The following is a 223,699-nucleotide window of genomic DNA, read 5'->3' on the forward strand; positions in this document are numbered from 1 at the left end:
ATGGATACTTGGTTATGCATTCGTTGCCACAAGGAATGGGCCGTTGACGCTGAGAAAATCGGGATCGATTCGTTCGGCATCTATGTCTTCTGCCCGCACTGCGGCCGGAGGAACCAGCTCGAAAGCCTCGGCCATCGGCGCGGGGCACTTATCCTTCGGCAGACGGGGAAGTAGCGGAAGGCTGCGGGGCGGCGGCGATCGTGGCCCGGTGCGCGGCTTCGAGTGCGTCGTCTCTGTCCTTCCCGGCATGCTCAGTGGTGTTGAAGGCAATGAGCGCCTTCGAGCGCATATCGTAGGAGCGCTCGATCGGCACGAGCGCATAGCCGGCCGGGATCGCCAGCAGCTGCGGGGCGTCGTAGAGCTTCGTTTGGGGCGGCAGATCGCACAGGAGCTTGACGCCTCCAACGTAGTTAGGGTCGCGGATCGCCACCGGTTCCGCCGCCTGCGCGGGGGCGTCGACGAACCCAAGCGCGCGACTACGTGCGCCAGCGCCGCCATGTTCTTCGCCGAAGTAGTGCCCGAGTTCGGGCTCGTCGGGCCAGTCGATGAGCCACGCGACCGCCGGCTGTGCGGGGGCGCGAGACAGAATCGCGGCGATGCGCTGTGTACCGTCCTCGATGCCTTCGCCCGGCGCGAGCTGCGCCGCCGCCCAAACCTCGTGTGCGATTCCTTCCGCGCCCGCCGCATTGGGCGATGAGGTGCGGGCAGCAAGCAGCCCCGACAGCTTCACGATGTCGACGACCATTTCGACGCATTCGACCGGCAAGCAGATTCCATGTGCATCACAGATCGAAACCACGTCGTCGTAATCGAACACCGCCCGCTCGTCCGTCACCGCCGGTTCGGGCTGCGCTGGCGTAAGTGCCCGCGCCTCGCGCTCGGCTACTTCTCGTTCGGTTCGATCGAGCAAGTTCAGATATTCGAAAATGTGCTGCGGAGTCGGTTTCGCGTTCGCCCACGCGACGATCATCTTGCAGTGCTCGTGCTTGCGGTGAATGTCCCCGTATCCGGTGTAGTCGTCGCCCAGCACCTGCAACCCGTAGGCCATATCGCCTTCGGCCGGCGCTTCGACGAAACAGTCGGTCAGGGTGCCGTCCGGTGCGCGCATCTCGCGAACCCGCCAACCCAACCCAACCGGCGCTGCTTCGTGCTGCTCGACAGGGAATGCGGCGAGGATAGCCGCACGCGCCAGGGCACGGTCGACATCCTTGATTTCGTCGGGAAGCGTATCGAACGCCATATCGAATGACAGGTCGCCGACGCCTTTTGCCAAGTCGCGGCGTATGGCATGCATTGCGATTGCCGCAGCTTCGACACGCTCGTCCCTCGGCGCTGCAGCCGCATCGTTGGCGACGAGCTTGCTCGGATCACCCCGATCGAGGGCGACGATCGCCTGCTCGATTGCTTCACGGTTTCGCACCGGCACGCTCGTCCAGTCGAGATCCTTGAGGGCTTGCGCGATCGCATTCGTGTCCATGTCAGCCATTTGTGTTGTCCATCCCATTCGGGTTGAAAAGCCAGTTCCTACCGGGATCAGGTTGAGGGGCCGGTGGCATCGTCGGTCTGATGCTCTTGGGCCAGAGAGGAAAGGTGGAACGTAATGTCCGCCAGCGCCCCCAGTCCCTGCGGTCTCGCCACGGTTTTGTCCACCCAGTCTGCAAGGTCAGTGCGTCCGATCCCGTTGAACGTCGCCTTCAACTGCACGGGGAGCTCGCCGTTCATCGAGTGCGGTGCTTTCGGCAACGCCGCGTCGTCGGGAAAATCTTCTTTGACGATCGCCACAAGTTCGGCCCATGCCTCCGAAGCAGCCTTGTCACGTCGCATTCCGTTGACGGTCTGATCAAGCTCCGCGTCGGGTATGCCAAGCCGACGCAACAATTCCGATGCGGAATCGACGGCCGCGTCCGTCATCTCGTCAACGATGGACCGGTTCGGGCTTTCGCGATCGTGAAGGGATTTCAATTCATCATCGAAACGAGCAACTTCGTCCGGGCCGAGTCCCAGCCCGGCGGCGACCGCCTCACGATGTTTCCAGGCGCCGAGCAGCATGAGCCGGTGGACTTGCCATCCGGCGCCCGCTGCTTCGACATAGACGTCGCGCTGTAGCACCTGGATCGCTTTCACGCGCCCAGCTTCCAGGTCACCATCGCCCAGGTGGAGGATCAAGGAGCACAAGATCGGCCACTCGTTGCCACCGAACAGCCCCAGTGGCATGGCGTAACCGCAGGAAGGATGGAATCGCAACTCGAAGGCATCACTCGCGTCGTCGTCGCATTCCAGGAGAGCCTGATCGAGAGCGGTATCTCCGAGTTCCCCCAGCGCGTTGATGTGGTGGTCGCGGACGCAAACAGGGCGCAGGAGATCGAGAAGCGTTGCCCGGTACGCCTTCCGGATGGCGGCCACCCGATCGGCCGGCAAGTTCATCTCACTGGCGCGGTGTGCCCGCTTCGTGGCATCCCGCGGCATCACCAGATAAGGGGAAAACGAAAAGCCGGGGCCACTCAATGACGGATTGACGCGGACGAAGACCTCGCAGTCCGGCGTCGTCAGCATCCAACTGGCGGACAGATCCTTGTAATCGTCGCCGCCGATATGCGGCGGACCGTAGCGCCGATGCATGTACGCAAAGAGCGTCGCCCACTGGCACTTCTTCAGGGGCGTGCTGTCGAGGACCGCATCGTCCAGGCTGTATCCGTCCCACAGGTCGCGGCATTCGACGAGCGTTCCACCCCACTGATCCACCGTCGACGAAACGAAGTTCGGGTCAGGCAGGTGACGAGGTTTGCGAGGTGTCTTCTTCGGTTCGGTCATTTTCTGTTCGGTCCGGCGAAAGTGCTCGTGGGTGCTCCGCGATAGCCCGGGGGAATCCACGGTGTCATCCCATCGTGCCGGACGAAGCGCGGAATTCAAGATGTCGAGCGTCAATGCGGTACCGGGCCCCATTCCTCACCGAGCGCCATATCCGCAAGGAAGTGCTCGATATCGTCGGGAGTGAGGTCCTGGACATGGCTCACGAGGAGTTCGATGCCGTATGGGTTCACGCAGTAGATGTAGTCCTCTTCGGAATAAAGGCCGTGGCCTTCAACGTGGACGGGCTTCCTGTCACGAAGCGTTTCGAGAATCTGTTCCGGAAGCGGGAGCTTGAGTGCAGGCCAGTCCTTCGCCGCGATCAGCTTCTTGATGCCCTCGCGTTCGACGGCCGCCTGCGCTTCACGTCGCTCGACCTGCTGGTCGTGGATGCCGTGTTCCCATGCCTGGGAGAGCTCGTCATCGTCCCGCAGCAGATGCGGGATCGGCTCGTCCGCGTAGTGATACCCCGCGCGGCGGGCAAGCTCATACGCCCTGCGTCGGTGCCGGTCGAACGCCGGCGTTCCCACGTCGCCCGATGTCACGTACAGCCACATCAGCGCGGACTCGCACCGCGCGTCCAGTGCCAGCGAGAAAAGGCTTTCCACCTCCCCGCCTTCCGCATCGTTCCGTTCAGGATTTGCTGACGTGCCCTGCATAGCTACACCCTCGTATCGTTCTGTCACAAGGCGCATTCTATTCCGATACTTCCTACCGGGAAGTAGTTTTCCGCCCGGCACTTATTTCTGCGGGACCGCGTGCCTCTGCAACGACAGGGTGCGGTGCTGGTCTGGTCAGGAAGTCAGCCGAGCATGCGCATTTCGGGGATGGTTCCCCGGCTTGAGATGCCGGGGTTGATCGGTATGATTTGAACGTGGACCTCCCAGCGGAGACGACGATGGCACACCAAGTAATCGCGACGTTTTTCAACGGCGGCAAGAAACTGGGCGAACTGGTTGTGTTCGAAAGCGCCGACACCTCGGAGGCCTGGAGGGCATGCAACGCGTATGCGGATCGGCCCGAAACGGAGCAAATTCAGGTCATCCGTCGCATGATCAACGCAACCAACGCGCTGTTTCATGTCCGGAAATGCAACCCCGAGCCGCTGCTTGCGTAACCGAAGAGGTTTCCATGTCCGATATCGTGAAGGCCCTGTACGTGACAGACGATCGGGATCTGCCCGACGATGAGCAGCGCGCGCTCGTCATCTTCCCCGGCGGCAATGGCGACTGGTACGTCCAGGTCGCACCGAAACACGGCTGCGCGATCGAAGGCGTGCGGATCTGCATGTCGGGCGGCGCCGCGATGCATTGCCCGGGACTCGGCCCGGCAATCGCAGAAGCCTATCGGGCGATGATCGCCGCGCAGAATGGTGAACGACGGGAGCCCGTTCCCACGCGAGAGGAACTGGAGCGAGAGGTGCACGCGTGGCGCACGGCATTTCCGAAGCATCAGTTCGACGGCATCTTCGATATCGTCGAAACCCTCGAATGAAGCCGGGACGATCAGTCGGAAAACGCCGCATCCGCCATTGACGCTTGCGCATCGACCGCGACACGCGGCCCCAGTAAAGTTGCGCCTGCCCCATTCCGCGGTGCCGTGCTGCTTGTCTAAGGTGCCGTCTGGTCAGAGGTTCAGATACTCGAGCGCGTGCCCCTTGAGCAGGATGCACGTGCCGCCGGCCTCTTCCAGGAGTTCGGCCATGCCCCGCGACTCAAGCCACTCGAACGCCTCCTGGATGGCAGGGTCGGCTTCCTCGAGCGTTTCCACTTCGGTGCCGTCTTCGGCCGACAGCCCAAATGCCGGGGTGAGCGCATCGGAGCGCACCGCGTGGGAAAGGAGCAGCTCGACCATGCTCTGGTCGGCAATCTCGATGGCGCGGGCCGCCTGCGCGTCGCTCGTTCCGCCCGAGGCTTCCCGCACATCGGCCGAGCTCGCGCCGGCGGCCGGCTGCTCGGCGATCGCGGCGACGCCGCGGCGCAATTCCTGCGACGCATACATTGCGCGTCGCATCTTGTGCTCTGCCCGTGTGCAGCGACATCCGCCGTTGGTATGCATCCCCTTCGGTGCCCGGATGACGCAGCCGCCGTCCGTGCAGCCTTCCACGGATGCCATCAGGGCATCGTATCGCGTCAGTGCGGCCGTCAACCCTTCCGGAATCGAAATGGTCCCGCTGGCCAGATGGAGATCGGTGATCGCGCGAAGGATGCGATCGATACCGGGATGACCTTCGAAGCCGAGCAGCGCGCTGATCGCCCCGATGTCCGCGCACGCCTGCTTGAACGCGGCCTGATAGTCGGGTTCCTCGTCGTTGCCCTGTCCGTTCATGTCATTCATCCGTGTTGATTCGGGAAATCCGTGGTTCTGGAAAGACCATACCGGGTCAGCGCGGCAGTTCAAGGCCGCTGAGCCCGGTGGATCAGCAGAGGCCGGCGTGCCATTCCTCGCCGTGGGCCATTTCCGTAAGGAAGGGCTCGATATCGGCAACCGTCATGTCCCGCGGATCGCCCAGGAAAAAGAAGCCGTGACCGCCGAAAGGATTGGCGAAGCGCACGCAGTTCCCATCCGGAAACAGCCGGTGGCCGCAGATGAGGCGCGACTCACCGCCCTGAAGGTCGACCAGCAGTTGCTCCGGTGCGGGAAGTCCGAACGCGGCCCAGTTCTTCGCGCGGATCAGCAACTCACGCGCCTGGCGCCGGGCGCATTCTTCCGCTTCCAGCCGCTCTTTCCGCCGGCGCTCGACGCCCTGCGCCCATCCATCAACTGTCTCGGAATCGCCATCGAGCAGATGCGGCATGGGCTCGTCGGCGTACAGGTAGCCTGCCCGGTCGGCAAGTTCCCAAGCGCGGCGGCGATGACGGTCGAACGCTTCCGTATGGAGGTCGCCGGCCGTGACGAGCAGCCGCATCAGAACGGCTTCGACACACGCATTGAGCGCCAGCGAGAACAGGCTGTCGTTACAGACTGGATTGTCAGGTGATGTCGGCACGGGATCTCCGCAGTTTCGGTTCCGGAAACATCAGCGCAGCGAAACCCCTTGCATCCCCGTCCGGCAGACACATCGGTTATCCTGCGCTTCTCGCTTCCTGTCAGGAAGTATATATGCCTACGGGCCAGAATCCCCTCCAAACGCACTCCACCATGCGCCGCGACCTGCACCCCGCGCAACACACTCAGTACGTGGCCGTGAGCGACCTGCTCGGCAGCGAGCAACCTCTGCCGAAACATCTCGACACCACTGCAATACCGTGCGTTCGTCGCACCACGCCGTGGACGTGGCACTGCAGGCCCCGGTATGGGAAGCTACGAGCGCCGTTGCATTGCCGGGCTCCTGCCGCCGCACCTATCTCGTCGAGGACCGCCGTCGGCGCCGGCGCACGGGCCAGTTCGACGTCGTAACCGAGCCTGGAGTATGGCGCTGCACTGATTCTCCACCGCTGACAACACGCATAGACGAGTTAATACCTGCCTCCGTTCGCGGCACTTGACAGTAGCCTCGATTGGGCAGAGCATGATTTTGTGCTGCCTGCCTCCACTCGTGGCACTAGTCTCGCTGCCCGTCAGGCAACGAGAGACGGGCTCCCGGTTTGCAGACTGGGGGCCCGTTTTGTTTGATATGACGAATTATTTCGATCGCTTCCTGCCGACGCGAAGCGCGTTGTTCGACGAAGAGGACTCGGGCGATCATATAACCCCAATTTCGGACCTGTCTTTCCGGACAGGTACTGGTTCTGGCTGGCGCGCATCGAGCCGTATATCAACATTCCGCTGCGAAGGTCCACATGCTCGAATACGCCGTCGAGCGCGCACGCGGCTGTCCAACGCGGACGAGATCTCGCTTTTCGTTGGCGAGATCCACAACTCGGACATGGCGTGGTATTCCGTTTGGAATTTACAGACGGACCCGGACGATCTGGTGCGAAACACGGTCAGTGCAACCATCGACCGGGCGCGGGAATATGCAGCGTCGCCGCGACGGGCCTCGCGTCTGCCCTTCCTTGCGGCAACACTTCTCGGCGTCTTCACGCCGCTCATGGTCTGGCTGACCATAGGTGTCGCGGCCATACGACTCCACCACTACCTCTGACGCTTCCAGTCAGGAATCACGCGCAGGTGAATGCGGCCGCCTGCCCCTGCCCAACCTTCTCGCGGCGCTCAAGCTCAGCAGTCAGCCGATGGATTCGATTCGCCAGCAGTTGCCGCTGTTCGGACGAGCGGGCGCGATCGCGCTGGCGGCCGGCGGCACCACGTCCTCCCAGCCTGGACGGATCGAACCGCGCTATATCCGCGGACACTGACGCGGATTGTCGTCGCTTGAGGCTCGCGATTCGGCTGAGTATCCGGAAAGCCGGGATAGCCCGTAGGTTCGCGTCTGCGACCGCTTCGATCACACAGCAGGCGGTCGCGGCGTCCGGACCATAGAACGCCAGCTCGACCGGCCGACCAGCATCGCGCAAGCGCGCGAGCAATGCGTTGTAGTCGCGGTGGTCCGTTTCGATGCGCTTCCCGAGAATGACTCCACCGAGCTCAAACGCGAATGGATCGGGTTCGAGTGGGCGTGATGCCGCTGCCGGGCTTCGCTGCTGGGTCATTGCCTGATCTCGCAAACGCTGGCCAATCAGATGCCGGTCGCCACACGGTACACCGGCGCTCCGCCGGCGCCGACGGCTACGCCGAACGAATACCTCCCGGAATCCGTGGTGACGGTCAGGCGGCCGGATTCCTTGATCCCGGTGTCATCGACCGTCAGGTACTTCAACGCAATATACCGATGATCAATCACGCCCTTGATGCGCAACCTGAGCGCCTTCGAGGCTTCGACCTTGGTAATCTCGCCCGGCAGTTCGAGAATGGAAACCCGCACCGGGGCGATTTCCAGCGTGCCGCCGTCCCGCACGAGCCGACGATCGTTGTTAGTCGTGGCGGCACCGTTCTTCGCAATGTCGTACACCGTCGGGCCGCCGGGCGTCAGGAAGATCACGTTCGTTGCGGACGCGCTCGCGCCACGGGGCCTGAGAACGACATCCCGGGGATTCTTGCCGAAATCCACGCTCCAGTCGATCGAATCACCGATGAACGCGGCGCTGGGCGAGTCCGTCAGGTGGATGGATGACTGAACGGCTCCCGCTGCGTGGGCCGTCGTCGCAATAGCGGCGCACGCCGCGAAGATAAGAGAGACGAGTTTCTTCATGGGAATCGTTGCGTCGTGTTTGAAGGGTTGATGATTCGCGGCGCCCGGGATCAAGCAGACAGCAGGTTGTCGGAGGCGTCGGGAAGACGGTCGTTCACTACTGCCGCCAGTGTACGGAGCGGGCCGCCATACAGAAATCCCGAATGGACACCTATCCCGGGACGTTTCCGACATTTACGGCTTGCTGTCGCCGTTGCGCCTTACGCCGCCATGCGCTTCGGCCCGCGCCGTTGTGCCCCAGAATATGTCGAAGCCGCAGGCTCCAGTGATCCACGATCGCGAGCCGAGAGTGGCGGGTCTGGCCAGACCTCGCGCAGCCCCATCACACACCTCCTCTCAACGGCCAATGGTGACCAGTTCTACAGGACCGGGATCAGCATTCGAGGCGTGTAGTCTCGAAAATCCCGGGGAAATACCCGAAAACACCCAAAATCGAAGACCGGAAGAAGCGTTTTCAGGTCAAAACTTCGTGAATCCATCTAAACATCGGCATTCCGAGACACTGGATTGCACGAAACATCGATTCGTTAGCGAGTTCTTACGCGACGCTCGGGACTGGTACGCAACAATCCACCACTCGCCGCCAATCATCCCGGCCTGCGCCGTGAAGCCGGTTACCTACAGTCCGAACCGCCCCTGCTCGCCCGCGCGACCAGGGAAGCGCCGCTCCGGAATCGGCGCGAGTCAAGCTAGTTGTCGTCTCGGTCATGCTGCCAATGGCTCTATATCGGTCGAGCGCGTATACGTTTTGACGATGCAGTCGCGCTCGGGGTTCAGTGTTACCGCGCCGATAGGCGTCCAGTTCCGGGTGGCGCCCGACCAGCGCCGCGGATTTCGTTCTCGCGCCTGGAGATATACCTCGTGACGGGCGGCAAGGATCGCGGCATCTTCACCCGCATGACGCTGGGCGGGACTGACGTAGCGGATGCCACTGTGCCGGTGATCATGGTTGTACCAATGCACGAAGTGCGAAGCCCAGCGGCGAGCCTCATCGAGGTTGGCAAAGCCCTTGTCGGGGAACTCGGGGCGGTACTTCGCCGTGCGGAACAGGCTTTCGACGTAGGCGTTGTCATCGCTCACGCGCGGGCGCGAGTACGAAGGCTTGACACCCAGCCAGTTCAACATCGCCAGGACAGTCGTGGCTTTGAGGGTCGAGCCATTGTCGCCGTGCAGCACCGGCCTGGTCGCCATGGCATGGATGCCTTCGGCCAGCGCCGTACGCTTGACCAGATGCGCCGCATGGTCGGCGTCGTCACTGTCGTGCACTTCGAAGCCCACGATCTTCCGGCTGTACACGTCCAGAATCAGGTACAAATAAAACCAGCGCCCCACGATCTCGGCAGGCAAGTACGTCATGTCCCAACACCACAGCTGGCGCGGTGCAGTGGCGATATGCGTGGTTGGCGGGCGGCTCTTGCGCGGTGCCTTGGCGCGGCCCCGGTGCTGGTTCTGCCCATGCTCGCGCAGTACGCGCTGGAAGCTCGATTCGCTGGCCAGATACACGCCTTCGTCGGCCAGCATCGGGACGATGCGCGCCGGGGGCATGTCGGCAAAGCGCGGCTCGTTGGCCACCTGCAGAATCTGCTCGCGCTCGGTGGGTGTCAGCGCGTGGGCCGGTGTCGGCCGCACCGCGCCGGGTCTGCCATCACCCGATACGAGCCCATGGTTGGCCTTCCAGCGCTGCAGGCTGCGCTCGTCGATGCCGGCGACCTCACAGGCCTGCGCCAGCCGCGCACCGGCCTGTTGAGCCGCTTCAATGTCCTGGGCCAGGGTCTGGCGATCTTCGAGCCCGATCATTCGTCCTCGCTTCTGTTCTTGTTGAAGATCGCCTCGACTTTTTTTGACAGCACCAGCAGCGCTGCCGTCTCAGCCAGCGCTTTGTCCTTGCGGCGCAGCTCGCGCTCGAGTTCCTTGATGCGCCGACGGTCTTCCTTGGTCTGCTGCGGGCTGGCGCGCTTCTCCGCGGGTTCGGCAAGCGCTTGCGTTGCGCTGTCACGCCATTGCTGTAGTTGCTGTGGATACACGCCGTGTTCGCGGCACCAGGCGCTGCGGGTGGCCTCGTCCATGGCTGCCGTGGTAATGACTGCCTCCAGCCGAGCCGCTGCCGTCCAGCTGCGTTCTCGCGCCGGCTTGGCCAGTTCCTCACCGCGCCAGCGTTCCAACGTATCTGTGCTCACCCCAATCTCCCGAGCCACCACCTCCAGCGGGGCGCTCTCCGGCGGCAGCAACCGCGCCACCGCTCTGTCCTTAAAACCTTGTCCGTATCGAGCCAACTTGTTCTCTCATCATCGCCCCCTTGTTGCGGAAATCGGTGGCAAGGGGGCCGTCGCCTTCGGCGACGGCAACCCACCACCATCTACGAAACTTGAATTCAGGAAAGATTCAAGTTTCTATCGGGGCGACAACTATTTTGCCGCGGGGGGGAATGGCTGGTACAGGATCGGGAGAGGCGAGCACGTCTGCCACATGGGAAGGCCAGGTGCCTTCGGTCAGCGGATGGAGGAAGGCAACGTCGCGGATCGTCACGAGCCCGAGCAGCCACGCGAGCATTTCGCCTGGCCGGCGCGTGGCGATCCAAACGCTCCGGTCAGAATCCGTGACACCCACGGTCAGCCCGGATTCGAGATCGATCCCGAACGAGACACCGACCATCGCGCCGAGCCAGAGCACCCGGGCGGAAACAGAAGACCGGAGAGAGCGATTCGCAGCCACGATCCCGCGCGGCGCTTCCGCGGAGACGTAGCCCGCCCTGCCGGCACCGGTGCCGAACACTTCGATACGTCCGATCTGGAACCCGTCGCACCACGCCATGAGCGTTCCCCACGCACCCGGGAGATCCACACCGAATTCGTCGCGGAACTCCCGAGCCGTTGCGCCCATTTGGCGATCGCTGACCGGAACCGGCATCGCCGCGGTGCCATAGACGCCGCTGGTCGCTCCAGTCAGGATTTCAGCCAGAAAATCGAGCAGCGAGCCATTGCGCACCAGACGATAGTCAACGCCATCCGCGACGAGCTTGGCCTTCACCTCGCCTGCTTCCTGACCGAGCATCCAACGAACCGGATCCTCGGCCGAGCGGCAAACCCAGTTCCGGCCGTCACGCGCCCATTCGGAGGCAACCTCGCGCACGTGCTCCCCGACACCATCACGACTCAAGAGCAGCATCGATGCCCCCATCTTCCAGTCCGAAATCATCGGCGTTGTGGATCGTTCCGCCGTTCGTGCCATCTATTACCTGAAGCATGTTGTTCAGGTAGGCCGCGCTCGCCTCATCCCCTTCCTCGGACATGATCCGGACGTACACAGGCGTCGAAAGCAGCGCCTCGAGATCGGCCCGCAGCGCATACGTGGGCTGGCCGGCCTCCCCGAATGTCATGAACTCGTACGGAACGGCCGCGTCCTGCGGGCGACGCTTACCCATCGCACGAGCACCGACCATGTAGAGGCTGACGAAGCCGTGACGCTCGAGCGCCTCGCGGATCGCATCAAGGTGCGGCTGAAGCGCATCCAGCTCCGCGATCGCGCGGTTCTTCTGGATTTCGCCCATGTTGACGACGCTGCCGCAGTAGGCGCTGATGATCGACACGCGGGAGTGGCCGAGAAGCTGCGCCACCAGTTGAGCCGCAACGCGCGTTTCGCCGCGCAACGGGCTATTACCACCCCGGATCGCGCTCTGCACACCCGACAGGTGCTCGAACTCGTTATTCGCGACCTCGTGGCGCAGGCCGTGGAGCGTGACGCCCAGATCGGCCTTGGTCAGCCCGAATTTCTTGGCGATGTACGAGAGGCGGCGGGCGTTGGTCTTGAGCGATTCACCCGGCCAGCCCAGAAAGCCGTCACGGTCCTGCACTACGGCTTGAAGCTGGCGGAGTACGTCGAGCTTTTCCGGCGTGTCGAGAGGAAGCACACGATACCGGCCTCCCTTCGTGCCTTTCTTGATGGGAAGGCCCGAACCGCTCGCGGCAATTGCGGCCTTCAGTTCCTCACGCGACACCTTCACATCGGTGAACGCGACGATGTTCGTTGTGCCGCCCACTACTACGGTCGCATATGGACGGATACAGACCATCTCCAGGCGGCGCAGCCCCCACGTCCGGCCAGCGAGCAGCATCAGCCCGGCGCGCTCGTCGGCCTGCCGAATCTGGGCCAGCTTTTCGTCGATGTTCACGCCGTTTCCAGACCAGCTTTTATCCGTCTGCGCAGAGAGGGCGCGTGTGGCCCGCTTTGGGTCTTTCACGTACTGCGCGGTCGGGCCGATAAGGTCCGGCTTACCGATCCAGTTGCAGAAGATACGGAAGGTCGTGATCCGGTTCTGTATGGTCGACGCGGCCTTGCGCTCATCGACCCACTTATCCACAAGCGCCTGCATGTGCTTCTGCCGGAAGCTGGTGATCGTGTCGAACCGGTATCCAAGAATTCGCAGCTCTTGAAATCCCTGATAGAGGATATGGCCACGGGCTTCGAGCGTCTTGTCCGATGCGCGCCGGTCGCCACGAACCGTCCGCAGGTTCTCCTGTTGCTTGAGAAGGTCGGACAGTTGCTTCTTCCAGTTCCCGTGAGGAATAGAAGCCTGAGCACCCGCCCTCGGCGCATCCGCTGCTTTACCGTCCGTATCGAAGAAGTCCGTCATTCCTGCACTCCTGATTCCTGCTTGCCCTGGTGTGCTCTGACGGTAGGCGCGTGAGCACGTCGATTGTTCAACCGGTCTCATTCCCGCAGGAATCGGCGCATAGGCGTTCCAATCCCTCCGGGCTTGAGGCCGGGGCTTTGCTTCTGTTCCTACGGGGTGCTTCTTGTCGCCTTCCGGAGCGACGGGGGGATGGCAGTGCCTGTACGTTAGAAACTTCTGGAACTGCACAACCGATCCCTCGGCCGTACAGATGCGCTTTCGCGCCATCCCCGCTTGTGTCCTGAGCGGGGAGCCTTTGTCGCGTTTTTAAGAGGTGCGACATCCTCCTGACTCTCGGTTAGCGCCCCAAGCGCTTCCCGAACGAATCTGGTTCCTCCCATTCCTTCCCTTGCAGCCTCCGAACCCGTGATGAGGTTCGAGCAAGTTGCCAGATACCCGGCTCGCCCCCGATACGCCTCGACGGGCGCTCGAAAACGAGTAGGTCGACTTCCATGCGTTTCGCACGAAGCCGCGTCCAGCGGAATGAAAGTCATCGGAATGACTAGAAGCGCATGCGCTTCGCGCCAGTGGATTACGCCTGTGTAGGTCAGGCGTCTGGCGGGCTGCTCCAGGAGGAGCAATCACACATTTTGGGTCGGTGGTGTGTACCGATTCCGTATTGCGAGAACTTCACACCGTATGATTCCTGACGGAATGTAAGCGGCGAGAGCTTTTGTTGAGCCAGTGGCTTCCAGTGCTGACGTTGACGCTGATCGCACGCTCGATGCGTGACGCTTGCCGGACCAACCCGGCGCAATTCGCGCAGGAGGTCTTCGTGCGATCTCAAGTCGTTGTCGAGATGAAAGGTTCTAGCGGGGCGATGCCCGGCGGCGCTGATTTGCGAGCCGTGTGAATCCGCGAGGGATCCACGAGTTGCGGTTTGCCCGAGCGATCCTCATCGGATTTCGGGCGAGGCTGATGCCTCGACTGTCCTGCTTTTGGACGCGTTGCGCGTCCGGTCCCGACGCTGCCTACGGGCTGGCGTCGGTGGCTAGATACGGCCCAGCTGCCGATCAACGCACCGTGCGGTGCGGTCGATGGTTCGCAGATTAGATAGGTCCACGCTTCTTGTCAAGAATCTAAATCGCTTCACTACACCGTTACCTTTTACACAAATTCCCGAAAACCCCGGTGCTCATGTGTCTCACGCCACATGGCAGGACACTCTCTTTACAATACCTTTTGCAAGCCCGACGAAGTACGATAGGGCGGTTCACCGATCTCGTCGATCATCACGCCAACGTCGCCGGCAAAAGTCTGCAAATTGGCCACAATTGGCCGGTAAGTGGCCAATTTCTGGCCCAGCCCGGCGCCGTTTCAAGCTCTCCTCTGTCTTTCAATCCACGCAACGGGCCGGATATTGGCCGGATATGGGCCATGTATCGCCAACCCGTGGCCGATAACTGGCCGATTTCTGGTCGAACTTCTTGCCACGAAGCTTATTAGCCAATATGCTTTGCGTACTTCTTGTGGAGAACCTATATGAGCAAGGCAACCCCGCCCATCGTTCGTGCCATCGACGTCGGCTACGGCAACACCAAGTACACCACCTCCCAGCGCAACATCGACAGCGACGCCCAGGTCGGTCTGTTCCCTTCCCTCGCCCCGCGAGCCACTCAATCCGATTTCACCGGCGGCCTGATGAGCAAGGCTGATCGGATCGTCGTCGCGGTCGACGGCGAGAGCTATGCTGTTGGCGCGGATGCCCTCGCGGAATCGAAGGGCATCTATAAGCGGGAGGTCGCTGCTGCCTACTCGACGACCCGCATCTATCGAGCACTATTCCTCGGCGCTCTTCAGAAGATGCGCCTGCAGGCAGTCGACTACATGGTCGTGGGCCTCCCGCTGACGACTTACGATCGCTACGCCGATGAACTCAAGGGCCTCCTGACCGGTCTTCACGAAGTCCCGAATCCCGTCAAGCCCGAACAGATCCTCAAGGTCGACGTGCGCCGCGTGAAGGTCTTCCCGCAGCCGAGCGGCGCCTTCTATAACTACGCGGTCCCCCGCAAGCTTCTGGAGTCGATGCAATATCAGACGAACCTGGTCATCGACGCCGGCTACGGCACGCTCGACTGGTTCGTCACCGAGGGTGCCCGCCCGCTGACCGGCCGATGCAGCGCGACGCCGAAATCGGTGTGGGCCGTCATCAGCGCCGTAGCCGAACACATTGCTCCGGATCTCACGCAGAACCCGCGGACGATGCAACGGATCGACAACGCTCTTCGAGTCAACGCACCGCTGAATATCAATGGCAAGCAGGTGGACATCACGCCGATGCGCCCGCTCGTAACGCAGATCGTTGAGGACGCGATCAGCGAAATGCTGCTGTCGATCGGAAACATTTCCGACATCGACAACATCCTGATCACCGGTGGCGGCGCGCATCTTTTCGCGGACTATGTGAAGAAGGAGCTTGGCAAGTCGCACAGCCAGATCCACACCGATTCCGATCCGGTCTATAGCAACGTCCGCGGATTCCAATACGCCGGCGAATTCTGGGCGGCGCGCGACGCGAGCAGCCGAGCTGCAGCCTGAGGAACTCGACCATGGCACGCCCTCCTTCCGCCATGCGACTTCGGATCACGGTGCCCGCGCATCACGCCGTTCTCCGCCATATGGAACGCCTCGCCCTCGAGGAAGGCTCGGATGCAAATGTCGAGCTTCTCCGTTTGGCCGAGCTCGGCGCTCATCTTGAGGACCTGCACGGGCCGATCAAGTCGGTCGCAGATATCGTCAAGCTGGTTCATTCGCGAAACGTCGTCACGACGGCGCCGATGCCGGCGGATCAAACGCCCGCTGCTTCCACTGAGCGACAGAGCGCGCCGCAAAGCGTTGATGCGCGGAAAACCGCTGTACCTGTGTCGGCTGCACCGCAACCCGATCCGCCCTCGGCCGTCCCCTCCCCATCCGAACCGACTGGGGGGCTTATGGTGGACGAATCCCAGGCCGCGCTCGCGTGGCTACCCGACTAACACAACGGGGCTAGAAACAGAAACGCACCTCGGTACATTGACTCCTGTAAGGCCAATCAAGGAGAAAACCATGAGCGTGACCAACCAATACATGTGCGAATACGCGCAACTCGATCGCCGGAGCGTCCCGGCCCAACTGCGCGGCAACGGTGACGGCCGGGCCGATCTGTACGACCTGTTCCTGCGTATGGAGGGCGTGAAAAACGGACTGGTCGAGCAAAACGGTGATGTGGTCGACACCTACTCGGCCGCGATGTCCGGCACGAACCTGTCGCCGGCGCTCGCGTGGCTGCTGGTTCGCCTCAACCGCCTGCTGGTCACGCTCGACAGCCTCAACGCAAAGCTGTCCAAGGTTGCCTCGAAGTACGACATCGATCCGTCGGACTCCGACAACTCGCGCGGCCGCGGTATCCGATCCAACACCCTCTCGAGGAGCTCGCTTTGCACACAAGCCTTCGCATCCGCCGTCGGCTTACGGGGCTAATGACCGCGGTGGCTCTCGTGCTGCTGACCGCAGTACAACCCGCCCTGGCAGATTGCTTTGATGACGCCGGTACTTATCAATCGGTGAACCCGAACGTTCTTCGGGCAATCGCGTGGTACGAGTCCAAGGGCGACCCCACAGCCGTGCACCGCAACTCCAACGGCTCAATTGACGTGGGTGAATTGCAGATCAACTCAATTCACTTCCCGGAGCTCGAGGCGTATGGAGTAAGCCCGTCGTCCTTGAGGGACCAGTGCGTCAACATCTATGTTGCCGCTTGGCATCTCAAGCAGAAAATGGTCAAGTACGGCAATACGTGGGACGCCATCGGCTCTTATCACTCAGAGACCCCACGACAGCGTGACCAATATGCCCGCGCGATCCAAGGAATTCTGGCGTCGTGGGGACTAGTTTCCCTTCGCTGAACGCGCAGTTTCTTCACAGTTCTGTCCCAAACCCTCGCCAGCTTGTCGCACCTACAAGGCAACTCACTCATATCCGTGTGGCAAGGCCGCTGGCGATCCTCCCTGGGCAGTCCAGACATGCGCGAGGCGGGACAGCCCCTTTGGGCGCTTCACCGACCGAGAACTGGCTACTGGCTCCCAGAGCGATCGCCCACCGCCGCCCATGCAATGGCCTAGCTTAACGGTGAGCCAGGGCTACTACCGCTGATTACAGCGACGCTGACCGCTGAAAACGCCATTCAAAATTTTGGGTTCAAGACGGGATGTGCCCTCGACCGCCAAGCATCCAACACTTCATTGTCTAAAACCCCCTTCTCCATCCGCGCGGCGTTGTTGCATAAATTGGGCACGCCAGCGGCCGGCTGACGTTTACGCACAACAGCCGGTCTGCCCCCCCTGCTAACGAATCGGATTCCTGGGTACAGTCTCGAGTTTTGGTAATGTCACAATGCGGATCGATGAAGCCACCCTTGCGGACATACTGGAGGCCGAGCCGACGCGCGTCCGTCCGCGTCTGTACAGCGACACGCTGATCCTGTCGCTGCGGAGCATCAAGACCGTGTTCCGCTGCCGCTGCTCGCGCTGCAGGGCTTCGCGCAAAGCCTGCACGAGCTGGCTTTTGCCACCTTGCCCGTGCCGAACTACACGACACTGACCCGCCGCGCACAAACGCTTGAGGTCCAACTGCCGATCGTTGGCGACGGCGAGCCGATCCATCTGGTGGTCGACAGCACCGGCGTGAAGGTCTACGGCGAGGGCGAATGGAAGGTGCACTAGCATGGCAATTCGAAGCGTCGCACGTGGGGGAAGATGGATCACGGGCTCGACGCGAATACCAGTCAGGTGCGTGCCGCGCTGATGACGCATCAGGACGTCGCAGACGGTGCCGTCCTGGCCGAACTGCTCGACCGAATCCCGGTCGACGAGCTGCTCGAAGCCATCGGCGGTGACGGGGCCTATGACCCCAAGGCATGCCAAGCCGCGATCGCCGCACGCGTCGCAACGCCAACGCGCGAAGTCGCCGCTCATTGCCCCACAAACACGTCGGGCGCAGCGTGGCGCAATGACGCGGCCGACGCGATCGTGCGCCTCGGTCGTCGTGAATCGAAAAAGTGCAGCGGTTACTATCGGCGCTCGTTCGCGGAGAACGCTATCGATCGCTTCAAGACGCTCGCTGGTAACTGCCTGTGGGCGCGACACACGGACTCGCAGGCAAACGAGGTGCCATCCGCGTGGGCGTGCTGAACCGCGTGGCGGATCTCGCACGTCCTCAATCCCTTCGCGGCAGGAATAGCGGCATTACCACGCCATCACGCTCGACTTATGCAACAACGCCCATCCGCGCCGCGACCGTTTGGTGGCAGATGTGACCATGGACAGCAATTTGGCTTGAAAGCTTCGCTCCGACTGCTGACAACCTTCCTTTGGTCGATGTCGAATTTCAAACGACGCACGAGCGAAGAAACAACTTGCGTTGCGAGAGGTTAGCCGGTGCGATTTGGATAATCAAAGATTCCGCGTTTCAACGGATCTCTTGTTTTTGTGGGAAGGTGGTCAGGATAGACCGTTGGCCGCTTTGCCCCGGGGGTTCCCCGGGGCAAAGTGATTACTGGGTGTAGCTTGCGATGTGCCAGGTAAGCGAATTACTACCGTTGATTTGCACCATCTGAATCGATGCCGAATTCGAAACAACTGGAATCGAAACAGGAAACCACCATTGAGAACCACTTCCGCCGTCGTTCCAGCCGTAATCGCCAGCATAAAAGTAATTCTGGATATTCCCCGCTGTATCACGAACGATGAACTGAGCTACACCCGCGTTGCTGCCCGTCCAAGTAACGGCTACCCATCCATCGACGCGCTTCGTGTTTGCTGGTATCCCAAACCAACCACCGTTCCCAATATCCATCGAAACGTAGTTGCTTGTACCTGAGGAACCAACCTGCTGCCACACCCCGGATTTACACGACAACAAGTCTCCGTTTGGATCGGTCGTAATCCCGGTACCGGAACAGCCCCAACCTGACCACGCTGTTGCTGCCATCGACAGCGAGCTATTGACCACGCCGCCGCCGTTGAGGTACGTATAACCTTGGTTGACCGTCGGGCCATACATCCACGTCGTACCATTCACCTGAAGATTACCGCTGCCGCCACCACCACCGACGATCGTCGTTCCACCGGACCAGGGTTGCAGGTAAAGATTCTCGCCAACGTTGATGTGCATTCGACCCGGGTTCGTGATCTGTGCGCCGCTGGTAGCCAACGTCATATTCCCGTTGGTAACGACGCCGCCGTTTGACCACAACGTTCCGTTTGCATTGACGTTGCTGTCCGCAGTAACACTACCCTGCCAAGCGTAAATATTTTGTGCTTGGAGATCGGCAGCTCGCGACCAATCGGTACTGCGCGTGTACACGGTTCCGCTGCTCTGGAGGACGATGTTATTAGCGTCCCCGTACAGCGCCTGTTTTGCCAACCCGATAGTGCCCGAACCGGCTCCCCCTTCATTAACACCAACGTGCTGCGTATAGACTGAAGCAGCATTGTTGATGTTATTGCCGTTCGCGTTCATCGGACCCGTCAGCTTGCGTGATCCGTTAAGCATGTAAAACTGGCTCAATATCGCATCAGTTGCCGAATAGGAACCGACGCGCATTGCCAAAGTACCAACCTGAACACCTGCCATCGGTGTCTGCCAGCCGTTGCCCGTCCCGACCAACTGACCAGCCTGCCCCGGGGGCGTCATACCGGCATCTGCCCCAGCGGCTTGCATGGCAATCCCGGCCAGATCGTTTCGTACAGCCCCGGTGGCGTCCTTGTAAGGGGTCGATGAATACACATACCCGGCCAGCGTACAGGTCCCCCCGGGACAGACTTGGGTAACGTTAGAGGTGAACACTTGGCCATTCGGCGCCTTCGATCCGAAGCCCTGCGGCAAATAGCCGAGATTGATCAGCTCCGGGATAGTCGGGGCATAGGGACTGGCCACACCGGCAACACCTTGGTTGGCCATAATGGCTTGACCATTTGTGCTGTAGTAACCGTTGAGCCCCCCCTGGTATTCGACAGCCCATTGCCCAGTTGCCTTCGCAAGCGACTCATCGATGGCTTCGGACGTCTGCGCCATCTGCCCAGTCAGAGCGATCGTCGCAACCGTAAGAGCGAGCGCGGTGTCGATGAGCATCGAACCGCGTTGGCCGAGTTTCCTCCGACGCAGCGACATACCATGACGTCCCCTCGTCGCCGCAGGACTGTCGAAGTTGTTGAAACTCATTATCTTGTCCATGGAAGCCCCTTGACAAAGACCGCCCTCGATCAAGCGGGCGTCGGCGATCGCCGAGTAATTTCCCAACAGGAAGTATAGCCTACGATGCTAGAGGACCGATCACATTTCCATCCCGCACAAGCGTGGAAGATCCGAATGCCGAAAGTCGTAGACTTCTCATAGAAAAAGGCGCCCAGAGGGCGCCCTTCCATACCCCCGCGAGCCGGACCGATCAGCTCATCAGGAAGGTAAGGGTGTTCGCATCCCCGGTGCACGTCATGTTCGCCGGGTTGAATGACACCGTCGGCGATTTGATGACCGTCGCATTGATGGTGATCTTCGCGGCACCACGTTGAATCGCAGACAAGATCGGCTGACACGACGAATCCGGCAGGTTCGTGACCTTGTACTGAACCGAATCCCCTGCAACGTTCAGAGTTCCTGAGGTTACGGTCAGCTGACCACCACCGGGCGCCGTGGTCACGACGCCGGCGTTATCCGACATCGAGACCAGGTTCTTGAAGAAGCCACCCGTGTCCAGGTTACCGTTCGTCACGTTCGCATACTGCCCGGAATATGAGGATTTGACCTTACCCGCAAGCGACGTCAGGTCTTGGCCAAGCTGGTTGGTTTGCTCGCCGACACTGTTCGAATTGAAGTACGCGTACAGGCCGACAACTGCGATGAGCGCGACGAGCAGGTAAAGGCCGTACTCGATCAGCACGCTCCCGCGTTGCGCCTTGCCTCTCCGACAATCCTTCCACGCCTTCCGGTCATAGACCGAAGTGTTCGCATCGCCCTGTGCCATGTTGATTTCCCGATTTTCCACGATTCTCATGCTCCTCTAAAAGTATCCCTTCACCCTCTCTTGCCCGGACTGCACTACCAAATTGGCGCCCATCCACGCAAGGCACGCGCCCCAAAACGGACGTTGACCCGATTACAACACCCAGCCAAACAAGCAGAAACGTCGAAACGACCGCTATCCAAGGGATCTTTCATGCCCAACGAAACCGCAAGCCCGTTAGCCGCGCATCATCATATTGAGCTGAATGATCGCCTTGAATTCGTCTGCCATCTTGAACGTGCCGAAGTACATACCCAGCATCATCACGATGACGACCACGACGACGATGTACCGGACGATGGTTGCCTTCTTTTCCATCTCCGCCGGCGCGGCCTTTCTGACGATATCTCCGACCTTCGAAAGCATTGTGGACATGTCGCTATATTCCGCGATATCGACGATCCGGTAATAAGCCCGGTCGTTAACAATTCCCGTGTTAAACGCCTCGCCCTTTGAATTAGGCTCGTGCTCAAAATTATTCAGAATTCTCTTGATGTGCCATTTAAGCCATGGATAAGCTTCGGCCTCCATCTTTTCCAGCACATCCGGCACCGTCTGGACCTGCGTACCGACCCTGACAGTCCCAGCGCCCAGCGACGAAAGGAACGCCGCTCCGCGGAAGTCGCGATAAAACTGATACGGAAGGAAGTGCCGATCGAGCCACGGCCGGAAACGACCGACATAGTTCGGAAATGACCACTTCACCCATCCGAAGATGAACACCTCCAGCAGGATCAGCGCCCAACCCCACCCGCGAACAACTTCGCCTAGCCCATAAAACACCTTTCCAACCGGGCCCCAGTGTTCCGGCGGAATCATCCCCCCGATAGACTTGAGCGTGCGCGGCATCAACACAAAACCCTCAACCCCGAGGAAAATGTGGAAGATCACGACAGCGGCTACCGCAGTGAACAACACGGTACGCGCAACCTTCTTCGATTCTTCCATGCCGCGGATGCTCTCCGACAACTGCTCGAGGCCGACCTTGAGATCCCCCGCACGCTCGGAAAAGGTCAGCACGGTCAAGTCCTCCGACGGGACCGTTCCGACGAGCGCTTCCGAGAATGTCGCGACATCCTCGTCCATCCGTTGCAACCAGTACGCCGCAAGCTTTCCTTCCGGCATAGAGCCGTAACGCTCCACGTACGGCTCAAGGAGTTCACGGATGTTTTTGCCGGGTTGTGCCGCCATTAGCCCGGCAAGGTCTGAGTAAAACTCCCCCCGCCGTTGCTTGAACTCATAGATGGCGAGAAAGAGCCCTCGCCCTGCCGTAGGGTTGTCGCCACCTCTCGATCGCCCGAACGACAACCGCTCCAATATCGAATTCATATATAAAAGGCCTCAAAAGTGACGGACTAGTGGGGTTTCACTGCGGTCCCGAATCGCTCGCCCCCCGTTGCAAACTTGCCGAGCCCGAATCGTCGCTGCTCGTTCTCGTACTGCTCAAAGGTGCCAAACTTCTCCTCGATCTCGTACGGTGATACTTGGCCTCGGGAGCACCGATACATCGCGACTTCCATCGCCGACTTCCCGCTTGAGTCCTCCTCCGAAAATTTCGCAGCACGAAGTTGGTTCACGTACTTGATAAGATCGATGTTCTTGTGATCTCGAATCATTTCGAGCATATACGTGTCCAACTCCAGCATCTCAGCAACGACCTTGCGTCCGGCAATACCGTTCAACTCGGCCAACCCAGGCTTGCTGCACTTCGGGCAACCAGTCTTGTTGGTCAGGTAGATGCCGTCGACGTCAAGATCGAAAAGACGCTCGATTCTGTTCAGATACGACGCCTCAGCATGTCGCCGGGCCGGAAAGTCTCGACAGCAGTCACAGTTGATCGGCACCAGTGCTTGATAGACGAGCAAGTTCATAAATCCAGGCGTTGCCATCACCTCTCGAGGAATTCCGAGCTCGCTCGAGCAAAAGCGATCGATACTGCCCACGTGAGACGGTGCGTGAACAGTCGTGAAACCCAAATGACCGGACTCCACGATGTCTCTGAACATCGATGCGCTGTCCAGATCTCGACACTCACCGATAAGCACCGCGCTCGGGTCCATCCGCTTCAGCTGCCGTTTCCATGCAATGAACGAGTCTTCCTGAGTGTCAGTAAGAGACCGCGACACGTTGAACTGGCGCACACCGGGGATCAAATACTCGACCGGATCCTCTACGGTGTACTTCGCCATCGTGTCCGGAAGGTTCGCCATGTTGGTTTGCATCGTGGTGGATTTTCCCGATCCCACAATCCCGGCCACCGAGATGCCCCCCTTATGCCTACTGATCGCGTTGCGCCACATCCAGACTTGCTGCTCGAAGTAACCCAGTTGTTCGAGCGTTTTAATGCTCTGCATGTCGTCCTGGTAAAGCATCCGCAGTACAACGACACTTCCCAGTGCGGTGCGTCCCGAAGCCCAACGAAACAGCAAGTCGCGGTCTCTCACCCTCAATTGCAATTGGCACTGCTGAGGAAGATTCTCGTTGTAAGAGTTCTGAGACCCGTTTTGCGACTTGTTGTTGTAAAGATACGCAACCATGTCCAGCAGCGTGTGCGTATCAATCAGGAACTCCGGGGGGTGTACCAGCTTCCCGTGAATGCGGAACGACACCTGCGACTTCGCCAACCGCCGGTTCATGTCGATATGAAGGTCCGACACCTCATTCGCCATCGCGAACTCAGCCATCAGCTCGAACTGACGATAGAGCGTACTCGCATTCTTCTGCTCCAACGACACGCTGAGCGTTTTGCGACGGCGATTCTCCATCACCTTGTCACGTGCAAGGTCAATCAGCACCTGGTCAGACGCAACATAGTAACCCTCCGCCACCAGATCCCACTTCACGGCCAGATGAGCTACTAGCTCATCGACGTAGTCGTCGTTGAGCATCTCTTTCGTGAGGATGATCGCGTACTCGCCGTGCTTCTTGCCACCCTCCGAGTTTGGTGGCGTCACCTCCACCGGGCAAATGTTTTGCCGCATGGAAGGCGGCATCTGTACGAGGTCATCGTCGTACATTTTCCGCGTGAAAAGCGGTAGTGCGTCAACCGTGGCAATGATCTCGACCGCATCACCCATCAATGCCGCCTCGTCTCTCCGCTCCTCCGTACCGTGAGCGTGCAGGTCTCCGGCAATATCCACCACAATGGCACTGGCCGATTTAGAGGAAGGCGGAACCCATCCCCCACCGTTCGCGACGACGTCAATCACCTCATCTCTCGACGTCCCACGTTGCAGAAGGTTCGTATCGGGTTTGTTCAGAAAGCGACTAAGCATTAGCGAACTCCGTTGACTCCGCCGATTCGAGGACCAGGCATCATGGTGGGCATAGACGGCGGCAACGGCGACGTCGCGAAACCCGGACTACCAGTGACTTGGGCTTGTTGCTGGGAAGTCTTGTCATTGCCGTTGTCGAAACCTTCGTCCACCAGCGATTCGAAGTGCTTGATCTTTCCCTTCGGTGATCGCAAATTAGCCCCGTCTGCGTCAATCGCGACGACGGTATAACCTTTAATCTTCTTGCCAACCGTGACTTGGTAGATCACGTCGTTCCACATCAAATACCCCGACAGATTCGGGACAACGCCGAAACGCGCAAACAGTCCATCGCGATGCTTCGGCTTGCCTGCATCAGCGTCAGACGCAGCAGGGATTGGTGCTGGCGGCAGCACCGGAGACTGCTGTTGCGCCGGCGAAAGCGCGGGCGGCGTCGGAGCACTCTTGTCGCTCTCGGTAAGCGACTTTAGTGTCTTCGTTGCCTCCGCTTCGATCAAATCGTTGACCGAAGGACCGGCTGCATGTCCAGCAATCCATGCCAAAGAGAGAATCAAACCCGCAAACACACGCACGACCTTCATATTCCTATCCCCTGATCAGTACTTGGCCCTTAACAGTTGCCTTGAACATCGAGTTGTCAATCGTTGACTGCGGATCGGACTGCACCACAACTGCAATCGACGAGACCAACGCATACGGTGGAAACTTTGCAAGCAGTTCAAAGTCACGAACTGGTCCATCCATGCTCCAAGTTGCGACTTTGTATGTGTTCTGCAGCGCACTTGCGTCGAGTCCGTCTGCACCGAACAATCCGAACGGCGTGATCGTGAACTTCCCCGCCACCTGATATCCCTGAAGCTGAGAACCGAAATCCATCGTCACCGCGTTTTCAGTCGGCCCTTGATCGAGGAATTGACCAATCTTTCCAATAGGTCCGACTGGCGATGTAGCCTGCACGTGTATGACATCCTGATCAAACCTGTAAGCGTGCTTCCACTGCTCAGGCAACGCAGCGACAAACGTCTTATACGTACCTTGTGTCAACGCGCGCTTGTAGTCGATTGCGCAAACCATCACCGCCGACGGCGTGAACGAGCACGATGTGCCTGCCAAACGCCATCCGCCGACATCCCACGGGAGCTCGCGGAACCATTGATACCAAGGAGCAAGGTCCGTCGCTTTGAGACTCGGCATCAAACGCGTTTGCGCGATAACGTCGTCGTAAAGCTTTTGCGGATTGGGTTGCTTGGGGTCGTGGTAATCCCGCCACTTCTTCATAAGCACCGGGGATGCCACTTTTGCGATAAGAAAGCACGCGAGCACAATGCCAACCGCGATCCCTACCTTCCGAACGGGAACCTGGGCCTTGGGGCGATGCATTGCACTGCCTTCGTCCGCGTGCTCGGCCAATACCCCAATCGGCGTCGAATAGATTCCTTCAATACCGCGAACGTCCCCGATCAGATCGAACGGTTCGTTCTTCAGCAGATCCCGATACTCGGCGACCTTTTGCTCCAGGATTTCGCCCGAAATGTCGGCGAGGTCGAATTTGTCACGCGGTTTGCCTTTGTAGATCCCAACCAGGATGAAGGTCCCGGTCTTGTTGGGATTGTTCAACGCCAGCAACACGTTCTTCTTGAGTCCCGGGATCCGCGAGATGACCTTTGCCGCCGCGAACACGGGAACCTTGACCGCGCCAACGTCCTTCTCAGTCAGGTCCGCAGAGGGCAGTAATCCGACTTGCAGAGCTTCATCGTCAGTCCAGATCAGCACCGACTTATGTTCTCGGGCCCGCGCGATCGCCATCGACTCGGGTGTACCACCGCCAACCAGGCGCTTCCACGCGAGTCCAAATGCAACCTTTTTCCCGTTGACGTCAATAATCATGAGTCAGCGTCCTGAACAGCGGCAGACAGAATAATGATGGTGGTCACACGCTCAGAGTCAGCAGTCTTGGAGCCGCCAGCGATCAACGGAACGTTCGGAGCGAGACCGCGTCGATCGAACTGATTCGTCTTTTGCTCGAAGCCCGTCAAAATGAGCGTTCCGCCGTTGCGTACAATCGCGTCGACGGTAGCACCCTCGCCGCTTGTGTTCGGAAGTTGGACGGACTGCTGATTTGATCCCGATCCCGAGGTGAAGGTCTGTAGTGACTGCAACGTCGACTGGTCGATCGACACCGTCAAATTGATCGAGTTATGGGCGGTTACGCTCGGATACAGCATCAGTTTGAATCCGACCTGATCCTGCGATGTCGTGATACCCGGGATCCCGCCAGTTCCACCGGCAGTGGACGTTGCGGGCGTCGTCGCGGATACGTACGAGAACGTCTGCCGCACGTTGTAGTACATGCCATGCCGGTTCTGAATCGACAGCGGGATCTCAGTGGACGTCGATACCCGCCCGATTTCCTGAAGCGCCTGAACGATGGCCTGCGTACCCTTGAACGCGCCACTCGTAATGCTCAGTCCGAACTGCCCCGCGTTGTTGACGCCGTTTTGACCGATGAGCGAAACGGGTGAAATTGAGGACAATTGGAATCCTGGAATGCTTTGCAGGGCCTTCGTCATCACAGCGTTCCAGTCTACCGCTGCCTGACCGGTGTCAGTTGTGTGCACCTGGATCATCTGGAGCCGCACCAGCACCATCTTCGACAGAATTTGCGTCTGGAATTTGATGATATCTTCTGCCTTGTCGACCGCCTCTTTTGTATCCGTGAGTGTGATCGAGCCAATCGCAGGATCCGCCGAGATCGAGCCAGCGCGGGTCATGATCGTCTGGATCGACGCCTTGACCGAATTCACCTCGCTGATGTTTGTCGCTTCACTCTTGATCGGCGAGTCCTGCTGCTGCGACTGCGTATTCAGCGCGTTCGTATTATTCGATTGCTGCGTCGAACCGTTGAACGCCGTCGTATAGGACATCGATCCGGGTTTGATCGGCAGCAACCAAGTCTTCGTGACCATCCGGTAAAAACGGATCACGCCTTTCTGATCGTCGTATTTCCAGTTGATTCCGAGCCGAGTCGCGATGAGGTCGAGGGTGCGCGACAATGCCATCTCGCCCGGTTCGAACTGTACGTCCATCGGCGTATCGATCGAGGCCGAGCCCGAATATCCTTGCAACCCACCCAGGCCCTCCCCCGTCGTGGGAATCGGCGGAAGCACTCCTTTTGCCGCCGTCGGCAGAGGCGCCGCCGGCGCCATGCCCGCTCCCTGTCCAGCCCCGGCGCTCTTGAGGTCCTCACTCGATTGGCCGCGGGGCAGGAGGGCCGACGCCGGCAGATAGACGTCGCTGTCGATCTTCACCGGGATACCAGTCGACAACGTAATCCGTTCCGCGGCCACCGGAAGCGACACGCGCCGGCCAGGGAACATCATGTCCGTATTGACATTCTTCTGCAGTGCGCGCGGAAGCACGACTTCGCGACTCAACGCGACTGCCTTCCCCGCGAGAAATGGCGTATCAATCATCTCGTCTCGCTCACGCACTTGTTCCGAGTTCGCGATTTGATCGAACAGTTTCTGTCGTGATTCCGCTTGGATCCTCGAGCTTTCCTCAGCTGCTCCCTTCGTCTCCCTCTCCAAAGTGGGCGACACACATCCCGAAAGAGTCAGGGCAGCTACAAGCGGCACAAGCACGAGGCATTTCATCTCACGTTTCATCGGTCTACCTTGGTATCGTCGGTCTTGTCGACCAGGGCGTCATTAAGGCCACGTCGGTATCGATGCTCCTGCAAGGGAGTGGCGGTTCGACGCCCGACCTTTACCTTTTTCCTAGCAGAAAGTAAAACACGCACCAGAGGGTTGAACTACGCAGAAACAGCGCCTATTGCGGGCACCTTTCCAGCCCGAATGACGGCGCCACAACTCGGAATATCACTCGAGGCAACCGGTTGACCAGAAACGTGAAAGGGCGCCGTCGGCGCCCTCGTCCTGCGACTTCGACTGCACGCTGCTACCTTTTACACGGCGTCGTCAGAGGTACCACCTGCACCCAGTTATTCGCGTAATAGCAGCCGTGCACGGCAAGGTCGCCACGCTCGGTGGCTTTCAAAGTCGCCCGAACGGCATCAACAAATGACATGTTCCGCCACGTGTACTCGCCAGTGATGTCGATGTCACGATCGACATCCCACTCGGAATTCCAGCCAGCCTCGTGCCCCCAGCGTACGATGAGTTTCCGGAAATTTTCATCGCTCGCTCGAACCGCGAACTCCTGCGTCGATCGAGGAACCGCTGTATCACCGCCGGCCGATACCATAGCGACGGATGAATCATTGGCAACGGTGACAGCAGCTCCGGATGCTGGAGCAACGGCCGCAGCTGCAGCCCCAGGAACGAATGCTTGATTCTTGTGCCCCTGCGCCGCCGCGAACGGCACTACGAGGGCGAGAGCGGCAGCGGCCCCACGCCGCAGTAAAGTCGATTTCTTCATTTCGTCGTAGTCCCGGCAGTGGGTTGAAGCACGACCACGTAGCGGCTGTTCCCCACGTGAGTCAGATCCAGCGTCTTGCCGTCCAGGGTGAGTTCCATCTTCTCCCGTACGGGCATCGTGAATGCGGTCGGATCCGTCCACTTCACGGCAATGTCCGAGTTGTCGACACGATCGACGGCGTACATAGTTTTCGGCGACGTCCGCAGCTTCACCGTCAGGACAGAATTGGCTTCGCTGAGCGTCTCGATCCCGGCCTTCCCATTAATTTTCGCCAGGCCGCCAAGATCCGGCTCCGCGTAGATCAACTTGGCCTCCTTGTCCACCCCGAGATTGCATGCGCCCGCACCCGCCTTACCCAGATCAACAAGCTTGGCGTCGAAATTCGGCTCACGGTCAACCGGCGGAACCGTGATCTTCTTGTCCACGACGCCCACACCCCACGTAAGCTGGTAGTGCTCTTTCTCCGCGAATACCGCCAAGGTTGAGCGAAGCGAGATCCCGCCGGTTCCGCTCGAGTTATCTCCATTGCTGGAATCCCCGTAGCCGGCAAGCGATGCGAGACGTCGAGCCCCTTCCTCGCGAGAGAGCACACCCGCTTGAACATCCGCCTTGATTGCATCCGCCTTGAACGCCGGTGAATCGGGCGACGCGTAGTTCACCGGAACCTGCGCCGGCTTGCTGTAGACGCGAATCTCGGCGTCGAGTCCATCAGCTCCCGAAGTATCAGCAGTCACGTTGATCACACTCGGCGGAACGCCATTTTTTACAAGCCAGTCTCGTACCGCGCCCGCGCGATTCTCTGCCAGCGTTTCCATCATGCTGTCGTCGTCGCGACCCATAATGACGACGCGACTCGCCTTCTTTGCGGCCGACAAAATCTCCGACGATGCAGATCGCTTCGGAACCAAAAGCTTCGAACTGCCGCGCTTGAACTGGACATCGAACTTGTCTTCCGTCGGAAGTTCCGTAGCCCACGAAGCATTGTCCCCAACAACTGGTGTTGCATAGCTATTCGCCTGCATTGCCTGGTGCACGTACACCGGGCGGTTGCGCTGCGTGACGGCGTACAGGCCGTCCATATCGACGTGCGACGCCGGCACCGTCCCAGGCTGATTCACCCGGGACATGTCGACCGCGTGCGGCTTGGGACCGTCGTACTCTGCGACCCCGGTCTCCTGGCCTCGCTGGAATACAAAGCGATTCGCGACGAACGGCACGGTGTAGTAGATGCCTTCCTGGTTCGGCTCGAGCAGTTTGTGATCTCCCGCATCGTCGAGCTGAATTACCGGTGCCGTCTTCCCGACAGGGAACTGAAAATAGGTTTTCGAACCATCATCGAACACCTGACTCGGACGAACGTCAGACCCGCCAGTGGTTCGATACGCGAAGTCGTAGTTCTGATTCGATGCCGCCGGCAGCGGCGCCGTGGCACACGCGGACATGGCCAGCCCCGAAACAACGGCAACGATGAAGCGCAGTTGCGCGAAGGATTTCAAACTGAGTTTCACGATCTCACCTATGGTATGGCGGCAGCACAAGATCTTTCCCGAGGACGATACTCACGGGAGAACCCGGGGGAACGGTAATCGTCGGCGGGATGTTGTTGTAGCGGTTCAGCACCGACTGAGACGTCTGGACCATGATCTGGCCAGCGGCGTTGAGCGGCGAACTGCTACCCGCATAAACGTTGTTATTGCCACTATTCTTCGGCGTCGTCGCATATGCGATCGCGGCAGGGATGATGGCCGTCGCAAAAATCTGCAGGATGTGGTTGTTCACATCGCCAGACAGACCCGTTGCGCCGCCCGAATCCGCCCCTTGCGAACTCGGTGTGTCCACGCAAACACCATCCGGACGGCAGATACGACCCACCGCAACCTCAATCCGCGACTGGCCAAGACGGATATCCCCGTTGTTCCCGCCGCTGATCGACGACCCTGCGGGAATCATGACCTGCGTGCCAGTAACAGAGTCGTAGACATCGCTGACTACGCGCATCTCGATAGGGCCCGAAAGGTCGCTATCCACCATTCGCGTCGTAACCGCTTGAATGAGGGTATTGCTGCGCACGTAATATTTCGCCGGAGGCGCATACGCTGTTTCAGCCGAGTGGTCCGAGAGCTTCGAGTTGTAATCCGTCAGCCATTGCGAGTTCGCTGTTGCGCCCGTCCCGGGGTTGTTGCCACTTTGCATTCCCGGCATGTGCTTCAGAATATTGCTCATGTCCGAAGCACTCGCGAGTTCACTCCGCTGGAGGTCGCTCATCTGAGGCGGAACATAACCCGGCGGCATATTCCCCTGAGCCGATCCCGATTGACCAGCATTCGATTTCACCAAGACAGGCGAGTTTCTGATCATAGACTCGCGGTCCGGATCAGCCACGGCTCGACCGCCCTTCGCCCCATTCGAGGCCATCGTCGGTGGTAACGGGGGCAACGCACCAGCAGGAGGTAGCCCCACCGTTGAGGAAGCGCCGCCGGGGGTTTGCGCTGGCGCCACGCCCATCCGGCCACTATTCGCCGATTGAGCAGCCAGCAGCTCTTGCTGCTTCTTCAGAGCATCTGCCTTCTGCCTGCCTTCCTGAATCTTCTCGAGTTGAACACTCTGTTCCGCGGCTGCCTTGTCCTTGTCAATGGATGACGGATCCGCCGCCGGACCGAGTTCAGTTGCATGAGGAGGAGTCGGATTGAATTCGTGACGATTCACGCTCTTTCCGCCGAACTTGATATAAGCGGCCACCAGGACGACCGCGGCAAGAAGAAGCACGATCTTCCAGTGCATGTTCTTCTTGGGCAAGCCTCCATCGTTGGCTTCCGGATCGATGATCGACTTGTTGGTCATTGAGCGACCTTGTTGTTCGTGATCTCGACTTCTTCCTTGCCGATCTTCAGCAGGAACTTGTGCATGACCTTCGTGACCTTCAGATATTTCCCGTCGACAACTGGATCAAGTGCCGCATAACGGTTATCCGGCGTAACCCAGAAAACTGCCGGCCAATCCTGAATGTTGGCGGGCATCTGGATCCACGTAAACGTGCCGTTGTCGATCACCTGCACGGGTTTGAACGGAGCATTGCCGCTGATGCGGTAGTCGAAGTTCAACTGTTCGACGTCGACGCCGCGCGTCAGCGGGTCGTTTGCGGTCGGTCCCACTCCAGATGCCTTGGGAGCAGCAGTCGTCGCGAGCGGTTGCAACATCGACGTGCCGGGATATCCCCACGTAACCCGTTGGTACCACTTGCCCACGTCCGATTCCGTCGAGCGCAGCATGAGTTGATACGTGCGATGGTCTGTAACAACCGTGCCCGAAGTCACAACATCGTCGTACTTCGGCCGAATGAAGATGTGGCCTGCAACGCCTGTTTCGCAGTCCCAGGAGAACGAATCGCCGAGGGCAACGCCCTTCACAACCTCTCCGGGTTCCAGTTGGATATCCGTCACAGCCTTGGGGCGAGTGAGGATCTGATAGGTGTTGTTCGGATCAAAGTCGAAACGAACGAGTCTGGTGTCACCCGGCAGCGGAGTTGCAATCAACACCGCATGGGCGCTCAGCGGACCCGCGAGGAACAGAATCGCGGCGAGAATTCTCACAATGAACGACATCATTAAAAGTCCTCGACGCGGGCGAAGTGGGTGATGTAGAGGCCAACGGGATTGCTCGCAATATCCTCCTCGCTCTTCGGCGCGGAAATTGCGTAGTGGACCGTAATCCGATATTGCTTCGTATCCGGATCGCCCGTACCGCCACCGGCGACGGTCGTCAAAAAGATGAAGCCGACACCGTTCTCGCCTGGGTCAACGCTCTTGACGTGAACGACACGTGTGTACTGCGCGTTGAGCGCCAATTTGCCGAAGGGGTTGTCGTCCCTCATCATCTGGGCAAACTCGCCGACGGCTGCACCTCGACAAAGCGCCTGCGCGGCCTTTAGATCTTTCTGCGATGTGTACTGGTCGATGGTGAGCGCTTTTTCCGCCCAATGCCTGAGGAAATAGGAGCGCATGTTGCGATTCGGGGTGAATTGCACAGCGGCGACAGCGCCACCGTTGGCAATCGCACCATCGGCCTGCGGCTGCACCATCCACGGAACGATCGTCTTAAGTGGCAAGAGACGATAGAAATCCGCCGCCATGACGACCAAGCCCAAACCCATGACCACGGCGATGATGAACCATCGCGCGGCGTTGGCCTGGCTTGTGCCGATGATTTCGAAGAATTCGCGCTTGGCCTTGTCGTATGCCGTGACCGGCCCGGCATTTCCCGCCATCAGCGCGTCGACTGGTTTTTCTTTCCGATTGAACAGCATGCTCCCCGCTCCGAGATTTCTTAGCAGGAAGTAAAACATGGGGGCTTAGTGGTCAACCATTCTAAAAGAACGCCTAAGAAGGGGTCCTTTCCCCGGGTGGACTACTCGGATGTCCGATGGTGACCGTAACATTCCTCGACTAACGTCAAAAGAAAAGGGCAGGCCCGTGGAAACAGGACCTGCCCCGATCGCGAAAGCACTCAGATCAGTTGCGAGAAATTGTTTCCCGGGCCTCCACAATGTCGTCGACCGTAAGACTAGCTTCCTCGCCATCCAGCATCCTCACGGCACACTGGTTCACAGCTTCCTGGAGGATTGCGTCGACGTTTGCAATCGACTCCCCTTTCAGGGCATCCACCACGCTAGCCACGAAGCTGTTCAACGGCTCGATGCCTCGTTTCTCCAGCCAGCCCGAAACGTATGTCTCGATACCCACTTCATCAGGAAGATCGAAACGTACCTTCTCGGTAAAGCGGCCGCCGCGCATCGCAGCCTCATCGATATCGTCCACGAAGTTCGTGGCTGCGACGAAAACGATATCCGGTGTTTTGCCAGCCGCGCCGTCCATCGAGACCAGGACCTTGTTGGTCAGGGCAGAGACGCTGGACATCTGGCGGTTGCGGAGAATATCGTCGGCCTCATCCAAGAAAACGATCACCGGACGAATGTCTTTGGCCTCGCGAATCAGCTTATCCCACGACGACGGATCAGCCATCAGCGTACTGCCGGTGGTCTGCAAGAACGCCCATCCCGTCGCCTTTGCCAGAGCCCGAGCCGCTTCGGTCTTGCCCGTTCCCGGAGGACCATAGAACACGATACCAGTCGGCGCTTTGCCGCCCATCTCCTCGATCTGGCTGATTTTTGACATACGGGTTGCGATCGCCTTCAGACGCTTGCTCGACGCGACAGATAGGATAATTTCGTCCAGCCCTTTCGTATTCTCAGGGATCTTGCCTGCGCGACCTTGCAGAGCTCGCATCGCAGCCATCAAATCGTCGAAGTCAAAGCTATTCCGATTGGTCTTTCGCTTCACTTCCCGAATTTGCTCACCAACCGACTGAATACGCTTGCTGGAATAGCCGACCCAACGCTTGGCTGCACGTTCCACTGCTGCGTGCGGAATTTCCACATACGGCACATAACGCTTGAGGGAGGCATCGAGAAGTGCGAGACGGGCGGGCTCATCCGGCGTCGGAACTTCGATTTTGAAATCGAATCGTCCTTCGCGCATCCCGGCAGCATCGAGCTTGTCGAGGTAGTTCGTTGCAGCAACCACGACGACACGATGCGCACGGATGTCTACCAGCTCCGTCAGCAGTGCATTCGTGATCTTCCCTTCCTCACCGCCTGCCTCGGCCATCCCAGCCCGGTCGACGAGCAGACTATCGGCTTCGTCGATGAAGAGCATGCACGGAGCGTGTGCCTTCGCGTCCGCAAACGCCTGAACGATGCTTTCCGTCGTCTGGTTCTTCCAACGGCTGGCCACGTCGCTGTTTCGCAGCTTGATCAGTGGAAGCTTGAATTCACCGGCCAAGCACTCCGCAAATTCTGTTTTGCCATTCCCCGGCTCGCCGTGCAGGAGGATACCGTTGCGCGGGTCCTCGCCCTCCGAGCGCTTCGCCAGAATGTCCGACACGGCGCCGCGGAGGCGATCTTTTAGATCCTCCATCCCCACGAGCGAATCAAGCGTCTTTCGCGGAGTTGCAACCGGAAGATGCGGCAGCGGCGTAGAGCTTGTTTCTTGCGGATTGTTCACGACCATGGCGCGCTCCCGACCATCGGCGGCCTCAGGGAACTTCCGGGCCAGCCACGGGTAGACCGAGAGAATCGGCAGGAAACCTGCGAACCCCCAGAACTCCCCGGCCTCCGCATGACCCGACATCAGCGCGATCCAGCTAAACGCAAAGACAGTGATTGCCACGTAAGCGATAGCCCGGAATCGGATAGCCGCAAGCCCGAGGACCACAATGACGACCGATGCGACTCGGCCGTACAGAACCACGTCATGCGCCGATTGGTTCGACGTGAGCAGCTGCCACGTCTCCCAGGCCCATGCAATCGCTGACAGGACCGCGAACGCCAGAAGGGCGATGACCGCCAGGCCGAGAAGTGTATCGAGAGGGTTCGATCGACGATAATGCCCGTTCATCATTCGCCTCCATGCGCCGGCGAACGAGCCGAATCGAAGTGAACTTGGGCGCTGCGTGACGAATGGTCCACGTTCAGGCTGGTGTTGTAGTACCAGCCATACCAGGCAAGCGCAGCAAACAGAATGGTTCGGTAGAGGGTGGTCATGTTTCCGGTCTCCTTACCCCCTAATGTACGTGAAGGCGATCCGGAAACAAGCCCCCACGAGTGACTAGAAGAGAAGGCGGTAGATGAAGGGGATCGCTTCCAAGACGGTCCACAAGATGAGCCCACCGATCCCCACGAGAAAGACAACCGGCTGCTCAATAAGCGTCCGCGCCAGCGTTACGCCGATCGCACTTGGGACGGACTCCCGAACCATTGCGTGCAACTGGCTTTCCCTCGAATCCCATTCCTCTTCTGTATCCGGACCCGCGCGAAGCATGTGTAGCGTTTCCACAAATGCTTCTCGAAAGGTCCTCTTCGTCTCGCGTTCGTCGCCTTCTGCCCCGGTGGTGCTCATGCAATTCCTTTCAAGTGCCTATCAACAGGTCGATAAATTAGCGCTTGGACGTACTGCCACCGCGTGCTTGCGCCATGGTTGCCCGAACACCGCCGCCCGAGGCCATCGTGTTTCTGGACCCACTACTCCCACCGCCACCACGGGCCCCGCCACCGCCACCCCGAATCCGGTTTAGCGCAGCCTGGCCGGCCGACTTGAGGCCTTGACCGGCCGCGCGAGCACCTTTACCCGCAAGCTGACCCGAGCGCTGGGCGGCCGAACCAAGGCCCCTATGCGGCCCCCAGTTCTTCACGCTAGACCAGGCGCTAAAGCCCATGCCAACCCGCGAACCGCCTTGGAGCAGGCCCATCGCAATGCCGTTGATTTCCGACATCATGTAGGCGATCACCAGAGCGAGTACGACCAGGACCACATACAGAATGACGTTCGTGGCCGTCGCCCCCTGCGCAACGGTCGTCATGGTGGTCATCAAGGTGTTGGTCATCTTGATCATGATTGCGCCGACGATCTGCATCATGCCGGCGCCAATCATGTACTTCAACCACCCATCGAACAGGAAAGTGGTGTACGGCATCAGGAGCCAAGGCACCATCACGGGCGCAACTGCCAAGCCGATGTATACCTTCATCTGCGAGAGGATGTAATTTCCTGCCCACAACGCCGCGGCGCCAGCCACAATAACGGTCGTCGCCAATTTCAGAATCACAATTGCGAGTCCGGCGAGAATCGAGCCGAGATCGAAATCACCGATCGTATGGAAGAGCGACGAAAACCAGTTGCTCCCACTCGACCCCGACGACGTCGAGCTTCCGTCCGCACTTGCCCAAAGACTGGAGATCGCGGTGAAAAAACTCTTGAAGCCACCGGACAAATTTGTACCAGCGCCAAACTGGTTTGAAATTTGGGAGAAGGTCTGCGTAAGCGCGTTCTGCGAGCTCGAATTCAGGCACGCCATCACAATGCCGAGCATTAGGATCTGGATGATGATCTGCGCGAAGACCTCACCCAAAGACTCGCCCTTTAGCATTCCAGTGATCGCGGTCCAGACGAACATCACGCTGAAGAGCACCCACTCCAGTTCGGCACCATCCGCAGCCAAGGTACCGCTCATATTGCTGAAATTTGACTGAATCGTGCTTTCCAGTTGATTCAGATCGTTCGTCACCTGGGAGACGAAACCCGAGTCCGCCGCGGAAATCGAAATCCCGGACGAGCCTGAGCTCTGCGCGAAGGTCGAGATCGAGAAAAGCATGCACGCGATAAACGCCACAACCGATAGCAGCCAGAATATCCCGGCTCGGTCGGACGATCTTTTCGATGATATTTGCATACTCACGCTGAACATACCGGCTTCCTTTGAGACATTTCGCCTAACTGCCACTCACCCGCCTGCGCACCAGGCGGGCCCCTTCAGTTCGTCGATCCGCTGCCGGAGGTCCTGTAGATTGGCGAACCGTTCCTCAAGCCGTTGACCAGTGAGCTCATGTTTCCGTTGTCCGTACTGATGGTCTGGTCGATCGATTGAAGTGCATCGTTGTTGCGCTGCTTCGCGATAGCCTTGTTCATTTCTTCCACCGCTTTCGCGCTACCGTTCGTCGACTGGAGTTGCTGCATCAGTTGGGCGTTCTGCATGACAACCCGGTTCATCTGCTGGTTCATCAACTGCATCGACTCGTGGATGCCCGATGTTGTCGGGATCTGCGATTGCCACTGCTGCGCCATCGCATAGTCCTGCTGGATGGCATTAAGCGTACTGACCTCGTTCTGAGCACGAATCTGCGCAGCACCAATACCGTTCTGGATATCCTGCTTTTGCTTCGCCATAAACTGATCCCACGTCATGTTGCTCAGCTGGGCGGCCGAGAACTGAGTAGCGATCTGGCTCGACATTCCGGACAGGTTGCCGTACAGCGAATTCAGCGAATTAATGTAGCCGTTGATATTCGTCAGATTGAGGTTGCCGACGCTCTTCAGCGTGTTCAATGCCTCCGGACCGATCGATGCGAGTTGCTTGACCTCATTCTCATACTGAAGGAGCTGTGTCGAGTACTGCTGTGCAGTCTTGAGAACCGATTGGACCGTTTGCGCCGCCGTCATCAGGTTCTGCGCGTAGTTTGACGGATCGAAAACAATGTACTGGGCAAACGTCGTCGTCGAAGCGAACATCAACAGTACGGCACCAAAAATCTTTTTCATGGCTATTCCTTTCGTATCGTGTGAGAACTACTGCAGGCCGTTGATCAACGACTGGCTATTCTGGTTGTCCTGCTGAATGGCGCCATTGAAAATAGTCCGTGCCGCAGCGTCCTGATTCCTTCTACCCAGTTCATCGACCTCGCTATTCGCCTTGAGTGCGCCATTCTTGTCGACGAGCATCTTGATGATTTGCGAGTTTTGCATGAGCACTCGGTTCATCTGGGTATTCAGCAACTGGACATCTTCATTCGTTCCCATCGTGGCAGGAATTCGAGACTGCCACTGCGCTGCCATCGCGTAGTCGTTCTGCACTGCTTGAAGCATCGCGGCTTCGTTCTGAGCACGAATTTGAGCCGACTGGAGACGGGCCTTGATCGCAGCTTGCTGAGATGCCAGATATTGAGGCCACGTCTGTCCGGACAGTTGCGCTTCCGTGAAACGGTAGTTCAACGCAGTCGACACATTCTTCAAGTCACCAACGACGTTCTGCAGGCTGGACACGTAATTGTTCACACCCAGCAAATCGGCAACGGTGGCCCCGCCCAACGCAGCAAGCTGCTGCGGATTGATCGCCGCCAACTGCTTGACTTGCATCTCGTACTGCTGAATTTGCAACGCATACTGTTGCCCTTGCAAGATCACTTTCTGGGCGGTCTGCGCGGCTTTGATAATGTTCTGCGAGTAGTTGGTCGGATCGAACACCAAACCGCCCGTGAACACTGGCATACCGCCGGCGTAACACGAACCCGAAAATAGGACAGCCAGGAAAGCTGCGACGACTTTATTCATTTTTTGCGACCTCCCCCAAGCGCACCATTTCCTCGATGTACTGTTCTTCCCAATCCGGCACCAGCTTGGCCCGGAACTCCTTGTATTTCTGAATCGCGAGTTGATCCGACCGAAGGCACGCCAGCATCTCCGGCGGAAAACGGACGTTTGCCATGCGCGACATACCCTCCGGATTCACAAAGTAGTACTGCACCTTCCGCGTCGCTGTCCGGATGCGCTCGATCTGCTCGTCGTTGAGCTGGAACTTGTTGCGATACAGGTCCAAGTGGGCCATCACGCTCGGGTTCGGCAGGAAAATCCGGTTCTGAATGTTGTCGATGATCGTGGTGAAGATGTCGCTGTCAGCGATTTCCTTAAGCGACTGTGTAGTCATCCCGACTATTGCGTTTTTCTTGGCGAGTGTGCGCAGCCAGTTGTCGAAGCGCTCACGCAGCTTCTTGTTCTTGAAGAGATACCAAACCTCCTCGAGGTAGATCAGAGTCGGTTTGATCCCTTGCTCCGGATCAAGAACCAGCATCTCATCGATGCAGAAGAACGCGTAGTCGATAAAGACGGGGGCCAGGATCTCATCCTCGAGCAGCCCTCCCATCTCAACGTCGGTGAAAGACGACAGCTTGAAGTCATCCTCCGAACTATCGAAATGCGGATATGTGCCACCGTCCTCAAGCCAAGGCTGCAACTCCTTGTACAGGTCGTTTGAAATCGCCTTCATGAAGTCCGCGAGGCGCGACAGTCGCCAGTTCTCCGCCGGCTGATCGGCCAGCATGTTGAGCGCCTTGTTCATGTCGAGCTCGTCTTCGGTCTTCCACTCGTACTGCCGAAGAGTCACGATCAACTGCAACCAACGCATCAGCCATCCTCGCTTAGTCGGATCGTTCACGACGCGCAGGGGATTCATGCGAGGTGCCTTGCCCGTGCTGGGGTTCATGTCGATATGCTTCGCGCCCTGAAGACCCGAGGCGACATAGCACGAGTAGTCCTTATCGAAGATCAGGACATTGCACGGGTGATACTTGAAGAACTGCGAAATCAGGAAATTGAGCAGCGTCGTCTTACCCGAACGTGACGGGCCCACCACGAAGAAGTGAGGCAAGTCCCCTTGGTGGAAGTTGTAGTTGAATGGAACGTTGTGCTCGGTCGGCAAAAGTGCCAAAGCCGGAATCGGCCGCTGCAGTTGCCCCGACAGGTGCGAGTTTCGACGTTCACCGGTCCGAATCGCGCGGAGTTGTGCCAGATCCGCGAGATTCCCCACGTTGATGAAGCCCCATCGGACGATGTTTGCCCATTGGCCCGGCAAGGTCGCCGTGAACGCCGAAAGCGCGTACATTCGCTCGCGGACCACCTTCGCACCGACAGCGGTGCGCATCGTGCTGCCGACGTCTTTCAGCGTCTGCTCCATCTCTTCTTCGGTATCGCCGTAGCAGAGAATGGTCATGTTGTAGTGCCCGTAGGCACGGTCGAGCGCCGTCAGATCTTCCAGCGCAGACGACGCGTCTTCGGCCAACGCGAGTTTGCCGGCATCGATCTTGTCCGATTCCGTTTTCGTCATCTGTTCCACCAAATGCGTCGTCCAACGCTTGGTGCTGGCCATGAAATGGTCCTGCGTGGCCTGAATATACTTTTTCGCGCGTTCGTTGCCCCAGAACTCAAAGCACTGGCTGACGGTAATTTCACCGTCAATTTGCAGTAGCGGATCAGTCACGCCCGGCGCGATGATGTTCGGCCAGTTCTTCACGCTCATGGCGCCCACGTAGCGCGTGACGTCGCCCTCGAACTCAAGGTGCTTTTTCTTCCGTCGAAGCGTCGAGTCCGGCAGGTACGTATTGAGGTAAACCGGAATATCCGGGATTGCCACGCGGTGGTGATCGTTCGGCGGGCTCACACGCTGGTGCATGAACGTCATCAACTCGTTGCTCTGCAGTCGGCGGAAGCCGAGCGAGTTCACCGTCGTTTCGAACTCTTCGAGGATCTGGCGAAAGTGAGTTTCGTGTGCGTCAAACTGCTCGAACGCGAGCGCCGCGTTCTTCTTCGCCGAAGTGGCGGAGAACAGGATCGCACTCAAGGCTTTGAGCATCCCAACCTTGTGCCGATCCATGTGATTCGTCAGCTTGTCGAAAAAGCCGCCCGAGCCACCGAGATTGCGGTAGACCACTGCAAAATAGTGCCGGTTCTCGTACTGCCGCTGGCCGAACAGGTGTTGTTTCCACGACAGATCCAAGAACTTGCCTATCGCCGTCGGGAAATCAGCGTCCGGATAGTACTCCGTCCGACGGCGGTCCATGATGGACCAAACCAGGATATGTTCATCAAATCCCTTGAGAGCTCGCTCAAAGTTTTCGACAAACCCATCCGTTTCGATCGGGAGACGGCCCTCGGCATCAATACCCGCAACCTCGTACACGACCATCATCGATCCGTCGAGGTTGAACACCATATCTGCGGCGTTCATACCCATCCACGGTACGAGTTCCGAAAAACTCTTTACCGATTTCAGATATGAGCCGAGGACTGCCTTGATACTCAACATAAGATGTCACGCCCAAAGCCATGCGGCCGTTTGACTTTCGATTTCCGATCGATCCGGACCCAGGGGTCATAGACGTCGGACTGTCGGCTGTACTGCGTGTAGATCAGGAAGATGTTCTCGTCACGCTTCGTCAGCCACACCAGGAAAAGGTGCACTGCTACGCAAAACGGGAAGTACAGCCAGATCCGCCACACTCCCAACATTGCGATCGCGATCGCCAGGTGGACTTTTGCGAGGCGCTCTTCCACCCCGGCGATCGTCTTGATACGCATCAGGGACGAGTGGATTACTGTGGTTCGAGGTTCGTAATCCATCTCATCCCCCTTACGCGCCCGAGCAGCCGCTGCCCGTACCGCCACCGTCCGTCTGGATCGCTCCGAGCCACGTTGCCGCCTGCAGCGCGATCGAGATGCCGACAATCACGGCGAGACCACGACCGACCCATCCACTGACTTCGCCTGCCGCCCACATGATGCCGAGGATCACCACGATGATCCCGGAGATCGCGTAGCCGACTTGGCCCGTCATGAGGTTGAAGAAGTCGCACAGGATGCCGGTAATCGGCAGCGTCAGCGTCGCGAAGGCCTGCGACGACGAGACCAGCGCGACAGCCAGCAACGACCCGAGTACGACCCTACGCTGCTCGGGCGAGCTCGCCTTGATCGCCGCCGAGCATCGGGACATCAAACGTTTCATATCTGCTACTCCTATAGATGAGAGTGGTTTTGTACTCTTTCGACTGCCGATCAAAGCCGTCGACCTTTACTACTTCTGCCACGATCCGGTCGTCGCCGACCAACTTCATGAAGACCATCACCTGGAATGCACTGGCAATTCGAGCCTGAATGCCTTCCCGGCTATCCGGAGCATCAGCAGATTGCGCCACCATGTCCTCGAAGCGAGTCAGGCCTTCCGCACCGTTATTCGCGTGCAACGTCACCAACGGACCTTCGTGGCCGGTATTGGCCGCCTGAAGAAGATCGTTTGCTTCAGCCCCGCGGGCCTCGCCGAGCACAATTCGGTCAGGGTTTTGCCGCAGCACGCTCTCCAGCAGGCGTTTAGCGGTAACCTTGAGCTGCGGGTTGATCTGCAACCGCACGTTGTTCGGCGACTTGACGACGAGTTCCGGAACCTGCTCGATGGTGATGATTCGGTCGTCGGGCGGAAAACATCCCAGCAGGGTGTTAGCGAATGTTGTCTTGCCCGAACCCGTACCTCCGACTATCGCGACGCCGAGCCGACGACGTACCGTATCCACAAGAATGTCCGCCACTTCCTGGGGCAGAGCTCCCTGTTCGACCCATTCGGACATCGCCTTGACGATCATGTTGTTGCGACGAAACGCGATGGTCGGGCCATCGACCGCGACCGGCGGGAGTGTTGCTTCCACACGAAAACCGGGCAGCTTCGTACTCACGATCGCGTCTGCCGATTCGTTGCTCACCTGGATGTCCGAATTGGAAGCGAGAAGCGTAATGGCGGCCTCGATCTGGGCGGTCGAGATCTTCGCCCCGCTGCAGAACTTCTTCCCACCCTGCTGAACCCAGACATCGTCCGGGCGGTTGATCATGATGTCCGTCACGGTCACATCATCGAGCCACTCCCGGATCGTGCCCAAACAGTTCATGACCATTTCGAGCAGACTGTTTCGGCCACTACTGCGGCCATCTCTCTTCAAATCGCTCATCGTTGTCCTCATTTTGACGACGCGTTACAGCCTCGCCCTATTCAGTCATTGCGTAATCTACCCAAGCTTCCTGTCAGGAACTACCCGGAAACGCAACGTAAAGCGGGGGGGTTTCCCCCGACAATTGCTCAGGAACCGAAAATGCGCTGCGAGTTGGAGAGCATCACCGCCACAGGAAGTGCCATCACGAGCGCCCAAATCGGCACAAACAGAGGCGTCACCGGGATAGGTGCCACGAGGTACATCACTGGGAAGAAAACGATCCAGAGAAGCACGTGCGCAGCCAGCGAGAAAGCGCTGGGATTCTGATAGGCAAATTCGGCAAGCTTTTTTGCACGGGTCATATAGCCGTCGACCACGCACGCGATCAGGAAGGGACCAACGAATGCGAGCCAGTGCCACACGATAAACAGCCGGATCATCATCCCGTAGAGATTGATCACCATCGAACCGAAGTACGAGTTTGTGACCGTTCCAAAGTGCTTGAGCGCTCCGCTCAGGGCATGTGCCTTCCTGTAGTCAGCTTGAGAAAAGTGAGTTTTGTTCAGGTCCGTGATGAACCCGGATTTCACGAAGGCGGTGCCATAGACACTTTTTGCGCTGTCGACAATAGTCTCGGTCTTTTCATCCCCGAAGACCGCCCTCGTCATCTCCACCTCGCGCGAGATCCGGTCAAGACCGTCTTGTACCGAGACGATCGCCGGGACGGCAAGGATCAGCACCAGTGTCAAGAGGATCCAAAACTTAAGATGTATGCCCCACTTCATCACTGTCTCCCAAGTGCTCGAATATCCAGCGAGCCGTTCGGCAGCTCACTGACCCGACCGATGTCCTTGGCCGTCATAATCCGACTACACAGCAGAAAGCGATTTCCGACGAGCACATCAGGCTCCGCCTGCGGGACACGGACGAATCGCACTTTCTGAAGGCCAAGGCGCCTTGCCCACGAACCAATGGGTTCCTCGAAAGGCGGCCATACCCGGCGGTTGCCTGCCTCATCGAAACCAACGGCGCTGTACTCCATGGCAACGTCAGCAGAGAGCGCCAAAGATTCGAGAAAGGCAACCATCGAATCGGTGCTTCTCCGTGAAGTTTCATAGACTTCTACGAAGCGCTCGATCGCGCGCTGGATCGCCTCTTCCACCAGCGACATACCCACCGCGCCCGGGTAGCGATCAGACAGGATTTCGCAAAACTTCATAGCCGACTGCTGCAGCGTTGGCCACTGCAAGAAAATCGGTTTGGCCGCGGCCTTTCGCTCGGTCGAACGAAGTACATTCGACAGGATCACATCACCCTGCTTGCAGATGCTGGACACCGGCACTTCCACAGCGCCCTTCGTTCGCCTACGAAATTCCATGCCTGACAGATCGATAACCTGCGATTCCATAACTCTCTTTCAATCGATTTAGTGTGTCCAACTCGTCACAGAACGAGCTTCGGAATGCGTCCCTTGACAACCGTCCCGCGGTTCCAAACGGCCATGTAATGCAAGTCCGGCAATTTGCTCATCAACGTGATGGGGAACAGGTCGACCAACTCCTCGGATACTGTCTCGCTGATCGACCCGCCGAATTCAATACCGTGGTCCTCAGTCTTCGAATTACGTCCGTGGCTGCGCGAAATCTTCTTGATGTATGTTTCGCCAATCTTCTCGGCGATGATCTTTTGCGTTTCTTCGTCCTGCGTTGCGCCCGCAATCAGGTTGTTGAAGTTGCCGATCATCCGCTTTGCCTTGACCTCCGAACCGAGCTTGTCGGAAAGGTCAGCGAACGTTTGGCCGCAAGCGATGATGTCGAGGCCGGCACCACGGCCTTTGTTCAACTCCTGAATCACCGGCTCGCACATGACATCGCCCCACTCGTCGATCAAAACGACGATGCGGGACTTTTCCTTGATGTTCTTGTCGTAGTTGTATCGTTCACCTGCAACGGCCTGCATATCGGACAGGAGCGCCGCCGCGATCGAAGAACCCACTTCCGGATCGCTCAAAGAGTCGAGCCCTGCGTAGAAGATGTACCCGCCGTCGACGATCTTTTTCGTGTCGAAGATCGGCCGTGGATCGTCGATATCGTCGTAATCCGGGCTGAGTAGCCCTTCGAGCTCGCCTGCCGTGAGTTTGGTCAGCAAAGGCAGCAACAGCACCATCATCTTGGCGAACCATTCACGGTTCGAGCGCACGGTACTGATCAGGCCTTTGATTTGACGTGGCTGATCGTTGAGCGGGATTTCGGATTCGAAGAACTCCACGTAGGCGCGCAACTCGGCTGAAGCGCCTTCCATATCATTGTTCTTCTTGCTTTCCGGCTTGTTGAATTTCGCGATCGCGGGCGCAACTTGCGCTTCCCACCCCGGGACGTTCTGCCTGAAGAAGATGCGCAGCGCTTTTTCCAGCAACTTTTGCGCGCCATTGAGGTTCTGGATCGCATCGAGCAATGAAGACCAGGACGGCCTCGTGCCCGTATAAATCAAGGCCTGGGCAACGTGATTGACCTGCATCCACACGAACGAGCGGAATGACTCGTCCCCGTCGCTCGGGATGAGTGACGAGATTCGCGACGCCACTTGAGTCTCCCGGTCCCAGTTCTTGAGCGTGTCGATACGCACGGACTCCGACGGAAAAGCCGGATGAAACGTGATGACCTTCTCCGGTCGCCCCGACAGAGTGCCGGCGTTCTTCGCGATCTCCTTCAGATCGTGATCCCCTTTAGGATCGATGATGATGATCGTGTACCCGCGCAAGGCAAGCTGATAGACGAGCAGGCTATACAGCGTCGTCTTGATCGCGCCCGTCGTCGCCAGCACCGCGGTGTGGCCCTGCATCGCCGAAAGCGGCATCAACATGTCCGACTCTTCCGAGAGCCCGTGGATCCACTGGAGGCCTTTCGCGTTAGTGGGGTCGAGCTGCGGTCCCTTCAGGCCGCGAGCCTTGAGAAACCACTTCGGGGGATACACGGCCGCTAGATCCCGCTTCATAATCTCGGTTGCCTGTTGGGTATGACTAGGCTCCCAGCGATAACCCCAGCCAAGCCACAGGTTGTCCCCGAACTTAGGAAGATTGACCCGAACAATATCGGCCTTCAGAAACGTGAAGGGCTTGCCCGCAAGATTGGCTTTGAAGTTCCAGATGCTCTGCGTTTGTTTGGCTCGCCAAAGCATCATTGCGGCTGACCCGGCACCCATCCATACGAAGGCGTTCGTGTGAACATCGGACGCTAATGCGATGCCCGTCATCGAGGCAAGCGACACGCCCCACGCGACCGCCGATCGTGCTTCATAGGTCGGCCGGAATAAATTCTGGTAGTTGATGATCATTGGATGATCTCGAGATACTGAACGGCGTGTGACGCCAAGACGAGGCACGGCGTGTCTTTATCCGAGCCCGGTAGCTTCCGATGGTGCTGCTTCTTTCCCGGATTGGAGGGGTCGACGTAGAGCATGTTCAGGTAATCGAGCTCCTCAATAACGGCCGGCAAAGGGGCGCCAAGGGTTCCCGCGTATTTGAAGCTCACGCACAAGCCATCGCGGTCGAGCAAGAACTTGTCGTTGAACTCACCCGATCGATAGTCCGCAATCAAACGCCCTAACGTTTCGCCAAGGAACGGCTTCAACTTGCGACGGAATTGCTCGGGCAAAAGCTGGACGTATGAGAACTCGGCCTGCTCGGCTGGTGCCGGGAGCTTGGCTTGTGCAGCAGCATCTTGCCTCTGAGCGGCACCCCGATTCCCGGCGCCCGCCGACGGTGGAACTTCCTTTTGCGCAACTGCTGCGCCGTCATCCCCGCCCGCCCGCACTTTCTTGCTGCCACGCCCCTCCTGCGCCGCTCCTGAATCGGCACGCCTCGGCGTACTTGCCGCGATGCCGGGCGTCCCGTTAGCGCTTGCAGCCTGATCCACCGTGGCCACCTCACCGTCCGGTTTTGCAGCGGGTGGTTTTGCACCCTCTGCCACACGCTCCGCGATCGCCTCTTCTGCCGTCCGCTCGCCCAATTCCGTCGGATCCAGCGTCCGCATCGCCGACCGGGACTGAGCTTGTTGTTGCATCAGTGACGTCAGCCGATCCGGTGCTTTTCCGGCCGGTGCCGGAGGCTTCGGACCCTCGCCCGGAGTGGAGATGGCCTCAGCCGGCGCGGGAGTCTGGGGAGACGCCGGCACTGGGGACGCCGGAGTAGTTGGTGTCGCCACAGGCATTTGCGCAACGCTTCCGCCACTCGGTGCTGCGACCGGAGCAGCAGCCCCGCCCGCCAGCGCGGTAGGTAGCGGCATTAGCTCGATGTCGCCGAGCAGGCTGAGCGGGTTGACGAGCTTTGTCGCGACGTACTCTTTGCCGTTGGGAAGGACGACCTTCCAGTACGGATCGCGGTCCACCTTTGCCGCAAAGACCTTCGCGTTCAGCAGGGCCTCCGCGAGCGTGTTTGCCTCCGTCGGCACACCCTGAATTCCCTTTTGCGCAATTTCTCGCGACAATTCCTCCGCAGCCTTCTTCCAGATCACGAACAGCCCGTCCGCCCCGAACCACACGCGGCCGCCATCCTGGTTGATCTTCCACTTGCCATCTCGGATAAGCGTCCGCATCGCCTCGAGCAGATGGGGTTCAAGATGGTTACCCACGACCATCGTGCCGTAGTAATCCGGCCGAACCGCCTTGTCGCGATCCAGGACGCGCTTTCGAATGCGCGCGACGAGCTCGGCAACGGAGTTTTCGTTGTCTCGGGCCGCACCAGTCGCAACGGAGAACACGATCGGAGCGATCGCCGGCGAACCGGCTTCGAGGTATTGGAGACAGCGATCGGGAACGATACGACTGATCATCGCCGACACCTCGCCCTTAGCCGATGCGGTCTCAAAGCGCGGTTCGGGTTGCCAGGAAATGTGATACCGGTCAAAGCCGCCTTCACTACACCACCGATGCAAAGGGAGCAGGTACTTGGGCCATTGAGCGCCGTCGGGCCCACTGACGATCAAGGACGCAAGCGGCCGGTGCAACTCTGAGCACACCCCGGCCAGGAACGCTGCGTAGCGCCACCGCGGCTCGAGCTTATGACGACGCTCCACTCCTTCGGTCGGGGTGAAAATCACCCCCTCAGAGGCCTGCAAGCAGTAGAAGCCCATCTCCAGCGAAAGACGGAACAGGCCACCGGCGCCCGTGTGCGTTTCTTGGCGAGAAGCTGGAAGAAGGTGGATGTACTCGGCAAGGTTCCGAATCACCGACAGGTACATGTCGGCGAAATCAGCATCGGCCCCCCCCGCCACGGTGCGAATCCGTGCAACCATGGCGGACTGGCTTTCCACAATGCTATCGACCGGCAGGACCTCAATGCCCGGATCGATAGGGGGATAAACGGGAACACGCGACGCTACCGTGTCCACACGAACTTTAGACGCGGTATGCCGTTGGAGAACAACCGGCGCGACAGCCGGGGCTTCCTGCGACGTCTCGTCCGATCGGCCTGTCAGCCGCTGTAGGATTTTTTTGAGCATAAAAAAAGTCTATGCTCTGCCACCTACCCGAGAAAGCGCGAAACGTTCGTCAAAAGAACAGGCTTTCCTCGCTATACGCTTCTTGACAGAAATCTGAGACGGATTGTGTAGTCCACCCACCAAGATTCAACTATTCTTACTGGTGAGAAAGAAGATGCTTACAACTTCCGAAATTTGATGCAGAATAGTGGGAGCTGCGCGAGCAGCCGGAAACAATCACTTACCCCGCTTGATGGAATGTCGCAAGAACGCGGTTCCTGTGGCGCTTTCGAGATCCACCGAAGTTCCCGTTGTTGCACACCGGGCACATCACGGGTTCGTTTCGCTCATGCACATGATGGGATGAGCAGCAGGCGCACTTCGTGAACCGAAGATCGCCCGTCTCGAACCCGCGCACCAGAATCAGCGCCCGCTCGAACGAGAACTCAGAACTCTTTTCCGGTTCGGAGCTTTCAAGAAAGAATGCGTAAGCTTCGATCAGGGAGTCGATGTGGTGAGCTCCGAGTTCGCAGAGGCGTATGTAGGCTTGAAGGATCAGGCTGCCTTTGAAGCGCCAGCCTGGCTTCTGCAAGAACGCGTAGTCCTGCGCCGGAGACATGCCCGGCTTGGGCGTACGACCGGTGAGCTGGGTAAAGATTTCGCGGAAGGTCTGGATGTGCACACCGCCACGAGGAGACAGTAGTGCCTGCATCGTTTTGGGACGGGCGCCGAACTCGCACAGCCGCTTGAGCCTCTGCTCGTGCTCGATGTAGAAGCGAAGCTGCAGATTTTTCATGATCAGCCACGCAGCGCAATGACGTTCTGGACGGTGGACTTCGGCGCCGACTGAACGGTCACAACCTTGAGGAGATCCGTGAACTGGTTGTCCACGAAAATTGCCTGGTTTGCATCCTTCACCTTCTCAATAAGAACTTCGAGCGGGGTCGAGAGAAGGACATCAACGGCTTCGCTGCTCAGCTTGTAAACGAGCATGGCGCGCGTCTGATTCATGCGAACCGCGTTCCAGCGATTCTCGACAGCCTTTACGTTTTCAAGCGCGGCAAGCTCAAGAATAGGACACATTTCTGAAACCCTCGATCGTGGTCACTGGTCGATAACCTTTACTTAATATCCTTTTTTGGGGAAACAACTTCTTGACAGGAAGTGTTCCTGACGGGAATCTACCCAAGTCCGCGATGGAATGCAAGCGTCAAGTCCTTTATGCTCGTCAATGTTAGGTACCGCACTCGACAAGACTCAAGTTCTTCCTTACCGTGCCGTTAACTGTTGGTCGATTTCGGACGTCGGCGAAGTTGGGCGATCCGACGACCTGGACAAAAAATCCGCATGTGCCGATGGCTTGACAAAAACGCTTGACAAAATGGATTCAGAGGTATCCGCCCTCGACTTTGTCGTCCGGGGTAACTGACCTGCGGCATAATACTCAGCAGAAAACTCACTTTTTGGGTGCGCCACCATGGAAAAGAGCGGCATCGACGCCGTCAGGCAGACGTTCGGGAAGCGTCTGCATACGATTCTTGACGCAAGAGGCCTTCCGACTACCGGTTTTGCCCGGAGTCGGTACATTGCCGACTTAATTGGGGTCACATCGCCGACGGCATATAAGTACTTGTCCGGCGTGTTCGTCCCGAGCTATGACATCCTGATCGAACTGTCGAGACGTCTAAACGTCACGCCCGACTACCTGATCGGCGTGGGAAGCGTGAACAGCTACCTCCTCTACGATCCCTCCGGGCACAACCCGATTCAGATGTCTTTGCCCGAACGCATCAAGGAATTTTCGACCATTGGTTGGATCGGGCTGTTCTTCTATTGGAGCGTTTCCGCCCGAGAGGCAATGGATCTCCTCCAAGCCGGTGACAAAGTTGTCTACACAACCCAGAATCTGGGACTTGAGGCCGATCGGCATTACATCGTCCAATATGATGGATTGATGTACATCGCCAAGCTAAAGGCCTTGGTGACACAAACGGATGGCGCTTCTCAGTGGGAGTTCTCTTTCGAGGACAACACCGTGATACAGCTGGCTCAGTCGGACATTGGCTTTGGATATGCCGCCCATCAGGCGTCTCAAAGCCTCCACGTCATCGGATCGCCGGTGTATCGCCTGCCTGCTGGGCATGCTTTCCCACGTTGAAGTCCGTGTAGGCGGTGACAAAGTATCCGTCGTCGCCCACCACGAACACCCAATGACTCTCCGCGTGGTATAGCTTGGTGCTCCCACGCTCTGGATTCCGAATAGGCGACATTCCGGCCTTTGCGACCCGCTGCATCTCCTTCCAGGCGACGACCGCGCTGACATGATTCAGCCGTGCGCGGAACTGATCAAAGCTGTGCTGCCGCACGCCGACCTTACCGTGCCCCTTGACGTCCAAGAAGAGCTTGAGCGGCTCAGATACAGACAGATGCCGTTCACGGGTCTTGGCGCCCTCACCCACCCACGAGCAGTCCTTCTCAACGTTGAGCGGGACTTCAAGGAATTTCGTCAGAAGCAGCACCGCGTACGGATAAAGGTGCGACTTCTTGCTCCGGCCGCTTCGTAGATCCAGGATCGTCGGGTTGGAGATCGTGATCTCGATGCTCGATCCGCTCCGATTGTCTCCCATCAATTGGACCTCCTCGACGAGGTAGTGCAGCGCGCTCAACTCCGCGACAACATCCTTCTCGGCAACATCGGCATCCACCGTGACGTAAACGATGCCTTGTTTGCGCCCGAGACGCCACGTACACACGAAGCGCTCTTCTTCGGCTTGAGTATGGATGGTAAGACGATCGATCTGATTGCTCATTGAATATGCCTGACGTAATAGCGACAGGATACTGGTTGCGAACAGGCTTGCAAGGGGATGTCCGCGCCCCCATAAAAAAAACGCCGAGGTTTCCCCCGGCGCCTCCCGTTCAGGTCGTTTCCGACCTATCTTCATGACCGCTTTGGTAGCGAACGAACAAAGTCCAGCATGTCCGTTCCGGCCTTGGCTGGTGCGTACTTGATCACTCGCTTGCCCATCGCCTTCGCACGCTCAGCGAGCTTCTCGCCTGCCTGGAAGCCACGACGAACTCCCCGACTGTCGGGAAGATCATTGTCCTGGTAGATCCGCAGCAGATCGATGTCGTCCAGCACGGAGAAATCGAACTCCTCCATCCCGCCGGCGTCGACCATAGACCAGCAAGTTTCACGGCGAAACACCCGGACAGCCAGGGACGTTTCGATGCCCTCCGCAACACTCAGTTCCCGGCTAGTCGGAGCGTAGAGTCGAATGGCCCCTCCCTTAATTTCCAGAGAGAGTTCCTTCTTCTTCACGCTCGATACAGGGGCCTTCGCACCATCCTCCGTGAGGAAGGTGCGATGGATATTGCAACAGACACCATCCGGTCCTTGGATTGCCGCCACCATGCCGGGGAACTTCCCGACAAGAACAAACTTCTCGTCCTCGTCCTTTTCCCAATACGGCAGCGCAGGGTGAAACCGAAGGACAGCAGGAATATCAGCCGGATCAAGCTCGGGAAGGCGACCGGTCAGATACTTCCAGACCGGGTCACCTACCGAGATTCGCCGAGCCTCGTTCCAAAGCTTTACGTGGCGAGCCTTGCGTCGAGCAAACTCTTCCTTGCTCATCGGCTCGCCAGACCGGCGCGGTGCATCTGCACTGCGTGGACGTACCGGAGACTCGGGCAACCCCGCCCCAAGCGACTCCAGCACCCAGCGAACACGTTGCATGAACGTCTTTTCAGGGAATACCACGCTCAGCAGCTTGAGGCCGTTGCCGCCGCCGCATCCGCGGCAGTAGTAACTTCCATCACCGTACTTGTCGGTAAAGGCATATCGGTCCTTGCCTCCACAAAAGGGACACGGACCGTTTCGCTTCAGTCGCAGATACTGTTCGTCCAGGCCGGCCACTTGCAGCAAGTCAGGCCAACGATCATGCGAACGCGACTGAGCTTCGGCGACTTGCCTTTCATTTTCAAGCCGACGCTCGAGCACATCAACACTCATCGTCTACTCCTTTTGCTACAGCAGTTGAAAAAACCGGGGGATCTACCCTCGGGCCTGGCCTACGCCGCCTTCTTCAGAACGAGCTGCTTGCGAAGCAGCTCGAACATCTGGGTCGGCAGATCTGCAACCTCCGTGATACAGATGCTGTTGGGAATCACACCGGAGATATCGAGGCCGATACCAACACCCATCACCTCAATACCCCAACGCTGACACGATGCAACCACATCCACCACGCCTTCCCTGCTGTCCGGTACACCGTCGGTAATCGGCAGAAGAATCCGCCGGGTCGCCTTGGTCGACAACAGCGAGTACTGGCCATACAGCATCGCGTCTGCGAGCGGAGTGTTGTGGCCGTCCGCGCGAACCGCCGCAATCCGGCCTGCACGTTTCCTCACCGTCTCGCCGAAGCGATTCAGCACAAGAACATTCCGATCGCACTCCTCCGATCCGGCTGGAAACGCGGACGTAGCCACCTGTACCCCATCGATTTGCCCGAGAGCAATACCGAGCGCGGTGCATGTATCCATCGCCAACATCATCCGCTCCTCCTGTCGCATACTTCCGGAACGATCGAGAAGCAGATGAATCGCCACGTCGATGCTGGTGCGCGATGACTCCCGCTCGAAGATGTTCAGGTCGCCAGTCGACAGCCTGAGAGCACCCAGATTGGAAAGCCGTTCACCCGCATACGCATCCCAGCTTCTGGTTTGCGTCACCGCTTCCAGAGCCGTCGTCAATCTCCGACGCAGCGCGATCGACTCGCGCTTGACGCGCTGGACGATTTCGCCGTTGTCATCGATCTCTTCCGTGAACGGGATCGCGTTCGACAGGACGGGAGGCGCATCCGACTCGTCTGCCATCCCATTCAGCATGCCCTGAACTATTTCCCCGAGATCCTCTCCGGGGTTATAGCCAGCGCCTAACGCCACACGAACTTCTCGCGACGTCGCTTTCTGGGAAAGGTCCAACGACGACGCGCCCGAATCATTCACCTGGTCCTGCTGCTGCCCGTCGTCGGCCAAGGCGCACGCGCCCGTACCGTCTTCAGTAGCAGAGACAGAGCCAGGTTCTTGACCCGAACCATCACAGGATTGCAAATCGTCGCCCGGCTGCGAACCGTCACCGGGTTGCGAACCGTCGCCCGGCTGCGAACCGTCGCCAGGATCAGATGCAGATCCAGCGACGCTTTCCGGCTTAACACCGTCAGGCTGCGATTCGGCCTTACCGCCGGCGTCAGCAGAACCACCTTGTGTCGAGGACGGATCCTCGGCCGCATCGGAATCAGCGTTCGCGAGACCTTGCGAAGCGTCTCCCTCTTCGGTCGACGTCGCACCATCATCCGCGGCTGAATCGTCACCGTTGGCGCCCGCCGAGGCAGGCTGATCCGAAGCAGGAGCAGACTGAACGTCACCGTCACCACCGGATTCACGGTCTTGCCCGCTGTCCTCGGGCTGATCGCTATCGCCGCCGGATCCTGCTTCGCCGGTAGGATCGGAATCAGCCTTCGACGAATCCCCGTTGGCATCATCCTTACCGCCGTCTTCCGTGTCGCTCGAATCTTGATCCGGCTCCGAGTTCTCCTCTGCATACTGCTGCAGGAGCGAAACGGCCTCGACAGCGATCCGGGCGGCATCGGCCGACGTGTGTGCGAATTGAACCTTGCTGATGACCGTCAGATATGCGTTCGCAAAAGAACTATCGAACGCACTCGTAAGCCATTGCACTGCGATCGCCTCACGAGCCTCAAAAAAGGTTCGCTTGAGCTGCCGCCAGTTCAACGTATGCACCGTCGCGGTAATCAGAGCTTCAGCCAGATCGGAGGAATTCGACATTTCGCGAAGCTGCCCGTCTTTCGACAGGGTTTCGCGCATTGCCATAAAGATCCGATTGGCACCAGGGTAGCGCCGCTCCACCAGACCTTCAATGCGCACGTCCTCGAGCGCGTTGTAGATCCGAAAAGTGAAAGCCGGGAGGTCCATCGCCGCAACCGACTCGAAGTCGGTATGAACGATATGCCCCGCCCCTTCGTGGAGAACAAAACCGAGACCGAGGACTCGAGCCTTTTCCACTTCGATTGGAAGATCGGGAAGCACGATCTCGCTGGGATTCGCGTAGGCTCGATTGCCGCCTATGCGCACCTTCAGACCACACTTCTCCGCAAGCAGCCTGGCCGCGATCGGCAAGGCGCCTTTCAGCGTATTGATGTTCATGCGATTCCTTCGAGAAAGAATCGCCCCCGAAGGGGCGATTGTTACGCCCCTTCGGGTTTAGATCCCGAAGCCTGTCGCCATGCCCGGTTGGGGCGGCAAAGGCAACGGCATCGACGGAACTGCCGGGCCAGGACGGCCGACAGGTGCTGGCGAACCAGCGCTCACAACAGGCTGCATGGGTGCAGCCATCGGCACAGCGACCGGCGGTGCATCCCCCTCTTCGTCCGCCGCACCGAAGCGCGGACCGACGGCGAGGTTGAACGTCGCTGCGACGTCACCCGACTCAAGACACTGCTGGCCAAACGCGCGCATACGCTCCGGTCGTTTGAGGATCCCCGTCAGCCCCCAAAGGGTCGTCAGATGGATGCCCTCGATCTTGCCCTTCTCCGGCAGCAACTTAATGCTGTAGTCGATGGTCTCGATGATCGGACGTACACACGGGTCGAGGAAGGCGAGGCCCTCCATCTTCTCGCGAATCGCCTGCAGCGCGTTCTTGCAACGCTGCGTGACATATTCCCGAGCCTGGCCGTTCTTCTGGCCGCCGAACGACAGGGTGCGTTCTTCAAACGCCGCCGCTTCCTGTGCAATCTCTCGGAAGAGCGTCCCCGCCAGCCCCTGCTCGGCTTGCTTCAGGCCGCCCGACAGTTGGTCGAAATCTTCTTCCGACTCGCCGACGGAGCGAACCTTGAACGCCTGCCAGCGGAATCCCAGAGCACCTTCGACGTACGCCTTTTCGGGCGCTTCGTCTTTGATGATATGGGCCCATTCCTGGTTTTGCGGGGCGTTCTGCCACTCGAGGATCAGACGGTCGTAGTTCGATACGAGATGGTTACGCTCCTTCTCATATTCGACTGCGATTGCATCGAGATCATCTGCGACCAGCTTTGCCTTCCCGGCCGGGATGGCATAGCCACCGAGGAAGCGCACTCCGCGGCTTTCACAAGCCTTTTGCGCGCGCTTTTTGAGCTTGTCGAACACCTTGAGGTATTCGCTGTCGATGACCTTCTTGCTACCCAGCGACGCAAGGTCACCATGCGGCAGATCTTCGACTTCGCCGATATCGGTCGTTTTCAGCTTGCGCCGGCCGGACCAGATATGGGCTTCGATACTGAAACAGAGAACCCTTTCGAGGGTTCGGACTTCGTTTTGGTGCGACATGGAGATCTCCTGGAAACCCCGAAGACTCCATGCCCCCTACCGGGCATGAAATCCCCGGTAGGGTTGACAAACGAATGGCTGACTTAGATAGGTGTGCCAGCTACCCTTTCTGCGCTACGCGCAAAAAACCTCTTTGCAAACGCCTCGCTTTGCAAAGAAGTCTCGCGACTAAATGGGCCGGCCAAGCCCATATGCACGGCCGCCGTACGCTATCAGCGTACAGACACGCCCCAGAGGCCTCCCTGTTGACACCGCGCAGCGAGTTTCCCCACCTGCTCAGCGCCCCAGTTGTCCGGTACCAGTACCTCTGCAAGGTACTTCGTGCCGAAGGCTTCCGAAATCGCAGTATGCCATTGCAACTGCTGGCCGACCCCCTCCGCGGTTCGCACCGCATCGATACATCCGTCCGACGTCAGTCCGACGGCTTGCGCAGATACCGGACGGTCCGCAACCAGGGCCCACCCGAAAATCTGCACGTTCCTGAGTCCATACATGCGGACGCGCTCCGCCACTTCTGGCGACAGCAGTTCCGACATGGGTCCGGCATCGAATTCCACGCAATCGAACCATGCCGAAGCACCATGTTCCTGTGCGAGATCGCACGAGGCGTCATAGGCTTCATCACGGATCATCCCAGCCACCTGTACAAGCGCCGCGTTGGCTTTATCCGCAACCCCTGCACTCCCAAGCTTCTGGAGTGCCGAGGCAATGCCCGAGATTCCGATGGCGATGCGTCGGGCCTCACCGGATCGCTCCAGGTTCCCGCCGATCGCATGAACGTCGTGCATCGCGTCAAGATCGCGAACCGCCAGGCGGACGTGCTCCTTGAGCCGCCTGTCGTCGAGCTGGGTGTTCTTGCCAGGAATTTCCACGAGATAATCACACAGGTTCAATACGATCCCCGTGACCGCCTCGCTCGCGCCGACAAACTCCGAATCCGTTCCGAAGATGCCGCCGCAACCATCCCGAACCACTGAACTCTCGTCGAAAAATACTCCGCTGACCCCCGTCCCGAGAGACTCAAATGCGATCAGCGACTGCGCGACTACCGCGCTTGATCCGCGCCGGCCGTTGCCGACACGAACATACGTTTCCGCGGTTCCCAACGATGCCGCGTCAGCAAGATGATTCTCGCTGATCACGACCATCGGAAACGAACCATCCAACAGGGTGCCCCGTCGCGACGACTCATAGAGCCGTCCGATCGAGTGCAGAAGCAACCCGCGGGAGGAATCGATGGAAATCGTCTCATCCGTGGATGTCACTGGCGCCGACGTATCGACGAGCAGCGGCAAACCCTCGTGTCCGGCCATCACGACATCGGCCAGGACATCATATGCAGAACTCTCGCTTGAAGTAGCCAGACTGATTGCCAGTCTTGGGCTCAGACATGGGTCCGAGGCGCGCTCTTCTTCGGACGCGCGACGGGCCAACGCAGGAAAGGCGGAACGGGGTTGGGGAAGCCCATCAGCAATGCTGGGGAGCCCCCGCCCCGTTTGCACCATGATCTGGGTATCAGACACCTGGGGTTGGACGTTCATGTTGATCTCCTTGTCGAACGTGAACCCCGGAATCGGGGCCCCCCAGAACGTTGAGAATCGCTCTGGGGGGCCTCGAAACCAAGAACACTCGAAAGGAGAATTGCCTATCCAGAACGGAAAGGCAGGACGTGAGGGATAAACCCTGAGGCCTGGGGAGTCCAGATCAAACGCAGGACGGGCATACCAGGCAGCCCTTCTGTGCCGGAGCACAAAAAACTTCACAAGCATCCAACTCATGCATGCTTGTGACGTCTCAGGAAGGGAAAAGTGCCGATTTCCGGCTCAGGCTAGTATCGACCCCCAGCTAGGTAGCTAAATTATAGTACAGGTGAATTCTTGACGGAAAATTTTCGCGGCCATGTGGAAAGACCCTGCCGCGCAGGGTCTCGGGTCACACGGGATGTCAAATAGGTAACCACTTTTACGTTCCCGACGGCTGATGCTTCAGGAGTTGCCTCCCTCGAGCCTCGAGCCAGGAATCGACCTTCTTCGCACCCCAGTACAACATTGCCATCGCGAGCATGACTACCACGATGATGGCAATCTGGGAGCTCTCCCCCTGGATTTCAAACTCCGTTTCCAGAAAGGGCTTCCCGACTTCAAGAAGCAGGGCAATAACGAAGAAGAACAGTGCGTCCAGGAACACGTCCTTACCCAACTTCTTGCTGGAACCCTTTTCCAGAGCCTTCTCACGAAGACCTTGTGCTTCGGATTCCAATTCCCCGATTCGTTTGCGAGCCAGCTTCAGCTCGGTTCTCGTCGATTCAAGGTGACATCTGGCATTGGCCTCGCGAGCCTTTGCCTGCTCCACGCGAACTGCCCGTGGATTCTTGCTTTTACTGCGGTTGTGTTTCATAGACTTCTCCATTAAAAAAATGGCACCCGGAAACCCGGGTGCCGCACGTAGTCACTGCTGCTGGCAACGCCAGCGACCGCAACCATCAATCCCAGCTGAGAGCGCCGCCCGTCTGGTACTCGATCACTCGAGTCTCAAAGAAGTTGCGCTCTTTCCGCAAATCGAGCATTTCGCTCATCCACGGAAACGGGTTCGTCTCGCCCTCGAAATCCGCGTTGAGACCGATCTGCGTCTTTCGCCGGTTGGCAATGAATCGCAGATACCCTTTGAACAGATCGGCATTCAGACCGAGGACGCCGCGAGGCATGGTGTCCTCCGCGTACTGATATTCGAGGCGTACAGCTTCCTTGAATACCTCGTCCACCTTCTGCTTGAAAGATTCCGTCCACAGGTGCGGATTCTCCAGCTTGATCGCATTGATCAGGTCGATACCAAAATTGCAGTGCATCGACTCATCCCGGAGGATGTACTGGTACTGCTCCGCCGCACCCGTCATCTTGTTCTGCCGGCCCAACGACAGGATCTGCGTAAAGCCGACATAGAAGAACAGGCCTTCCATCAGACATGCGAAAACGATCAAGCTCAAAAGCAGCTTCTGATCGTTCTCGACCGTTCCCGTCGTAAACGACGGATCGGTCAAGGTCTCGATGAACGGGATCAGGAAATCGTCTTTTGCCTTGATCGAAGCAACTTCTCGATAGGCATTGAAGACCTCCCCTTCGTCCAGTCCAAGGGACTCCACGATGTATTGGTAGGCGTGCGTGTGCACGGCCTCCTCAAACGCCTGCCGAAGCAGGAACTGGCGACATTCCGGTGCGGTAATGTGCCGGTAGGTACCGAGCACAATGTTGTTCGCAGCCAGCGAGTCGGCAGTCGTGAAGAACCCCAGATTCCGGGTGATGATCCGACGTTCGTCGGCCGTCAAGCCGTTCGGGTCTTTCCACAGCGCAATGTCCCGCGCCATGTTGATCTCCTGCGGCATCCAGTGGTTCGCGCAACCGGCCAGATACTTTTCCCAGGCCCATTTGTACTTGAACGGTACGAGCTGGTTCACATCGGTCTTGCCGTTGATGATCCTCTTGTCAGCAGCATCGACACGACCGGTGGCGCCACCTGCATGCGCGTGAGCAACCGCGCTGAAGGATGAAGATATTTCCATCTCAAACTCCAAAACGAGAAGAGGCAGGACAGCCCGACGGCCGTCCTGCGATTAAGACATCACGAGTCCACCAGCAATTTTCACTGGCAGGCCTCGCACTCGTCGAAGCCCGGATCGCCTGGACGCATCGTGCAAGCCGGACCGTCCGCTTCCAGAGCCGGTTCCGCGGTGACCTGCGGAGCAACAGCGGCCGGAGCCGACGGGGTAACCGCGTTGAGCGTTCCCGATGTCACGGTCGACTTTTCCACGGACGTGGCCGCCATCGTGCGCAGGTAGTAGGTCGTTTTCAGACCGCGAACCCACGCCAGCTTGTAGACCTCGTCCAGCTTCTTGCCCGACGCGCCGGCGATGTAGATGTTCAGCGACTGAGCTTGGTCGATCCACTTCTGCCGGCGGGCAGCTCCCTCCACGAGCCACTTCGGGTCGATCTCGAACGCCGTTGCGTAGCGCGCCTTGATCTCCTCCGGAATGCGGTCGATGCGCTGAACAGACCCGTCGTAATACTTCAGGTCGGCCAGCATCAACTCGTCCCAGATGCCGAGCTTCTTCAGATCGGCAATCAGGTACTCGTTGACCAGAGTGAACTCCCCGGACAGGTTGGACTTCACGTACAGGTTCTGAAACTGCGGCTCGATACACGCCGACACCCCCACGATGTTCGAGATCGTCGCCGTCGGCGCGATCGCGATACAGTTGGAGTTGCGCATGCCTTGCTTCAGGATCTTCTCCCGCAGGCCGTCCCAGTCCATCGTGATGCTCTGATCGACTTCGAGGTACTGCTCGCCACGAGCTTCGGACAACAACTTCAGCGAGTCGAACGGCAGGACACCCTTCGACCACAGCGACCCCTTGAAACTGGAGTAGGCGCCGCGCTCCACTGCCAGATCCGACGAAGCCTCATAGGCGTAATACGCCAGAGCCTCCATCGAACGGTCTGAGAACTCGACCGCCGCTTCGCTGCCGAAAGGGATGCCGAGGATATACAGCGCATCCTGGTGTCCCATCAGGCCCAGACCCACCGGACGGTGCTTCAGGTTCGCCGCACGAGCCTTCGCCACCGCGTAGTAGTTCATGTCGATCACGTTGTCGAGCATCCGCATCGCAATGCGGACGGTACGACGCAATTTCTCGTGATCGATCTGGCCATCCTTGACGTGGTTGACCAGGTTGACCGAGCCCAGGTTGCAGACGGCAATTTCCACGTCGCTCGTGTTCAGCGTGATTTCGGTGCACAGGTTGGAGCTATGCACCACGCCAACATGTTGCTGCGGGGAACGGATGTTGCACGGGTCCTTGAACGTGATCCACGGATGACCGGTTTCGAACAGCATGCCGAGCATCTTTCGCCACAGTTCAACGGCCGGACGTCGCTTGTACAACTTGATAACGCCGGCATCCGCCTGCGCCTCGTACTGCACGTAGCGCTCCTCGAACTTTGCGCCATACAGATCGTGAAGATCCGGCACGTCGTTCGGCGAGAACAGCGTCCAGTCGCTGCCTTCCATCACGCGCTTCATGAACAGGTCGGGAATCCAATTCGCCGTATTCATGTCGTGCGTACGGCGACGATCGTCCCCGGTGTTCTTGCGCAGATCCAGAAACTCCTCGATATCGAGGTGCCACGATTCCAGATAGGCACAGACTGCACCCTTGCGCTTCCCACCCTGGTTGACGGCCACAGCAGTGTCGTTGACCACCTTGAGGAACGGGACGACACCTTGCGACTTGCCATTGGTACCCTTGATCCAGGCGCCCATGGCTCGGACGTTCGTCCAGTCGTTGCCCAGACCGCCGGCGAACTTCGACAGCAGAGCGTTTTCCTTCAGACCGTCGTAGATCCCTTCGAGATCGTCCGATATGGTCGTCAGGTAGCAGCTCGACAGCTGCGACCGGCGCGAGCCCGTGTTGAAGAGCGTCGGTGTGCTCGACATGTAGTCGAACGTAGACAGCACTTCGTAGAACTCGATCGCACGCGTTTCGCGCTCGATTTCGCCCCGGGCCAGACCCATCGCCACACGCATCAGGAACGCTTGCGGCAGTTCAATGCGACGCTCGTTGACGTGCAGCAGATAGCGGTCGTACAGCGTTTGCATGCCGAGATAGTCGAGAAGCCCATCGCGCTCCGGCCGGATTGCCGAAGCAAGACGGCCGAGATCGAACCCCTTGGACATATCCTCGGTCAGCAGCTCGGCTTTGACGCCATCCTCGATACCGCGGATGAACGCCTCGCCGTAGCCTGCCGCTACCTCGTCCAACGTCACCGGCTTGCCGAAAACGTCTTGGCCAAGCTGGAACGCAAGCACGAGCCGAGCGGCCGCTTTTGCGTGTTGCGGCTCGACCTCGATCTTCGTCCGCGCCGAAAGAACCAGCGCATTCTCGATCTCGGTCTCCTTCGCCTCGTTGTAGAGGTTCCGGACTGCTTCGTCGAACAGGTCCTTTGCAGACACGCTCTCGAGCCCAAACACCACGGACTCTACGATCGCAATCCAGAAGGCTGCATCGAACGGCACCACTGCACCGTCACGCTGGCGATACGACTTGATGTGATCGTACTGACCCATCGTCGGCGCCGGTGTGCGCTTCTGCGCAGCCATTTCGCGGTAAAGCACATACCCGCGTGCGACTTCATGCTCACCGCTACGCATGAGCGAGAGTTCCACCTGATCCTGAATGTCCTCGATGCGGAAAGCAGCGCTCTCCCCACGACGATTCAGTGCAGCACAGACGGCGTTGGTCAATTCCTCGACCTTCACACGCTGCGCGGCACTCAGGGATGACACACCGGCGCGATACAGATTGCCGTGTGCGTCGTACAGGAATGCCTTGGCGATCGCGCTTGCGATCTTCGCTCTGTCGAACGGTACGGTCTCACCATTACGGCGGATGACCATGTGTGCACCAATCAGATCTTCGCGTTTCATTTCATACTCCTACTGTAAAAGTTGTTACCCAGGTGAGAAGGCGCGAGGCCCAGTTAAACGGCCTCGCATCGAGATCGCTTAAGTGGATCCCGAATCAAGTGGGTGACAAGAATTCGGCAGGAAACTTTCCCAACGGGAAAGAGAATCCCCGCCGGGTTAAAGAACGTCGACCTCGACGATCGACAACAAATGAAAAGGACCGAAATCCCCGAAGCAGGTGATGCTTCAAAGCGATAGTCACCTACGTGACCGTGGCTAAATCCGTCAGCTCGGGAGCGAACATCGCTCAATAAAACCGGTTACTTCCCGAAGCGGATCCACTGGATCGGCTTGGGGAAGTCCGCTCTTTCGAGCGGGCTTCGGTTTGAGTGCGGCACACGCACCACACACAGAACATGCGGTCAATCCAGCACCGCGGCGACGAAGACGCTGTTCGTGGAAACGAACTGGTCGGGATCGACGGACTCGTTTTCCACCACCAGACCGATACCGTCGAACGCGACCTTCTTCACCATCGACTTGCCGTCGGCGTTGACCGTCACATCGCACGCGAACGTATTGCGCATGACCTGCTCGTTCTTGATGAATTCGACCAGTTCAGCGCCCGTCTTCACACGTTGAGTATTCATGTCCATCTCCGTCAAATTGAATTGTCGTAGGCGGACACGTCCCCCGGTTGGGGGACGTGCCCCCTTCCGGGAAAAACTCAGTTTCAAATCGATTCAGATAGCGACCAAACCTTCAAAAGGCGGGACCACCATCTTCATCGCCGTAGCCACCCGCATATGACGGACCTTCGTCACGGGATTGCTCGTTGCCACCTTGCTGCTGACCGTTACCTCGCGAACCTGCGTGCCCGTTGGACTGTTGGCGAACCAACTCGCCCTTCTTGGCAATCAGCTCCATGGACTGAACGTACATCTCCACCACCTTAAATTTCTGCCCGTTCTTCTCGTAGTTACGAGGTTTTACGCGGCAGGTGATGTTGACAACGTCGCCCCTCTGGTACTTCTCAGCCACCTTCTCAGCAAAGTCGCCGACCACAACGCAGTCGTGCCACTCCGCGACCTCCACCCATCTGCCCGCCTTCTTGTCGAAGTAGTCATCGTTCGAACAGAGCGAGAACTTCGCTACCGGCGTACCTGACGGAAGGAACCGTACTTCCGGGTCCTTGCCGATCCGGCCGTGAATAAAACAGACGTTCGTATTGCGCATACGGTTTCCTTTACTTTCAAAGCTTCACGACGTTGTAGGCGTTCTTCCAAGCCTTCCGCCCGTCCGGCTCTCTCCACTCGATACGACCGAGGTGTTCGATCCGCACGCGACTTCCAACCTCCGCACCACAATCGGCGATCGCACGCTCGAGGTCCGTGCCATAGACCGGCAGCGCATTACCGTGCAACTCATCAGCTTCGATGGTCACGCAGTACTGCTCGATCTGCTTGTCATCGATCTTGCGAGGCTTGACCCCGATCTCGACGATTTCGCCCGTGTACACCTTGGACGGACGGCTACGTTTCTGCTTCTTTTCCACGGCTTCCTTGAACGAGCTCGGCATGATTGCAACATCGCCGTCCTCTTTCTTGGATCGCTTTGCTGACTTTTCCGAAGAATCATCGGCATTACGTTTCGTGGAATCCTGTTCTTTCGATTCCGACTTCGGGCCCGACGCAGCAACAGGATCCGAAGAACCCGACGCTACGACTCGCAGCTTCACCTCATGCTCCCCGCGCAACAGTTTGTTCACCTGTGCAACGGTCGCCTTGAGGATCGACTCGATCTCGGACATACCCGAATACGAGATCTCCTCCAGTTCGCGGCGCTCGAAGCCGAGACGCTCGGAAAGGGTGCGGTCATAGATCTTCACCAGCCTCTTGACCTTACCGCCCGGGTAGAACCAAAACAGAACCGCCCCGAACCCCCTCTCGAACGTGATTGTCCGAGTGAAAGCAGCCGTGACCGGCCCTCTCGATACCGCAACGGTGGACAAGGACTTCGTCGCCTCCACCTTTTGAAGGTTCGACGTCTCTGCCGGCTTGACCGATGCGACTTCCTCCGCCCCCACTTCCGATACATCTTTTTTGCGGGAAGACTTCGCATACCGCAGGACGGCACGCGCCAACCATGCAACACCAAGGGTCGTACGGTGCAGCGCAACGTAAGCCAGTTTGAACACGAGTTCAACCGCGTCAAACACTAAGTCAACCAGCGACTCGGAAATAGTCTGCCGCTTCCGTGCCGTGCTAGCTTGCTGAGACATATCAACCTCTCTAGAAATTGACCAACGACCTCCCCACCGTAAAAACCGTTGGAGTGGTAATCAGTCCAGCTTTGACAGATGTTCCGTGGTGCTCCCCCATCAGGAAGTCGCGTCCAAAGAACGACATCATCTCTTTCCCACCACGATGGATGGGTACTTCATCGAGATCTTCACCCGTGCTATCCGGCTTCGCTACCTGAATGCCCAGACGCATCGCTGCGCCGAGTATTCCGATTACGGTTTGCGCGTTTGCACGTGTCCCTACAACGGTGACACCTTCGTAGGTTTCGACAAAACTCCACTCGGGATCGCTCCCGACGTATTCCGCCACCATGTCGCGGAACGTGGAATCGATCGAGCCGTTGACGACCACCAGCAGATCCGAGGCCTGTTCCTGTTCGACACAGCCCTCGTTCAACGATCGCTCACCGATCAACTCGAACCCAATGGACTCGAGCTGACTCTGAAGCGCTGACAACGTCGCCGAAGCCACGTCCTCCCCCTTCAGTTGGCCACCGGTAACGCCGACGAAAATGCGTGTCGTGTTGTCGGTGGCCATCGGTACAGCGATGTCGATCCCGTCAGAAATCTTGCGATACAACTGGACGGGAATCATGGTCAGGCACCTGCGGGTTGCATCGTGTGCAGGTTGTCTTTGCTGGACTTGTAGTCACCGCCGCCGAACGTCTGCGTCACGAGCTCGTGCACTGCAACGCGGACTTCATCCGAACAGGAAAGCGACCAGGCGCGCTCCAGTCCGTAATGCATCGGTGACTCGACCAAACTGCCCTGCGTCGAAGCACTCATCGCCTTCGAGACCCAACGGCGCAAAACGCGCGTCGAGATCGTCTTGTCGAGTGCCCCCGAATCGTCGGTCACGCCCGCGTACAACTTGCGGACCTGATTCGCGACGGAAACGAACTTTTCAGCGAGGACATGGGCCGGCAACGACGGCTGATACGGTGCAATCATCTCCGTGATCAACTGGACTTCGATGTCCTGCGGGAGATACCCGAACCAGCTGAACTCGAAGCGCTCGTCATTCGCGTTGTCCTGCGTATGACGTCCTTGCACCAGCCCTTTGTCGTCTTTCGGGTTGCAGGTCGCGTAGACGCGAAACCCGTGACGCGGAACAACCAGTTCGCCGGTTTCGGGAACAAGGTACGGCCGTCCCTCCAAGAGGAGGTTCAACCCGGTCATTTCGCCCGGATCGATGACGTTGTACTCGTCGATGAGAACCGACATGCCGAGGCGTGCGGCCATGAGCACGGGCCCGTCGACCCACGAAACCCCGCCGTCCTTGTTCGGGACGAGGCGGCCAATCAGGTGATAGGCCTGGGTTCGCGGATTGGCGGACATACTCAGCAGCGGAAGATTCAGGGAAGCGTGAAACTGCTGGACGCCCATCGTCTTGCCGGTGCCGGGATGGCCCATTGCACAGAAGGCGTTGCCGCCCGCCATGTAGAAGTGAAGCAGATCGCGTAGGTTGTCGATCGGCCACTTGTACGTCGGATCCTTTGCCGGAGTGAACACCGAAGGTTCGCTCAGACCGAGGATCTTTGCACCACGCATGCGTTCGATGCCGAAGCACGCGAACCCATCGAAGTGAACCCATTGCGGGCTCGCCTGCTGTTCAACAGGTGCCGCAGCAGCAGCGGCCGGCGCGGGTTCCTGCGAAGCCTTTTTGCGGGACTTCGTCGGAGCCGCGGCAGCTTGAGTTGCTTGGGTCGTCATGGAATTCTCCAAAAAAATTTGGAGACTCCAGCCCTCTCGGGGACTGGAGCCCCCAGGGCTTAACTATTCAGAATCTGCGACTTCCTCGCGCGGATCTGTTCCCTGAGTTCATCAGGGTTCAGGCCGGCAACTCGGCAGCAGGTGACGAAGGTGAACGGGATCTCGCTCTGATAGAGCTTGACCCGCATCCGACGCTTCTCAACGACTTCGGTTTTCTGACCGTCGACGATCTCCTCCTTGGCTTCAGAAAGAAACTGGTCACGGTATCCCATGAAGTTAGGCTTCAACACCCAGTCAAGGATGTCTTGCTTCTCTTCCAGGTTACCGCGCATCGACAGCAGCTCGATTGAACGCTCGAGAAGCAAAGCGTGGAGCCACTCGACCCCCTCTTCACTCCACTCCTCTCCCGCACAATCTCCCCCGACGACACCAACGACCGGGACCGCCACTTCGCTTTCGCTCACCTCGAAAATCTCGGCAAACGAATCACGAAGCAGTGGCATATCCAGGTCATCGAATCCTTCGGGGATCGAGCGAACCTTCGTCTTGCTTAGGGCGTAGGCAGACTGCCTGGCCTTTTTTTCGCGTGCCGCCTGATCCGCCTTCGCTTCCCGAACGAACTGCTCATGTTCGGGAATAAAGAAGAACGTACCCTGGACAGGCACCATCTCGATTGAGTTCATGACCCGCTCTCCTTATCGGTGAACAGATCCCCACCATCTCTCAGCGCCTGAACGATATCCGTAATCCCACGGTTATCTTTCTTGACGCTAAGGTAGTGATGCTGCCCGTGATCTTTTTTCTCCCGGTGGAAAATGAGACATCCACGGGGATTCGACAGCTCCCAGACCGTGAAAAACCGATCCCGGGTGATGTCGTCGACCTCGACGCGTGACTCGACACGAGAATTGCCTTGCAGACGAGAGACTTCCGTCCAGTTCATAGGCTTCTCCATCACAGAGACGCGAGAAGCCCATCCCCTTTGCGGAAATGAGATTCCCGCAAGGGTTGAAAACGCAGCGCGAAGCTACGCCAGGCGATGCCTGAGACAGATTGGCTGGAAGACCAGCTATGCCGGGAAACCCCGGACTCACCCCCTGACACGACAACGGACAGAGGGCATTTCAACGACGTCTAACAGCTACGTCGCGCGAAATACTGGCTTTGGAATAGACAATGGAGGAGATGAGAAAGCGTATCAACGCCTATTCGAAAGCCCCCGGGAACCACCCCGGGGGCGAGTACTTCTGGCAGTGCTTGAGGCACTCCCGGGTCCGCAGGACCCTTTTACAAAGCGATTTGGCAGTTTCCTGCCAGGAACCGACCGTCGTCAGTCCGCAACAAGGGGGCTCGAGATGAGTACCAGCTCCAGCTGCTGGGCACCGATTCTCTACCGGCGCGGAGTCGATTCTGTACTGGCCTACGGGAAATTGCAAGCAAATTCCTGACAAGAAATGCGCCCACCATTTGACTATCCGGTGCGATCCGGCCCTACCGGCCATCCGAATAGCACCCGCCCGCAGCGTGGAAAGACCGGCCTCTTAGATCACGTTTCAGCGTTGTTACAGCAAAGTCCGAGAATTAACCTACGCTGACCCACTTCCTATGAGGAAATGTTATGACCACCGCGGAAAGCGTCAACCTCCTGCGCCCGTCCGTGACCATGCAGGTCGCGGAATTCGCCCGGGAGACCTTCGGCCGCCAAATGCGCGGCGCGCTGGAAAAGGAGCCGGTCGAATTCGGATCGAGCATCGTCCAGTCATTCGTGCGGCGTGACTACACGCTCCTGAACAAGAACCTGCACTTCGCGATCGACGCGCCGCGTACGCTGCCGCGATACGACTCGACCACCTGCGACGAAGTCGACGAGTTGTTCCGCAAGAAGATCGGCGAATCGATCACCTACGTCAACAACCTGAAACAGCAACTCTGGCAATTGTTCCAGGCCAACGCCGTCGACCCGAAGGCCGAATTCCCAAGCGTTCTGCGGCAGGATCTGTTCTACGTCTCGCCGCACGCGAAGAACTACATCAAGCTGCTCCGCATCGCCGACGAGTACTTGCTGCTGCTCTGGTCCGCGTACCTGAACGGCCTCGTCTCGGCCCGCGATCGCCACGGCGAAGAGCTCAAGGTGCGCAAGCGCATCCGCTCCATCACGAACCTCGCTCGTGACGTCAAGTTCCAGACGTACAAGAAGTTCAACGCGTGGCAGGCGAACGAGCAGACCCGCACCGGCTCCACGACGGCCGGCGCCGCGCCCGTTCAAGCAGCTGCTGCGCAAGTCGAACCGGCTGCGGCGACCAAGGACGCTGCTTCGACCGAGTCGGCGCCGTCCGACGAAGCTCACGCGCAGGCGGCTTAATCCGTGAGCCTCAATCCTTCCCAGCACCGTGTGGCCCATGGCTTCGGCAATATGCTTGCCGTAGCCGGGCCAGGTTCGGGAAAGACCAAGACTATCATCACGAAGATCGGCGTCATCCTGCAAGCCGATCGGAAGTTCCGGGTAGGTGCCGTCACCTTCACCAGCGACACCGCGAACGAAATGCGCGAACGTCTGGTGAAGGAGTTCGGCCCCGACGTCCTCAAGCGCGTCGACCTCGGTACATTCCACAAGCTGTCGATCGACCATCTCCGCCGGCATAAGATGCTCGGCAAGATTGCAACCCCGCCCGAACAGAAAACGTTCCTGCGCCGGGCCATCTCGGCAACGAACACCACAATTGACAACGAAGAAGCATTCAAGCTCTTCGAGAACTACAAGTGCGCTATCGAGCCCGATGGGAGCGAGATTCCGCCGTTCATCCTGGCCTACAACGAGATGCTCAAGCGCAACCGCGTCGTGGATCTGTACGACGTCATGCGTGACTGCGCGACGAAGATGAGCAACGGGGAGTTGCCTCCTTTGCCCGTCACGCACCTGCTCGTCGACGAGTTTCAGGATAGCGACGAAATCCAGTTCGTATGGATGATGGCGCATGCCAAGCGTGATATTCCGGTCACGATCGTCGGAGATGACGATCAGTCCATCTATGCCTGGCGGCGCGCACTCGGCTACAAAGGCATGATCGATTTCGTTGAGCAGACTGGCGCCGAAATCATCCCACTGGGCGAAAACTATCGCTCCCACTCGGAAATCCTTGCACCAGCCGATCGATTGATCCGTCACAATGCCGGCCAGCGTGTCGAAAAAGATCTCGTGGCCAAGCGCGGCCCCGGTGGCTCAACGCACGTCTATGCCGTTTCTGCAGCGAACCGCGAAGACGGCGCAGAACACGACTCGGTCGCGCTCCAGACGGAATTTCTCGTGCCATACATCATGGAAGCCGTGCTGCCCGATGATGAGCAGCCTGGTGGGCGCCTCGCAGTCCGGCCTGGTGAATGGGCTATTCTTGCCCGGACCAACTTCCTGCTGGACTCCGTTGAAACCGTGTTGGACGAGTTCAACATCCGCTCGAGGAGAAACGGCGGGTCGTTTTGGGACAAGGATTACATCAACACCTACCTGCAGTTGCTTATTTCTGTTGAAACGATGAACCGCAGTGGCATCGACCACGCGCTGGCATTTGTCGGTACAAGCGAGGAAGCACTAAGCCAGCTCCACAAGCGCATTCCAGGCTCAACGATGGCGCCGTTCTTCGAGCGGGACTTCGACGATTATGGCGATATCGCCAAGATTGACGCTGAGCATATGCGCGCGCTCCAACAGTTACTCGTCACGTGGCGTCAAGACGCTCTGTTCCGCAAAATTCCGGGCACGACGACACCGATGCGAGCAGTCAACCAGGCGATCGATTCCGCGGCGACTTATTTGACTATGGGGCTGCGTGCTGGCAACTTCCGCGATCGCGTGGCCAGACACCTGAGCAAAGCGGGTGACATTCTGAAGCGCCGCAACGGGTCACTTGTCTCGCGCGTCCAAAGCGTGCAGAAGCCCAAGGGCAAGGACGATCCAGCATCGGTCGGCCTGTTCACCATGCACAGTTGCAAAGGCCTCGAGTTCGGCAACACTGCGATCGTCGGCGCCGACAAGGACATCGTTCCATCACTTGGCGAGGGCAGCACCGAGGTCGACGAGCGTCGGCTATTTTATGTCGCCATGACTCGAGCGAAGAATCGCCTTTTCATCCTTCACACGCCGACCAACGATACTCTCTATATCGCTGAGGCTGGCCTGGTTTCCAACCCTGCGACCGTCTACCCGGCGTAACGCCTTTTCCGTATAGACGCTCATCCAAGAGAAAGCTCCCCGATGAACCGCATCGCGCTACCAACCGTTGACGACTACAAGCGCCTCTACCAGCAGGAAAAGGCGGAAGTCTATTCCGAAGACAAGTGGGCCGATACGGCGTGGATTTACGACGCTTGCGTGCTCGCGTGGAAGGGTCTCGTATATGCCGTTGTACTCGTCCCGGTCGTCGCGTTCTGGGTCGCAGCATCGGATCTGCAGCATGCCCGTGAAATTCTCAATCAGGGCAGCGTCGACGATGTGAAGGCGCTGCTGTTCCGCTATTTCGTCGGCTTCTTCGCGTTGAGTGTCTTCGGTCATGCACTCTTCTACCGCTGGACCCTCCCCGCAAAGATCAAGCGCCGAATTACCGCAAAGGTCGTTGCGCAGTACATCAAGGACGACATCCGCAGCGGCCGTTAAGCCGCTTCTCCATCCGGCGAAGTCCACGCATCTATGGACTTCGCCGTGCCAATGGCTTACTGGTTCATCGCAATCAGCAGCGGCAGATTGAAGAGCCGCGCAAACCCTTCCGCGTAGCGGTGTTGCAATACGGGCTCTCCCGTACCCTTTGTCCACCACAGATTGGACAAGCCGACAATCATATCCGGCTTCTCGCGGCCGATTGAATACAGCACCTCCCAAGGCAGGAATTCCTCGTAACAGAACAGGAAGAGCGCGCTCCTACCGTCAATTGGCACCACGCCGCGCGCAAGCCAGTTAGCCGGGTAGTGGTACTTCGACAGCGGATTCCACTCGGCAACGGGAACCGTTTGGCGTGCCTCGAAGATTGACTGATGCACACCGCCCGGCCAATATTCGTACACCCGTGCTTGGTTAGCCATCCCGGCATCCGTGAGCTCGTTCGAGCCGAATATTACTGATACCTTGTCCCTCTCGGCTTCCTGCGCAATCATGATGTCGATCGCGCCCTGCTCGGACGAATCGTAAGTGCCGATGATGCTCTCGGGGAACACGATAACCTTGGCCCCGGTCTTTGAAGACTCGTGGATCGCACGATTCATTTTGACCAGCGTATCGGGAACAGTCTCCGGCGTTTGCACTCCCCACGTCGTCGACACGGCCAACCAGTCCCCGACCCGCGAATGCTGCCTCTCCTGCAGGGGCGATAGGACGAGTGACAGCACCACCGCAGCGGCCACCGCGAACCGTCCTCGCATGGTGTGCGCGTAGGCACCGAGCAGCATCGTCAAACCGAGGCCAAGACCGAGGCCGAGCCACTTCGTTCCTGGAAACCAAAATCCCCACGTTGCGATCAGCGTGCCAGGGAGAAATGCTCCGACCGGAGGGTATGCCCACAGAACCGTCCACGCCAGAATTGCGATGCCCTTCTTCTTTGGGCTCTGCGTGTTCTTTGGGTACAGCGCCGCAACAGTCGCGCTGAAGGCAAGGCCGTACGCAGATCCGGCTGCGATTCCCAAGAGCCAGGACCCGCCGAAGAACTGTCCGGCGCCACCAAACCCCATGATTCCGATATCCAGGCCATACCCGATTCCGAGCAGCCATGCCTGCATCCGAGAACGACACATGACCATGAAAACGGGGAGGAGCGCGGCGAGTAGTGGAGCAGCGCCACTGCGCCAACTAATCGAACAGACCGCAACGCCGAGAAGAAACGTACATCCGTACATCACGGCCGTGTTCTTCAAGAGCTCCTCGAGGCGTCTGTGCCACTCCCCTGCATACCTTTGAACGTGATCCACCATCCCACCTTGCTCCAGAAAGAAAACGCCGCGACGGTCTTACAAGACATCGCCGCGGCTTCAATGCGCAAACCGGAATACCAGGTCAGTTGGTGTATCGCATACCGTTCCCGGCCGCATAGCCGTCTTGGTGACCGTGGGTTTGCTGCGTCGATCCCTGCTCGTTTTCGACAGGCATGACGATCCGTAACGGGACGTGATTGTTGAAGTTCGCGACCGGCGACGGGTTGTTGGGCAATGCCAGAGGTGCCCCTGATACCGGGGGCTGCTGCGGTACCTGATCGCGCTGAGGCTGCTGGCCGGGTGGCTGCCACGTCGCGGTCGACTGCTGCGGAGCCGGCTGCACCGCCTGCGTGTCTACTTCCGCGATACGCTGAATCTGGCCGCTCACGTTCGTTGACGAAATGCCGTTGTGCTGGATGTCTGCGTGCAACTGGGCGATGTGGCTCACCAAGAGACCGTCTGCCATCTCGCAACGGATCACCGCCTTGCGATTGGGCATCCCAACCTGGCCGAATATGAGGCACCGCCCCTTCGCGAACACGCTGCCCTCGATGATCGCGTCCTGATCGATGACGAGCGTGCCGCTTTCGCTGTAGACGTTGCCCTTGATCACACCGCCGATACGGCCGCCCTCCTTGAGGCGTAGCGATCCGTCCGATTCGATCGTCGCTCCAGCCGGAAAAATCGTCGTCACGCGTTCAAGCGTGGGGTCGATACTCAGGACGTACTGAACGATATCGACCTGCTGATCATTGCTCGTTGCATCACTCATTTGGTTTCACTCCCTTTCGAATCGGTCGCTTTGTTACTGGACTGGCCACCCACCAAGATGGGGGAATTCTGTTCTGAAGGCTGCTGACTGACCTCACGCTCTGCATGCCGCCGAACCTCCGGGACCGGATGACCTCGACGATGAACGGGCAGCGGCGGCGCCGGCGGAATTGGCAGAACGGGAGTGGCCGACGCCATTACGTTCGCCGGCACTGGATTGACCGTCACCGTCTTAACGGGTGCAGACTTCACCTCCACCGACGTAACGGTTGCCGGCTGGGCTACTTGCGGAGGCGCGGCGGCCGGCTGAACTTGCGGTTGCGGCGTGACGGGAGCACTTGCTTGAGCAACGGGCGTCAAAGCGGTAGCGGCAGGCTGCACCTTCGGCTGCCCTGTGGTTTCCGTCGCCGGAGCCGTTCGCTGGGGCGGTACGACCGTCGTCACCGCGTTCTGGCCGGATTTCAACGGCACATGGACGGTCGGAAGGAAGTCTTCGATGATCTTCCCACCACCATGCAACCAGATATCCCCGCCGACCATCACGACGAATACCACGGCCACGACTGCCCAGGCGGTACGCATCCGCTCGGCATCCAGCGGCTTCATCACGAAAAGCGCTCGCCACTTGCCTTTCGGTGCTGCGACAGGTTCAGGCGAACTCGGCGCAGATCGAACGACAGCTTCCGGAGCCGGTCGAGGACTCACCGCACGCGGAGCTCGGGCGACCTCCGGCGCAGCCGCCTTCGGCTGAGCTGGCTGAACCGGCGCCGCGGCTGGCCTCGGAGGGGTGGGCGTGGCAGGAGTTCGCGAAGACACACCTGGCGAAGGGCCATCGAGTCGAATCGAAATCCTCGACCCGATCACCCGCGAATCAAGTTCTTCAAAGGCCATAGTTTTCCTTTTGATCCATCAAAACGCTGCAGGCGCCGCATTCGCACGCGGCATTTCCGGGATACCGGACAGGGCGGTGGCTACGACTCGCGGAATCGCTGCGCCCGCCGGCCTCTGAACGATCGCCGCGGCCCCGATGCTCTTGACTGCCGTTTCGACGAGCTGAAGAGTCTTCGGGCGGTCTTCGGATACCTTTACCTCTACAGCCGGATCCTGACTCTGCGTCGGCGCCGCTTCGCCTTCCTGTCCACCCGCCAATGCGGCTGCACGCATCCGCTCGCGAGCTCCGGCAGCAGGCCCCACAGCCGACCAGCGCGTCGTTGAAACGTTCGTTTCGAGTACGCTGGCCGCCGCCTGCCCATCCGACAACTTTTCACAGGAGTTAACGGCGGCGCCCTCGAAATGTTGAGCGTTAGCTTCCTGGGAAGAACGTCGGGCATCCTTTGCGTAGAAGTCTCGAACCTGGCCAAACTCCTCCGGCGGGGCAAACTGCGAGAGCTTCTTCAGCTCGAGCATTGCAGCCTCGAGTCCCTCTTGATCGAAGCCGGCCTCCAGTTGCTCCTTTTCGTGCTCCTTGGCCATCTTGACCGCCTCGATGGGGCTCACGCCGCGTAGCACCAGGTCGGCGTAGAAAACCGGACCTTGGGCCGAGTCCACCGATGCAGTGTTTCGCATCTTCAGCGACATCGGAATACCGACGAGTTTTCCGCCGAACGCACCATGCATCGCGTGAAGCTTGGCGACCAGCGTCTGTCCAGTGTTTTTGCCCGCCGAATGCAGGACAAAGACCGAGAACTGGTCACCTTGACCGTCAATACGAAATTTGAACGAGGTCCGGCGCTGACAAAGCACATCCTGGCTGTTGCCGAACGGGCATCGGTCGCAGCCCGGGCACTCAGCTTCGCCGGTCCGATTCGCGTCGACGATCCGAATCGCTTTCTTGCCATCGCCAACACAGACCCGCTTGCCGTCCGAAAGACGGCGGGCCTCGAATTGTTGCGTGAGAAGCAGATCCGGGTTGTTGTACGGCAGCAAGATCGGGATCTCACGCAGCTGATTCGGCTCTTGGCTTTCGCCGTCGGCCTGTCTGGTCTCCTTCTGCATTTTGAGCAACTTCTCGTGAAGAGCATGCTTGACCCATGTCCCGTCGAGTTCCTTTCGCCGGGTATGCACCTCGAAGTAATCGAAATGCAGGAGTTCGTCTGCTGCCCCGGCCTCGCCAGGGCGAACATCGCCCATGCGAACCGTGCCGAGAATAGGGGTGTCGAATTCGAGTCCGGTAACCATTGCTTCCTCCGTAAGTCAGTGGAGGTCATTTCATCAGATTGCGATCCAGTTTCTAGCCCTTCCGTTCAGTGGCGGGTTTCGTGACCCCACACCGCCGATTTTCCCGTCAGGAAGCGAATGCTTTCGTCCAGTCGCGCAATCTCCCCACCGACATCTCCACCATTCCGCGCCGGCACATCGATCACACTGACACTGGATCCGTTGTGGAGATGGACGCGGTATGCTTGATCGACAGTCGTGATCGTGACACCGTCGATTTCGCTCTCGTCGGCGATTGTTCGAGTACCCGTGCTGATCAACATGCGGCGCGCGTCATCGATTGCCGCGTCTATCCACTTGGCCTGGCCGATAACAGCGCCACCGAGTTCGGTCATATGGAAACCCAAGTAACCCTGCAGCTTCAGCACCGCTGATTGCCAAACGTCCGGCGCCGGGAGGCTGAATCGCGAGCTTCCGCTCGTCTCTCGCGCTACCACACCGATCGCCATGACGACCTCGGGCCAGACCTCGCCTGGTGCAATCGCGTGGACATATTGTTCGATGCTTGCGGTACGGTTGTGCATGGCGAGCGACACCATCTCGCGCTCGAATTCCTTCATGGTCTCCGGCGAGATCACCGTTGCACCGGTAAGGGGAATCAGACGATCCAATGCGCGAACCCGGTAGGGCGTTGCGGCCCGTAGGATCCGCGTGACTTCGGTCATGAAAAGATACTGTCCGCGAATCGACTCCGTCTCGCATCGGCGATTCCTCGGCAAGAGGATCGGCACACCAAACAGAGCTCCGCTATGCGTTCCAGTTACGTGTTCGGTCATGTCAGATTCCCAGAAAGAATGAATTGTTGGTATGTTCGAGCGCGTTCGGAACATCGCGAACAAGCCCCACTGTACGAAAGATCACCGCAACCTCCGCTTGATCCAGACGCGGAAACTCCCTACAAAATTCGGTGAATCCAAGCGTCTGCGATGTCACCACGCAGCCCTTCTCGTCTTTCAGCGTCAAGAGTTCCGGATATCGGTCCGTTGCAGACAAGAGCGTTGCGAGTGCCCGAGCACGAAGTAACGGAGGATTGCCCACGTTGTTGTAGAGGGATCGGACTTCCTGGCAGACGTCGGTTGGCTGCGCGAAGCTGGTTTTCCCGAACTGCCTGAACGTCTGCTCGACGAATCGTTGTAGATCCGCGGCGCCTGGCCGGGATAGAGAGTTCACACGTTTCATGGGATCGACAATACGCGATCACTTTCCGATATCTAGTCCTCTCGCGATGAGACAACTGACTCCCGAGGCCCCTTGAAACCTCGATGCTCGCCTGTACGCTGTATTCAAACAGGAGAGGTATCGAATGAACGCACGCGCGCAGATCCAGCATCAAGTCGGCCAGACCATCTGGAGCGGACAGAAGAAAATCACGTTCGGTCGCGATCCGGACAGCTACACCATGTCGGTAACCGATGATGAGTATCACGGAGATGCCGATCACGTCTCGTCGACGCAACTCAAATCGATGCTGAAGACGCCGCAGCATTTTCTTGCGGCTGTTCAGGGCGCAGGAAAGGACACAGCGGCGCTTGAGTTTGGCAGGCTGGCTCACATGGCTGTGTTCGAACCTTGGCGCTTCGAGGATCTTGTCCTCCCCTTCGACGGCGAGTTCAACCGGCGTTATCGCGAGTGCAAAAAGTTCGTCGCGGACCATCCGAATCACATCGTCATTGGCCAAGACAAGTACGACGCGCTTCTGGCCATGCGGAATGCTGTCCGCTCGCATCGGTTTCGCGGGCGCGCTCTCGGGGAATGGTTCGATGAGGGTGAGCCGGAGAAAGCAATCTACTTTGTCGAGAGAGTCACTGGCGTCAAATGCCGGGTCAAGGTCGACTGTCTGCACCCGGAATTCATCTTCGATCTGAAGTCGACTCTGGACGTGCTCCCCCGCTCTTTCAGCTCGGCTGTACAGAACTACCACTACGATATGTCTGCGTTCATGTACCAGACGGGGGTGCAGTACTTTACCGGCGACGAGCGTCCGTTCATTTTCGTGCCCGTCGAAAAGGATGCGCCCTATAGCGTCATGACGTACACCGCGGGTGATTCTCTGCTCGACAACGGGGCGCAGAAGTTTGAGGATGCGTTGAATCGGCTCAAGCACTCGCGCGAGCACGACTCGTGGCCGGGATACGCGGGGGAATATGTGCTCGAGATCGATCGGTGGCACGAGTACAAATCGAACCACCACATTCTCGGCGACTGAGCCGTGAGCTACTAGCCTGCCCATGTCCGAAGCCGACCGCTGTCGACGTGCACAAAATGCTTGGTGGCGTAGTACCCCACGCCACCTCCGCGCAAATACATACCAAGCCTCGCCAGATAGTCGGTAGGAACGTCAGGAACACGTATATCGGCAGCTCGACCGACAAGATGCATGGAGTTTCGAGCGGCCCCCTCCGTTGTGCTGTTCGTGGCGTTCGTTCGAAATCCAGACGTTACGACGATCGGCCTTTCCATCCCGGCCTGCGCGAACCACCCATACACACCGCAGAGAATGTCCAGGAGCGTCGGGTTCATCTGAACGACAGAGCCCGCCCGGACATCCCGCAGCAACGTGCAACACTGCACGTAAGCGTCAACGACCAATTGACCGTCCGCCCAATACACCGTCCGAACCTCTTCGCCGGTCTCCTTTCTCTTCAGCCAGAGCGTCCGTGGCCGCGACCAGTAATCGCCACTCTGTTGCGCAAAGATCTCCGGAGCCCATGCGGCTGCAGTCAACAGAGCAGTGCTCTGGAGGAACCGCCGACGGGGCAAGCTTTCAATCGGAGACGGGATGAGGAGATTTTCCATCCCCGCATTTTTTCTGGACTTTCAGACACCATCCAGCGCGAAACGAAGCCCATTGAGGGCAGCTTTCCAACCGCGGCCGCGGCCGGTGCATCGGAACATTAAAAGAAAAAGGGGAGAAGCCTAAGCCCCTCCCCTTCTTACACGTGGTGATGATCATGCCCGTTTTGCTCAGCGTAGTACGCGGCATCAGCTTCGATGTTGCGGCGATCTTCCTCCGCGGCGTTCCACTCTGCTTGTTCTCGCGCACGCTTTTGCTTTGGCGTCTCGCCCAGGTCAAAAAACCCCGCGATGAAGCAAAACAGCACGAACAGGCCGACTGCCCATTCAAACAGCGTTTTCATATCTGCTCCAAGGTATTGCGGAGCAGCTCAACCCCGGGGGTGAGATGCCCCGTAGGTCGGTAAGCCGGTTTCCCGGATGGGCTGGATCCCCAGCTGGTCAGTTGAAACAAGAATCTTCGTCTCAGTGTGAGCCCTCATGGTATCGAAGGGTCCGAGCAATGGCAACGAAGAACAGCTTCTTGGCAGGAATTGTCCACAGGGTCGGACGATAGGTTGCCGGTTCTACGGGCGTGGCGGCGCGTTTGTATACATTCTTTAAATATTACAGTCCTTGTTTATGTGTTTAGCGTGCTCGGATCCGTTGTGCGACAAGCGTTATCGGGAGGACGGGTAACCAGTCATACAGGAAAGGGAGCCATCCACACGGCACCTCCTTTGCTTCAGGTTGCCATCTTTGCGAGAACACGGTACCCGAAATTACGGCACGTCATGTAAAAGCGGTTACCTGCGGGCAAACGTTGCACAGATGTTGAGCACGCTGATGCATGGCCGTCAGGTAACTGGATTTACAGCCGGACTGCGTTTTTGCTGCGGGTGACACGTTCCAAGCCGTCAGGGTGTGGAAAAATTGCAACGAAATCCTCTCGGACGGAAGAGAACTAATTGAGTTCTCAGCAAGAAGAAGCCAACTGGCAAGGTAACCGTTTATACCTCGTTTGCCGTCTGCGGGTCGAGGGCCTGACAAATCAGGCTTCGGCATACGTAAAAGCGGTTACCAATCTGTCGGGGCGGGGATTAGCCGGGTGCCCTCAGACCCAACTGGTAACCAACTTTATGGATTCAAGAAGGGCCTTCCGTCAGCAGCTTTTCGTTCCACCGTGGTAGCGGCGAACGGGTCAAATCCGCCTTGTCGTACGAATAGTCCCCCGAATGGGCGTTTCTTTCCCTCTTCCCTCCGTCTAGCCGTCCGTATATTTTTGCTTCCAGTCAAGAAGTTACCGTTGCCATCGAGGCGTCACGGTACTCGTAGAACAGCGTCGCATGCGCATCGCATGGACTTCGTTTTGAGAACGGTTTGCGGGCCCGCTCTGGGGCGCTACTCGGTATTGGGATCGGCAGGAAATGAGCGACATCAGTGCAAGTTCAATTAGGCAACTGGCAGTCACAACCAGCAAGGCGAGCGTTCCTGCGGAGAAGCGCAGTACGCCAGTCACGATGCGCAAGGCTAAGGAGGCGATCTTCGTCTTTCCTGAAAAGCCGTTGTCTGTACTGCAGCGTCGCTTGTTCAACGCGTGCGTCTACTTCGCGCAGCGCAATCCAGGTCATCAGAGTTGGGTCGTCCAGTTGTCCCAGCTTGAGCCGATCATCGGGTACAACGATTCGAGTAATCGTCGGTACATCATGGGCGAGCTCATCAGCCTGATGAAGGCCCATGTGATCTGGGACGCGACCGTCAATCCACAAGACAGAAGACTCTCAGCTTCTACCCTACTGGCCGATGTGACCCATCTGGTCGATCAGCGAGCTTATGAATTCTCTTTCAGCCCAAAGCTTCGAGAGGTCCTTCTAAATCCAGAGATTTGGCAACGCATCGACCTCGCGATATCCCAACGATTTCGTTCGATGGGCACCGCGCCGCTCTACGAATGGTGCAAACGTTACGAGCGAACTGGACTTACGAGTCGCTGGGCATGGGAAGACTTCCGCCACGCCGTCGTGGGTATCGTGGAGGAGGAATCGATCTACCAACAGTACAAGTTCTTCAAATCGAAAATTCTCAAGCGAGCAATCGCGGAGGTGAACGATCTCTCTGATATCGAAGTAACCCTGAAGGAGTACAAGAACGGCAGGGTCGTCGAGCAGATTCAGTTCGAGGTTCGGCGGAAGAACGGCGCCCGGCCAGCCGTCGAGAGCGAGTCCGATGAATTGATTAGCGCCCCATCCGTGACGGCCCTCCTCGAGGACGTGCTTCGAATCGGAGTAACCCCGAACCGAGCTGCCCAGATCATCAACGAATACACGCCGACAGACATTCGAGCAGCGCTGAACCATACCGTTCTCCGCGACGCAGCCACCAACAAGGAGCCGCTTAAGAATCGTGCATCCTTCTTCATCTGCAGTCTGGAAAAAGGGTATGCAAAGCCGTCATCTCTCACGCCGGCCGCTTCCCCGACTGAACCGACAGCCCCGTTGTTGACCGATGCGTCACTTCGCGAAAGCTTCATGCGCAGCCGCGATCCTCTCGCGGAGGCTTCGTTTCTTGCAATGGCGCTCGATGAACAAGCTAACGTCCTACACGACTACAACTCGAGCGCACCACATGATCAACTGCGCTACGACCCCGCTAAAAAGGCGAAGCTTTCGAAAACCGCATTTATCCGCTATCTGAATCTCCGTCTCTGGGGCGAACCCTCTGACGCGGACGTCTATGCCTTCCACTTCCCGAAAGCGGTAGCGTGACCTGACCGCTCAGCTCCCGAAGAATAGCCACTCACCGGGCGTCTCGCCCGGATCGCATCACCCCTACCCTCCCCCCTACTCTCCGAGATCTGATCGAGACCCGAAGCGTGGCACTGGCCAGTTATAGGCCAGCCTTGGCCGCATTTCGGCCCCGCATCCTGTTTCGACGGCAGGCAAACAGCGATTCGAACCCTCCACATTGCCGATAGGCCACTTATTGGCCACCCGTGGCCAATGAATGGTCTTCTGGTGGTTTCATGATCAAGACAGACCAATCAAATGCCACATGCGCCCTCTATTTCTCGAATTGGCATTGGATACCCCGCAGACAGAGCACCAGGATCTACCGACCGCAACTGCGCTCTTGCCGCATAGTTCATCGGAGTTTCAGCGCTGAAACCAGCAGGACCGCGTCATCCGAACAGAAGGAAGCAACCTGTAGCGGCCGGTTTCAGCGCTGAAAGTGACGCCTGCGGGCTTCGCATCTGCGTCATCTCCTTGAGCAAAGGGACTGCAAGACAATTCTTTGCAGGACGCAATTTCACTAGGAACGCACCAGGTGGCCAATCCACTTTCAGCGCTGAAACCATTACGGTTGGTGCAATGTCACACGCCGGCTGACGCATCAAAGTTTCAGCGCTGAAAGTGGCGGACGCACCTTCCTTGACAGTGACGTAGCCGAACGTCGGCTCCATTTGGACTACTGTTGTTTCATCTTGCCTTGCCTGCCCGCTACGAAAGCAGCGCAACGCTAGTTTCAGCGCTGAAACCTCGGTTGGCTAGAGCACTTGTCTCTGTCTAGAGCTACGCCGCTCATCCTCCTTCTTTTCTTCACAAAGACCGCTGCTGCTTGCCAGAAGGCTACGTCTTCATACCTCAAACGTGCCGATCGGGTTTCAGCGCTGAAACTCGATTCCTCTCTGCGCGTCGGATATCAGTCAGTTTCAGCGCTGAAAGTGGGTTCCACGCCACGTTCTCTCTTGATTTTTGTGTCGCAGCAATATATTGTTCGTGAAAATCTTTAAAAGGAGGACTGCTGTGGGGATGGTATTTGCTATCGCCAACCAGAAGGGTGGGGTTGGGAAAACGATGATCACTCTCAACTTGGCCGGCGCGTACTCGCATGATGATCCGAGTGCTCGAGTCCTCGTCGTTGATGCGGATTCGCAGAACACTTCAACGCGATCTTCCGGAGTCGGCGAAGAACCGTATCCTTTTGTTGTGACGAATATGGCAGCGGCGGGCAAGGGACTCGGACGAGAGATCGGCCGAATGGCACAAGACTTTGATCTTGTGTTGGTCGACTGTCCGCCGAGTGTCGATAACCTGAATACCGAGAACGTCCTTCAGGTTGCAGATTTTGTTTTGATTCCCATGGATGCTTCTCCGTCCGACGTATGGAGCACGCAGGGGATGATCCAGTTGGTCCGCCGGGTCATAGGTCCGGATCCCAAGCGATGCGGCATTGTCTTCAACAAGGTCAACACCAAGAGGGCGTCCTATCGGGACGTTAGCGAGGTGATGTCCGAGGACAGCCCGTATCCGGTATTAAAGAACGTGATTTCGATGCGGGAGGTCTATAAAACCGCTATCGGTTTCGGAGCGACAGTCTTCAGCGTGAAGGGGCAGGCAACCAAGCAGGCACGCCAGGAAATTACGAATGTCGCTATGGAAATGTTGGGAATTATGGGAATTTCGGAGTAATTTCAAATGAGCGAACAAAACCAAAGCCCGCCGCAGCGCAGAAGTCTCGTGTCGTCGCTACGCAAAGGTATGGACATAGAGCGGGGCGCTGTCGACGCCAGACTCAACGCTCAAAAAACCGGCGCAGCCTCGGTGGTTGGCGACAGCTCAACTCCTTCGCAGGCAATTCCGGCGTACGGTGGACGTGGCAATACCGCGTCGGTAAAGCCTCGCCTCACGTTGCCGCTGAGCGAGCTCGTTTCTAATCCGTTCAATCCCCGGACGTTCTACCGCCCCGAGAAGGTCGACGAGCTCGCGGTGAAGATGAAGCGTGACGGGCAGTTGGAAGCGATTAAGGTTACCGAGAATCCGCGGTTCCCCGGTAAGTACGTGATCATCGACGGCGAGTATCGTTTCAGGGCGAAGAAAAGCGTCGCGGACGGGTACATCGACGCCGAGGTTTTCCCGACGCTTAGCGATCGCGACCTCTTCCTGATTGCGAACAGTCTCAACAAGGATCGCACGCCTCAGAGTTTGTTCGATGATGCTCTGGCGTACCAAAAGCTGCTCGACGAAGGAGTATTCCCGGGCCAAGATGACCTGGCAGCCAGTCTCGGTATCAGCGAATCGCTCATGTCGAAAATTCTGAAGCTGAAAAAGCTGCCGGAAACGCTGTTGCGTCGTATGGCCGAGAGTGATGAGCCGCTGGGAATTTCTCACGCGTACAACATCGCCCTGATGTTCGAGCGAAAGGGGTTACATACCGCGGAGGAGGTCCTCGACAAGGTTCTCGCCGGCGAAATGAGTTCGAAGCATCTGCAAGACCTGAACTCCCGCAACGACAATGGCGAGGTGTCCCGTAAAACGCGTGCCCACTATCTCGCTCGCGTCCAGTTTGCCGGAGCCGACGGCACCGAATACGGGCAACTGAAACGGTTTCGTGACGGGCGTACTGAGCTCAAGCTCACCGGCCTCTCTGAAGAGCAACAGGAAGCGCTGGGAGAGCGACTGGAGGCAGTCGTGAGAGAGTTCATGAATGGAAATACCGGGGCGGGCGCGTAAGGCGCCGATAAGCGTTTTCCACCGGATTGAGGCCGGTCACGATCTGGAGGAAACAAAGAGGGGAGGGCAAATGCTACGACTGAAGCGGGTGATTCGATTGACGAGAGAGGAGGGGAGGATGTTTGAAACCCTGACTGGGCAATCAACACTTCCGACAAGCATTGCCCAATACAACCGGGCACTAGAGCAAACCGCCCGGCATTACCGCCTGCTGGCCGCGCAAGAGGACTCCGCAGATGCGGAGCTTCTTGCGCGGATAGCAGAGGGGGAACTGATTACGGCTGAGCCGGCATCAGGACCAGACGAGCGATGACGCTGCTCGCGTAGCGCCCGATTCCAGGCGCGTCGCAGAGCGTTGTCAGCTCTTTTGCAAAGCCCTTTTCCACGAGAATCTCCGCCACCTCTTCGAGGCACGAGAGATCGCCGACGAGCGACGGATACCGGCGGAAGTTCTCGAGCAGCTTCTCAGGATACTTGCCAGCCACCTCGAGGAGGTGACTGTGGGCTTCTGAAATAGCTTGGCGACGCAGGGCACGTTCCGACATAACGACGTTCGACATGACAATCTCCATAGGAGCTTGCGAAGACGTCGTTCCCCACGAGGGAATCGAGTCCCCGCGCGGGTTGAAAACACGCCTGAGCCGCATCCCGATCAAATCGAGATACAGCCGTAGCAGTGGCACTGCAGATGACAAGTCGCCTGAAACGACGACGTCAGACAGGAAAATCCCGAAGGACTTTCTAGGCTACCGAAGTAGCAAGCCGTCCACCAAGGGACGAGCGAGATCCAATGGATCTCGCGGGAAAACCAGGCACGCACGTGTCCCGAATCCAGCTTGCAACGGAGGAAGCGAGCAAACCCAGGAGGGCTTGGAGAAAATCTTGGGAAAGGCCTTGAAGCTTTTCCCAAGATCTCCCCGAGTGGATCTGCGTTCTAGGAAGGGCTCGAAAGGGTGCGAGTTCCAGCTGCTCGGTGCATCAATGCGCGTATTGTTTTTGAGTGCAGCCAGAAAGTCAAGGGATTACTTCCTGCCAAGAACTACGATGCCCTACCGGCCAGCCAATTCGCGTCAGTTTGCGCGGGTGGTAGTCGGTACTGCCTCGAGCAGTATCAATCGCTTGGTCAGTTGTTCCTCGACCCACGATGACTTGCTTTCTGCGGTAGCAGGCACGGAGCCCGCCAGCTCCGCCAGCACATGGCGTGCCTCGGCCGGCGAGCTTGCCTTATGCTTGAATCGCTCGACGAGATCGGTATCCAGCCACAGGGAAGTTCGCTTGCCGCCTGCGAGACGAACTGGAACTGACTTGCGTCGCTGCCGTTTTTTCCCTCGCCCTTCCTGATCGTCGCCAGTTGCAGATACGACTTCCTGCAATGCCTCTTTGACCGCATCTTTCACGTCGGCTCGCGTGACCCGCTCTCCCATCGCTGCGGTCGACGTCGACGACGCTATCGATGCAAGCCTCTCGTTCACGATCGGCGTAAAGCCGAGGACGAACTCCGCCAGCGCAACGCCAGTCACGCCCGACTGCGTGAGCAGCCGGACGGCTTCGCCAAGCAGAAAGCGCGCATTCGCGTCGGTGAGGTCAGATGACATAGTCCAAGTTCCAGCTTGGAGTGTATCAGCATAGGGCTATGTGCGACTAGTCCGCCAGCCCGAACAGGCTATGTTCAGCGATATGGACCTATATCGCATAGTGAACCTATGCCGAAATACCATTCCAAGCTATGTCATCATGACATCGAGCATAGGAACATAGGCTATGCAGCTATACCATCGATAGGGTAGTGCGCCCAAGAAATAGCCTATGACACGGTCCAAAACACGCGGTCGATCCTGACGGCGCGGTGGTTTGGGGTTGGGGGTGTTTTTTTACAGGACCTACGTCTGTGTTCCGACAAATATCTCAAAACTTCCCAACTTCCAACCCGTCAAAGCCCCGCCGGGTAAGGCTTTCAAGCCGGAATGATGGTATTTTGGCATAGCCTCGATGGTGTTTCTGCCGGGGCATGATGGTAAGTCCGCGGTGGCATTGATGGCACTTTGGCATAGCCACGATGTTCAGCGGCCCGATCGATGGTATTTTGGCATAGGTGATCGGTGGATAACTCTATCGATGGTTGGCCAACGCTGGTCTTGACCATCATAAGGCGCTATGATGTTGACGCATTCCGACATGCGTCCACAACATTGCACCAATGCCAAAGAAGCCGCGCCAACAAATTTCAGTACCAGAACAACAGGGCCCAGAACTTAAATGGCTGGAGCAGGAGAACGCACCGGATAGTGACAGCTATGAGGTGCTCTCGCGTGACGAGAATCCTGGAACGCCCCAGACACCGTTGTTTTCGGCTGACGAATTGTTCCTGCCTGAGCGCCCTGGCACCTATCGCAAGCCTGTCGCGGCTATTCACGCTATCCCAGTCCAGCGCGACAAGAACCTGAAGTTGTCTGCTCGCAAGCTTATGGATGCGCTCGCGCTTGCCGTGCAACTTGATTTGCGTGCGCGGCCGCGGGAAGCGGCTCAGACGCTGATCCGAAAGATCCGTGAAGATCGCGCGACCCCTCTTTTCGAAATCCGTACCCACCGCCTGGCAGAACTCGCCGGGTTGTCGACCACGAACAAGGATCGGATATACGACACCCTTGCGGAACTGCTCAACTTCCAGTTTATCTGGAATGTGCTCGGCGAGGATGGCAAGGCACAGTACGAATCCATCGCAGCCTTCATTATCCGTCGAGACAAGGGTGTCGGCAGTCAGGCTGGGATTACCCGGTTTGCCTTCGAACCCGAGGTTCTTCTGTGGTTTCTCGAGCCGACTATGTGGGCGAACCTCAACTGGTCGGTAATGGCGAGCTTCGGACGTGATGCTGGTTCAGGCGAGGCCGCTTTCGGGTTGTATCAAAACGCGTGGCGCTACATCGGGACCAACGCCAAGGTCACCCCGATTCTGGATCTTGCGACGTGGATAGACTTGATTCTCGGCCCCTCGCGGTTCGTGATCATCGGCGAGAAAAAGGAAAAGCAAGCCCGCGAATATGGGGAATTCAAGCGGACCTATCTAAATCCCGCGATCGCGATGCTAAACGCGCATCCAGCATTGACGCACACGATCGCGGTCGAAGAGTTCAAGTCCGGCCGCAAGATCACCAAGCTGCGTTTCAAGTTCACGGAAAAACGCCAACAAGCATTCGAACTGCCCCTCGGGTGGCCAGACGACACGATCCAAAAGTTGAAGGATCTGGGCTTCACGGAAAAGGACATGGCGACCTTGGCCCAGCTCTATACCCATCCGCAAGTCAAAGAAGCTATGTCGCGCATGGCGGTCTCCGAGGCAAGGCTGAAGGCTCGAGGGGAGGTGATTCAGTCTCGCGAAGCATTCTTCCGAGCCATCCTCCGCAATGTGTCGAACGAGCAGACCCAGACGGAGGAAGCAGATCAAAAAGCCCTCGACGAGGCGCGTCGACTTTCACAGCAAACCGAACTGCAGCGCCGGCAGGAGGCCCTGGAAGCAAAGTTCAAGGCACACCAGCGTTCGTTGGTAGCAGCAGGGTTGCAGTCACTGCCGGAAGACGAGCGCAACCGCCTCATTCAGGCCCACCTGAAGGCCAGTCCACAAGATCGAGCGCTGTACAAGGAGGGAGAAACTCGCGCCGCTTGGCTCATCCTGTTCCAGCAGTGGCTCATCAACGCGAGGCAGGATCTTTTCCAGCAATGGCTCCCCGAACTGCATGACAGGGATTTCCAGACCTGGCTTGTCTGGCAGTTCACCACCAGGACCACCGACGAAGCGGGAGCGTAGGCGGACCCGTCAAGCGCGAAGCGATCCCGAAACTTCTCACCTTAGTGGGTTATATACGCCGTGGCGCACTTCATGCACCCATGCGGACGAATCTTTGATTCGTCCGAACCCCAGGTCTTCAGGAAGAACCCCCGATTCTGCATCAGTAAGACGTAAAAAAACCGGCCCGAAGGCCTAATGCCGTTCAGTTAAGGTTTCTTTTGAGGACTCGAACGGTGCGGCGCGAGTCAAGCTAGTTGTCGTCTCGGTCATGCTGCCAATGGCTCTATATCGGTCGAGCGCGTATACGTTTTGACGATGCAGTCGCGCTCGGGGTTCAGTGTTACCGCGCCGATAGGCGTCCAGTTCCGGGTGGCGCCCGACCAGCGCCGCGGATTTCGTTCTCGCGCCTGGAGATATACCTCGTGACGGGCGGCAAGGATCGCGGCATCTTCACCCGCATGACGCTGGGCGGGACTGACGTAGCGGATGCCACTGTGCCGGTGATCATGGTTGTACCAATGCACGAAGTGCGAAGCCCAGCGGCGAGCCTCATCGAGGTTGGCAAAGCCCTTGTCGGGGAACTCGGGGCGGTACTTCGCCGTGCGGAACAGGCTTTCGACGTAGGCGTTGTCATCGCTCACGCGCGGGCGCGAGTACGAAGGCTTGACACCCAGCCAGTTCAACATCGCCAGGACAGTCGTGGCTTTGAGGGTCGAGCCATTGTCGCCGTGCAGCACCGGCCTGGTCGCCATGGCATGGATGCCTTCGGCCAGCGCCGTACGCTTGACCAGATGCGCCGCATGGTCGGCGTCGTCACTGTCGTGCACTTCGAAGCCCACGATCTTCCGGCTGTACACGTCCAGAATCAGGTACAAATAAAACCAGCGCCCCACGATCTCGGCAGGCAAGTACGTCATGTCCCAACACCACAGCTGGCGCGGTGCAGTGGCGATATGCGTGGTTGGCGGGCGGCTCTTGCGCGGTGCCTTGGCGCGGCCCCGGTGCTGGTTCTGCCCATGCTCGCGCAGTACGCGCTGGAAGCTCGATTCGCTGGCCAGATACACGCCTTCGTCGGCCAGCATCGGGACGATGCGCGCCGGGGGCATGTCGGCAAAGCGCGGCTCGTTGGCCACCTGCAGAATCTGCTCGCGCTCGGTGGGTGTCAGCGCGTGGGCCGGTGTCGGCCGCACCGCGCCGGGTCTGCCATCACCCGATACGAGCCCATGGTTGGCCTTCCAGCGCTGCAGGCTGCGCTCGTCGATGCCGGCGACCTCACAGGCCTGCGCCAGCCGCGCACCGGCCTGTTGAGCCGCTTCAATGTCCTGGGCCAGGGTCTGGCGATCTTCGAGCCCGATCATTCGTCCTCGCTTCTGTTCTTGTTGAAGATCGCCTCGACTTTTTTTGACAGCACCAGCAGCGCTGCCGTCTCAGCCAGCGCTTTGTCCTTGCGGCGCAGCTCGCGCTCGAGTTCCTTGATGCGCCGACGGTCTTCCTTGGTCTGCTGCGGGCTGGCGCGCTTCTCCGCGGGTTCGGCAAGCGCTTGCGTTGCGCTGTCACGCCATTGCTGTAGTTGCTGTGGATACACGCCGTGTTCGCGGCACCAGGCGCTGCGGGTGGCCTCGTCCATGGCTGCCGTGGTAATGACTGCCTCCAGCCGAGCCGCTGCCGTCCAGCTGCGTTCTCGCGCCGGCTTGGCCAGTTCCTCACCGCGCCAGCGTTCCAACGTATCTGTGCTCACCCCAATCTCCCGAGCCACCACCTCCAGCGGGGCGCTCTCCGGCGGCAGCAACCGCGCCACCGCTCTGTCCTTAAAACCTTGTCCGTATCGAGCCAACTTGTTCTCTCATCATCGCCCCCTTGTTGCGGAAATCGGTGGCAAGGGGGCCGTCGCCTTCGGCGACGGCAACCCACCACCATCTACGAAACTTGAATTCAGGAAAGATTCAAGTTTCTATCGGGGCGACAACTATTTTGCCGCGGGGGGGGTGTAACGAAACGGTCGCGATTTGACGGCCCGAGCGCAACTGCGCCCGGGCCGTTTCTCATTGGGAAGCTGTTTGAGCCGCTCGCGCAGGCGCTTGAGCAGCGCGGGCAGTTTGCCGTACGAGCGCGTCACGGCTGCCCATGTCATTTCGTACTGAATGGTGTGGAACGCGCGGATGAAGCTCAGCTCATCGGGGGCGTGTCCGGCCGCCAGCGCGGCTTTGGCCATCTCCAGACGTATCAGGTTATAGGCGATCAGTGCGCCCCAGAATTCCTGATAGACGCCTTCCACGGTCTGGCTGCGAAGCGTCAGCTCCATGCCCAGCATCGACTGCTTGAACTCGTGGTAGCTGGTCTCGATCTGCCAGCGACGCTCGTAGCACGCCACAATGTCGGCAGCCTTGAAACGTCTTCGATCAGTCAGGGACGTCAGCAGTGTGCGTTTGCGCCCACTTGCATCCACGGCGAGCACAGCGCGCGCTTGCCAGGATTCGGGCAGATCCGGGCACTTCGCGCGGGCCTGCGGTGAGACGCGCATACGCACGATCTGGTCACCGTCGCCCCCGCTCACGACCTCGCACCGCAGATTGGATTTGGCCGGAATGATGTAATGCCGGTTCTCGCCGTGCGAGACCAGATTGCACAGGAGTTGGGCCGACATGAACCCCCGGTCGAAGACGGTGATGGAATTGGCCGGCACACGAGCAATGAGCTCGCGCGCCGAGACCATTTCGTTGATGTCGTAAGGCCCGAACACAGCATCGCGCACCAGATGCGTGGCAAGCGCGGTGAGCGTAACCGCGCGCAGTTGCGGATAGCTGCCTATGCGGCCATGAGCGGCAGCAGAGGCGCCGAAATGCCTGCGATTGGCGGCACTGTCGGCGGTGCGCAGCGTGGTGCCATCCATCGCGAACAGCGAGAATCCCTTGAAGAGATAGTGGTCCTGATCCTGCGCAATCCAGTTTCTGGCTGATTCGTGAAACAGCCACGCCAGTGGCGCCGCGCCGACGCGCTGCCGTGCCTGGGTGATGGCGCTCTTACTGACAAACGACGCGTCGGCCACAGGTAACGCAAGGTCCAGTTCATCGACGACCTCGCTGATCGACTGGTGCCGGTACAGCGCGAGCGCGATCACAAGCCATACGACCTGCTGCGCGGGGAGCCGACGCCGACGAACGCTGGCACTGCCATTCGCCTGCACTGCAGACTCGATCCATTCGTACGGCAGATGCTGGCCCAGCCGTCCCCATTCGAGAGGTGGCTGTGAGTCGACAAGAAGGCGCAGATCATCAACCAGCATGGCGATGCAAGTTAACACCGCCACGCCCGGTTTACAACTACTTTGAGCAGCCAACAAAAAATGCCGTTCAGTCGCTTAACTGAACGGCATTAGGCCCGAAGGCCGGTTTTCAGGGAAGGGAAGGGCGTTGATCAGAAAGCGAAGAACGGCCCAGTTCCTCCCGAATTTGTCGTGCCCGCGATCGCCGTATAGATCGACCGTCCGTAGAAGAAGGGGAGTCCCCAATCGAACAAGTTCGCCGAGCCGCCTTGAGCCGCGAAATCGTTCATCGCGTACGCACCATTGCCCACCATCGTGTTCGCGTTACCCACGTCGAAATTGAGCGAGACGTTGTTCCCGTTCAATCCCTGCATCACTGCGGAGAGACTCATGGTCGACGCCGGGCAGTAGAAGGTACTCCCGGAACAGGTGGTGATCGAGTCATTGAAGAAGAGGCCATTCGATCCGCTGTCGAGGAAGGATTCCGGGAATGTGTTGCCGTTGAACGACGTGGTCAGGTCATAGTTGTTGTTCAGCGTGTAGACCTTCGCGGATCCCAGCGCATTATTGGCTTGGGTGTCGATGCCGAAAGTGAGCGTCCCGGAAACACTCGATACCCCGGTCGACGGAACGCTCGGCAGCGTCAACACGACTCCGTTGTTGTCGTGCGCAAACATGCTCACCGGATTCGTCACCTGGTTTGCCAAAGGGACTGTCGTGCCAGGGCACGTCGTCGCATTAGCGGGACAGCCAAAATACCACCCCGGCGAAGTCGTCGCCACGCAGCTCGCACCACAATCAGCTGCGTTTAAACCGACGCCGAGAACTCCGTTCGCGCCCAAAGCAGAGGGGCTGTTCAAGTCCGTCACGCCGGTAGGAATGCAGTTGTTCGTGGCCGAGCCGCTGACAGCCGGATCCGCAATCAGCTGGATCGGGGCCTTTGACGCCACTTCACCTGCGAGCTTGATGTCCGCTTGCGCGACGGTGCCCCATGCCGTGCCTGAACCGAAGGTCGTGCATTCGGTCAGGGTGCCGCCAACCGTTGCCGAGACCTTCTGGAGCGGAAGCGTGATCTGCGAGTTGAACAGTCGCAGACCAAAGGAGCCGGTGTCGACAAGAACGTTATTGATGGTCTGGCAATTAGATGTGCCCGGCACACAGATCGTGACCGACGTGTAGAGCACATTTTGCGCGTTCCACGCGTTTGGGCCGACTGTTACGGACATCTGGTTTGCGACCGGAGTAGGCGGAGCTCCCGTCGACGGTGTCCCCGCGGTCGGCGACGTCGAGGTATTTGACGGCGGACTTTGCGTGCTCGGGGCAGGGGAGCTAGAACCTCCGCCGCCCCCGCCGCAGGCTGTCATCAGAGCGAACAGGCACGAGGCCGCCGTGATCATCACGATTTTGCGCATTGTCGAGTCCTTTATCGAATGTCCGAGCTTGTGACGCCGCTGGGAAATGCACTCGGGATATAGGCACGGCCGGCATAGAAACCCATGTGGCCGCCCGACTGAAACACGAAATCCCCGGACGAGACTGAGACCGGTCCGATGCCACCGTGCGCCTCGCGAAACGCCTTGACGTCTGCGCTGGCCTGATCCGCATACACGCCCAGCAGCTGCCGGACGTTCGGCGCAGACGGGCCGCTCCAGCTCACTGCGAAGACCTTTCCGCCGGCGACGTATTCCCGCACGACCGTCGTACTTGGCAACACCATCTCGCTGACCGTGTAGCCCACGCCAGCTGTTGCTTGGAGATTCACGGCCTGGTGGTTCGCGACCAGACGAACTTGATCATCCGATACGGTGGGGGCGCTGCCCCCGAGTGAAGCGTAGGCAAGCGTACTGATCAAGCAACACGCCGTAGTTGCAAGCGCCAGCAATCTCATCTTCATCGTCATCTTCCCCGACACGTTTATGGAAACAACCAGGGGTCACGGTCATCAAGGCCCGTAACTTCCTGGTGGGAAGTATAAAAGGAGGCGGGTCCAAAAACGAGGGATGTCGGATTCCCGTCATGTTCCGGGAAATATGGAAGGGGGGAAGCGGGGTGAAGTTTCCGGTGGGAAGTGATTTCCCACCGGGTGATCGACCTTATCGATCCAACAGCAACTTCTCGGTGTCGAGAGCCCGGGACGTTTCCTCGTCGTCGATGTACACGAGACTGGTATTCACGTCGGCGTGGCCAAGGTTTCGGGCGATCGTCATTAGATCGGCGCCGGCCGACACGAGGCTCTTGGCAAAACTGTGGCGCAGCCAGTGCGTGGAGGCGCGTTCGAGCTTGTCCGCTTCGACCGGGTCGCGAGCATCCCACCAAGCCAGCGCCTCACGGAAAATCGCCTTCACTAGCCGGTACAGCGAGGAGCGGTCCGTGACGCCGTCAATGGTCCCGAGATCACGCCTCAAGCCGCGAAGCCCTCTTTCACTGACCTGCCTGCTGACCTCGGGCGTCCGACGCCGGGCGCCAAGGATGAGAGGGGTCGTTTCTCCTGGGATGGGCAGTGAGGAGAGGCCATAGGCGACACGATAATCCTGAAGGCTACCCATGATGGCCGCGCACGAGACCGTCCGTGCATGGCCGCCTTTCCCGGATTCCACCTCGATTACCCAGACGCCCTCCGGATAGTCGGGGTTCTTCGCCCGCTGCGCGGGGGTGAAGCGCGCGTACTGGATTGATCCCATCGTTGCATTGATCGCCTCGGACGTGCGCAAGCCGGTCTTGGTGAACAGGTCAACAATGAACAGATCGCGGGCCCGCTTGGCCCGTTCGCGGTCGGTGCGACATTCCCGGCCGACGACCGCGTCCCGGGCAAGCTCGATGCCATCCTGCCCAACGAACCGTTTCTGTTTCTTGGCGCGCTGGCGCTTCTTTCCCGCCAGCCCATAGCCGGCGAAGGGATCGGCACGAAGGTACTGCACGGCGACGAGCCATTTGAACAGGCTGCCGGCGATGACCTGGCTCTGGCGCGCAGATGCCGTGCTCAGCGCCTTGCGGAAAGGCGTCCAGCGCGGATCGCCGCGCGGCACGCGCTCCGCGCAGATCGCAGCCTCGTCCGGAGCCTTCAGGAACGCGAGGTAGTCACCGGCTTCCTCGAGCGTCCATTCCGAGATCGGCGTGTCGATCCATCGCGCATACCAGAAGAGCCGCCGGGCCTCGACCACATACTGGGCGAGCGTCGTATCTGCCAGTCGGCCGTCACCGGCTTCCTTTGTCTTCAGCCACTGGATCACGACTTCCTGCTCGGTAAGTCCTGTCGGCAGGATCGGGCTGGTCGCCCGGTTCGGTGGCGCCGAGCTGGGTAGATGCTCGACCACGTAGGCTTCGATCGCAAGTTCGTTGGGCATGGTTCTTTTTTGCTTTGGCCAGCAGTAGAGAGTAGAGTTTTTGGTTTAAGGCAGTTTCGTACAAAACGCACCATTATACAAATAATGATGCAACGTAGCGGAAATGGGTAGTTAAAACTACGATTTTATTTACTCTATCCGAGCTCGCGCCTATACTGGTTCCGTCCAAAGTTTCCCGAGGATTCCGTGGCTCGACCTCGAATCTCCTTCACCGACGCCCAGATGCGCGGGATGATTCCCGCGGCCGAAGCTGCCGATCGGAACGCGGCGCCCGGTGATAACGGCCGGTTTCTCGACGAATTCATCGTCGGTGTCGCGCGTTGTACCGGTCGAATTTACGGACAATCGACCTATGAACGGCTGCTCGAAGCCTTCCTGATCCGTCGGCGCCCGTCGGCGCAAACCTGGAGCAAGGCTATCCACCGAGCGCACGCGTCTGGCATCGCCCTGACCGCACCAACGCCCGAACCCACGACCGCGCTGACTCTGCGCGTCGACCAGCAGTTTTTGGTGCCAGCTGTCGCCACTCCGGCACCGCAGATCGCCATTAGCCAGCAAATTCCCAATGACGAACTTCTCGAGCTGAAAGCCCGGGTGCAGGTGGCCGAATCTGCGCTTCGAGACGCTTACGCCAGAATCTCCGGATTGGAAGCGCAGCGAGCCTCGCTACTCGACCGAGCCACGACCGCGGAAGCTGCAGCTAGGGTTGCTGGCGAGCAGATCGAGAACGAACGTACCGAGCACGCTGCGCAGACCCAGGCGTTGGCTGATCAACTTGGCGAGCTAAGCGCCTCTGTCACCCGCCTTTCGGGACTCGAGCGGCATCTTCTGCTCCAGACTGATGCGCTACGTCAGGATCTCAGCCAGCAGCGAGATCTGTATAGGGCCCGGGCCGAGGCTGCGGAAAAAGCTCTCGCAGCCGAAAGGACGCAGTCCGATGCGATGCGCCGGATACTGGGAAATCGGACACTGTCTCAGCAGAGCTAGCGCGTTTGGACCGACGTGGCACTCTGGAATCGACTATTTCCCCTTCAGAACGTGGGCAGCGCTGACGTTAACAGACTGGGTATTTTTCACACCTTGGCGCCCAAGTAAGCCTCACAAGGGGGCTTGAACTGGGTGCGAGTCGTGTCAGACTGGGTTTTAGTTCGTGATGGGAAGTTCCGAATTTCCCGAAATTGCCCCTCCCCTTGCTGGGTGGTCGATCAATAACTGAGTTCATAAATGACGCTGAGCGTTGAACACATCAAGGCGGAATTGCTCCCGCAGCTCTTCGCCAATTCGGTCGCGATCGCGGAATACGGCAATACCGCCGGCGGTGCCGCTGCAATCAACGAGATATCCGACCTGATGGAAAGCGGCTCAGTCGGGAAGCTCGCTGAGCGAATCGCCCAGATTGTCGGGAAACTAGGGGTCGTCTCAGAAAACGGAAAATAAAGCACGCTAAGCCGGTTGCAGCGGCCGTAGCGGCCTGAACTTGCCCGCGCCGATCTTGGCGCTGCTGCGCCAGAGGTAATCGCCGGTCAGGTTGATGTGCTCCCAGCCGAGCGGCGACAGGTACTGCAACAGGCCGTCATCGACGGCTTGACCGTGGCCACGCAAGGCGTTCGCGGCCCGCTCCAGATAGACCGTGTTCCATAGCACGATGGCCGCCGTCACCAGGTTGAGGCCGCTGGCCCGGTAGCGCTGCTGCTCGAAGCTGCGGTCGCGGATTTCCCCCAGGCGGTTGAAGAACACGGCGCGGGCCAGCGCGTTGCGCGCCTCGCCTTTGTTCAGCCCGGCATGCACGCGGCGGCGCAGCTCGACGCTTTGCAGCCAGTCCAGGATGAACAGTGTGCGCTCGATGCGTCCCAGCTCACGCAGGGCGACGGCCAGGCCGTTCTGGCGCGGGTAGCTGCCAAGCTTCCTGAGCATCAGCGAGGCCGTCGCCGTGCCCTGCTTGATCGAGGTGGCCATCCGCAGGATTTCATCCCAATGGGCGCGGACGTGCTTGATGTTGAGCGTGCCGCCGATCATCGGTTTCAACGCCTCGTAGGTGGCATCGCCCTTCGGGATGTAGAGCTTGGTGTCGCCCAGGTCACGAATGCGCGGGGCGAAGCGGAAGCCCAGCAGGTGCATCAACGCGAAGACGTGGTCCGTGAACCCTGCCGTGTCGGTGTAGTGCTCCTCGATCCGCAGGTCGGATTCGTGATACAGCAGGCCGTCGAGCACGTAGGTCGAGTCGCGCACGCCGACGTTCACGACCTTGGTGTGGAACGGCGCGTACTGGTCGGAGATATGGGTGTAGAACGTCCGCCCTGGGCTGCTGCCGTATTTCGGATTGATGTGGCCGGTGCTCTCGGCCTTGCTGCCGGTGCGGAAGTTCTGGCCGTCCGACGATGACGTGGTGCCGTCGCCCCAATGCTCGGCGAAGGGATGTCGGAACTGCGCGTTGACCAGCTCGGCCAGTGCCGCCCCGTAGGTTTCGTCGCGGATGTGCCAGGCTTGCAGCCAGGCCAGCTTGGCGTAGGTCGTGCCGGGGCACGATTCCGCCATCTTGGTCAGGCCCAGGTTGATCGCGTCGGCGAGGATCGTGGTCAGCAACAGGTTTTTGTCCTTGGCCAGGTCGCCTGACTTCAGGTGGGCGAAGTGCCGGGTGAAGCCCGTCCATTCGTCTACCTCCAGCAGCAATTCGGTGATCTTGACGTGCGGTAGGATCATCGCCGTCTGGTCGATCAGGGCCTGTGCGGTATCGGGCACCGCCGCATCGAGCGGCGTGATCTTCAGGCCCGACTCCGTGATGATGGCGTCCGGCAGCTCGTTGGCCAGCGCCATGCGGTTGACGGTGGCGAGCTGCGTTTCCAGCAGCGTCAGCCGGTCATGCAGGTACTGGTCGCAATCGGTGGCCACGGCCAGCGGCAATTCGCTGGCCTGCTTGAGGCTGGCGAATTTCGCGGGCGGCACCAGGTAGTCCTCGAAGTCCTTGAACTGGCGCGAACCCTGCACCCAAATGTCGCCCGAGCGAAGGGAGTTCTTGAGTTCCGACAGGGCGCACAGTTCGTAGTAGCGTCTGTCGATACCAGCGTCGGTCATCACCAGTTTCTGCCAGCGCGGCTTGATGAAGTCGGTCGGGGCATCGGTTGGCACCTTGCGGGCGTTGTCGGTGTTCATACCGCGCAGCACCTCGATGGCATCAAGCACACCCTTGGCGGCGGGCGCGGCCCGCAGCTTGAGCACGGCAAGGAATTCCGGCGCGTAGCGGCGCAAGGTGGCGTAACTCTCGCCGATGCGATGCAGGAAGTCGAAGTCATCGGGCTGCGCGAGCTTTTGCGCCTCGGTGACGCTCTCGGCGAAAGCGTCCCAGGACATGACGGCCTCAATGGCCGCGAACGGGTCGCGGCCTGACTGTTTGGCGTCGATCAGCGCCTGACCGATGCGCCCGTACAGTCGCACCTTGGCGTTGATGGCTTTACCAGAAGCCTGGAACTGCTGCTGATGCTTGTTCTTGGCGGCGTTGAACAGCTTCCCCAGGATGCGGTCGTGCAAGTCGATGATTTCGTCGGTGACGGTGGCCATGCCTTCGATGGCCAGCGCCACGAGGGTGGCGTAGCGCCGCCGCGGCTCGAACTTGGCCAGGTCGGCGGGCGTCATCTGGCCGCCCTCGCGGGCGATCTTGAGCAGCCGGTTCTGGTGCACCGACCGTTCGATGCCGGAAGGCAGATCGAGCGCCTGCCACGCCTTGAGGCGTTCGATGTGTTCCAGCATGTGCCGCGAGTTCGGCTTGACCGGCGACTGGCGCAGCCAGGCCAGCCAGGTCGTTTTGCCGTTGTCCCGGCGCTTGAGCAAATCGTCGAGGCGGCGGCGATGCGCGTCCGATAGCGGTTCGGCCAAGGCGTCGTAGATGCGCCGGTTGGCGCGGGTGATCGCCTCGGCACAGATACGTTCGATGACACCAGGGGTTGGAAGGAGCACGCTCTTGCGGCGCAAGCTGTCCACCAAGGTTGTGGCCAACACAATGCCCTTGTCCGTCTGCCATGCCAGTTCATCAAGGCTGTACACGCTGGGGCGATAGTGCCGCGTTGTGAACGGCTGGAAGCCAAAGACTGATTGCAATTCCAGCAGGTGCTCACGGCGAGTCTCAGCCCTCTGGCCATAATCCGCCCAGGCTTCGAGTGGCACCTTCAATTGCGTGGCCACCAGACGCAGCAACGGCGCGAACGGCTCCTCGTCCAGCGCGAGCATCACACCGGGATAGCGCATGTAGCAGAGCTGCACAGCGAAACCCAACCGGTTGGCGGGTCCGCGCCTCTGTCGGATGATGGACAGGTCGGTGTCGCTGAGCGTGTAGTGACGGATCAACTCATCCTTGGTGTCCGGCAATGCCAGCAGGCTGTCGCGCTCGGCGGCGGAGAGGATCGAACGGCGGGGCATGCGATTTCCTTCTTCTTGAAAACGTTGGTTTGTGAAAAGCCCGCCAAGGCAACCGGCGCGGCACGGGAAATCAGGGCATTGCGATTCTCGAAAATAGTTCTTGAAATTTTATTCTTGATTGCATATCATCTCAACGAGTTTCGATAAAAAAGGATGCCCATGCGACCGTCTGTTGTGCTTGACATGAAGCGAAGCGCGGTGCGTGAAGCGGTAGGCCGCTTCCGCACCGCGAACCCGCGCGTCTTCGGTTCGGTACTGCATGGCACCGACCGGGACGGCAGCGACCTCGACCTGTTGGTCGACGCACTGCCTGGTGCCACGTTGTTGGACTTGGGCGATTTGGAAGAAGAACTGAAATCGATGCTCGGCGTTGACGTCGATTTGCTGACCCCCGGCGACCTGCCGCCGAAGTTCCGGGCCAAGGTGCTCGCGGAGGCACAGCCGGTATGAACGAAAACCGCCTGCCCGATTACCTCGATCACATCCAGCAAGCCGCAACCGATGCGCGCAGCTTCGTGGAAGGAATGGCCAAGGATGACTTCCTAGCCGACAAGCGCACCCAGCAGGCCGTCATCATGAGCCTGATCGTCATCGGCGAGGCAGCTACAAAGGTGATGGACGGCTACGCCGAGTTCACCCAGGCGCATGCCGACGTGCCGTGGCGCAGCATGCGCAATATGCGCAATCGCATGGCCCACGGCTATTTCGACATCAACCTCGATGTTGTGTGGGAGACGGTACAGGAATGGCTGCCGGCGTTGCTCCAGCAATTGCCCGCCGTGCGCCAGGATGCCGACGATGAAGATCGCAACGACTATGGGATGGAACCATGACCAATGACAGCAAGCTACCGATGTTCGGCGCCTCGACCGCGGCTCCGGGCGCGGTCCGCCATCCGTTGCCCGATCAGCTGCGCGGATTAGCCCTGCTGGGGATCGTGCTGGTGAACATGCCGTTCCTGGCGATCAGCGGGACCGGTGGTTTCCTTCCGTCGTCGACGTCGACCTGGTACGACCAGGCGACCGCGTTCGCGGTGGTCGCGTTCGCGCAGGGCAAGTTCTATCTGCTGTTCTCGTTCCTGTTCGGCTACTCGCTGACCTTGTTGCTGCGCCGCCGCACCGGTGACGGGTTGCGCCGCTACCGGCGCCGCCTGGTCGGGCTCGCCGTGCTCGGCGTGGCGCACGCGGTGTTCTTCTTCATCGCCGACATCCTGTTCAGCTACGCCCTGCTCGGCGTCGGGTTGCTGTTCTTCGTCGCCCGCAGCAACCGGGCCGCGCTGTGGGCGGCGGCGGCGGCGTTCACGGCCGGGATCCTGCTGCTGGTCGATCTGGTGCTGTCCTCACGGGGCACCCCACAGAACGGGCTGGTCGGCAGCGACCCGGCCATCCTCGACGCCGCGCTGCGCGGCAGTTTCCTCGACGCCGCCGTCGGCCGGGTCGAGGTGCTGCCCGAGATGTTCATCGCGTTCGGCGTGCTCAACTGGTTCCCCGCGTTCGCGATGTTCCTGCTCGGCCTGGTCGCCGGCCGCCTCGGGATCCTCGCGAACCCGGCCGACCACACCCGGCTGTGGAAGGGCCTGCTCGTTCTCGCCGCGACGATCGGGCTACCCGGTGGGATCGCCGCCGGATGGCTCGCCCACGGCCCCGGCCCCAGCAGCCCGCTGCGCGACGTGCTGTCTGTGGCCATCGGGTTCGGCAGCGCCCCCGCGCTCACCGCCGGCTACGTCGCGGTGATCGCCCTGGCCACCCGCAGCCGGGTCCTGCGGCTGGTGGAGCCGGCCGGGCGGATGTCGCTGACCGGCTACCTGGGTGAGTCCATCCTGCTCACCGCGATCTTCTGCGGTTGGGGTCTGGGCCTGCTGGGGCAGCTCGGCGCCTTCCACGCCGCCCTGGTCGCCCTTGGGGTGTGGCTCGCCCTGGACGTGTTCGCTCACCTGTGGCTGCGCCGCTACACCTACGGCCCGTTCGAGTGGGTCCTGCGCTGCTGGTCCTACGCCACAATCGTGCCGCTGCGCGCGGTACGCACCGACCAGCCCACCTCGGCCCCGGCGGAGCAGGGGCCGTCTCAGAAAACGGATCGCAAAGTACGCTAAGCCTGCGCTGAGGCTGGCACCCAGCGGTACAGCGTCGGAATGGACACGCCGAGGTTCTTGGCCACGTCCTTGGGCGGCACACCGCTGGCCAGCAGCTTCTTGGCCGACTCGATCTTGCTGTCGGTCATCTTGGGCTTGCGGCCACCTTTGCGTCCGAGCTGCTTGGCGACTTCCAGCCCAGCGCGAGTGCGCTCGACGGTCAACTCACGCTCCATCTCGGCCAGGCTCGCCATGACGTGGAAGAAGAACCGCCCGGACGGCGTGCCGGTATCGATGGAATCGGTCAGGCTCCTGAACTGGACGCCTTGCTTGTGCAACTCGCCGACCAGATCGACCAGTTGCTTGACCGATCGGCCCAACCGGTCGAGCTTCCAGACGACCAGAGTGTCGCCCTCGCGCAGCATTTCGAGCGTCTTGGCCAAGCCGGGCCGGTCTGCCCGCGTGCCGCTCACCTTGTCCTCGAAGACCTTCTTGCATCCGGCCTTGGTCAAGGCTTCGCGTTGCAGTTCTAGGTTCTGATCCTGCGTCGAGACGCGCGCATAGCCGATCAACATGGCTTGTCTCGCGCCCGGTCGATGCGTTCCTGCATCGCCTGCATGACTTCTTCGTGGGTGTACAGCTTGGCGTTGGGGTCGTTGGCTTCCCGCAGGGCTTCCTCGACCTCGCGGGTCATGCGCTCGTAACCCTCCGGCCATAGCGCTTGCTCCATGCGCAGCGACGCCTGACCCAGCAAGTGCAGCAGGCCGAACAGCCGCATGTCGTTGGTGGCAACGATGTGCTTCCGAATCCGCTCCTGGATTGCCTCACTGGCCCGGTGGACCGCAGGTGTTGCCGTGCCTTCGTAGTCGGCTGGAAACTCCGCTTCCTCGACGATCCGCGCCCAAGCGTTGGCCAGCGCCTCGATGCTCGACGTGCTCATTTACGGCGCTCCTGTGCTCTTTGGCGGATCAACCGGCCAAGAGGCCACGAAGCGAAGACCAGTAACATCACGCCTATCGGATACCAAGTCGAGAAGACCTCCAAGGGCCTTGTCGCAAATTCTTCAGGTTAACTCGATGTTGACCATGGGGAGAGAAGTTGCCGCTCCTGATATTGCGGAGCGAGCCGATGATTTTGAATACCATTGCCGAAAAGCTGAAGCGCCAGTCGAAGGATGATTTCAAGGGCAGGCATTTCGAGGCCTGGCTGATTGTACAGGCGGTTGCCTGGTACTTGCGCTACCCGCTCAGCTATCGTGACTTGGAAGAGATGTTTCGCGAGCGGGGCTTCGAGGTCGATCATAGCACGATCAACCGCTGGGTATTGGCTTATGCACCTGTCATCGAGAAACGGCTGCGGCAGTTTCGTCGACCCCATTGCGGCTCGGTCCGGATTGATGAGACCTATGTCAAGATCCGCGGCAAATGGCGCTATCTGTACCGAGCCATCGATAAGCATGGCAATCCGGTGGATTTCCTGCTGACCGCTAAGCGCGATCTCGACGCTGCCAAGCGGTTCTTCCGAAAGATGCTTAAAGATGAACCCTTGTTGTCGCCGAACAGGATTGGGACGGACGGGGCCAACACCTTCCCGTCAACGATCAAAACGTCGGTTGATGATGGGCTTCTCCATCCCGATCCCGTGCATTATGTGACCAAACATCTCCAGCAGGGGATTGAGAGCGACCATTTCCGGGTGAAGAAGAACATGCCGAAGATCGGCGGTTTCCAATCCTTTAACACGGCGCGGCGAACCATCGCGGGTTTCGAGGCGATGCTGTGGCTGCGGAAGGGCTTTGGCTTTTCAGGCGGCTGGACCGTCAATGACCAGAATGATTTGCTTGCGCGCCTCTTCGGACTGCAAAAGGTTAACAAAGCATGAAAATACCGGCCTTGGCTGGGTGATAGCTGCCTCCAGAAGTGTTTGCGACACGCCCGTCAAATCCCTTGTTCTCGACAAACGCTCCGAAATCGGGGCGCTGAGCCATGAGGAATTGGATTTCAAGGCCGATCGGGATGAGAACGGCAACCCGATGCTGTCAGAGGGGCAGCGCATTATGTTGCGCGCCGGCCTGACCAAGCTCCGGAAGCTGGAAGCCGATTTTGCCGCCCTCGATCCGGACAAGCATCCGAAAATGCTGGTGGTCTGCGAAGACACCACGGTTACGCCGCTCGTCGCTGATTTCATGCAGCTCGAAGGGCTGGCCGATGACGAGGTTTTGCGCGTCGATTCCAACCGCAAGGGCGAGCTGAAGCCCGACGAATGGAAGGTGCTGCGCGAACGCCTGTTCGACGTGGACCGTCACAAATCCCCGCGCGTCATAGTGAGCGTGCTCATGCTGCGCGAAGGCTTCGACGTGAATAACATCTGCGTCATTGTCCCGCTGCGCGCATCGAGCGCCGGCATCTTGCTGGAACAGACGATCGGGCGCGGCTTGCGTCTGATGTGGCGCGGCAATGAATACGACGACATAAAGCGGGAGAACCGCCAGCTCATTCGCGGCGGAAAGACACCCTCCAACATGATCGACATTCTTTCGATCGTGGAGCATCCGGCGTTCCAGGGCTTCTATGACGAGCTGATTCAGGAAGGCTTGGCGGCTGAAGCAGATGACAACGACGACGAGGCGAATGGCAGCTCGACCGGCGACCTGATCTCGGTTGGCCTCCGGCCGGGCTTCGAGGAATACGATTTCGCCATACCCTTCATCCTGCGGGAACAGGTCGAGGCGCTGGAAGATACCCATATCGACCCTTCGAGCCTCGCGCCGTTCGGATCGTTTTCGCTCCAACAACTCAAGGGGCAGATCGGCCAGGGCGAGAAGTTCCATTCCGAAGACGTGCAGGCGAAAACGCGCTTTGGCGACTATCGCGTGCATGGCGGCGTGATGACCGCGACGGGATATAATGACTACCTGGCCCGGATCACGCGCCGGATCACGGAAGCCGTCACCCTGACGGATACCACAAACAGCTCGAAGGCTTTCGCCAACGCCAGCAAGTTCCCCTACATCCAGATAAACCGGGCCGAGATGGCCGAGGGCATCGACACCTTCATTCGTCGGCACCTGTTCGGCCAGGAGCTGGACCCTCTCACGGATGAGAACTGGCGCGTCCTGCTGATCGACCCGGTGACGGAGCACATTATCAAGGTGTGGGCGCGCGCCATTCTCGAAGCGGAAGACAGCGTGATTGTCGCCAATGCCGAGGTCGCGCATCGGCGTCTTTCGGAAGTGCCCAAGCTCGCCATGCGGGAAGGATCATCGCTGGCCGTCGAGAAAGCTATCTATCTGCGCCTTCCCTATCCCTCGCGGAACGGCGGCCTTGAACTGGCATTTATGGAAACCTGCGAGCGTGACGCCAGCGTTGAAGCCTTCTGCAAGATCAACGAGCAGAAACACACCTTCGCGCGCCTGCGATACATCAAGGAAGATGGGCTTCCGGCGTTCTATTCGCCGGATTTCTTCGTGAGAGCAGGCGGAGCGATTTATCTGGTGGAAACAAAGGCACAAGGCCAGCTCACCAGCCCGAACGTGCTGCGCAAGCGCAAGGCCGCCGTTTCATGGTGCGACCGGATCAACGCCCTTCCTCCGGAACAGCGTAGCGATTCCGAATGGCACTATGTCCTTCTCGGGGAAGACACCTTCTATGGCTGGCGGGACAAGGGCGGCTCGATCGCTGATCTTCTTGCCTATGCCCGGCTGCGCCCTGTCGAAGACAAAGGCCAGGCCAAGTTCGCCTTCTGAACTTCACGCCGGGGCAGCAATCTATTGCCCCGGCGCTTTCACGGTGATGGTGCAACGCTGATCCTCGCCGGCCGTGCGCGCGGCCTCCCAACAAGCCGCTACCGCCTCCCTGTTCGCCTCAACAAGCTGATCGGCCGACGCCACCCGCTGCCATGCTTCCGGGCTGCCGAACGCCATGAGGCTCATGCCGGCCTGCCACGGCCTTTCGCCCATGACGACGCTGGCGACACGCGGCGCGGCCGAGAACGGCAACAGGCGCGGAAGGAACAGCATCACCAGCGCGCCGGCGAGCAGGCCGACAGCGAAGGCGACGACAAGCCACCAATTTTGCCGATCGCGCTCCCGCGCGCTGGCGACGTGCGCCGAAAGATTGCGGCCGGCGCGCTCGAGGTCGGACGCCTGCCGCTCGAGCTGCTGCGCGGCGGTGCGTATAAGGGCCTCGCCGCTGCGCTCGAGGACCGCCGCATAGTGCTGCGCGCCCTGCCGGAGAATGGGTGACTGCTCTACGCCGTGCATCCGCTCCGCAACATTGTCGAGCGCCTGCACGAGCTGGGCGAGCTGGGGCTTGTAGTCCTGCGCCGGCTCGATCTTTTCGAGCTGGTCGAAAGCCGCTTCCAGCCCGCGCCGCATCACGGTCATTTCCGCGCCGATCTGCGCGCCCTGCGTCTCGATCGTGCGCCGTAGCGCGTCGAACGCGGCGGCCGGGTCGCCGGCGTCCTCGTCCAGTGCTTCCGGCTCGATTCCTTCCCTGTCGTCGTCCAGCTCCGCCATGTTCTCCGTGCCTACCTTTCCATGCCGATGCCCCGGCTAAGCCGGTGGCCGCGTGTCATTTCGTCTTGCAGCGCGCGGGCAATGGTCTGCTCGCGGCGAAGCTCCTGACCGATTCCAAGTTCCTGCCGGCGATTGCGCAGGATGGAATCTACCTGCGGGTCACGCTCAAGGCTCTTGGTCATGCCGTTCATGTGGCTTTCGACCTTGGCGCGGGCGTCGTCGTGCTGCCAGCCGCGAAGCTCCCGGCGCTGCCCCTGTAGCTCCTGCCAGCGTTCAACGAACCGCTCGGCCCTGATATTCGGGTCTTGCAGCGCGGCGTTTTCGCGCTTCATCCCGTCGATAACATGGGCGACACGCTCCCGGCCGGAAAGCTCGGTCATGGCGCGCGCCGTCGCCGGGTCGTTTTCCAGCGTCGAGCGCATCAAATCTTTCATGCCGCCGCGCACCTGGTCGAGCTGCTGGCCGGCATCGCGCATTTCCTGCCGCTGCATGTCGAGAACGGGCAGGCCCTCGCGCCGGTGCTGGTCGATCGACTGATAGGCCCGCGAATATCGGTCAACGGCCGTCTCAAGCGGCGACGGCCCCCGCGCCCGCTCGGCCAGCCGGTCGGGCGCCGGCGCCGGCCGCAAGCTCCCTTCCCTTTCCGGCCGCTCGCTGCGCTCCTGAGAGGCGGCAGGACGCGCATTGAGCTTGAGGCCGGCGAACATACCGCGCCGCTGCTTCTCGGCCTGCTGCGGCCTGTTCTGGTCGATCTGTGGGCCGTCCTCGCCGGCGCGGTCTGGCTCGCGGCTCTCGGCCGCCGCGCCGCGCCCGAGTTTCAGGCCCTCGAACGGATTGCGGCGCTGCTGTCGATCGCCGGCGAGATCCTCGCGCGGATCTGCACGGAGATCCTGCGCGAGATCCGCGCCAACTTTTTGCGAGGATCTGCGATCAAGCGCATGATCCCCGGCCGTCGACTCCCGCTCCGCACGTAGCCCGGCCGCGCGCTCGGCCGGAATCTCGATCTCGCTGCGGATGCCCATTTGCTCCGCGATCCCGCGCCGCTCGGCAAAGTCGCGGGTATAATCGAGCGTCGTTTCCTTGACGCCCGACCGGGAAAGGCGGCGCTCTAGCTGGCTATAGGCCAGCTCGCCGGCGTCCTGAACCTTCCATGCGTTCCGGTGCGTCTGCGTCCCATCCGGCAAGGTGACGGGGGTGGAACCCTCATGCTGTAGGCCGATCTTCTCCCCGATCTCCGGCGCGGCCTCCTTCATGGCGCGCTCAAGATCGACGCCCCATAGGGTGCGCTGCTCGCCCTTGTCGTTTTCCAGCGTCACGAAATAGCTGCCGGATTTCTGCGGGTCATGCTCGAACGGGGCGGCCCCATGCTCGACCAGCCGGCCGGCATTGGTGAACTCGTCCTGTGCGGCGTAGAGCTGCATACCATCACGATGCCGGGTCATGGCGACATAGGTTAGGTGCCGGTCCATCGTCCCCGACGCCATCACATAGGACCGATCGACCGTCGCACCCTGATTTTTGTGAATCGTCGTCGCATAGCCGTGGTCGATCGCCTGATAGTCGCCCATCGGCACGGAAACGCTACGCTCCCGGCCGCCGTCCAGCGTGGCGATGATCCGGCCTTCCTCGACATGCTCGACCGTGCCAAGCATCCCGTTTTTCACGCCAAGGTCGCGGTTGTTCTCCAAGAACACGATGCGGTCGCCGGGCGCGAACTCCCGCTTTCCGTCATTGGTCTGGAAGGTCAGCGCGCCGGCGTCCTCGCCCTGCGCCAGCTCGCCCCGGTCCTGTAGCTCGGTCCTGATCGCGTCATTGATCGCCCGAACATCGGCCCGGCGATGCGCCATCGCTACGCGGGTGCCGTCCGGGCGCTCGTCGCGGTCGGCAAGATAATCCCGCACGATCTGGCCGCGCGCGTCCTCGCCCGTCTCGGCAAAGCTGATATTGCCATGATCCCGATAGGCTGCCAGCCCCTCGGCCGTCCGGTGCGTGGCGAAGTCAACCGACGCCTCCCGCTGCCAGTCCACGCGCTGCCGGCGTATCTCGGACAGCTCGGCATGGCCGATTTCCTCCGTGATCGCCCGGAACGGTGCGCCGGCCCCGATCGCCTGTAGCTGCTCATGGTCGCCTACAAGGACGATCTTCGCCCCGCGCGCCTCGGCCTCGCCAACGAAGCGGGCGAGCTGGCGGCTCCCGACCATGCCGGCCTCGTCGATCACGAACACGTCGCCGCGGCCGATCGTGCCGCGGTCGTTCTCCCAACCGCGGGACCATGACGCGAGGGTGCGGCTCTGGATGCCGGAACTTTCCTCCAAGCCCTCGGCCGCCTTCCCCGACAAGGCCGCACCGTGGACCTGATAGCCCTCGGCCTCCCATGCCTCGCGCGCCGCCGCGAGCATGGTGGACTTGCCAGCGCCGGCATAGCCGACAACGGCCGCGATCCGCTCCGGCCCGGTGATATGCTCGATCGCCCGGCGCTGCTCGTCGGACAACCGGGCGGAAGCATCGCCGGCGCTGCGCTGAATGGCGGCGTCCTGCCGCTCTATGGCGCGCTCGACATGCCGGCGATCGACGCCATGACCATGCGCGCCGTGCATCCGCTGCGCGCTCTCGATCATGCCGGATTCGATCTCGACCATTTCGCGGGTCGAATAGCGGGCAAGCTCGATCTCGCCCGTTGCCGGGTCGGCCCGCTCGGGCTGAAGCTCGACCAGCGCCGGCGAGGCCATCACCTTGGCGAACGCGCTCTGAAACTCCTGCGGATCGTCGTTGATGTAGCGATGCAGCGCCCGCGCAACGTCGTGCCGGTCGAACACGCTCTTTTCCCCGGTGATGAGGGTTAGAACCTGCTCGGGCTTCTCCCGGATCAACTCGGCATTGCGCCGGGCCGCTTCCTCGTCCAGCCGCGCCCGCGATACGTCGAGGCCGCGCCGCTCCATCTGCGTGGCATGGACGCCCATATGTTCGGTTGGCGCGATCTCTAGCCCGCGCTCCATATGCGAACGATGGTCGATGCGAATATCTAGCCCGGCCATCGCAAGCCGCTCGTTGGCGATCCCCTCCCATCGCTGGCGAAGGTCGCGGAGCTGCATATCTGTCGTCGGCAGGTCGTGCGCCAACAGCCATTTGTTTTCGCGCTCAAGATAGGTCTTGTCGCCTAGCCCGTCCTCCGTCACCTGCCGCGTGGTCATAAGAATGTGGGCATGGTGATTGCGAACGTCGCTCGCCTCGTGCGGCGCATGAATGGCGAAGTCCACGGCCGCGCCGTAGCGGTCGGCCAGCTCCTGCGCCATCTCCCGCGCCGCCTCTAGCCGCTGCTCGGCCGATAGCTCATGCGGCAAGGCAATCTCGAACTCCCGCGCAACGCGGGCATCCTTGCGCTTCTCGGCAAACTCGGCGGCGTTCCACAAGTCCGACCGATCCCGCGCCCAATCGGCTGAAACGCCTTCGGGCAAGACGATCTCGGCATGTTCAACGCCCTGCTTGCGGCTGAAATCATGCGTGATCCCGTCGCGTTCGTTGGTCAGCTTCTCCCCGGCACGATAAGCCATTGAGGCGACGGCGCTACGGCCGCCCGCCCGCGAAACTGGCTTCATGCTCAAATGGTAGATCGCCAACCCGTTGCCTCGATCTAGTTTCCGCCTTTCCCGCCAGCCTCCAAGCTGGCGGCGCGCTGAGTTGCATAGCAACTCGTAAGTGCGCCCTTCTCAACTCAATCGCTACGCTCTTTCGTCGCTCGGTGTGGCGCTTGCGGCAAGGTCGATGCGATGAACTGAGGCCCTGATTGTGCTGCAAAGCCGCCAAAAATTCAAGGTAGCGCATAATCGTGTTTGGTGACGCTGCTTGCATCGGATAGACTTCGGCTCAAATGGGAGTGCAGACCGATGGCAATAGACAGCGCCGGAACACTTGCGTTGCTGATCGACGGCGATAATGCCACCCCGAAAATCATAACCGGGCTGCTGGCTGAGATCGCCAACTATGGCACCGCCAGCGTCAAGCGCATCTATGGCGATTGGACCAAGCCGAACCTCAACGGCTGGAAAGAGTGCCTGCTGGAACACTCGATTCAGCCGGTCCAGCAATTCGCCTATACGACCGGGAAGAACGCAACGGACGGCGCGATGATTATCGACGCGATGGACTTGCTCTATACCGGCCGCTTCTCCGGTTTCTGCATCGTCTCAAGTGATAGCGACTTTGCCCGCCTGGCCGCGCGCATCCGTGCCCTTCTCAACTCAATCGCTACGCTCTTTCGTCGCTCGGTGTGGCGCTTGCGGCAAGGTCGATGCGATGAACTGAGGCCCTGATTGTGCTGCAAAGCCGCCAAAAATTCAAGGTAGCGCATAATCGTGTTTGGTGACGCTGCTTGCATCGGATAGACTTCGGCTCAAATGGGAGTGCAGACCGATGGCAATAGACAGCGCCGGAACACTTGCGTTGCTGATCGACGGCGATAATGCCACCCCGAAAATCATAACCGGGCTGCTGGCTGAGATCGCCAACTATGGCACCGCCAGCGTCAAGCGCATCTATGGCGATTGGACCAAGCCGAACCTCAACGGCTGGAAAGAGTGCCTGCTGGAACACTCGATTCAGCCGGTCCAGCAATTCGCCTATACGACCGGGAAGAACGCAACGGACGGCGCGATGATTATCGACGCGATGGACTTGCTCTATACCGGCCGCTTCTCCGGTTTCTGCATCGTCTCAAGTGATAGCGACTTTGCCCGCCTGGCCGCGCGCATCCGTGCCCTTCTCAACTCAATCGCTACGCTCTTTCGTCGCTCGGTGTGGCGCTTGCGGCAAGGTCGATGCGATGAACTGAGGCCCTGATTGTGCTGCAAAGCCGCCAAAAATTCAAGGTAGCGCATAATCGTGTTTGGTGACGCTGCTTGCATCGGATAGACTTCGGCTCAAATGGGAGTGCAGACCGATGGCAATAGACAGCGCCGGAACACTTGCGTTGCTGATCGACGGCGATAATGCCACCCCGAAAATCATAACCGGGCTGCTGGCTGAGATCGCCAACTATGGCACCGCCAGCGTCAAGCGCATCTATGGCGATTGGACCAAGCCGAACCTCAACGGCTGGAAAGAGTGCCTGCTGGAACACTCGATTCAGCCGGTCCAGCAATTCGCCTATACGACCGGGAAGAACGCAACGGACGGCGCGATGATTATCGACGCGATGGACTTGCTCTATACCGGCCGCTTCTCCGGTTTCTGCATCGTCTCAAGTGATAGCGACTTTGCCCGCCTGGCCGCGCGCATCCGTGAGCAAGGCGTCATCGTCTATGGGTTCGGGGAGCGCAAGACGCCCCGCCCCTTCATCACCGCTTGCGACAAGTTCGTCTATTTCGACGTGCTCAACACGGCCGGGGAACAGAAGGAAGCGGAAGCCGTCACCGCGCCTAAAGCGGCCGCCGCCAAGCCTGCACCGGCGAAAGCGGCACTCGATCGCGCTGCCCTCGACATGCTGGCGAAAGCTGTCACCGCCTCGGCCGACGAAGACGGCCGCGCTAATCTGGCCCGCGTCGGCGCGCACCTGGCGAAACAATCGCCGGATTTCGACGCCCGTAACTATGGCTTTCCCCGCCTCTCCGATCTGGTCGAGGCGTCGGGCATTGTCGAGGTCGAGCGCATTGGCGAAAATCCGAAAATTATCATGGTTCGCCTCAAGGGCGGGCCAACCCCTCGCCCCGCTAGATAGAAGGAAACGACACATGGCGCGCAAGACGATCGAACAGCGGTTGGCCGAGCTGGATGCGCAGCGCGCCACGCTCAAGGCCCGGCTCGGCAAACAGGAGCGCGCCAACGATACCCGCCGCAAGGTGCTGCTCGGCGCGCTCGTTCTGCATCGCCTCGAAAGCGGCAAGGATGAGGAATTTTCCCGACGCCTCCGCGAATGGCTCAAGCGCGAGCTGCCCGACTTCCTGACGCGCCCTGGCGATAAGGAACTCTTTGCCGATCTGATCGCCAACGCGCCGGCCAGGGAGACAACAGACAGCGCCGGGGGGGCCGCCTCATGAATCAGGCGACGTTAGCCTGGGCCGCGTTCAAGAACATGATGCGGCAGGCTGCGCGTGATCCGCTATGGGCGTTCCTATCCCTGCTCGCCCTGCCCTTCCGCATCTGGAAACCGCTTCTCGGGCTTCTGTTCATCCTCATCATAACCCTGTTCGTGGTCGGCTTCGGCGGCCGGTTCTTCCTCGAACAAATGGGCTTCGGCCCCGGCTCGGTTCCCTTCATCGCGCTCGATCTCGTCACGCTGCTGGTGCTGGCCGCGATCACCTTCCGGCTCGTCACCAATCCGCTGATTATCCATTTCGGGGATATGGACGGCGAAACCCACGGCTCGGCCCGCTTCGCCACCGACAAGGAAACCGCCGCCCTTGCCCGCGCCGATTCCGGCCTGCTGATCGGCCGCGACGGCAAAACGGGAAAGCTCCTGCGCTATGACGGCCCGGCCCACCTGCTGACGATGGCCCCGACGCGCACCGGCAAAGGGGTGGGAACCATCATCCCTAACCTGCTCACGGCCGACCGCTCCGTGATCTGCATCGACCCCAAGGGCGAAAATGCCAAGATCGCCGGCCACGCCCGCCAGACCTTCGGCCCGGTCCACGTCCTCGACCCCTTCGGCGTCACCGGCCAGCCCTCGGCCGCCTTCAATCCTCTCGACCAGCTCGACCCGGCCGGCCTCGATGTCGCGGAAGATGCAAGCACCTTGGCCGACGCCCTCGTGTTCGATGAACCGGGCATGGCCGGCGAGGCGCATTGGAACGAGGAAGCCAAGGCGCTCATTGCCGGCCTGATCCTCCATATTGCCGCCAGCGAGCCGCGCGACAGGCGAAACCTCGCTACCCTGCGCGAAGCTCTCACCCTCGCCCCTGAAGCCTTCGCGGCGCTCCTGAAGGACATGCAGGCGTCAACGGCCGCCGGCGGCCTGATCGCCCGCGCCGCAAACCGCCACCTCGGCAAATCCGACCGGGAAGCGGCCGGCGTCCTCTCGGCCGCGCAGCGCCATACCCATTTCCTCGACAGCCCCCGCATGGTCGCGGTCCTCGGCCGATCCGATTTCCGCTTTGCCAATCTCAAGCGCCGCAACGCCTCGGTGTTCCTCGTCCTGCCGCCCGATCGCCTCGCCACCTATTCCCGCTGGCTGCGTCTGCTCGTCGCGCAAAGCCTGACCGACATGGCGCGCGACCCCGCCAAGCCGGCCGTGCCGGTCCTCTACCTGCTGGATGAGTTCGCCGCCCTCGGCCACCTCGCCCCCGTCGAGCGCGCAATGGGCCTCATGGCCGGCTATGGCGTCCAGCTCTGGCCGATCCTGCAAGACGTTCACCAGCTCCGCGCCACCTACGGGCAACGCGCCGGAACCTTCCTGTCAAACGCCGGCGTCCTACAGGTGTTCGGTGTCAACGATCACGACAGCGCCCGCCTCGTCTCCGATCTGCTCGGGCAGGAAACCGTGGTGTTCCAGACCATGAGCCGGGCGCTCGATTCCGAAAAATCCGGCCTCTCCTATGGCGAGCAACACACGGCCCGGCCGCTGCTGACCCCCGATGAGGTCCGCAACCTGCCGCAGCATGTCGAATTGCTGTTCCTCGCCGGGCAACGGCCGATCGTCGCCGGCAAGCTCGCCTATTACGCCGATGCAGAATTCCGGGGGCTGTTCGACCAAGCATAAAGGATGAAACCATGACCGACACCGATGCGCCCGAATGGCCCGATCCCGCCGACAAGGCCCATGCCGTTGAACAGGCCAAGCAGCTCCGTGACCAGGCCGCCAAGGGCGGCTTGCGGTTTGAAGCCTATCTGCCGCCGTCGCTGGCCCTGTGGCTGCTCGATCTGATCGAACAGGACACGTTCCTTGATCCGTCCGAAGCCGTGTTCGTGATCCTGGGCGAGCATAAGGAGCTGGCACCCCATGCCGATCTGCGCCGGGAACTACTCAAGCGCCGCATACAGGTGGCGGCCGATGATTCCCGACCGGGTATTTCGATGGAAGAAATGAAAGCCCTACTGCGCGAAAAGCGCGAAGCCCCCCTGCCCGAGCCGGCCAGATGGGAAAAGCGGTCCCGGCGCTGACGCACCGGGGCTTCTCTCTTGCGGCCCTCCGGTCACTTCGGCGCTATGTGGGAGCGCGTTCCCTCCGGGCCGGGGCCGGCTGCTCGCCGGCATCGCTCAACCAGGCCACACCCGCGACGCTAGCCCCCGGCCGTCCCGCTCTCATCATCTAGGGCCGTAGGGACGGCCGGGGGCGGGATGCAGGCAGACAACTTGCCAAATTGCTTGTTTGCCAACTTGCCAGCAATCAGGCAATCGCCTCAAGGCCCCTTTTCTGAATAACGGTCAGCAGCCGCAGCGCCGGGCCGCCGGGCTTCTTCACCCCACGTTCCCAATCTGACACCAGCCCCTTACTCACGTTGAGATAGCGGGCAAAGACAGGCTGCGAGATACGCTCACGCTCACGAATAGAACGGATTTCCTCGGGGGTCAGCGGCTCAACGGTTGTCAGACACCCCTCGTCAAATTCGCGCATCGTCTGCTTGTCGATCGCGCCGGACTCATAGAAGCCTTCCATCATCTCATGGACGGCCGCCAGAGCTTCACTCTTGTAAGTCTTGCTCATCGCAATTCACCTCGAACATTCGACCCGCAGCAACTTCCGCGTCCATCTGCGCATCTGCAAACCCCAAGACCAGCTTTGCGGCCTTCTTCAAGTAGGCTTCTTCCGCATCATCAAGGTTCGCCATATCGCTCTTGGCAAACCCGAACGCGAAAACCGCCCTCGTCTCCGCGCGGAAGAAAACCAGCGTTCGGAAGCCGCCAGACTTTCCAGCGCCGGGCCGCGCTACTCGTTGCTTGATAAGGCCGGCCCCTAGATCGGCGTCGATCTGGCCGCGCTCAGCCCGCTCTACAGCCTCACAAAGCATCGCGTCAGAGATTTTCTCCTTTCGGGCAAACTTGTGAAACCGGCTGTTTTTGAAAACCCTCACGCGACTTCCTCGCCCCTGAATGTATGACACATAGCGTTACACTTCAAGGCCCTTACCGCATCGCCGCTTTGCTGGCAATCAAGCACTATGTTTTGCCAGCAAGTCAGCAAGCGCCTCGCGCATGAGGTCTTCAATGGAGCGGTCGGTGTCGGCTGACAGCCGCTTAACCCGGCGATGTTCCTCCGGCTCGACCACGACTGTCACCCGCTTCATTCCGGCCCGCGTGGCGGCATGGTAACGCTTACCCTCGGCACGATCCGGGGTCGGCGCGGGGGCGGATTCCGCGATAGGCGCAACAGGCGGCGTGGTCTGCGCGCCCACGGCCTTCATGCTCGCGGCTAAACTCGGTCTTTTCGACATGGTTTTATCCCATCAAACTGCCAGTTTGCCAGCAATACCATTATGCCTTATTGCTGGCAATACAGCTTGCCGTCAAATCAGCAATTGGCCTCTAAGCCAGGTCAGCAATTCGGACACTTCCTCGCTGGCTTTGCCGGCCGGCTCATACTCCGGAGCGGTTTTGCCGGCCGTGAGCGCATGTCCGAAAGCCGCCCGCTGCTGGAAGGCGACGGGGGCAACCTCCAAGCCGTGAACCTGAACGGCTTCCCGCGCATCGGCCAGAAGCTGCGTGGCACGCGGCGGCACGGCGTTCAAAACGACAAAGGCCGGCTTTTGGGCGAGTTTCACCAGCTCGGCCGTGCTTCCGATCGCGCGAAGATCGAGGATTCCGGCTCGGCACGGGATCAACACCATGTCGGACGATCGCGTTGCCGCCATTGCGGCCGCTTCCGAGTGCGGCGCGGTGTCGATCACGACCAGCTCGGCCCCGCCATCGGTCGCGGCCTGCAAGCCTTGCGGCAAACGAGTGTGAGGAAGCGCGACGACAACCGGGGCCTCACCTTGTCGGCTATCGCCCCATCCGGCGGCGCTTGCCTGGGGGTCAAGGTCGATGATAGCGGCGGGAAGCCCGGCCGCCTCGGCGGCCGTAGCAAGGTGCAAGGCGAGGGTGGTTTTTCCAGCCCCGCCTTTTTGGCTGACTATGGCGATTGTTTTCATATTGCTGGCATAGCAGCAAACCGCATTGACGGCAAGAATTTTTGCTTAAATGCCTTATTGCTGGCAATACAGCAAATATTAAGCCCCGCCCTTGCCCCTCGCTCCCTCTCGAAAGCCCGTAGGACGGTTGCCGCCGGCGCGAACGTGGCGGTTTTGCTGTGAGGGTGCCGCCTCCCGATCCGCCTTATACGCGGATCGGAACCGCCGCAGGGCTGCGCAAGCAGCCCGAACAGCGGCGACCGCTTATGTTTGCCCTCTTAGATAAAGATCAGATGGGGATTCAGTCTGGTTATCGGACTCACGTTTCATCACACTCTTTGCCAGCATCACGAGGGCCTTACCGAGCGGGCTATCGCCGGTGTCGAGCTGCGTCCGCTCATCGAGGGGCAGGGTGGTCTTGTAGGCGTCGATTGCCTCGCTCCATGCCTGCTGATCCTGTCCATGATCAGCAGGCGGGGGCGGGGCCTTGCCGAACCTGCCGAGAAACTGACGGGCCTTTTCCGGCAAGGACAGGCGATAGGCGTTGCTCGTCTGCTGGACCTGTGGGCCGCGCCCCTCGTTGCCGGTCGGCTCGTAGCGCCGCAGCCAGTCGATGAAACCATGCGCCCGCAGGTTCTTCAGCGCCCGCACGATCGTATCGCGCGACCGGCCTAGCCGATCCATGATCGTGGTGATTGACGGCTCTAACCGGCCGGTGCGGAAGTCTATGAGATTGACGAACAGCCGCAGCACGTCGAGCGCCACCGATCCTAGCGGGCCGCTTCGCTCGCCCTTCTCGTGCAAGCCGGCCTCATTGTAGATTTCGGCCGCCTTCAAGATTGCCTGAACGTCCTTGCGCGTCGTCGGCCGCCATATCCGGCCCTCCGATCGGCCCCGGATATGACTATGCCGGCGAACTGGCGTCGGGCATCGCTCGGCCGGGGGCATGACCAGGCCAAGCCCGGCCTGTCCCGATCCCCGCCACGCCTCGCGGCGCTCATGGGCGAGCGTGGAGAGCTGCCCGGCGTCTTCCTCGGTGAGCTGGCCGGCGCTGTAGCGCGTCCATACCTCCCGCATGATCTCATCAAGCGCGCTTGCGCGCGCGCAGCCGATCGCGGCCGCGATCTGCGTCCTCAACATGCCTGTCGTCCTTCCATTTGAAGGACATGACGGCGCGGACGGCAGGCACGGCTTTCCTGTTTCCGCAAGAATCAATCTTGCGGATTGGAGTGCTGTAGCGTAGATAAGGGGAGAGCTTTGGCCCCGTCTCTACGGTGTGTCTGACGGCCTACAAAAACGCTCGACCGTTGGCGCGGTCGGGCGTTTTGCCGTTATGTCCCTTGCTTCGCTTCGATATAGAGCCTCAATGCTTCCTCGATGATCGGCGCGCGGCCAAGCACGCCCCGCTGCTCCTTGATCTTGTCGATTTGGGCGAGAAGATCAGTCGGAACATACGTGGTCAGCGCGATACGGCCGGCCGCAAGCTGCCGCGCCCGATGGGCGGCAACGTCCTTCCGAATCCTTTCCGAGTCGCGCTTCATTCTTAGCAGTAAGGACGAACTCGCCCGATTCTGCAATCCCTTGCGGAAGGAACCGCGAAAGGCACTACTTCTAGGGGTCGTCTCAGAAAACGGATCGCAAAGTACGTTAAGCCGATTGCAGTGGCCGTAGCGGCCTGAACCTGCCCACGCCGATCTTGGCGCTGCTGCGCCAGAGGTAATCGCCGGTCAGGTTGATGTGCTCCCAGCCGAGCGGCGACAGGTACTGCAATAGGCCGTCATCGACGACTTGGCCGTGGACGCGCAGGGCGTTCGCGGCCCGCTCCAGATAGACTGTGTTCCACAGCACGATGGCCGCCGTGACCAGGTTGAGGCCGGAAGCGCGGTAGCGCTGCTGCTCAAAGCTGCGGTCGCGGATTTCGCCCAGGCGGTTGAAGAACACGGCGCGGGCCAGCGCGTTGCGGGCTTCGCCCTTGTTCAGTCCGGCATGCACACGGCGGCGCAGCTCGACGCTTTGCAGCCAGTCGAGGATGAACAGCGTGCGCTCGATGCGGCCCAACTCGCGCAGGGCGACGGCCAGGCCGTTCTGGCGCGGGTAACTGCCGAGCTTCCTGAGCATCAGCGAGGCCGTCACCGTGCCCTGCTTGATCGAGGTGGCCAGCCGCAAAATTTCGTCCCAATGGGCGCGGACATGCTTGATGTTGAGCGTGCCGCCGATCATCGGCTTGAGCGCGTCATAGGCGGTTTCGCCCTTGGAAATGTAGAGCTTGGTGTCTCCCAAATCGCGGATGCGCGGCGCGAAGCGGAAGCCCAAGAGGTGCATCAGAGCAAAGACATGATCGGTGAAGCCCGCCGTGTCGGTGTAGTGTTCTTCGATGCGCAGGTCGGACTCGTGGTACAGCAGGCCATCGAGCACATAGGTGGAGTCGCGCACGCCGACATTTACCACCTTGGTGTGGAACGGCGCGTACTGGTCGGAGATGTGGGTGTAGAACGTCCGTCCTGGGCTGCTGCCATATTTCGGGTTGATGTGGCCGGTACTCTCGGCCTTGCTGCCGGTGCGGAAGTTCTGGCCGTCCGATGATGACGTGGTGCCGTCGCCCCAATGCTCGGCGAAGGGATGCCGGAATTGGGCGTTCACCAATTCAGCCAGCGCCGTCGAATAGGTTTCGTCGCGGGTATGCCAGGCTTGCAACCAGGCGAGCTTGGCGTAGGTCGTGCCGGGGCACGATTCCGCCATCTTGGTCAGGCCCAGGTTGATCGCGTCGGCGAGGATCGTGGTCAGCAACAGGTTTTTGTCCTTGGCCAGGTCGCCTGACTTCAGGTGGGCGAAGTGCCGGGTGAAGCCCGTCCATTCGTCTACCTCCAGCAGCAATTCGGTGATCTTGACGTGCGGTAGGATCATCGCCGTCTGGTCGATCAGGGCCTGTGCGGTATCGGGCACCGCCGCATCGAGCGGCGTGATCTTCAGGCCCGACTCCGTGATGATGGCGTCCGGCAGCTCGTTGGCCAGCGCCATGCGGTTGACGGTGGCGAGCTGCGTTTCCAGCAGCGTCAGCCGGTCATGCAGGTACTGGTCGCAATCGGTGGCCACGGCCAGCGGCAATGTGCTGGCCTGCTTGAGGCTGGCGAATTTCGCGGGCGGCACCAGGTAGTCCTCGAAGTCCTTGAACTGGCGCGAGCCTTGCACCCAGATGTCGCCGGAGCGCAGCGCGTTCTTCAGCTCCGACAGCGCGCACAGTTCGTAGTAGCGCCGGTCGATGCCGGTGTCGGTCATCACCAGCTTCTGCCAGCGCGGCTTGATGAACTCGGTCGGCGCGTCGGTGGGCACCTTGCGGGCGTTGTCGCTGTTCATGCTGCGCAGCACCTCGATGGCGTCGAGTACGTCCTTGGCGGCGGGCGCGGCCCGCAACTTGAGCACGTCGAGAAATTCCGGCGCGTAGCGGCGCAGCGTGGCGTAGCTCTCGCCGATGCGGTGCAGGAAATCGAAGTCCTCGGGTTGCGCGAGCCGCTGCGCTTCGGTGACGCTCTCGGCGAAAGCATCCCAGGACATGACGGCCTCGATGGCGGCGAACGGATCGCGGCCCGCTTGCTTGGCCTCGATCAGCGCCTGGCCGATGCGCCCGAACAGCCGCACCTTGGCATTGATCGCCTTGCCGGATGCCTGGAACTGCTGCTGATGCTTGTTCTTGGCGGCATTGAACAGCTTGCCCAGGATGCGGTCATGCAGGTCGATGATTTCGTCGGTGACGGTGGCCATGCCCTCGATGGCGAGCGCCACCAGGGTCGCGTAACGCCGCTGCGGCTCGAACTTCGCCAGGTCGGCGGGCGTCATCTGGCCGCCCTCGCGGGCGATCTTGAGCAGCCGGTTCTGGTGAACCAGCCGCTCGATGCCGGAGGGCAGGTCGAGCGCCTGCCACGCCTTGAGGCGTTCGATGTGTTCCAGCATGTGCCGCGAGTTCGGTTTGACCGGGGATTGCCGCAGCCAGGCCAGCCACGTCGTCTTGCCGTTGTCGCGGCGCTTGAGCAGATCGTCGAGGCGACGGCGATGCACGTCCGTCAGCGGCTCAGCCAAGGCGTCGTAGAGACGCCGGTTGGCGCGGGTAATCGCTTCGGCGCTCGCCCGCTCGACGGCGTTGAGGGCGGGCACAATGACCGACTGCCGCCGCAGGTGCTCGATCAAGGCTCTGGCCAGCACGATGCCCTTGTCGGTTTGCATGGCCAGCTCGGTCAGCAACTGGACAGCCTGCCGGTAGTGGCCAATCGTGAACGGCTGGAAGCCGAACAGGCCTCCTCTTGATTTCGTTGCGTTTTACCGGTGTTGCTCGATCTAGATCCGACAATGGCTTGCGGTCTGCCCCCGAAATAATTTTCAATCAATTCAACGACTTCCTGATTGCTTCTTGTCTTGGCTGATCCTTTCGCCGACCATAGCCCGGCGACCGACAGGCAGAAGACCAAGAACCATGATCACGATACGGGTCGGCGCGTCGCGGTGATCATCCGAAAATCGTCGAAATACATCACGCTGTCGGCCTTCGACCATACGCCGATCCTGCCGCTGATCGGCGCAGCCAACGTGTCCTCGAGATACAGCTTGCCGTCGAGGTAACCCTTCACGCTGACACCGTTCACTTCGAGTTTAAGGTCGTGCCATCGACCGGTGTCCGTGGGGGTATTGCGGATCCATTTGACGGGGCTACGCACGCCATGCACGTATTTGAAAAGCACGAGATTGTTCTCGAGACAGTTCGCCCGCAGAACCAGATAGTCGCCGTTCGGCTTCAGATTAAAGACGATGCCGGCACCCTGGTCGATTCGTCCCGCGATGCCCTTGAAGCGCAGTGAAATCTCGCCATCGCGAAAATCATCGATACGCTTCACGACGGCGATCGGGAAGTAGGCGTATGCCGTGACGTTGTCCAGGAACTCCGCGTACCGTTCGCCGTACAGCGCCCGTGCTTTGTCCGCCAGACCGGCTGATGGCTGCCCCCTTTGCCACTTGCTGCCATCGACGGTCAACACCTTGCGGTTGCCGTCTGCGCCGATCCGCCAGTTGCCCACGGCGGCAATGAAATTGACCGGCTCGGCACCCACTGTTTCCGCAGCAAGATCGATTGACACGGATTGGGCCGGTACTTGATCTTCCGCCGTGACGGCTGGCGCGACGACCATGCCCAGCGTGCATGCCAAGGCTATTGCGTGGAGCTTCATGACTGTTTCTCCCTCGGTTGCGACTGGCCGGATCGACGTGGCGCAGGTGCAGCGCCTCGTGTTCGCCACCAGCCATACAGAATCAGTCCCGGCAACGCGCCGTAAAACCACCACGCGGCCGCGGCCGGTTCTGCGACAAGCGGATATCCCGGATAGATCGTCACCGCTCCCGGTTTCACGGTCACATCGGCCAGACCGTAGAGGATCGGCAGAATCTCGCGCGGACTGTTCGAACGGCTCTCCTCGTGCTTGCCCGCATATTCATAGACGATCACACCGTAGCGGTCGTCGCCCGATGCACCGAACGGCCCGGCCTTCACCGATGCATACCGGATCGTGAGCCGAGGTACTGCGCGGCGCAGTTTCGCGAGCACATCACTTTCCATCTCGCGCGCCCGACTGTCGTCGGGGGACAGATATAGCGTGATCGCCAGAGGCGCCATTATCTTGCGCAAGGCCGCTTCATCCTCAGGATCAAATGAATTACGCTGGTCCTCACTGAGTTCGACGTACCACCTGGTCTCACCGGCACCAGCAACGAGCAGCGCGGCGGCAAACAGCATCGCGATACTGATTGCGAGCTTCGCCCGCAGGCGGGTTCCGGGCGGTAGCCAGACAACGCTCAGGGCCAGCAAGGCAAGGCTGAATGTCAGCGTTCGAAGCGCCCCCGCAGAAGCAAAGAGGCCGTGCTCGAATTCGCGCAGCGTCGCGGTGAGCGAAAGCGGCGCCAATTTCGCGAGCCACCCGACTTGCCCGGACGCGGCAAAATCCAGCACCCAGGAGCCAATCGTGAACGCGAGCGTGACGATTGCACCGGTCGCGATCGACTCCGTGACGGCCGCAGCAAAAAACGCGATCGCGGTGACCGCCAGTCCGTACAGCGCATGCCCGAATAGCAGACCCGCCACTTCCGGGCCGTACAGATGGCCGCCCAGCAGCCGCCACGCTGCGACTGCCGAAGCGGCCGGAAGCAACACGATGAGCCACACCAGACCGACCGCCAGCACTTTCGTGGCCACCAGGGTGGGGACACGGACCGGTGACTGGAGGGCCAGCTTCAGGGCGCCGCTTTGCTTCTCCTGACCGACGGCGCGGATCGCGACAAACGGAAACAGCAGGGTCACAACCAGATAGAACCCGCCGAAGGTTGGCACCAGGATGCCGTCGAGCGGTGTCATGCCGCGCGCCAGCTCAGCGGATTGAAGCGCCGATCGGCTCGCTTCGCCGAACAGGCTCACAGCCTGAATGAAGCTATAACCAACCAGCGGCGACAGAATGAGCAGGAGGATCCATAACGCGCGCGAGGTCAGCAGATTGCGTACCTCGTTGCGAAATAGCGCCGGAAGTATCGCGGCGGTCGAGCGAGGATCAGGTGAGCGCAAGGAACACCTCCTCGAGGCCACAGCCATCGACACCTGCCAGTTCCCGCAACGTTTCCAGCGTCCCTTCGCCCAGGACACGGCCACCGGACAGGAGCAGGAGCCGGTCGCACAGGCGCTCCGCATCGACAAGCTGATGAATCGCGACGAGCAAGGCACGCCCCGCTCGCACTTCGTCGCGCAGCAAGGCCATCACCGCCTGCGTCTGGCGCAGGTCAAGGCCATCGAATGGCTCATCCAGACACAACAATGGCTGCGGCGACAGCATCCCGATGGCGAGCAGCAGACGGCGCCGGTAGCCCTTGGATAGCGTGGTACCACGCCTGGCCAGCATCTCGTCGAGCGCCAGTTGCCGGACCACGTCATGTAGCCGCGAAACGGATGCGCGAAAGGTCTCGCGGTAGAACCCAAGCACGGTCCCGACCGTTTGCTCGCCGTATCGCAACACGCCGTCCGGCACGTAGAACAGCCGCTCCTTGCGGTGCGCCGGGGGCAGCGCACTTCCCCGCCCACTTCACCGTGCCACGGTCGACGGGGAGCAAGCCCGCGAGGCATTCCATCAGGGTGGTTTTGCCGGAACCGTTTGGGCCAATGATGCCGAGGATTTCATGCTCGTCGACAGTGAAGCCAACGTCAGCCAGCGCGGCAGTCTGGCCGAAATGCTTCGCGAGCGCGGTGACTTCCAGCAGCGCGTGGCTGGCCGCGCTGCTGGAACGGCGCTCGTCGTGGAACGATAGCGAGCCCATGATGGACCTCATCTGGCTAACGTACCGTGATCGACCGGTAGTCCGGCGGTTATCAGGCGACCATTACAACAGCCCGCCACCGCCGGTTGAGCATGATTATTTCTCGACGCCGGCCTGAGCGACCAGCGCGCCTTTGACCGCTTTGGCGAGATCCACGGCCTTGCCCTTGCCCCAGTAGTGGAGAAACAGGACGCGCGGCGTCTCGCCCGTCATATGCTCATGAATCGCGACGATGTTGATGCCGGATGCGCGCATGCTTTTCAGCACGGTCTGCAATTCACTTTCACGCATCGCGAAATCGCCGTCGACCACGGCTTCGTCGTCGGTACCGGCGAATGCCGCCCACGTGTTCACCCCCATCTCGTTGCCGACCGACACGCCGTGCATGCTGATCGGCTTGCCGATGGAAACCTTGAACATGCCGCTGTTCGTCTGGCCCTTCCTGCCGAGAATCGCCTCGAGGGGAGCCGAGGTAATGCTGCTGGCGTCCGCAATCCGTCCAGGGAACGCATTTGCCGGTTCGGCGTGCGCAGCGCGTACCTCGGCGATCCTGTCGTAAATCTTCCGGACGCCTTCGGCGAGGGTTTTCGCGTCGCCGCTCCCCCCGATATGCATGAAGTAGACCCGCGGGTGATCGAAGAAGAAGTGATTGTGCAGCGCGGTCACTTCGAGCCCCGCATCGAGCGCCGCGCTCATCGCCGGATTGACTTCATCGTCGAACAACACGGTGTCGCCCATCATCATGGTCTGTCCATGATGACCCGGCGTAAACGCGGCCCACGACGTCAGCCCCATGAACGGCGGCATGGTCCAGTTGTCGACCTGAATCTTGATGTCGTTGCGCGGCTTGGTCACCTTGAAGACGTTCTCGTCTTTGGAAAATGTCCCTTTCAGGCCAGTGACCTGCTCGATGCTGGTGGTGTCCATGGCGGGCGAACCGGCCGCTGCGCTGGCATTTACCGCAACGAGCGCAAACAGGGAGGCGAGGACGGTTCGACGAAAAAGCGATCTTTTTAGCATTAGCATTCCTGATAAAAGTAAGGGATCTCAGTTCATCTGAGGCGGCCAGTTGTGCTTCTCTGCCTGGCAGAGCTGGCACCAGGCATATAAGGCGTCGTACATCACCATGCCGTGCCGGAGCATCTCATGGTCGTCTGAAAAGGTTTGTGACAGCCCGAGCGAAATCGCGAACAACCCGGGTGACTGGGGCGTCAGATCGAGGCGCGACGTGTCCGCGCCTCGAATGATGGTCGCAAGCTGATGCAGCGCTGAGTCCTCCAGACCGTATTTCTTCAGAAACGCATCGAAACTGCACAGATCGTCGACATGCGATAGTTCGACGCCTGGGATGTCGTAGGGAATCGCACCGGTCTCCTCGGCCACCCGCAGCACGTCCCGGTTGGGCACGTAGAGAAATTCCGGCTGCTTGTCGATAAACCGGGCGATGAGCCACGGGCAGGCAATGCGGTCGATCTTCGGCCGTTCACGGGTAACCCATTTCATGATGGACTCCTTGTCCTGAGGGGTGAAATACCGAATTTCCAGTCAGTCATCGTCTTCTTCGTCGTCACCCGCGCGCGTGGCCATCAGCGCACCATCCTCGGCGACGACGAATTTCTGCTCCTGGCCGTTCTGCAGGACCGACGCCCGATAGAACGTCTTCCCGTTCCGGGTCAGTTTCTCGATTTCCTTGACGCTGCCGCCCTGCGATTGCCGATCGATCGTTGCTTTCACCGCGGCGGGTACCTGCGCAATCGCAACCGTTTCGCCGGGTTGCTTTTCGAACGGGCTCTTTTCGCATCCCACCAGTGCAATGCACAGCGCGACGAGCGAGGTAGCAGACAGGAATCTGAATAGTGGTTTCATAACCTACTCCTTGCGGGGCTTAACTTGCCCCTGGTTCGCGCCGGAACGTACGGCCGCCACCTGTTGAATACCGGCAACGCACGCTCCGGCAAAGCCATTCATCGAATTACCCGATCATGTGAATGACGATCCCGGCGACGCAGCATCCCGCAAGCGTGGTCATCATGCCGAGCTTGAAGCGGAACAGCGCCACCATGGCTGCTGCCGAAAGGACTAGAGACCAAAGATCGAGACTCGACAGCACGGGAATCTGCAGCGTCATGCCCAATGCCTGTTTGACGTCCACCTGCGCAAACAGCGTATGAATCGCAAACCAGATCGCCAGATTCAGGATCACGCCGACCACGGCTGCCATGATGGTCGAGAGCACGGCATTCAGCGCCTTGTTGTGGCGCAGCGCCTCGACATACGGCGCACCGATGAAAATGAACAGAAACGACGGTGCAAAGGTTGCCCACTTGGCGAGGATGCCGCCGAGCGTGCCGGCAATCGCCGGGTCCAGCGCGCCGGGTTGCCGAAACGCCGCCATGAAGCCGACGAACTGCACGACGGCGATGAGCGGCCCTGGCGTCGTCTCGGCCATGCCCAGACCGGCGAGCATCTCGCCGGGGGCGAGCCAGTGATAGTGATCGACGGCCTGTTGTGCAACGTAGGTCAGGATTGCATAGGCGCCGCCGAAGGTGAGCACCGCCATCTTGCTGAAGAAGGTGGCGATGTGCGTGAACACGCTGTCCGGTCCGATCGTCGCCAGAAAGGCAAACAGCGGCCCGAGCCAGAGCAGCAGGCCGATCGCTGTCACCTTCAGCGCACGGGCATGCGACGGCCGCACGTGTTCGGGAATCTCCACGGCGAACGCGGCGTCAATGGCGGGCAGCGGGCCGTCGTCGTGCTCGGTCTCGCGTTGTGCGGCAGTGCCACGCGGCGACATGGCGCCGGTCGCGCGGCCAATGAGGCCGACTGCTGCCGCCGCGACGATGATGGCCGGGAACGGTACCGCGAAAAAGAAGATCGCGATGAACGATAGCGCCGCGACGGCGACCATCGTGCGGGTTTTCAACGCACGCCGGCCGACGCGCACCACCGCCTCCAGGACGACCGCAAGCACGGCTGCCTTCAGGCCGAAGAACAAGGCCTGAACGTAACCGACGTCTCCATAGGTCGCGTAGATCCAGCTCAGGACGCCAAGCGCGACGAGACCGGGCAGGATGAACAGGATGCCGGCCACGAGGCCGCCGCGTGTCCGGTGCAGCAGCCAGCCGACGTAAACCGCGAGTTGGTGAGCTTCCGGGCCGGGTACGAGCGTGCAATAGTTCAGCGCATGGAGAAAGCGCGTTTCGCTGATCCAGCGCTTTTCCTCGACCAGGATCCGGTGCATCACGGCGATCTGCCCCGCGGGGCCGCCAAAACTGAGCGCGGCAACGCGAACCCACACCCAGAATGCCTCACGGAACGAGACGCCATGCCGTTCATGCGCGGGGGCTTCAAAAACCGGAACATCGGATCGCGGCGGCCCAACAGAATTCATTTCCATCGAATTGATTGATTGGATTAGTTGATCGGTGATGTGCAGCGCGACGCTCAGCCGCTCACTGAAGCGAAGCGGTCTGCGACGTTTGTCCAGTTGATGTTCTCCATGAACGCGTCCACGTACGCTGCCGCCTTCGCACCGAAATCGATGTGATAGGAATGCTCGTACATGTCCAGCGCGAGAACGGGCGCGCCGTCCGCGAGCGTATGGGTGTGGTCGGACGCCCACTGGTTGACGAGTCGGCCGAGCCTCGGCGACCACGTGAGCAGCACCCAGCCGGAACCGCCGCCGAGCGCCTTGCCCATCGCGGAAAACTCCGCCGCCCAGCGCTCGACGCTGCCGAAATCGCGCGTGAGTGCCGCTTCGAGATCGCCGGCCGGCTTGCCGCTGGCGCCAAGACAGTCGAAGTAGATCTCATGCAGGATCACGGAATTCGCAGCGATGAGTTCTTCACGCTTGAGTCCGTTGACGACGAAGACGGGCGCACTGGCTACGTCGACGCTGGCAAGTTGCGCAGTGATCGCGTTCAGGCGTTTCACGGCGCCGCCGTAGTTGTTCTCGTAGTGACTGACGATGAGCTTTTCCGACAGACCTGCCAGCCGGGAGGGATCGCAGGCAAGCTGTTTCATCTCGCAGTTCATGGGTACCTCCTTTCAAGTTAAACGTGATTGCGTCTTTTCAACGCCCTGAGCGGGGCTCGCCGGATTCCTTGAGTTTCCGGGAAAGCCAGTAGTCGATCGACCATCGGCCGCTGCCCACATCCAGGAATTCGCCGAGAAGCAGCGCAACGCCGAAATACATCGCGCCATAGCCCCAGTCGCCGTGAGGTACGATCACGCCGTTCATGGCGTCTCGTAACCAGGGGAACGAGTTCGCAGAATTGGCGAGCGCTCGCACGGCGAAAATGACCACAGTTGGATAAGCGGCCAATCTGGCACCGAGTCCTGCGACGAAGCTCAGTCCGGCGAGAATCTCAATGGCGCGAAGCGCCTTGCCGAGGGCAGCCGAACTGAACGACAGCGCCGAAAGATCGGCAACGCGGAAGGCGAACAGGTGCTGGATACTTCCGTCGATCGGGAAAAGCAGGAGGACGGCTAATGCCAGCCTGGTTGGCACGATCCATTGCGCGCCGCTCGTGTTGACGGTGGCAAGTAATGTCGATTTGAGCTGAAGCCGCATGACCGTTTCCATTGCCTTTGGTCAATCAACGCGGCCCGTGCAGTACTCGCCCGGTCCAGAAGACGCAAGCAACCGCAGCGGTGGTGTTGTGCAGAACGATCCAAGGTATTGCCACGATCACTTTCCTCACAAGTTGCACGCACGCGCAGTCAAATGGCGTGCGAATGAATAAGCGGATACGCGACGAGGCCGATCAGCGCCGCGGCCGTGACGATCACCGGTTCCTGCAGCTTCTTGAAACGCCAGAGCAGCACGACCGTTGCAAGTGCGAGGATGGCGGTCGGGATGTCGACGATCGAGCGCTTCGCGATCACGAGAACCGAGCCCGTGATCGCGCCGATCGCCGCCGCCGTGATGCCGTCGACGAACGCCTTGACGTCGGGACGGTGGCCGTACTTCTTGACGTAGGGTGCAGGGATCACGGTGAACAGATAGCAAGGCAGGAACGTGCCGAGCGCGGCAACGAGCGCGCCCGAAAAGCCCGCGACCAGATACCCGATGAAGCCGACCGTAATCACGACCGGGCCGGGCGTGATCATCGCGACGGCCACGGCATCGACGAACTGCTTGTCGTTTAGCCAGTGATGTTCGGTGACGACACCGCCATACAGGAACGGCACGATCGCAAGGCCGGACCCGAAGACGAACGCGCCGGCCTTGGTAAAGAAGATGCCGATCTGCGTGAGCACGGAGAGGTCGACGCCGCTCAGCAGGTTGCTCGCGATCGGCAGGTTGGCGGCCGCAATCGCGTTCAGGCCGCCCCTGTTTAGCCACTTGGGCGGTGCCCGCCAGAACCAGCAAATCAATCCGGCGACGATGAAGAGCCACGCGATTTCCGACTCCGTGATGAACGTCACGGCCGCGAGCGTCAGAAAGATTGTCCAAAGCAGTTTGTCCTTGCCGATGGTCTTCGTCGTGAGCTTGTACGCGCTCATCGCGATGATGCCGACCACCGCGGCCCCGACGCCGTAGAACACGGCCTGCATCCACGACAGCCCGCCGAAGTGCGCATACGCGAAGCCGAGCGCGACCACCATCAGGAACGACGGCAGTACGAACGCAAAGCCGACGAGCGTGGCACCAAGGAGCCGGTAGTGAACGAAACCGAGATAGATCGCGAGCTGCGCCGCCATCGGACCCGGTGCCATCTGGGCCAGCGTCATTCCTTCCTTGTAGTCCGCTTCCGTGATCCAGCCGCGCTGATCGACGAGATCGCGGCGCATGTAGCCGGCGAGAGCGACCGGGCCGCCGAAGCCGAGCGCGCCGAGGCGCAGCATGTAGCCGACCAGTTGGCCCAATGAATAGGTCGGCGCGTTTGTCGCTACCGTCGTGGTCATGACCGTCCCCCGGTTTCGTTCTTTCCGTTCGAGGCGAAGTGCGCATACAGCGAGTCGAGCACCGCGCCCATCTGTTCGAGCAACTGATCGTCGTTTTCCGCGCGTCGGCGCGTGCCGGCCATCACGGCCTCGAAGCCGACCGTTTCGGGTGCGGCGGGACCGCCCACGTCGAGTGCGTGCACGATCTCGCCGAGCCGTACTAACGCCTGATCCTTGTCGAGCCCAAAACTTGCCAGCAGTACCTCGAACGTCACACGTTCGCCGACATGGGTGAACGCCGCGCCGTCGAAGTCGAAGCCGAGCGCGTCCGGCGGGCAGTCGCCGGGGGACGCGAGCCAGACGAAGCGGGCGTCGGCGTCGATGAAGCGGCGGATCAGCCATGCGCTGGCGACGCGGTCGACCCACATGCGCTCGCGCGTCGCCCATGTGCGGCCCTGATACGCGTCGCATGACAGCAGGCGGATGACTCGCTCCGCGGGATGCGGCTCTCCGGGCGACAGCACGGTGTCGACGAGCGCGGTTAAGTCCTGCAACGCGACCTCGGCGCGCGTCGCCGCGTCGCCGGGAAAATAGTCGGTCGCGACGAGCGCCTCATAGTCCTTGCGCAAACGTCGCAACAGCCGGGTCAGGTCGGTCGCAGATTGGCCGGAGACCGTCTTGCGCGCGTCCGCCAGCGAATTGATGAACGTCGCGTAGTCGTCGCTGCGATCGAACAGTGCGCGGAATTCCGCTTCCTGCGACGCATCGAGGCTGGGCGCCCGCAGGAGATGCGCAGTGCCGCCGCTGTCGGCAATCGCGACGGCCAACTCGCGCAGCATCTGCTCGCGTTCTTCCGTGTGGGGTAACAGATAAATGCCGTCGCGCAGCACCGCCGCGCCCTTTGCCTTGAGCGCGCGCCAGAAACGCATCCGGGCCGTTGCGTTTTCCGTGGGCAGGGTCAGAACAAGGAGCGACCATGTCGAAATTGATGTCATGTCACGTATGCTACTGGCATGTAGCGAAATCTACAAGTAGAATCCATGGCAACCGCTGCAAACGAGTCAGTGGCGACCCGCCGTGTGCCGGCCTCGCCCTCTAGACGATGATTGGCGGCAACGAGAACTATCCATGTACGGTGGATACGAAAACAGGAAATGTCGCCCATGCAAATATCTGATGAACGTGCACGCCTGTCCCGATCGGGCGTCTCGCACGGCCGCATCGCTGCATCGCTTGTCCGAAGCCGACGATTGTTTTTGCGTGTGAATTCGAACGACGCAGTGAAAGTTGGCGAGACAGCCCCGTTCGCGATGGTGCGAAAGCGATGGATGTCGCCGTTGACTCTGGCGTTGGCGTTGTTTGCCATCGGATCGAGCGAGGCCATCGCGCAGAATGCCTCGTTCAAGCTGCTGAGCGCCGCGCAAATTCGCGCCAAGCTGACCAACAAGTACGTCTCCGACAACGCGCACTGGCTGCATCACTATCTACCGGACGGGCGTCTTGTCTTGGTGGAAAGGGGGCGAGAAAAAACCGGGCGTTGGTTCGTCAGGAACGGTCAACTATGCCTGGTACGGTCCGAGAGAATATCGGAACCAGAATGCCTCGATATTTATGCTCAGGGGCGTGAGGTCGAGTATCGCGACAAGGGGCAAGTCATTGCCGCTGGCAGTATCCGAAGCAGTCCGGACCGGAGCCATTGATTGGTGATCGCGGCTGGCAGGAGTATACGTCGCCCGTCCCGGCAATCACAGCAACTGACGCGCGCGGTTAGTACCAGCGATTCCGCATATCGATTGGCCTGAACTAAGTCTCAATTGTGTCTCGTATGCCTTACTTTGAACTATAGGAGTGCAAAATCATGACGACCGCAATCGCAGTATCTTCGCGCGATCTGCTGGCAGCACTGGAAAGTAACCAGCCACCGCAGATTGTTGACGTAAGGCGAAAGTCCGCATTCAATGAGAGCGGGAAAATAATCATCGGCGCGTCATGGTATGCCCCTGAAGACGTCGGTAACTGGATGGGTGATCTCGAGCAATCTCGTACGGTAGTTGTGTACTGCGCCCACGGTCAAGAACGAAGTCAAATGTGCGCAGCCACGCTTGCGCAGTTAGGCTTCGCTGCCAGTTACCTGGAGGGGGGCTTTGCACAGTGGCTTGCTGACGGCCTTCCCGTCACTTCCCACACCCCAGGCAATCCATCATGAGACGGACAGCATCACCCACCCATCGTCAATAAGTCATTTTATCTCTCATATGACGGCAAAAAAGCGGCAGAGCTAAAAATGGAGAAATTGTGAGATCGATGGCACCCCAATCCGTTTCAACGAACTGTCAATATCGGAATCTGATAGCATGGAATATATATCGAACGACAATTCGGGATCACTTCTCACAGGGCGATCCGCGTTTGATTGGTTTTACGCCATACTGATAGTCGGCGGCGCAGTATTTGCCCTGATGCGCTATCACGAATACATGAATGTGTATGAGGAAACAATTCTGATTTTGACCGCCCCCACGTCTATCTTGCTGGGCTGGCATTGGAAAGCGGCACGATGGACGTTGATGCTCATCGCTATTCTCTCGCTTTCAGCGATTCTTCTTTATGCAGGTGACAGTTCTCACAGTGCAAGCAATTTCTTTCTCAAGTACCTGCTTTCAAGCCCCACTGCGATATTGTGGATGTGCACGTTATTTTTCCTGTCGACCGCTTTTTTCTGGGGCGGGCTTGTGTTCAAATCCGAACTGGGTTTCAGCCTCGGAAGCAAGCTATGCTGGAGTGCGACCGTTCTCGGTTCAGCGGGACTGATGGTTCGTTGGTACGAATCGTACCTGCTCGGCCCGGACATCGGACACATCCCGGTGTCCAACTTGTACGAAGTCTTTGTTTTGTTCAGCCTCATCACGGCGATGCTCTATCTTTACTACGAAGAGCGATATGAGACTCGCGCGGTCGGTCCATTCGTTTTGTTGGTGATATCGGCGTCTATCGGATTTTTGCTGTGGTATACATTTTCACGTCAAGCAGATCAGATTGAGCCTTTGGTGCCCGCGCTGCAAAGCTGGTGGATGAAGATTCACGTGCCAGCCAATTTTATTGGCTATGGAGGATTTGCATTGGCTTCCATGGTGGCCGTCAGTTATCTGTTGAAGGACCGAGGACTCATTGTTGACCGGCTTCCCAGCTTGGAACTGCTGGACGACGTGATGTATAAGTCAATCGCGCTTGGCTTCTTGTTCTTCACGATTGCGACAATTCTGGGGGCTTTATGGGCGGTCGATGCGTGGGGTGGGTATTGGAGCTGGGACCCGAAGGAGACGTGGGCATTGATCGTTTGGCTTAACTACGCCGCATGGCTCCACCTTCGTCTGGTGAAGGGTTTGCGCGGCCGGATCGCGGCCTGGTGGGCACTTGGTGGGCTATTGGTCACGACTTTCGCCTTCCTTGGGGTCAATATGTTTCTTGCCGGCCTGCACTCCTATGGTCGACTATAGCGATCCCAGCGAAGGGCGCAATGAGATGCTGATCTCGGTGTGGCCCTCCTCTTGGTCGAGGTGTTGGACGTCGGCAGCGGTCGATGGTCCGTCGATTGCTGAGTTCCAAGGAAATGCGACACGAGCCGCGAGTCGTCCAGCTATGCGTTTTCCGAGCTGGGAATAAAACGGACGGCTCTGCGGTATTGCTCTTGAAACCAGCTCTGGAGGCCCACCGGGCGAACCGGCGGTTTACCTCCGGATTCCATTCGAGAGGTCACCATGTCGTCAGATCTTCCTTCCCGGCCGTCGCGCCGCAGCGCCTTGAAATGCCTCGCCTTCGGTGGTGCGGGCACCCTGTTTGTCCTGTCCGGAGGCGTCCTCACGCCCGTGGAATTAGCGCTCGCCGCCAGTAGCAAGGACAAGGCGGCGGCCTCGGTCGTGCCGCTGTTCCTGCAGATCAGCGACTCGCATATTGGCTTCAACAAGGAAGCCAATCCAGACGTCGCAGGTACACTCAAACAGACGATTGATTACGTCAACGCCATGCCGATCAAGCCGGCGCTGGCGATTCATACGGGCGATATCACCCATCTTTCAAAGCCGGAAGAGTTCGACCTCGCGGCCCAATTGTTGTCGGGGCTCAATCCAATCACCGAGTTGCATACCGTGCCCGGCGAACACGATGTGACAGACGGACCGCAGGGCGAATACTTCAAACGCTTCGGCAAAGCCTCGGACAACCGGGGCTATTACAGCTTCGACCACAATGGCGTGCACTTCATCGGGCTCGTCAACGTGCTGCATTTCGCGCCAAACGCGCTGGGCAGTCTGGGCGAGGACCAGCTTTCCTGGCTGGAAAGCGACTTGAAAGCGCGTTCGTCCAGCACGCCGATCGTCGTCTTTGCCCACATGCCGATGTGGACGATTTACGCCCCGTGGGGTTGGGGCACCGGCGATGCTGGCCAGGCGATGAGCTATCTGAAGCGGTTCGGCTCGGTCACCGTCCTGAATGGACATATCCATCAGATCGTTTCCAAGGTGGAGGGGAATGTCACGTTCCATACCGCGCGCTCGACCGCCTTTCCGATACCAACGGCCGGCAATGGTCCTGGACCCGTCCCGCTGACAGTGGCGAGCGATCAGCTCCCCAGGATGCTGGGCGTGACCAGCATCAAGATCTCGCGCCACCCGCTGGCGGCGACGGTTTCCGACACGACCCTCGCCTGACTTCGAATATCGCTCACTCAACAAGGATTCAAGCCGTTCGATCCGCTGCGCGATGGTATGCCTCCTGAGGACATCGGCAACTGAATGAGCAATCTCGACAAATCACGTCCTGTGGCCGTGTAGTGCGCGCACGGTGAGCAGCGAAGTCAAATGTGTACAGTGATGCTTGCGCAGTCGGGCTTCATTGCGCGCTACCTGAACGGAGACATTGCACTGTGGATCACTGATGGCTTCCGGATCGCTGCTCACGATCCGGAAACTTCGTCATGAAACGAAGTGCCGCCTGTCGCCAACGGTCCCGTCCCGTCACCCACATCACGAGCGAGATGCCGCAAAGTTCCAAGCGGATTGGGTGGCGGGAACAGGGACCGCCAATGAACGCCCCCAATTAGCCGTAATATACGTAACTTCATAACGGCGTATGGGGGATGGAGATGGGGCGCAAGCTGCTTGCCTGCTGCGCGATGTTGGCGGGAGTGTTGATCGCAAAAACCAGTGTCGCCTACGAAGGTACCGTCGATGTGCTCTATGCAGGCTCCCTCGTCAACGTGATGGAGCGCAGCGTCGGTCCCGCATTCGAAAAGGACACAGGCCTGCGATTCCACGGGTACGCGGCCGGATCGAACAAGATTGCCAACGAGATCAAGGGCAAGCTGCGGCGCGGCGACGTGTTCATCAGCGCGAGCCCGAAGGTCAACGATGGTCTGATGGGGGCCGCAAACGGTGATCACGTGACGTGGTACGTGAACTTTGCCGAGTCGCCGTTGTTGATCGGCTATAACTCGCGGAGCCACTTTGCGGGGGAATTCAAGTCGAAACGGTGGGATCAGGTGCTGCGGGAGCCGGGCATTCGCATCGGTCGGACGGACCCGAAGCTCGATCCCAAAGGTGCATTTACCGTCGACATGATGAAGAAGGCCGCGGACTTCTACCATCAGCCGGATCTCGTCGAAAAGACGCTTGGCGCACCGGAGAATCCCGAACAGGTGCTGCCCGAGGAGACACTGGTCGGCCGTCTGCAGTCGGGCCAGCTCGACGCTGGATTCTTTTACTCGACGGAAACGTCTGATCTGAAGATTCCTGCAGTACGGCCGGCGCCCGAGCTGCAGGCAAAGGCGCGTTACACACTGACCATCCTCGGAGATGCGCCCAACCCGGCCGGTGCAGCCCGGTTCGTCGATTTCCTGTTTAGCGCAAAGGGGCGCGCGCTGCTCAAGGAGCACGGCGTCGACGTGGTCAAACCGACGGTCGCCGGCAACGCGCAGGCGGTGCCGCCGTCGCTGCAGGCTGTCATCGACGCGGCACAATGAAGCGTTCAACGGCGCGGCCCCTCGTCGCGCTCGCGGGGTTGCTCGCGGTGTATCTGTGCGCGCCTTTCGTCGCGAGCATTCCACAGATCGGGCAAGCCGACTGGGCCGGCGTCGACTGGGGCACGACCTGGTCGGCGGTTGCCGTTTCGGCTGGCAGTGCGAGTGTTGTCGCGGGGCGGCGTAAAGGAGCCGGGGATGGGCGGCGTAATGGCGCCAGCAGAACCGGGGGTAAAACGCGGATTCGAACGGTTTCAAGGTTGCGGTTTTTTGCCGTTTTTGGCAACTGCATTTTGAGGGGGATCTGGCATCGGTTTCGGGGTGCGGTAACTGTCGCCCTCGAGGACGAGCCGGTAGGCGCCGTGGCGTAGTCGGTCGAGTGTGGCGGTGCCGAGGATGCGGTTGTCGGGGAACGCGGCGCCCCATTCACCGAAGTCGAGATTCGACGTCAGGATGGTCGCCGCGTGCTCGTAGCGGGCCGCGACGAGATCGTGGAAGTCCTCGTCCTGCGGGGTACGTAGCGGTTTGAGCGCGAAGTCATCGACGATCAGCAGCGGCACCCGGGCGTACTGCTGGAACTTGCGGTCATAGGCGCCGGTGGCGCGCGCGGCGTTCAATCGCTTGAGCAGCTCGGTCTGCGAGATGAACAGCACATCGCGGCCTTGGCGGGCGGCGCAGTGGCCCAGCGCCTGGGCCAAGTGGCTTTTGCCGGTGCCGGTTGGACCGGCGATCAGGATCGCGACCTTCTCGTCGAGATACCGGCCTGTCGCGAGATCATGAACGTGTGAGCGGTTCAACGTAGGCAGCCGGTCGAAGTCGAACGTCTCGAGCGTCTTGCCCATCGCGAAGCCGGCGCGCAGCAGACGGGTGCCGAGCTTCTTGTGTTCGCGACGGGCAACCTCGTCGTGCAGCAGCATGGCAAGGAACTCGGTATAGGCGAGCTGCCCGTCGATCGCCTGACGGTTGCGCTGCTCAAGCGAGTCGAGGATGCCGGACAGGCGCAGCTGTTTGAGGATGGAATTCAATTCGGGACTCGGGTTCATGGTGTCAGTGGATCAGCAGGGATTGGAGATCACGGCCGAAGCGGCCGCCGTTCTGGTAAGCGCCAGTCGGGGCCGACGCGGGACGCGGCACCGGTTCGCTGTCCAGGCCTTTGTCGAGGATGCCCTTGATGGTGCTGTACTTCGCGCTGCTGAACGCGAGCGCACGCTCGCAGGCTGCTTCCAGCCTCTGATCGCCGACTTTCTGTCGCAGCCGGATGATCCCCTGCGCGCCGCGCAGGTTGACGAGCACCTTGTCGTTGAACAGCGCGAGGATCACGCCGTGGCACGACGGCCCGATCTCCTTCGCGCGCGCCAGACACCACTGCGGATCGTGCTCGAGCCAGGCCTGCGCTTCGGGCGGCTGGTGATCTCGCACCGTGTGGCGACCGCCGGCCCGCTGCCGCGGATGGGTTGCGACGAGTTCATGCCGATGGAACAGCTGGATGACCGTATCGGTCGCCTTCAGCCAGAGCGACTTGCCGACGAGCGTGAACGGTGCAGAGTACAGCGCGTGCTTGTAGACGACGTGGCCGTCGCGATGGACCGCCACCTCCTTCCAGACCGACAGTACCGGCGGCACGTCCGGCAATGCAGCGAGCAACGGGCGCTCGACGCCGAAGCGCGTCAGCGGCCGTTCGTGGACGGTGCCGTGGATACGAGTGCCGGCCTGCTGCATCACCCATTCGCGCAGTTGCCGGTTGGCGTCGGCCAGATCCCGGAACTCGCGCAGCGGCACGAAGGACTTCTTGACGTATTTGACGCCCGATTCGACGACGCCCTTCTTCTGGGGATCGTGCGGCGGACAGGCGTCGATCCGGAATCCATATCCCTCGGCAAGCGCGGCGTACGAGCGTTGCACCGCCGGCTCGTATCGACACGCCCGGATGATCGCGCACTTCGCGTTATCGATGATGACCCGGTCGGGACAGCCGCCGAACCATTCGAAGGCGCGCCGGTGGCTGGCGAGCCACGTCTCGACGGTCTGGTCCAGCACGATCTCGGCATACTGGTGGCGCGACCAGCACAACGTCATCACGAAGATCCACGTCCGGACCGCAATGCCCTCGACCGTCAGCACGGGTCCCGCGCCGAAGTCGACCTGCGCGGCGTCGGCCGGTGCGAAGTCGAGGATCGTTGTGGTGGCCACGCTGCGCTCGGCAGCCAGATGGCGCAGCATGCGCTTCACGGCACAATAGCTGCCGGCGTAGCCATGATTGCGTTGAAGGGCGGCATGGATCGTGGTGCCCTGAACGCCGGCGGCAAGCCATTCGCGGACCTGTTCGCGATATGGCTCAACCGTCGACACACAGGTGTGCGGCAGGTGCGGCGTGCGCCCGAAGACACCCGCGATCGTAGCGTCGTCCGGCAGCGGCTGCACCGGATCCAGCCAACTACGCGCTTCAGCCTCGCGGCGCACGGTCGTCAGCTTCTTGCGCCCCATCAAACCGCCGCGCGCGATGTCGCGGTCAGAATCGCCTTGCCGCATGCGGACAAGGACTTGGCGGTATTCAAACAATTCGAACCTCCTGTTGGCCATGGACGCTCCGTTCAAAAAGAACGGAGCGTACCGACTCGGAAAGTTCGAACCGCGTTCTCGCCCTGATGCTGCTGGCGCCTATGCGCCGCCCCTAACGTGGCGCCATTACGCCGCCCTTGGACTGGCGCCTATGTGCCGCCCCTCAAGTGGCGCCCTTATGCCGACCCCGCATTGGCTCCATAGCGCCGCCCCGTGACAAGTGTCGCCGCGCTACTCATTCTGGTCGGTGGCGTGCCGCTCGGGTACTGGCTGGCGCGGTCATCTTCCCGGGCGATGGCGCTGCTCGGCTTTGTCGTGCAATTGCCGCTTGCGTTGCCGCCGTTGACGAGCGGGGTGCTGCTGCTCTTTCTGGTGGGCCCTTACAGCTGGGTCGGCCGCGTGACAGGTGGGGCACTCACCGACTCGTTCGCAGGCATCGTGCTCGCGGAAACGTTCGTCGCCGCGCCCTTCCTGATCGTTGCGGCCCGCTCGGCGTTTGCTTCGATCGACCCGGTGTTCGAAGACGTCGCCGCCACGCTCGGGCATCACGCGGGCAATCGGTTCTTTCGGGTTGCGTTGCCTGCGGCATGGCCCGCGATCCGCGCCGGCCTCGCGCTTGCCTGGTTACGCGCGTTCGGTGAGTTCGGTGCGACGGTGATGGTCGCCTATCACCCCTATTCATTGCCCGTGTACACCTATGTCGTATTTGGCGGGCAGGGACTGCCGGCGATGATGCCGCTGTTGCTGCCCACGCTGGCCATTGCCGTCATCTGCGCCATGTTGTCGGTATACAGCCGCGGCGCGCGGATCGACGCGGCGGCGCCCCCCGTCAATGGTGACGAACCACCATTTGCACCGCCGCGTGCCGTGATCGCTGACGCTTTACCGAACCCGTGCCTCGCCGTTCAACTGACGAAGCGCCTCGGCACGTTCAGTCTCGATCTCAATTGGACCCCATCCACGAAGCGGCTCGCAATCATCGGACCATCGGGTTCCGGCAAGTCACTCGCATTGCGGCTGATCGCGGGACTCGAGCAAAATGAAGGCGGTACAGTCATGCTCGGCCAGCTGGATCTCGGCGCGTTGCCGCCCGAGCGACGGCAGATCGGCTATACGCCGCAGGACTACGGGCTGTTCCCGCACATGACTGTGGCTCAGCAGTTGGCGTTTCCGGTCGATGCCGATGCGGCGAGCGCACGTTACTGGGTGGACCACCTCGGCCTGACGGCGCTGCTGAATCGATTGCCGCACCAGTTGTCGTTTGGCCAGCGCCAACGCGTCGCAGTCGCTCGGGCGCTGACGCGCCACAGTCACCTGCTGCTTTTCGACGAACCGTTTTCGGCGCTCGACACGCCTCGCCGTCGCCGACTGCAACGATCGCTCAGGGAGCTTCAGCGAGAGATTTCCGCCGTGACGATCATTGTTACGCACGACCCGGACGAGGCTTCGCTGCTCGCCGATGAAGTGCTCGTCATTGATCAGGGCCGGGTCCTTCAGACCGGCGCAATCGAGCAGGTATTCAAGCAACCGGCAAGCATGCGCGTCGCGGAATTGCTCGGCCTGAGAAACGTCGGCAGCGGCGTGATTCATGCCCCCGGGCTGATCCGGGTGAACGACGAATTGTTCATCGAGACCGCCAACCGATCGATCGGCGTGAGGCAGCGCGTCATGTGGCGTGTGGCCGCCCGCGCGATTCGCCCAGTCGGCGGACCGGGATCGTTCGAGGCGGTCGTCGACTCGATCGAGCTACGCAACGGCGAGCGCTTCGCACGTGTCGAAATCGCCCGTGTTCACTTCGACCTTGCAATCGGGGATAGCAGCCTAGTCGAGCGACATGCTTGCCATTTTGCGGTGGATCCGGACGGCGTCTCAGTTTGGATTGTGGGGTCCGAAGCGACATGAACGCACCGCGCATCTCGCATTCGTGGTCCCCAGATATCCATCATTGGCACCAGCATGGATGCTTTGCCTATATCCTATCCAGGAGGATAGGATATAATTCGCAACCTCGACGTCGCACCATCGCGATCGACGCACACATTCGTCGTCGCTATCTCTCTTGGAAGTGGGGCAACCGTGACCATCCACGCATCACACCCGGACATCATCAAGCGGCTCAAACGTGCCGAAGGACACCTGAAAAGCGTGATCGCCATGCTCGAGGAAGGCCGCCCCTGCGTGGAAGTCGCGCAGCAACTTCAGGCGGTTGAGAGCGCGGTCGGTAATGCAAAGCAGGCGCTCGTTCGCGACCACATCGATCACTGCATCGACCACGCCATTCATGAAGGCGGTTCGGCAGACGCGGCGCTGACCGAGCTGAAGGCAATTACCAAATACCTGTAAGAGTCCGCCATGACGGAATTTTCCACGCTTCTTCAGCAAGGCGCGTCCAACGCCTGGCTGTTCATTCCCAGCGCGATCCTGCTGGGTGCCTTGCACGGCCTCGAGCCGGGCCACTCGAAAACGATGATGGCGGCATTCATCGTCGCGATCCGCGGGACCGTCGGTCAGGCAGTGCTGCTCGGGTTGTCCGCGACGATTTCGCACACTGCTGTCGTATGGGCCGTCGCGCTGGCCGGGATGTACTTCGGGCGCAACTGGAATGCCGAGACCAGCGAACCCTACTTCCAGGTCGCGTCGGCGGTACTGATCGTCGGCGTTGCCGCGTGGATGATCTGGCGGACCTGGCGTCAGCAGCGACTCGCACACGCTCACGATCATCACGACCATGACCACCACGATCACGGCGATGAAGCCAAGCTGATCGATACCGGGCATGGCGTCGTGCGTCTCGAAGTGTTCGAGGACGGCGTGCCGCCTCGCTTCCGTCTGTATCGACAAGGCCGGCACAGTCACGTGTGGAGCTCCGATGAGGTCCGGATCGAAACCGAACGTCAGGACGGCAGCCGGCAGGCCTTCACGTTCAGGATGGGAGACGGATTCGTGGAATCGGTGCAGGAGATTCCGGAGCCGCACGAGTTTGTTGCTCGACTGAGTCTCGGCCATGGCAACCACAGCCATGACTATGACGTCGAGTTCGTCGAGCACGGTCACCATCACCACGCCGGCGCCGACCAAGACGGGCTCAACATATCGGACGCCGGCTATCAGGATGCGCACGAACTCGCGCACGCCAACGATATTCGTCGGCGGTTTGCCAACCGCGAAGTCACGACGGGTCAAATCGTGATGTTCGGGCTGACAGGCGGGCTGATTCCGTGCCCCGCGTCCATCACGGTGTTGCTGCTCTGCCTGCAACTCAAGAAGATCGCGCTCGGTGCCACGCTGGTGCTGTGCTTCAGTATCGGGCTGGCGCTGACGATGGTCGTCTCGGGGACGTTGGCTGCGATCAGCTTGAAGCACGTGTCGAAGCGCTGGAGCGGGTTCGGCGATTTCGCGCGGAAGGCGCCGTACTTCTCTGGCGCGCTGATCATGCTCGTTGGGCTGTTTGTCGGTTATCAAGGCGTCGTCGCCTTGGGTTGATTTCGGCGTAGACGACCTCGTTCAGGCTGCTCAAGATCGGCTTTCAGTTTTCGTGCATGCCGGCACTCTCACATAGTCGCCTATCCGAAACCTGACAAGCCCGATTTCCGCGGCCGATTCGTTGGACGGCACACGACAACGCTACGAATATGTCATATTCGGCCCGCGATTGTCCGTCACCAAATTTCTCGCTATGCTGCACAGCCCGTCTTCCGCTTCGGGATGCGCACGATGGACCACTGGCGCCTCGCCTACCTCGGCGTGCGGCACTTCCCGCATGAGTTGACTGAGTTCGAGCTCAACACCTTCTTCACGTTCTCCGCCCGCGAGCGCGCCCTGATCGACGGCCGCCGCTCGCATCTTTACCGCCTGGCGGTCGCGCTCCACCTAGGCTTCGTGCGGATGACCGGCCGCACGCTCGATGCTTACAAACAGGTTCCAAATCGTTTGTGGCAGCATCTCGGCGAGCAACTCGGCATCGACTCGCCGGATCTGGGGACGTTGCGCGCACTGTACGATGACCGCACCGACACGCTCGCCGATCACCAGAGGCTTGCCTACGATGCGCTCGGATTCAAGCCCATGGCCGAGCACCAGCGGCGCTACGTCGTGCGCTGGCTTAAGGAACGGCTGTCGGGCCGGCAGGATCGCAGCACGGCGCTGTTCGACCTCAAGCAATGGCTTTACGAGCACCGGGTCCTGATCGTTCACGACCGCGCACTGCAGCAACTGATCGTGCAGGCAGTGCAGGACGTCGAAGCCGCGCTAATCCACCGTCTCGAGGTAGCGTTCGGCGCCGCGGCGCTCGATCAATGGGGCATGTTGTTGCCGCGACCGGAATCGGGCGGAGCCAGCCTACAGCAGTGGGTCTGGTCCGTGCCATTACGGAACTCGACGAATCAGATGGGCGAGTTGTTTCGAAAGATCGAGCGCCTGACCAAGCTCGGTGTACATCGTGACTGGCCAGTCGAGTGCAACGAAGCGACGGTGCGACACTACGCGCGACGCTGCGCGAACCGTCCGCCGTCGGTGAGCAAGCGCATCCGTCAGCCTGTCCGTCAGCTTGAGGCCGCATGCTTCATGCGTTACGCGCTCTGCGTCGCCACGGATCAGCTGCTGTGGATGCTTGCCCGCTGGCAGCGCAAGATGGTCAATGAAGCCGGCCGCAAGGTCGACGCAACGCGCCCGGACCTGAAAGCGCAACTGCGCGAATTTGCGACGGCCGTGAAAGCGCTCGCGACCGACGCCACCCTGGCGCACGACGCGCTAGTCGCGCGTCTAGTGCAACTGGCCGACACGACGCTCGCCCAAAGCGGCCCGAGCCGCGCGAGCCTGGTGCGCGCGCAATTGCTGACCAAACAACGCGTCGCCCGCGCGATGCTGGCGAAGTTGTTGACGCTGCCGTTCGCGTCGCAAACCCCGCATCCCGTCATTGACGCGCTGGAGGTACTGCGAACGATCTACGTTTGCGGCGAACGTGAACTGCCGGCGGATGTATCCGTGCCGGTCGGGCGCGCCTGGCAACGGACCGTGGCCGGCGAGGACCGCGTGCAGGCACTGCTTGCGTTCGAATGGGCGACCTTGTCCGCGTTGCGGGTCGCGCTGCGCAACGGCTCAGTCTTCGTCGAGCACAGTTTCGCGTTCCGCAGCCAGGCCACGCTGCTGATTCCCGACGACACCTGGAAGGCGCAGCGCAACCACTTTTATGGTCATCTGAAACTGTCGCAGGACCCCAAAGAGTATATCGAGCCGATTTGCGCGCACCTGAGCGAGGGCCTTGAACGGTTGACGCAAGCCGTGTCGCGTGGTGAGGTTCGGGTCGACACGGCGATCCACCTCGATCCCGCCTCGGCGCAGCGGGCCGAACCTGCTGTCGAAGCGCTGCGCCGCGCGATCTTCAATGTTCATCCGGACGGCCAGTTGCCGCGCATCCTCCTGGAGATCGATAGCGAGACGCGGTTCAGTTGGTTGCTGCTGGGCCGCGAACCTCGTGCGCGCAGCGAGCTACTGATGGTCTACGCGGCCGTGCTCGCGCACGGCACGTCGATGTCGGCCGCCGAAGTCGCGCGCATGGTGCCGGAATTGTCGGCCGGCGCGATCCGTCAGATGATGCATCGCGTCGCCGACGAGCGCGTGCTGCGAGAGGCGGCAGATGCCGTGCTTGGTTTCATGCACCGCCACCCGATCGCAGCGCACTGGGGGCGCGCGGATCTCGCGTCGTCCGACATGATGTCGCTCGAGACGACCCGTACGGTCTGGCAGGCACGTGCCGATCCGCGGCGGCGCACGGCGTCGATCGGCGTCTACACCCACGTGCGCGATCGGTGGGGTATCTTCTACGACCAGCCGATCGTGCTGAACGAGCGGCAGGCCGGCGTGGCCATCGAAGGCGCCATCCGCCAGGAAGGCACCGACGACGTCTCTCAGTTGGCCGTCGACACGCACGGATATACGGATTTCGGGATGGCGGTGGCCCGCGGGTTGGGATTCGATCTGTGCCCGCGGCTGGCGCATTTGCGTGACCGGCGTTTGCATGTTCCGGTCAGCATGAGCGTGCCCGAAGCGCTGGCCGCCGTCGTCGATCGCGACGTCCAACTGGAAGCCATCGAGGTAATCTGGGATGACTTCGTGCGGCTGGTGGCCTCGATCCAAAGCGGGCACTGTACGGCCGTGCAGGCGCTGACGCGGTTCGGGGCTGCCGCACGCGGCCTGCCGTTGTACGACGGCGGCGTCGCGCTGGGACGTTTGTTCCGGTCGATCTACCTGATCGACTATTTCACGCTGCCGGCGTTCCGTGCCGAACTGCAGCATGTGCTCAATCGCGGCGAAGCGGTGCACACCGTGCAGCGTGCGATTCATCAGGGCAAGATTCCCGTCGAGCTCACGCGGCACCGCCATACGCTCATGGCCGTGTCGTCGTCGTTGAGTTTGCTGACCAATTCCGTGCTGGCGTGGAACACGATGCACATGCAGCAGGCGATCGAACGCATCGAGACACTCGGACAAACGCCAGTGCTACCCGACTATCTGCGGCGCATCGCGCCGACGTATCTGGAAGGCATCAACCTGCGCGGCACGTTCGAATTCCCGGTCGCTGACTACGCGCATCGCCTGATGCCCAGTCTTGCGATCGGCATGCCGATGGCGGGACGCGAGGCACGCGGATGAAATTGGCAGGAGTCCGCGTAAATGGTCGGGGCATAATACGCGGCTCCTGTCTTTTGCTATGCCGCCATGAGTCGAAAGTCCGCCCGGCGTTCGGGACACCGTCCGTTGAGCAAAGAAATGTTGTTGCCGCTCCCGCTCGCACGGACCCGCGCGTTGTCGCTCGAACATCATCTCGCGCTGGCCACCATCGCAAAGGGCCATGCCAATGTCGACTTGATGGTCTGCTTGCTGAAGGCCGTCTATACGGCGTTCTATCTGCGCAAGGAAACGCCGGCGACCGGTGACGATGCCGAATTCCAGCGCGCGGAAGCTGCGCTGGCTCGGTGCATCGCGCGCGCCGAGCGCGGTGAAACCTGGGTCATGCTCGATCGAGACAAAGTCGTGATCGAGCGGATCCTGGTGCTTCACGACGAGCAACTGGCGAGCATACCGACGCATTGTTACCTGACGGCGCTCGACAAACTGAATCGCTTCGCCGTAGAAGGATTGCAATCGCCGATTCCTCCGTTGGCGACCGAACCCTAATCGGTATCGAACGCGCGATCAACGAACGCGCGCAACTGCGACAGATCCGTTTTTGCGTAGCCGGCCGTGGTCTGAATCGACGCATGGCCGAGCAGTGCCTGCGCGGCCGGCAGCGGCACCTGCCGGTCGACGACCAGCGTGCGGGCATAGGCATGGCGCAACCAGTGCGGCGACGCCCGCCGCAACGTGGCGGCACTCGGCGGATCGGTCGGGTCGAGTCGCGCGGCCGCCGCCCGAAAGATCGCCTTGACCTCGTCATACAGCCCCGAACTCTGCAGCGTCCCGCCCTTGAGGCCATGCACCAGCGCCACGTGTTCGCTTGGTTCCGGCTGCTCAGGCAGTCCCCGCAACCGTCGATAGGTTTGCAGACGCGAGACGCAACCCGCGGGCAACGGAATCGCTCGCGGTTTCTGTCCTTTGCCGCACACGTGCAAGGTCCAGCATCCATTGGAGTCGACGTCGAGTACGGGTAGTTGTCGTGCGTCGGACCAGGCCAACTCGACCAGCCGTACGCCCGCAAAGCGGTACAGGCTCCAGATCGCCCGGCGTCGCGCCGCGATCAGCGGCTCGACGTCGCGATCGACCGCGTCAACCTCGGCATCGCAAGCGCCCAACTGCGCAGCTGACAGCATGCGGGTCGGGGCGAAACCGGCATGCCGCCGTTGTCCTCGCACCAGGCCAGCGGCCGGGTTCGCCGTCAGGTAACCGGTTTCGGTCCAGTACTGGAACAGGCTGGCGACGACCGCGAGCGCTCGAGCCTGTGTCGCCTCGGACAGTCGGCCTTCAGGTTGCGCATCGTCAGCAACGTCCTGCGAAGGACGGTGCAGCATGCGTTTGTATTCGAGCAAATCGTGTCGCGTCAGGTCGGACAACGGCCCGAGCTCGTGCGCGATGCACCACGCCGCAAGGCGGCGAATCTCGGTCAGGTAGGCGCGTGCCGTATGGGGCGACCGACTGGCCCGGTCGCGCAGGAACAGCGCGGTCGCCTGGGCGTCATCGCCGACGCCGAGCGTGTTGGTTGCGCTCGCGACGGCGGCAAAGCGCCCCGCGCGCGCGAACCATGGCCGTAACGCAAGCGGGACGCCGCCAACCAGCGGCGCCGACTCCCGAAACCACTCACCGCTCGTGATCGCCAGTAATGCCACCTCGCCGAACTTGAAGCGCCGCCCATGCGCGTGCAGCACGCGTGTCAGCACGGCTTCGGATGCCGGCGCGTCGTCGACCGACACGACCCGTGCGCGACCGCGATCCCAGTATTCGACCGCGGTCGACTGATCGAGCAATAGCCGCATCACGGCCGGCTTTGCGACCTTCGCATCGGCGAGCGACGGAAAGCGCCGCTTGACGAGCGTCAGCGTCCAGCGCAGATAGACGACTTGGCCGAGCACATCGCTCACGTAAGCGATGGCGGCATCGAGACCGTTGGGCAGACGCTGCGGTGGCGTCGCACCGGTATCGATCCAGTCGGCGAAGTTCATGAGAGGTCAGCGATCGGGCAAGCGGCGGGCCGGGTCATTTTCCCTTGCGCTTCGTCGATGCGCTACCCGTGGCGCGTTTTGCCGTTGCAAGGCCTGCGCGGGCGGTCTGCGCTGGTTTCGGCGCGATGTCGCGCAGCAGGTCGCCGAGCTGGGCGTGTTGCTGCGCATTGACCGCTTTCAGCGCCAGTGCCTCGCCGACCGCTTGTTGGCGCGCCTCGCGTTCACGCACGACCTCGCTGTCGAGCCGATCGCGTTCGCCTTCCAGCGCAGCGATCCGGCGCTCGGCGAATTTCAGTTGCGTCACCGCATGCGTGTGCTCTTTTTTCAGCGCCTCGCGCTGATGCGCGGTTTCCTGCAGCAATTGCTTCGACAGCGCTTCATACCGGTGCTGGGCGGCCTCGAGCGCGGTCGTGTGTGCGTGGTCCCGGGAAGCCTGCTCGGTTGTCAGCGCGTCGAGGGCGACCTGACGCTCGTCGGCTTGCGCTTCAAGGGAGGCGCAGCGGTCCCGCTGCACTCCGTGTTGGGCGCGCAGATCGGCCAGCTCGGCGTCGCGCGTGACGAGCGTCGTGCGGAGGGTCTGGACTTCCTGCCGGAGCAATTCGACGCGCAGCTCGGCATCGGTACGGGCCGCTTCGGCTGCGACGACGTTGGCGTCGGCCGCCTGTTTAAGCCGGACGACGTCATCGAGCTGCACCGCGACGGCGGTCTGCCAAAGTGCGCGCATGAGATCGGCAATGTCGGGCGGCAGATCCGGAATGGCGACTTCAGTCAGTCCTGCTCGGACGACCTCCGCCTCGATCGCATTCAGCGCGCGGGCGAGCGTCGCGGGGTCGCCCGCGCCGAGGCGCGCGCGAAGCTTGCGGACCGACACGATCTGGCGAAAGCGGGTCCCGCTGGCCGGCGCGGCGTCGCCGGCCTCGGCGAGCATCGCGAGCACGGCGGTGCGGATCTGATCGGCGGTGACGGCGGCTGGGCGGGACATGACGGACTAATCGAGTCAAATTGGCTCAATTATTCCACATATATCTAACGTTAGATAACCCCTTTTAGGACGATATAAAGATAGTGATCCAAGATAATTTTCATTATCGCTGCTATGCAGACCCGACCGCGCCGGCGAATGCATGTCTACGCCCGCCGGGGCTCGGCGAAGAGGTGTTGAGGAGGAGCAGAAAGACCAGTCAGGAAGCGGCTGATTTTATTGATTATTATTTTGGGGGCGGAGCGCTAACCCTTGTCGCAGCTAGGTGGACCTACACCGGTAAACTGCATGAAAATCAAGGGGACCCCGGGCTTCTCGACGTAGCCATCGAACGGCGCCGGCATGGGCATCAGATGCGCCCGCTCGTGTTCGAGCATCTCGGCCACGCTGAACTGCTCGTGCTCGGGGTGGCGCACCTCGTCCCACAACGCCCGGCACCGCTGGCCCAGCCAGGCGTTGAGTTCGCTGAAGCTGCCGAAGCGCTGCTTGGCCGCGTCGATCCAGATGCGCCGGCGGCTGTCCTGCACGTTCTTCTCGACGACGCCCTTCTCCCAGCCGCTGGCGACGTTGCAGAAGTCCGGGTCGTACAGGTAGTGCGCACACATGGTCGCGAAGCGCTCATTGACGATCCGGCCCTTACCCTTCTTGACCTTGTCCACCGCGGTCTTCATGTTGTCGTAGATGCCGCGCCGGGCCACGCCGCCCAGGGCTGCAAAGCTGCGGGTATGGGCATCGAACAACATCTCATGGCCTTGGCTCGGATAGGCCACCAGCCAGAAGGCCCGCGAAGCGCATAGCTTCATGTGCGAGACCTGCATGCGGTAGTAGATCCCGCCCACCACCAGCCCTTCCTCGCTCCAGTCGAACTGGAAGGCTTCGCCGAGCTCGAAGGCCAGCGGCACGAAGGCGTTGGCGCTCGCAGATTGACCTTCGCCCTGGCGCCACGCCCGGATGAAGTCGGTCACCCGCGTGTAGCCACCGTCGTAGCCAGCGCCCCTGATCTCGGCGTACAGCGCCTTGGCCGTGCGACGCTCGCGCTTGGGCCGCCGGGCGTCGGCCTTCAACGCCTGCCTGAGCGCCTCGTGGAACGCAGTGAGCTTGTTCGGCTGCTCCCCGCGCCGGTACTTCGGCGGGCCATCCACCTCGCCGTGCAGCCACTTCGCAACCGTGTTGCGCGACAGCCCCGTCATGCGCGAGATCTCGCGCTCCGATTTGTTCTTCCGGGCATGCAAACGCCGGATCCTGCCAATCATGTCCATGGTGATCACTCCTCGTCCTCTGCTGCACAAAAAAACAGCAGAGTAGGTTGAACACCTGGCTCAATTTTGGGTCGGCACAACCCTCATAAGTGGCTCAGTTTTCGGTCGGCGCCAACAGGCACTACGGCCAGGCGACACGTTGGTCGTTTGGAAACTGGATCGGCTCGGGCGCGACCTGCGCCATCTGATCAATACCGTCCATGACCTGACCGGACGCGGCATCGGCCTCAAGGTGCTGACCGGGCACGGCGCGGCCATTGACACCACGACCGCCGCCGGCAAGCTGGTCTTCGGTATCTTCGCCGCGCTGGCCGAGTTCGAGCGCGAGTTGATCGCCGAGCGCACCGTGGCGGGCCTGGCCTCAGCACGGGCACGCGGCCGGAAAGGCGGCCGGCCGTTCAAGATGACCGCCGCCAAGCTGCGGCTGGCGATGGCGGCAATGGGGCAGTCAGAGACCAAGGTCGGCGACCTGTGCCAGGAACTTGGCATCACGCGGCAGACCCTGTATCGGCATATTTCACCCAAGGGCGAGCTACGTCCAGATGGCGAGAAGCTACTCAGCCGAATTTGATGCCGACATGAGGCGACGTAGCGAAAGCGTGGTTTGTCTCAATTTGACGGCGGCGAACCGCAAGCGTTCGGTTCGCCGCTCGTTTCGGTCGCAGTGCTGGCCCGCGCCTGGAAACGTTGATAACACTCCAGCCCGCAGAAGTGCTCGACGTACTCCGCGCCTTCCGGTGTGAAGGCGGCATCGAGCGGAATTTCCTTGCAGCACACGCAGCAACTGGTGGCGGTCGGATCATTTGCATTCATGGTGGCACCCCTCCATTGACTGACGAAGACGGCGAATGCCGCCGCCGGCATCGGCTTTGCGAACAGAAAGCCTTGCCCGCGCTCGAACGCTTGGGCCCTCCGCCGTAGTCCATCCATCCGGCCGGGAAGCGCTCATGATCTTTCCCTGAATGCCCGCAACGCCCGCGCCAGTGACAGAAGAAACAGGCCGGTCAAACCGAGCGCCGTGATGACCCAATACTCGACAAGGAATGCACCGGCGGTTGTGCCGGCCAGCACGGCAGCGAGGATGGACAGGTGGCAGGGGCAAGTCAGCACGGCCAGCGTGCCCCACAGGTAGCCGGTGAACGGTTTGTGCGTCTCGGCCGGCATGCGCTCGGGGCTGTTCATGGCAAACTCTCCGCATGCTGTGCCGGCGCGGTCGGCATGGCGGCCAACTGCACTTCCAGATTGGCCAACGCTTCGCGCCGGCGTTCGACGAACTGACGCAGCACAGCAAGCTGCGCGGCAGTTTCATCGCAGTTCGCCGCATCCAGCGCCCGGCACAGCCGCGCCAATGCGCCGAGGCCGATGCCCGCCTCGAAGGCGGCCCGCACGAAGCACAGTCGCTGCAAGGCGGCGTCATCGAACAGGCCGTAGCCACCCGTGGTGCAGGCGACTGGCCGCAGCAATCCACGCAGCAGGTAATCGCGCACGATATGCACACTCACCCCGGCATCAAAGGCCAACCGGGACACCGTGTAGGCGTTCATCGAACACCTCCTTTTCCTCATCCGGCACAACACGAAAGCTGCTTCACGTCCTTGCTGAAGGTCTGCGCCGCGAGCTTCAACCCCTCGACCATCGTCAGGTAGGGGAACAACTGGTCGGCCAGTTCCTGCACCGTCATGCGGTTGCGAATGGCGAGAACAGCCGTCTGGATCAATTCGCCGGCTTCCGGGGCGACGACCTGCACGCCGATGAGCCGTCCGCTACCTTCCTCGATGACCAGCTTGATAAAGCCGCGTGTGTCGAAGTTGGCAAGCGCACGCGGCACGTTGTCGAGCGTGAGCGTGCGACTGTCGGTTTCGATCCCGTCGTGATGCGCTTCCGCTTCGCTGTAGCCCACGGTTGCTACTTGCGGATCGGTGAACACCACGGCCGGCATCGCGGTTAGATTGATGGCAGCATCCCCTCCGGTCATGTTGATCGCGGCACGGGTGCCGGCCGCTGCCGCCACATAGACGAATTGTGGCTGGTCCGTGCAGTCGCCGGCCGCGTAAATGTGTGGCGTGCTGGTGCGCATGCCCTTGTCGATGACGATGGCACCCTGCGCATTGACGGTGACTCCCGCCGCGTCGAGTGCCAGGCTGCGCGTGTTCGGTGTCCGTCCGGTAGCGACCAGCAGCTTGTCGGCACGTACTTCACCGTGTCCCGTGGTCAGCACGAATTCGCCGTTCACATGCGCGACCTGGCTGGCTTGCGTGTGTTCCAGTACCTTGATCCCTTCGGCACGGAAGGCCGCTGTGACGGCCTCGCCGATGGACGGGTCGTCGCGGAAGAACAGCGTGTTGCGAGCTAGGATCGTGACCTGGCTGCCCAGCCGGGCGAAGGCTTGCGCCAGTTCCAGCGCGACCACCGACGAGCCGATCACGGCTAGGCGTTCGGGAAGGGTGTCGCTGACCAGGGCCTCGGTCGAAGTCCAGTAGGGTGACTCTTTCAGGCCCGGAATCGGCGGCACGGCCGGGCTGGCACCCGTGGCGACTAAGCAGCGGTCGAAAGCTACCACGCGCTCGCCACCATCGTTTAAACGGACGACCAGGCTCTGCTCATCCTTGAAACGCGCCTCACCATGTACAACGGTGATGGCCGGGTTGCCGTCCAGAATGCCTTCGTACTTGGCATGGCGCAGTTCTTCGACGCGCGCCTGCTGCTGGGCCAGTAGTTTGCTGCGGTCAATCGCAGGCACAGTCGCCGCGATACCGCCGTCGAACGGACTTTCCCGACGTAAATGGGCGATGTGGGCGGCGCGAATCATGATCTTGGACGGCACGCAGCCGACGTTGACGCAGGTGCCGCCGATGGTGCCGCGCTCGATCAGCGAGACGTGCGCGCCTTGCTCGACGGCCTTCAGTGCTGCCGCCATTGCCGCGCCACCGCTACCAATGACGACGACCTGCAACGGGCGTTCGTTGCCACTGGGCTTATCAGCGGCCCCTATCCAGCCGCGCATCTTGTCGAGCAGGCCGGCGCGGTTGTCCGTCGGTGGCGCATCGGCAAGCGTTGCCTCGTAGCCCAGTCCGGCCACGGCGGTAGTCAGCGCATCCGATGACGTGCCCGCCTCAATGGCGAGTTGCGCTGTGCCCTTCGGATAGGACACCAGCGCCGATTGCACGCCGGGCACTTTCTCCAAGGCTTCCTTGACGTGAGCCGCGCACGAGTCGCAGGTCATCCCGGTGATTTTCAGGGTGGTCATGTATTTTTCCTTTTCTGTGGTGGCTACGGCTGTTGCCGTCAGCCACGTTGTTCTGGCAATTCACAGCTGTCCGGCCCGCAGCGGCGATGTGCTGGCGAGATGAAATCCCAGACCGACACCCCAACCATCAAGGCCAGGCCGACATAGAGCAGTCCACCGCTCTGCCAGCCGTAAGCCCGCATTAAAAACACCGCTGCCAGCACCAAGATCGGGCCTATCGTGCCGAGCGCCGTGCGTCGCCACTGTCGATGATTGAGCCAAGCGATAGCATTGGCGAGTAACGCGATGCCGGCGAACATCGGCAGCAGGATGCCAATGAATAGCCCCTCGTACTGGCTCAAGAAGCCCAGTCCGATGGCCGCGCCAAAGCTGGCGATGGCAGGAAAACAGGCGGCGCAGCCCATCGCGGAAACGACGCTGCCGAGCGCGCCGGTTTTGCCAGCGATGCGCGTGATGAGTCCCATGTGTCGCTCCCGAGTTCGGTTAACGGATCAGCGTTTGAGGCTGGACGGATAGCCCGCGTCCTCGGTCGCCTTGGTCAACTTCTGGACGTTGGTCTTGGCATCGTCGAAGGTGACGACGGCCTGGCGCTTGTCGAAACTTACGTCGGTCTTGCTCACGCCCTCAACCTTGGAAAGCGCGTGCTTGACAGTGATCGGGCAAGAGGCGCAGGTCATGCCAGGCACGGACAGCGTGACGGTCTGAGTGGCGGCGAACACGGGGGCAACGAAAGCGGCGAGAGCGAGGGAGGCAAACAGCTTTTTCATGATGAACTCCTGATTAGTAGAAAAATGGCATGACGTAGGGAAAACCAAGCGCGACCAAGACCAACACGGCGACGAACCAGAAAATGAGCTTGTAGGTGGTGCGCACTTGCGGAATCGCGCACACCTCGCCCGGCTTGCAGGCTGCGGTCGGTCGGACGATGCGCCGCCAGGCAAAGAACAGTGCAACCAGCGCCGCGCCGATGAAGATCGGCCGATACGGCTCCAATACCGTCAGGTTGCCGATCCAAGCGCCGCTGAACCCCAAGGTGACCAGAACCAGCGGCCCCAGGCAGCAGGCCGAGGCGAGGATGGCAGCCAGCCCGCCGGCGAAGAGCGCCCCGCGCCCGTTTTGTGGTTCAGACATGCGCGTGTCCTTTCGAATTTAAATTGGATAGCGTAACCTTACTTCCGTAGTCATGTACGGAGTCAAGCAATATGGAAAACAATTTGGAAAATCTGACCATCGGCGTTTTCGCCAAGGCGGCCGGGGTCAACGTAGAGACCATCCGGTTCTATCAGCGCAAGGGCTTGTTGCCGGAGCCGGACAAGCCTTACGGCAGCATCCGCCGCTATGGCGAGGCGGATGTAACGCGGGTGCGGTTCGTGAAATCAGCCCAGCGGCTGGGCTTCAGTCTGGATGAAATAGCCGAACTGCTGCGGCTGGAGGATGGCACCCATTGCGAGGAAGCCAGTAGTCTGGCCGAGCACAAGCTCAAGGACGTGCGCGAAAAAATGACTGACTTGGCGCGTATGGAGTCGGTGCTTTCCGAACTTGTGTGTGCCTGCCACCTGCGGCAGGGGAATGTTTCTTGCCCGCTGATTGCTTCACTGCAAGGGAAGAAAGAACCGCGCAGTACCGACGCGGTGTAGCCAAGGGAACTACGCCTAAGCGTGCTTTATTTTCCGTTTTCTGAGGTGACGTCAACCGTCAGAAAAAACCGTGCGGCCGACTTTTGATAATTCGTGCTATCGCCTTCTGAAAATGACAGGCGCGGCACGGGAATCAAGGCATTGCGATTCTCGAAAATAGTTCTTGAAATTCTATTCTTGATTGCATATCATCTCAACGAGTTTCGATAAGAAAGGATGCGCATGCGACCGTCTGTTGTGCTTGACATGAAGCGAAGCGCAGTGCGTGAAGCGGTAGGCCGCTTTCGCGCCGCGAACCCGCGCGTCTTCGGCTCGGTGCTGCATGGCACCGACCGGGATGGCAGCGACCTCGACCTGTTGGTCGATGCGCTGCCCGGTGCCACGTTGTTGGACTTGGGCGATTTGGAAGAAGAACTGAAATCGCTGCTCGGCGTTGACGTCGATCTGCTGACTCCCGGCGACCTGCCGCCGAAGTTCCGGGCCAAGGTGCTCGCGGAGGCGCAACCGATATGAGCGAGAACCGCCTGCCCGATTACCTCGACCACATTCAGCAGGCCGCAACCGATGCGCGCAGCTTCGTGGAAGGGATGGCCAAGGACGACTTCTTGGCCGACAAGCGCACCCAGCAGGCCGTCATCATGAGCCTGATCGTCATCGGCGAGGCGGCCACAAAGGTGATGGATGGCTACGTCGAGTTCACCCAGGCGCATGCCGACGTGCCGTGGCGCAGCATGCGCAATATGCGTAATCGCATGGCTCACGGCTATTTCGACATCAACCTCGATGTGGTGTGGGAGACGGTACAGGAATGGCTGCCGGCGTTGCTCCAGCAATTGCCCGCCGTGCGTCAGGATGCCGACGATGAAGACCGTAACGACAAAGGCATGGAGCCATGACCAATCAAGCCGCCGATGTTCGGCCCCTCTGGCGTGTTCGATCCCGCGACCTATGAGCCGCGCTCGGGCAAGACCTTCTGGATGGCCGCAACGGACGTGAGTTCGCTGGTGGGCAAGGAGGCAGCAGCCGACACGCTCATCGGCAACTGCACGACCGCACGACCAGCCTCCCGTTCAAATTCGAGTTAGAACTCATATCCAGCCTGTCTGGGGGCACTGTGAAAGAGGGATCTCCGATGACTGTTGAATCGAGAATATTTTCTGTAGCCGAGTATGTTCAGCCGTCCGAAGGCGAGCCTATTCGTTCCGTTGTGCTTGAAACCCGAGACTCAATTATCGTGGTTTGGCATGTCCATCCCGGGCAGGAAATTGCGGCTCACATTCATCCTCACGGCCAAGACACGTGGACTGTTTTGTCGGGAATGGCTGATTACTTTCAGGGCAATGGGATTGTTCGTGCCCTCAGGGAAGGTGAGATAGCCGTGGCAAGACCGGGCCAAGTGCACGGGGCGCGAAATACAGGTACCGAGCCATTTGTGTTCGTCTCGGTTGTGGCATCAGCCAATGCCGGTTTCGTATTGGCTGAGCGATAGAGCCCAATCTCTGGAGTTGGTCCAATGAGCGGTCGGGGAGATAGGTAACAGACATGCAGCGGACACGGCTGCTAAACCAGGTCGCAAACCTCCTTGCGTCGCAGCGTGCCGCAAGCGACGCGATCAATCGAATGGGGTCGGCATGAGACTGAACACCATCCAGTTCCCGACCGCGTAGCCGCCTGTCCTGCCGATCAGGTCTTGACCATCGACGCCTGGGATCAGTCCTGAATGTTCTTGGAGACCACTACGTTATGAGCCGCAGCCGCCGCAAAACACCCATCGTCGGGCACACGACCTGCGGCAGCGAGCGCGAGGACAAGAAGCTCTGGCATCAGCGCTGGCGCACCCGTGAGCGCACGGCGCTGACCAGCGCGTCGCCCGAAGCCCTGAGCGCCCATCTGCCCCTGCTGGAAAACCAGGCCAGCAGCGTCTGGTCGATGGGCAAGGATGGCCGCTCCTACTGGCCCGTCAAGCGCCAGGCCGCCACGGCGGATCGCATCGCCAATCACAAGGGACGCAACCCGCAAGAACGCGCCTCCCTGAAAAAGCGCCTGCTGCGCAAGTGGATGAGCAAATGAAGCTCTCCTTCCATCAGCACATTGCGCTGTTCTGGATGATCGGTGCTCCGGGCGTCTTCGCGCCCGTGATCGAGAACGCCAAGCGGCCCGATGCCGGCGCCGTCATGGCGTGGGGTGTCGCGATCGTGGCGGTGATGATCCTCTTCACCCCTTTGCTGCTGCGCTGTCCACCATTCCGGCGCTGGTATGGCCGGACGGATGCGCTGTCGGAGCGGCAGCGCCAGGCGCTTGCCGAGCGCGGCCTGCGCCGCTACTACCAGACCGCTTTCGATGACGGCTACGTGCCCCGCGTGATGCCCTACGTGTGGCGCATCATCTGGACGGTCGGCGGGTTGATGGCTGTGACCGCCGTACTGCCTACCAACACCGGACGGCCAGCCTTCGATGCCTTGGTGGTCTTCTCGACCTGGTATCCGATAGGCGTGATGCTGCTGGTTTTCGCGTCGAGGCCCCTTGGCCGGTTGATTCGCCAAAGAGCACAGGAGTGAGGTCGGTCGGAATCCGTGGACGCCAACGGGTTAAGCAGCCATTTTACTCAAATGGAATCGCTGCGTGAAAGCGGCCGGCGACAGATAGTCCAGACGCTCCTGTGTGCGCTGCCGGTTATAAAAGATCTCGATGTATTCCGTGATTTCTTTGCTGGCCTGATCGCGGGTCGCGAACTTGCGATGATAGACGAGTTCATTCTTCAGTGAGCCCCAGAATGATTCGATGGGTGCGTTGTCGAAGCAATTTCCACGTCTGCTCATTGATGCCTGCATGCCGAACTGTTTGAGCAGATTCTGATAGGCGTGGGCGCAATACTGACTACCGCGATCCGTGTGTTGTATCAGGCCCGTCGGTGGCCGGTGCGACGCGACAGCCCGAAACAGCGCCTGCATGACCAGCTGTTTTGTCATGCGCTCGCTCATGGCATAGCCGACGATCTCTCCGCTAAACAGATCCTTGAGGCCGGCCAGATACAGCCATCCCTCATCGGTCGCGATGTAGGTAATGTCACCGCACCAGGCCTGATTTGGTGCGCTCACACTGAAGTCCTGATCCAGGATGTTCGGTGCGACTGGCAGATTGTGCGTCGAGTTGGTCGTCGCCTTGAACTTGCGCTTTTGCTTGCAGCGAAGGCCGAGCTTTGCCCGCAAACGCTTGATGCGGTGAACACCAATCTGGACACCGTGGTTCGCTAGATCCTTCTGTAGCCGTTCCGGGCCGAAGGTTTGTCGACTACGCTCGTGAGCTGCACGCACCTGCGCTTCGAGCCCAGGCTCTTGTTGATCGTGCAACGACAGCGGCCGTTTGCGCCAGGCGTAGTAGCCACTGGTGGACACGCCCAGGAACCGGCACATCGGCGGCACGGGGTAATGCTGTCGCATCTGCTCAATTACGCCGTACTTCACCGCGACTCCTTCGCGAAGTACGTTGCAAACTTTTTTAACAGATCGCGCTCCATCTTCACTTCTGCCAACTCTCGCTTGAGCCGGCCCAGCTCCGCCTCGATCTCTGTCAGTGGTTTCTGGGTTTGCCCCACGGTCTCCAGCTTGCCGTCCTTTGCGGCGCGAACCCAGTTCGCCAACGTCTTCATCGATATTGACACTCGACGTGCAGCTTCAGACACGCCGACGCCGTCAGTCATTGCTAGCTTTACTGCTTCTTCACGAAATTCCTTCGTGTACACAGCCTTGGGGATTCGCTTCATCAGTGCCTCCATTCCTCAATTCTACGGAATGTTGGCGTCCACTTTTTTCGGCCGACCTCAGGAGCGGCGGAAATGAGCACGTCAACCATCGAGGCGCTGGCCAGCGCCTGGGCAAGGATTGCCGAGGAAGCGGAATTCCCCGCTGACTACGAGGGGACTGCCACACCACAAGCGCATCGGGCTAGCGAAGCTATTCAGGAGCAGATTCGGGAGCGCATCGTCGCCACCAACGACATGCGGCTGTTCAGCCTGCTGCACCTGCTGGGTCAGGCGTCGCTGCGCATGGAGCAAGCGCTGTGGCCGGAGGATTACGAGCGGATGACGCGCGAGGTTGAGGAAGCCCTGCGGCAAGCCACCGACGCCAACGCCAGATCGTACACCCACGAAGAAGTGATGCAGGCGATGCAGGAACGCATCGACCGGGCGCGAGACAAGCCATGTTGATTGGCTATGCGCGCGTCTCGACGCAGGATCAGAACCTGGAGCTGCAACGCGAAGCCTTGAGCAAGGCCGGATGTAAAAAGGTCTTCGAGGACAAGGTGAGTGGCACGCGGGCAGACCGGCCTGGCTTGGCCAAGACGCTCGAAATGCTGCGCGAAGGCGATACTTTGGTCGTCTGGAAGCTCGACCGGCTGGGCCGGTCGGTCAAGCAACTGGTCGATCTGGTCGGCGATCTGCACAAGCACGGTGTCCAGTTCAGGAGCCTCACCGACTCCATCGACACCGGCACACCATCCGGGCGGTTCTTCTTCCACGTCATGGCGAGCCTTGCCGAAATGGAGCGCGAGCTGACCGTCGAGCGCACCCGCGCCGGGCTGGAAGTCGCCAAGCAGCTCGGCCGCAAAGGCGGCCGCAAGCCGAAGATGACCGACAGCAAGATCGAGTCGGCCAAGAAGCTGCTGGCCAGCGGGGTGCCGCCCAAGGACGTGGCCAAGAACCTCGGCGTGTCCATTCCGACGCTGTACCGCTGGGTGCCAGCCTCCACGCACGCTTAGCGTGCTTTATTTTCCGTTTTCTGAGACGACCCCTGAGAGTGCGCCACCGGCAGTGATGGGTGGCCGGCAGCGCATGGGCTGGTCCGGATGGCTGGGACGTCCGGACCCGCATAAACCCATTACCGGCATGCGTTTCGAGCCCGAGCGTTACGTGCGCCATTTCGATCGCCGTGCCACTGACTCCAAAAATTGAACATGAGCAAGAAACAATCCGCCACGCACGGCAAACCCGGCCACGCGCCCGTCACGGGCGCGTCGCACTTCGACTGGCTCACGCCCGTGAGCGACGGCGCGCCTTGCGGCCCGGATCTCGAATACGACCACGATTTCGTGGTCCTCTTCGCGGGCGCTGCACCCAGGCAGGACGTGCAATACGGCGCGTTCGTCGGTGGGCCCGATCCGCTCAACTGGAGCGAGATCGAACGCGACTGCCGGCGCCTGATGCTGCGCACGAAGGACATGCGTGTGGCAGCGCTCTACACGCGTTGCCGCACCCGCTTGGGCGGTGCGGTCGGACTCGCGGAAGGTACGGGACTGCTCGCGACATGGCTGCAGACGTTTCCGGACAACATCCATCCACAGGCAGGCGTTGACAATGATCGCGAGGCCGCGCTGGACATGCGGATGAATGCGTTGCAGGGGCTTGCGGACCCCGATGGGCTGCTAGGGGTCTCCTCGTTTTCAGTGCAATAAGTGACGGTACGAAAAGCTAGCACTGGCGCGGAGGTGGTGTTGGTAGATCGTTGATTTCATTGACTTTCCTGTTCACTTTCAAATCTGCGATTCGTGGCGTCAAACCGTGGTCGGTTTCATCCATTGGTGCCAGTTATCGATGCATTTGGCCGCGAAGGCAGGATTTGGTCAGCATAGCGGTCAACCGGGAAGCGAAACACACCCCGCAAGTTGATGCTCTCCAGCCTGGTGGGCGCAATCTTCCCGATCAGTTCCGGTGGAATGACCTGGCGGCGGTTCGACCAGCGATCCAGGACCGCCTGCATCTGTGAGGTATTCCACGCCATCACGATGTTGGCCATCAGGCTCAACGCATCGGCCACAGCCTGCATTTCATCGACACGTTTGGCCTGCGCCGGGCTGATCCGGCCGGTATAAATGGCGCGCTTGAGGGCGTTAACAGCCTCGCCCCGATTGAGCACCCGGCGCAACTCGTTCCTGAAAGCGTCCTTGACAAAGTAGTCAGCCAAAAACGCCGTACGCAGCAACCGCCCCAATTGCACGCCAGCCTCATAGATTGGATCGCCCTGGGCGGCAGAACCGAACCGCGCAAGAGCTGCCACCGCACTGGCATGTCCGCTCATGACCGAGGCTGCCAGGTGCACCAGACTATCCCAATGCTTTTCGATCAAAGCGACGTCGACATTGGCTTCGCACACCGCAGCGATTTCTGCGGGCACTTTGGTGCCGCGTGGCACAAAGAGGTGGCGCTGTTTGAGTTCCTTCAACCGCGGGCAAAGATCAAAACCAAGCAAACGGGCATGTGACATGGCAAAGTCGGTGTAGCCATGGGTATCCACAGCAAGCTGGCTGGTCTCCAGCTTTTCTTGGCGGATGACACCTTCAATGGCCACGCCCGCCTGGCGCTCATTGAGCACAAAGGGCTGCGCATGGAAGATGCCCCACCGGTCTTTTACATGGGAGTAGATTCCAATGGAAGGTGTGTTGCGCCGAGGATCAAGCCGGGCTTGCCACACCCGTTTGGTGGTCTCCATGCTCATCATGTCAGAAGATGCCAAATCGGACCGCCCCCAGGTGGCGGCAATCGGGTGTCGCTGCATGAATTCCAGCACAGCCTGGCAGGCCTGGCTCAGACGCCGTTCGTCCCGCGCCCAGCGCATGGCCTGGCGAATGCTGGTGGCAGACAATTGCGGAATCATGCGCGCGCATTCGACCGCAGTCAGACTGGTGCCGTGGGCCATGATGCCGGCATAGACCATCAGCAGCTCGTCGGTAGAGCGCGGCTCACGTCCGAGCATGATCCAGCTAAAGCGCACCTGGGCGTCAACGGCCAGAATCACTTCCGGCAATTGAACCTCACCGATGCGGTGATCCAAAGCCGCGCGCAGCTTGGTCACTTCTGGGTCTTCGTCCTCTGCGGGCAATGGCGACAAATGGAGTTCATCATCCACGCGCAGTACGCCACTGCGGGCTGCAGCGGCCACCGCATCGACACCGGCAGTTACTCTGGCCAGCAAAGGCTTCAAGAAAGTGGCAGCCTTGCTGGGTAACGATAGACGGGCATAGTGTTTCTTGGACTCTGCCTGCCAACGCTCGTCCGTGAAGAACAAGCGCGCACGACCCCGAAAGCTCAGGCTGTGCTCAATCCAGACCGAGCCATTGCGCACCGCGCGGCGCAGGGCAAACAGGGTGGCCACCTCCAACGCCTGAAACGCCCGTTCCCGGTCTGGGCTGGAGATCGAAACCTGCCAGATCATTCCCAGACTTGGTGCCACCACTTCAACTGGCAGCTTTCTGGATCCTTTGAGATATAAAGCTTGCAGCTTGGCAAGGTACTCGATGGCAGGATGCTCGCCGGTGGCCTGCCAGGGCAGCTTTGCAATGGCGACGAGCAACGACCGCACGGGGCGAATTCCATCAATCAATCCCTCGCGGACCAGGGAGGCCCTGCTCGGTGGTTTGCGTTTCTGGGTTTCGGTGATCAAGGCTTCAAGACGGGCACGCAACTCAGCATCTGGCACCGCACCTTGCGCGCTCAAGGCAACAAGTTCGCCGAGCAGCGTTTTGTACATTGCGGCCCAATTGACGGTAGCGGGGACATCGGCGGCAGCCTGACGCCACAGATCGGCGATCCGGCGCTGCACCATAAGGATCAACTGGTCTGTGGTGGTGAACAGGCAATACCGAAGAAAGCATGCGACCTCCACGGTGCGCGCTGGCTCTTTGATCTTGGCTCCGGCTGAGGGCGGCCTGGAGACAAGTCGGCGCGCGTAGCGGCGCAAGATGAGATCGGGGATGTCTGCCAGGTGCTTATGAACGTCCAGCGTGTAAAGCAGGTCGATGCGCTCCAGTACCTCGCTGATTTGGCGGGTTGAGTGTTTCGCCGGTGCAGCCCATAGCCAACTCTGCTGGGTTTGTCCATCTGGGCGCAGCTCTGAAACTGAGGCTCGCCAGCGATCAAGTGTTGCTGGATCAACGCTGGCGGCGATGGCGGTGCCTGTTTCAACTTCAAGCTGGGCAAGTGCCGCCGCAATCAGTGTCCGAATTGCCCGCTCGTGCACGATCACCAGCTTGTTCTTGTACAGCCATTGACGCGCCCGCACGAGTAGCTGATCGCGGTCGGCGCAGCGCGCCACTTCGTCGCGCAGTTCACGTACCAGTGAGCGGCGCTGGTGCTCGCTCATCCACTGGAATCCAAGGACCGTGCAGGCTACTTGTTGGTGATCGAATAGCGTGCGCCCGCGTTCATACATGGCTCTCAGCGAGGCGACTTCTGGTGCTGCAATGCCAAGCTCGTTGCCAAGGTGGCGCCACAAGGCTACTGGAATTACCCGAAAGGCACCGAGCAAACGCCCACTCATGCGCAGGAAACCAATATGGAGCGCCAGACCAAGCTTGTGGGAATCACCTCGGCGTGCATTGATTGCGTCGCGCTCGGCACCATCGAAGGTGAAAAATGCCTTCATCTCGAAGTCGCTGATATCGCGGGGGAGCCCACGCATCCCCAAAAACGTTGTGTGCCAACCCTGCATCGTGAACCTCAAAAGTGGGAGGCCACCATACCCGTTTACAAAGCGAACAGGAAAGTCAATGAAATCAACGGTCTACCCAGACCACCCCCGCGCCAGTGCTAGCTTTGCGTACCGTCACTTATTGCACTGAAAACGAGGAGACCCCCTTCCCCGGCATCCAGCGTGCAGCCGCAAAGCCGGCAGCGCATTTGAGCTTGAGCGTTCGTCGCCATGATGATTCCCCAAAATGATCTTGCCGATTCGGGAGGAGCCACGGTCCACGCGCCAAAGCGCGTTCATGCAGGGGGGTGGACTACGCAACAAATCACTTCGTGGCAAGAAGTTAAGAGGTAATCTACACCGGCTCGCCGCGAAAACAAGTCTGAGAAAACAACGATTTGCGGGGGGAATGTCGCCAGAATCCCCATCTCGGTTTGGCGAACCGGTATGAAGCGGGGACTAAAGGGACGGTGGAATGTTGGCGGAATGATCCGTGTCCAATTCTTTCTCGACGCTGATCCTTCCTAGGCCATTCATCTCGATGTGAACGCGGCAACCGCATTGCGCGCAGGAACCATCTCCCTTGCAGCCCGTTCCGGCACGGCGGCCGCGACGGTGAAGCTGCGACGCTCCGATCCAGATCCGCGCACCGCACCCTTCGCCGGGGCATGACACAACGATCGCGGATGACTCCCCTTCGGGGAAACCTGTTGCGGGTGGATCCGATGCGAGATGATTGTCCACGGGATTCCCTTCGGGTATCGAGTAGGGGTTGTTACTGGCTCATGGAACCAGCGTACTGGACCAGCACCCCGATACATGGCTCGTCGCTCAGTTGCGAGCGAGGTTCCTTTCGTCAGGATGGGATCCGATATGCCAGCGGACGGACGTCGACGCGATCGAGGTACTCGCCGATCTGCTCGTGGCCGAGTTCGCCACGCGCGAGGATTTCATCGGCCAACTCGACCAACAAATCCCGGTTGCCGGCGAAGAATTCGCGCAGATCGTTCCGCTGACGTTCCTGCAGGGCGTTGATCGTGTCCCGGTTGATCTGCCGTTGCCAGAAGGTAACCGGGCAACGGTAGAAGGCTCCCGCGCTTCCGGCGATGGCAAACCGTGTCGCCAGATCGATCCATTCGGCGTAGTCGTCAGTGCCCCCATTGCCGCGGGAGCCCAACACTGCAAATTCCGCCTCGAGGCCGGCCAGATCGATCAGCATCGCGACATAGGCATAAGTTGCCGGTACCTGCATTGGAGTCAGCAGGACCTCACCACCTCTTGAACTCTCTTCGTCGATAACAGGACGGACCACGACACGCATGTCGCTGGGCCGTTCGGGGAGTAGCCTGTAAAGCAGCGTATGGCCGGCCTCATGGATTGCGACGCGCCGCATTTCCTGGGGGGATTGAGTGTAGGGCCGCACGGCCACTTTCTTGGCGACCGGGGCAGATCGACGCTTGGTCACCAAGGATTCCACCACAGCAACAACAGCAACGGCAGCTAGAGCCGGTATTGCAGCTCGCGGGGAGCCACTCAAGGCGGAAAGTAGCGCGGAGATATCCGGAGCGCCGAGGCTCAAGAAGAGAACGACGACCGCGAGCGCAAGAGCCCGGAGCAGAGCCCTGCGGCCGTCAGGTTGGATCAACTGCGTCAGCCCGATCCACAAGAGGCCCACCAACACGATGTCGGCACACAGGTCGAGCGTAAGGGTTCCCTGAATTGGGGGACGCGGAAGCAAGAGGAGAACTACCGCCGCTACGGCAAGCCATGACGCCCCATCGCACGCTATCCTCAGGGCACGTTCATGCCATTTGGGTGCCAGCAGCGCGATCTGGTTGCCTAGCTTGCTCATAGAGACGTTCCAGAGAAAAAGAAAAGCTGGCAGGAGGTCGCATTGCCCCCTGCCACCCGACGGCGAATCAGATCGCGTCGCCGTTCTTCGGATCGACGAGCTTGACCGTCACAGCGACGTCTTGCTTGCCGTTCGCGTCGATCGCGGAGTTGACGACGGTTTCGACGCCAGCCTTGACCTTGACCGCGGACTTGAAACCATTCTTCGACACGTCGGGAAGCTGGACCGTGCCAATGTCCGATTTGAAGTCGCGCATGGAGTTCAGACGGGCGCTGTCATACACGAGATCGAGGAGCACTTCACCGTTCGGCAGCACGCGCGGCAGCACGCCAAAGTCGAAGCCCGTCTTGAGATCCGCGTACGACACGCAGGTCTTGGCCGGATTGTCCTTGCACGGAGCGATCGCGCTGACGTAGGAAATGCTGGTGTGCTCGTCGACGTTGGTGCTCACGCCGTCGGCCGCGGTCAGCACGACCGAGGTCGCCTTGTCGCCCTTGTCGCCCTTGATGCTCAGCGTGATCTGCACAACCTTGGCGTTTGCCGACACCGACGGAATGTCCGCCGACGCCGTGGCGCAGTAGCCGAACATCAGGGCGGCGCTCAGTGCGAAAAGGGCTCGGGTGGGTTTGCGATTCATGTGTCACTCCAGGTTAAGTCACGCCGGCGACATGCAAGCGCGCACGTTTCAGTTCAAAGCAGAGCTTGCTTGCGACTGGCAGATCACGGTGCGCGTCCGCCAGCCCGCTGGGATCACTGCGCAATGGTCGAGTTTCTGTCGACGACCTTGGCCAGCACAGAAATGGTTTGCGCCATCGAATTGTGCGAACAGGTCTCGATGACCGTATCAACGTCCGGTTTCAGCCTCACTGCGGATTCGAAGCCGCACGTGTACGTCTTCGGAATCTGCACCGTACCCAGCTCATTGGTGACGTTCTCCAGCGAGATCAGTTGGCTGTTGGAAGCCTTCAGATCGAGCACGACGTCGCGGTTTTCCAGCACATGCGGCTCCGCGGCGATTTCCAGGCCAGTAACCAGCGGCGAGGTGGTCACGCACATTTCGTCACTGCTCGGGGGCGTCCCGCCCGCAAGCCCTCCGCCGGCCGTCGACGAAACTTCTTTTTTGCACGGCCCCACATCGCTGACGTAGGTCCCCTGGGTGACTGACCGGTAGTGAGCCGACTTCCCGTCACGCAGAACCAACGGGACGCTCGCCAGTCTCTCGTTCTTCGATTGGACGGTCACCGTGAGCATCACGACCTTGGAGCTTGCCGGCGACACTGCCCGAGCAGCCGGCGCCTCCCACTTCTTGTCCCGGCACTCGACGATGGCGTCGCTGGCATCCAGCGTGATAGTCCCGTTGACCGTACAGGCGCTGTCGAGTTTCACATCGGTGGTGGCAGGTTTGCTGCTCGTCACACTTTGCGCATTCGCAGCAGCGCACATGCCGAGAGCGAGCACGGCCCCGATAGCACCGAGGCGACGCGTAGCGTTCCACTTCATCTCTTCACTCCTCAAAAATTGTTCATAGCTGGCTGAGCAAATCTGGCCCGCTCAATCCAGCAAAACGTCGCGATTCGACACGAGGCCATCCAGATTCAAATCCCCGCCCGCCCACGCGACTTCCACTTCGTTCCGTTCATCCCACAACACCAGATTTGCCTTGCAGCAGTGGCTAACCCAGACCTTGCAGGTCCTGCTGCTCAGCAGAACGCCGTCCTGGGTTTCGTCTCGGGAATATTCAAAATCCGCCTGCTCGGGGCGACAATTCCCGCAACCGTTCTCACAGGTCCACTGCTGACCTTCTGCCAACTCGGGCAAGACCACGTCCTCGACATGACGTTCTTTCGGAAAAGCGACAGCGGTATCCATTGGTGATCCTCATTAAGCTTGATGCGTGACCGCTCACCGACCGGCTGTAGCGGCTTGGTGCTCGGTCTGGACGAATTCGGTGATCTTCTGCCGCAACGGCGCCAACGCGGAGTTCACTTGCTGAACCTCGTTGGCCATGTCGACGCGATTTCCCGTGGTGTCGATCGGACTGTCGCCGATGCAGAGCGTCCATTGGCCGGTGCTCGACTGGCAGGGATGCGGCAGATCCGTTTGCTGTGTCTGTGCAGCGACCGGACCCGCGATCAGGAAGGAAGCTGCCAGCGTCGCCTTCACGAATTTCATGGACAAGCCTTAGGCTGATGTGGAATCAGCCACCCATTATCGGGATCGGGGAAAATCCGACAATTCGGAAACAGGCTGCAAAATAGGGGGGATTTGCGCGATTGTGTATGCTTTTTGCCTGCTTTGTCGGAAAGGATCGGGTGCTCACGCGCGCCGCCATCGCCGACGAGAAAAAATGAAACCCGTTCGGGATGCGTTCGCCGCCATCGCAACCTGCCGCTGCGTGCTATGCACCAGCCGCGTGTGCTCGTCGATCCGAAACCAGAGCTCTCACCGCAGAGAGGTACCGGTGCAACGTCGGGTGCAGGGAGTGCTCGCGGGTTCCACAGCCGTCAATTCGGCCCGAGCAAACGCATCCTGAACGGGTTGAGGTGGCTCACCCGCCACGGAGGGCATCTTCGAAACCGGTACGGGCGCATTCACGAGATAGACTACCGTGCCCGCCGGCTTCGACGACGAGCCAGCCACGGCGATCGGCATGATCCACGCGTCATTTGCGCCATGTACCTTGCCTAGCTCGTCCACCCAACCGCCCCAAGGGCCAAGCAGCGCAGCCTCGCGAGGCGCATCTTCCACCGGCACGATTCGGTCCGTCACGATCAGGATGAACCCCGGTTTTCCGCCCACCGGTGCCGCACGGAACGACACCTCGCTGCGCGCCCCGTGGTATTCCAGAGGCAGGCGCTTGTGCGCTTCTCTCTTGGCATCGTTCATGTCACAGACGAACGCCACGCTCTCGCCCATCGTCCAGCCAGGCATGTCGCAGGGATTCGACCTCGCGCCCGCCGGCGCCAGCCCCAGGAAAAGCAGCAACGCACCAATCATCAATCGTCCTTTTTGTTCTTTCGGGTCGTCTTACGGGCTTGCGCCAGCTTTTCCTCTCCCAACACCAGCACCTGGCGCAGAACCAGCAGCTTGTACCGGCATTGAGGCAAGATCACATAGAGGTGTTCGTCTTCCTGTGCCTGACCGACCGTCTGCTCCTCGATCGCGAGCCGCAGCGCGGTCTTGCAAAGATCCTCGATTGCGAACAACACGATGATCGACAGCACAGCAAACGCATTCGCATCGTCAGGAAAGCAGACGCCCAGAAGCGTCATCAGCCCAGTGACGAAAACGGCTTCCTTCGCCTGCCATGGAATCCGGCGGATCAGGGTCAGCACCTCGTCAATCTCCGGTGGCCAGCACGGCGATCAGCGTCACATCGGACGGATCTCCGCCGCGAGCCTTCACCGCATCAACCCTCTCGTTGAAGTCTTGATCCGCGCCGTCAAAGTCGTGGCCATGATCTTCCACCGTTCCGGCAGAATCATCGCGGACTTCGTAGCGCTCGATATATACGGTTGCTGCTCTCAACATGGGTTCCCTCACTCTCTCCCGTCTAAACCGCGCGCCCACTGGCCGCTTCCTTTCAATTCTGGAGGATCCGGTAGGATTGGACCGCTCGAAAACAAAGCGCATCCGGGCGTACTTTCGCCTTCAGATTACCGGCGATCGAAGCCGATTCAAGGGGGATCAGTTGGAGGGAGGGTCGAACCGGAAGCGGAGTTGCTCGCCGGCTTCAGCGTCTAGCGGCTGCAGGATGACGTCCTCGCGCCGAACCCATTGCGGGCTGACACGGCTCGACACGCCCTTCTGGAACTTGACGAAGTCACCGTTCGGGTGAACCTCGACGATGTAACCGTAGACGAAGCCACCCGTAGGCTCCGGCACCTTGCAGGCGCGTCCCTCAGACTCAAGCGCCTCTTCACGGGTCAGGCTCAATCCGGCCTCCCCTTCGACTGCTCGTAGTTTGCCCAGGCCAGGATTGCGTCGTCGATATCCTCGTTCCGGTCCGGAAACCTGCGGACAAGCTCAGCCCTCAGCGTCGTTACCTTGCGGATCTGCTGGAACCGCGCGATGTTGACCGCTGCGCGCAGCATTTCGAACACGCCCTCAGTCATCGAGGCACCGGATCGCCATTCGCGCTTCGGCGGTAATCTGCGCCTCGAGCTCGGCCACGGCTTCGGCGACGATTTCATCATCGCCAGCCCGGTAGCGTTCGCCGGCCTGGTCAATCGGAAGCACGACTGCCTTCGACCAGCCGAACTGGTCGGCGGTGATGTCCGCGACGAAGCCCACACCGGCCGGTGTTTTCCCTTCTACCCAGTAATGGCCATTCCACATGCCGGGCTGGTCGATGGCGCCTTCACCGAGATCTCCATCGCCCCCGCGCACAGTCGCCGCGCACTTGCCGAACTGCTCGAGCGAGTTTCGCAGCAGGATCGCGCCGTAAGCGCACGTCCCCCTAGTCTTCGCGATGTTGCTGGCAGAGAGCACACGATCGAACACATCCCGCATCATTGTGGTGAGCCGTGCCACTTCTTGCAGGTCCGGGTCACAGTCAACGGCGATTTGATGGCCCGGCCAGTGACCCTTGGCCGGTTTCCATTGCGGATTGTCAGGCTCGACCTTGCGCATGGTTTCCAGCGCATCCGGATCCCGGTAGTCCGCCATGCACCGAACGCAATCACCTCCGCAGTCACCGGTGTCCGGTTTCCCGGGCTGGTCGAGCTGCTGGCCGCAAATTCGGCAGGCGTGCGGATCAGGCTGTTGCGGCATGTCATGTTTCCGTGGCAATGGACGGCCCATGATAGCAGCGAGCACCGGCAGAACAAGCCGTTCCACAAAGGCAAACAGCCCATCCACCGAAAGGGTGAATGGGCTGTTTGGGTACGATTCTGACCTAGGTTATGCGGCCAAGAGTCGTTTGATGATGCCGTCGGCATCGCCACAGAACGGCGCCAGCATGTCGAGCGTCAGGTCGATAGCCCGTTTCCGGGCTTCGAGCGTCAGCCACGGCTTGCCGATCGCCGCCAGACTCGGGAGCTCCGCCATCGCTTCCAGCAGCAGATTTTCGGCCTGGATGCGGGTGTTCTCGGCTTCGAGCAGCGGACAGTTGTCCGACGCTCTGACCTTGAGCCCTGCCGCATCGCGTGCCTCGAAACACTGCTTGAGGAAGATAGCGAAGTCTGACTCTTCCAGCATGTACGATCGCTTCCGGTCGAGAATGACCACGTCCTCACACCCATGCTCGACATACTTCCGCGCGATGCGAAACTGATGCCGAGTCAGGATCTCCGTTTCGTATGCGACGACGACCGGGCGGACTACATCCTCATGGGCCATCGAGAGCAGCAGGTTCTCTGCCGCCCGGATCATGTTGGCATTCGGGACAAACTCGCCCGACATGGCCTTCGTGATCTGCTCGTTGACCTGGGAATCGACCTTCTGCCCGATCGATACCGGGAGGTCCCCGATCTGGCTGTCGCCGCCCATCCAGTCACTATCGGCATGCCATGCCTGACTGCCGACAGGACGGAACTCGTGATGCTTTTCCGGCCGGCCCGACTCGCCTTGGCGAACGACGCATCGCCATTCGTAACCGTCGATCACGACCGGCGTCGAAACGAAGAAATGCATGCCGCCTTTGAGGCCAGACGATGCACCTTGAACTGCTTGTGTCATGTTCCTGCTCCTGAGTAACGCGAAGCAGGCCCCGTGGCGGGTGACTGCCCCGCTTGGGTAAAAGTGACTTTCCAGATGTGGCCGGTTAAACCTCGGTTCCGCCAATCCAACAATCGCCGAGATAGGCATCCGCTACGTCGCCATCTACGGCATGCACAACGTCCTCATGGTTGAGCGACTGGACGATAGCGTCACCCGTCCATGGAACGGATGGCGAGACGCTGAAAACGACATTCCCGGTTGGGCCTCGCACAGAAAGGACCGCGTTTTCACGACCGATGAGCAGGTCCCGCTCGCCAACGTGGATCGGGCGCCCTACCAGCTTTATGCCGCATGCTGTCGCATCGTATGCGTCCTGCTCGATTCGACGGATCTGTACCGGCTTCGGATATCCGAACTTCTCGAAATCCGGAACGCCGCCACATTCATTAAGGAAGGTGTCAGCGTCCACGCCGTTTATGGCTGCGTGGCCTCGAAACTCATCAAGCCTTTCCATGGCCCGCTTGATCTTCCCTTCGCGATCTTGCAGTTCCAACGCCAGAATATGGCCTTTCCCTCGCGCCAGCTGCACCCCATGAAGAGCCGCCTCCTGCTCGCGCAATACGCTCAAAGCATGCTTGACGTAGAACTGAACAGACTGCGGGATCTTTGTTTCGTGCATTCTCTTTCTCCTTGCTTGAGTGACACGAAGCAGAAACCCGGGCGGGTAACTGCCCCGCCTGGGGTGACCTTCAGGCTACGACGCGTACGGCGGTGAGGATGACGCTCGAGTCGAAGTTGCGCTCGCGTCCGCCGACGAAGTAGACACAGACGGTTCGGCTGTTGATCAGCTCCACCCTTTTGACCTCTTCGTTCTGGTGATACGGCAGCACGTCCCCGGATTGGAGATCCGCCGGCTTTGCTTCAATATGGCGCCGCGATTGCTTCTGCTCGTGCGCGACCGACGCAGCCCACGACTTGTACTCCGCCGTTCCATTCTTCTTCAGCCATTCCTGATGCTCTCGCATCGCGGCGACGCTGTCGAAGCCGAGGGCTTTCGCCTGTTCGAGGCTTTGGCACACCGCCGTCCGCTCCCAGCCATCTTGTGGGAATTCCTCGCCCATCACCTCCGCAACTTCATCGACGAGATCGACGCGTTTTACGGCGATGAAGGTCGCCAGATCAAGCCGCGTTACGCCGTCGATGTTGTCTGCACGTACCGAACTGAGTACGCGATACACGTCCACCTTGCGCAACTGGTCGATCGAGTCGGCCGCGATCTTGATGAACTGCTCGAGGTCACTGGCTTGTCCGCGGTCGTCGTGCGCATGCACATTGACATCGACATGAGGCAGTTCACGCTGAAGCGCTTCCCATGCGGCATATTCCGCCGGCAGGGTTGCCTTCACGTATGCTTGGTCTCCAAACTGAGATGCTTTACATCCAATCCCTGCGGCGTCTCTCGTTGGAATTGCGGCACAATGGCCTCGGGAGTTTGTGTAAATGTCCCAATTGCCGTGGTTACAGATGAACGTCGGAAAGTTCTCGGTGTTATACACACCATCCCTTTCGGGCTTGACCGTTGGTTCCGTCATTTTCCTGCTCCTGATGTCGCGAAGCAGGCTTACCCGTGCGGGTAACTGCCCCGCTTGGGTTGAGATACTGCCCGAAGGCAGATAGATGAGATTGCGGCAACGCCGCCAGGCTGGGAAATGGTCCAGCTACCAGTGAAAGCGGGTCAAGTATATCGGAATTTCCAGACAGGAAGTAAGTCGGAGTCCAAAGCCTCCACGAAAAGCAAAATGCCCCCGACCCGTCGGTCAACGGCGAATCCGTGCGGGGGGCGAGACCGGCGTCAATTTCGCAAGAGGCCTCCACCAAGGCCTATCGACATACTTCATATCCAAACCTACCAGTCGGTCGACCAAGCCCAACCTCGAAAGTTGGTAACGACGAGACCACAAATAGAAACGCCCGCCGGCCCCTGGAAATCGGGGGCGCGGCGAGCAGGAACTGCAGGTTGATGATTACGGGCGCGACGACGAAATATGCCCCGGCGATTCGTCATCCGGATCGATAAAGAACGCCGCTTCCGAGCCGAGCTTGGCCGCTTCGACGCCTAGCTGCGCTCGTGTGAGCGGCGTGCTCGACACAATCGAGAGACCGCCACCGAGGTAGCCGCCATCGTCGCAAAAGCGCGCGAGTTCCTCCAGCGACCACGAAGACAGATCGGCCCCGTCGTCATGCAATACCACGAACTGAACCACGGCCTTGCGGACGTCGGTCGGTGAAGGCTCACCGTCCAGCGCCGAATGGACCGGGCATGCTTCCGCCTTGATCATTTCCCATGCCTTGTCGGCACGATCGAACAGAGACGACACTTCCTCAACGGACAAATCCATAGATTCCGCTAACGCGCTCATATCGAGATTTTCCTGCGTCGCCATGATTTCAGCGAGCAGGCGCGGGAACTGGATGTCATCGCGATCCCACAACGGAGGCGTCGTTTCCGGCACTTTCAGCGCTGCCTTGCGAGCAGCTAGCAGCATGGATTCGGTGATGTTGGACAGGTCCTTCGCCTCGAAGAAATCGCAAATGCTGTCCTTGGCACGAACCGTGAACGGACCGTTATGACCGAGTGCAACAGTGTCGACAAGAGCATCTGTTGAATCCGAGTAGTCGCGGAGAGCATGAATCTTCTGCAGATCCATCTCAAGCACGACTTGCGTCACATCCACGGCTTGCTGGCCGTCGACGTACGTCGCGTAGTCGTTCACCCAGGCTTGCGGAAGAAAGACGGCGAGAATCCGCTTTTCCCGCAATTCCCCGTCCGGACGACCTTGACGGACCGTCTCGGCCGGATCCTCCCCAGCTTGACCATCTGCCAGCTCACCGAACGGGACGACTTCTGTGACCGTCCAATTGCCTTCGAGGCTCACCAGGCATTCACCGGTTTCGGTGGATGCCATCGCGTCTACGATTCGCGCGAGCAGTACCGCCGGCGGAGCCGTGCGAGACGCGTTGTCGACGCTCGTGGCGTAAACCCGCAACGTGACGCAGACGAACACCTTGCGATCTGTCGGCTTCTGCGCATCGTCTTCCGAAATCCATCCCCGCACGACGGAAAGGATTCCGGCTGGGAACTGTCCCTCGGTCATCGCAACTTCGCTGAAACCTCGCGCTTCGTCGTCAGCGAACTCGCGAGTGCACAGATCGGCGTCGGTAAAGCCCGTCGCCTCGAACGTGACATTGAACGGGACCACGTCCCGACGGGAAACCACGGAGGATTGAGACATATCCTGCTCCTGAAAAGTGCGAAGCAGGCCCCCGGCGGGAAGCTGCCCCGCTAGGGTTGTGCACGGAATAGTGCGTTTTGGGCTGGTTTCGGTCCAGCTACCGTCGAAAATCAGGCATCAGTATATCGCGGAATTCCTGACGAGAAGTTCCTCGATGCCGCACAGGTCAGTCCGAGTCTTGCGTTGGCTGCGACAGATACTTGGTCACGCCGTCCGGCAGATGTACGACGCCGTCTTTCGACTCGGCAGCCGCCTTTTGCACCGCATCAACGTTCGCCTTGAGCTTGGCGCTCTCGCCTTGCACGTAGCTCGGCCACGGCACGAACGGCTGGGCGTAGTCGCGCCCCAGCCTGATCGATTTCGGGCACCGATAAACAGCGGTATCGGCTTTCAGGCGCACAAGGATCTCGTCGCCACTGCAGGTCATCTGCTCACCCGTGAAGCCGACGTCCATCGAGCCGGATCTGTTGACGTCACGAAAGAAAATCCAGTGGTCGATGGCCGTCCCGCAGACATAGAGAGCTGCGAAGACCGCCCAAAGCGACAGGCCGAACCTCAGATTCCCGCCCGACTGGCCGGCCCGCGTAGCCGAAACGAACTTGATCCCGAACAGGATCAGGCTCAGCAAGCCGACGACGAAATACGCCAGCGGCGTCCAGTTGTAGGCAGCTCCGCCGATGCCGCCAAACAGGTTGAACTGAATCAGCTCCGTTCCACCGAGGAAGGCGATCGATGCCACCAGGCACGTCAGCATGTGCGCGCCGCCGATCAGAGGTCCCTTCCCCGGCTTTCCGATTTGCCGGATGGCGGCAAAGATATTCGCGTACATCAGGAAGGCGGTGATAGCGAGAAACGGCATAGTGGCCTCAGAAATTGGTGATCCCGCTCACTCGAGCGGACTGCGCGCCGCACCGGAGCGATCCATGCGGCGTAACCAGCGGCTCGGCATTTTACTGCGCCGGGTTGTCATCCGGGTGGTACCACCGTATCAGGGGGAGATCCCGATTCAAGGGGGAAGTGAGAATCCGGGTGTGTTCCCCGCCGGTTACAGATGCTCAATTCCCTTGGTCAAAGCCGGCCCGCCCGCGCAAGCACAACAGCATCCGGGTATTTGATGGGCTCGCCCAGAAATTCCGAAATCCGCGCATGGAGCAGCGTCGACTCTTCCCATGGCTTGTCACTGATGTGCTTCAGCGCCTCGCGCAGAAGCCCGACCGCCAATTCGTGTTGAACCGCATCGATCCAGTACTGCCCTGCCATGTCCACTCCGTGGCCAGTCGTTAAGCCGGAAGGCTCTCGACCGGAATCGTTTTAGGCATCTACTGCGGCGGAACGCCGAGGAAGTCGTCTCGGGAACCCGCCACATGTACGATGATTTTTCGCCACACCAGGCGAGCGCCCTCCCGCACCCAATCGAGGGCGTTGCGCGGGGGAACGCATCGGGGAGCGACGCTTTGCATAATGCGAAATTTTCCGTCAGACAGTTCACGTGAACAATCGATAAACGTTCACAAATAACGGGGGATTTCCTGAACGGAAAAGCCCGCGGCCTTCTCAAGAGAGAAGACGCGCGGGCTTGGTTTGCTGCGAACTGCTTTCCACATCACTGCGGACCGGCGCCCTGCTTGAAGGCTCCGGACGGCAGCGTCCAATCGGTCGTGGCGATCCGAATCGGCACCGTATATTCGGTCGAGAGCGCAAGGGCAGCGGTCTCTTCCTCATACCCGTACGGCGTGCCTTCATCGGCCAGTTGATGAACCGACTTCGTGCGGTGAATCGTGAGACCGAACTCACTTTCGAGATCGGCGATCCGCACGAAGCGCACCGACATCAGCTTTCGCTCAGTCGCCCGCTGGTGGCAGTCCGAGAAGATGCAATGCGCGCAGGACACACGGTTGAAGCCAAGGTAGTACGCCGGATGCGGACGTACACCGAAACGCTTCATGATGTCCCACACCTGCTCCTCGGACCACTGCAGTACCGGACGCCAGTGATCGACGTGCCGGCTCTGCGTGTGGCAACGATCCGGCTCGTTGGCTCGGTACTTCGACCGCGCTGCGGACTCTTGAGCGCGCTCCCCCGTGCAGACGAGGGTGCGGATACCCAAAAAGCGATGCTGGTTCCGCATCGCCGCGGCGCCGACGTCGACCTTGAGGCTGGCCGAGCACCAACGCTGAGACAGAGCCGCCGTGACCTGCGGAAACTTGCGCCGCGTGTTCTGCGGCCCAGCTCCGCCGGCCTGGATCAACCCGTCCGGCGTTTCGGCCATGACCGGCGCGGTGGACTGGTTCTCGCGAAGCATCTCCCGAAGAAAACCACCCTCGCGCCAACTGAAGTACAACGGCAGACCGAATTCAGCCGCGAACCGCCGGCAGTAGTCGCTGGTCACCGGCCAATCCATGAAGGATTCACCGTGCCCGTCAACGTCGTGATGCCAGAGTTCGATGCGACTCGAATCGATGCCAATATCGAGCAGGTGCAGGACCGTTGCCGCCGAGTCCTTTCCCCCGCTGAACATAACGACGTACTTGTCGTATGCGTGCGGATCAAACGCGACCGGTGAGTCGGCATCCGCAGGAGGTTCCACCTCGAACAGCAACTGCTGCTGTGGAGGCCGACCGTTTAGTGCTTCCAAGATGCTCTCCATGGCCGTGAGGCCGAAATCGCGAGCATCACCCCCAGCGGGAGCGAAATCCCGCGAGGGTTGAATGTGACTTTCCGTAACGCTGCTGACAGATGCCCTGCCTGAATCTCCAGACGGCAGCGCCCATTCGGGTGGTCAGGAATACGTGCGGTTGACGTTGCGCTTCGCACTGCGTTCACGAATGAGGCGGCGGAACAACTTGACCGCGTCTCCCCGTTCTTCAAGCTCGAAGCACTCCCACACGCGCGCATGGCCGTTGTACGGCCGCGCTCTCACGTGATAACAAGCCCCGTCAACTCCCAACGAAATGGCCTGACGGTCGTCGTTCAGCGTCGCACTATCGAGGTACCCGCATGCGTGAGCGAATCGGGTCAGGAAATTGTCGGACCGGACGAACTTCGGTTGTTTTGCGGCTCTCATCTGCTTCTCTCAGAAAATCTGCGGGAAGCAGTCCCGGCAGGGAGCGCGTCCCCGCATGGGTAAAAGTGAAGCGAGCATCCCCCTTGCGGAAGCGATGTCCCGCCAAGGGTGGATGCAACTTATGCCGCGACAGCCTCGGCCCGCACAAACGACGCAAATGAAATCGACGTCGCTTGTTTGAACGCCAGCAGCGCATGGCCGAGGGCCTTGAAAACCGAGACGAAAGGCGGAACGCTGACGGCCTGGCCACATACTTCATGACCGAACGTCTGCGTGACTCCTTGCACGAGATCCTCCCAGATCCCCTTGCAGCGAGCATGCTCGCGTACCGTGGGAATGCGGAGAAGATCCGGGTCGGCCGGATGCTGCAGGAAGGTTCCGGTGCTCTGACGCTTCGCGAGCGTCTTGTTGAGCGTCGGCACCTTGGGAGATTCTTCGTTGACGATCGTCATCTTGAATCCCTTCCCTGCCGCTTCGTCGCGTTCCTGCTTGTCCTTCAGATACGTGAGAGGCGACCAGCACTTATCGTCCAGCGCGACGACCTCCATGATCTCGCCCAGCTTGCGAGCCTGAGGCTCGGGACGCTCGACCAGATCGAAGGAGAACTCGACGCCCTGCGTGACCGCGATCATACACATGCGTTCACGATGCTCGAGCATGTTCCATTCGGCCGCATTCAGCACGGTCTCGTGGACGACATACCCGAGGTCTCGGAACATCGAGCGCGCGATCGCGGCCGACGCCGTGTTCAGCCAGCCGGGCACGCACTCGATGGCAACAAAGGCCGGCGAGGTTTGAGCCACCGCCGCCAGTGCCGGTACGATCAGATGCCCAACGTCAGGGTGCGACTCTGGGAACTCAAGCTTCCGCTTCGTGCGCCCAGCGTTTGATGCCCCGCTGCACGGGATACCGAGCACCATGCCGTCAAGCTTGGGCAGTTGAGACATCACCCAGTTGTCGAACACCACTTCCTGCATCGGAGCCGTCAGCAGGATAGTCTGCGCGTCGAAAACCGGGTTGTGCTCGATCGCATGCTCCATGCAATCGTCCCGTATCTCGTTCGCGAGTGCCAGCCGCGAGCGGATGCCTGCCTCTTCCAGCCCCGTATGAGCGGCTCGGTCGAGGATGCCGATTCCCGACGAGAACGAACCCATGAGCAGCGGTTCGTCATTCGCGAGCTTCGACTTCAGCCGGTCGAGCCGTTCCTTCGCGCGGACTTCCGAGGCGATCGGAAGCACGAAGATTCGGCGCAGCTGCACCACGATGCGGACGGCCGTCAGGCCCATGCGAACGAAGATGCCGAGGAGGCTTTCGTTCTGGATGTCGATTACCGGAACTTCGCGCTCGCGCACGACCTTCTTGGATACGACACGCTCGCCGTCGTCCGACGCCTCGAGGACCAACATACAGCGGTCCTCGTCTAGCTTGGCTTTGAGCTTCATGCCCGGCAGGAAGCCAGCACGGCTCGCCTGAGAGCCTTCGATCCACAGGCGCGGCGTGCCTTTGTTGCTGCCGAGCTTGCGAATCTCCATGCCTTGAAGGGATTTCATATGCTTCTCCAGGGGGTACGTGCGAGAAGCGCTCCCTGCGGGAACGCATCCCGCAAGGGTTGAAAACAAGGTGGATTACTTCGTGAACCAGGCAGCAGTCTCGAAGAGGTGCCGCGCGGCCTGGTCGTGTTCGTCGAACGCGACCATCTTGCCGCCGTAGCCTTCCGCGACGGCACGCTCGATCGCGACGTCGTAGTGCTCGCCCTCGTCGATATCGACGTCGGAAACGGGCAATTCGAACGTGCGGATCTCGGGAATACCTTGCGAGTTGTCGCAAAGGACCGCCACCTTGATGCGGGTGCGCTCCTCATCGACGTTCGCCTTCAGACCGAGCAGACGGTACAGATTGTCTTCGGCCTGATTGAGCTCGGCAGACAGTCGTGCACCTTCCGCGTGCCCATCGTCGGACAGACGATGGTCGCCGCGCAGGAACGACGCTTCACCGTGAGCCGCGATCGCCGCCTTGACGCGATCGGCCCAGCTCGACGGATACGAGATCTCTTCCCAGGCTTCGCCGCGGGTCAGTTCAGTCCCGTCGGGCAACACGGCCGTGGTGATATCGATCTGGTTCTGATTCGCCGAATCGGCGCTTTCGACCGTGGCCTGCTCGATACTCTGCCCCGGACGACGGAACGGGTATTCGAGCAGCACGTGGCCGTTTTCGTACATCAGGCCATTGGCCTCGTACTCACCCGGGCCATCGGCATCGGTTGCCTTGACCAAGACTGCGTACGGAAAGACCTTCCCCACGAGAATCGGGGCGATGAACGACTTGATGTTTTGCTGTTTCATGTGTGCTCCAATGAACCGCGAAGCACACGCCCACCAGGGCCGAGATGCCCCGCATGGGTTGAGAATCACCGGATGGTGAGAATCGATTGCGGTCAGACCGCACCGCAATAAGGCTAGATTTCGGACTAGCTGCCGTTGGGAAAACGGACTTATTTTGCCACAAACTTCCTGATGGGAAAATTCCCCAGATCGGCACACTCCCAAATATTCCGCCGACACTCCCTACCCTTACCACAATGGTGTTGGTAAGGGTAGGTTGATTTCCCAAAGCCCCCCGAACGCTACGTTTCATGAGATTCGATTTTGCCGGAACGAACCGCCCTGGTCACCCTCTGAAGTTCCCCTCTGCGGATTTGGAGCCGCACCCTTTTGTTGTCGAGGCCAACGAACGGAACCAAGCACACGGTGAAAGCGGGTTGTTACCGGTTCTTTGCGGAACTGGGCCAAAGATGTTAGCGTTTGGGCGGGTCCGATGCGCCCCCGCCGCTCACACAGGCGAAGCCCGAGGCAGCATTGAAAGCAGACGATTTACACGCGGTTTCCCTTTCATCTTCGATTGGGCTGGGCGCGTGCGAGTGAGCAGCACCTTGGAGAACAAGCAGCCGTCTAGCCTGTTTGGAGATGAACATGCCATCCGTCGAATCGGCAACTGGCCGAGCGAGCAACATTGCGCTTTTTGAAAGAGCGTGTGCTGTTGCGCGGCGCTCGGTACCTGCGGGACGTACAGAAGGTCAAGAATTTGCCGACGCCTGTCTTCGAGGAGTGAAGACAAAGGCAGAACTTTTGTCCAAAACGCTGTCAAGCTCTTACCCCCATCACGAACTTCTGGACCTGAGCGCCGCTTTGCGGGGATTTCAAAGCTGGGATGAGCTTAGCCGCTTTGCGCGCAACTTCGCCAAAACGGAAGACGCAGAGCGAGGTGCGTGGTATCAAAGTCTCTTGATGACAACGGCGCTCTGGAAACTGACACCAGCCGACGAAGTGTGCCCGCTTGTCCAGGCCATCCTCAGCCGCATGCTCGAAGCGCTACTGATTGCTGGCCCCGAGGAAATCGACCGTCCGGCCGCCGAGCTAATTCTTCGAAGAATCATGTTCCAGAAGGACCCCGAGCGCGTGTACTGGGGAGAAAACAAGGAGATTATGCAAATCGTTTTGCATGGACTCCAGTACTATCTTGGAATCACGCCAGCTAGCATCTTGCTTTCGGTTTTGGCACGAGTACCAGTCGTCAACGGGCGGCGCGCTCCGTGGAAGTCCCTGAGCGCAATCACGGTCGGTCAGATGATGGACTTGTCTCTAGCTAACGCAAGGTACGACAAGGGATTTGGGTATTCCGGATGGGCGCACGCGGTCGTTGACGTCCATCACGAGCTTGAAACCATTTATGCCAAATACGGCCCTGCTTCGGAGATTTCACCTTGGTTCGACCAAGACAGCAGCGATTTGAGAAATCGAACGTTAGAGGTCGATCGCGCCGTCTCGTCGCCATTGTCTCGAATTATTTGCCGTGATTTTTTGATCGATACGCTCAAACCTCTCCTCAGCTTGACCGTTAAGGATGCGCTGATTCGAGACGTTGGAGAGACGGGCTTCTATGAGAGTTTCTACTCAGGCTCTCCAGAGAAGGTGCAAACTGATTGGGCGGAAAATTACGGGTACATGGACCCTGATTCAATCAAACGAGTCGCCTTTCGGGAACCGTTTGGTGAATTCCAACTGAGCATTTTCCGAGTGCGCCGTTGGTTCGAAACCAATGGTCCGCGCCTTTACGAATTCGAAGCAGTCGTTCACGACAGTAACGATGAGCTCATCGCCAAGTTAGGACTTGCGCTCTTCATTGGCGAGGGTGAGACGTCTCCCTACGAACTGGCCTGGTGTCTAGACGAACACGACCACGACGACTTACGGGAAGCGGGACTTGGACTGGCGCAAGCTGCGTATCGCTTCGACGTCAACAAGAGCTTGCTCGACCGTGTCATGGTATTACGCGACTGGGAGGTTCGGGAGGACCATCGAAGAAAGGGCTTGGGCAAGAAATTGCTTAACGAAGCGATACGTCGAAGCATTCGGGGATTGGCGACCCCCTCGATTCTGGCTTGCCGGCTTTGCCCGCTCCAAATGAAGATTCATCCATACAAAGAGTGGGTCGCAAAAGCCGCCCAAGGAAGCGCCGAGGGGCCGCAACTAGAATTGTGTTCACCTGTCCTGGAAGTCCAAGAGATTTTCAGACGAAGCGTAGGCTCTGGAACGTTTGTGTGTGACAAAAACATCGAGGTGTTCGACGTTCCCTATCTGCCGTGGGTGCATCGGGGACATGAATTGACTCTTTTGTCGATGAGCCTCGCGCGCCCGCCGGCCTGATGGCGAAGGGGCAGATTCGAGGACAGAACGTCGGGTACTTTGAGCCGAATGCTGGCGACTAAAAAGAACGAGCCTCCGAAGAGGCTCGTGAGAATCACCGCCCAACACGATTGCCAACACCTGTCGCGGGGCGGCGTAAAGGAGCCGGGGATGGGCGGCGTAATGGCGCCAGCAGAACCGGGGGTAAAACGCGGATTCGAACGGTTTCAAGGTTGCGGTTTTTTGCCGTTTTTGGCAACTGCATTTTGAGGGGGATCTGGCATCGGTTTCGGGGTGCGGTAACTGTCGCCCTCGAGGACGAGCCGGTAGGCGCCGTGGCGTAGTCGGTCGAGTGTGGCGGTGCCGAGGATGCGGTTGTCGGGGAACGCGGCGCCCCATTCACCGAAGTCGAGATTCGACGTCAGGATGGTCGCCGCGTGCTCGTAGCGGGCCGCGACGAGATCGTGGAAGTCCTCGTCCTGCGGGGTACGTAGCGGTTTGAGCGCGAAGTCATCGACGATCAGCAGCGGCACCCGGGCGTACTGCTGGAACTTGCGGTCATAGGCGCCGGTGGCGCGCGCGGCGTTCAATCGCTTGAGCAGCTCGGTCTGCGAGATGAACAGCACATCGCGGCCTTGGCGGGCGGCGCAGTGGCCCAGCGCCTGGGCCAAGTGGCTTTTGCCGGTGCCGGTTGGACCGGCGATCAGGATCGCGACCTTCTCGTCGAGATACCGGCCTGTCGCGAGATCATGAACGTGTGAGCGGTTCAACGTAGGCAGCCGGTCGAAGTCGAACGTCTCGAGCGTCTTGCCCATCGCGAAGCCGGCGCGCAGCAGACGGGTGCCGAGCTTCTTGTGTTCGCGACGGGCAACCTCGTCGTGCAGCAGCATGGCAAGGAACTCGGTATAGGCGAGCTGCCCGTCGATCGCCTGACGGTTGCGCTGCTCAAGCGAGTCGAGGATGCCGGACAGGCGCAGCTGTTTGAGGATGGAATTCAATTCGGGACTCGGGTTCATGGTGTCAGTGGATCAGCAGGGATTGGAGATCACGGCCGAAGCGGCCGCCGTTCTGGTAAGCGCCAGTCGGGGCCGACGCGGGACGCGGCACCGGTTCGCTGTCCAGGCCTTTGTCGAGGATGCCCTTGATGGTGCTGTACTTCGCGCTGCTGAACGCGAGCGCACGCTCGCAGGCTGCTTCCAGCCTCTGATCGCCGACTTTCTGTCGCAGCCGGATGATCCCCTGCGCGCCGCGCAGGTTGACGAGCACCTTGTCGTTGAACAGCGCGAGGATCACGCCGTGGCACGACGGCCCGATCTCCTTCGCGCGCGCCAGACACCACTGCGGATCGTGCTCGAGCCAGGCCTGCGCTTCGGGCGGCTGGTGATCTCGCACCGTGTGGCGACCGCCGGCCCGCTGCCGCGGATGGGTTGCGACGAGTTCATGCCGATGGAACAGCTGGATGACCGTATCGGTCGCCTTCAGCCAGAGCGACTTGCCGACGAGCGTGAACGGTGCAGAGTACAGCGCGTGCTTGTAGACGACGTGGCCGTCGCGATGGACCGCCACCTCCTTCCAGACCGACAGTACCGGCGGCACGTCCGGCAATGCAGCGAGCAACGGGCGCTCGACGCCGAAGCGCGTCAGCGGCCGTTCGTGGACGGTGCCGTGGATACGAGTGCCGGCCTGCTGCATCACCCATTCGCGCAGTTGCCGGTTGGCGTCGGCCAGATCCCGGAACTCGCGCAGCGGCACGAAGGACTTCTTGACGTATTTGACGCCCGATTCGACGACGCCCTTCTTCTGGGGATCGTGCGGCGGACAGGCGTCGATCCGGAATCCATATCCCTCGGCAAGCGCGGCGTACGAGCGTTGCACCGCCGGCTCGTATCGACACGCCCGGATGATCGCGCACTTCGCGTTATCGATGATGACCCGGTCGGGACAGCCGCCGAACCATTCGAAGGCGCGCCGGTGGCTGGCGAGCCACGTCTCGACGGTCTGGTCCAGCACGATCTCGGCATACTGGTGGCGCGACCAGCACAACGTCATCACGAAGATCCACGTCCGGACCGCAATGCCCTCGACCGTCAGCACGGGTCCCGCGCCGAAGTCGACCTGCGCGGCGTCGGCCGGTGCGAAGTCGAGGATCGTTGTGGTGGCCACGCTGCGCTCGGCAGCCAGATGGCGCAGCATGCGCTTCACGGCACAATAGCTGCCGGCGTAGCCATGATTGCGTTGAAGGGCGGCATGGATCGTGGTGCCCTGAACGCCGGCGGCAAGCCATTCGCGGACCTGTTCGCGATATGGCTCAACCGTCGACACACAGGTGTGCGGCAGGTGCGGCGTGCGCCCGAAGACACCCGCGATCGTAGCGTCGTCCGGCAGCGGCTGCACCGGATCCAGCCAACTACGCGCTTCAGCCTCGCGGCGCACGGTCGTCAGCTTCTTGCGCCCCATCAAACCGCCGCGCGCGATGTCGCGGTCAGAATCGCCTTGCCGCATGCGGACAAGGACTTGGCGGTATTCAAACAATTCGAACCTCCTGTTGGCCATGGACGCTCCGTTCAAAAAGAACGGAGCGTACCGACTCGGAAAGTTCGAACCGCGTTCTCGCCCTGATGCTGCTGGCGCCTATGCGCCGCCCCTAACGTGGCGCCATTACGCCGCCCTTGGACTGGCGCCTATGTGCCGCCCCTCAAGTGGCGCCCTTATGCCGACCCCGCATTGGCTCCATAGCGCCGCCCCGTGACAACACCTTCTTTGTGGTGCGGGCAGCGCACTCTCAGGGAGCACACGGCGGGCGGATTTCAGGCTTATCGATTACACGTCGATCGATGGGGTCGACGGCTTGTGCCCAGTCTCCTGCTCAAGTTCCGAGCGCGAAATCACTGCGCAGCTACGCACGTGCGGGTGCTCGTCATGCAAGAGCGCGTTACGGGCGACGTCATCACATTTCGCATACAGCAAGCTTGCGACGACAGTCCGTCCACCTCGATCAAGTTCGCGGAGGTCCGACTCCAAGATCACCGCTTGTTGACTCAGGGTGGCGATTTCGGCCTCGCGCAGTTGGTACAGCTGATGCACGACCGCATGAGGCATCGAGCCTTTCATCGGATATTGCTCAGCGAGCATTCGCGACGTAACCGGCTTTTCCAGCAGTCCGATTGCGCTGTTGCGACTCGCGCGAGACGCCGCCAGATAACTCCGGGTCGCCTCGCCGGCTTCCTCCAATGCCTCCTGAATCAGACCGTCCTCGTCCGGGAACAGCCCTTTCATCTGGTTGACCTGAGTCTCCAGTGAATCGACTGCACCGTAGAGCGATCCGGCCACTTCCTTCCAGTTCACCTCGGTAGACGCGATTTCAGGCTTGCGCCCTTCCCGCGCCGCCGGCAGTTTCCCCTCGATTGCTCCGGCTTCGCGAGCCAAGGCATTTTCAAGAGCGAAAGCCTCCTCTCGCAGCCAGGACGGTGTATCCCCGCCGAAAGCATTGAGCAGTGCCTTTGCAGCGTCGCGAACGGTCACTTCAGGCTGTTTCTGGTCCAGAACGTCATATCGGTTCCAGATAGCTTCAACGGCCGTCTCGATCCCCTCCAGATACGCGGGCAAGCTAACGTCGATTCCGGCCACAGCATGCGCCAACATCATCGACTCCACGCCGTCAAGCGCAGCTTTGGCTTCGGAACTGTCATCGTCGTCGTGCAGCGAAGACTCGATCACACCGCCACCCTGGGGCAACAGCGTAATCACGATGTCATAGGCAGCGAGCCGTATCTCTCGATACCCATTCGCCCGCGGTTTCTCGTCGCGCTCCAGATACGCCTGAAGGGCTCCAACATCCAGCATCGGAGCGGTACCCTCTAGAATCGCCAATCGGGCCTTCTCACCAGCGTCCCGCGTGTCGAATGGTCCGGCGATGTTTTCCTGCCGGTCAACGTCGAAGACAACGAACGGTGCATTTTCGCCGTCACCAGCGAAATTGCCACAAGGATCAGTTCCATCGACAACCAGACTTCTCTGAACAGTGGCCGAATTGATCGCGTGTCGCACCGTATCTGGCAATTCGATGAAGTCATCAAGGTAGCCTTCCACGATGAACGCTATCGCTTCGTCAAACGTCACCGTCTGGGCAAGGCTGACGTAGGCGTGGGCCTCCGAAATCAGGCCATCGGCACGCTCGCCCTCAACCGTGAAGATTCCGCCTTGCCGAACGTGCGGGACCGCATGAGCGTCGATTTTGACCGACGGCGCTGTCTCATTGACGTCGATCACCACGTTCAACGCCTGCATGCGCTGCACCGCCGCCAGGATGCTCGTAGCAATGGGGTTCAAAGGGGCTTTCACCGCGGCGGAATCCGCTTCAGCCTGGAATCCACGGGGCCCGCGAAATGCATCAACGCGGAAGTCAGCCTCAGCAGCCAGTTTCCACTCAGAATTCCAGAGAGGATGCAGTTCGTCGCCGATACAGGCTTCCTGATTCTCGGCACGGCCGCATTCTACAAAGGCATCGAGCATCAGCATGTTCGCGTCACAGAAGTCATGGGTATGGCATACCCCTGCGCTTTCTTCGACGCGGTTCCGTTCACGGACGAGTGTGAGTTCCGCTTCCGTCAACGACAACGCCAATTGACGGCAGAAGGCGATTGCTACACGTACTGCCGCTTCGTGAAACTGGGCAACAACCGACTTGCCGCTTTGCTGGTTCATATGTGCTCCGTTGATTGAATCGCGAAGCACACAGCCCACCGGGACTGAGATGCCCCGCATGGGTTTGAAATAGTGGCCGGTGAACCCAGCCTAAGGATCAAATCCCGATCCCGGGCGACAGCGGAATTCCGCCATCGACCCGGTACCGGTATCTCGTCATCTCCTGACGTAGAGCCAGTAGAGAACGCACGCCACGAGCCACAGCAGCCATGCGACACAGAAGACGCCGTCGAACGCCGGCTTCAGTGTCTTGTGCCTGGCCGTAGCCCTGCCCAGTTGGGCGCCTACGAAACCACCTCCGAGGGTGATCAGATGCAGCCATGTTTCCTTGATGCGCTTCTCCCGCTCCACTGCCCGGCGTTTGTCTTCGACGAACATCACGAAGGCAACGACGTTGATGCAGAGGAACAGGATGCGGAACGCACCGGGAAACAACGGCGACAACACGATCAATCCTGACACGAAGGCAAGTCCGGTCAGTTCCCGAAACGGTTTCGGCTTTGCTTGAGTCTGCATACCCCTCCTTTCGGGATTGAACACGACGAAGCTCATCCCCGATCGAGGCCGGGAAGCTCGTCGAACTTGGTGAAACTGATGCCGGCGCCGGTGTAGGTTGCGATTTCGCCGTACACCACGACGCGATCGACCTGCAACTGCGCAGCACGCGCTTCCTCGATCAGCTTCTTGTAGGTAGCGCGATTCAGTACGCCGTTGACGACGAAGATACCGGTCCCCTTGGAGACGGTGGTAGCTCGAACGAAACCTGCGAGATACTGGTACCCATCCAACGGAGAGACCGCGGCGTAGCTATACATCCCCAGCACCTGCAACTTCAGTGATGCCGACGGCACATTGTCTGCCGCTGCGGATTCAGCTTGCTTCGCCGCCTCGCGGCGAGCTTCGTTCTTCGCCACCGTGTAGTCGCCATAAGCCATTCGATCGATTCGAGCGAAATCGAGCCCATGTTCGTCACACAGAAAGCGAAGGTCCGCCAGCATGCCGAGAACGGTCTGCTCGATTCCTACCGGAGTCGCCGGATCGGATTCGAACGTCTGGTCTGCAACACGCCACGTCTTGAGGGATTGCCCGACACGCACAACCCGCATGCGCGGGCTGTAGATCAGGTCCTCGGAGAACTCCGGCATCTCTGCCGGAACCTTGATGTCGACAGAAACCGTGTCTGCCGTGTTGGTCTGCATATCCTGCTCCTGATGACGCGAAGCAGGATCCCAAGCGGGAACGTGCCCCGCATGGGTTGAGTAAAGGCGGCAAAGCCGCTTCTGGCTGGAAATGGCCCAGCTACCGTCGAAACTGCCGAGAATCTTACCAGAACAGCGGCATTCCGGGCCTAGTCGGACTTGACGTCACTGGTGGTGTCGGAATCCGGTGGCGATACGGGTCTGTTCTGGTGCGTCTTGGTCGTCGATCCGGATGTGCCGCTCAAAACCCTCCCAACGTCGGTGTCGACCTTCGGATCGAAGAAAACTACTCTGCCGCCTTCGGCGATGATCCGGCTCATTTCATCCATTCGCTCTTGCGTCAGTACGTCATTTTGCCGGCCATGCAGCGCTTGATGACTGGTTCCGAAAATGCTCGCTGGCGAAGGCTCCCAACTGCCATCCGCAGTCTGCGACCAGTGCTTCGGCGTGAACGCAAGACCATCCTGGTGAGGTTGAGCGTCCGGCATGCGCAGATCGTCGTTGGTGATCGGCATATTCTGGTCGAGGGGAAGCTGTTCGCCCGACGAAAATCGCCCGCCCATGAGGGTCTTCAAATCCTGAAGGACGTAGCGACCGACGTCCTCGGGAGGTGGCATCCGGTAATTGGCCGGCTGACGCAATTCCTGTTGGAACTCTGGCGGCTCGGACCGCTTCTGGAGCTCGTCCCGAGTGACGATTTCTGCAACCTTGGGCATTTCGCCGCGCTCCATGCGGATAACGACATCAACAGCTTCTCGAATCAGTTCGACCCCGGGGCCGCCCAACACTCGCGTCATTCTTGCGAGTGCTTCGTCAACGCTGCTCGCATACATAGTCGCCAGGCCAGCACCATAATAAAGCCAGGAATTGAGAACGCGGAGTGCAGTGTTGTCCCTGATTTCATCGAAAGCCACTCGGCGATGGCCAAAGGCGGGAAATCCACCCGGCCAAAATTCGTTATGCACAAATCGCTTTACGTTCGGCCCGAACTCCGGGCCCTCCTGAACGAACTGGCAAAGCACGAATTCTTCCCGCGGCGCCCGGACCGACATCTCATTGAGCAGGACGTGCATCAGGGTCGTCTTTCGGGATCCAACAGTACCGATGATCAGAATCGATTTGCGCTGGTCAATCAGCTGCTCGAAGTGCCGGCGCTGCTCGAACGAAATGGTCCCATCCGCCTGCAAAGCATCGAGCGTCGTCGGGAAAGGCTTCGGTACCCTGAAAATGTCCGTGAGGCTCGAGAAGTCGATGTCCCACGTCAGAGCATCTGGATACCCGAGTTCCGCCAAGCGTATACGCAGATCGTGGTCGGAAAACAGAAAGAATCGCACCGCGTTATCTTCACCGACCGCCAACTTGGCGTTCAGCGCAGCCAGGTTGTTCTGGCCAAGCGCACGCGCGAGAGCTTCAAGGACATGGGCGTGTTGAACGCCCGGCAACTGTTGCCTGGCCGCCCGCTTGAGTTGATTGAAGGAATTCCGGCTGAGAAATGCTGACGGCATGACGAGTCCTTTTGATCAAGGTCTACATACCGGCGATTCCATGCAGACCTGACAAAAGGTCGTCCTGCGAAATGAGAGTAAGCCGCCTGTTTAACCCGCCGGCAGGTTGGGATGGCATCCAGCGGATAGCCTAGCACACGCCCCCAGGCGCAGCAATTCCCTCCGCGGAAATGAAAAACCCGCCGAACGCCCCGAAGATCGAGACGTGCGGCGGGTTCATTCAGAGCTGGATCAGCTTGTAGTCATTGAGCACGACGCTGCGTGCCTTGCGAAGTTCCGCCTGGATCTGAGCGTCCGTCGGGTCCTTCATGTAGTACGAGACAGCGACGTCATCGCCGCCGTCACGGTGAATCCATGCGTCGACGCGATGTGTGTAGCCTTGCTTCTTGTACTTGGCGTCGTTGTTGGCCATTCGACGGGCAGCCTTCTCCCGCCCTTTTTCGAACTCCGCATTGAGCTCGCCCATGAAGCATCGCTCGCACTTCTTCTCTCGGTTCGTTCGCACGGTATCGGGATCGAAGGCGGGCTTGCCGCACTTCACACACGCGATCACGCCGATCGTCTCGAGCAGCCGGCTCATGTCACCGACCTTCGCATCTGCGAAAGCGAGTTCTTTCTCATGGACGAACGCATTTCCGCCGCCGTCCGACATGGTCACCGTGATCTGGAAACCGTACTTCGAATTCATCCAGGAACACGGGGAGACCTCGGCCTTCAGGATTGCGCCAGCGACTTCGCGCGAGACACTCGCCTTTTTGAGATCCGTTTCCGGACTGGATTGCTGATTCATAGCTCCGCTCCTGTGCAATGTACGCGAAGCAGACGTCCCGGCGGGATGAATGCCCCGCAAGGGTAGATAGCCGGGGTTCCGGCCGACATGGAAGTGCGGAAAAATCCGCGTTTGGCTGGAAAATGGCCCAGCTACCAATCAAAGCAAAGGCATTGTGCCATAGTTTCCTGACAGGAAGTAATCGCACAAAAAAGGAAACCCGCCAGCACCCCGAAGGGACTGGCGGGTCGTCAGCTGCATCAGATCACTACGAGCGCTGCTTTGCAACGGTCTGGGCGGCCGCGTACTTCTCGGCCATCGTATCGAGTCGGTCGGTTTCGACGCTCGGCGTGTCGTACGAGTTCATGCCTCCCGGATTCGACCCACGCCAGGCGGTGCAGGCGGCTTCCATCGTCGGATGCCCCGTCGAACACCACATGAAGGTGTCGTAGTCGTACTCGACATCCCATTCCGGATCGTCACCCGTCTGGTAGTAGTCGAAGAATCCCCGACTCCAGGTGCCGTTCCGGCTGGGCCACACTACGTTTTCGCGATTTCGGCTCATTGCGGTTTCAAAGATGACGAGGATGTCTCCCGCGCGGGGAGACATCCCCGCGCGGGTTTGGACATCAAGCCCGGTCACGCTTACGCGGCCGGGCCATCTTGAACGGACGAAATCTCCGCACGTTTCAGAACAGCGCTGCCTGCTGCAACTGGCGTTGCTGAGCTGGCAACGGTACGGCCATATCAACGACCGGCACGACATCCGCCAGTCGCCCTTCCACCTCGAACGGGTTTGTGTCCCACGTCGAGCGTCTCAGCTTGGCATTGAAGCCAGCCTCTCCGTTTCCGACCAGCGGGGTCAACCGCCGGGCACGCCCCCACTCACGGACACGAAAACGTTGGATCGTCACGGTCTCGTTTCCGATCTGGAAATCGATCGGATCGCGGAACACGATGACATCTCCGGCGTTCGGCGCCGCGGCACTCTCGAGCGACTTCTGCTCGTATGCCCTGCGCTGAGCGTCACGCCAAGCTGCGGCGTTGTCCAGGTTTCGGCCCGATCCGGCGGGTATCTTCTCGATCGGCGTGAGCTGATTGAAAAGCGACCTCGGCATGGACGTCTCGCCCGGGTCGGAGAACTCCCAGATCGGCTTCCAGCAGAACTCTTTCTGGTCACGGGAGATCTTCACGAATTCCGCATAGTTGAAGCCCTCGCCAGTCACCTTGATCGTCATGCGCACGACGAACCAGAGACCGCCTCGCCCGGGCTTTCCATCGACAACCTCGTAGGTCGCCACGTCGTTTTCCACCTTTTTCCCGGCGTAGTGGGTGTCGACATGCCGCAACATCTCCATTGCCGATTTGCCCGGAATATTCCGGGTACCGCTGTAGCCCATAGTCTGCTCCTGAGTAGCTCGAAGAGGCAGACACCCCATCCGGGATGCCTGCTCCCCGATGAGTTAGTGAACAACAGCCAACGCAGACGACGCGACGGCCCCGTTGAGATCGGACCAGCTTGCAAACCGCTGATCCGAGATACACCACGGCGCCGACTCGTAGCCGGGCAACATCCGGATCGCCTTGGCACGGAGGGCCGAGATGATCTTGCCGGCGAGCAACGACGGGTAGTCGTCGAGCCCTTCGACCTGGCACTCGTATCCCTCACAAAGCTTCAGGATTACCACCGGCTCCGGCAGCGTCGCCATCGGTAGGTAGGCGTGCGGGACCTGGATCTCGCACTTGCCATACTGCTTGGTGACCGCCTTGACGTTCGCCTTGAACAGCTCGCCCGCGATCCAGGTTCCGGCCGCTGCACCGCGGTAATCCAGCTTCAGATGCGGCAGACAGATCTGGTGCTGCACGGCGTAGGCCGCGAGCGTGCTGATGTGGGCGTTCGAGCAGAGATAAATTGCCATCTTGTACTCCTCATTGGAAATTGCGAGGAGCACACACCCTGAGGGATGTGCGTCCCCACAGGGTTAAAACATGAGCGCCACCTCGATGGCGGCTCCAAAAAAGCGAATCAGGCTGCAGCTTGAAACGTAACGCTGCCGCGCTCGATCAGCCGTTCTGCGAAGTCCTCGACCTGGTAGTTCGGATACCACCAGACGTTCCCGAGAACAACGATGCTGCCATCGTCCAGCAAATCGATTGCATCGGAGAGCATCGGCGCGTCCGTCAGGGCACCGACGTCGACAGGGGCGATCCCGAAGAGCTTCGCGTTACCCAGAAAGCCCAACTGATCGAGCATGTCGTCCAGGAACCGGACGTCGTTACCACCTACGCGGCCCTTGATGTCCTCGAGTATCTCGCGGTCACGATCGTTTTCGATCAGGAACTTGAGATTTCCCGTGGCTTCGATGATGTGTTTCATGACGCTTCCTATAACTTGGGCAAGGAAGCGTCCCCGGCGGGAATGCTTCCCCACCAGGGTTGAGTTGTGATTCAACGTCCGTCGCCTTACGAACGAGCGGCGCTGACTTCTAAATCGAAACTGAGTTTCATCACTGCGCCGACAAACGAACGATCTTTCCCGGCTTGTAAGCAACAAACTCGGTCGATGTGTTCCACTGTCCGCCCAGATGCCCGAGGGAATCGGTGAACTTCAGATCCCTCGCAACACGTTCGACTTCGGTTCCGTATTGCGACCTGTCGAGGTCACAAATCCGGAACTTCATGCCCAGATCGGCAACACGAGCTCTCATTCCAGCCGCTCGGAACGCCTGTCGTACGTCCACGCTGGTGACGGCGATCGGAAGACCGGGTGCAGCATTGGAGCAGAGAATAGCGGCCATCTTGTACTCCTCAATGGAGAAATCGTGAGGAGCACGCACCCAGCGGGGATGTGCGTCCCCACAGGGTTAAAAAATCGACGGTCAGCTATTGAGCCATTCGTCGTGTGTCTTGATTTTCCACCCGAGTGCCTTGGCCGACTCGACGTAGATCTGGTACTCGTCGTCGTTCGTGCCGCGCCACCCGGCGATTCCGCGTTCCGCCAGCGTGACCTCCGCGCTGCCTTCCCGCGACATGAGCGCAGCCTCGAAGGCGGCCCTGCAACGCCAGGCGATCAGGTACTCCTTGCCGGGCTCGGCGCAGTGGAGCTTGACGACGTTGCCCTCCACGGCGTCCGGCTCGGCACAAAAGGCCATCGTGTGTCCGTTGTAACCTTCCGGAAGAAACACGACACGCGCGGGCCGTGATGCGACGCCCGACAGCGGGGCTTCCTGATGGATAGCAGACTGGATATTCATACGCTACTCCTGGGACGAGCGAGAAGCGCCCACGCGGGAGCAACATCCCGCAGGGGTAAAAAATGGAACGCACCGTTGACGGTGCAGAGAGATCGCGGCCGAGAACACGGCCGGGAATGGCTGGTTTCGGCCCAGCTACCGGGTAAATCAAGGGAAATTATACCCGGAATTTCTCGACAGGAAGCCAGAACGATTCCCGACCGCCGCCGTCAGTCGGAAGGCATTCGCCCGGAGGCAGTTCTTCAGCATGGGAAGAATGTAGCAAGGCCCGGAAACCTCCCGCAACGGGATTTCCGGGCCTGTCTGGGACAGCGAGACGCGATCGGGCCGGCTTAGAAGCCCGACGTCTTGCGGTTGTCGGTTTCCTGCGTGAGGGTCAGGAATTTGCCGCGCTTGTCGAAATTCACGACGGTGATGATGTCTTGGCCCGTGGCAGCGCCGACACCGACCAGCGCCAGGGCTCCCAGGTGCGCTTCGCCGTAGTGGAACGTGGCCGTGGAGGTGCCATCCGCGTTCGTGACCGTCTTCATCGGCTGGCCGAGCTTGGCTTCGACGTCGCTCAGCGTGCTCACGCCTTTGACGAAACTGGTGTTGACGCTGGCGTCCGGCTTGACGCCTTGCGTGAAAGAGCAGGCGGCGACGTTCAGCAGAGCGGCGGCGGCAATCGAAGCGACAAGCAGTTTGCGAATCATGTTTTTGTCCTCGTAAGCGGTTTGTATCGACGCGGGTGCGTCGGATGTAAAGTCATCTTATCGGTGGCGAACCCGGATTCAAGTGCCCTTCTTCGCCGGAGGCAGGCGTGTCCTGCGGCGAGCAGCATCTTAACGGTCTCGCCACCCTTCCGCGTCAACCTCCTGGGTCCAAAACGCGAGCTCCGGCCAAACCGGAAGCTGGTGACCGGGCCGCAGTGCGCAGAAGCCGGCGTGCGCGAGTCCGTTGATGCCAGCGTAGGAGCGTAGGAACAAGGCCAGTCGGATCGTTTCCCCATCCCCGTCGTACTGGTCGTCCTGGATAATCTCCTCTCTGGAGAAACCGAGGTGCAGTCCCGCCGCGAAGGCCCACGCCGTCGCTTCCGGATCGGAACTCTGAATGACCGCCCTGTAGAGCGGCGTGTCCGGGGGCAGGCCCATCTCCCCCACTTGGCGGAACATTTCACTGCGACCGGCGTACAGGTTGCCGCACATCAGATGTCGAAAGCGCTTGGGGGTGATCGCTAGATGCGCGCCCTCGTGCAACAGAACAGAAATCCGGCACGCCGGATCCACCAGCAGCTCGCCGCGCTCGATGCGCACGCTCTCGGTGAAGCCGGTCGCACCCGGCTCATACCGCGCCGGAATGCCAATTTCGTTGAAGAAGGTGAGTACGCGATCGAGCGTACCCGGCCTGTATTTGGGTCGTTTGTTCATTGGATCGAATATCGGCGCTCGCTGCTTCCAGCAGTCTGCCACACCCTTGTTATATCCACGGGAAGCCCCGACGATACCGATAATCTCACCGGTTTCTAGACCTTTCGCGGCTCACCCAAAATGCGATCGCCCGCGCTCAGGGGCGCGGGCGACAGGGTATTGCGATGATCAGCGTGCGCGGCTCGGTGTCAGCCGGCCGGCGCCGCGGTCGCCTCGTGTCTTGGAATGACCTGCTGATCGTCACTCAACAACCTGTTCGAGACCTGGATCATAGTGCCGACTTCGAGCTTTTTCATCGGCTGGACGAATGGTGCGAGCCCTTGGCTGAGCTCGCCGGCGACCAGCTCTCCCCTCAAGCCGTTGAGGAAGTCTCGCCACCAGTGATCGACGTGCGGGCCGAGATCGCGGATATCAGCCATCTCCTTCTTCAGCGCATCGAGACTCTTGATCAGTTGTTCAGCCTTGGCATGCAGTTCTTCACGGCTATCGCTCAACTCAACGAGCCGGTACAGTTGCCCTGGTCGGACAATGAGTTCGAACCTCTCTATGTACTCCTCGCCGCCCGTAAAGGCATCGAACAGATCTCGATAAGCGGCCAAGTCAGCGGCCAGGCCCTTGAGGAGGTAGTCCTGTGTCTCCGGACTCCACTCGGTGTAAGGCTTGGATGCCGCGAGGAGACGATCTAGGTCGAATCTGGACGTCTCGAAATTTCGGGGCATCGCGCGTGGAATCGCGTCCCTTCCGCCGAACTGCGTCACCTCGGAGAGTCTGAACAGGATTGCCCATACGACTCCTGCGGTGGTCTCAATCTTGCCACAGATGCTTTCTATGGCCTGCTCGTGATCATGCACCCGACCACTTTGCTCGCGAAGATCCTTGATTCGCTCCTGCACCTTCCCGTCCATCAGGCCTCGAGCGATGCGTGTTAGACAATCGGACTGCTCCAGCATGGCGAGATCCGAACTACCGCTGGATATTGCGCGAGCTTCCGCCAGCAGGGCACCCGTAACAGCGCCCGGCTCTACTCTCTGCAACAGATCCATCAGCACATACGCTGCGTCGAAATCATATCCACGATCGCTTGCCATGATCCCCTCTCGCCGAATCGGTTCCCGCCACGAAGTTTCCGTCAGCATACCCGAAATGCAAACGCCCGCATCCGGTCGGGACCGGAATGCGGGCGTCTATTTCGTGCTTCAGGGAATCAGTGCGCCAGGCTCGTGGCGAACAACTGGCGCGACACCGACTCGCGCATGGACTTCAGCTTCTGAACGCAGGCCTCGACGAGGTCCTTGTCCTTGGCTTCCTCGGCGTTTTCCTTTACCGTCGAAACGAGGAAGTACTGCCGGGGCGACTGGCTGTCCGTACTGAAACCATAGTCGGCCAGAATCCGGTCGAGACGGTCCATTGCCGATTCGCCGGATACCGCCGCTTCAACTGCGCTTTCTGCCATGACGTTCTCCTTCTGGTGCTTTTCGAAGCACTCACCCCGGACAGAGATAAGTGCCCCGCCCGGGGAAAGGAGCCCGCCCCCCTTGCGGGATGGCCGGCTCCTGGAAGTCGGCCTTGCGGCCACGTCAGATACGGCCAACCGGCATCGCTGGCTGGCTGCGAACGGATACATCACGCTGCGTCGAGCGCTTGGGCAGCGTCGTCGCACTGCTCCGCCGGCGCGAACGTGATTTCGTAGGGATCGACCGGTTTCTGAGCTGCAGGGCCCGCGCGAACGGACGCCTCCCGCTGTGCGCGTTGTCTGGCCAGCTGCTCGTCGAGATATGCGATCGTACGGTTCTTCGATTTGCGCATGATGGATTCCTAAAAGAAAGTGACTTTTCGGAGTCCACGCTCCCTCCAGGGGAACATGGACCCCAGGGGGCTGAAGAAGGAGTGGCTTACTCAGCCTTTTCCGCGATTTGCCAGCCGGCCGTGCCGAACTGGGCGTCGAGCTGGTCGCCGGTCAGGCGATCAGCGTTGTCTCGGCAGTCACCATCGGACTTCTGAGGGTGAAAATAGCCGCAGCAACCGCAGTCAATCACTTCGATGAAGGGCATCGTCTACTCCTTGAAAAATGCGAAGCAGACGTCCCGCGCGGGATGAACGCCCCGCGAGGGTGAGCACCGAACGGTGCGAGGAAGGTTACGGCCCAAGATCGGCCGATTTGGCTGGTTTCGGTCCAGCTACCGTGAGAAGCGCCCCCATCATACCAAAAATTTCCTGACAGGAAGCTGTGAATCTGTCGCTGCGGCCGATCAGTGCTGGAGAATCGCTGCGCCGATTACGAAAACGACACCGGCAGCGAAGATCGCCGCGCAGACGTACCACTGTCGCTTCAACTCTTGATCCCGGAAACCTCGTCCAAGACCTTGAAGACCTCGACAACCTCTTTTGCGTTCGCCCGGGACACCCTGTAGTGCGTCTCGCTGACTGGCACGAAAAGGTACGTATCCTCGCCCACAATCGTGCTGCCGGCCGACGTCAGCGCATTGTTCCATGCGCGCGATCGCGGCTTGACCTGCGCCGTCCCGGCCAGCCACTTTTCAATCTCTCTCTTCGAGTACACCCGGTCATGAAGTAGTTCGACCGACATCCCCGTCCCCTAATAGCCAGTAACCGCGACCAGGCCGATCATGCCCGCGCAGACCAACGGTACAAAGGCCAGCTTCCATTTCCCGGCCCGGGAGCACCAAGCGCCGGCGCCAGCCAGCGCCGCGGCCTCAACACCCTGAGCGATGCTCCACGCGTGCATGGCTGTGGAGCTCATGCGATCAGGAAGGCTTGACGATCCTTGCCGGCGATCCATGCCGGCGGCTTGCCCATGCCGCTCCAGGTCTTGTCCGAGTTCGGATCCTTGTATTTCTGCGTGACGGGACTCCGTGCCTTGCGCTTCTTGACGGTCAGATCGGCCGTCGTGATCTCGTAGTCTTGCATCAGTTGCCTGATGGTGTTGATTGCGTCGCCACGCTCCTTATTGCGGGCTTCTTCGATTTGCTTTTCGAGCGCCGCGTGTTGGGCGAGAAGGTCTTTGTAACGATTGGCCATACCAGGTATGTTCCCTATTTATCTCGGCAGTGAACTCTATCACTGGTCCGCGCCGCACATTTTATCGCCAGAACGCGTGGAGACAAGCGATCCTCATAAATGCTTTCCGATTCCAATGAGGAACTTGGACTGCCACAAAAACAAAACCCGCCAAACGCCCCGCGGAGCGGGACGTTTGGCGGGCGGGATTACCACTTCACTTACGGGCGCGATGACTCGCCTTGAGTAACCTGCTTCCGGGGAAGCTGGTTCGCGCAGCGGGCCATGTCCTCGATATGACTGTCCCGCATTTCATCTGCGAGTCGCAGGCCTTCGAGTAACGACTCCACCTCGAACTGCTCAGTGGAAAAATTGTGCTCGACGATCCATTGACTGCTGGACTGTCGAACGATACAGATCCACTGGCGAAACTCGCCGTTGCTCGCGACGGTCAGGCGAAATGCACCGTCCGGCAGCAGTTCGAGGCTGGGGAAAAGCTCCTGAATTGCCGCGAACATCTCCGGTGCCGCCACGAACAAAGGGCGGATGGCTGCGTATTCTGCCTGGCGCTCGACCAGTTCCGGATCCACCCCGCCGTCTCGGCGATCGTCTCGATCGGTCTCCTTCCAGTCCTCGAGGAACTGGTCGGCCAGACCGAGGAGACGGTCAGCATCGGCCGTCGAGAAGCACGAGGCGGCAGGCGTTGCGGAGGTCACCGGGACGGTGCTCGTGCCAACCGACAGATAGTTGATCTCCGCTTGCTGAGCGAGCTCCGCCAGAAAAGCCACGTCCTTTTGAGCTGTCGTCGCGCCGGCCGGCGCCTGAAACCCGACATCGATTCGAATACCGTCGTAAGCCAGGTAACCCTCGAAAGCTTCGATGACTTGGGATTGAGTGTTGTTCATGCGCTACTCCAAGATACGTGTGAGAAGCGCCCCCTAGCGGGAACAGCTTCCCGCTAGGGTAAAAAAATGAGGCACCGGGAGTGGTGCCGACATGCCTGCTTAGCAGGCGAAAAGATCCGCGGCCCGCCGGAAATCACCGATGCCTTGCCGTGTCAGTACTGCATCCGGAAAGCGGTTTGCTCCCCCCAACACGTAGTCAAGCATCAATTCGCTTCCGATCCAGTTCCGGCCAAGCCGCTCAGCCTCTGCTCCAGTCTTGAACGAACCCGAGAACGGGTCGTAGACCGTGTCGCCTTCCATCGTGCACAGCTTGATGAAGTGTTCCGGGACAGCGCCCGGAAACCGCGCCGGATGGACCGGCAGATCCTGCTCACGGCAAGCCTTCATGTAATGACTGTTCGACTCGGTATTCGCCGCGACGATCAGATTTGGTGGTATTGCCCCTCCGTTGTCGACGTCGAAAGCGCCGGCCGACAGCTCGTGGCCACTGGGTCGTACAGCCGCCTTCTCACCACCCGCGGCAATGCGCGATCGCATGGACTCGCTGTACGGCACGAGTACCTGAGAATTGTCGGCATACGGATCGCCGTTCGGTGCGAGCCAGTAGATCTGCTCGAGCGACGGCTTGACGCGGACGCGGCGCACGGTAACCCACTCCGCCGGCGCTGGCATCTTCGACGGGTTGTGCCAGGCGTATCGGGAACACAGCTTCCATCCCAGATCGTCCTCGAGCCGGATGATCAACCGTTCCTGATACGTCGACAACATCGGCTCGCCGCTCTGGAATACGTCTCCAAGATTGAGCACCACCGAGCCGTCGCCCGCCAGCTTCTGCGGCCACAGTTCGGCAATCCGCATCAACCAGTCGAGATACTCTTCGACAGGCTTATTGCCGTACTGCTTTTCGCGGAGAAGCGGATACGGAGGCGACGTCAGGATCAGTCTGAGAGATCCGTCGTCGATGTGCGCGACGGCCTCCTTCGCTTCGCCGAACAGCGCCACACCTTTGCTCGTCGTGAAGATGGTGATGACGATGCCAGGTGCGGCCTGACGAAGTGCGTCTCGCCCTTTGCCCGTCAGATCCCATTCGCCGCGACCGGACGAGTTGATCAGCCCCATCAAACGGGCGCGCTGCTGCGCCCACCTGACAGATCGCTGGTACACGTTGACATTTCGTCCTGCGAGTAGCGTCGTTTCTTGCTGTTCGACATCCGGCACGCCGCACTTGAGTGCGATCGCGTCGTAAAGGTCGTGGGTATGCGCCTTGCCGCCTTCGTTTTCGATGCAATCGAGTAACGGCAGAACAATCTGGTCTTGCGAGACCTTGCGGCGAGACCGCGGTCGAGGTTGATTCATGCTCTGCTCCGGGAACGCGAAGCAGACAACCCTGCAGGGCTGTGTGCCCCGCTAGGGTTCAAGATTCGGCACCAGCTAGGGATGCCAGAATTACAGCCGCAAAAGGGCCGAGGCTGGATACGGACCAGCTACCGTGGGAAATCAGGTTGATTGTACACGATAACTTCTTGATGGGAATCCGCCAAGCGGAGCACCGACAGCGCTGAATCGGGCGGTTAAGTTACTTGGCCGACGGAATTTCCGGCGCCCGCTCGAGATCCCGGACGTCCATGAATTCCTTGAGACGCTGACGTCTTTGCCGCGGGCGCAGGTCGAAGTCCACATAGACGTGATCTTCGAAGGGGCGGCTGCACAGGGTATTGACTGTCCCAGTCCACCCGGCACGTCCGGCCTGCTCCGACTGAGGGAAGTATCTGGTTTTCACGTCTTCGGAGACACGCACCCGATCGCCGGGAGCAAACTGATGGACTTTGGCTTCGCTGTTCGTAGCAGGTAAATCTCGGCCGACGTCACTTGCACTATGCGCACTACCACCCAAAACGGCGCTCGCATCTTTTTCGCTCATCATTTTCCCCAGGAATGCTTGTTCCCGTCAGGCTAACAAGGCGTTTCACGAAAGCAAGTCCCATGGTATGCAGTGGTGGCGAATCGCCCCTATTCGAATCTGCCATGCGCTTCCTGTCTTGTTCCCCGAGAAAATTTATCTTGGGAGGGCGCTTCACGGAGCGGGAGGCTACTTGCTACGAAGTGGTCCCATCTTCTCCCGGAGACGGGAAACTGCGCGCATCGCATCAGTTTCCTGCAGCGCAATGAAGCGACCGAACACACCGTTGACCACCTGCACGCCGTCGTAGACCTTCATACTGTCGCGGTACACGAACGCGTCGTCCTCGCGGACGTGCCCGTTGCGCAGAAGATGATCCACCACGGCGAGAATGTCGTTCGTGACGCTACAGCCGCCCTCGTCCCGATCGATTACGACCGCGACCTGGTCGACACGCTCGATATCAATGTTGGATCGCAGCGGAATGGGCTTCCCGGTGCGTTGAACGAATTTCCCTTTGCTGGCCATGGCGATGACTGTTGCCGCTGTAGCCGAGATGCTCGAAATCGCTCCGGGCGAGAACACGGTCATTCGGCCGTAGACGTCATGAACTTCCAGTTTCATGCCGGAATCGATATCGACGACACCGGCACAGCCATGCTTGCGAAGCAGATCCTCCAGCTCGTCCAGGCCGAACACCACGTCGAACATCCCTTGCCGCCGGCGTCTTATCTCGATCACCTTTCCTCCCTGCCATTCGAATCCCACGATTGAGCCATTATCCAGACCGCGCCCTCGTTTTCAATGGGCGGCAGCGAGGAATTCACACCCTGTTAACGGAGAGCCCCCCTGCACAGCTTTAGAGCTGCCAGAGTCATCAGGTACGTCCCCCTAAGGATCTGCCGACGCGAATCTCCGAAATTCAGCACCGGCGTACCCGACAAATGGAAAAGGCCCGTGGCGCCCCCAAAACGGGGGCGCCACGGGCCGTATGATCGACACTTCAATCGACGTGTCGAGACAGGCGGCTGGAGATGCCCGAGGGAATCTCCTGCCCCACGCTGGTCGTAAACTGAAAGACCGCGGGCGCCTAGCTGTTGAGCCAGTCGTCGTAGCTCTTGACCTTCCAGCCCAGCGCAATTGCGTTGGCAACGTAGATCTGATACTCGTCGTCGTTGGCACCTCGGACTGGTGTTTGCCAGTCCGCTGCAGGCGTGAGCTTCGGATCAGCCATACGTCACCTCCAACTGCTCGAGGGTGGCTTTGACCACCGCCGTGAAATCGCGGGGACCGCCGTTCACGGGGATGGCCTTCAGAACGGCGTCAAGCTCCTCGCCGTCGTCGCCCTCGATCATTTCGATGATTGCCGTGGCCACTTCACCTCGCATCCACCCTGCCGCGTAGCGGGGCGCCGTGAAGTACACGACCCTCGGACACACCGCGAAGCAAAAACTGCCCACGCGACGTGTCGTGAGCGGATTCGCATCCGCGAAGATCATCGCGTCAAGCTTAGCCTTGCGACGCTTGTCTTCGTCTCCGGTTGGGTACGGAAACTGAATCATCGCGCAGGCCTGCACGAGCACGTATCGTGAGAGAGCGTCGAGCGTCCCCTCGTAAAGCCATGGATCGTGCTGGCACAGACTCCAGCCGCGATGCTTAGAAATCGCCAGCAGTTCCATCCCCCTCCGCTCGTGCGGGTTGAGATCGAAAATCTGCGGATATTCCTGCTCGCGGATCTTGGAAGGATCCGGGGTCCACTCGAGCGCGACGTTCACGATTGCATCTTTCGTGACCTCGCGCAGCTTGTAATCCCCGATCTCATTCCTGGCCGCATAGCTGATTGCAGCCGATGCGGACAGAAAGTGCTTGATCGCACTGCCGTTTCGATACTGGATACCGTCCATGGTGACTGCTCCTTGAATTCAGCGGAATTAGCCCTCGCGGGCGTGCTCCGCAGGGATCATGTGAACAGTCACTTGGACGACTTACGGATCTGCCTGCCGGCCGGTCCGAAATGAGCGTCGAAATGGTCGCCGGTCAGGCATTCGATGTTGTGACGGCAATCCCCGTTGAATACCCCACGGTGGGAATGGCCGCAGCGATCGCATTGCACAACGTACAGGAAAGGCATGGTCTGCTCCTTGAGGGCAGCGAAGCAGACGCCCCTCCGGGACGAAAGCCCCGCGAGGGTAAAACACCAGAGTGGTGTGAAAGGATGACGGCGTTACAGCTGCCGTACTGGCTGGTTTTGGGTCCAGCTACCGTTGAAAACGCCTTAAATATAGGCGAAAAACTTCCTGTCAGGAAATAAATTGCAGTGCCGGTCCGCGATCACCTTGCGACGTGGACGTCCGATATCACACGCCCGCTGGTGAATCGGAAATTATGAGATCCGGCGAGCACCCGCCAATCCGTAGAATCCACCGCCACCGACGATGTCAGCGACCATGTGGGCCAGGACGCCCAAATGAGGACCGCTGGGGTAGTCGCAATACCATTCGCCCAGCAGACAAAAGGAAACGGGCTCGCGAGGGCGCTGAAAATCGGCCATCAGATAATCGCCAGGCGGGGGACCGGAAAACACGCCGCCGGTGACCTCGATCCTGTCGAATTTGTAGGGGAACGCCCCCTTGACGTAGTCGGTTGCAGTTTTTGCGTCGTACATGAGTAGCTGCTCCTGGGAATTACGAAGCAGACGCCCAGCGGGACAGAATGCCCCGTATGGGTTGAGGTGAGTGACGGCGTGATGGCGTCGGAAGTTCATGGCCAGAGGCCGATTGGCTGGTTGCGGCCCAGCTGCCGATAGGTCGAATCACGACCGATTATACAGATCCTTCCTGGTGGGAAGCATCTCTTGCGTTCTCGTCAGGAAGTATCGGACACTAAGAACAGGCACAACCCTTCTAGGACGTCAGGTTGCCTTGGAATAGGACTACATGCGATGACCCTAAATAATCGGCATCTGCTGCCGTAATTTACGGGCACATCCCGCGCGATCGCGCTCGCCGGCTGCATCGGAGAATGAATGCTGAATCAACTACTTTCCGGAAACATCCCGCTGTCTGAACCAAACCAGGTAACGCTTTCCCCGCTGGCTGCTCTGGCTCGCATATTGGTTCTGCATGGATTCCCGGCGAGTTCTCCTGCAGGTGGTACGCCTGAAGTCGAACCGGCGCCAGTGCAGGACGAGCCTGCCATACCCCACTTCGCGTACATATTCCACGAGGAAAGGTCGATGATGCCGGCCACTTCGGAGCTCGTGCTGTTCCTGCCGCAGAATGAGACCTGCCCGCATCCCGTCCGGGTGGTTGAGCGAAGCGCATGCAAGGTGAAATGGTATGCGATCGAGACGTGGCACGAGAACGTACAGCGGTGGATCGATCGAGACACTGCGCCGAAAATGGATGCCGCTGTAGACAAGGCGCGTGAGATGGCGTGGCTCGCCACCGTAGAGAGCGAGTAACGCAGCCACACACATTCAGCCATGAAAAAACGATTCGAATGCGGCCATTCCGGCTTGGGGAAGTTCTGCCATCGATGCGCAAACGAGGCACGTCCTGCACTGATGGCGGCAAAGGCCGCTGAGGCACGCCGAGACCGTCACGCCGAAGCAGTGGCCATGGCGGCGGCCGAAGTCGATGCACGGCGTGCTGCGATCGCGGATGAATCGCGCCGCGCCGCGGAGAAAGCTGCTGCGCACCGCTCAAAACTCGTCGCGGCCGCCGCGAACGCGCCGATCGATCTGAGCGCAGCAATGCATCTGCCGGCCGTTCTCGAGCGTGCGTTGGAGGTTCTAGGCAGACTCAAGCAGGGAGCACATCCCCTTACTCTTGGCGGGAAGATGCTGACGTCCCGACGCGGCGATTTTTCGATCCCGCTGGGTTTGCGGTACCGCCTGCTGGTCGACGCAGCATCTCTCAAGCCTCTGAAGTTCCTCTCGCACGAAAGCTACAACCTGCTGGTCTAGCCGGGCAGGCAGATTACTTCTTCCTCGCGCGAAGCGTATATCCTCGTGCCGCCCGGATGCACAGGACGAACGCGACTGCGCCGGCGATCGGCAATTGAGGTGAGCACTTCGGTTCGAGCCTCATGACGATGGGGATGCTGACGGCAATGATGACCGCCAGGCCGAGAGAGAGCCAACGCTGTCGGTTATACAGGGGGAGAGACTTGATCATGGCGCTGGTCACCTGATTTCCCCAATCTCGATCACGCCCACTGGCGATCATTTAGCAGCGAGGCGAACGTTCGCAACTCCGCGTCGATCCTTCGCCTGGCGATCGGTAGGTAATGCCAGCCCGGAATCGTCGGCGCTTCGATGAGCCACTGTAGCTGGCCATTTTCCCGGAAGTTTGCCGTCATGTTCCACCAGTAATTCAGCGCGCCGCCGGCATGCCCATCCCCGATCATTCGGTGGATCTGCAGAGCGATCGTCTCTGGCGCCTCGAACACGACATAGGGGCGAGAAGGCCGTGAAGCATGGCCCTCGCATGACCAGAGCGTGCGGACGTCCGCGATGGCATTCAGCGCATCGCATACGGGGCGAATTTTCGGTTCGATCAGGTCCATGCGTCAATGTAGCGCCGCTTCGCAAAACACTCGAGCCAGGAAATCACCATAGCTAACCGCGCTCGCACGCCGGTTGGTACTTGCGATCCAGCCATCGCTCCAGAAACGCGCCAATGGCGATCGCGGCGATCGAAGCCGGAATCCCAACCTTCCACGAGAGGGCATGATCTTGGCATGCCACCAAAATCATCGGCGCAACGACCCAGCCCAGCAAACCGACCAACAGCGTCCAGCCAGGCACTTGGCCGTCGCTTCCCTTCTTTTTCAACTCTCCGACGCCTTTCATGCTTTGCATCCCCGCCACATTCATCCGTTTATCGGCCTACAACGCCCAAGCTTGACCCGCGATTCGAAATACTGGAGGCGTCCGTACAAGAAATCAACTCTGACTTTGGCTTGCCGAGCTATGCCCAGTACGGTCCAGCGGTTGATCTTTCAACTTGTTTCCGAAAAGCATTCAAGATAGTTCCGAATCCCCCTGCCCCCACTATTCCAGCCCCTTGACCTTGTCGATCGCCTCCTCAATCCGGTCGACCGCGACCACAGTAAGCCCATCAATAGGTTGTTTCGGGGCGTTCGCCTTGGGGATTAGCGCCACCGAGAAACCGAGTTTCGCAGCCTCCTTCAAGCGTTCCTGTCCGCGCGGTGACGGACGAATTTCGCCCGCCAGGCCGACCTCTCCAAAGGCGATCAGCCCCTTCGGCATCGCCTTGTTTCGCATGGACGAGTGGATCGAGAGCAGCACGGCAAGATCCGCGGCCGGCTCGGTGATCTTCACTCCACCAACGGCATTGAGAAACACGTCCTGATCGAAGCATGCGACGCCCGCGTGCCGGTGTAGCACCGCCAGCAGCATCGCGAGCCGGTTCTGCTCGAGGCCGACAGCGAGGCGCCGCGGATTCGGGGAGTGAGTGCCATCGACCAGCGCCTGAATTTCCACGAGAAGCGGTCTCGTTCCCTCCTGCGTGACCATCACGCAGGAACCCGGAACCGTCTGATCGTGACGAGACAGAAACAGCGCCGACGGGTTCGCCACGCCTCGCAGTCCCTTTTCCGTCATGGCGAACACGCCGAGCTCGTTCACTGCGCCGAAGCGGTTCTTGAACGCCCGGACGAGCCGGAAAGACGAATGGGTATCGCCTTCGAAATACAGCACCGTATCAACAATGTGCTCGAGCACGCGCGGCCCCGCCAGGTTGCCCTCTTTCGTCACGTGACCAACCATGATGATCGCGGTACCGGACTGTTTGGCGATCCGCGTGAGCTGCGCCGCACACTCACGAACCTGGGCCACTGACCCCGGTGCGGAGGTCAGCGCCTCCGAATAGATCGTCTGGATCGAATCGATCACTGCCACGTCGGGCTTTTCAGCCTCGATCGTCGCCTGGATACGCTCCAGTTGAATTTCGGCGAGTAGCTGAAGGTCACTGGCCTTCGAATCGTCCTCGAGCAGCGACAAGCGCTGAGCGCGGAGGGCGATTTGCGCTGCCGATTCTTCACCGCTCACGTAGAGCGTCTTGCGCTCGCCAGCGATCGCGCCGAGGGACTGCAGCAGAAGAGTCGATTTCCCAATGCCCGGATCGCCGCCAATCAGCACCACGCCGCCAGCCACCAGGCCGCCACCGAGGACGCGGTCAAATTCGCCGACGCCAGTCGAGAATCGCGGCACGTCAGTCGCTTCGATGTCCGCCAGCTTTTGGACCGGGGCGCTCTTTGCGAGGGACTGGAAGCGGTGCGATCCAGATCCGGTGTCGGCAGCAGTTTCGACAAGCGTGTTCCACGTGCTACACCCGGGACACTGGCCTTGCCACTTGGGGGCGGTTGCCCCGCACTCGGTACAGCTATAGACGGTCTTTGCTTTGGCCACGGATGGTTCCTGTCAGGATTGAACCGGGAACAGCCTGAAAAAGCCGCGCCTCGATTGGTCGGAACCATGCTGGCAGACAGAAGCCGGATTTCAAGGGGACTCAGGTACCGTTCTATGGGGCAGCGTCAGATCCCACAGTTTCCGATACCGGTCGCTGAAATGCCCGATGGCAGCCCTTGTCGTCACGTGTCTGTGCCGAACGCTGCGCGCTTTCGCATTCGCCCCACCGCCGCGCGATACGCATCCTCGTATTCTTCGATCTGGAGCCACAAATCGTCGCACCCACGTTTGCGGCTCACACCGTTGGCTCGCGTCATCCATGAGTCGGCCTTGGGGTCATACATCGCGTGGAAGGCGTTGAATGCGCCGCCAGTTCCCTCCAGGATTCGGCCGACGACGTAGAGGGTTTCGACTTTCGGCTGTCCTTTCCGGAAAGCGGGAACAAGATCGTCGGCCTGAACCTCCAGCCCACCGTCATACATGAGCGAGACGGAAATCCCGGTCGTGACGCTCGCGAGTTGAGCATCCCGTGCACGCTGTGTGAAACAGAAGCTCAGGTCGAGCGCTCGGAAGATACGCCGGATCATGGGGCAGTCCTCAATCGATTACGGCCGCGCAAGCGTTGCTCGGGGCGGCCAGAACGTGCCCAACCAGTGGGATCATATCGAGGCCGGCTGACGTGATTCGACACGGTGCCGCAGCAATACCGCAACCGGAGAGTGCGGCAAAGATCGGGGCCAACAGCAATACTCGTTTCATCAGCGATTTCCTGCTCAGAAGTTCCCGGTCCGCATCGGCGGGCCTGATTGGCTACCGGCTTCCTGACCGGGTACCCGGTGCGTTTAGTTGGGCCGGATTACCATCCGGTCCAGGGGTTAGAGGCGTTTCCGAATGAATTCCAGTCGAGCGGCCGTGTCTTGGCTGAGCGTTTCGGTCTGGCCGGATCGTCTGCGGATCTCCTGGCGCTCCCATCCGACCCATTGGAGAATGTCGTCCGAGTTCAGAGAGCCGCTCTCGGCTTGACCCTGAATCAAGCGGAAGCCTTCGGCGTCGACCGGCTCGTACTCCGCGAGCAACCCATATACCCTTCCGGTATACGTCTTGTACGGGGACCGTCGATAGGCGACCACGCCCGCCAGAATGGCGGCCGCCCCGCTGATGAGGATGCCCACGTCGCCACTGACGTGCCACCGGGTGTGATCCAGGCTCGCCTCGAGGGCGTTCACCAGCACGGCGTACAGAACAGCCGCAAAAAGAGCCGTATAGCCCGCCGGGCCAAGCTTGATTGGATGCGATGCCAACTGCCGAGAGAGTCGAATCGTCGATTCGATCTTCGCGAGTTGCCGAAGACGGTCCTGATCCGTCTTCCGACCGTCGGGTATGGCTTTCGGGAGAGAATTAGTCATCGCGAGGTCGTGCGAATCAGCCGTCGACGCGGCGCAGCTTGACCAGATAGTCCTGGCCGTTGAGCCCATGCACGACAGCGGTATCCTCGCCGGCGTTCAGCCACACTCGCCGATTGACCGTGAGTTCGCTGCCGGAATCCTTTTCCTCCAGTTGGAGGCGGAACGTCGTGAGGCCGAACGGCATCGACTGGATGTCGCTGACCGCCATCTTCCGGTACCCGTCGAGCCCGTCGCGCGGACCATTCGTGGCAACCAGATAGTTGAACTGCTCGCCGAAATTCACGGACTCGCCGTGCGTCTGCCGCTCGCCAAAATCGCTGATCGCGCCGCGAGCGTCTCGCCGCATCACCACGACATCGTATCCGTTGGCCGGCGCGGCCACCGCCGGCACGATCTGGCTCGGCGCGTCGATCACACCGAGCGGATCAGCGTTGGCGGAGCCGGCAGCGAACAAAAGCAGGACTGCGGCAGTGGAAGCCACGATCTGATTTTTCATGAAATTTCCTCACGGACGTTCATGCTCAGGATCTGAGCATTACGGATGGACGGACACTGGGGGACCCGCTCGGGGCGATGGCCAAAATCGGCGATAACCATCTGGTCATCGTTGCTCGGCGAATTCTTTTCCGGAAGTACGAGGGCTGCCGTGTCCGATCCGCGCCGCCGATCAGCCAACACACCATCGAGGAAGGCAAGCGCTCGGCCTCGCGCCGCGCGGCGGGTGATCGGTCGGCAAATCCGCCGCCATACTTCGGATGCACCCTGCAAACTTCCACTCAGGAAATTCGGCGACAGGTCACGTTCTGCCTCGGCTCTGAAATCGACCATCGCAGATGCCCCCGGTTGATTTACTTCTGGACGTTGGCGCGTTGGACTGCGAGCAGCTCCGTGAGCTTCGCGAGAATTTGCGTATCCGTGGCATTCAGTTGGTCAAGCTTTCGAGTGACGCGATCGACGTCACTTTCAGCGACGTACTGCCACGATCCCGCGTCGTTCGTCCCAGTGTTCGTGCACTGCATCGAATGGCCATTTGCATCGTATGCCATCAAGGGAAACGGCCCGGAGCCGACATTGCAATGGGCACCTTGAGTTGGCGCCAAAACGGGCGGCTTGGACACATATTGCGCATGAGCCGCCGAGAACATGCCGATGGCAGCAGCGAAAACGATGAGCTTCTTCATTCTGGACATCCCAAAAAATAATTTCCGGAAGATGCCACCTTACCCACCATCCAGATTCCAAACAATCGTCAAACAGCCGCTATTCGAGGGGGGAAAGGTACTCAACAGATGGAACCGGCAAGAACTTCCTGCTGGGAAATTGACGTCAATGTGAGGCAGAAATACTCGGCGCTCGTCCCCTCTTGTTTCAGAAGGCTCGCTTGTTATCGTGGTTTCAAGGCCATCGAGCCTAAGAACAAAGGACCACGAAAAAATGAAGCGCGATGCCTTTACCTTGCCGCTGGATCTCGGGAACGAGTTGATCATCGATAACTTCGCTGGAGGTGGCGGCACCAGCACCGGGCTGGAAGCCGCATTCGGACGCCCCGTCGACATCGCGATCAACCACGATCCCGAAGCGCTCGCGATGCACGCACTGAACCACCCGTACACAAAGCACCTGTGCGAATCCGTGTGGGACGTCGATCCTATCGAGGTCACGCAGAATCGCCCGGTCGGCCTTGTGTGGTTGTCGCCGGACTGCAAGCACTTCTCGAAGGCGAAGGGCAGCACGCCGGTCTCCAAAAACATCCGCGGGCTGGCCTGGGTCACGTTGCGATGGCTCCTGACAACGTCGCCGCGGACGTTCATGATCGAAAACGTCGAAGAATTTGTGACATGGGGGGATTTGATCGAGGTGTCTCCGGGGATCTGGGTGCCGGACCCGTCCAAGAAGGGCGAGACATTCCGCGCGTTCATCGGAATGATTACCAGTGGCGTCGACGCGACACATCCCGCACTAGCCGAGGCATGCGAAGCACTCGGGATCGAACTCGACAGCCCCGACGCAAAGCGGCTTGTATCCGGCCTTGGCTACACTGTCGATTGGCGGGAACTGCGCGCGTGCGACAACGGAGCGCCTACGCTTCGAAAGCGCCTGTTCATCGTTGGACGGCGTGACGGCCTGCCCATCGTGTTCCCCGAGCCAACGCATGGTGAACCAGCCTCGCGCGAAGTCCTCGCCGGTATGCTTGCCCCCTACCGCACGGCTGCCGAGTGCATCGATTTCAGCATCAGCGCTCCAAGCATCTTCGGCCGACAGAAGGAGCTCGTGCGCAACACACTGCGCCGCGTCGCCAAGGGAATGTGGCGCCACGTGCTCGCGAGCCCGAATCCGTTTATCGTCCCATCCGGCGACGCCGTGGCGGCGCCCTTTGTCAACGAGCACGCAAACGCCAGCAACCAGCGGACGATGCGCGCCGACGAGCCCCTGCGAACGATCTGCGCGCAGGTCAAAGGCGGCCACTTTTCCGTCGTCGCGCCGACGATGGTGAAACTGCGCGGCACGAGCGAGGCGCATCTCGGCGCCGATAGCGTCGAGCAGCCGCTGTCGACCGTGTCGGCTGGCGGGAATCAGCACGCACTGGCGAGCGCGCACCTGATCACGGTCGGCTACGGCGAGCGCCCGGGCCAGCGGCCACGCACGCAGGAGATCACCGCCCCGCTCGGCACTGCTGTAGCCGGCGGGGTAAAGCAGGCGATCGTCGCCGCGCACATCACGAAGTTCCGTACCGGCAGCTCCGGCGCATCGATGGACGAGCCGATGCCGACCGTCACGGCCAACAGCTTCGTGAAGCGGCCCGGCGGATCAGCCCCGCTCGGCATCGTGTCGGCGCACTTGATGCATGTAACCCATCACGGCGAGCGCGCCGGCAGCACGCCGGCTCATCCGCTGCCGACCATCACTGGCGCGCATCGCGGTGAGCAGGCACTGGCCACCGCTTTCTTCGAGCAGGCAAACGGCGGCTTCTGGGAGGATAACGGCGGCCGCCCCGCAACTGCTCCGCTGTCGACGATCGCGTCAAAAGGTGCCAATCAGCGCCTTATCACGGCCTATCTGATCAAGTACTACAGCTCGGGCGGCCAGTGGCAGGACATCGGCGCCCCGATGCACACGTTGCCGACCAAGGCCCGCATGGGACTTGTGCAGGCCGTGAAGGTCCCGGCTGCCTGCCTGCCGGATGAGCACCGCGCGAAGGCCCGCATGTGCGCTGCGCTGCTGCGCGAGCATCTTCCGGACGAATTCACTGAAGACGCCGACATGGTGATGATGCTTCACGACGGCGCCTGGTGGGTTCTCGTCGACATCACGCTGCGTATGTTGAAGGATCGCGAGCTCTACCGAGGGCAGGCGTTCCCAGATAGCTACATCATCCATGAGATCCCCGATCCGAAGCTGCTGTTTGTAGACGGCGTTCAGGTGCCCGGCGATCCGCGCGACATCCCGCGCATCCCGCTTTCGATCACTGCGCGGATTCGCATGTGCGGCAACAGTGTCTCCCCAGTCCAGGCGGAGGCTCTGGTTCGCGCCAACTTCGGCCACGAGCGGCTGTTCACCCAAACGGCTGCTTGATCGAGGCGGAAATGTCGATGCAGATCACCACGAACGCATGCCCTGTCCAACGTTGGCGCCTCGGCCGAGACTACTGGCGCGTCGACCGGGACGAAGGTTTCCGGAAACAGGACTACGCCGTCGACCTGATCAGCGATTCCGTCGCGAAACAGTTTGTCGTCGAACACCACTACTCGGCCAGCTATCCCGCCGCGGTCGAGCGCGCGGGCCTGTTCCGCGGCACGGAGCTCGTGGGAGTTTGCGTGTTCAGCGTGCCCATGAACAACGCGGCAATCCCGAAGTACACCGGCCTGGCCCCGTCCGCCGGTGTTGATCTCGGTCGCTTCATCTTGCTGGACAACGTCCCGTACAACGGGGAGACGTACTTCCTCAAACGGGCATTTGTTGCGCTCCAGCAGTCCAAGCCGCAGATCAAGGGCGTGATTGCCTACTCCGATCCGGTGCCACGACACACCGCTGCCGGGCGGGTTGTCATGCCAGGGCACGTCGGCATCATCTACCAAGCAGGTAGCGCCCGCTACGTCGGGCGGTCGGCCTCCCGCGTCCTGCATCTGTCCGCGAGTGGGCATGTGCTCAGCCCCCCGCGCGATCTCGAAGATTCGCCGTCAGGAGCAAGGCGCCCAGGGAGCGGAAAGGAATCTGGTGCGGCTTGGTGCTCCGGAGCGACGATTCGGACAGGCGCCGGCGGAATGGATCGACGAGGTCCTATCCAGTGGGGCATTCGCTCGCGTCAAGCACCCTGGCAACCACTGCTACGTTTTCAGTATCGGTCGGCCAGGGGAGAAGCGACTGCTTGAGCGGACATTCGCTGAGGCAAGGCCCTACCCGAAGATGCTCGACCCGCAACAGCAGGCTCTGGCGCTTGCAGCCGCCTGAAGGCGTCAATCTGACGCCCGTGGACCACTTGGGCGAGGTATTGGAATTGGGTGAAATCGGCATTCCCGGCCAGCAAGGCTGCCCGGCAGTCCAAGCTATCGCTTGCGGTCGAACCCACTCTCCATCAATCGTAGAAGTCCGATCCGTATTGGACCCACAATGATCAGCACGATCGCGAACCACAAGATGATCCCGTCGAAGCCTAACGGTTCATTCCAGAAGCGGTGTTTGAACCATAGGCAGAACAGCAGCGCGCCGCCCGCGATCAAGCAGAAGATGAAGTACCCGACAAAGCGTCGTGAGGTGTGGTGCCAACTGAACGGGCCTGGAGTCATGTCCCGCTGACGCCGACCGCCGTTCTCGTTCTTCATGCTTCTTGTCCGGATGTGTTGACACCCGGATGATACATCTCGTCTGCTCGCGCCGCGCACGGCCTTGAAACGTGAACGGCCCCAGGTATCGTGGATTCCATGACGAACGGAACCAACATGCACGACACCAACCAACCCCGCCTCGCCCTGCTGATCGACGCAGACAATGCATCCGCATCGGTCATTACCGAAGTGATCAAGGCCGCGTCGAAGTTCGGCAAGGTGATCATCCGTCGCGCGTTCGGCGACTGGACCACCTCGAACCTCGGTAGCTGGAAATCCCAGCTCCACCGCAACGCGATCCAGCCGGTGCAGCAGTTCGCGTACTGCTCGGGCAAGAACGCTACCGACTCGGCGCTGATCATCGACGCTATGGACACTCTCTACACCGAGAATGTCGACGGCTTCTGCATCGTCTCTAGCGATAGCGACTTCACGCGCCTCGCGACTCGCCTGCGCGAGTCAGGCAAAGCCGTCTACGGCTTCGGCGAGCGCAAGGCTTGCGAGGCGTTCGTAGCTGCTTGCGACACGTTCACGTGGGTCGAGGACCTGCGGACGCCGGCGGAGCCGCCCATTGTAACGCCGCTGGTCAAGGCCGACATTCAGGGGCTCTTTGCGAGCGCCGTGCGCGCCGCGGCGAAAGATGGCAGCTGGGTGAACCTGTCGCATGTCGGCGCGGAACTCCGCAAAGCCCAACCGGGCTTCGATACGCGCATCTACGGTGCCTCGTCTCTGAGCGTGCTGGCGAGCCGGCAGAATCACATCGAGTGCCGCCGTGTTCCGGATGCGCCGGGAAGCCAGAATTCCCATCATGAAGTCCGACTTCTTTCCGGAAAGAATCAGGCCATCGTGGAGATCGACGAGTTCGCTGTCGCCTAGCCCTCGATGCAGTCGCGTTGACGGAATCCGGATTGGATCGCAAGGGAGCACGAACTTTTTTGTGAGCTTCGGGGCCAACACGTGCGGTTGCATTCTTGTGCATCTGCTAGACATCGGCGACGATCCACCGCCCTTCTTCGTACCGGTACCTTTGATCTTTAATCGCCTGCGCCCAAGGAAGAAGGTCAATGCTCAAGTCCGGGCCCATGACAATCTGGCTACCCTGATTTTCGATCAACGCAAAAGGGAGTTCGGGCAATCCGAAGCCCTTGGGACTCGGGTCCGGCCAGCGACCGCCGTATCGCTCTTTGATGACTCGCGTTGCAACTGCCTTGGCTAGGGTGAAAAATCTTGGCCTATACAACAACCAGTAGCACTCCCAGCCGCCATCGCGGTAACGACGTTGCCTGCGGAGATATTCGGCCAATGTCTGCTGCGAATGTTGAATCTCGATTGCAATCTGCCTATTGCCGACGCGAACATGCACGTCCGCAATCCATCGACCGACGGCGCCGCGCCCCGGCGACTCGACTGACGCCAATGAGGCCACAGACGCGAAGGCGTCAAAGACGCTGGCTTTCGTTTCTTCGTGCCACACCGACTCCGGTGCGTTTCCACATTCCCCGGACGCATGCGCGAAGAAACGGAGCCCACCAAGGCTCGTCTTGGGGACCATTGCTGCGTTACAACATGCAGCCTTAAATTGGCCCACGACGTGACGTTGCTTCACGGCGGACCAGTCACTTTCGCTAATTTCACTTGCGTACACGACCTGCGTCGTTGCTGCGATGATTGCTTCGTCTGACACGGCACCCTCCAAATCGACCGGTATGTCCCCAACTTCTTCCCGATCGCTATCTGATCCGGATTCTGAATTATGAGGCTCTCGTCACTTGGGCAGTCCATCAAACACCGAATCCCCCCAATTTCAGCTCACCAATCGCCGTTGCTGATCCGAGTCAGGCTGGTATCGTCTGTAGCTTCTGAGAACAAGCACGCAATCAGTTATGAGCCCTTCCACCGCGCCGACCGGAGCCCAGCGCCGCGCGTTCAAGATCCACTCTTCCATCATCAAGACGCTCATCCATGAGCAGTCTGGCAGTCTGCCGAAAGCTGTCGCCGAGCTCGTGATGAACAGTATCGACGCCGGCGCGACCCGCATTGACCTGACCGTCGATGCCAAGGGAGCGTTCGAATTCGTCGATGACGGCAAGGGGTTCCAGTCTCGGGACGAAATCGAGCAGTTCTTCGAGACCTTCGGTACGCCGCACGTCAACGGCGACGCTCTTTACGGTCGTTTCAGGTGCGGCCGCGGCCAGATCATGTCCTATGCATCGACCGTATGGCGCAGCGGTCAATTCGAAATGCGCGTCGATCTGGAAGACGAATCCATTGAATCTGGCTACGACCTGGTTGAGCACGCCGAGCCGTACGCCGGCTGCCGCATCACGGGCCAGTTCTACAATTTCAAGGTTGGATTCCAAACGAGCGACTACTCCCTTCGGACGTACTTCGTCGGTAGCACTCGGGACGATGAGGGCTTTCCCGTTGGGCCGGGAGGCGAACTGGGCCAGATTGTCCGGTACGCTCCGATTCCGATCTACGTCAACGGACAACAGATCAATACGCTTCCGGCCGACGCGAAGTGGGATCTCCAAGACGAGCATGCGCGATATCGCTTCGATCGGGAGTCGCACGAGTTGCGAGTCTACAACCGCGGGATCCTAGTCAACAGCTATCCGAGCCATCGATACGGCATCGGCGGGGCAATCACGTCGAACGTGCCCCTAGCGGTCAACCTTGCTCGCAACAGCGTGCTTGAGGATCGGTGCCAAGTGTGGCAGACGATCGACATGGTCGTGCGTGAGAGATTTGCCTTTCAGCTCACGCGCGTGAAAAAGCTCAATGACAACGAGGCCGCCGCCCTCCTCCGCGACATCTACTTTTCTCCTGCCAATCTGGATGGGAAAACTGTCAAAGCCATCTTCAAACTGCGGTTTATTCCCGATATTTTCGGGAAACTCGTTTCGCCGGAAGAAGGTTTGGCCGGCCGGTGTTTCACTCTCTTCGATGGCCGCCACACGGGCATTGCCGAGCGGGTTGAGCGCGAGGGACTGGCGAAAGTCGTCATGCCGAAGCTGCTGACGATCGCCAATGCTGCTGCGGCCGACGACAATCTCCCGCGTGTCCTCACAAAGCTACGAACGAAGCTTCACCTTAGCTGGGATGGCGACGCGCCGATCAAGGTCGTACCGTTTTTCCACTTCGTCGAGCAGCTGAACGATACCGCGTCATTCGTCGACGACGAGGATCTCGGCAAAGAGGAGCGCCTCGTACTCGAGTGCCTACGTTCGATCAACCATCGAGTCCAGCGCGTCGTCTACCCGGGCAGCGACTGGCGTACCGAGCCGCGGAAGATCGTTGCCGGCCTCTCAGACACCAAGGAAGCGTGGACGGACGGATCAACGTTCATCGCCGTAGCACGCGAATCCCTCCTCGGGATCCGCCAGCGTGGTGCAGCCTGGCTGGTATCCCTGTTGGTGCATGAATACGCACACCCCGAGACGTCGGCGGGCGAGCATCATCACGACTTCGACTTCCTCTCGCGCTTCCACGAGGCGATGTTCCGGGTCGATACCGGCATGTGCGTTGACGACGTGCTTCGCTACTATGTTCAGGGCCTCGCTAAGCTCGGGCTCTGGCCGTCGTCGCACCACGGCAAGCATGTTCGCGCGATCGCTGACTACGTACCCCAATTGCCGAAGCGAAGGAAGTCCTGAAAGGAGGATCCTGAGCCGGAGATGGCGCAGAAATGTGTCGCTTTAGGATCCGAATCGAGCTTGTTCGCCACGGTGGCGCCGGTATCGTTGAGGGGTGCACATTCCCAATGTGGCGTGCCCTCTTCAGAAACAGGTGTTTCACCATGCCATATAGCCCGAAAGACGTCGACCTTGTCGTCGAAAACCTCCTCGCTCGCCGCGAGGATCTGGAAGCCTCGATTCCCGGGATCAAGCTTTCGCGCGACGCAATCGCGAAGGCGCTCGATCTTCACGCACGCGTGGTCAAGTCCGGCGGCCTGCCCGGCAGCGGCCACGTTAACCCCTCAGCCCCGAGCAAATCCGCGCTGCTGCTGCGGATCATGAACGACAAGCGACCTCTGCGCTTCCGGCCCCCGACCTCCCACTCCTATCCGCACTATGAGCTCGTCGAAGAGCCGGAGGTCCGGAATGTCGTCCTGGGCGGGCCGACGACCCTTGGCAGTATGTTGAACGGTACTGGCGGGGCTCCCGGCAACACCAGCATGGTCGTGAACCAGTGCCTCTACGCGCTGGTCGGGACGAATTCCGTTGCGGAAGAGATCATGACGATGTTGCTCGATGACGAGAGCTTCAACGGCCGCAAGTTCCTTGAGCTGGCCGACCAGTCGCCGATCTGGACACTCAAACATGGGGAGTGGCCGGCCTGGGAGCTGACCACCGGCCTGTCGCCTAATGGCGCGGGACTTCGCTATGCCGTCGATCGCCCGGTGCCGGCCAAGCGCCATGAGGTGCTTTTCGGCGGCTGGGGCGCCCCGATCAACCCGATCATCGTGGTGCACGGTGAAGACCGTATCGCCGCAGCGAAGGCGCGCAAGGCAGCCGCTATGCGGGCCGACTCGAGCATGACCGGAGTCGAACGGATGCTCGCGCTCGACGAAAGCGACATCTACCCCGGGAATCCGGCCCAGTACGACCTGCTCAACTACACGCGGCGCGTGTGGCTCATGCGCAAGTCTGCCGAGTGGGAAGGCTTCGAGATCCCCTACATCGACGACTGAAACGACTCGGGCCGGTGGCAGTGCCGTCGGCCCGACAAAATCCTGGTGCGGTAGATCAGAGACCGGTCAGTCGTTTCGAACGCTTGGCTACCAGCCGCTGCCAGCCTCCTCAATCGAATTGTTCCCCGTCGCTGCCGGGGTGTCCTGCGCACTTCCCATCGTGGCCGATGTGATCACATTCGCCCACGATCAGGAAACGCTTTCCGGACGCCTTCATGCAGATGAGCTGGACCCGAATTTCGACCGGAGTTCCGCCCTTGAGCATCTTGGCGAGCATGGCGTCGGACTGGGCGAGCAGGTAGTCGAGTTCGAAGTGACAGTGCCACTTCGTGAAGCGCGGGGCGGTGTCGGCAGGATGCTCCATAGTTCGGTCACTTCACCTGGAGATGCGAAGAATCGGGTATCCGGAATACGCGGTTGATGACGGCTCACGACATTGAAGCATAAAACCAGATTCTGCGGTTGACGCAACGCGAAGGCCAGCGGTATCTTGTTCGGATCGGTCTATCTCGATCGTGCCGCTGGTAATGGCAAAGGCAGTGCCGTGAGACGCAACACCCCATTCCGTTAGACGCACACAACCCTGCGTAGCGCATAACGGTGAGCCAGCCACTGAAATCTGATCCGCGCTACGGAAGGAGTTGATATGCGTACCCCGTTGCTTCATGCCGACTTCGAGCATGGCTCGTACACAAAGATCGCCAAGGCGCTGCGAAAAATATGGCCGCTCGGTGATCAATCCCTGATGCAGGCTCAGAATTCGCTGGCCATCGTGCTGGGCTACAACAGCCTGCACGACGCGCAGCACGAAGCGACCGCGTCGTTCTCGGTACCGGACGGCTCAGTGAGCCTGGAGAAAATTGCGAGAGGCGTCGCGTGGCGCATGTTCGTTCGCTACGGCATCGACCTGCTGCTGGCTCGGCGACTTGTTGCCAAGCTACATCTGGACGAACTGGCCGTGACGGGAATCAGTCTCGAAGAAAAGATGCGGCGCACCATCGAAGACGCCGCCAAGAAGGGTTTTTTCTACGACGAGATGGGGGATCTCATGAACCATCGTGAGCCCTGGCCGGAAGAGACCCCACGCCTGCTTGAGAGGGGCATCCCGGCGTACAAGTGGGCGATCTATCCTGATCGCCGAGTCTTCCTGTGGTCAAAGCTCGTCGCGCAAATCGAAATGCTGCCGGAAGACTTCGCTGAGGACCTTCGGCAAGCAGGCAAGCTGGGAAACGAGTCAGATGCCGTTGATTCGTTCATGATCGATTCGCTCATGCCCGCAGCGTGCCAGCCTCTGACCGACGCACTGGTCAGTGGTGATCTGGCCGCGTCGATTGGCGGGCAGCAGCAATGGCAGGTGAAGTGGATCGTCACCCAGCAGACCGAGGTGCTAGGTTGCTGTATCGTCGCTGAAAAACTCGGCGGCATGATTCCGCGAGTATTCGACCCGGATGGAGCAGATGCCTATGCGGCCCTCGCGAGCTTGCTGTGCGGTGACGTCGTGCCGCCCGCCGCAAGTCGTGCGGTGGGCACCCTGGTGTCCGAACCCGTCTGGTTCATCGAGCGCTACCGCCTTCAACGACTGAAAGACGGACAGGAAAGCGATCTGCTGAAGACGCTGTGGCATCACGACCAATGGCCTGCCACCATCGGCCTGTATCGTGTTGAGACGGGTTGTCAGCTGGCAGGGGCGACCGAATTTTCGGAACGCGGGCAGACCTATCTCGCGATGACCTCGTTCGATGCGCACGAACAGCAACGCACGCTGGACGAAGAGTCTCTATTTGAGACTTTCACGTTGGGCACGGCGTTGCTCGATGAGGTTCGCTCCGAACTTGGCGTTCCTGCGCTGGGCAATCGCTGGCATGACGCGGTTGAGCACATGCTTTCCACGCGGAAGGCCGAAGTCGAAGCCGCAGCGGGAACGCGGGCGGGTATCGACAGATTGATGGCGGCTGTACTGGACAACATCAACTCCTCGGCGCTCGATGGGTTCGTCGATCAGGCCATCAGCGAGTGCTTGCCTCTGCGGTATGAGGGAGACACGGAAGATAACGAAGTCCTAGTAGACGAGCGGCAACGTGCCTTGAGCCTTGCCGAACAACTGGGGGCTACAGTCAAAGCCAACATGCCTGGCTTGCAGCCCTACTCGGTCGTGTCGCTCGGATACATGATCCTCGTCGCCAACGGCGAATATCCGGGGAGCAGATATCAGGGGATGGTCGACGCGCCGGCCACGACAGACTGGGGCGCCCAGAGTAGATCGCTTGCGACGATGTTGATTTACGAGGCCTTGGGCGCCCGTGAAGTATCCTGGCTCGCACTGACGTGTGCGATCGCTCCGGTGCTTGGCGTGGGCAGCGGTCGCCCCGATTGGACGAAGGAACAGATCGGCACGTGGTATCAGAGCGCCTACGCGGTCGAGCGCCTCCTGAAAGTCGCCCAAAAGCAGCTAAAGGATGTCGGAGACTGGCGTGGAATCGAATGTGCCGCGGAGCGCGTCCAAGCGCAGGGCGAATTCATTCGGGTTGGCGATCCTATCCCGCTGAAAAAGCCGAAGTCACCAGCTGAGGCGATGAGTGCGTTGTTCTCGAAATCGAGGAGCTCCGGTCTCACGGTGACGCACGCGTATCAGGACCTATCGAGCATGAAAGAAATGCTCGGCTAAGTTGCAATCGATGCCTCATGCCGACAGCTTCAATTTCGTTCATGGCTACAAAAAATGAATACGCGCCCGCGGACATTCTGAACCTGTCGGCCTACGAGGTTGTCCAGAAAAACCGCGTGTTAGATGCCCGCCGTGTCCTTTGTGAGACTGTCCAGTTTCGCCTGCGCATCCGGGGACAGCTGCAGGCTGTTCGGCAGATTGTCGATGACCGCCGCAACGTCCCGCGCGAAGCCATCACCGCCCTCAACCCTTGCCAGGGCGACAACGTCCATCTCGCATTGGTTCGGGCCGTTTTTCGGCTCCAGCGTCATCGTCGCGAACCGGCCGTAGCCCTGCGTCACGACCGTTTTCTCGTCGACGCACGGTTTGTAGTGAGCGGCCACCATCTGCCCTGCTTCGCCGCTGCTGGAGATCTTGGTCCAGGCTGCATCGTTGCTCTGATTGATCGATTTCATCACATCGTCAGCCGCGTGCTCCAAGGTCATATTGAAGCCGAAGGTCAACGCAAGGCACGCCGCGCCGGCCGCGAAAGGCAGGCCTTTCGGGGACTTTTTACGGCGAAACAGATTCTCGATGATGACGGCCAGCAGGTGCGCCATCGTTCCTGCAGATAACGCTGCCCACCACGGGCCAACAAAGAGCGCAGAGAGGACGACTCCGATCGGGAAACGCTTCGCGCGCTCCCCGAATATGACTGCCCCGGCAGCGTGTACGGAAAGCGCCGTGATCGCGCTGATGATGATCGTGTGGTGGAGATGATGCAGCATACCGGCCCTTATCGGTCGAAGTACTTTCTGTTTTGAAGCGGTTCGTGTTTGGGACGCGGCGGCACGTAGATCCGGGCTGCGTTGTCCAGGAAGGGAACGCGGCTACGAATGGCGCGCTCCCATTTGTGCCGTGGATCCGGGAACTTCTTGAGCAGTAGGCCTTGGTAATAATCACTATCGAGCGCCTGCCCGAGCAAGAAGCCGAGGTCGAACAGCGCCATGCGCTTCAGGAATGTCCGTTCGCTCTCTTGCACAAACTTTGCACTGAGAAGCGGAAGCCTGTATTTGACGTTGATGTTGTACTGAGCATCAGTCGCATCCAAGCTGCTCTGGAAGTTGAATCGGTCTTCCGGCGCGACGTCCTTGAACAAAATCCGCAGCGACTCCAACCGCCCAAAGTGCTCCCCGGCATCCTTCAGGTATTCCGGATCCTTGGTGAATTGAATGTTCACCACGCCCAGCTCGCCGTTTTCGACCGGCCGGGAAAAGGTCGTGACCTCGGATTCCAGCATGGCCTCGACAGCAAGCACCAGATCAAATCGCTTGATCTTTTCCCACGCATATTCAGCTTGATACCTTCCCATATAGCTCCGTTCCCTCGTACGCAAGCGACTCGTCGTGCCAGCCCGTTCCGCTCGATGACCCGATCAATTCCCGTCCTGTAATTTACGGCAGTCGGACGACATGACTTGAGTCTCAGCGGCGAGATTCTTCCTGCTGGGAACTCAATCGACTGAATGAAAGCCTATCACGCCATACAACCGAAACCAGCCCCCTGTAGTCGGTGCGAAATCGGCGCGCGCCCCCTAGAAACTGAGTTTGTGATGTTTAGCATGGGATCTGTCTGGCTCGCAGCGACGTGTGCGTTGCGAGTTGGCCTAACCTACAGGAGCTGAACATGAACAAGCGGAAGGGCAATTCTCCGGTGATGGGCGAGCAGCTTGTCATCCCTCTGGACGTCGATCTCGCATTCCAGTCCGGCGTGAAGAAGAAAGCGTTCGAGGGTACGAAGTCTGCCGACCTGTATCGCCCGCTCATCGAGAAGATCCGGGTGATCGACAACTTCAACCCGCGCATCAAGACCAAGAAGTACCGCCTCGGCATCGAAAAGCTGGCTCGCGACATGGCCCGCGACGGCTTCGACGAGACTCAGACGCTGACGGTTTTCCTCATCTACGAGGACGGCCAGCACATCATCTGCCTGCATGACGGCCACCGCCGCCTCGAGGCAGTGTTCCTGGCAAACCAGTACCGCGTGGCGGAAGGAAAGCCGCGCATCGAGCGCGTCCCGGTCACCATTACGGACAAAGCCGACAGCAAGTCGCTCAACCTCGGCGTGATCCGGCGCAATGACAAGGAGCCCCTGACTGTTCTCGAGAAGGCAATCCTCGCCCACCGCCTGAACACCGTCGACGGTATGTCCCCGGAGGAGATCGCTGTGGAGATGCAAGACAGCCAAGGCGAACTCACCCCCTACTACATCGAAGGCTTGCTTCTGCTGGCAAGCGCCGATCGCGGTATCCACGAAATCGTCGCCGACGAGAAGATCTCCGGCACTGAGGCGATCAAGCAGATCCGGAAGCACAAGGCCAATGCGCTGTCGTTCCTGCAGCGCGCGACGGATGGCAAGGAGCACGTGCGGCCGCGCGACCTCCCGGGCGCACTGGTCAAGCGCGTGACGAAGAAAATCGCACCCCGTCTCGTGACGGCAGTTCGTGAGCTCGAGGCTGACCCGGCCTACGGCAATCTCAAAGAGGAGACGCGCCTGAAGATCAAGGAGCTGATGGACAGGCTCAGCGAGGCGGAGAAGAATGATCCGCCTCTTGCCGCCGACGACGCCGATTCAGCACCAGCGGCCGGTGACGATGAGTGAGATTCTCGCCGGGCGGTTGGGGAAATCGCCTGGCAATCTCGCCGCGTTGATCAGCGGTCACTCCACAGGCCGAGCAGCTTCTCTGCAGTCTCGACGAACCCCTCGACCGGGGAGAGTCCCGTCCGGATGCCACCATGCTTTTCGGCCACGGCTTTCGCTTCATGGACCAGCCGTTGGTGATGCGCGCTCAGACTCGCACCTTCGTATGGTGGAACGCCATACTTGATCGCACTGCCCAGCACCTCAAGATCGCGGCCTACCGCCGTTCCTTTGAACGCCGGGTGGTGGCTTCCCATGTCTGAAATGACGTCGGCCAGGCGGTGCCAAAGCTTCGTCTGAATCGAAATGGTGGACATGTCCCACTCTCCTGTCAGGAACGGTCGATCTCGACGTGCTTCTCTTCGAGCCGCAGTACCACGCGATCGATCAGTTTCGGCAGCACGAAGCGGGACGTTCTCTCGTCCCACCTGGCGTCCACGACCGCGAACTCCCCATCGTCGAGCTGCTCGAATACGACCGGGAGCTCGCCGTGATACGGGGCGCGGAGTTGGATGTACGTGAACTTGCCGTCATCCCATACCTTCGTCGGGGTGAACTGCGGCGCCGGCGGTACGACGATCTGGTACTTCGTGCTAAACGGCTCGCCGGCGTGCGCCATTGAGCTAAACGCTGCGTACGTCAGAATCGCGAGAACACTCTTTTTCAAGTTCGGCTCCTTCTTCAGATCCCGACCACTGGTCGGTACGTTACTTTGGCGAAAGACAAGCAGCCGTAAAGCTCGTGCCCTTCGGTAAGAGAATCGCGTTGCCCGGCAGCTTCCCGATGGGATTCAGATCCAGCTTTTTGCCGTCTGGCCCAAGGATCAAGCACCCGATCGCTTCCGGGTGTAGCACAGTGGAATCCGAGGCGGCCGTAGTCTTGACAGAGACTTCCGGTGCATGCGGGGCCAAGGCCGCAGCGGCGATCACCATGCACAGCCCCAGAAACATCCCGACGTTCAACACCAAGTCCGTGTAACGGCTTGTCGTCTTCAACCTGCGGAACGCAATCGACATCAGCAAGGCAACCAGCAGTCCGGACAGACTGGCAAGCAACTGTATGGCGATGATTTCGTTCGTTTGCGTCTGGCGAATGTGCTGGCCAAGCCCCCACGACAGCCCGAACGCGTTCCAGACGATCAGCGAGATGAACAACGCGATACCCGTCGGATGCCGGCGAGTCACGTCGATCACACGTGCCGGTGCAGACATGAACGCAAGGACACTCAGGTCGGCCAGCGCGGCAGAAAGCATCCAAAGCGGAGACCAATTCGCCCAATGATGCAGAACAACCGGGATAGCAGCGCAGCCCAGCAACCACGCCAGGAACTGATCCTTCGGAAGCGACCGATTCTGGTAATGCTGCTTGACACTGCCCTCGAGCATCGCGATTACCGGAACGAGCAGTAATCCGAGCCAGAAGTACAGCATTCCGGAGGCAAAGTGCTCGAACTGCGTTGGCATATTCGGCCCCAGACCCAGCTCCACTTGCCGCAGGCTCGTGATTGGCTCGAAGGATCGCGCGAGGCCTCTATGCGCCATGGTCACTGCTGCGGCTGCCCCCCAGATGATCCAACGGAAAACGAGAGATTTTTTGGTCATATTGCGTGTCGTAGTAAGTCTTAGGCTCTGTAAGGCATCGGCGCAGCCGAACCGGGGATTCGTTTCGACGCGACACCGTCTGCCAGCGGGATGGCGAATGAATTCCGCCCTTCACCCCTGCTTTTTCACGGGTGCGGAGCCATTCGGCGGCCTCGCCTGAAGGGGTTGGACGACGTGGTAGCCAATACCAAACCAACCCTGCTTTTCCTGAACAACACACGTCGGCGTCGATCCCGGCGCGAGTCAAGCTAGTTGTCGTCTCGGTCATGCTGCCAATGGCTCTATATCGGTCGAGCGCGTATACGTTTTGACGATGCAGTCGCGCTCGGGGTTCAGTGTTACCGCGCCGATAGGCGTCCAGTTCCGGGTGGCGCCCGACCAGCGCCGCGGATTTCGTTCTCGCGCCTGGAGATATACCTCGTGACGGGCGGCAAGGATCGCGGCATCTTCACCCGCATGACGCTGGGCGGGACTGACGTAGCGGATGCCACTGTGCCGGTGATCATGGTTGTACCAATGCACGAAGTGCGAAGCCCAGCGGCGAGCCTCATCGAGGTTGGCAAAGCCCTTGTCGGGGAACTCGGGGCGGTACTTCGCCGTGCGGAACAGGCTTTCGACGTAGGCGTTGTCATCGCTCACGCGCGGGCGCGAGTACGAAGGCTTGACACCCAGCCAGTTCAACATCGCCAGGACAGTCGTGGCTTTGAGGGTCGAGCCATTGTCGCCGTGCAGCACCGGCCTGGTCGCCATGGCATGGATGCCTTCGGCCAGCGCCGTACGCTTGACCAGATGCGCCGCATGGTCGGCGTCGTCACTGTCGTGCACTTCGAAGCCCACGATCTTCCGGCTGTACACGTCCAGAATCAGGTACAAATAAAACCAGCGCCCCACGATCTCGGCAGGCAAGTACGTCATGTCCCAACACCACAGCTGGCGCGGTGCAGTGGCGATATGCGTGGTTGGCGGGCGGCTCTTGCGCGGTGCCTTGGCGCGGCCCCGGTGCTGGTTCTGCCCATGCTCGCGCAGTACGCGCTGGAAGCTCGATTCGCTGGCCAGATACACGCCTTCGTCGGCCAGCATCGGGACGATGCGCGCCGGGGGCATGTCGGCAAAGCGCGGCTCGTTGGCCACCTGCAGAATCTGCTCGCGCTCGGTGGGTGTCAGCGCGTGGGCCGGTGTCGGCCGCACCGCGCCGGGTCTGCCATCACCCGATACGAGCCCATGGTTGGCCTTCCAGCGCTGCAGGCTGCGCTCGTCGATGCCGGCGACCTCACAGGCCTGCGCCAGCCGCGCACCGGCCTGTTGAGCCGCTTCAATGTCCTGGGCCAGGGTCTGGCGATCTTCGAGCCCGATCATTCGTCCTCGCTTCTGTTCTTGTTGAAGATCGCCTCGACTTTTTTTGACAGCACCAGCAGCGCTGCCGTCTCAGCCAGCGCTTTGTCCTTGCGGCGCAGCTCGCGCTCGAGTTCCTTGATGCGCCGACGGTCTTCCTTGGTCTGCTGCGGGCTGGCGCGCTTCTCCGCGGGTTCGGCAAGCGCTTGCGTTGCGCTGTCACGCCATTGCTGTAGTT

231 protein-coding genes and 10 pseudogenes (1 of these 241 cut by a window edge) are annotated in these 223,699 nt (G+C 60.2%); 65 read left to right on the forward strand and 176 right to left on the reverse strand.

Going from position 1 to position 223,699, the window contains the following annotated elements:
- Positions 1-148: 148 nt before the first annotated feature.
- The 3 genes from ACN8ZM_RS37750 to ACN8ZM_RS37760 all read right to left on the reverse strand — a co-directional run bounded on the left by ACN8ZM_RS37750 (position 149) and on the right by ACN8ZM_RS37760 (position 3,506).
- Positions 149-1,486 (reverse strand): hypothetical protein, encoded by a 1,338-nt coding sequence (locus ACN8ZM_RS37750; protein ID WP_049814041.1) that lies wholly within the window; start codon positions 1,484-1,486, stop codon positions 149-151.
- 47 nt (positions 1,487-1,533) lie between these two features.
- Entirely contained in the window at positions 1,534-2,811 is a 1,278-nt protein-coding gene (locus ACN8ZM_RS37755) for a hypothetical protein (protein WP_049814040.1), read from the reverse strand.
- 110 nt (positions 2,812-2,921) lie between these two features.
- The gene (locus ACN8ZM_RS37760) at positions 2,922-3,506 is read right to left on the reverse strand and encodes a hypothetical protein (protein ID WP_029673839.1); all 585 of its coding nucleotides are present in this window, start codon (positions 3,504-3,506) and stop codon (positions 2,922-2,924) included.
- 239 nt (positions 3,507-3,745) lie between these two features.
- On the opposite strand from ACN8ZM_RS37760, the gene ACN8ZM_RS37765 reads away from it, so the two are divergent.
- Positions 3,746-3,964 carry a hypothetical protein gene (locus tag ACN8ZM_RS37765; protein WP_029673838.1) on the forward strand — a complete coding sequence of 73 codons (219 nt, stop codon included), beginning with the start codon at positions 3,746-3,748 and terminating at the stop codon, positions 3,962-3,964.
- A gap of 14 nt (positions 3,965-3,978) precedes the next feature.
- A complete protein-coding gene (locus ACN8ZM_RS37770) occupies positions 3,979-4,341 on the forward strand; it encodes a hypothetical protein (protein ID WP_029673836.1) in 363 nt (120 codons plus the stop codon).
- A 132-nt stretch (positions 4,342-4,473) separates the two neighbouring features.
- On the opposite strand, the gene ACN8ZM_RS37775 is transcribed toward ACN8ZM_RS37770, so the two are convergent.
- Entirely contained in the window at positions 4,474-5,184 is a 711-nt protein-coding gene (locus ACN8ZM_RS37775; RefSeq protein ID WP_029673835.1) for a hypothetical protein, read from the reverse strand.
- An 82-nt stretch (positions 5,185-5,266) separates the two neighbouring features.
- On the reverse strand, positions 5,267-5,836 hold the full coding sequence (locus ACN8ZM_RS37780) for a hypothetical protein (RefSeq protein ID WP_029673834.1): 570 nt from the start codon (positions 5,834-5,836) through the stop codon (positions 5,267-5,269).
- Between the two features lie 627 nt (positions 5,837-6,463).
- Between ACN8ZM_RS37780 and ACN8ZM_RS37785 the strand changes: the two genes are divergently transcribed.
- Complete coding sequence (locus ACN8ZM_RS37785) at positions 6,464-6,934, forward strand: hypothetical protein (protein WP_029673833.1); 471 nt, start codon at positions 6,464-6,466, stop codon at positions 6,932-6,934.
- Positions 6,935-6,950: 16 nt separating this feature from the next.
- Here the strand turns inward: ACN8ZM_RS37785 and ACN8ZM_RS37790 are convergent, their stop codons facing one another.
- The 5 genes from ACN8ZM_RS37790 to ACN8ZM_RS37810 all read right to left on the reverse strand — a co-directional run bounded on the left by ACN8ZM_RS37790 (position 6,951) and on the right by ACN8ZM_RS37810 (position 12,668).
- Complete coding sequence (locus tag ACN8ZM_RS37790) at positions 6,951-7,439, reverse strand: hypothetical protein (protein ID WP_049814039.1); 489 nt, start codon at positions 7,437-7,439, stop codon at positions 6,951-6,953.
- Positions 7,440-7,465: 26 nt separating this feature from the next.
- A complete protein-coding gene (locus tag ACN8ZM_RS37795) occupies positions 7,466-8,038 on the reverse strand; it encodes a hypothetical protein (protein WP_029673831.1) in 573 nt (190 codons plus the stop codon).
- A gap of 705 nt (positions 8,039-8,743) precedes the next feature.
- A protein-coding gene (locus ACN8ZM_RS37800) for an IS3 family transposase (RefSeq protein ID WP_089454866.1) occupies positions 8,744-10,311 on the reverse strand; the annotation gives its coding sequence in 2 pieces (ribosomal slippage) (positions 8,744-9,873 and positions 9,873-10,311; 1,569 coding nt in all).
- A 109-nt stretch (positions 10,312-10,420) separates the two neighbouring features.
- Positions 10,421-11,233 carry a hypothetical protein gene (locus ACN8ZM_RS37805; protein ID WP_137962670.1) on the reverse strand — a complete coding sequence of 271 codons (813 nt, stop codon included), beginning with the start codon at positions 11,231-11,233 and terminating at the stop codon, positions 10,421-10,423.
- The gene (locus ACN8ZM_RS37810; protein ID WP_089454643.1) at positions 11,184-12,668 is read right to left on the reverse strand and encodes a phage integrase N-terminal domain-containing protein; all 1,485 of its coding nucleotides are present in this window, start codon (positions 12,666-12,668) and stop codon (positions 11,184-11,186) included. Before ACN8ZM_RS37810 ends, ACN8ZM_RS37805 begins: the two co-directional genes overlap by 50 nt.
- Before the next feature lie 1,521 nt (positions 12,669-14,189).
- On the opposite strand from ACN8ZM_RS37810, the gene ACN8ZM_RS37815 reads away from it, so the two are divergent.
- The 5 genes and pseudogenes from ACN8ZM_RS37815 to ACN8ZM_RS37835 all read left to right on the forward strand — a co-directional run.
- A complete protein-coding gene (locus tag ACN8ZM_RS37815; protein ID WP_025648000.1) occupies positions 14,190-15,245 on the forward strand; it encodes a PRTRC system protein D in 1,056 nt (351 codons plus the stop codon).
- An 11-nt stretch (positions 15,246-15,256) separates the two neighbouring features.
- Entirely contained in the window at positions 15,257-15,682 is a 426-nt protein-coding gene (locus tag ACN8ZM_RS37820) for a hypothetical protein (protein ID WP_137962669.1), read from the forward strand.
- Positions 15,683-15,752: 70 nt separating this feature from the next.
- Positions 15,753-16,166, forward strand: a complete 414-nt coding sequence (locus ACN8ZM_RS37825) for a hypothetical protein (RefSeq protein WP_089454645.1) — start codon at positions 15,753-15,755, stop codon at positions 16,164-16,166.
- Positions 16,166-16,591, forward strand: a complete 426-nt coding sequence (locus ACN8ZM_RS37830) for a lytic transglycosylase domain-containing protein (RefSeq protein ID WP_025648003.1) — start codon at positions 16,166-16,168, stop codon at positions 16,589-16,591. The genes ACN8ZM_RS37825 and ACN8ZM_RS37830 overlap by 1 nt, the downstream gene beginning before the upstream one ends.
- Before the next feature lie 475 nt (positions 16,592-17,066).
- Positions 17,067-17,913: pseudogene (locus ACN8ZM_RS37835) on the forward strand (IS5 family transposase); the annotation flags it as partial.
- 323 nt (positions 17,914-18,236) lie between these two features.
- On the opposite strand, the gene ACN8ZM_RS37840 reads toward ACN8ZM_RS37835, so the two are convergent.
- From ACN8ZM_RS37840 to ACN8ZM_RS37975, 28 genes are all read right to left on the reverse strand, one after another.
- A complete protein-coding gene (locus tag ACN8ZM_RS37840; protein WP_137962668.1) occupies positions 18,237-19,907 on the reverse strand; it encodes a hypothetical protein in 1,671 nt (556 codons plus the stop codon).
- Positions 19,908-20,130: 223 nt separating this feature from the next.
- Positions 20,131-20,727 (reverse strand): type 4 pilus major pilin, encoded by a 597-nt coding sequence (locus ACN8ZM_RS37845; protein WP_244912201.1) that lies wholly within the window; start codon positions 20,725-20,727, stop codon positions 20,131-20,133.
- 195 nt (positions 20,728-20,922) lie between these two features.
- Complete coding sequence (locus tag ACN8ZM_RS37850) at positions 20,923-22,074, reverse strand: hypothetical protein (protein WP_025496700.1); 1,152 nt, start codon at positions 22,072-22,074, stop codon at positions 20,923-20,925.
- A 26-nt stretch (positions 22,075-22,100) separates the two neighbouring features.
- Positions 22,101-24,020 (reverse strand): ATPase, T2SS/T4P/T4SS family, encoded by a 1,920-nt coding sequence (locus ACN8ZM_RS37855; RefSeq protein WP_025496699.1) that lies wholly within the window; start codon positions 24,018-24,020, stop codon positions 22,101-22,103.
- Positions 24,020-24,601, reverse strand: coding sequence for a hypothetical protein (locus tag ACN8ZM_RS37860; RefSeq protein WP_025496698.1), 582 nt, complete (start codon positions 24,599-24,601; stop codon positions 24,020-24,022). The genes ACN8ZM_RS37855 and ACN8ZM_RS37860 overlap by 1 nt, the downstream gene beginning before the upstream one ends.
- A gap of 4 nt (positions 24,602-24,605) precedes the next feature.
- Positions 24,606-25,907 (reverse strand): hypothetical protein, encoded by a 1,302-nt coding sequence (locus ACN8ZM_RS37865; protein WP_025496616.1) that lies wholly within the window; start codon positions 25,905-25,907, stop codon positions 24,606-24,608.
- The gene (locus ACN8ZM_RS37870) at positions 25,904-27,493 is read right to left on the reverse strand and encodes a type II secretion system protein GspD (protein WP_235996275.1); all 1,590 of its coding nucleotides are present in this window, start codon (positions 27,491-27,493) and stop codon (positions 25,904-25,906) included. Before ACN8ZM_RS37870 ends, ACN8ZM_RS37865 begins: the two co-directional genes overlap by 4 nt.
- 484 nt (positions 27,494-27,977) lie before the next feature.
- Positions 27,978-28,457, reverse strand: a complete 480-nt coding sequence (locus tag ACN8ZM_RS37875; protein WP_025496618.1) for a TcpQ domain-containing protein — start codon at positions 28,455-28,457, stop codon at positions 27,978-27,980.
- Complete coding sequence (locus ACN8ZM_RS37880) at positions 28,454-29,965, reverse strand: TrbG/VirB9 family P-type conjugative transfer protein (RefSeq protein ID WP_049813612.1); 1,512 nt, start codon at positions 29,963-29,965, stop codon at positions 28,454-28,456. The genes ACN8ZM_RS37875 and ACN8ZM_RS37880 overlap by 4 nt, the downstream gene beginning before the upstream one ends.
- A gap of 4 nt (positions 29,966-29,969) precedes the next feature.
- Positions 29,970-31,298, reverse strand: coding sequence for a TrbI/VirB10 family protein (locus ACN8ZM_RS37885; protein ID WP_089454647.1), 1,329 nt, complete (start codon positions 31,296-31,298; stop codon positions 29,970-29,972).
- Entirely contained in the window at positions 31,295-32,062 is a 768-nt protein-coding gene (locus tag ACN8ZM_RS37890; RefSeq protein WP_025496637.1) for a TrbG/VirB9 family P-type conjugative transfer protein, read from the reverse strand. Before ACN8ZM_RS37890 ends, ACN8ZM_RS37885 begins: the two co-directional genes overlap by 4 nt.
- A complete protein-coding gene (locus tag ACN8ZM_RS37895; protein WP_025496638.1) occupies positions 32,062-32,760 on the reverse strand; it encodes a type IV secretion system protein in 699 nt (232 codons plus the stop codon). The genes ACN8ZM_RS37890 and ACN8ZM_RS37895 overlap by 1 nt, the downstream gene beginning before the upstream one ends.
- 205 nt (positions 32,761-32,965) lie before the next feature.
- Positions 32,966-34,912 carry an AAA family ATPase gene (locus tag ACN8ZM_RS37900; RefSeq protein ID WP_249170970.1) on the reverse strand — a complete coding sequence of 649 codons (1,947 nt, stop codon included), beginning with the start codon at positions 34,910-34,912 and terminating at the stop codon, positions 32,966-32,968.
- Positions 34,909-35,055 carry a hypothetical protein gene (locus tag ACN8ZM_RS37905; protein WP_171030073.1) on the reverse strand — a complete coding sequence of 49 codons (147 nt, stop codon included), beginning with the start codon at positions 35,053-35,055 and terminating at the stop codon, positions 34,909-34,911. The genes ACN8ZM_RS37900 and ACN8ZM_RS37905 overlap by 4 nt, the downstream gene beginning before the upstream one ends.
- 64 nt (positions 35,056-35,119) lie before the next feature.
- The gene (locus ACN8ZM_RS37910; RefSeq protein WP_025496640.1) at positions 35,120-35,410 is read right to left on the reverse strand and encodes a hypothetical protein; all 291 of its coding nucleotides are present in this window, start codon (positions 35,408-35,410) and stop codon (positions 35,120-35,122) included.
- 37 nt (positions 35,411-35,447) lie between these two features.
- Entirely contained in the window at positions 35,448-36,662 is a 1,215-nt protein-coding gene (locus ACN8ZM_RS37915; RefSeq protein WP_235996276.1) for a type IV secretion system protein, read from the reverse strand.
- 158 nt (positions 36,663-36,820) lie between these two features.
- Entirely contained in the window at positions 36,821-37,606 is a 786-nt protein-coding gene (locus ACN8ZM_RS37920) for a conjugal transfer protein (RefSeq protein WP_089454648.1), read from the reverse strand.
- Positions 37,607-37,633: 27 nt separating this feature from the next.
- Positions 37,634-38,395, reverse strand: a complete 762-nt coding sequence (locus ACN8ZM_RS37925; RefSeq protein WP_089454649.1) for a conjugal transfer protein — start codon at positions 38,393-38,395, stop codon at positions 37,634-37,636.
- Positions 38,388-40,922 carry a VirB4 family type IV secretion system protein gene (locus ACN8ZM_RS37930; protein WP_089454650.1) on the reverse strand — a complete coding sequence of 845 codons (2,535 nt, stop codon included), beginning with the start codon at positions 40,920-40,922 and terminating at the stop codon, positions 38,388-38,390. Before ACN8ZM_RS37930 ends, ACN8ZM_RS37925 begins: the two co-directional genes overlap by 8 nt.
- A complete protein-coding gene (locus ACN8ZM_RS37935; protein WP_042975973.1) occupies positions 40,916-41,236 on the reverse strand; it encodes a VirB3 family type IV secretion system protein in 321 nt (106 codons plus the stop codon). The genes ACN8ZM_RS37930 and ACN8ZM_RS37935 overlap by 7 nt, the downstream gene beginning before the upstream one ends.
- 10 nt (positions 41,237-41,246) lie before the next feature.
- The gene (locus ACN8ZM_RS37940) at positions 41,247-41,606 is read right to left on the reverse strand and encodes a TrbC/VirB2 family protein (protein ID WP_235996277.1); all 360 of its coding nucleotides are present in this window, start codon (positions 41,604-41,606) and stop codon (positions 41,247-41,249) included.
- A complete protein-coding gene (locus tag ACN8ZM_RS37945; RefSeq protein ID WP_089454651.1) occupies positions 41,557-42,609 on the reverse strand; it encodes a CpaF family protein in 1,053 nt (350 codons plus the stop codon). The genes ACN8ZM_RS37940 and ACN8ZM_RS37945 overlap by 50 nt, the downstream gene beginning before the upstream one ends.
- Before the next feature lie 128 nt (positions 42,610-42,737).
- Entirely contained in the window at positions 42,738-43,331 is a 594-nt protein-coding gene (locus ACN8ZM_RS37950) for a DUF4400 domain-containing protein (RefSeq protein ID WP_235996279.1), read from the reverse strand.
- Positions 43,332-43,375: 44 nt separating this feature from the next.
- Positions 43,376-43,999 carry a hypothetical protein gene (locus ACN8ZM_RS37955; protein WP_089454653.1) on the reverse strand — a complete coding sequence of 208 codons (624 nt, stop codon included), beginning with the start codon at positions 43,997-43,999 and terminating at the stop codon, positions 43,376-43,378.
- A gap of 35 nt (positions 44,000-44,034) precedes the next feature.
- The gene (gene traD, locus ACN8ZM_RS37960; RefSeq protein ID WP_089454654.1) at positions 44,035-45,924 is read right to left on the reverse strand and encodes a conjugative transfer system coupling protein TraD; all 1,890 of its coding nucleotides are present in this window, start codon (positions 45,922-45,924) and stop codon (positions 44,035-44,037) included.
- The gene (mobH, locus tag ACN8ZM_RS37965; RefSeq protein WP_025647502.1) at positions 45,921-48,089 is read right to left on the reverse strand and encodes a MobH family relaxase; all 2,169 of its coding nucleotides are present in this window, start codon (positions 48,087-48,089) and stop codon (positions 45,921-45,923) included. Before mobH ends, traD begins: the two co-directional genes overlap by 4 nt.
- A 220-nt stretch (positions 48,090-48,309) precedes the next feature.
- Positions 48,310-48,864 (reverse strand): FlhC family transcriptional regulator, encoded by a 555-nt coding sequence (locus ACN8ZM_RS37970; protein WP_025647500.1) that lies wholly within the window; start codon positions 48,862-48,864, stop codon positions 48,310-48,312.
- A 2-nt stretch (positions 48,865-48,866) separates the two neighbouring features.
- Positions 48,867-49,079, reverse strand: a complete 213-nt coding sequence (locus tag ACN8ZM_RS37975; protein WP_235996278.1) for a hypothetical protein — start codon at positions 49,077-49,079, stop codon at positions 48,867-48,869.
- Positions 49,080-49,545: 466 nt separating this feature from the next.
- Here ACN8ZM_RS37975 and ACN8ZM_RS37980 point away from each other — a divergent pair, with 466 nt between their 5' ends.
- Positions 49,546-50,226 carry a helix-turn-helix domain-containing protein gene (locus tag ACN8ZM_RS37980; RefSeq protein ID WP_025647495.1) on the forward strand — a complete coding sequence of 227 codons (681 nt, stop codon included), beginning with the start codon at positions 49,546-49,548 and terminating at the stop codon, positions 50,224-50,226.
- Here the strand turns inward: ACN8ZM_RS37980 and ACN8ZM_RS37985 are convergent.
- From ACN8ZM_RS37985 to ACN8ZM_RS38055, 15 genes are all read right to left on the reverse strand, one after another.
- Positions 50,174-50,878, reverse strand: coding sequence for a hypothetical protein (locus ACN8ZM_RS37985; protein ID WP_025647493.1), 705 nt, complete (start codon positions 50,876-50,878; stop codon positions 50,174-50,176). The two genes, ACN8ZM_RS37980 and ACN8ZM_RS37985, sit on opposite strands and share 53 nt — an antisense overlap.
- A gap of 131 nt (positions 50,879-51,009) precedes the next feature.
- Positions 51,010-52,083 carry a DUF7146 domain-containing protein gene (locus ACN8ZM_RS37990; RefSeq protein ID WP_025647491.1) on the reverse strand — a complete coding sequence of 358 codons (1,074 nt, stop codon included), beginning with the start codon at positions 52,081-52,083 and terminating at the stop codon, positions 51,010-51,012.
- 59 nt (positions 52,084-52,142) lie between these two features.
- On the reverse strand, positions 52,143-54,296 hold the full coding sequence (locus ACN8ZM_RS37995; RefSeq protein WP_025647490.1) for a VWA domain-containing protein: 2,154 nt from the start codon (positions 54,294-54,296) through the stop codon (positions 52,143-52,145).
- 57 nt (positions 54,297-54,353) lie between these two features.
- Positions 54,354-55,454, reverse strand: a complete 1,101-nt coding sequence (locus ACN8ZM_RS38000; protein WP_025647489.1) for a DUF3150 domain-containing protein — start codon at positions 55,452-55,454, stop codon at positions 54,354-54,356.
- 212 nt (positions 55,455-55,666) lie between these two features.
- Positions 55,667-56,995, reverse strand: coding sequence for a hypothetical protein (locus ACN8ZM_RS38005; protein ID WP_025496630.1), 1,329 nt, complete (start codon positions 56,993-56,995; stop codon positions 55,667-55,669).
- Between the two features lie 421 nt (positions 56,996-57,416).
- Positions 57,417-57,851 carry a hypothetical protein gene (locus ACN8ZM_RS38010; protein WP_025496629.1) on the reverse strand — a complete coding sequence of 145 codons (435 nt, stop codon included), beginning with the start codon at positions 57,849-57,851 and terminating at the stop codon, positions 57,417-57,419.
- Positions 57,852-57,936: 85 nt separating this feature from the next.
- On the reverse strand, positions 57,937-59,010 hold the full coding sequence (locus tag ACN8ZM_RS38015; RefSeq protein WP_025496628.1) for a ribonucleotide-diphosphate reductase subunit beta: 1,074 nt from the start codon (positions 59,008-59,010) through the stop codon (positions 57,937-57,939).
- Between the two features lie 80 nt (positions 59,011-59,090).
- The gene (locus tag ACN8ZM_RS38020; RefSeq protein ID WP_025647488.1) at positions 59,091-61,931 is read right to left on the reverse strand and encodes a ribonucleoside-diphosphate reductase subunit alpha; all 2,841 of its coding nucleotides are present in this window, start codon (positions 61,929-61,931) and stop codon (positions 59,091-59,093) included.
- A gap of 401 nt (positions 61,932-62,332) precedes the next feature.
- Positions 62,333-62,560: a hypothetical protein gene (locus ACN8ZM_RS38025; RefSeq protein WP_025496786.1), complete on the reverse strand. Its 228-nt coding sequence runs from the start codon at positions 62,558-62,560 to the stop codon at positions 62,333-62,335.
- A gap of 112 nt (positions 62,561-62,672) precedes the next feature.
- A complete protein-coding gene (locus ACN8ZM_RS38030) occupies positions 62,673-63,146 on the reverse strand; it encodes a single-stranded DNA-binding protein (RefSeq protein WP_025584639.1) in 474 nt (157 codons plus the stop codon).
- Between the two features lie 16 nt (positions 63,147-63,162).
- Positions 63,163-64,191 carry a hypothetical protein gene (locus tag ACN8ZM_RS38035; RefSeq protein ID WP_025496728.1) on the reverse strand — a complete coding sequence of 343 codons (1,029 nt, stop codon included), beginning with the start codon at positions 64,189-64,191 and terminating at the stop codon, positions 63,163-63,165.
- A gap of 10 nt (positions 64,192-64,201) precedes the next feature.
- Positions 64,202-64,807, reverse strand: coding sequence for a hypothetical protein (locus ACN8ZM_RS38040; RefSeq protein WP_025496729.1), 606 nt, complete (start codon positions 64,805-64,807; stop codon positions 64,202-64,204).
- A 2-nt stretch (positions 64,808-64,809) separates the two neighbouring features.
- The gene (locus tag ACN8ZM_RS38045; RefSeq protein ID WP_025496730.1) at positions 64,810-65,925 is read right to left on the reverse strand and encodes an AAA family ATPase; all 1,116 of its coding nucleotides are present in this window, start codon (positions 65,923-65,925) and stop codon (positions 64,810-64,812) included.
- A gap of 59 nt (positions 65,926-65,984) precedes the next feature.
- A complete protein-coding gene (locus ACN8ZM_RS38050; protein WP_025647485.1) occupies positions 65,985-66,608 on the reverse strand; it encodes a hypothetical protein in 624 nt (207 codons plus the stop codon).
- Positions 66,605-66,868 (reverse strand): hypothetical protein, encoded by a 264-nt coding sequence (locus ACN8ZM_RS38055; protein ID WP_025647484.1) that lies wholly within the window; start codon positions 66,866-66,868, stop codon positions 66,605-66,607. The genes ACN8ZM_RS38050 and ACN8ZM_RS38055 overlap by 4 nt, the downstream gene beginning before the upstream one ends.
- A gap of 675 nt (positions 66,869-67,543) precedes the next feature.
- Between ACN8ZM_RS38055 and ACN8ZM_RS38060 the strand changes: the two genes are divergently transcribed.
- From ACN8ZM_RS38060 to ACN8ZM_RS38070, 3 genes are read left to right on the forward strand one after another with little or no spacing between them, the layout of a single operon-like run.
- The gene (locus ACN8ZM_RS38060) at positions 67,544-68,287 is read left to right on the forward strand and encodes a hypothetical protein (RefSeq protein WP_025647483.1); all 744 of its coding nucleotides are present in this window, start codon (positions 67,544-67,546) and stop codon (positions 68,285-68,287) included.
- A gap of 3 nt (positions 68,288-68,290) precedes the next feature.
- Positions 68,291-70,132 (forward strand): ATP-dependent helicase, encoded by a 1,842-nt coding sequence (locus ACN8ZM_RS38065; protein WP_089454658.1) that lies wholly within the window; start codon positions 68,291-68,293, stop codon positions 70,130-70,132.
- Between the two features lie 42 nt (positions 70,133-70,174).
- Entirely contained in the window at positions 70,175-70,573 is a 399-nt protein-coding gene (locus ACN8ZM_RS38070) for a hypothetical protein (RefSeq protein ID WP_025647481.1), read from the forward strand.
- Between the two features lie 56 nt (positions 70,574-70,629).
- On the opposite strand, the gene ACN8ZM_RS38075 is transcribed toward ACN8ZM_RS38070, so the two are convergent.
- From ACN8ZM_RS38075 to ACN8ZM_RS38100, 6 genes are all read right to left on the reverse strand, one after another.
- The gene (locus ACN8ZM_RS38075) at positions 70,630-71,820 is read right to left on the reverse strand and encodes a hypothetical protein (protein WP_049818360.1); all 1,191 of its coding nucleotides are present in this window, start codon (positions 71,818-71,820) and stop codon (positions 70,630-70,632) included.
- 139 nt (positions 71,821-71,959) lie between these two features.
- Positions 71,960-72,649: a polymer-forming cytoskeletal protein gene (locus ACN8ZM_RS38080; RefSeq protein ID WP_025647477.1), complete on the reverse strand. Its 690-nt coding sequence runs from the start codon at positions 72,647-72,649 to the stop codon at positions 71,960-71,962.
- On the reverse strand, positions 72,646-73,257 hold the full coding sequence (locus tag ACN8ZM_RS38085) for a hypothetical protein (RefSeq protein WP_137962582.1): 612 nt from the start codon (positions 73,255-73,257) through the stop codon (positions 72,646-72,648). The genes ACN8ZM_RS38080 and ACN8ZM_RS38085 overlap by 4 nt, the downstream gene beginning before the upstream one ends.
- Before the next feature lie 300 nt (positions 73,258-73,557).
- Positions 73,558-74,826, reverse strand: a complete 1,269-nt coding sequence (locus ACN8ZM_RS38090; protein ID WP_089454659.1) for a hypothetical protein — start codon at positions 74,824-74,826, stop codon at positions 73,558-73,560.
- A gap of 65 nt (positions 74,827-74,891) precedes the next feature.
- Positions 74,892-75,641, reverse strand: coding sequence for a hypothetical protein (locus ACN8ZM_RS38095; RefSeq protein ID WP_025647473.1), 750 nt, complete (start codon positions 75,639-75,641; stop codon positions 74,892-74,894).
- 1 nt (position 75,642) lies between these two features.
- Entirely contained in the window at positions 75,643-76,044 is a 402-nt protein-coding gene (locus ACN8ZM_RS38100; protein WP_025647472.1) for a hypothetical protein, read from the reverse strand.
- Positions 76,045-76,168: 124 nt separating this feature from the next.
- Between ACN8ZM_RS38100 and ACN8ZM_RS38105 the strand changes: the two genes are divergently transcribed.
- Entirely contained in the window at positions 76,169-77,071 is a 903-nt protein-coding gene (locus ACN8ZM_RS38105; protein WP_025647471.1) for a PD-(D/E)XK nuclease-like domain-containing protein, read from the forward strand.
- A gap of 11 nt (positions 77,072-77,082) precedes the next feature.
- On the opposite strand, the gene ACN8ZM_RS38110 is transcribed toward ACN8ZM_RS38105, so the two are convergent.
- Both ACN8ZM_RS38110 and ACN8ZM_RS38115 read right to left on the reverse strand, forming a co-directional pair.
- Positions 77,083-77,661, reverse strand: a complete 579-nt coding sequence (locus ACN8ZM_RS38110) for a YcbK family protein (RefSeq protein ID WP_025647470.1) — start codon at positions 77,659-77,661, stop codon at positions 77,083-77,085.
- A gap of 137 nt (positions 77,662-77,798) precedes the next feature.
- Positions 77,799-78,002, reverse strand: coding sequence for a hypothetical protein (locus ACN8ZM_RS38115; protein ID WP_025647468.1), 204 nt, complete (start codon positions 78,000-78,002; stop codon positions 77,799-77,801).
- Between the two features lie 1,062 nt (positions 78,003-79,064).
- Between ACN8ZM_RS38115 and ACN8ZM_RS38120 the strand changes: the two genes are divergently transcribed.
- Complete coding sequence (locus ACN8ZM_RS38120) at positions 79,065-80,402, forward strand: replication initiation protein (protein ID WP_025647466.1); 1,338 nt, start codon at positions 79,065-79,067, stop codon at positions 80,400-80,402.
- Positions 80,403-80,815: 413 nt separating this feature from the next.
- Here ACN8ZM_RS38120 and ACN8ZM_RS38125 read toward each other — a convergent pair whose 3' ends face one another.
- A complete protein-coding gene (locus tag ACN8ZM_RS38125; protein WP_025647465.1) occupies positions 80,816-81,097 on the reverse strand; it encodes a hypothetical protein in 282 nt (93 codons plus the stop codon).
- 349 nt (positions 81,098-81,446) lie between these two features.
- On the opposite strand from ACN8ZM_RS38125, the gene ACN8ZM_RS38130 reads away from it, so the two are divergent.
- Both ACN8ZM_RS38130 and ACN8ZM_RS38135 read left to right on the forward strand, forming a co-directional pair.
- Positions 81,447-82,106, forward strand: coding sequence for a ParA family protein (locus tag ACN8ZM_RS38130; protein ID WP_235996294.1), 660 nt, complete (start codon positions 81,447-81,449; stop codon positions 82,104-82,106).
- Positions 82,107-82,112: 6 nt separating this feature from the next.
- A complete protein-coding gene (locus ACN8ZM_RS38135) occupies positions 82,113-83,147 on the forward strand; it encodes a ParB/RepB/Spo0J family partition protein (protein ID WP_089454660.1) in 1,035 nt (344 codons plus the stop codon).
- A gap of 275 nt (positions 83,148-83,422) precedes the next feature.
- Here the strand turns inward: ACN8ZM_RS38135 and ACN8ZM_RS38140 are convergent, their stop codons facing one another.
- A complete protein-coding gene (locus ACN8ZM_RS38140) occupies positions 83,423-83,707 on the reverse strand; it encodes a hypothetical protein (protein ID WP_025647461.1) in 285 nt (94 codons plus the stop codon).
- Between the two features lie 510 nt (positions 83,708-84,217).
- Entirely contained in the window at positions 84,218-84,742 is a 525-nt protein-coding gene (locus ACN8ZM_RS38145; RefSeq protein ID WP_025647459.1) for a hypothetical protein, read from the reverse strand.
- Between the two features lie 602 nt (positions 84,743-85,344).
- Here ACN8ZM_RS38145 and ACN8ZM_RS38150 point away from each other — a divergent pair.
- Complete coding sequence (locus tag ACN8ZM_RS38150) at positions 85,345-86,949, forward strand: replication initiation protein (protein WP_089454661.1); 1,605 nt, start codon at positions 85,345-85,347, stop codon at positions 86,947-86,949.
- Between the two features lie 248 nt (positions 86,950-87,197).
- Here the strand turns inward: ACN8ZM_RS38150 and ACN8ZM_RS38155 are convergent.
- From ACN8ZM_RS38155 to ACN8ZM_RS38175, 5 genes are all read right to left on the reverse strand, one after another.
- A protein-coding gene (locus tag ACN8ZM_RS38155; RefSeq protein ID WP_089454866.1) for an IS3 family transposase occupies positions 87,198-88,765 on the reverse strand; the annotation gives its coding sequence in 2 pieces (ribosomal slippage) (positions 87,198-88,327 and positions 88,327-88,765; 1,569 coding nt in all).
- A 132-nt stretch (positions 88,766-88,897) separates the two neighbouring features.
- Entirely contained in the window at positions 88,898-90,214 is a 1,317-nt protein-coding gene (locus ACN8ZM_RS38160; RefSeq protein ID WP_089454846.1) for an IS4 family transposase, read from the reverse strand.
- Positions 90,215-90,345: 131 nt separating this feature from the next.
- A complete protein-coding gene (locus ACN8ZM_RS38165) occupies positions 90,346-91,419 on the reverse strand; it encodes a DUF3443 family protein (RefSeq protein WP_171030112.1) in 1,074 nt (357 codons plus the stop codon).
- A gap of 197 nt (positions 91,420-91,616) precedes the next feature.
- Positions 91,617-92,093 (reverse strand): DUF2844 domain-containing protein, encoded by a 477-nt coding sequence (locus ACN8ZM_RS38170; protein WP_025647455.1) that lies wholly within the window; start codon positions 92,091-92,093, stop codon positions 91,617-91,619.
- Positions 92,094-92,286: 193 nt separating this feature from the next.
- On the reverse strand, positions 92,287-93,537 hold the full coding sequence (locus tag ACN8ZM_RS38175) for a tyrosine-type recombinase/integrase (protein ID WP_025647454.1): 1,251 nt from the start codon (positions 93,535-93,537) through the stop codon (positions 92,287-92,289).
- Positions 93,538-93,723: 186 nt separating this feature from the next.
- Here ACN8ZM_RS38175 and ACN8ZM_RS38180 point away from each other — a divergent pair, with 186 nt between their 5' ends.
- Positions 93,724-94,524, forward strand: a complete 801-nt coding sequence (locus tag ACN8ZM_RS38180) for a hypothetical protein (RefSeq protein ID WP_137962630.1) — start codon at positions 93,724-93,726, stop codon at positions 94,522-94,524.
- A gap of 237 nt (positions 94,525-94,761) precedes the next feature.
- On the forward strand, positions 94,762-94,974 hold the full coding sequence (locus ACN8ZM_RS38185) for a hypothetical protein (protein WP_089454849.1): 213 nt from the start codon (positions 94,762-94,764) through the stop codon (positions 94,972-94,974).
- Positions 94,975-94,980: 6 nt separating this feature from the next.
- On the opposite strand, the gene ACN8ZM_RS38190 is transcribed toward ACN8ZM_RS38185, so the two are convergent.
- A complete protein-coding gene (locus tag ACN8ZM_RS38190) occupies positions 94,981-97,947 on the reverse strand; it encodes a Tn3 family transposase (protein ID WP_420213342.1) in 2,967 nt (988 codons plus the stop codon).
- Positions 97,948-98,106: 159 nt separating this feature from the next.
- On the opposite strand from ACN8ZM_RS38190, the gene ACN8ZM_RS38195 reads away from it, so the two are divergent.
- Genes ACN8ZM_RS38195 through ACN8ZM_RS38205 form a run of 3 tightly spaced genes read left to right on the forward strand, consistent with a single transcriptional unit; the run spans position 98,107 to position 100,039 of the window.
- Complete coding sequence (locus tag ACN8ZM_RS38195; RefSeq protein WP_108400230.1) at positions 98,107-98,397, forward strand: nucleotidyltransferase family protein; 291 nt, start codon at positions 98,107-98,109, stop codon at positions 98,395-98,397.
- Positions 98,394-98,780 (forward strand): DUF86 domain-containing protein, encoded by a 387-nt coding sequence (locus ACN8ZM_RS38200; RefSeq protein WP_108400229.1) that lies wholly within the window; start codon positions 98,394-98,396, stop codon positions 98,778-98,780. Before ACN8ZM_RS38195 ends, ACN8ZM_RS38200 begins: the two co-directional genes overlap by 4 nt.
- Positions 98,777-100,039 (forward strand): DUF418 domain-containing protein, encoded by a 1,263-nt coding sequence (locus ACN8ZM_RS38205; protein WP_006405209.1) that lies wholly within the window; start codon positions 98,777-98,779, stop codon positions 100,037-100,039. Before ACN8ZM_RS38200 ends, ACN8ZM_RS38205 begins: the two co-directional genes overlap by 4 nt.
- Here the strand turns inward: ACN8ZM_RS38205 and ACN8ZM_RS38210 are convergent.
- From ACN8ZM_RS38210 to ACN8ZM_RS38220, 3 genes and pseudogenes are all read right to left on the reverse strand, one after another.
- Positions 100,036-100,593, reverse strand: coding sequence for a recombinase family protein (locus ACN8ZM_RS38210; protein WP_112782037.1), 558 nt, complete (start codon positions 100,591-100,593; stop codon positions 100,036-100,038). The genes ACN8ZM_RS38205 and ACN8ZM_RS38210 overlap by 4 nt on opposite strands.
- Entirely contained in the window at positions 100,587-100,958 is a 372-nt protein-coding gene (locus ACN8ZM_RS38215; protein ID WP_112782038.1) for a hypothetical protein, read from the reverse strand. The genes ACN8ZM_RS38210 and ACN8ZM_RS38215 overlap by 7 nt, the downstream gene beginning before the upstream one ends.
- Positions 100,955-101,062, reverse strand: a pseudogene (locus ACN8ZM_RS38220) (transposase); the annotation flags it as partial. The pseudogene ACN8ZM_RS38220 and the gene ACN8ZM_RS38215, both read right to left, overlap by 4 nt.
- Before the next feature lie 84 nt (positions 101,063-101,146).
- Between ACN8ZM_RS38220 and ACN8ZM_RS38225 the strand changes: the two are divergent.
- Complete coding sequence (locus ACN8ZM_RS38225; RefSeq protein ID WP_000602738.1) at positions 101,147-101,899, forward strand: IS6 family transposase; 753 nt, start codon at positions 101,147-101,149, stop codon at positions 101,897-101,899.
- Positions 101,841-103,763, forward strand: coding sequence for a hypothetical protein (locus ACN8ZM_RS38230; RefSeq protein WP_420213343.1), 1,923 nt, complete (start codon positions 101,841-101,843; stop codon positions 103,761-103,763). The genes ACN8ZM_RS38225 and ACN8ZM_RS38230 overlap by 59 nt, the downstream gene beginning before the upstream one ends.
- Before the next feature lie 21 nt (positions 103,764-103,784).
- Here the strand turns inward: ACN8ZM_RS38230 and ACN8ZM_RS38235 are convergent, their stop codons facing one another.
- Both ACN8ZM_RS38235 and traA read right to left on the reverse strand, forming a co-directional pair.
- A complete protein-coding gene (locus ACN8ZM_RS38235; protein WP_030093147.1) occupies positions 103,785-104,534 on the reverse strand; it encodes a DUF6118 family protein in 750 nt (249 codons plus the stop codon).
- 11 nt (positions 104,535-104,545) lie between these two features.
- Positions 104,546-108,151: a Ti-type conjugative transfer relaxase TraA gene (gene traA, locus ACN8ZM_RS38240; RefSeq protein ID WP_061979513.1), complete on the reverse strand. Its 3,606-nt coding sequence runs from the start codon at positions 108,149-108,151 to the stop codon at positions 104,546-104,548.
- Between the two features lie 267 nt (positions 108,152-108,418).
- On the opposite strand from traA, the pseudogene ACN8ZM_RS38245 reads away from it, so the two are divergent.
- From ACN8ZM_RS38245 to ACN8ZM_RS38270, 6 genes and pseudogenes are all read left to right on the forward strand, one after another.
- Positions 108,419-108,760 (forward strand): annotated as a pseudogene (locus ACN8ZM_RS38245) (NYN domain-containing protein); the annotation flags it as partial.
- Between the two features lie 184 nt (positions 108,761-108,944).
- Positions 108,945-109,286 (forward strand): annotated as a pseudogene (locus ACN8ZM_RS38250) (NYN domain-containing protein); the annotation flags it as partial.
- Between the two features lie 184 nt (positions 109,287-109,470).
- Complete coding sequence (locus ACN8ZM_RS38255; RefSeq protein WP_030092369.1) at positions 109,471-110,247, forward strand: NYN domain-containing protein; 777 nt, start codon at positions 109,471-109,473, stop codon at positions 110,245-110,247.
- A 13-nt stretch (positions 110,248-110,260) separates the two neighbouring features.
- Complete coding sequence (locus ACN8ZM_RS38260) at positions 110,261-110,566, forward strand: hypothetical protein (protein WP_030092368.1); 306 nt, start codon at positions 110,261-110,263, stop codon at positions 110,564-110,566.
- On the forward strand, positions 110,563-112,227 hold the full coding sequence (locus ACN8ZM_RS38265) for a type IV secretory system conjugative DNA transfer family protein (RefSeq protein WP_030092367.1): 1,665 nt from the start codon (positions 110,563-110,565) through the stop codon (positions 112,225-112,227). Before ACN8ZM_RS38260 ends, ACN8ZM_RS38265 begins: the two co-directional genes overlap by 4 nt.
- Before the next feature lie 11 nt (positions 112,228-112,238).
- Positions 112,239-112,628 carry a hypothetical protein gene (locus ACN8ZM_RS38270; protein ID WP_030092366.1) on the forward strand — a complete coding sequence of 130 codons (390 nt, stop codon included), beginning with the start codon at positions 112,239-112,241 and terminating at the stop codon, positions 112,626-112,628.
- 226 nt (positions 112,629-112,854) lie between these two features.
- Here ACN8ZM_RS38270 and ACN8ZM_RS38275 read toward each other — a convergent pair whose 3' ends face one another.
- From ACN8ZM_RS38275 to ACN8ZM_RS38325, 11 genes and pseudogenes are all read right to left on the reverse strand, one after another.
- Positions 112,855-113,172: a helix-turn-helix domain-containing protein gene (locus tag ACN8ZM_RS38275; RefSeq protein WP_024899700.1), complete on the reverse strand. Its 318-nt coding sequence runs from the start codon at positions 113,170-113,172 to the stop codon at positions 112,855-112,857.
- A complete protein-coding gene (locus ACN8ZM_RS38280; RefSeq protein WP_019200205.1) occupies positions 113,150-113,539 on the reverse strand; it encodes a type II toxin-antitoxin system RelE/ParE family toxin in 390 nt (129 codons plus the stop codon). Before ACN8ZM_RS38280 ends, ACN8ZM_RS38275 begins: the two co-directional genes overlap by 23 nt.
- 78 nt (positions 113,540-113,617) lie before the next feature.
- Positions 113,618-113,899 (reverse strand): ribbon-helix-helix domain-containing protein, encoded by a 282-nt coding sequence (locus tag ACN8ZM_RS38285; RefSeq protein WP_037506114.1) that lies wholly within the window; start codon positions 113,897-113,899, stop codon positions 113,618-113,620.
- A 72-nt stretch (positions 113,900-113,971) separates the two neighbouring features.
- Positions 113,972-114,595, reverse strand: coding sequence for an AAA family ATPase (locus ACN8ZM_RS38290; protein ID WP_030092365.1), 624 nt, complete (start codon positions 114,593-114,595; stop codon positions 113,972-113,974).
- A gap of 243 nt (positions 114,596-114,838) precedes the next feature.
- Complete coding sequence (locus tag ACN8ZM_RS38295) at positions 114,839-115,714, reverse strand: helix-turn-helix domain-containing protein (protein ID WP_030092364.1); 876 nt, start codon at positions 115,712-115,714, stop codon at positions 114,839-114,841.
- A 191-nt stretch (positions 115,715-115,905) separates the two neighbouring features.
- The gene (locus ACN8ZM_RS38300; protein WP_024899703.1) at positions 115,906-116,115 is read right to left on the reverse strand and encodes a ribbon-helix-helix protein, CopG family; all 210 of its coding nucleotides are present in this window, start codon (positions 116,113-116,115) and stop codon (positions 115,906-115,908) included.
- A gap of 106 nt (positions 116,116-116,221) precedes the next feature.
- Positions 116,222-118,846: pseudogene (locus ACN8ZM_RS38305) on the reverse strand (Tn3-like element ISPa38 family transposase); the annotation flags it as partial.
- Between the two features lie 197 nt (positions 118,847-119,043).
- Positions 119,044-119,787, reverse strand: a complete 744-nt coding sequence (locus ACN8ZM_RS38310; protein ID WP_011875849.1) for a hypothetical protein — start codon at positions 119,785-119,787, stop codon at positions 119,044-119,046.
- Positions 119,784-121,169 carry an ABC transporter permease gene (locus ACN8ZM_RS38315; protein ID WP_011875850.1) on the reverse strand — a complete coding sequence of 462 codons (1,386 nt, stop codon included), beginning with the start codon at positions 121,167-121,169 and terminating at the stop codon, positions 119,784-119,786. Before ACN8ZM_RS38315 ends, ACN8ZM_RS38310 begins: the two co-directional genes overlap by 4 nt.
- The gene (locus ACN8ZM_RS38320; RefSeq protein ID WP_280523615.1) at positions 121,156-121,626 is read right to left on the reverse strand and encodes an ATP-binding cassette domain-containing protein; all 471 of its coding nucleotides are present in this window, start codon (positions 121,624-121,626) and stop codon (positions 121,156-121,158) included. The genes ACN8ZM_RS38315 and ACN8ZM_RS38320 overlap by 14 nt, the downstream gene beginning before the upstream one ends.
- The gene (locus ACN8ZM_RS38325) at positions 121,529-121,807 is read right to left on the reverse strand and encodes an ABC transporter ATP-binding protein (protein WP_366919784.1); all 279 of its coding nucleotides are present in this window, start codon (positions 121,805-121,807) and stop codon (positions 121,529-121,531) included. The genes ACN8ZM_RS38320 and ACN8ZM_RS38325 overlap by 98 nt, the downstream gene beginning before the upstream one ends.
- Between ACN8ZM_RS38325 and ACN8ZM_RS38330 the strand changes: the two genes are divergently transcribed.
- Positions 121,775-121,903 carry a hypothetical protein gene (locus ACN8ZM_RS38330; protein WP_257009001.1) on the forward strand — a complete coding sequence of 43 codons (129 nt, stop codon included), beginning with the start codon at positions 121,775-121,777 and terminating at the stop codon, positions 121,901-121,903. The genes ACN8ZM_RS38325 and ACN8ZM_RS38330 overlap by 33 nt on opposite strands.
- Positions 121,904-122,008: 105 nt before the next feature.
- Here the strand turns inward: ACN8ZM_RS38330 and ACN8ZM_RS38335 are convergent, their stop codons facing one another.
- The 8 genes from ACN8ZM_RS38335 to ACN8ZM_RS38370 form a co-directional block, all read right to left on the reverse strand.
- Positions 122,009-122,839, reverse strand: a complete 831-nt coding sequence (locus ACN8ZM_RS38335) for a DUF1259 domain-containing protein (protein ID WP_226206371.1) — start codon at positions 122,837-122,839, stop codon at positions 122,009-122,011.
- Between the two features lie 120 nt (positions 122,840-122,959).
- Entirely contained in the window at positions 122,960-123,415 is a 456-nt protein-coding gene (locus ACN8ZM_RS38340; protein ID WP_011875852.1) for a chromate resistance protein ChrB domain-containing protein, read from the reverse strand.
- 42 nt (positions 123,416-123,457) lie between these two features.
- Entirely contained in the window at positions 123,458-123,778 is a 321-nt protein-coding gene (locus ACN8ZM_RS38345) for a hypothetical protein (protein ID WP_011875853.1), read from the reverse strand.
- 106 nt (positions 123,779-123,884) lie between these two features.
- Entirely contained in the window at positions 123,885-125,303 is a 1,419-nt protein-coding gene (gene chrA / locus ACN8ZM_RS38350; RefSeq protein ID WP_089452999.1) for a chromate efflux transporter, read from the reverse strand.
- 53 nt (positions 125,304-125,356) lie between these two features.
- Positions 125,357-125,947, reverse strand: coding sequence for a superoxide dismutase (locus tag ACN8ZM_RS38355; RefSeq protein WP_011875855.1), 591 nt, complete (start codon positions 125,945-125,947; stop codon positions 125,357-125,359).
- Between the two features lie 37 nt (positions 125,948-125,984).
- Positions 125,985-126,485, reverse strand: coding sequence for a hypothetical protein (locus ACN8ZM_RS38360; protein ID WP_021161751.1), 501 nt, complete (start codon positions 126,483-126,485; stop codon positions 125,985-125,987).
- 149 nt (positions 126,486-126,634) lie between these two features.
- On the reverse strand, positions 126,635-127,822 hold the full coding sequence (locus tag ACN8ZM_RS38365; RefSeq protein ID WP_011875857.1) for a chromate transporter: 1,188 nt from the start codon (positions 127,820-127,822) through the stop codon (positions 126,635-126,637).
- On the reverse strand, positions 127,819-128,796 hold the full coding sequence (locus ACN8ZM_RS38370; protein ID WP_011875858.1) for a chromate resistance protein ChrB domain-containing protein: 978 nt from the start codon (positions 128,794-128,796) through the stop codon (positions 127,819-127,821). The genes ACN8ZM_RS38365 and ACN8ZM_RS38370 overlap by 4 nt, the downstream gene beginning before the upstream one ends.
- A gap of 168 nt (positions 128,797-128,964) precedes the next feature.
- Here ACN8ZM_RS38370 and ACN8ZM_RS38375 point away from each other — a divergent pair, with 168 nt between their 5' ends.
- The 6 genes and pseudogenes from ACN8ZM_RS38375 to ACN8ZM_RS38400 form a co-directional block, all read left to right on the forward strand.
- On the forward strand, positions 128,965-129,501 hold the full coding sequence (locus ACN8ZM_RS38375) for a hypothetical protein (RefSeq protein ID WP_021161749.1): 537 nt from the start codon (positions 128,965-128,967) through the stop codon (positions 129,499-129,501).
- A 158-nt stretch (positions 129,502-129,659) separates the two neighbouring features.
- Entirely contained in the window at positions 129,660-130,007 is a 348-nt protein-coding gene (gene chrE, locus ACN8ZM_RS38380; RefSeq protein WP_011875860.1) for a rhodanese family chromate resistance protein ChrE, read from the forward strand.
- A 148-nt stretch (positions 130,008-130,155) separates the two neighbouring features.
- Complete coding sequence (gene ccsB, locus ACN8ZM_RS38385; RefSeq protein ID WP_011875861.1) at positions 130,156-131,298, forward strand: c-type cytochrome biogenesis protein CcsB; 1,143 nt, start codon at positions 130,156-130,158, stop codon at positions 131,296-131,298.
- Between the two features lie 261 nt (positions 131,299-131,559).
- Positions 131,560-132,507, forward strand: coding sequence for a metallophosphoesterase family protein (locus ACN8ZM_RS38390; protein ID WP_011875862.1), 948 nt, complete (start codon positions 131,560-131,562; stop codon positions 132,505-132,507).
- Between the two features lie 434 nt (positions 132,508-132,941).
- Positions 132,942-133,817: an extracellular solute-binding protein gene (locus ACN8ZM_RS38395; protein WP_089452997.1), complete on the forward strand. Its 876-nt coding sequence runs from the start codon at positions 132,942-132,944 to the stop codon at positions 133,815-133,817.
- A pseudogene (locus ACN8ZM_RS38400) lies at positions 133,814-133,990 on the forward strand (ABC transporter permease); the annotation flags it as partial. The gene ACN8ZM_RS38395 and the pseudogene ACN8ZM_RS38400, both read left to right, overlap by 4 nt.
- A gap of 78 nt (positions 133,991-134,068) precedes the next feature.
- Here ACN8ZM_RS38400 and istB (ACN8ZM_RS38405) read toward each other — a convergent pair.
- Both istB (ACN8ZM_RS38405) and istA (ACN8ZM_RS38410) read right to left on the reverse strand, forming a co-directional pair.
- Complete coding sequence (gene istB, locus ACN8ZM_RS38405) at positions 134,069-134,857, reverse strand: IS21-like element ISBmu1 family helper ATPase IstB (RefSeq protein WP_012213993.1); 789 nt, start codon at positions 134,855-134,857, stop codon at positions 134,069-134,071.
- A 4-nt stretch (positions 134,858-134,861) separates the two neighbouring features.
- Positions 134,862-136,373 (reverse strand): IS21 family transposase, encoded by a 1,512-nt coding sequence (istA, locus tag ACN8ZM_RS38410; protein WP_027809980.1) that lies wholly within the window; start codon positions 136,371-136,373, stop codon positions 134,862-134,864.
- A 213-nt stretch (positions 136,374-136,586) separates the two neighbouring features.
- Here istA (ACN8ZM_RS38410) and ACN8ZM_RS38415 point away from each other — a divergent pair, with 213 nt between their 5' ends.
- From ACN8ZM_RS38415 to ACN8ZM_RS38435, 5 genes are all read left to right on the forward strand, one after another.
- Positions 136,587-138,275 (forward strand): ATP-binding cassette domain-containing protein, encoded by a 1,689-nt coding sequence (locus ACN8ZM_RS38415; RefSeq protein ID WP_420213344.1) that lies wholly within the window; start codon positions 136,587-136,589, stop codon positions 138,273-138,275.
- 174 nt (positions 138,276-138,449) lie between these two features.
- A complete protein-coding gene (locus tag ACN8ZM_RS38420) occupies positions 138,450-138,716 on the forward strand; it encodes a metal-sensing transcriptional repressor (RefSeq protein WP_011875866.1) in 267 nt (88 codons plus the stop codon).
- Positions 138,717-138,725: 9 nt separating this feature from the next.
- On the forward strand, positions 138,726-139,856 hold the full coding sequence (locus ACN8ZM_RS38425) for a nickel/cobalt efflux protein RcnA (protein WP_011875867.1): 1,131 nt from the start codon (positions 138,726-138,728) through the stop codon (positions 139,854-139,856).
- 231 nt (positions 139,857-140,087) lie between these two features.
- Positions 140,088-143,024, forward strand: coding sequence for a Tn3 family transposase (locus ACN8ZM_RS38430; protein WP_011875868.1), 2,937 nt, complete (start codon positions 140,088-140,090; stop codon positions 143,022-143,024).
- A 105-nt stretch (positions 143,025-143,129) separates the two neighbouring features.
- Positions 143,130-143,549: a hypothetical protein gene (locus ACN8ZM_RS38435; RefSeq protein ID WP_306415730.1), complete on the forward strand. Its 420-nt coding sequence runs from the start codon at positions 143,130-143,132 to the stop codon at positions 143,547-143,549.
- Here ACN8ZM_RS38435 and ACN8ZM_RS38440 read toward each other — a convergent pair.
- The 3 genes and pseudogenes from ACN8ZM_RS38440 to istA (ACN8ZM_RS38450) all read right to left on the reverse strand — a co-directional run.
- Positions 143,546-145,027 carry a tyrosine-type recombinase/integrase gene (locus ACN8ZM_RS38440; RefSeq protein ID WP_011875870.1) on the reverse strand — a complete coding sequence of 494 codons (1,482 nt, stop codon included), beginning with the start codon at positions 145,025-145,027 and terminating at the stop codon, positions 143,546-143,548. The two genes, ACN8ZM_RS38435 and ACN8ZM_RS38440, sit on opposite strands and share 4 nt — an antisense overlap.
- A 34-nt stretch (positions 145,028-145,061) precedes the next feature.
- Positions 145,062-146,009, reverse strand: a complete 948-nt coding sequence (locus ACN8ZM_RS38445) for a DNA-binding protein (protein ID WP_011875871.1) — start codon at positions 146,007-146,009, stop codon at positions 145,062-145,064.
- Between the two features lie 308 nt (positions 146,010-146,317).
- Positions 146,318-147,268: pseudogene (istA, locus tag ACN8ZM_RS38450) on the reverse strand (IS21 family transposase); the annotation flags it as partial.
- Positions 147,269-147,383: 115 nt separating this feature from the next.
- On the opposite strand from istA (ACN8ZM_RS38450), the pseudogene ACN8ZM_RS38455 reads away from it, so the two are divergent.
- A pseudogene (locus tag ACN8ZM_RS38455) lies at positions 147,384-147,839 on the forward strand (recombinase family protein); the annotation flags it as partial.
- Positions 147,840-147,877: 38 nt separating this feature from the next.
- Here ACN8ZM_RS38455 and ACN8ZM_RS38460 read toward each other — a convergent pair.
- Genes ACN8ZM_RS38460 through merT form a run of 7 tightly spaced genes read right to left on the reverse strand, consistent with a single transcriptional unit; the run spans position 147,878 to position 151,646 of the window.
- A complete protein-coding gene (locus ACN8ZM_RS38460; protein ID WP_010981356.1) occupies positions 147,878-148,198 on the reverse strand; it encodes a DUF3330 domain-containing protein in 321 nt (106 codons plus the stop codon).
- Positions 148,199-148,213: 15 nt separating this feature from the next.
- Positions 148,214-148,450, reverse strand: coding sequence for a broad-spectrum mercury transporter MerE (gene merE, locus ACN8ZM_RS38465; protein ID WP_005413392.1), 237 nt, complete (start codon positions 148,448-148,450; stop codon positions 148,214-148,216).
- Positions 148,447-148,812, reverse strand: a complete 366-nt coding sequence (gene merD, locus ACN8ZM_RS38470) for a mercury resistance co-regulator MerD (RefSeq protein ID WP_005798827.1) — start codon at positions 148,810-148,812, stop codon at positions 148,447-148,449. Before merD ends, merE begins: the two co-directional genes overlap by 4 nt.
- A 17-nt stretch (positions 148,813-148,829) precedes the next feature.
- Positions 148,830-150,515, reverse strand: coding sequence for a mercury(II) reductase (merA, locus tag ACN8ZM_RS38475; RefSeq protein WP_005798829.1), 1,686 nt, complete (start codon positions 150,513-150,515; stop codon positions 148,830-148,832).
- A gap of 38 nt (positions 150,516-150,553) precedes the next feature.
- Entirely contained in the window at positions 150,554-150,979 is a 426-nt protein-coding gene (merC, locus tag ACN8ZM_RS38480) for an organomercurial transporter MerC (protein ID WP_000522996.1), read from the reverse strand.
- A gap of 27 nt (positions 150,980-151,006) precedes the next feature.
- A complete protein-coding gene (gene merP / locus ACN8ZM_RS38485; protein ID WP_004178136.1) occupies positions 151,007-151,282 on the reverse strand; it encodes a mercury resistance system periplasmic binding protein MerP in 276 nt (91 codons plus the stop codon).
- A gap of 13 nt (positions 151,283-151,295) precedes the next feature.
- Positions 151,296-151,646, reverse strand: a complete 351-nt coding sequence (merT, locus tag ACN8ZM_RS38490; RefSeq protein WP_005798838.1) for a mercuric ion transporter MerT — start codon at positions 151,644-151,646, stop codon at positions 151,296-151,298.
- Positions 151,647-151,717: 71 nt separating this feature from the next.
- On the opposite strand from merT, the gene merR reads away from it, so the two are divergent.
- The 7 genes from merR (at position 151,718) to ACN8ZM_RS38525 (ending at position 154,710) form a co-directional block, all read left to right on the forward strand.
- Complete coding sequence (gene merR, locus ACN8ZM_RS38495; RefSeq protein ID WP_005798840.1) at positions 151,718-152,152, forward strand: Hg(II)-responsive transcriptional regulator; 435 nt, start codon at positions 151,718-151,720, stop codon at positions 152,150-152,152.
- A gap of 222 nt (positions 152,153-152,374) precedes the next feature.
- Complete coding sequence (locus ACN8ZM_RS38500) at positions 152,375-152,665, forward strand: nucleotidyltransferase family protein (RefSeq protein WP_001247892.1); 291 nt, start codon at positions 152,375-152,377, stop codon at positions 152,663-152,665.
- Complete coding sequence (locus ACN8ZM_RS38505) at positions 152,662-153,048, forward strand: DUF86 domain-containing protein (protein WP_003100872.1); 387 nt, start codon at positions 152,662-152,664, stop codon at positions 153,046-153,048. Before ACN8ZM_RS38500 ends, ACN8ZM_RS38505 begins: the two co-directional genes overlap by 4 nt.
- A gap of 15 nt (positions 153,049-153,063) precedes the next feature.
- Positions 153,064-153,237, forward strand: coding sequence for a hypothetical protein (locus tag ACN8ZM_RS38510; RefSeq protein ID WP_003154411.1), 174 nt, complete (start codon positions 153,064-153,066; stop codon positions 153,235-153,237).
- 47 nt (positions 153,238-153,284) lie between these two features.
- Positions 153,285-153,641, forward strand: a complete 357-nt coding sequence (locus ACN8ZM_RS38515) for a cupin domain-containing protein (protein ID WP_003465043.1) — start codon at positions 153,285-153,287, stop codon at positions 153,639-153,641.
- Between the two features lie 254 nt (positions 153,642-153,895).
- Complete coding sequence (locus ACN8ZM_RS38520; protein WP_003100858.1) at positions 153,896-154,222, forward strand: hypothetical protein; 327 nt, start codon at positions 153,896-153,898, stop codon at positions 154,220-154,222.
- Positions 154,219-154,710 carry a transposase gene (locus tag ACN8ZM_RS38525; RefSeq protein WP_420213345.1) on the forward strand — a complete coding sequence of 164 codons (492 nt, stop codon included), beginning with the start codon at positions 154,219-154,221 and terminating at the stop codon, positions 154,708-154,710. Before ACN8ZM_RS38520 ends, ACN8ZM_RS38525 begins: the two co-directional genes overlap by 4 nt.
- Positions 154,711-154,740: 30 nt before the next feature.
- Here ACN8ZM_RS38525 and ACN8ZM_RS38530 read toward each other — a convergent pair.
- A protein-coding gene (locus tag ACN8ZM_RS38530) for an IS3 family transposase (RefSeq protein WP_137962692.1) occupies positions 154,741-155,915 on the reverse strand; the annotation gives its coding sequence in 2 pieces (ribosomal slippage) (positions 154,741-155,642 and positions 155,642-155,915; 1,176 coding nt in all).
- 72 nt (positions 155,916-155,987) lie between these two features.
- Here ACN8ZM_RS38530 and ACN8ZM_RS38535 point away from each other — a divergent pair.
- The 4 genes and pseudogenes from ACN8ZM_RS38535 to ACN8ZM_RS38550 form a co-directional block, all read left to right on the forward strand.
- Positions 155,988-156,359 carry a hypothetical protein gene (locus ACN8ZM_RS38535; protein WP_003100853.1) on the forward strand — a complete coding sequence of 124 codons (372 nt, stop codon included), beginning with the start codon at positions 155,988-155,990 and terminating at the stop codon, positions 156,357-156,359.
- Complete coding sequence (locus ACN8ZM_RS38540) at positions 156,353-156,910, forward strand: recombinase family protein (RefSeq protein ID WP_003100847.1); 558 nt, start codon at positions 156,353-156,355, stop codon at positions 156,908-156,910. Before ACN8ZM_RS38535 ends, ACN8ZM_RS38540 begins: the two co-directional genes overlap by 7 nt.
- Positions 156,911-156,941: 31 nt before the next feature.
- Positions 156,942-157,103: pseudogene (locus ACN8ZM_RS38545) on the forward strand (type VI secretion system baseplate subunit TssG); the annotation flags it as partial.
- A 2-nt stretch (positions 157,104-157,105) separates the two neighbouring features.
- A pseudogene (locus ACN8ZM_RS38550) lies at positions 157,106-157,576 on the forward strand (ImpA family type VI secretion system protein); the annotation flags it as partial.
- Positions 157,577-157,719: 143 nt separating this feature from the next.
- Here the strand turns inward: ACN8ZM_RS38550 and ACN8ZM_RS38555 are convergent.
- The 22 genes from ACN8ZM_RS38555 to ACN8ZM_RS38660 form a co-directional block, all read right to left on the reverse strand.
- Positions 157,720-160,635: a Tn3-like element IS1071 family transposase gene (locus ACN8ZM_RS38555; RefSeq protein WP_003049965.1), complete on the reverse strand. Its 2,916-nt coding sequence runs from the start codon at positions 160,633-160,635 to the stop codon at positions 157,720-157,722.
- 835 nt (positions 160,636-161,470) lie between these two features.
- On the reverse strand, positions 161,471-162,466 hold the full coding sequence (locus ACN8ZM_RS38560) for a hypothetical protein (RefSeq protein ID WP_175026486.1): 996 nt from the start codon (positions 162,464-162,466) through the stop codon (positions 161,471-161,473).
- Between the two features lie 67 nt (positions 162,467-162,533).
- Positions 162,534-163,103, reverse strand: coding sequence for a hypothetical protein (locus ACN8ZM_RS38565; RefSeq protein ID WP_175026487.1), 570 nt, complete (start codon positions 163,101-163,103; stop codon positions 162,534-162,536).
- A 113-nt stretch (positions 163,104-163,216) separates the two neighbouring features.
- Positions 163,217-163,966, reverse strand: coding sequence for a hypothetical protein (locus tag ACN8ZM_RS38570; protein ID WP_175026488.1), 750 nt, complete (start codon positions 163,964-163,966; stop codon positions 163,217-163,219).
- 51 nt (positions 163,967-164,017) lie between these two features.
- Positions 164,018-164,335, reverse strand: a complete 318-nt coding sequence (locus ACN8ZM_RS38575; RefSeq protein WP_175026489.1) for a hypothetical protein — start codon at positions 164,333-164,335, stop codon at positions 164,018-164,020.
- Between the two features lie 33 nt (positions 164,336-164,368).
- Positions 164,369-164,638 carry a hypothetical protein gene (locus ACN8ZM_RS38580; RefSeq protein WP_175026490.1) on the reverse strand — a complete coding sequence of 90 codons (270 nt, stop codon included), beginning with the start codon at positions 164,636-164,638 and terminating at the stop codon, positions 164,369-164,371.
- A gap of 270 nt (positions 164,639-164,908) precedes the next feature.
- Positions 164,909-165,463: a hypothetical protein gene (locus tag ACN8ZM_RS38585; protein ID WP_175026491.1), complete on the reverse strand. Its 555-nt coding sequence runs from the start codon at positions 165,461-165,463 to the stop codon at positions 164,909-164,911.
- Entirely contained in the window at positions 165,463-165,801 is a 339-nt protein-coding gene (locus ACN8ZM_RS38590; RefSeq protein ID WP_175026492.1) for a hypothetical protein, read from the reverse strand. The genes ACN8ZM_RS38585 and ACN8ZM_RS38590 overlap by 1 nt, the downstream gene beginning before the upstream one ends.
- Positions 165,802-165,805: 4 nt before the next feature.
- Complete coding sequence (locus ACN8ZM_RS38595; RefSeq protein WP_175026493.1) at positions 165,806-165,997, reverse strand: hypothetical protein; 192 nt, start codon at positions 165,995-165,997, stop codon at positions 165,806-165,808.
- 156 nt (positions 165,998-166,153) lie between these two features.
- Positions 166,154-166,402: a hypothetical protein gene (locus tag ACN8ZM_RS38600; RefSeq protein ID WP_081712843.1), complete on the reverse strand. Its 249-nt coding sequence runs from the start codon at positions 166,400-166,402 to the stop codon at positions 166,154-166,156.
- Positions 166,399-166,581 carry a hypothetical protein gene (locus ACN8ZM_RS38605; RefSeq protein ID WP_025496720.1) on the reverse strand — a complete coding sequence of 61 codons (183 nt, stop codon included), beginning with the start codon at positions 166,579-166,581 and terminating at the stop codon, positions 166,399-166,401. Before ACN8ZM_RS38605 ends, ACN8ZM_RS38600 begins: the two co-directional genes overlap by 4 nt.
- Positions 166,574-167,239, reverse strand: coding sequence for a hypothetical protein (locus tag ACN8ZM_RS38610; protein WP_175026494.1), 666 nt, complete (start codon positions 167,237-167,239; stop codon positions 166,574-166,576). The genes ACN8ZM_RS38605 and ACN8ZM_RS38610 overlap by 8 nt, the downstream gene beginning before the upstream one ends.
- Before the next feature lie 129 nt (positions 167,240-167,368).
- Positions 167,369-168,145 carry a hypothetical protein gene (locus ACN8ZM_RS38615; protein ID WP_025496722.1) on the reverse strand — a complete coding sequence of 259 codons (777 nt, stop codon included), beginning with the start codon at positions 168,143-168,145 and terminating at the stop codon, positions 167,369-167,371.
- An 85-nt stretch (positions 168,146-168,230) separates the two neighbouring features.
- Positions 168,231-168,806: a hypothetical protein gene (locus ACN8ZM_RS38620; protein ID WP_025496723.1), complete on the reverse strand. Its 576-nt coding sequence runs from the start codon at positions 168,804-168,806 to the stop codon at positions 168,231-168,233.
- 70 nt (positions 168,807-168,876) lie between these two features.
- Positions 168,877-169,533: a hypothetical protein gene (locus ACN8ZM_RS38625; protein WP_025496724.1), complete on the reverse strand. Its 657-nt coding sequence runs from the start codon at positions 169,531-169,533 to the stop codon at positions 168,877-168,879.
- Between the two features lie 618 nt (positions 169,534-170,151).
- Positions 170,152-171,420 (reverse strand): hypothetical protein, encoded by a 1,269-nt coding sequence (locus ACN8ZM_RS38630; protein WP_025496816.1) that lies wholly within the window; start codon positions 171,418-171,420, stop codon positions 170,152-170,154.
- A 166-nt stretch (positions 171,421-171,586) separates the two neighbouring features.
- Positions 171,587-172,279, reverse strand: a complete 693-nt coding sequence (locus ACN8ZM_RS38635) for a hypothetical protein (RefSeq protein WP_025496817.1) — start codon at positions 172,277-172,279, stop codon at positions 171,587-171,589.
- Positions 172,280-172,488: 209 nt separating this feature from the next.
- A complete protein-coding gene (locus tag ACN8ZM_RS38640) occupies positions 172,489-172,680 on the reverse strand; it encodes a hypothetical protein (protein ID WP_025496172.1) in 192 nt (63 codons plus the stop codon).
- A 343-nt stretch (positions 172,681-173,023) separates the two neighbouring features.
- A complete protein-coding gene (locus tag ACN8ZM_RS38645) occupies positions 173,024-174,055 on the reverse strand; it encodes a phosphoadenosine phosphosulfate reductase family protein (protein ID WP_210771977.1) in 1,032 nt (343 codons plus the stop codon).
- 144 nt (positions 174,056-174,199) lie between these two features.
- Positions 174,200-174,484, reverse strand: a complete 285-nt coding sequence (locus ACN8ZM_RS38650) for a hypothetical protein (RefSeq protein WP_025496170.1) — start codon at positions 174,482-174,484, stop codon at positions 174,200-174,202.
- Between the two features lie 119 nt (positions 174,485-174,603).
- Positions 174,604-176,034: a DNA cytosine methyltransferase gene (locus ACN8ZM_RS38655; protein ID WP_025496169.1), complete on the reverse strand. Its 1,431-nt coding sequence runs from the start codon at positions 176,032-176,034 to the stop codon at positions 174,604-174,606.
- Between the two features lie 75 nt (positions 176,035-176,109).
- Positions 176,110-176,826 (reverse strand): hypothetical protein, encoded by a 717-nt coding sequence (locus ACN8ZM_RS38660; protein WP_025496168.1) that lies wholly within the window; start codon positions 176,824-176,826, stop codon positions 176,110-176,112.
- 627 nt (positions 176,827-177,453) lie between these two features.
- On the opposite strand from ACN8ZM_RS38660, the gene ACN8ZM_RS38665 reads away from it, so the two are divergent.
- Positions 177,454-179,187, forward strand: coding sequence for a GNAT family N-acetyltransferase (locus tag ACN8ZM_RS38665; protein ID WP_025496167.1), 1,734 nt, complete (start codon positions 177,454-177,456; stop codon positions 179,185-179,187).
- A 206-nt stretch (positions 179,188-179,393) separates the two neighbouring features.
- Here the strand turns inward: ACN8ZM_RS38665 and istB (ACN8ZM_RS38670) are convergent, their stop codons facing one another.
- From istB (ACN8ZM_RS38670) to ACN8ZM_RS38800, 27 genes are all read right to left on the reverse strand, one after another.
- Complete coding sequence (istB, locus tag ACN8ZM_RS38670; RefSeq protein ID WP_012213993.1) at positions 179,394-180,182, reverse strand: IS21-like element ISBmu1 family helper ATPase IstB; 789 nt, start codon at positions 180,180-180,182, stop codon at positions 179,394-179,396.
- A gap of 4 nt (positions 180,183-180,186) precedes the next feature.
- Entirely contained in the window at positions 180,187-181,698 is a 1,512-nt protein-coding gene (gene istA / locus ACN8ZM_RS38675; protein ID WP_027809980.1) for an IS21 family transposase, read from the reverse strand.
- A 288-nt stretch (positions 181,699-181,986) separates the two neighbouring features.
- Positions 181,987-183,870 carry a hypothetical protein gene (locus tag ACN8ZM_RS38680; RefSeq protein WP_025496165.1) on the reverse strand — a complete coding sequence of 628 codons (1,884 nt, stop codon included), beginning with the start codon at positions 183,868-183,870 and terminating at the stop codon, positions 181,987-181,989.
- 156 nt (positions 183,871-184,026) lie between these two features.
- Positions 184,027-184,422, reverse strand: a complete 396-nt coding sequence (locus ACN8ZM_RS38685) for a DUF1294 domain-containing protein (protein ID WP_235996343.1) — start codon at positions 184,420-184,422, stop codon at positions 184,027-184,029.
- Positions 184,419-185,069 (reverse strand): hypothetical protein, encoded by a 651-nt coding sequence (locus tag ACN8ZM_RS38690; RefSeq protein WP_025496163.1) that lies wholly within the window; start codon positions 185,067-185,069, stop codon positions 184,419-184,421. The genes ACN8ZM_RS38685 and ACN8ZM_RS38690 overlap by 4 nt, the downstream gene beginning before the upstream one ends.
- A 149-nt stretch (positions 185,070-185,218) precedes the next feature.
- Positions 185,219-186,574: a hypothetical protein gene (locus ACN8ZM_RS38695; protein ID WP_025496162.1), complete on the reverse strand. Its 1,356-nt coding sequence runs from the start codon at positions 186,572-186,574 to the stop codon at positions 185,219-185,221.
- 220 nt (positions 186,575-186,794) lie between these two features.
- Positions 186,795-187,364: a hypothetical protein gene (locus tag ACN8ZM_RS38700; protein ID WP_025496161.1), complete on the reverse strand. Its 570-nt coding sequence runs from the start codon at positions 187,362-187,364 to the stop codon at positions 186,795-186,797.
- A 247-nt stretch (positions 187,365-187,611) separates the two neighbouring features.
- On the reverse strand, positions 187,612-187,908 hold the full coding sequence (locus tag ACN8ZM_RS38705) for a hypothetical protein (protein WP_025496160.1): 297 nt from the start codon (positions 187,906-187,908) through the stop codon (positions 187,612-187,614).
- Between the two features lie 124 nt (positions 187,909-188,032).
- Positions 188,033-188,743, reverse strand: a complete 711-nt coding sequence (locus ACN8ZM_RS38710; RefSeq protein ID WP_025496159.1) for a DUF6927 domain-containing protein — start codon at positions 188,741-188,743, stop codon at positions 188,033-188,035.
- 63 nt (positions 188,744-188,806) lie between these two features.
- A complete protein-coding gene (locus ACN8ZM_RS38715; RefSeq protein WP_025496158.1) occupies positions 188,807-189,262 on the reverse strand; it encodes a hypothetical protein in 456 nt (151 codons plus the stop codon).
- 107 nt (positions 189,263-189,369) lie between these two features.
- Positions 189,370-189,720, reverse strand: a complete 351-nt coding sequence (locus ACN8ZM_RS38720; protein WP_025496157.1) for a hypothetical protein — start codon at positions 189,718-189,720, stop codon at positions 189,370-189,372.
- 130 nt (positions 189,721-189,850) lie between these two features.
- Entirely contained in the window at positions 189,851-190,141 is a 291-nt protein-coding gene (locus ACN8ZM_RS38725) for a hypothetical protein (RefSeq protein WP_175026615.1), read from the reverse strand.
- Positions 190,142-190,222: 81 nt separating this feature from the next.
- Positions 190,223-190,597 carry a hypothetical protein gene (locus ACN8ZM_RS38730; protein ID WP_175026605.1) on the reverse strand — a complete coding sequence of 125 codons (375 nt, stop codon included), beginning with the start codon at positions 190,595-190,597 and terminating at the stop codon, positions 190,223-190,225.
- A gap of 332 nt (positions 190,598-190,929) precedes the next feature.
- On the reverse strand, positions 190,930-191,289 hold the full coding sequence (locus ACN8ZM_RS38735; RefSeq protein WP_175026614.1) for a hypothetical protein: 360 nt from the start codon (positions 191,287-191,289) through the stop codon (positions 190,930-190,932).
- Between the two features lie 129 nt (positions 191,290-191,418).
- Positions 191,419-192,003, reverse strand: coding sequence for a hypothetical protein (locus ACN8ZM_RS38740; RefSeq protein WP_175026613.1), 585 nt, complete (start codon positions 192,001-192,003; stop codon positions 191,419-191,421).
- 188 nt (positions 192,004-192,191) lie between these two features.
- Entirely contained in the window at positions 192,192-193,091 is a 900-nt protein-coding gene (locus tag ACN8ZM_RS38745; RefSeq protein ID WP_175026612.1) for a hypothetical protein, read from the reverse strand.
- A gap of 116 nt (positions 193,092-193,207) precedes the next feature.
- The gene (locus tag ACN8ZM_RS38750) at positions 193,208-193,456 is read right to left on the reverse strand and encodes a hypothetical protein (protein WP_175026611.1); all 249 of its coding nucleotides are present in this window, start codon (positions 193,454-193,456) and stop codon (positions 193,208-193,210) included.
- A 170-nt stretch (positions 193,457-193,626) separates the two neighbouring features.
- On the reverse strand, positions 193,627-193,809 hold the full coding sequence (locus ACN8ZM_RS38755; protein ID WP_175026610.1) for a hypothetical protein: 183 nt from the start codon (positions 193,807-193,809) through the stop codon (positions 193,627-193,629).
- Between the two features lie 86 nt (positions 193,810-193,895).
- Complete coding sequence (locus ACN8ZM_RS38760; protein ID WP_175026609.1) at positions 193,896-194,054, reverse strand: hypothetical protein; 159 nt, start codon at positions 194,052-194,054, stop codon at positions 193,896-193,898.
- A gap of 278 nt (positions 194,055-194,332) precedes the next feature.
- Positions 194,333-194,590, reverse strand: a complete 258-nt coding sequence (locus tag ACN8ZM_RS38765) for a hypothetical protein (protein ID WP_175026608.1) — start codon at positions 194,588-194,590, stop codon at positions 194,333-194,335.
- Between the two features lie 170 nt (positions 194,591-194,760).
- A complete protein-coding gene (locus ACN8ZM_RS38770) occupies positions 194,761-195,042 on the reverse strand; it encodes an H-NS family nucleoid-associated regulatory protein (RefSeq protein ID WP_175026607.1) in 282 nt (93 codons plus the stop codon).
- A gap of 200 nt (positions 195,043-195,242) precedes the next feature.
- On the reverse strand, positions 195,243-195,926 hold the full coding sequence (locus ACN8ZM_RS38775) for a hypothetical protein (RefSeq protein WP_175026606.1): 684 nt from the start codon (positions 195,924-195,926) through the stop codon (positions 195,243-195,245).
- Between the two features lie 99 nt (positions 195,927-196,025).
- Positions 196,026-197,282 carry a site-specific DNA-methyltransferase gene (locus ACN8ZM_RS38780; RefSeq protein WP_175023351.1) on the reverse strand — a complete coding sequence of 419 codons (1,257 nt, stop codon included), beginning with the start codon at positions 197,280-197,282 and terminating at the stop codon, positions 196,026-196,028.
- 220 nt (positions 197,283-197,502) lie between these two features.
- On the reverse strand, positions 197,503-197,847 hold the full coding sequence (locus ACN8ZM_RS38785) for a hypothetical protein (protein WP_235996062.1): 345 nt from the start codon (positions 197,845-197,847) through the stop codon (positions 197,503-197,505).
- A 168-nt stretch (positions 197,848-198,015) separates the two neighbouring features.
- Entirely contained in the window at positions 198,016-198,537 is a 522-nt protein-coding gene (locus tag ACN8ZM_RS38790; RefSeq protein ID WP_175023352.1) for a hypothetical protein, read from the reverse strand.
- 379 nt (positions 198,538-198,916) lie between these two features.
- Complete coding sequence (locus tag ACN8ZM_RS38795) at positions 198,917-199,060, reverse strand: hypothetical protein (protein ID WP_171030066.1); 144 nt, start codon at positions 199,058-199,060, stop codon at positions 198,917-198,919.
- A complete protein-coding gene (locus tag ACN8ZM_RS38800; RefSeq protein ID WP_137962543.1) occupies positions 199,053-199,730 on the reverse strand; it encodes a hypothetical protein in 678 nt (225 codons plus the stop codon). Before ACN8ZM_RS38800 ends, ACN8ZM_RS38795 begins: the two co-directional genes overlap by 8 nt.
- A gap of 110 nt (positions 199,731-199,840) precedes the next feature.
- On the opposite strand from ACN8ZM_RS38800, the gene ACN8ZM_RS38805 reads away from it, so the two are divergent.
- Positions 199,841-200,137, forward strand: coding sequence for a hypothetical protein (locus ACN8ZM_RS38805; protein ID WP_137962544.1), 297 nt, complete (start codon positions 199,841-199,843; stop codon positions 200,135-200,137).
- A gap of 72 nt (positions 200,138-200,209) precedes the next feature.
- Here ACN8ZM_RS38805 and ACN8ZM_RS38810 read toward each other — a convergent pair whose 3' ends face one another.
- The gene (locus ACN8ZM_RS38810; protein WP_137962545.1) at positions 200,210-200,491 is read right to left on the reverse strand and encodes a hypothetical protein; all 282 of its coding nucleotides are present in this window, start codon (positions 200,489-200,491) and stop codon (positions 200,210-200,212) included.
- Positions 200,492-200,851: 360 nt separating this feature from the next.
- On the opposite strand from ACN8ZM_RS38810, the gene ACN8ZM_RS38815 reads away from it, so the two are divergent.
- Together ACN8ZM_RS38815 and ACN8ZM_RS38820 are read left to right on the forward strand one after the other, a co-directional pair.
- Positions 200,852-201,289 carry a hypothetical protein gene (locus ACN8ZM_RS38815; protein WP_137962546.1) on the forward strand — a complete coding sequence of 146 codons (438 nt, stop codon included), beginning with the start codon at positions 200,852-200,854 and terminating at the stop codon, positions 201,287-201,289.
- Positions 201,290-201,310: 21 nt separating this feature from the next.
- On the forward strand, positions 201,311-201,793 hold the full coding sequence (locus ACN8ZM_RS38820) for a DUF7682 family zinc-binding protein (protein WP_137962547.1): 483 nt from the start codon (positions 201,311-201,313) through the stop codon (positions 201,791-201,793).
- A gap of 13 nt (positions 201,794-201,806) precedes the next feature.
- On the opposite strand, the gene ACN8ZM_RS38825 is transcribed toward ACN8ZM_RS38820, so the two are convergent.
- From ACN8ZM_RS38825 to ACN8ZM_RS38870, 10 genes are all read right to left on the reverse strand, one after another.
- Positions 201,807-202,004, reverse strand: coding sequence for a hypothetical protein (locus ACN8ZM_RS38825; RefSeq protein WP_137962548.1), 198 nt, complete (start codon positions 202,002-202,004; stop codon positions 201,807-201,809).
- A gap of 31 nt (positions 202,005-202,035) precedes the next feature.
- Positions 202,036-202,395 carry a hypothetical protein gene (locus tag ACN8ZM_RS38830; RefSeq protein WP_137962549.1) on the reverse strand — a complete coding sequence of 120 codons (360 nt, stop codon included), beginning with the start codon at positions 202,393-202,395 and terminating at the stop codon, positions 202,036-202,038.
- A gap of 52 nt (positions 202,396-202,447) precedes the next feature.
- Positions 202,448-202,690, reverse strand: a complete 243-nt coding sequence (locus ACN8ZM_RS38835; RefSeq protein WP_235996064.1) for a hypothetical protein — start codon at positions 202,688-202,690, stop codon at positions 202,448-202,450.
- Between the two features lie 192 nt (positions 202,691-202,882).
- The gene (gene radA, locus ACN8ZM_RS38840) at positions 202,883-204,262 is read right to left on the reverse strand and encodes a DNA repair protein RadA (protein ID WP_137962551.1); all 1,380 of its coding nucleotides are present in this window, start codon (positions 204,260-204,262) and stop codon (positions 202,883-202,885) included.
- 182 nt (positions 204,263-204,444) lie between these two features.
- Positions 204,445-204,849, reverse strand: coding sequence for a hypothetical protein (locus ACN8ZM_RS38845; RefSeq protein WP_137962552.1), 405 nt, complete (start codon positions 204,847-204,849; stop codon positions 204,445-204,447).
- Between the two features lie 10 nt (positions 204,850-204,859).
- Positions 204,860-205,021, reverse strand: coding sequence for a DUF6726 family protein (locus tag ACN8ZM_RS38850; RefSeq protein ID WP_321533536.1), 162 nt, complete (start codon positions 205,019-205,021; stop codon positions 204,860-204,862).
- 116 nt (positions 205,022-205,137) lie between these two features.
- Positions 205,138-205,668 (reverse strand): hypothetical protein, encoded by a 531-nt coding sequence (locus ACN8ZM_RS38855; RefSeq protein ID WP_137962553.1) that lies wholly within the window; start codon positions 205,666-205,668, stop codon positions 205,138-205,140.
- Between the two features lie 16 nt (positions 205,669-205,684).
- Positions 205,685-206,164, reverse strand: a complete 480-nt coding sequence (locus tag ACN8ZM_RS38860; protein ID WP_137962554.1) for a hypothetical protein — start codon at positions 206,162-206,164, stop codon at positions 205,685-205,687.
- Entirely contained in the window at positions 206,161-206,496 is a 336-nt protein-coding gene (locus ACN8ZM_RS38865) for a hypothetical protein (protein ID WP_137962555.1), read from the reverse strand. Before ACN8ZM_RS38865 ends, ACN8ZM_RS38860 begins: the two co-directional genes overlap by 4 nt.
- A 20-nt stretch (positions 206,497-206,516) precedes the next feature.
- Entirely contained in the window at positions 206,517-206,849 is a 333-nt protein-coding gene (locus ACN8ZM_RS38870; protein WP_137962556.1) for a hypothetical protein, read from the reverse strand.
- 253 nt (positions 206,850-207,102) lie between these two features.
- Here ACN8ZM_RS38870 and ACN8ZM_RS38875 point away from each other — a divergent pair, with 253 nt between their 5' ends.
- Together ACN8ZM_RS38875 and ACN8ZM_RS38880 are read left to right on the forward strand one after the other, a co-directional pair.
- Positions 207,103-209,241 carry a DNA cytosine methyltransferase gene (locus ACN8ZM_RS38875; protein ID WP_137962557.1) on the forward strand — a complete coding sequence of 713 codons (2,139 nt, stop codon included), beginning with the start codon at positions 207,103-207,105 and terminating at the stop codon, positions 209,239-209,241.
- Positions 209,242-209,258: 17 nt separating this feature from the next.
- Positions 209,259-210,038, forward strand: coding sequence for a hypothetical protein (locus tag ACN8ZM_RS38880; RefSeq protein WP_137962558.1), 780 nt, complete (start codon positions 209,259-209,261; stop codon positions 210,036-210,038).
- A gap of 174 nt (positions 210,039-210,212) precedes the next feature.
- Here ACN8ZM_RS38880 and ACN8ZM_RS38885 read toward each other — a convergent pair whose 3' ends face one another.
- Complete coding sequence (locus tag ACN8ZM_RS38885) at positions 210,213-210,488, reverse strand: hypothetical protein (protein ID WP_025496463.1); 276 nt, start codon at positions 210,486-210,488, stop codon at positions 210,213-210,215.
- A 117-nt stretch (positions 210,489-210,605) separates the two neighbouring features.
- On the opposite strand from ACN8ZM_RS38885, the gene ACN8ZM_RS38890 reads away from it, so the two are divergent.
- Entirely contained in the window at positions 210,606-211,367 is a 762-nt protein-coding gene (locus ACN8ZM_RS38890) for an NYN domain-containing protein (protein WP_025496462.1), read from the forward strand.
- Positions 211,368-211,473: 106 nt separating this feature from the next.
- Here ACN8ZM_RS38890 and ACN8ZM_RS38895 read toward each other — a convergent pair whose 3' ends face one another.
- Complete coding sequence (locus tag ACN8ZM_RS38895; protein WP_025496461.1) at positions 211,474-212,175, reverse strand: hypothetical protein; 702 nt, start codon at positions 212,173-212,175, stop codon at positions 211,474-211,476.
- Positions 212,176-212,374: 199 nt separating this feature from the next.
- On the opposite strand from ACN8ZM_RS38895, the gene ACN8ZM_RS38900 reads away from it, so the two are divergent.
- Complete coding sequence (locus ACN8ZM_RS38900; RefSeq protein WP_025496460.1) at positions 212,375-214,147, forward strand: ATP-binding protein; 1,773 nt, start codon at positions 212,375-212,377, stop codon at positions 214,145-214,147.
- Positions 214,148-214,290: 143 nt separating this feature from the next.
- Positions 214,291-215,184, forward strand: coding sequence for a hypothetical protein (locus ACN8ZM_RS38905; protein WP_025496459.1), 894 nt, complete (start codon positions 214,291-214,293; stop codon positions 215,182-215,184).
- Between the two features lie 109 nt (positions 215,185-215,293).
- Here ACN8ZM_RS38905 and ACN8ZM_RS38910 read toward each other — a convergent pair whose 3' ends face one another.
- Entirely contained in the window at positions 215,294-215,548 is a 255-nt protein-coding gene (locus ACN8ZM_RS38910; protein ID WP_025496418.1) for a hypothetical protein, read from the reverse strand.
- Between the two features lie 282 nt (positions 215,549-215,830).
- Between ACN8ZM_RS38910 and ACN8ZM_RS38915 the strand changes: the two genes are divergently transcribed.
- Entirely contained in the window at positions 215,831-217,849 is a 2,019-nt protein-coding gene (locus tag ACN8ZM_RS38915) for a hypothetical protein (protein ID WP_025496419.1), read from the forward strand.
- Between the two features lie 119 nt (positions 217,850-217,968).
- Here ACN8ZM_RS38915 and ACN8ZM_RS38920 read toward each other — a convergent pair whose 3' ends face one another.
- Together ACN8ZM_RS38920 and ACN8ZM_RS38925 are read right to left on the reverse strand one after the other, a co-directional pair.
- Positions 217,969-218,616, reverse strand: a complete 648-nt coding sequence (locus tag ACN8ZM_RS38920) for a hypothetical protein (RefSeq protein ID WP_025496420.1) — start codon at positions 218,614-218,616, stop codon at positions 217,969-217,971.
- A gap of 8 nt (positions 218,617-218,624) precedes the next feature.
- Positions 218,625-219,200, reverse strand: coding sequence for a hypothetical protein (locus ACN8ZM_RS38925; RefSeq protein ID WP_025496421.1), 576 nt, complete (start codon positions 219,198-219,200; stop codon positions 218,625-218,627).
- Positions 219,201-219,514: 314 nt separating this feature from the next.
- Here ACN8ZM_RS38925 and ACN8ZM_RS38930 point away from each other — a divergent pair, with 314 nt between their 5' ends.
- A complete protein-coding gene (locus tag ACN8ZM_RS38930; protein WP_025496422.1) occupies positions 219,515-220,489 on the forward strand; it encodes a hypothetical protein in 975 nt (324 codons plus the stop codon).
- A gap of 50 nt (positions 220,490-220,539) precedes the next feature.
- Here ACN8ZM_RS38930 and ACN8ZM_RS38935 read toward each other — a convergent pair whose 3' ends face one another.
- The 4 genes from ACN8ZM_RS38935 to ACN8ZM_RS38950 form a co-directional block, all read right to left on the reverse strand.
- Complete coding sequence (locus ACN8ZM_RS38935; protein WP_025496423.1) at positions 220,540-220,845, reverse strand: hypothetical protein; 306 nt, start codon at positions 220,843-220,845, stop codon at positions 220,540-220,542.
- A gap of 14 nt (positions 220,846-220,859) precedes the next feature.
- Positions 220,860-221,195, reverse strand: coding sequence for a TrbG/VirB9 family P-type conjugative transfer protein (locus tag ACN8ZM_RS38940; protein WP_025496424.1), 336 nt, complete (start codon positions 221,193-221,195; stop codon positions 220,860-220,862).
- 40 nt (positions 221,196-221,235) lie between these two features.
- Positions 221,236-222,129 carry a hypothetical protein gene (locus tag ACN8ZM_RS38945; RefSeq protein ID WP_025584284.1) on the reverse strand — a complete coding sequence of 298 codons (894 nt, stop codon included), beginning with the start codon at positions 222,127-222,129 and terminating at the stop codon, positions 221,236-221,238.
- Between the two features lie 264 nt (positions 222,130-222,393).
- Positions 222,394-223,699, reverse strand: a protein-coding gene (locus ACN8ZM_RS38950; protein WP_089454866.1) for an IS3 family transposase whose coding sequence is annotated in 2 segments (ribosomal slippage) — positions 222,394-223,523 and positions 223,523-223,699 — 1,569 coding nt in all; it runs 262 nt beyond the window's last position. Because the reading frame shifts where the segments join, the coding sequence is not laid out codon by codon here.

Source organism: Burkholderia aenigmatica (genome assembly GCF_048627025.1).
GTDB lineage: Bacteria > Pseudomonadota > Gammaproteobacteria > Burkholderiales > Burkholderiaceae > Burkholderia > Burkholderia aenigmatica.

Excerpts from the sequence above, each read along its gene's own strand:
- ACN8ZM_RS38360 (WP_021161751.1), bottom strand. The coding sequence starts at position 126,485 with ATGCGGCTTCAGCTCAAATCGACATTACTTGCCACCGTCAACACGAGC.
- ACN8ZM_RS38520 (WP_003100858.1), top strand. The coding sequence starts at position 153,896 with ATGAGCCGCAGCCGCCGCAAAACACCCATCGTCGGGCACACGACCTGC.
- ACN8ZM_RS38635 (WP_025496817.1), bottom strand. The coding sequence starts at position 172,279 with ATGCCGTTTCTCGCTATCACCGCCTTCCTGATGTACGCGAATATCTTT.
- ACN8ZM_RS38685 (WP_235996343.1), bottom strand. The coding sequence starts at position 184,422 with ATGAGCTTCGTCGTGTTCAATCCCGAAAGGAGGGGTATGCAGACTCAA.
- ACN8ZM_RS38505 (WP_003100872.1), top strand. The coding sequence starts at position 152,662 with ATGAGCGAGAACCGCCTGCCCGATTACCTCGACCACATTCAGCAGGCC.
- ACN8ZM_RS37775 (WP_029673835.1), bottom strand. The coding sequence starts at position 5,184 with ATGAATGACATGAACGGACAGGGCAACGACGAGGAACCCGACTATCAG.
- ACN8ZM_RS38035 (WP_025496728.1), bottom strand. The coding sequence starts at position 64,191 with ATGTCTCAGCAAGCTAGCACGGCACGGAAGCGGCAGACTATTTCCGAG.
- ACN8ZM_RS38115 (WP_025647468.1), bottom strand. The coding sequence starts at position 78,002 with ATGAAAACGCTGTTTGAATGGGCAGTCGGCCTGTTCGTGCTGTTTTGC.
- ACN8ZM_RS38930 (WP_025496422.1), top strand. The coding sequence starts at position 219,515 with ATGAACAAGCGGAAGGGCAATTCTCCGGTGATGGGCGAGCAGCTTGTC.
- ACN8ZM_RS37990 (WP_025647491.1), bottom strand. The coding sequence starts at position 52,083 with ATGAGTGTTGATGTGCTCGAGCGTCGGCTTGAAAATGAAAGGCAAGTC.
- ACN8ZM_RS38130 (WP_235996294.1), top strand. The coding sequence starts at position 81,447 with ATGGTATTTGCTATCGCCAACCAGAAGGGTGGGGTTGGGAAAACGATG.
- ACN8ZM_RS38270 (WP_030092366.1), top strand. The coding sequence starts at position 112,239 with ATGACCGACACCGATGCGCCCGAATGGCCCGATCCCGCCGACAAGGCC.
- ACN8ZM_RS38785 (WP_235996062.1), bottom strand. The coding sequence starts at position 197,847 with ATGAGCGAAAAAGATGCGAGCGCCGTTTTGGGTGGTAGTGCGCATAGT.
- ACN8ZM_RS38175 (WP_025647454.1), bottom strand. The coding sequence starts at position 93,537 with ATGCCCAACGAACTTGCGATCGAAGCCTACGTGGTCGAGCATCTACCC.
- ACN8ZM_RS37955 (WP_089454653.1), bottom strand. The coding sequence starts at position 43,999 with ATGGAATCGCAGGTTATCGATCTGTCAGGCATGGAATTTCGTAGGCGA.
- ACN8ZM_RS37995 (WP_025647490.1), bottom strand. The coding sequence starts at position 54,296 with ATGAACATCAATACGCTGAAAGGCGCCTTGCCGATCGCGGCCAGGCTG.
- ACN8ZM_RS37830 (WP_025648003.1), top strand. The coding sequence starts at position 16,166 with ATGACCGCGGTGGCTCTCGTGCTGCTGACCGCAGTACAACCCGCCCTG.
- ACN8ZM_RS37925 (WP_089454649.1), bottom strand. The coding sequence starts at position 38,395 with ATGAATAAAGTCGTCGCAGCTTTCCTGGCTGTCCTATTTTCGGGTTCG.
- ACN8ZM_RS38440 (WP_011875870.1), bottom strand. The coding sequence starts at position 145,027 with ATGAACTTCGCCGACTGGATCGATACCGGTGCGACGCCACCGCAGCGT.
- ACN8ZM_RS37935 (WP_042975973.1), bottom strand. The coding sequence starts at position 41,236 with ATGGATTACGAACCTCGAACCACAGTAATCCACTCGTCCCTGATGCGT.
- ACN8ZM_RS38255 (WP_030092369.1), top strand. The coding sequence starts at position 109,471 with ATGGCAATAGACAGCGCCGGAACACTTGCGTTGCTGATCGACGGCGAT.
- ACN8ZM_RS38620 (WP_025496723.1), bottom strand. The coding sequence starts at position 168,806 with ATGCACGAAACAAAGATCCCGCAGTCTGTTCAGTTCTACGTCAAGCAT.
- traD (WP_089454654.1), bottom strand. The coding sequence starts at position 45,924 with ATGATCATCAACTACCAGAATTTATTCCGGCCGACCTATGAAGCACGA.
- merE (WP_005413392.1), bottom strand. The coding sequence starts at position 148,450 with ATGAACAGCCCCGAGCGCATGCCGGCCGAGACGCACAAACCGTTCACC.
- ACN8ZM_RS38310 (WP_011875849.1), bottom strand. The coding sequence starts at position 119,787 with ATGAAGCTCCACGCAATAGCCTTGGCATGCACGCTGGGCATGGTCGTC.
- ACN8ZM_RS38285 (WP_037506114.1), bottom strand. The coding sequence starts at position 113,899 with ATGTCGAAAAGACCGAGTTTAGCCGCGAGCATGAAGGCCGTGGGCGCG.
- ACN8ZM_RS38610 (WP_175026494.1), bottom strand. The coding sequence starts at position 167,239 with ATGCCGCAACAGCCTGATCCGCACGCCTGCCGAATTTGCGGCCAGCAG.
- ACN8ZM_RS38680 (WP_025496165.1), bottom strand. The coding sequence starts at position 183,870 with ATGAACCAGCAAAGCGGCAAGTCGGTTGTTGCCCAGTTTCACGAAGCG.
- ACN8ZM_RS38540 (WP_003100847.1), top strand. The coding sequence starts at position 156,353 with ATGTTGATTGGCTATGCGCGCGTCTCGACGCAGGATCAGAACCTGGAG.
- ACN8ZM_RS38390 (WP_011875862.1), top strand. The coding sequence starts at position 131,560 with ATGTCGTCAGATCTTCCTTCCCGGCCGTCGCGCCGCAGCGCCTTGAAA.
- ACN8ZM_RS38770 (WP_175026607.1), bottom strand. The coding sequence starts at position 195,042 with ATGGCCAATCGTTACAAAGACCTTCTCGCCCAACACGCGGCGCTCGAA.
- ACN8ZM_RS38815 (WP_137962546.1), top strand. The coding sequence starts at position 200,852 with ATGCTGAATCAACTACTTTCCGGAAACATCCCGCTGTCTGAACCAAAC.
- ACN8ZM_RS38510 (WP_003154411.1), top strand. The coding sequence starts at position 153,064 with ATGTTCGGCCCCTCTGGCGTGTTCGATCCCGCGACCTATGAGCCGCGC.
- ACN8ZM_RS38030 (WP_025584639.1), bottom strand. The coding sequence starts at position 63,146 with ATGCGCAATACGAACGTCTGTTTTATTCACGGCCGGATCGGCAAGGAC.
- ACN8ZM_RS38330 (WP_257009001.1), top strand. The coding sequence starts at position 121,775 with ATGCTCGTCGACAGTGAAGCCAACGTCAGCCAGCGCGGCAGTCTGGCC.
- ACN8ZM_RS38050 (WP_025647485.1), bottom strand. The coding sequence starts at position 66,608 with ATGAACTCAATCGAGATGGTGCCTGTCCAGGGTACGTTCTTCTTTATT.
- ACN8ZM_RS38705 (WP_025496160.1), bottom strand. The coding sequence starts at position 187,908 with ATGAGCCGAAATCGCGAAAACGTAGTGTGGCCCAGCCGGAACGGCACC.
- ACN8ZM_RS38190 (WP_420213342.1), bottom strand. The coding sequence starts at position 97,947 with ATGCCCCGCCGTTCGATCCTCTCCGCCGCCGAGCGCGACAGCCTGCTG.
- ACN8ZM_RS38630 (WP_025496816.1), bottom strand. The coding sequence starts at position 171,420 with ATGTCTCAATCCTCCGTGGTTTCCCGTCGGGACGTGGTCCCGTTCAAT.
- ACN8ZM_RS38880 (WP_137962558.1), top strand. The coding sequence starts at position 209,259 with ATGCAGATCACCACGAACGCATGCCCTGTCCAACGTTGGCGCCTCGGC.
- mobH (WP_025647502.1), bottom strand. The coding sequence starts at position 48,089 with ATGCTCAAAAAAATCCTACAGCGGCTGACAGGCCGATCGGACGAGACG.
- ACN8ZM_RS38715 (WP_025496158.1), bottom strand. The coding sequence starts at position 189,262 with ATGGCAATTTATCTCTGCTCGAACGCCCACATCAGCACGCTCGCGGCC.
- ACN8ZM_RS38395 (WP_089452997.1), top strand. The coding sequence starts at position 132,942 with ATGGGGCGCAAGCTGCTTGCCTGCTGCGCGATGTTGGCGGGAGTGTTG.
- ACN8ZM_RS38205 (WP_006405209.1), top strand. The coding sequence starts at position 98,777 with ATGACCAATGACAGCAAGCTACCGATGTTCGGCGCCTCGACCGCGGCT.
- ACN8ZM_RS38750 (WP_175026611.1), bottom strand. The coding sequence starts at position 193,456 with ATGGCAGAAAGCGCAGTTGAAGCGGCGGTATCCGGCGAATCGGCAATG.
- ACN8ZM_RS38580 (WP_175026490.1), bottom strand. The coding sequence starts at position 164,638 with ATGAAATTCGTGAAGGCGACGCTGGCAGCTTCCTTCCTGATCGCGGGT.
- ACN8ZM_RS37980 (WP_025647495.1), top strand. The coding sequence starts at position 49,546 with ATGGAAAAGAGCGGCATCGACGCCGTCAGGCAGACGTTCGGGAAGCGT.
- ACN8ZM_RS37910 (WP_025496640.1), bottom strand. The coding sequence starts at position 35,410 with ATGAGCACCACCGGGGCAGAAGGCGACGAACGCGAGACGAAGAGGACC.
- ACN8ZM_RS38525 (WP_420213345.1), top strand. The coding sequence starts at position 154,219 with ATGAAGCTCTCCTTCCATCAGCACATTGCGCTGTTCTGGATGATCGGT.
- ACN8ZM_RS38920 (WP_025496420.1), bottom strand. The coding sequence starts at position 218,616 with ATGCTGCATCATCTCCACCACACGATCATCATCAGCGCGATCACGGCG.
- ACN8ZM_RS38765 (WP_175026608.1), bottom strand. The coding sequence starts at position 194,590 with ATGTCGGTCGAACTACTTCATGACCGGGTGTACTCGAAGAGAGAGATT.
- ACN8ZM_RS37760 (WP_029673839.1), bottom strand. The coding sequence starts at position 3,506 with ATGCAGGGCACGTCAGCAAATCCTGAACGGAACGATGCGGAAGGCGGG.
- ACN8ZM_RS38595 (WP_175026493.1), bottom strand. The coding sequence starts at position 165,997 with ATGTTGAGAGCAGCAACCGTATATATCGAGCGCTACGAAGTCCGCGAT.
- ACN8ZM_RS38885 (WP_025496463.1), bottom strand. The coding sequence starts at position 210,488 with ATGAAGAACGAGAACGGCGGTCGGCGTCAGCGGGACATGACTCCAGGC.
- ACN8ZM_RS37905 (WP_171030073.1), bottom strand. The coding sequence starts at position 35,055 with ATGACCACCCTCTACCGAACCATTCTGTTTGCTGCGCTTGCCTGGTAT.
- ACN8ZM_RS37810 (WP_089454643.1), bottom strand. The coding sequence starts at position 12,668 with ATGACGGACTTCTTCGATACGGACGGTAAAGCAGCGGATGCGCCGAGG.
- ACN8ZM_RS38900 (WP_025496460.1), top strand. The coding sequence starts at position 212,375 with ATGAGCCCTTCCACCGCGCCGACCGGAGCCCAGCGCCGCGCGTTCAAG.
- ACN8ZM_RS38345 (WP_011875853.1), bottom strand. The coding sequence starts at position 123,778 with ATGAAACCACTATTCAGATTCCTGTCTGCTACCTCGCTCGTCGCGCTG.
- ACN8ZM_RS37895 (WP_025496638.1), bottom strand. The coding sequence starts at position 32,760 with ATGCTGTTCAATCGGAAAGAAAAACCAGTCGACGCGCTGATGGCGGGA.
- ACN8ZM_RS37840 (WP_137962668.1), bottom strand. The coding sequence starts at position 19,907 with ATGAGTTTCAACAACTTCGACAGTCCTGCGGCGACGAGGGGACGTCAT.
- ACN8ZM_RS38260 (WP_030092368.1), top strand. The coding sequence starts at position 110,261 with ATGGCGCGCAAGACGATCGAACAGCGGTTGGCCGAGCTGGATGCGCAG.
- ccsB (WP_011875861.1), top strand. The coding sequence starts at position 130,156 with ATGGAATATATATCGAACGACAATTCGGGATCACTTCTCACAGGGCGA.
- ACN8ZM_RS38665 (WP_025496167.1), top strand. The coding sequence starts at position 177,454 with ATGCCATCCGTCGAATCGGCAACTGGCCGAGCGAGCAACATTGCGCTT.
- ACN8ZM_RS38265 (WP_030092367.1), top strand. The coding sequence starts at position 110,563 with ATGAATCAGGCGACGTTAGCCTGGGCCGCGTTCAAGAACATGATGCGG.
- ACN8ZM_RS38560 (WP_175026486.1), bottom strand. The coding sequence starts at position 162,466 with ATGAGCAAGCTAGGCAACCAGATCGCGCTGCTGGCACCCAAATGGCAT.
- ACN8ZM_RS37890 (WP_025496637.1), bottom strand. The coding sequence starts at position 32,062 with ATGATGTCGTTCATTGTGAGAATTCTCGCCGCGATTCTGTTCCTCGCG.
- ACN8ZM_RS38125 (WP_025647465.1), bottom strand. The coding sequence starts at position 81,097 with ATGGAGCCGACGTTCGGCTACGTCACTGTCAAGGAAGGTGCGTCCGCC.
- ACN8ZM_RS37790 (WP_049814039.1), bottom strand. The coding sequence starts at position 7,439 with ATGACCCAGCAGCGAAGCCCGGCAGCGGCATCACGCCCACTCGAACCC.
- ACN8ZM_RS37765 (WP_029673838.1), top strand. The coding sequence starts at position 3,746 with ATGGCACACCAAGTAATCGCGACGTTTTTCAACGGCGGCAAGAAACTG.
- ACN8ZM_RS38500 (WP_001247892.1), top strand. The coding sequence starts at position 152,375 with ATGCGACCGTCTGTTGTGCTTGACATGAAGCGAAGCGCAGTGCGTGAA.
- ACN8ZM_RS37770 (WP_029673836.1), top strand. The coding sequence starts at position 3,979 with ATGTCCGATATCGTGAAGGCCCTGTACGTGACAGACGATCGGGATCTG.
- ACN8ZM_RS38585 (WP_175026491.1), bottom strand. The coding sequence starts at position 165,463 with ATGATTGGTGCGTTGCTGCTTTTCCTGGGGCTGGCGCCGGCGGGCGCG.
- ACN8ZM_RS37900 (WP_249170970.1), bottom strand. The coding sequence starts at position 34,912 with ATGATGAACGGGCATTATCGTCGATCGAACCCTCTCGATACACTTCTC.
- chrA (WP_089452999.1), bottom strand. The coding sequence starts at position 125,303 with ATGAATTCTGTTGGGCCGCCGCGATCCGATGTTCCGGTTTTTGAAGCC.
- ACN8ZM_RS38780 (WP_175023351.1), bottom strand. The coding sequence starts at position 197,282 with ATGAATCAACCTCGACCGCGGTCTCGCCGCAAGGTCTCGCAAGACCAG.
- ACN8ZM_RS37875 (WP_025496618.1), bottom strand. The coding sequence starts at position 28,457 with ATGAAGAAATCGACTTTACTGCGGCGTGGGGCCGCTGCCGCTCTCGCC.
- ACN8ZM_RS38340 (WP_011875852.1), bottom strand. The coding sequence starts at position 123,415 with ATGAAATGGGTTACCCGTGAACGGCCGAAGATCGACCGCATTGCCTGC.
- ACN8ZM_RS38745 (WP_175026612.1), bottom strand. The coding sequence starts at position 193,091 with ATGGCAAGCGATCGTGGATATGATTTCGACGCAGCGTATGTGCTGATG.
- ACN8ZM_RS38120 (WP_025647466.1), top strand. The coding sequence starts at position 79,065 with ATGAGCGACATCAGTGCAAGTTCAATTAGGCAACTGGCAGTCACAACC.
- ACN8ZM_RS37885 (WP_089454647.1), bottom strand. The coding sequence starts at position 31,298 with ATGACCAACAAGTCGATCATCGATCCGGAAGCCAACGATGGAGGCTTG.
- ACN8ZM_RS38945 (WP_025584284.1), bottom strand. The coding sequence starts at position 222,129 with ATGACCAAAAAATCTCTCGTTTTCCGTTGGATCATCTGGGGGGCAGCC.
- ACN8ZM_RS37785 (WP_029673833.1), top strand. The coding sequence starts at position 6,464 with ATGACGAATTATTTCGATCGCTTCCTGCCGACGCGAAGCGCGTTGTTC.
- ACN8ZM_RS38235 (WP_030093147.1), bottom strand. The coding sequence starts at position 104,534 with ATGGCGGAGCTGGACGACGACAGGGAAGGAATCGAGCCGGAAGCACTG.
- ACN8ZM_RS38755 (WP_175026610.1), bottom strand. The coding sequence starts at position 193,809 with ATGCGCAAATCGAAGAACCGTACGATCGCATATCTCGACGAGCAGCTG.
- ACN8ZM_RS38605 (WP_025496720.1), bottom strand. The coding sequence starts at position 166,581 with ATGACTGAGGGCGTGTTCGAAATGCTGCGCGCAGCGGTCAACATCGCG.
- ACN8ZM_RS38850 (WP_321533536.1), bottom strand. The coding sequence starts at position 205,021 with ATGAAACGAGTATTGCTGTTGGCCCCGATCTTTGCCGCACTCTCCGGT.
- ACN8ZM_RS37920 (WP_089454648.1), bottom strand. The coding sequence starts at position 37,606 with ATGAAAAAGATTTTTGGTGCCGTACTGTTGATGTTCGCTTCGACGACG.
- ACN8ZM_RS37850 (WP_025496700.1), bottom strand. The coding sequence starts at position 22,074 with ATGAATTCGATATTGGAGCGGTTGTCGTTCGGGCGATCGAGAGGTGGC.
- ACN8ZM_RS38105 (WP_025647471.1), top strand. The coding sequence starts at position 76,169 with ATGAACGCACGCGCGCAGATCCAGCATCAAGTCGGCCAGACCATCTGG.
- ACN8ZM_RS38725 (WP_175026615.1), bottom strand. The coding sequence starts at position 190,141 with ATGGCCGCTATTCTCTGCTCCAATGCTGCACCCGGTCTTCCGATCGCC.
- chrE (WP_011875860.1), top strand. The coding sequence starts at position 129,660 with ATGACGACCGCAATCGCAGTATCTTCGCGCGATCTGCTGGCAGCACTG.
- merT (WP_005798838.1), bottom strand. The coding sequence starts at position 151,646 with ATGTCTGAACCACAAAACGGGCGCGGGGCGCTCTTCGCCGGCGGGCTG.
- ACN8ZM_RS38830 (WP_137962549.1), bottom strand. The coding sequence starts at position 202,395 with ATGGACCTGATCGAACCGAAAATTCGCCCCGTATGCGATGCGCTGAAT.
- ACN8ZM_RS37970 (WP_025647500.1), bottom strand. The coding sequence starts at position 48,864 with ATGAAAAATCTGCAGCTTCGCTTCTACATCGAGCACGAGCAGAGGCTC.
- ACN8ZM_RS38735 (WP_175026614.1), bottom strand. The coding sequence starts at position 191,289 with ATGATTCGCAAACTGCTTGTCGCTTCGATTGCCGCCGCCGCTCTGCTG.
- ACN8ZM_RS37860 (WP_025496698.1), bottom strand. The coding sequence starts at position 24,601 with ATGAAGGTCGTGCGTGTGTTTGCGGGTTTGATTCTCTCTTTGGCATGG.
- ACN8ZM_RS38710 (WP_025496159.1), bottom strand. The coding sequence starts at position 188,743 with ATGGGCTACAGCGGTACCCGGAATATTCCGGGCAAATCGGCAATGGAG.
- ACN8ZM_RS38740 (WP_175026613.1), bottom strand. The coding sequence starts at position 192,003 with ATGAACAAACGACCCAAATACAGGCCGGGTACGCTCGATCGCGTACTC.
- ACN8ZM_RS38195 (WP_108400230.1), top strand. The coding sequence starts at position 98,107 with ATGCGACCGTCTGTTGTGCTTGACATGAAGCGAAGCGCGGTGCGTGAA.
- ACN8ZM_RS37975 (WP_235996278.1), bottom strand. The coding sequence starts at position 49,079 with ATGAATCAGACGCGCGCCATGCTCGTTTACAAGCTGAGCAGCGAAGCC.
- ACN8ZM_RS37855 (WP_025496699.1), bottom strand. The coding sequence starts at position 24,020 with ATGCTTAGTCGCTTTCTGAACAAACCCGATACGAACCTTCTGCAACGT.
- ACN8ZM_RS38335 (WP_226206371.1), bottom strand. The coding sequence starts at position 122,839 with ATGGACACCACCAGCATCGAGCAGGTCACTGGCCTGAAAGGGACATTT.
- ACN8ZM_RS38210 (WP_112782037.1), bottom strand. The coding sequence starts at position 100,593 with ATGTTGATCGGCTATGCGCGCGTCTCGACGCAGGATCAGAACCTAGAA.
- ACN8ZM_RS38790 (WP_175023352.1), bottom strand. The coding sequence starts at position 198,537 with ATGTTCGACGTGGTGTTCGGCCTGGACGAGCTGGAGGATCTGCTTCGC.
- ACN8ZM_RS37795 (WP_029673831.1), bottom strand. The coding sequence starts at position 8,038 with ATGAAGAAACTCGTCTCTCTTATCTTCGCGGCGTGCGCCGCTATTGCG.
- ACN8ZM_RS38935 (WP_025496423.1), bottom strand. The coding sequence starts at position 220,845 with ATGTCCACCATTTCGATTCAGACGAAGCTTTGGCACCGCCTGGCCGAC.
- ACN8ZM_RS38760 (WP_175026609.1), bottom strand. The coding sequence starts at position 194,054 with ATGCCCTTCATCGAAGTGATTGACTGCGGTTGCTGCGGCTATTTTCAC.
- ACN8ZM_RS38890 (WP_025496462.1), top strand. The coding sequence starts at position 210,606 with ATGCACGACACCAACCAACCCCGCCTCGCCCTGCTGATCGACGCAGAC.
- ACN8ZM_RS38010 (WP_025496629.1), bottom strand. The coding sequence starts at position 57,851 with ATGAAACACAACCGCAGTAAAAGCAAGAATCCACGGGCAGTTCGCGTG.
- ACN8ZM_RS38150 (WP_089454661.1), top strand. The coding sequence starts at position 85,345 with ATGCCAAAGAAGCCGCGCCAACAAATTTCAGTACCAGAACAACAGGGC.
- ACN8ZM_RS38365 (WP_011875857.1), bottom strand. The coding sequence starts at position 127,822 with ATGACCACGACGGTAGCGACAAACGCGCCGACCTATTCATTGGGCCAA.
- ACN8ZM_RS38835 (WP_235996064.1), bottom strand. The coding sequence starts at position 202,690 with ATGCAAAGCATGAAAGGCGTCGGAGAGTTGAAAAAGAAGGGAAGCGAC.
- ACN8ZM_RS38445 (WP_011875871.1), bottom strand. The coding sequence starts at position 146,009 with ATGTCCCGCCCAGCCGCCGTCACCGCCGATCAGATCCGCACCGCCGTG.
- ACN8ZM_RS38925 (WP_025496421.1), bottom strand. The coding sequence starts at position 219,200 with ATGGGAAGGTATCAAGCTGAATATGCGTGGGAAAAGATCAAGCGATTT.
- istB (WP_012213993.1), bottom strand. The coding sequence starts at position 180,182 with ATGAACCCGAGTCCCGAATTGAATTCCATCCTCAAACAGCTGCGCCTG.
- ACN8ZM_RS38655 (WP_025496169.1), bottom strand. The coding sequence starts at position 176,034 with ATGAAATCCCTTCAAGGCATGGAGATTCGCAAGCTCGGCAGCAACAAA.
- ACN8ZM_RS38870 (WP_137962556.1), bottom strand. The coding sequence starts at position 206,849 with ATGAAGAAGCTCATCGTTTTCGCTGCTGCCATCGGCATGTTCTCGGCG.
- ACN8ZM_RS38370 (WP_011875858.1), bottom strand. The coding sequence starts at position 128,796 with ATGACATCAATTTCGACATGGTCGCTCCTTGTTCTGACCCTGCCCACG.
- ACN8ZM_RS38690 (WP_025496163.1), bottom strand. The coding sequence starts at position 185,069 with ATGCAGACCAACACGGCAGACACGGTTTCTGTCGACATCAAGGTTCCG.
- ACN8ZM_RS38100 (WP_025647472.1), bottom strand. The coding sequence starts at position 76,044 with ATGAAACGTGTGAACTCTCTATCCCGGCCAGGCGCCGCGGATCTACAA.
- ACN8ZM_RS38720 (WP_025496157.1), bottom strand. The coding sequence starts at position 189,720 with ATGAAACACATCATCGAAGCCACGGGAAATCTCAAGTTCCTGATCGAA.
- ACN8ZM_RS38695 (WP_025496162.1), bottom strand. The coding sequence starts at position 186,574 with ATGCCGTCAGCATTTCTCAGCCGGAATTCCTTCAATCAACTCAAGCGG.
- ACN8ZM_RS37815 (WP_025648000.1), top strand. The coding sequence starts at position 14,190 with ATGAGCAAGGCAACCCCGCCCATCGTTCGTGCCATCGACGTCGGCTAC.
- ACN8ZM_RS38565 (WP_175026487.1), bottom strand. The coding sequence starts at position 163,103 with ATGAATCGCAAACCCACCCGAGCCCTTTTCGCACTGAGCGCCGCCCTG.
- ACN8ZM_RS38825 (WP_137962548.1), bottom strand. The coding sequence starts at position 202,004 with ATGATCAAGTCTCTCCCCCTGTATAACCGACAGCGTTGGCTCTCTCTC.
- ACN8ZM_RS38170 (WP_025647455.1), bottom strand. The coding sequence starts at position 92,093 with ATGACGATGAAGATGAGATTGCTGGCGCTTGCAACTACGGCGTGTTGC.
- ACN8ZM_RS38355 (WP_011875855.1), bottom strand. The coding sequence starts at position 125,947 with ATGAACTGCGAGATGAAACAGCTTGCCTGCGATCCCTCCCGGCTGGCA.
- ACN8ZM_RS38060 (WP_025647483.1), top strand. The coding sequence starts at position 67,544 with ATGACCACCGCGGAAAGCGTCAACCTCCTGCGCCCGTCCGTGACCATG.
- merC (WP_000522996.1), bottom strand. The coding sequence starts at position 150,979 with ATGGGACTCATCACGCGCATCGCTGGCAAAACCGGCGCGCTCGGCAGC.
- ACN8ZM_RS38535 (WP_003100853.1), top strand. The coding sequence starts at position 155,988 with ATGAGCACGTCAACCATCGAGGCGCTGGCCAGCGCCTGGGCAAGGATT.
- ACN8ZM_RS38165 (WP_171030112.1), bottom strand. The coding sequence starts at position 91,419 with ATGTCCGTAACAGTCGGCCCAAACGCGTGGAACGCGCAAAATGTGCTC.
- ACN8ZM_RS38775 (WP_175026606.1), bottom strand. The coding sequence starts at position 195,926 with ATGAACAACACTCAATCCCAAGTCATCGAAGCTTTCGAGGGTTACCTG.
- merR (WP_005798840.1), top strand. The coding sequence starts at position 151,718 with ATGGAAAACAATTTGGAAAATCTGACCATCGGCGTTTTCGCCAAGGCG.
- ACN8ZM_RS37825 (WP_089454645.1), top strand. The coding sequence starts at position 15,753 with ATGAGCGTGACCAACCAATACATGTGCGAATACGCGCAACTCGATCGC.
- ACN8ZM_RS38640 (WP_025496172.1), bottom strand. The coding sequence starts at position 172,680 with ATGGCAGGGCAGTACTGGATCGATGCGGTTCAACACGAATTGGCGGTC.
- ACN8ZM_RS38570 (WP_175026488.1), bottom strand. The coding sequence starts at position 163,966 with ATGAAGTGGAACGCTACGCGTCGCCTCGGTGCTATCGGGGCCGTGCTC.
- ACN8ZM_RS38080 (WP_025647477.1), bottom strand. The coding sequence starts at position 72,649 with ATGAGTGATGCAACGAGCAATGATCAGCAGGTCGATATCGTTCAGTAC.
- ACN8ZM_RS38865 (WP_137962555.1), bottom strand. The coding sequence starts at position 206,496 with ATGGTCGATTTCAGAGCCGAGGCAGAACGTGACCTGTCGCCGAATTTC.
- ACN8ZM_RS38090 (WP_089454659.1), bottom strand. The coding sequence starts at position 74,826 with ATGGTTACCGGACTCGAATTCGACACCCCTATTCTCGGCACGGTTCGC.
- ACN8ZM_RS38185 (WP_089454849.1), top strand. The coding sequence starts at position 94,762 with ATGACGCTGAGCGTTGAACACATCAAGGCGGAATTGCTCCCGCAGCTC.
- ACN8ZM_RS38425 (WP_011875867.1), top strand. The coding sequence starts at position 138,726 with ATGACGGAATTTTCCACGCTTCTTCAGCAAGGCGCGTCCAACGCCTGG.
- ACN8ZM_RS38810 (WP_137962545.1), bottom strand. The coding sequence starts at position 200,491 with ATGTACGACGCAAAAACTGCAACCGACTACGTCAAGGGGGCGTTCCCC.
- ACN8ZM_RS38160 (WP_089454846.1), bottom strand. The coding sequence starts at position 90,214 with ATGCTGGTTGATGATCTGCGCCTTCTTGTCGACTCACAGCCACCTCTC.
- ACN8ZM_RS38300 (WP_024899703.1), bottom strand. The coding sequence starts at position 116,115 with ATGAAGCGCGACTCGGAAAGGATTCGGAAGGACGTTGCCGCCCATCGG.
- ACN8ZM_RS38000 (WP_025647489.1), bottom strand. The coding sequence starts at position 55,454 with ATGTCGCACCAAAACGAAGTCCGAACCCTCGAAAGGGTTCTCTGTTTC.
- ACN8ZM_RS38275 (WP_024899700.1), bottom strand. The coding sequence starts at position 113,172 with ATGAGCAAGACTTACAAGAGTGAAGCTCTGGCGGCCGTCCATGAGATG.
- ACN8ZM_RS38575 (WP_175026489.1), bottom strand. The coding sequence starts at position 164,335 with ATGGATACCGCTGTCGCTTTTCCGAAAGAACGTCATGTCGAGGACGTG.
- ACN8ZM_RS38070 (WP_025647481.1), top strand. The coding sequence starts at position 70,175 with ATGAACCGCATCGCGCTACCAACCGTTGACGACTACAAGCGCCTCTAC.
- ACN8ZM_RS37870 (WP_235996275.1), bottom strand. The coding sequence starts at position 27,493 with ATGATTGATACGCCATTTCTCGCGGGGAAGGCAGTCGCGTTGAGTCGC.
- ACN8ZM_RS38650 (WP_025496170.1), bottom strand. The coding sequence starts at position 174,484 with ATGAGAGCCGCAAAACAACCGAAGTTCGTCCGGTCCGACAATTTCCTG.
- ACN8ZM_RS37750 (WP_049814041.1), bottom strand. The coding sequence starts at position 1,486 with ATGGCTGACATGGACACGAATGCGATCGCGCAAGCCCTCAAGGATCTC.
- ACN8ZM_RS38200 (WP_108400229.1), top strand. The coding sequence starts at position 98,394 with ATGAACGAAAACCGCCTGCCCGATTACCTCGATCACATCCAGCAAGCC.
- ACN8ZM_RS38800 (WP_137962543.1), bottom strand. The coding sequence starts at position 199,730 with ATGGACGGTATCCAGTATCGAAACGGCAGTGCGATCAAGCACTTTCTG.
- ACN8ZM_RS38795 (WP_171030066.1), bottom strand. The coding sequence starts at position 199,060 with ATGGCTGATCCGAAGCTCACGCCTGCAGCGGACTGGCAAACACCAGTC.
- ACN8ZM_RS38020 (WP_025647488.1), bottom strand. The coding sequence starts at position 61,931 with ATGAAACGCGAAGATCTGATTGGTGCACACATGGTCATCCGCCGTAAT.
- ACN8ZM_RS38820 (WP_137962547.1), top strand. The coding sequence starts at position 201,311 with ATGAAAAAACGATTCGAATGCGGCCATTCCGGCTTGGGGAAGTTCTGC.
- ACN8ZM_RS38910 (WP_025496418.1), bottom strand. The coding sequence starts at position 215,548 with ATGGAGCATCCTGCCGACACCGCCCCGCGCTTCACGAAGTGGCACTGT.
- ACN8ZM_RS38855 (WP_137962553.1), bottom strand. The coding sequence starts at position 205,668 with ATGACTAATTCTCTCCCGAAAGCCATACCCGACGGTCGGAAGACGGAT.
- ACN8ZM_RS38615 (WP_025496722.1), bottom strand. The coding sequence starts at position 168,145 with ATGACACAAGCAGTTCAAGGTGCATCGTCTGGCCTCAAAGGCGGCATG.
- ACN8ZM_RS38860 (WP_137962554.1), bottom strand. The coding sequence starts at position 206,164 with ATGAAAAATCAGATCGTGGCTTCCACTGCCGCAGTCCTGCTTTTGTTC.
- ACN8ZM_RS37865 (WP_025496616.1), bottom strand. The coding sequence starts at position 25,907 with ATGATTATTGACGTCAACGGGAAAAAGGTTGCATTTGGACTCGCGTGG.
- ACN8ZM_RS37985 (WP_025647493.1), bottom strand. The coding sequence starts at position 50,878 with ATGAGCAATCAGATCGATCGTCTTACCATCCATACTCAAGCCGAAGAA.
- ACN8ZM_RS38040 (WP_025496729.1), bottom strand. The coding sequence starts at position 64,807 with ATGATTCCCGTCCAGTTGTATCGCAAGATTTCTGACGGGATCGACATC.
- ACN8ZM_RS37755 (WP_049814040.1), bottom strand. The coding sequence starts at position 2,811 with ATGACCGAACCGAAGAAGACACCTCGCAAACCTCGTCACCTGCCTGAC.
- merA (WP_005798829.1), bottom strand. The coding sequence starts at position 150,515 with ATGACCACCCTGAAAATCACCGGGATGACCTGCGACTCGTGCGCGGCT.
- ACN8ZM_RS38015 (WP_025496628.1), bottom strand. The coding sequence starts at position 59,010 with ATGGAAATATCTTCATCCTTCAGCGCGGTTGCTCACGCGCATGCAGGT.
- ACN8ZM_RS37805 (WP_137962670.1), bottom strand. The coding sequence starts at position 11,233 with ATGATTTCGGACTGGAAGATGGGGGCATCGATGCTGCTCTTGAGTCGT.
- ACN8ZM_RS38110 (WP_025647470.1), bottom strand. The coding sequence starts at position 77,661 with ATGGAAAATCTCCTCATCCCGTCTCCGATTGAAAGCTTGCCCCGTCGG.
- ACN8ZM_RS38730 (WP_175026605.1), bottom strand. The coding sequence starts at position 190,597 with ATGAATATCCAGTCTGCTATCCATCAGGAAGCCCCGCTGTCGGGCGTC.
- ACN8ZM_RS38290 (WP_030092365.1), bottom strand. The coding sequence starts at position 114,595 with ATGAAAACAATCGCCATAGTCAGCCAAAAAGGCGGGGCTGGAAAAACC.
- ACN8ZM_RS38045 (WP_025496730.1), bottom strand. The coding sequence starts at position 65,925 with ATGACGACCCAAGCAACTCAAGCTGCCGCGGCTCCGACGAAGTCCCGC.
- ACN8ZM_RS38845 (WP_137962552.1), bottom strand. The coding sequence starts at position 204,849 with ATGATCCGGCGTATCTTCCGAGCGCTCGACCTGAGCTTCTGTTTCACA.
- ACN8ZM_RS38005 (WP_025496630.1), bottom strand. The coding sequence starts at position 56,995 with ATGAACGTCCAACCCCAGGTGTCTGATACCCAGATCATGGTGCAAACG.
- ACN8ZM_RS38140 (WP_025647461.1), bottom strand. The coding sequence starts at position 83,707 with ATGTCGAACGTCGTTATGTCGGAACGTGCCCTGCGTCGCCAAGCTATT.
- ACN8ZM_RS38230 (WP_420213343.1), top strand. The coding sequence starts at position 101,841 with ATGACCAGAATGATTTGCTTGCGCGCCTCTTCGGACTGCAAAAGGTTA.
- ACN8ZM_RS37945 (WP_089454651.1), bottom strand. The coding sequence starts at position 42,609 with ATGAGCGATTTGAAGAGAGATGGCCGCAGTAGTGGCCGAAACAGTCTG.
- ACN8ZM_RS38215 (WP_112782038.1), bottom strand. The coding sequence starts at position 100,958 with ATGAGCACGTCGAGCATCGAGGCGCTGGCCAACGCTTGGGCGCGGATC.
- ACN8ZM_RS38430 (WP_011875868.1), top strand. The coding sequence starts at position 140,088 with ATGGACCACTGGCGCCTCGCCTACCTCGGCGTGCGGCACTTCCCGCAT.
- ACN8ZM_RS38805 (WP_137962544.1), top strand. The coding sequence starts at position 199,841 with ATGAGCGTCGAAATGGTCGCCGGTCAGGCATTCGATGTTGTGACGGCA.
- ACN8ZM_RS38700 (WP_025496161.1), bottom strand. The coding sequence starts at position 187,364 with ATGAATCAGCAATCCAGTCCGGAAACGGATCTCAAAAAGGCGAGTGTC.
- ACN8ZM_RS37930 (WP_089454650.1), bottom strand. The coding sequence starts at position 40,922 with ATGTTGAGTATCAAGGCAGTCCTCGGCTCATATCTGAAATCGGTAAAG.
- ACN8ZM_RS38055 (WP_025647484.1), bottom strand. The coding sequence starts at position 66,868 with ATGAACTGGACGGAAGTCTCTCGTCTGCAAGGCAATTCTCGTGTCGAG.
- merP (WP_004178136.1), bottom strand. The coding sequence starts at position 151,282 with ATGAAAAAGCTGTTTGCCTCCCTCGCTCTCGCCGCTTTCGTTGCCCCC.
- ACN8ZM_RS38460 (WP_010981356.1), bottom strand. The coding sequence starts at position 148,198 with ATGGATGGACTACGGCGGAGGGCCCAAGCGTTCGAGCGCGGGCAAGGC.
- merD (WP_005798827.1), bottom strand. The coding sequence starts at position 148,812 with ATGAACGCCTACACGGTGTCCCGGTTGGCCTTTGATGCCGGGGTGAGT.
- ACN8ZM_RS38915 (WP_025496419.1), top strand. The coding sequence starts at position 215,831 with ATGCGTACCCCGTTGCTTCATGCCGACTTCGAGCATGGCTCGTACACA.
- ACN8ZM_RS38135 (WP_089454660.1), top strand. The coding sequence starts at position 82,113 with ATGAGCGAACAAAACCAAAGCCCGCCGCAGCGCAGAAGTCTCGTGTCG.
- ACN8ZM_RS38905 (WP_025496459.1), top strand. The coding sequence starts at position 214,291 with ATGCCATATAGCCCGAAAGACGTCGACCTTGTCGTCGAAAACCTCCTC.
- ACN8ZM_RS38025 (WP_025496786.1), bottom strand. The coding sequence starts at position 62,560 with ATGAATACTCAACGTGTGAAGACGGGCGCTGAACTGGTCGAATTCATC.
- ACN8ZM_RS38875 (WP_137962557.1), top strand. The coding sequence starts at position 207,103 with ATGAAGCGCGATGCCTTTACCTTGCCGCTGGATCTCGGGAACGAGTTG.
- ACN8ZM_RS38660 (WP_025496168.1), bottom strand. The coding sequence starts at position 176,826 with ATGAAACAGCAAAACATCAAGTCGTTCATCGCCCCGATTCTCGTGGGG.
- ACN8ZM_RS38095 (WP_025647473.1), bottom strand. The coding sequence starts at position 75,641 with ATGACCGAACACGTAACTGGAACGCATAGCGGAGCTCTGTTTGGTGTG.
- ACN8ZM_RS37915 (WP_235996276.1), bottom strand. The coding sequence starts at position 36,662 with ATGCTTTTCTCGATCTCGACCTTCGCGCAGAGCTCAGGCTCGTCCGGG.
- ACN8ZM_RS38295 (WP_030092364.1), bottom strand. The coding sequence starts at position 115,714 with ATGTTGAGGACGCAGATCGCGGCCGCGATCGGCTGCGCGCGCGCAAGC.
- istB (WP_012213993.1), bottom strand. The coding sequence starts at position 134,857 with ATGAACCCGAGTCCCGAATTGAATTCCATCCTCAAACAGCTGCGCCTG.
- ACN8ZM_RS38375 (WP_021161749.1), top strand. The coding sequence starts at position 128,965 with ATGCAAATATCTGATGAACGTGCACGCCTGTCCCGATCGGGCGTCTCG.
- ACN8ZM_RS38225 (WP_000602738.1), top strand. The coding sequence starts at position 101,147 with ATGATTTTGAATACCATTGCCGAAAAGCTGAAGCGCCAGTCGAAGGAT.
- ACN8ZM_RS37820 (WP_137962669.1), top strand. The coding sequence starts at position 15,257 with ATGGCACGCCCTCCTTCCGCCATGCGACTTCGGATCACGGTGCCCGCG.
- ACN8ZM_RS38145 (WP_025647459.1), bottom strand. The coding sequence starts at position 84,742 with ATGTCATCTGACCTCACCGACGCGAATGCGCGCTTTCTGCTTGGCGAA.
- ACN8ZM_RS37940 (WP_235996277.1), bottom strand. The coding sequence starts at position 41,606 with ATGTCCCGATGCTCGGCGGCGATCAAGGCGAGCTCGCCCGAGCAGCGT.
- ACN8ZM_RS38555 (WP_003049965.1), bottom strand. The coding sequence starts at position 160,635 with ATGCAGGGTTGGCACACAACGTTTTTGGGGATGCGTGGGCTCCCCCGC.
- ACN8ZM_RS38515 (WP_003465043.1), top strand. The coding sequence starts at position 153,285 with ATGACTGTTGAATCGAGAATATTTTCTGTAGCCGAGTATGTTCAGCCG.